Origin of the sequence: Streptomyces bikiniensis, assembly GCF_000716625.1 — a bacterium.
Lineage (GTDB): Bacteria > Actinomycetota > Actinomycetes > Streptomycetales > Streptomycetaceae > Streptomyces > Streptomyces bikiniensis.
The window spans coordinates 113,716-277,629 of sequence record NZ_JNXJ01000006.1; the positions used below are offsets into that span (position 1 = coordinate 113,716).

Genomic DNA, 163,914 nt, shown 5'->3' on the forward strand with positions numbered 1-163,914 from the left:
CGGCGCCCGCCGCCGCCTCGTAGCCGGGGGTCATGGCGAACGGGTCGGCGTGCGAGTTCCAGCCGGGCAGCGGCGAGTCGAAGGCGGCCTGGTGGCGCTCGGCGACGTACAGGTAGGCGGGCGAACCGGGGCCGCCGTTCAGGTACTTGTACGTGCAGCCGACCGCCAGGTCCACCCCGTGGGCGTCCAGGCCGACGGGCAGGGCGCCCGCGCTGTGGCACAGGTCCCAGACGGCGAGCGCGCCCGCCGCGTGCAGGGCGGCGGTGACGCCCGGCAGGTCGTGGAGCCGGCCGCTGCGGTAGTCGACGTGGTTGACGAGCGCGGCGGCCGTGCGCGGGCCCGCCGCCTCCGCCATCGCGGCCGGGTCGAGGGGCACGATCCGGTGACCCGTCATCCGCGCGGCCGACTCCGCGATGTACCCGTCCGTGGGAAAGGTCGAGGCGTCCACCAGGATCTCGTCGCGTCCGTCGCCCGCCAGACGGGCGGCGGCGACGACCGCCTTGAAGACGTTCACGCTGGTCGAGTCGCCGACCACGACCTGCCCGGGGCCGGCGCCGACGATCGGCGCGATGCGCTCGCCGATCCGCTCGGGCGCGGTCCACCAGCCGGACTCGTCCCAGGAGCGGATGCGCAGCTCGCCCCACTCGCGGGTGAGGACGTCGGCCATGCGGGCGGGGACGTGGGCGGGCAGCGCGCCGAGCGAGTTGCCGTCGAGGTAGACGGTGTCCGCGTCGAGGGCGAACTTCTCGCGGTGCTTGGCCAGGTCGTCGGCCGTGTCGAGGTCCCGCGCGCGGGTCATGAGGTCGTTCTTGAGATCGCTCTTGAGATCGTTCTTGAGGGCGTCAGACATGGCTGCGGGCCGTCCAGAGCTCGGGGAACACGTTCTTCTGGGCCCGCTTCTCCAGCCAGGCCACGCCGGCCGAACCGCCGGTGCCGGTCTTGGCGCCCATCGCGCGCCGGGTCGCCACCAGGTGGTCGTTGCGCCATCGCCAGACCAGCTCGGCCACGTCGCTCAGGGCCTCGCCGAGCCGGACCAGCTCGCCGTTCTGGTCGGGGTCGGCGTAGATCCCGGCCCAGACCGCCTCGACCTCGGGCGAGGGCTCGTACCGCTTCGCCAGGTCGCGGCCCAGGACGGCGGCCGGGACGGGCAGGCCGCGCCGGGCGAGCAGGCCGAGGACCTCGTCGTACAGGCTCGGCTCGTGGAGCGCCTTCTCCAGCTCGGCGTGGACGCGGGGCGCGCCCCGGTGCGGGACGAGCATGGACGCGGACTTCTCGCCGAGCAGGAACTCCATCCGCCGGTACATCGCGGACTGGAAGCCGGAGCCCTCGCCGAGCGCGCCCCGGTAGGAGTTGAACTGGGCGGGGGTGAGCTGGGCGAGCGGGTGCCAGGAGTGGTTCAGGGCCTCCAGCTCGCGCACGGAGCGCTTGAGCGCGTCCATGGCGACGGGGACGCGGTCCTCGCGCAGGGCGCGGCTCGCGGTCTCCCACTCGTGGACGATCACCGTGAACCACAGCTCCATGACCTGGGTGGTGACCAGGAAGACCATCTCGCCGGGGTCGTCCGAGCGGAGGTGCTGGAGGTGGGTGAGGACGTCCGCCTGGACGTAGTCCTCGTACGGCGTCGTGCCCGCGAAGTCGAGGTTCGGGGCGTCGACGGCCGCGTCGGCGCCGGAGGCACCGGAGGCGCCGGAAGAGGCTCCGGAGGCGCCGGAAGAGGCTCCGGAGGCACCGGAGGTCTCGGGCTCGGGAGAGGCCCCGGAGGCGCCGGGGTCGGGGGAGGCCCCGGGGGTGTCGGGAGAACCCGGGAAGGTGGACATCTCTGTCTCCTCGGTACGTTCTACCGGGTAGCGGTCCGCTCGCACCGTGCGGCACCTCGTGCGGCACGGGAGCTCCGGTCCCCTCGGGAGGCGCGCTCCGTCGCGCGCCGTCCCAACCGCATCATGGCACGATCGGCCCCGTGATGTAGCTCCCGTCTTCGTCATACGGATAAGCGTTCGAAACGCAGCCGTCCAGGCCCTTGATCTGCTGCATCATCGCGGGCGCGGGCTTCCCCGGCCCCGAGCAGGCCATGTGCTGCCGGATGCCGATCTCGTGCCCGACCTCGTGGTTGATGATCAGGTGCCGGTACTCGGCGGGCTCGCCCGCGAAGGTCGGGGAGCCGAGCATCCACCGCCGGAGGTTCACGACCACGCCCTCGGTGGTCTCGCAGTTCAGCTCGCCGCCGGTGTCCAGGCCCTCGCGCAGGCAGAGCGCGTCCGCCGTGTCGGGAGTGGCGATCCGGATGACGAAGTCGGCCTCCTCGCCCTCGGAGACCAGCTGGAACCGGCCCCGGCCGTGCGCGGCCCAGCCGCGCGGATGGGCCAGGATCCCCTGGATCTCCGCGGCCGTCTCCGCCGCCCGCAGGCCGGTGCCGTCCTCGACCTCGACCCGGTAGCGGCGCAGCTCGCCGCTCTCTCCGGTGGGGGCGCCGGAGGCCCGGGCGGTGGTGAAGGTCCCGGGGCCGGTCTTCGGCACGCCGGGCTTCTTCGCGGTGCCCCCGAACGTCGGCTTCGGCTTCGGCGCCGGCTGCGGTGTCGCGGTGGGGGCCGGCACCGGTTTCACGGTGGCCCCGGGCGTCCGGTCCGGCCGGGGCGGCGGGACCGGCCGCGCCGTGGCGGGCCGGGAGGCGGGCGGGGCGGGCGCCGGGCCCGCGCCCCGGTCCGCCACGGCCTCGGGGCCGGGCGCGGGAAGGGCCGGAGCGGCGGTCGTGTCGTCGGTCGCCCCGCCGTTGAAGTGGGCGAGGGCCGCGCCGCCGCCGAGTGCGAGGGGCGCCAGGAGCAGGGCGGGGAGGACGAGCCGGCGTACGGGACCGCGCCCGCCCCCGCCCCGTCGGCGGCTCTGCGCCCGTCGCCGTCCTGCGGGTGCGGCACGTTTGCCCACGACAGACTTCTCCCCTGCTTCGGCCGGTGTGGGGGAAGAGGGAGTGGGGCCTCGGTACCGGCGTTCGTCGGTGCTGCGGTTCCGGGGATCGTACCGATCCCTTTCGAACAGACCCGAAAATCGCGGGGGCGGTTCCGAAAAGGCGCAGGGATTCGAAAGGCGTCGGGTTCGAAAAGGCGTCGGGGCGGCGGCCGTTCGAAGACCACCGCCCCGGGGATCCGCCGGTGCGAGGGACCGCCCCTGCCAGGGACCGCCTGTGTCAGGGACCGCCCATGTCAGGGACCGCCCCTGCCAGGGACCGCGCGTGTCAGCCGAGCGTCTCCGCCGCCGTCTCCGAGGAGTCGCGCAGGAAGGCCGTGCAGCGCTCGTACTCCTCCTTCTCCCCGATCTCGCCGGCCGCGCGGGCCAGGGCGTGCAGCGCGCGCAGGAAGCCGCGGTTCGGCTCGTGCTCCCACGGGACCGGGCCGTGGCCCTTCCAGCCGTTGCGGCGCAGGGCGTCCAGACCCCGGTGGTAGCCGGTGCGGGCGTAGGCGTACGACTCGACGACCCGGCCGCCCTCGAAGGCGTCGTCGGCGAGACGCGCCCAGGCGAGCGAGGAGGTCGGGTACTTCGCGGCGACCTCCGCCGGAGCCGTGCCGCTCGCGAGCAGTTCGCGCGGACCCGGTTCGTCGGGCAGGTGGGTGGGGGCGGGTCCCCCAAGCAGGTTCTCGTGGATGGCCATGGGCCCAGTCTGCCTCAGCGGCACGGCCCCGGTCCGCCCCGCCCGGGGCACGACGAGGCCCCGCCCGCCGAATCCGAGGAGACGGGGGACGGGGCCGCGGTGCGACGGGGCCGGCGGAGCCGACGGGTCAACGGGTCAACGGGTCAACGGGTCAACGGGTCAACGGGTCAACGGGTCAACGGGTCAACGGGTGATGTTGAAGTACTTCCATCCGCCGTAGACCGTGGTGTTCACGTTGTCGCCGGACAGTCCGTCCACGTACGCCGTACGGACCCGGGCGCGGACGCCCTCCGCTCCGGCGCCGTCGAACAGGATGTACGCCATGCCGTTGTTGTTCAGCCGGACGTAGCCCTCGGAGCCCGCGTACCAGGCGCCCGCGTACCAGACCTGGAGCTCGTACTTGGTCTGGCGGCCCGGGAACGAGTTGTGCCACGCGGAGACCAGCACGTCGGCGCTCTGGTGGTACGTCTGGTACGAGGTGGAGCCGATCTTCGTCCACTTGTAGTGCCGGGACAGCGTGGTGCTGACGCCGGCCCGGGTGTACACGGTGGACCCGGTGTGGGCGCTGCCGGAACGGGTGTCACCCGCGAAGGACGCGGTCACCCGGGTGTCGCGGGTCATGTTGAGCGTCACCGACAGCTTGCCCGCCGAGTTGACCGTGCCGCGCTTGAGCAGCCGCTTCGGGTCGGGGCCGTACGGGTCGGCCCAGATCTCCACCACGCGGTTGCGGTGCGTCCAGCCGAGGTACGCCGTGTACGTCACCGTGGTGTTGTGGTTGACGGTGCGGTTGTGCTGGTCGAGGAGCAGCGTGGACTTGAACGGGGTCACATTGACGACCGCCGAGCCGCTCGCGCCCGAGTGCGTGGCGTCGCCCGCGTACGCGACCTTGTACGTGACGTTGCCCGCCGCGTACGGGGTCTCGGTGAAGGAGAACGTGCCGTTCGCCCCGAGCGCCCTCGTCCCGAGCACCGTGCCCTTGGGGTACTCGGCGTCGTACCGCGTCACGGTGAGCGGCGTGCCGGCCGGCAGCGGCAGGGTCGACGCGACCGTGCCGGAGACGGTGATCGGCTTGAGGACCGCCACGGTGGCCGGGACCTTCACGGTGACCACCGGCGCGGACAGGGTGGGCGTGTCCAGGACCTGCAGGCGGGCGTTGCCGCCGCTGGCCGTGGTCACCGCGAACAGGCGCTTGCCGCCCGGCTCCCAGCCGAGGGCGCTGTGGCCGAGGCCGTCCCCGCCGCTGCTGTTGCCGGTGCTCGGGAAGTCGTACTGGCGCACGGCCTTCGTCTCGCCCGGCCGGTAGACGAACACGTCCGGGGCGTACGCGGCGTCGGACCCCGCCGCCACGGTGCCGTCGGCGGCGACGGCCACGGCGGCGCCGTGGTAATCGCTGGCGTAGGAGGGCAGTTCGGCCATGTCGGAGGCCCGCCACACCCGGTGGCGGTTGCCGGCGGTGGCCGTGATGATCTTGTCGCCGTCCGGGGTGAAGGCGAGGTCGTTGGCCATGCCCACCGAACCGACGCTCGCGGGGACGCGCGCGGTACGGGTCGCGGTGCCCGTGGACGCGTCGTACGTGCCGAGTTCGAACCGGTGGTAGTACGAGGACATCGCCGCGAAGACGTTCGGGTCCGCCGGCGAGGCGACGAGCCTCGGGGCGCCCGAGTAGTTCGCCTCGGCGTCCTGGGCCAGGGTCACCACGGGCTCGGCGCCGGAGGTGTCGACCGACCCGATGTCGCCGTGGTGCCCGTCGCCGTAGCCGAACCAGATCCTGCCGCCCGCGTGGGCGACGTACTGCGGGTCGGTGCCCTCGCCGGTGGCGTACCGGGCCTGCTCGGTCACGGTCCCCGCGTCGAGGACGACGACGGCGTCGGCGCCCGGGACGGCGGCGTAGAGGCTCCCCGAGTCGGGGGAGAGCGCGAGCCCGGTGACCCCGGGCAGGCCGGTGACGGTGCTCAGCACCGTGCCGGCGTAGTCGGTCGCGACGACCTTCCCGAGGTAGGGGTCGCTGATGAAGATCTTCCGGTGGACACCGTCCACCACCATGTCGCCCACGGACGACATCGGAAGGACCCGGCTGCTGTCGGCAGCCGCCGGGCCCGCCGTCACCGCGACCAGCGCCGCGGAACCGACGAGAACCGCGAACGAGGTCGCGGCGGAGAGAGCGCGCTTGCGCACGATGAAGAGACCCCCCAAAAAAACCATGGTCTCCGGCCCTCAGAGCGGGGCACGGTGCACGAAGACTAGAGCACGCGTGCGACACGCCACCTCCCGGTATCCCCCCGCCCCGTGCACGGGACCGGAGCCGGGGCCGGGTGCCCCTCCGCGTACGGGACCGGGGCCGCCCCCGTCCACCGGCGGAGGGCCTCCACACGCGCCCGGTCAGGCCGTCCGCAGCCGGGTCGCCGTCCTGACCAGGGCGTCCACGCCCCGTTCCGCCTTCTTCCGGGGGCAGCCCACGTTCAGCCGGACGAAGCCCGGCGTGCCGTACGTGCCGCCCGGCATGATCGCGACCTTCTCCGCCGTGACCAGCTCCTCCTGGAGCCGGGACTCCTCGATCCCGAGGGGCCGCAGGTCGATCCAGGCCAGGTAACCGGCCTGCGGGGGCTCCCAGACCACCCCGGGCAGGCCCTCGGCGAGGCGCTCCCGGACCAGCTCCATCGTGCCCGCGACATAGCCGCGCAGCTCGTCCAGCCAGGCCGCGCCGTGCCGGTACGCGGCGATGTGGGCGGTCAGCGAGAGCACCGCGGGCGAGGCGAGCCCCTCGCCGGTCTCCATGCGCCGCACGAACGCCTCGCGCTCGTCGGGGTCGCCGACGATCCCGTACGAGCCGGAGAGCGCGGGGAAGTTGAAGGCCTTGGTGCCCGAGGTGACCAGCGCCCAGCGGCGCCCCCGGCCGCGCTCCGCGATCCGGCTCCACGGCACGTGCCGGTGCCCCTCGGCGGTCAGGTCCGCGTGGATCTCGTCGCTGACGACGCTCACGCCGTGCCGCTCGGCCAGCTCCGCGAAGGCGGTCAGCTCCGCCTCCGTCCACACCCGGCCGGTCGGGTTGTGGGGGGAGCAGAGCAGCAGCATCCGGCTGTCCGGCCGGGCCAGCTCGCGCTCCAGGGCCTCCGCGTCCCCGACCGGGACCCCGCGCAGCTCGCGCCCGAGCCCGGTCACGGCCTTGCGGAAGCCGTCGTACGTGGGGGTGTGGACGACCACGCCGTCACCGGGCTCGGTCCACATCCGCAGGAGCTGCGAGAGCTGGTTGAGCACGGAGGGCGCGTACACCAGGGAGGCGGGGTCGATCGCGGTGTCGTAACGGCTCGCGTACCAGTGGCGTATCGCCTCGCGGAAGTCCCCGAGCCGCCAGTCCGTGTAGCCGAAGACCCCGTGGCCGACGCGCTCGCGGAGGGCGGCGAGGACCTCCGGCGGGGAGGCGAAGTCCATGTCGGAGATGGTGAAGGGCAGCAGGTCGGAGACGCCGAAGCGGTCCGCGATCCCGTCCCACTGGACGGACCAGGTGCCGCGCCGGTCGATCTCCCGGTCGAAGTCGTACATCAGGCCCTCTCGCCCTTCCCGTCGGCACGCGAAGGGCCCGCCACCCCGGGAAGCGGGGTGCCGGGCCCTTCGCCCTGCACGTGCTTACTTCAGCTTGGTGCCGGTCGAGCGCAGCGCGGCGCACGCCTCGGTCACACGGACGGCCATGCCGGCCTCGGCCAGCTTGCCCCAGGTGCGCGGGTCGTAGGTGGACTTCTTGCCGACCTCGCCGTCGACCTTCAGGACGCCGTCGTAGTTGCGGAACATGTGGTCCACGACCGGACGGGTGAAGGCGTACTGGGTGTCGGTGTCGAGGTTCATCTTCACGACGCCGTTCTCCAGGGCGGTGGCGATCTCCTCGGCCGTGGAGCCCGAGCCGCCGTGGAAGACGAAGTCGAACGGGTCGGCCTTGCCGAACTTCGCGGCGACGCCGGCCTGGAGGTCCTTGAGCAGCTCGGGACGGAGCACGACGTTGCCCGGCTTGTAGACGCCGTGCACGTTGCCGAAGGACGCGGCGAGCAGGTAGCGGCCCTTCTCGCCCAGGCCCAGGGCCTCGGCGGTGCGGATGGCGTCGTCCACCGTGGTGTACAGCTCGTCGTTGATCTCGTGGCTGACGCCGTCCTCCTCGCCGCCGGTCGGGGTGATCTCGACCTCAAGGATGATCTTGGCGGCGGCGGCCTTCGCGAGCAGTTCCTGGCCGATGGCCAGGTTGTCCGCGAGGGTCTCGGCGGAGCCGTCCCACATGTGCGACTGGAACAGCGGGTTCTCGCCCCGGGCGACGCGCTCGGCGGAGATGTCGAGCAGCGGACGGACGTAGCCGTCCAGCTTGTCCTTGGGGCAGTGGTCGGTGTGGAGGGCGACCGTGATGTCGTACTTCGCGGCGACGATGTGCGCGAACTCGGCCAGGGCGACGGCGCCCGTGACCATGTCCTTGTTGTACTGACCGCCCAGGAACTCGGCACCGCCGGTCGAGATCTGGATGATGCCGTCGCTCTCGGCCTCCGCGAAGCCGCGCAGAGCAGCGTGCAGGGTCTGGGACGAGGTCACGTTGATGGCCGGGTAGGCGAACTTGCCTGCCTTCGCCCGGTCGAGCATCTCGTTGTAGACCTCGGGGGTTGCGATGGGCATTCGTCCGCTCCTTGTGATGTGCGGGGTGTGTGCTGTTGCTGTCCCTGACCTGGGGGCGACGTCATCGTCGCCCCCATCCTTCCAGACTCTTGTCCGGGCTCCCATGGGCCCGGCACGCCGAGGGGCGGGGGGGTTCACGTGCAAAACCCCCCCCCCCCCGACAAAAGGAGGTCAGAGCTGTTCTGAATGCCGACCCGAGTTCTACGTCACGACTTCGCGGCAGTTACGCCAGGCCGAGGTCGCCCAGCTGGTAGCCGGTGAGGTACGGAAGGCCCGCCTCCACGATGGCACCGGCGGCGCCCCGGTCCACGATCGTCGCCACGGCGACGACCTCGCCGCCCGCCTCGCGGACGGCCTCGACGGCGGTCAGCGGCGAGCCGCCGGTGGTCGAGGTGTCCTCGACGACGAGGCAGCGACGGCCCTTGACGTCCGTCCCCTCGATGCGGCGCTGCATGCCGTGCGCCTTCTGCGCCTTCCGTACGACGAAGGCGTCCAGGCGCTGCCCGCGCGCGGCGGAGGCGTGCAGCATCGAGGTGGCGACCGGGTCGGCGCCCAGGGTGAGACCGCCGACGCAGTCGAAGTCCAGATCGGCCGTGAGGTCGAGCATGACCCGACCGACCATCGGCGCGGCCTCGCCGTCCAGCGTGATCCGGCGCAGGTCGATGTAGTAGTCGGCTTCCCGACCCGAGGAGAGGGTCACCTTGCCGTGCACCACGGCCTTGTCCTTGATCTGCTGGAGCAGCTCAGCGCGTACGTCAGTCATGGTCACGAGCTTAAGGGGCCCGCCGGCTCAGGGGCCCGCCGGTCAGAGGCGGCGCCAGCTCCAGGTGCTCTCGATCTCCAGGGGGTCGATCGGGGTGACCAGGCGCGGGTGGGTGTTGAGGCCGTTCGGGGGGCCGGACTGCGGCTCGACGCAGACCGCCTCCGCCTGCTCGTCGTAGATCACGACCCACTCGGCGCGGCTGGTGACCTTCAGTTCCAGCTCCTCCGGCCAGGTGAGGGTGACGTCGACGCCGTCGGGCATGCCGAAGCAGTCGTCCCAGGGGCCGGGGAGGGGGTCGATCCGACGGCCGGTGGGGAGGTGGTCCGCGCCGCGCTCCTCCTGCCAGGCGGGCGCGAAGTCGACCCGTACGTCCTGGCCGCCCCGTCCGAGGTTGCGCAGGAACCAGGGGTGCCAGCCGGCCTGGGCCGGGAACGAGTCGTCGTAGGCCTCGACGCCGAAGCGGAGGGTGAGGGAGTCCTCGGCCAGCTCGAAGACCTGGGTGACCCGGCCCCCGTACGGCCAGGGGTCGCCCAGCTCGCAGACGAACACGGCCTCGGTCGCGGAGGTGCGGGCGGTCTTCCAGGCGAGGTCGCGGACGGTGCCGTGGATGGCGTGCGGGGGCGCGTTGACCGGGAGCCGGTGGACGGTGGCGCCGTTGCGGAAGCGCCCATTCTCGGTCCGCCCGCACCAGGGCACCATCGGGAAGCTCCCGTACCGCTCGCCCTGGCGCAGCAGCTCGGTGCCGCCGATGCGCAGGCCCTCGATCCGGCAGCCGTTGTCGGGGTTGATGGTCAACTCGGCGTCGCCCGCCGTCAGTCGCGTCTGCATGCTCACGCTTCGACCCTAAGCCCGCGGAGCACGGAACGGGGCCGACCGGTTCGGCGGCGTCGCCGGGGGTGTGTCGGGCCCCGGCGCCGGGCGGTTCCTCAGCGGCGGCGGCGCAGGGCCCGGCCCACGACGACGGCGGAGGCGAGCGCGAGGGCCGCGGCCGGGGCGATCCAGCGCAGGGTGGCCCCGGCGCTGGTCGTCTCCGGTGCGGGGACGGGGGCGTACCGGCCGCGCGGCGGGGCGTGGTCGACCTCCTCGGCGCTCCTGCCGATCATGGTCCGGCGGGCATGGGCGGCCTCGGCGGCGGGCTGCGGGGCGGGGAACTCGATCGGCGCGTCCTCGAAGCCCTCGTCGGAGAGGGGGCCGAGGGCGGGGGGCGGCGCCGGGGCGTCGGGGCCGGCGCCGAGGCCGGAGGGCTCCTCCACGCCTTCGTCCACCCCGTCGTCGTCGGCGCCTTCAGCACCTTCGGCACCTTCGGCGCCGAGGGCGTCGGGCACGTCGAGCACGTCAGGCGCGTCGAGGGCGTCGGGCGCGTCGAGCACGCCGGGCGCATCAAGGGCTTCGGGCGCGTCGAGCACGGGATCGGCACCGACACCGGCGCCTCCGACCGAGGTCTCCCCCAGCCCCTCCCCCGCGACCCCCGTCAACGCCTCCACGAACCGGTCGAGCAGGCGGGCGCCCGTCGCGGCCCTGGTCGCGTCCGTCTCGTCGGCGAGCCGGCCGGTCGCCGTCAGGGCGCCCGTGAAGCTCAGGTTCGTGCCCCCGGCCACCGGGGTGAGGACCACGGTGAGGGACAGCTCCGCCCCGCCCTTGCCCCGGACCTCGGCACCCTCGCCCTCGTAGGTGATGGCGCCGTCGCGCTCGACGATCCGCGCCGCCCCCCGGTAGGTGATGGTGTGGCCGCCGACCCGGACCTTGAGCCGCCCCGTGAGGGGCTCCGCGTCGGCGTCGCGCTGGAGACCGGGCACGCAGCGCACCACGCGGGCCGGGTCCGTGAGCGTCGCGCGCAGGGCCTCGGCCGGTACCGGGACGAACACCTCATGCTCCATGGGAGCCGAGCCTACTCAGACCGGGGCGCCGCGTCGCCCGTTCGCCCCGCGTCGGGGGCGCCGGATCCGCTCCTCAGTCGCCGTACCGCGGGTGCACCAGCGTCGAGGAGGGCGGGGCCCCGTCGCCCCGGGTCCGTTCGGCGCGGTCGGCGGCAGCCGCCAGGGCGTCCGCGTCGAGCGAGCGCGGCCGGGGCCCGCCGGGGGCGAGGCCGAGGACGGGCGGCCGGTCGCCCGGGACCGCCAGGAGGAAGCCCCAGTCGCAGGGCCCCGGGCCCGTGCCGGCGGAACGGTCGGCGCGGTCGGGGCCCGCGGCGAAGCCGGGGGTGCGGCCGCTCGCGCTGTAGGGGCGGGTCGCGAAGCCGGCGGCGCGCAGGGTGGCGTCGACCGTCCAGTAGGTGCGGGGCCGGTCGGTGACCGAGCCGGCGTGGACGGCGAACCGCCCGGACGGGCCGAGGACCCGGGCCACGAGCCCGTAGAACTCCTCCGAGTACAGCTTGGTGCTGGAGGTGATCCCGGGGTCGGGCAGGTCGGAGAGCACCACGTCGTAACGTTCCCGCACCCGGTCGGCGGCGCCCCGCAGCCAGTGGAAGGCGTCCTCGTGGACGACCCGGACGCGCGGGTCCCGGAACGCCTGACCGTTGAGCCGGGTGAGCGCCGGGTCGGTGCGGGCGAGGCGGACGACCCCGGGGTCGAGCTCCACGACGGTCACGGACCGGACGCCGGGGTGGCGCAGCACCTCGCGGACGGCCATCCCGTCCCCGCCGCCGACGACGAGGACGCGCGCGTGCGGGCCGTTCATCGCGGGGTGGACGAGCGCCTCGTGGTAGCGGTACTCGTCCTGGCCGGAGACCCGGAGCCGGCCGTCGAGGAACAGGTCGGGCGGTCCCTCCGGGCCCCCGGTCACCACCACCTCCTGGAGGTCGGTGTGGACGGCGACCCGCACGTGCTCCCCGTACACGGCCCGGCGCGCGGCCTGCTCGAAGTCGTCGACGAGGACGGTCGCGGTGGCGAGGACGGCCAGGACGCCCAGGTTCGCGGCGAGGAGCAGGGCCCGGGAGCGGGCGGTCAGGTCGCGGCGGAACACCCAGAGGACGAGCCCGCCCCCCGCGACGGCGTTGACCGCGCCGGTGACGAGCGCGCCGGTGAGCTGGCCGAGCCAGGGGAGCAGCAGGAACGGGAAGGCGAGGCCGCCGACCAGCGCGCCGACGTAGTCGGCGGCGAAGAGGTCGGCGACCGTCCCGGCCGCGTCGTCCGGCTCCCCGCCGCCCGCCTTCCGCCCGGTGCGCTGCATCAGCGACATCAGGAGGGGGATCTCCGCGCCGATGAGCACTCCGATCGCGAGCGAGAACGCCACGACCACGTACCGCGACTCGCCGAGCCAGGCGAAGGCCGCGTACAGCATCATCGCCGAGCAGCCGCCGACGAGCGCGAGCGCGGCCTCGACCAGGCCGAAGCCGACGGCGGCGCGGCAGCGCAGCCGCTTGGCGAGGAGCGAGCCCACCCCCATCGCGAAGACCATCACGGAGAGCACGACGGAGGCCTGGGTGACCGAGTCCCCGATCAGGTACGAGGAGAGCGCCACCAGTTCGAGCTCGTAGACCAGGCCGCAGGCGGCGCAGACGAAGACCACCGCGAGGACCGGGAACCGTACCGCCTCGCGCGGCCGGACAGGCCGCCGCGCGGGCGCCCGCCGTACCCGCTCCTCGGGTGGCACGGTCACGGTCGGCTCGATCATGTAGTAACGCTACGTCACGGTCCGAGCGCCCCTCGTCACCCGCACGGGTGCACATGGGGCTTTCGGGGGGCGCATCAGAGTGCGGCGGGCATGCGCGCGCCGATCCTGGTCCTGGTCACCACCAACTGTCCTTCCTGTGGGTAGGCGTGCCAGGTGCGCCACCGCACCTGGCCCTCGTGGCGCTGGGCCAGCATGGCGGTGAAGGCGTGCGGAGAGCCGGGGAAGGTGCCGGCGAGCCCGTGCGGGTGGTCGGCGACGAGCGCGAGCAACTCCTGCGCGCGGCCCGCGAAGGAGCCGTCCGAGAGCGTCTCGACGCGCGCGGCGAATTCGTACTCCCAGCCGCCGACGTGCTTGGAGACGCCCAGGGGGAGGGGGGTGCTGCTGCCGGGCATGCACGCCACGGTCTCCGAGCACGTGCGCCCCTCCTCCTCCAGGAGGACCTGGTGGGAGGCGCCGAGCAGCCTCAACTGGAGCTTGGCGCCGGAGAGTTCGAGGTCGAGGACGGCGAGGGCGGGCAGCGGCTCGCGCCCGAGCGCCCAGGCCAGATCGGCCGCGCGCGTGTCGGTGTAGGAGGTCTTCAGGGTGGTGAGCATGGGTCGGCTCCGCAAACACGGTTTGACGGGTGGGCCGGGGGCGCCCCGGTGAAGGATTTCACCGGGAGTGGGGAATCGCCGGCTCGGGTCCACACACGGTCCGAGGGCTGTCTCTGTCAGGAGCGAGAGAACCACGGACGCCGGACGACTCGCAGCGTTTTTACCCAACTTGCCGTGGTTTCCAACCCCTTCGGGGACCCCACAGTTCACTTGTTCAACCGGAATCGTCCGCCGGGCGCACGCCGGCGGACGACCCCTTCCGCGCGGGACGACGGGCCGCCGACACCCCCGTGGCCGGCGGCCCGTCCGCTCAACTGCCGCCGCCGCAGCCGCCACCGCAGCTCGACCCGCCGGACCCGCAGGAGCTGCTCGATCCGCAGGAGCTGCCGGACCCGCAGGAGCTGCCGACCCAGCCACTGCTGCCACTGCTGCCGCTGCCGCTGCTCTTCCGCCGTCCGCTCCGCTTCGTGCTCCCGGAGCGGGCGGCCGCGACCCGGTACGCGGCGACGGACTTGCGGATGGCCGCGCGCCGGGCGGCGGCCTCGCGCCGCTTCTCGGCGGTGGCGACGAGAACGACGACGGTGACGACCGCCGCCGTGAGGACGATGCCGATGACGAGTGCCATGAGTGTTCCCCCGTTCTTCTGTGCGAGGGGGATTCCCATGCCGTTCCCGGCCCAAAGCACACTTGAGCAAGTCCAGAGCTTGGGCCCAGGATGGCGGGCATGACACGACCGCCGCTCAACCGCCGCCTCGCCGAGTTCGGCACGACGATCTTCGCCGAGATGTCCGCGCTCGCCGCCAGGACCGGGGCGATCAACCTCGGTCAGGGCTTCCCCGACACCGACGGTCCGGAGGAGGTCAGGGAGGCGGCGGTGCGCGCCCTGCGGGACGGCCGGGGCAACCAGTACCCGCCGGGCCCGGGCGTCCCCGAGCTGCGGACGGCGATCGCGGACCACCAGCGGAAGCGGTACGGCCTGGAGCACGACCCCGACACGGAGGTCCTCGTCACGGCGGGCGCCACCGAGGCGATCGCGGCCTCGCTCCTCGCCCTGGTGGAGCCGGGCGACGAGGTGATCGCCCTGGAGCCGTACTACGACTCGTACGCGGCCTGCGTCGCGATGGCCGGCGGCACCCGCGTGCCCGTCACCCTCCGCCCGCACGAGGGCGCCTACGTCCTCGACCTGGACGAGCTGCGGGCCGCCGTCACCGACCGGACGCGGCTGATCCTGCTTAACACCCCGCACAACCCCACCGGCACCGTCCTGACCCGGGCCGAGCTGACGGCCGTCGCCGAGCTCGCGGTCGAGCGGGACCTGCTCGTGGTCACGGACGAGGTCTACGAGCACCTGGTCTTCGACGGCGCCGAGCACGTGCCGATCGCGAGCCTGCCGGGCATGCGGGAGCGCACGGTCACCATCTCGTCGGCCGGCAAGACGTTCTCGTTCACGGGCTGGAAGGTCGGCTGGATCACCGCGAGCCCCGAGCTGACCTCGGCCGTCCGCTCGGCCAAGCAGTTCCTGACGTACGTCTCCTCCGGCCCGTTCCAGTACGCGGTCGCCGAGGCGCTCCGGCTCCCGGACACGTACTTCGACGCCCTGCGCGCCGACCTGGCGGCCAAGCGGGACCTGCTGGGCGAGGGCCTCGCGCAGGCGGGCTTCGAGGTCTACCGCCCCTCGGGCACCTACTTCGTCACCACCGACGTCCGCCCCCTCGGCGCCACCGACGGCCTCGCCTTCTGCCGCTCCCTGCCGGAGCGCGCCGGCGTCGTCGCCATCCCCAACGCCGTCTTCTACGACCACCGCGAGGCGGGCGCCCCCTTCGTCCGCTTCGCCTTCTGCAAGCGGACCGAGGTCCTGGAGGACGCCGTCTCCCGCCTCAAGCGGCTGGCCTGAGGGCGGGAAGCGAAGAGCCCGGCCCCCCCTTTTTTCCGGGGGCCGGGCTCCTTCGCGTTCGGGCGGGGCTCAGGCCTCGTCGCCCTCGGCCTTGTCCTCCGGGGACTCCAGGCCGAACTGCTCCACGATCCACTTGTCGAACTCGATGGAGGCGCGGACCCAGCTCACCGTGGAGGACACGAAGTGCTCCAGGGAGACGCCGGTGCCGATCAGCATCTGGGCCTCGCCGATGAGGCGGAGGGTGGCGGAGCCGTCCTCCTCCTCGTGCAGGTGGGTGTAGACCTTGGGCCACAGCGTGCGGCGGTTCCAGTCGTCGATCGCGTCGAGGATCTTCGCGCGGTCGTCGGCCGAGTGCGGGCGGTCGTAGAACGTCCGGACCGAGAAGACCTGCTGCTCCGCCTCGCCGCGGAACATGAAGTAGGTGCGGAACTCCTCCCACGGCGCCGCGAGGTCGCCCTCGTCGTCGACGACGTACTTCAGCTCCATCTGGTCGAGGAGCTGCTTGACGAGGTCCTGGTCGGGGACGACGGGGCCCGCCGGTCCTGCGGCCTGAGGCTGGGGCTGGCCCCCGAAATTCGGAATCGAGGACGGGTCGATGCTCACCGTGTATTTCCCTTCGTACGGATGCTCGCCATCCTCTCCCATCCCGGGCCTGTTGTGGCAACCCCAGGCCGTCAGAAGAGGCCGAGCTTGAGCATGAGGGCCCTGTCGAGGTCCCTCAGCTCCCCGGCGTCGAGCGCGCCCTTGAAGGCGCCGAAGCGCGCGGTCGGATCGACGGAGTAGATCTGGTCGGTGAGGATCCGTGTCGTCCGGCCGTCGAACTCGATCTCCGGCCGGTAGACCGCCGGCGCGGCGCTGGTCGACGTCATCGCGACCGTCACCGTCGACGTCGCGAACTGGTCCGACTGGATCACGACGGCGTAGCGGTTCCCCTGCTGCTCGTGACCCCGGGCGCCGGGAAGCTGCCGGATCTCGACGATCGCCCCCCGGAAGATCACTCGGCGACGCCCATGAAGCGCTGGATCGCCAGCATCTCGGCCTGGTCGTCGGGGTCCGCCGCCACGCGGGCCGCGTCGGACTTCGCCTGCTCGATCAGCCGCTCCTTGTAGGTGCGCAGGAGGGCGTAGCGCACGGCCTCGCTACGCGAGCCGAACTCCTCCGCGAGCGCTCTTATGGCTGCCTCCATGGACTCGTCCGTGCGGACGTTGAGAGTTCCCATGGAGGCAGCGTATCGCAAAACGTGTTACAGCGTCTTGCCGGTGCTCGGCCCCACGATCAGGTCGTTCCCGACCCGGTCCACGCGGACCGTGTCGCCGTCGCGGACCTCGCCCGCCAGGATCTCGCGGGCCAGCCGGTCGCCGATCGCCGTCTGGATCAGGCGGCGCAGCGGCCGGGCGCCGTACGCCGGGTCGTTGCCCTCGTCGGCCAGCCACTCCAGGGCCTCCGGGGTGACGTCCAGGGTGAGGCGCCGCTCGGAGAGCCGCTTGGCGAGGCGGTCGATCTGGAGCCGGGCGATCCGGCCCAGCTCGGCCCGGTCGAGGGCCGAGAAGACCACCAGGTCGTCCAGCCGGTTCAGGAACTCCGGCTTGAAGCTGGCCCGCACGACCTCCAGGACCTGCTGCTTCTTCACGTCCTCCGGGGTCGCCGGATCGACCAGGTACTGGCTGCCGAGGTTCGAGGTCAGGATCAGGATGGTGTTGCGGAAGTCCACCGTCCGGCCCTGCCCGTCGGTGAGCCGCCCGTCGTCCAGGACCTGGAGCAGGACGTCGAAGACCTCCGGGTGCGCCTTCTCCACCTCGTCGAGCAGCACCACGCTGTACGGGCGGCGGCGGACCGCCTCCGTGAGCTGGCCGCCCTCCTCGTAGCCGACGTAGCCGGGGGGCGCGCCGACCAGGCGGGCGACGGAGTGCTTCTCGCCGTACTCCGACATGTCGATGCGGACCATGGCCCGCTCGTCGTCGAAGAGGAAGTCCGCGAGCGCCTTCGCCAGCTCGGTCTTGCCGACGCCGGTCGGGCCGAGGAAGAGGAAGGAGCCGGTGGGCCGGTCGGGGTCCGCGATCCCGGCGCGGGTGCGGCGCACCGCGTCGGAGACGGCCCGCACGGCCTCGGACTGGCCGATGAGCCGCTTGCCCAGCTCGTCCTCCATGCGGAGCAGCTTCTGCGTCTCGCCCTCCAGGAGGCGGCCGGCGGGGATGCCGGTCCAGGAGCCGACCACGTCCGCGATGTCGTCGGGGCCGACCTCCTCCTTCACCATCGTGTCCTTCGAGGTCTCCTGCTGGGCCTCGGCCTCGGAGGCCTCCTCCAGCTCCCGCTCCAGGGCCGGGATCTCGCCGTAGAGCAGCTTGGAGGCGGTGTCGAAGTCGCCGTCGCGCTGGGCGCGCTCGGCGCGGCCGCGGGCCTCGTCCAGGCGCTCCTTCAGCTCACCGACCCGGTTGAGGGACTGCTTCTCCTTCTCCCAGCGGGCGGTGAGGCCGCGCAGCTCCTCCTCGCGGTCCGCGAGGTCGCGCCGCAGCTTCTCCAGGCGCTGCTTGCTCGCCGCGTCCGTCTCGTTCTTCAGGGCCAGCTCCTCCATGCGGAGCCGGTCCACGGAGCGCTGGAGCTCGTCGATCTCGACCGGGGACGAGTCGATCTCCATGCGGAGCCGGGAGGCGGCCTCGTCGACGAGGTCGATGGCCTTGTCGGGCAGGAAGCGGGAGGTGATGTACCGGTCGGAGAGGGTCGCGGCGGCCACCAGGGCGGAGTCGTTGATCTGCACCTTGTGGTGGGCCTCGTACCGGCCCTTGAGCCCGCGCAGGATCGCGACGGTGTCCTCGACGGTCGGCTCGGCGACCAGGACCTGCTGGAAGCGGCGCTCCAGGGCGGGGTCCTTCTCGATGCGCTCGCGGTACTCGTCCAGGGTGGTCGCGCCGACCATGCGCAGCTCGCCGCGGGCCAGCATCGGCTTGAGCATGTTGCCCGCGTCCATGGCGGAGTCGCCGCCCGCGCCCGCGCCGACGACCGTGTGCAGCTCGTCGATGAAGGTGATGACCTGCCCGTCGCTCTCCTTGATCTCGGAGAGGACGGTCTTCAGGCGCTCCTCGAACTCGCCGCGGTACTTCGCGCCGGCGACCATCGCGCCGAGGTCGAGCGAGACGAGCCGCTTGTTCTTCAGGGACTCGGGAACGTCGCCCTTCACGATCCGCTGGGCCAGGCCCTCGACGACGGCGGTCTTGCCGACGCCGGGCTCGCCGATGAGGACCGGGTTGTTCTTGGTGCGGCGGGAGAGCACCTGGACCACGCGCCGGATCTCGTGGTCGCGGCCGATGACCGGGTCCAGCTTGCCCTCGCGCGCGGCGGCGGTGAAGTCCGTGCCGAACTTCTCCAGCGCCTTGTACTGCCCTTCCGGGTCGGGTGTGGTCACCCGGCGTCCTCCCCTGGTCGTCTCGAAGGCGTCGAGCAGCCGCTTCGCGCTCGCGCCCTGCCGGTCGAGGATCTCACCGGCCCGGCCGCCCTTGGCGGCGACGCCGATGAGCAGGTGCTCGGTGGAGACGAAGTCGTCCCCGAGCTCCTTGGCCCGCTGCGCGGCGTCCGCGACGACCGCGAGGAGTTCGCGGTTGGGCTGCGGGGGCGCGACCGTGGACCCCGCGACGCTCGGCTGGGCGGCGAGCAGCCGCTCGGCCTCGGCGCGCACGGCGGCCTGGTCGGCCTCGACGGCGGCGAGCAGGTCGGTGATGTTCTCGTTGTCCTGGCCGGCGAGGAGGGCGAGCAGCAGATGCGCCGGGGTCAGGTCCGGGTGCCCCTCGGACACGGCGCGGCTGCTCGCCGCGTTGAGCGCGTCCCGGCTCCTGTTGGTCAGTTCGGCGTCCATGTGCGGTGCTCCTCCTCGGCGTGCGGGTGCCTGCGCGGACCCCGTACGGATCCGCTCCACGACTTCTGTGACTCCTCCAGAGTACACAAAGTTGAGCCGGTACCGCTCAAGTTATCGGCGGGAGTCCTCCCCGGGTAGTTTCCGGGCATGGCAACGGATCCCAGGAACCCCTCCGACTCGTACCTCGGCTTCTGGCGCGAGTACCACATGTGCACCCTGACCACCCCGCGTCCGGACGGCACCCCGCACGTGGTGGCGGTCGGCGTCACGTACGACCCCGAGGGCGGGTACGCGCGCGTGATCACCAACAGGAACAGCCGGAAGGTCGCCAACGTCCTGGCGGCGGGCGCGGAGGGCGCGCGGGTCGCGGTCTGCCAGGTCGACCGGGGGCGCTGGGCCACCCTGGAGGGCGTCGCCCGCATCCGCACGGAGGCGGAGGTCGTCGCGGACGCCGTCGCCCGCTACGCGGAGCGCTACGGCCGCACGCCGACCCCGAACCCGGACCGGGTCGTGATCGAGATCGCCCTCACCCGGGCGATGGGCCGCGCCTGACGCGCTCCCGGGGAGGGTGCGCGAGCGCCCCGGAAGGAACGCGGGCGCCCGGCGGGAAGTACGACGCCGGGCGCCCCGGAGAAGGCGGGCCGGGCGCCCGGGAGAACACGGGCGCAGCACAGCGGCGCCATCGCGTTTCAGGTCCGCGATGGCGCCGCTGTGTGGGGGAAGTACCTGGGCGACCTACAACGACGGGGGGATCGCTCAGGCACTGCGGGGGGTGGCGGTGATGGTCTCGGGCTCGATCAGCTGGTGGTCGCGCTGGTCGAGGTTGACGAAGATCATGCCGTACCGGATGGCACAGCGGATGGGCTGCGGGGCACCGCGCGGCCGGCGCAGGCACCGGTAGGCGCGGACGTCCTCGTCCTGCTCGCGGGCGACGACGATCGGCTCTCCGAAGAGGGTCACCTTCAGCGAGTCGCCACGGTGGGGGATGGCCGTGGCGAGGTCGACGAAGTGCCAGCCGGAGCGGTAGGCCGAGGCCATCTCCCGCCGGAACCTGCGGTCGTCCGGTGGGACGCTCACGCTCCGACGCCCCTGGGCGCAGTCTCCCAGGAGGGCTCGCCCTCCAGGGGAACGGCCTCCCACGAGGGCTCACCCTCGCGCGGGGCGACCTCCCACGAGGGCTCACCGGGCTTGGCGAGGACCTCACGTGCCGGGGCGGTCTCCCACGAGGGCTCGTTCTGCCCCGCCACCGAGTGCGCCGGGTGCGTCTCCCACGAGGGCTCGCCAACGGCGAGCGCACCGAGAGCAGCCGCCGCAACGGCTATGGCGCCAAGTGCACGAACCATCCTGGTCATGGCCGATCTCCACCTCTTTTGATCACTACCTCCCCCCCGCGTCATAGACGATGGCTCACACCCGCTCCTTTTCACCACCCAAGCCGGGCATCATGTTCCTGTAATGCATAACCCTGGGGGGGTGTAAATGGGACTTGAATGTGACGCTTCCGGACATAAACACAGTCACGGGGAACTGTGCGCCGTGGGCAAGGAGCTGTACGCGAAAGCCCTCCGCACGGGCCGCATAGCCCGTTCCGAGGCCGAGGCCGCCCCCTGCCTCAAGGAACTGTCGCTCCTGCACCCGGACCCGGACGACAGCCGGTGGCTGCACCCGATCCCGCCCACGATCGCCCTGAACCAGCTCATCCACCCCATAGAGCAGCAGATCCAGGAGCGCCGCCAGCACGCCATCGCCCTGGCCGACGTGTTCGAGCCCTTCCTCGCCATCCACACGCCGGACCCCTCCGCCACCCAGGCCATCACCGTCCTCGAAGGCCTCAGCGTCATCAACGCCACGCTGGACCGCGTCATCAACGAGTGCACGACGGAGCTCCTCACCGTCCAGCCGGGCAGCGGACGGCGCCCCGAGACCCTCGAAGCGGCCCTGCGCCGCATGGAGCCCCTGCTCGACCGGGGCGTCCGGATGCGCACGCTCTACCAGCACACCGCCCGGCACCACCCCGCCACCCTGGCGTACGTCGAGCGGGTCGCTCCCTACGGGCTCGTCCTGCGCACCCTCGAAGAGATCATCGACCGGCTGATCATCGTGGACCGCAAGGTCGCCTTCGTGCCGGCCCGCAGCGACCGCCAGGTCGCCCTGGAACTGCGCCACGAAGGGCTCGTCCAGTACCTCGTCGGCGTCTTCGAGCAGTTCTGGCTGCACGGCGTGCCCTGGGACGAGGAGATCCCCTACAAGCCGTCCGCGGACGGCATAGGCGGCGTCCAGCGCTCCATCGCCCGGCTCCTCGTCGAGGGGCACGTGGACGAGGCCATCGCCCGCCGGCTCGGGATGAACGTGCGCACCTGCCGCGCCCACATCGCCAAGCTCGCCGCCGCCCTCGGCAGCGGCAGCCGGGCCCAGCTCGGCTACCTCATCGCCCGGTCCGGCATCCTCGAACAGGACGGCCCGGCCCCGTGAACGACCCCGCGAACACCCCCAGGGACACGAGCGTGGACGCAGACGTACGGATCGAACTCGACGGGCCCGCCGGAACCCTGCGCGTCTCCGGCCCCGGCCTCCCCGTCGTGGAGCTCGTACGGGCCCCGGGAACCGAGCCCGCGGACCACGTGCCGATCGGCACCCGCAGGGCCGCCCTCCTCACCCTCACCGTGGACGGCGCCCCGGCCGGGCTCCGACCCGCCCGGGGGCGGCTGCTGCGCCGCTCCTACCGGGTGGACGCCGTCGTCGGCGGGGTCCGCCACCGCCTCGTCCCCTGCTCGTACGCCGAGAGCCGGCTGACCCGGGACGGGCGGCGGCTCGGCACCCTGGTCTCCAGCGGCGACGGACGCGTGGACCCCGAGTGGCTGCCGGACCGCGCCCCCGAGCCGCTCGACGTCGCCGTCGGCACCGCCCTCGCCGCCGCCTTCGGCACGGGCGCGGCCCCCTGGTGGGAGACGCTCGGGGACATCGTGGCCGAACTGATCCCCTGATCCCCCGAGAACACGCGCGAGGCCCCCGCCACGGCTGTGACGGGGGCCTCACGGCGTGAAGTGCGGCGCTACTCGCCGCGCTTGGGGCGCCAGACCACCAGCGCGCTCGCCTGCTGCACGTCCTGGTACGGCACGAGGTCGCGCCGGTACGAGGCGTGCACCTGGGCCTCGCGCTGCCGCATCGCCGCCGCCGCGCCGTCCACGGCCGCCGACAGCTCGGCGATCCGGTTCTGGAGCGCGGCGACCTGGTTCTCCAGTTCGATGATGCGCTTGATCCCGGCCAGGTTGATGCCCTCGTCCTGCGACAACTGCTGCACCTGGCGGAGCAGTTCGATGTCGCGGGCCGAGTAGCGCCGCCCCCGGCCCGCCGTGCGGCCCGGGGAGACCAGGCCGAGCCGGTCGTACTGACGCAGGGTCTGGGGGTGCAGCCCGGAGAGCTGGGCCGCCACCGAGATGACGTACACCGGCGACTCGTCGGTCAGTTCGTACGGATTGCGTCGGCGCCCTTCCACCGGGTCACGCTCCCTTCGCGGCCTGGAACAGCTCGGCCCGCGGGTCCTCGGAGGCGGTCGCCTCGCGGTAGGTCTCCAGGGCCTCGCGTGCCTTGTCGTCCAGTTCCTTCGGCACGGCGACCTCGACCGTGACGAGGAGGTCGCCGCGCGTCCCGTCCTTGCGGACCGCGCCCTTGCCCCGGGCGCGCATGGTCCGGCCGTTCGGCGTGCCCGCGGGCAGCTTGAGGGTGACCGCGGGGCCGCCGAGGGTCGGCACCTTGACCTCGCCGCCGAGCGCCGCCTCCGTGAAGGAGACCGGCACCGTGACGGTGAGGTTGTCGTCCTTGCGGCCGAAGACCGGGTGGGCGTCGACGTGCACCACGACGTACAGGTCGCCGTTGGGCCCGCCGCGCTCGCCCGGCGCGCCCTTGCCGCGCAGCCGGATCTTCTGGTTGTCGCTCACGCCGGCCGGGATGCGGACCTGCATGGTGCGCGAGGACTTGGCCCGGCCGCTGCCCTTGCAGACCTCGCAGGGGGTCTCGGCCATGAGGCCGCGCCCCTTGCAGTCCACGCAGGGGTCGGTGAGCGAGAAGCCGCCGCCGCTGCCGCGCGAGACCTGCCCGGTGCCGACGCAGGTCGGGCACACCCGGGGCGTGCCGTTCTTGTCGCCGGTGCCCGAACAGGCCGTGCACGGCTGCTGGCTGGACATCCGCAGCGGTACGGTCGCGCCCTCGATGGCCTCGGTGAAGCTGAGCGTCACCTCGGACTCGACGTCCTGGCCGCGCCGCGGCTGGTTGCGGGCGCCGCCCCCGCCGCGGTTGAACAGGCCGCCGAAGACGTCCCCGATGCCGCCACCGCCGCCGAAGCCGCCGGCCCCGCCCTGGGCGCCCCCGAAGAGGTCGCCCAGGTCGAAGTTGAACGAGCCCCCGCCGGGTCCGCCGGCCCGGAGGCCGCCGTTCCCGAAGAGCGCGCGGGCCTCGTCGTACTCCTTGCGCCGCTTGGGGTCGCCGAGGACGTCGTTCGCCTCGGAGATCTCCTTGAAGCGCTCCTCGGCCTTGGTGTCGCCCTTGTTGGCGTCCGGGTGGTTCTCGCGGGCGAGCTTCCGGTACGCCTTCTTGATCTCGGCCTCGGTGGCGTCCTTGGGGACGCCGAGGACCTTGTAGTAGTCCTTCTCGACGAAGTCCTTCGTGCTCATCGACGTCCCTCCTTCCGGACGATCGTTGCGTCACCCCTCCTCGGGGGCACCGCTCTCCTCGTCGGCCGACTTCTTCTCGTCCTTGGCCGGGGCCGCGCCCGGCTGGGGCTCGGCGACGGCCACGCGGGCGGGCCGGATGGTCCGCTCGCCGATCCGATACCCGGGCTGCAGGATCGCCACGCAGGTCGTCTCGGTGACGTCCGGCGCGTACGAGTGCATCAGGGCCTCGTGGATCGTCGGGTCGAAGGGCTCGCCCTCCTTGCCGAACTGCTGCAGACCCATCTTGGCGACGACGGTCTCCAGCGATTCGGCCACCGACTTGAACCCGCCCACGAGTTCGCCGTGGTCCCGGGCCCGGCCGACGTCGTCGAGCACGGGAAGGAGCTCGGACAGGAGGCTCGCGACGGCGATCTCCTTGACCGTGACCCGGTCCCGCTCCACGCGGCGGCGGTAGTTCTGGTACTCGGCCTGGAGCCGCTGGAGGTCCGCGGTGCGCTCGTCGAGCGCGGAGCGCACCTGGTCCAGCTGGGCCGTGAGGCCCGCGTCACCGGCCGGCTTCTGGCTGCTTGCGTCCCCGGCCGGGGCCGTCGCGTCCTCCTGGGCGGAGTCCTCGACGGCCTCGGCGGCGTCGTCAGGGGTGGCGCCGGAGGGGACGTCGGGCTTCTCCTCGAAGCCCGGGGTCTCCTCGGTCACGCCTGGCCACCCTTCTTCGGCTCGTCGTCCACGATCTCGGCGTCGACGACGTCGTCGTCCGCCTTCGCCTGGCCCGCACCGGCGTCGCCGCCGGCGGCCTGGGCGCCCTGGGCATCGGCGTAGAGCGCCTGGCCCAGCTTCTGCGAGACGGCCGCGACCTTCTCGGTGGCGGTGCGGATCTCGGCGGTGTCCTCGCCCTTGAGCTTCTCCTTCAGCTCGGCGAGGGCGCCCTCGACCTCGGTCTTGACGTCGCCGGGGACCTTGTCCTCGTTGTCCTTGAGGAACTTCTCCGTCTGGTAGACGAGCTGCTCGCCCTGGTTGCGGGACTCGGCGGCCTCGCGGCGGCGGTGGTCCTCCTCCGCGTACTGCTCGGCCTCCTGGCGCATCCGGTCGACCTCGTCCTTCGGCAGCGAGGAGCCGCCGGTGACGGTCATCTTCTGCTCCTTGCCCGTGCCCAGGTCCTTCGCGGTCACGTGCATGATGCCGTTGGCGTCGATGTCGAAGGCGACCTCGATCTGCGGGACGCCGCGCGGGGCCGGCGGGAGGCCGGTCAGCTCGAACATGCCGAGCTTCTTGTTGTACGCCGCGATCTCGCGCTCGCCCTGGTAGACCTGGATCTGCACGGACGGCTGGTTGTCCTCGGCCGTCGTGAAGATCTCGGACCGCTTGGTCGGGATCGTGGTGTTGCGCTCGATGAGCTTGGTCATGATGCCGCCCTTGGTCTCGATGCCGAGGGACAGCGGGGTGACGTCGAGGAGCAGGACGTCCTTGACCTCGCCCTTGAGGACGCCGGCCTGCAGGGCGGCGCCGATGGCGACGACCTCGTCCGGGTTCACGCCCTTGTTGGCCTCGCGGCCGCCGGTCAGCTCCTTGACCAGCTCGGCGACGGCCGGCATGCGGGTCGAGCCGCCGACGAGGACGACGTGGTCGATCTCGGAGAGCTGGATGCCCGCGTCCTTGATGACGTTGTGGAAGGGCACCTTGCAGCGCTCCAGCAGATCCGAGGTGAGCTGCTGGAACTGGGCGCGCGTGAGCTTCTCGTCCAGGTGCAGCGGGCCCTCGGCGGAGGCCGTGATGTAGGGCAGGTTGATCGTGGTCTCGGTCGAGGACGAGAGCTCGATCTTCGCCTTCTCGGCCGCCTCGCGCAGACGCTGGAGGGCCATCTTGTCCTTGGCCAGGTCCACGCCGTGGCCGTTCTGGAACTGGGTCACCAGGTAGTCGACGACGCGCTGGTCCCAGTCGTCGCCACCGAGGTGGTTGTCGCCGTTGGTGGCCTTCACCTCGACGACGCCGTCGCCGATCTCCAGGAGGGACACGTCGAAGGTGCCGCCACCGAGGTCGAAGACGAGGATCGTCTGGTCGTCCTTGTCCAGGCCGTAGGCCAGGGCGGCCGCGGTCGGCTCGTTGACGATGCGCAGGACGTTGAGGCCCGCGATCTCACCGGCCTCCTTGGTGGCCTGGCGCTCGGAGTCGTTGAAGTACGCCGGGACGGTGATGACCGCGTCGACGACCTTCTCGCCCAGGTAGGCCTCGGCGTCGCGCTTGAGCTTCTGCAGGATAAAGGCGCTCATCTGCTGCGGGTTGAAGCTCTTGCCGTCGATGTCGATCTTCCAGTCGGTGCCCATGTGGCGCTTGACCGACCGGATGGTCCTGTCGACGTTGGTGACGGCCTGGCGCTTGGCCACCTCGCCGACGAGCACCTCGCCGTTCTTCGCGAAGGCGACGACGGACGGCGTGGTCCTGGCGCCCTCGGCGTTGGTGATGACGGTGGGCTCGCCGCCTTCCAGAACGCTGACGACGGAGTTAGTCGTGCCCAGGTCGATGCCGACCGCACGTGCCATTTCGATTCCTCCAGCTGACTGACTTGAGTGGTACTGGCTCAAGGATGCACGACTCCCGGTACCGAGTCAACAGACCTGAGTCGGTGCGACTCAACTCTCCATCGGCCGGTTCACTCAAAGGCCCGGCCCGGAGGGGTGGAGGGGGAGGCGGAGAAGCGCGTCATTCCCCCTCCCGGGAGGGGGGCCCGTGAGAGAGTCCGGGTGCCCCTTCCCGGGCAAAGCGGGCATATTCCACGAATATCCCATGATTCTCACGCGGAAGGATGTGGGGGAATGACGACGGGCACGGCGACCGACGGGAGCGCGGCGGCCCGCGGGGGCACGACGGCCGACGGGAGCACGGTGGCCCGCGGGGGCACGGCGGCCAAGCGCGCCTTCGACGTTCTGGGCGGGCTCGCCCTCCTCGCCGCCCTCTCCCCCCTGTTCGCCGCCGTCGCCCTCTCGATCGCGCTCGGCTCGCCGGACCCCGGCCGCGGGGTGCTGCGCCGCCGGACGGTGGCGGGCCTGGAGGGCCGGCCCTTCACCATGCTGACCTTCCGCACCCGGAGCCCGCTGGCCGCGCTGCCCCTGCTGCTGCACGTGGTGGCGGGCCGGATGTCCCTGGTCGGACCGTGCCCGCTGACCCCGAACCACCGGGAGTGCGCGGGCGAGGGGCGCCGCCGGCTCTCCGTACGACCGGGGCTCACCGGCCCGTGGCAGATCAGCGGGCGCTCGGACCTGCCGTGGGAGGAGCGGGAGCTGCTGGACCTCCACTATGTGGACCACCACTGGCTGGGGACGGACCTGCTCGTCCTGGCGCGTACGCTTCCAGCAGTGCGCAGACGCCGCGCGGCGGGCCGTCCGGCACGGGCCGTCCGGGCTCCGGGAAGGGTTGCCTGAGCGACACAGATCACCGCGAGGGCCCCTGCATCACCGGGCCGCGAGCGGGTAATCTCAGCACGGACTAAATAAGTTACCGCTTAGTAGGCTCAGCTCAGGCACTGAGCGGGCCCGCTCGAGGAGCCCGTCATGCAACTCGCCGCGATCATTGTGTCGCTGACGCTGACCGTGGTCGGCGTTGCCCTGCTGGCTCGTGCCATCGGCCAGTTCGTCCGGTACTTCAAGCTCGGCCAGCCCGTCCCGGCCGGGACCCGGACCGACAACCCGTACCAGCGCAGCGTGACCCTGGTCAGGGAGTTCCTCGGCCACACGCGCATGAACCGCTGGGGCATCGTCGGCTTCGCCCACTGGTTCGTCGCGGTCGGCTTCCTGACCCTGCCGCCCACCCTGGCGCAGGCCTTCGGCCAGCTCTTCCAGGCCGACTGGACGCTGCCGGTGATCGGCGGCTTCCTGCCGTTCGAGCTGTACATCGAGTTCATCGGCGTGATGACGATCCTCGGCATCGCGGCCCTGATCGTGATCCGCCTCCTCAGCCTCCCGGGCCGGGCCGGGCGCAAGTCGCGCTTCGCCGGCTCCAAGGCGGGCCAGGCGTACTTCGTCGAGTACGTCATCCTCACCATCGGCCTGGCGATCTACGTGCTGCGCGGCCTGGAGGGCGCGATCCACCACGTCGAGCACTACGAGGCCGCGTACTTCGCCTCGTACCCGCTCGTCCTCGCCTTCAAGGGCCTGAGCATCGGGGCGCTGCAGAACCTCATCTACTTCACCGCCATGGTGAAGATCAGCACCTCGTTCATCTGGATGATCGTCGTCTCGCTGAACACCAACATGGGCGTGGCCTGGCACCGCTTCCTGGCCTTCCCGAACATCTGGTTCAAGCGCAAGGCGGACGGCTCCACCGCGCTCGGCGCCCTCCAGCCGATGACCACCGGCGGCAAGGAGATCGACTGGGAGGACCCGGCCGAGGACGCCGTCTTCGGCGTCTCCCAGGTCGAGCAGTTCTCCTGGAAGGGCCTCCTGGACTTCTCCACCTGCACCGAGTGCGGCCGCTGCCAGTCGCAGTGCCCCGCCTGGAACACCGGCAAGCCCCTCTCCCCCAAGCTCCTGATCATGTCGCTGCGCGACCACGCGCACGCCAAGGCGCCGTACCTGCTCGCGGGCGGCGGCAAGACCGTGGAGGGCGACGAGAAGGCCACCGAGGAGCAGCTGAAGGACGTCCCCGCGTCCGCCCTGGCCGAGGCCGAGCGCCCCCTCATCGGCACGGTCGAGGAGAACGGCGTCATCGACCCGGACGTCCTGTGGTCCTGCACCACCTGCGGCGCCTGCGTCGAGCAGTGCCCGGTCGACATCGAGCACATCGACCACATCGTGGACATGCGCCGCTACCAGGTGATGATCGAGTCCGCGTTCCCGTCCGAGGCGGGCACGATGCTCAAGAACCTGGAGAAGAAGGGCAACCCCTGGGGCCTGGCGAAGAAGCAGCGCGTCGAGTGGACCAAGGAGGTCGACTTCGAGGTCCCGATCGTCGGCAAGGACGTCGAGGACCTCACCGAGGTCGACTACCTGTACTGGGTCGGCTGCGCGGGCGCGCTCGAGGACCGCGCCAAGAAGACCACCAAGGCCTTCGCCGAGCTGCTGCACATCGCGGGCGTCAAGTTCGCGATCATGGGCGGCGAGGAGAAGTGCACCGGTGACTCGCCCCGCCGCCTGGGCAACGAGCCGCTGTTCCAGCAGCTCGGCGCCGAGAACGTCGCCATGCTGAACATGGCCTTCGGCGAGGACGACGAGGACGAGACGACGAAGAAGCCGAAGTCGGCGAAGAAGATCGTCTCGACCTGCCCGCACTGCTTCAACACCATCGCCAACGAGTACCCGCAGCTCGGCGGCGAGTACGAGGTCATCCACCACACCCAGCTGCTCCAGCACCTCATCGACGAGGGCAAGCTGATCCCGGTGACCCCGGTCGAGGGCCTGATCACCTACCACGACCCGTGCTACCTGGGCCGCCACAACAAGGTCTACACGCCCCCGCGCGAGATCATGTCCGCCGTCCCCGGCCTGCGCCAGCAGGAGATGCACCGCCACAAGGAGCGCGGCTTCTGCTGCGGCGCCGGCGGCGCCCGGATGTGGATGGAGGAGCGGATCGGCAAGCGCATCAACAACGAGCGCGTCGAGGAGGCCCTGTCCCTCGACCCGGACATCGTCTCCACCGCCTGCCCCTTCTGCCTCGTCATGCTGACCGACTCCGTCAACGGCAAGAAGAACGACGGCAAGGCCAAGGAGTCGGTGACGGTCGTGGACGTCGCCCAGCTCCTCCTGGACTCGGTGAAGACCCCGGTCGACCCGGAGCCGGCGGAGAAGTCGGAGCCGGAACCGGAACCGGCCGCGTAAGCACCTGATCAGGAGAACGGCCGCCCCGCACGTCCTGTGCGGGGCGGCCGTTCCCGTACGTACCGCCCCTCGGGCCGTCCCTTGGGGGATGTCACAGGTCAGCCGCAAAGGAGCGCCCGACCGGCGGAAGCGGGTACGTTCATTGACGTGGCTGGATTCAGGAACGGACGCGGCCGGGACAACCGCCCCCCGCAAGGACAACCGCAGCAGGCGCCGTACGGGTACGACGCGGCCCCGCCGCCCCACGCACGGCAGCAGTGGCCGCAGGGCCAGGGGCGGCCGCCGTACGGGCAGCAGGGCGCCCCTCAGGCCGGACAGCGGCCGTACGACGAGCCGGAGTACTTCGGCGACCCGTACGGGCAGCAGCACCCGCACCCGCACGCGGTCACGGCGAACAACCCGGGTCACACGCAGGTGTTCAGCGTGGACGACCCGTACGGCCCGGCCACGGACCACCACGCCGGCGCGGCCCCCGTCCCGACGGGCCCCCGGCTCCCCTGGAAGGCGCTCCTGAGCGGCATCGTGCTGCGCCCCGCGGACACGTTCCTGCGGACGCGGGACCACGCCGTCTGGGGTCCGGCGCTGATCGTCACCTTCCTCTACGGCCTGCTCGCGATCTTCGGCTTCGACAAGGCCCGCGACGAGGCGATCAACGCGACCCTGTCGACGGCGATCCCGTACGTCCTGATGACCGCCCTCGGCTTCGTCCTCGGCGGCCTGATCCTGGGCGCGGTCACCCACACCCTGGCCCGCCAGCTGGGTGGCGACGGCTCCTGGCAGCCGACGGTCGGCCTGTCGATGCTGATCATGTCGATCACGGACGCGCCCCGGCTGGTCTTCGCCCTCTTCCTGGGCGGCGAGAACGGCCTGGTGCAGGTCATCGGCTGGCTGACCTGGCTGGCGGCGGGCGCCCTCTTCACGGTGATGGTGAGCCGCTCCCACGACCTCCCGTGGCCGAAGGCCCTGGGCGCGTCGGCGATCCAGCTGGTGGCGCTCCTGAGCCTGATCAAGCTGGGAACGCTGTAACCCGCACGACCACGGAGAAGGCCCCCGCCGACGTCACGGCGGGGGCCTTCTCGTACGTGCTCGCGGCTCAGGCGTCGAGGACCTGACCCTCACGACGAACGACGGGCGGTTCGACGCTCCAGGGAAAGTTGATCCACTCGTCGGTCTTCTTCCACACGTACTCGCACTTCACGAGGGAGTGGGACTTCTCGTAGATGACGGCGGAGCGGACCTCGGCGACGTGGTCGACGCAGAAGTCGTGGACGAGCTTGAGGGTCTTGCCGGTGTCCGCGACGTCGTCGGCGATGAGCACCTTCTTGTCGCTGAAGTCGATCGCGTTGGGGACGGGCGCCAGCATGACCGGCATCTCCAGGGTGGTGCCGACGCCGGTGTAGAACTCCACGTTCACGAGGTGGATGTTCTTGCAGTCCAGGGCGTAGGCCAGGCCGCCGGCGACGAAGACGCCGCCGCGGGCGATGGAGAGGACGACGTCGGGCTCGTAGCCGTCGTCGGCGATGGTCTGCGCCAGCTCGCGGACGGCGAGGCCGAACCCCTCGTACGTCAGGTTCTCGCGTACTGCACTCATGACTGCGACCGCCTCACACCTGGGTCCGATGGAAGTTCATGAAGGAGCGGGAGGCCGTCGGCCCCCGCTGGCCCTGGTACCGGGAGCCGTACCGCTCGCTCCCGTACGGGTGCTCGGCGGGCGAGCTCAGCCGGAACATGCACAGCTGGCCGATCTTCATCCCCGGCCAGAGCTTGATCGGCAGGGTGGCGAGGTTCGACAGCTCCAGGGTGACGTGCCCGGAGAAGCCGGGGTCGATGAACCCGGCGGTGGAGTGCGTCACGAGCCCGAGCCGCCCGAGGGAGCTCTTCCCTTCCAACCGGGACGCGATGTCGTCCGGGAGGGTGATGACCTCGTAGGTGGAGGCGAGGACGAACTCGCCCGGGTGCAGGATGAACGCCTCGTCGCCCTCCGGCTCGACCTCGCGCGTCAGGTCCAGCTGCTCGATGGCGGGGTCGATGTGCGGGTGGCGGTGGTTCTCGAACACCCGGAAGAAGCGGTCAAGCCTCACGTCGATGCTCGAGGGCTGCACCATGGATTCGTCGTACGGGTCGATGCGGACCCGTCCGGCGTCGATCTCGGCCCGGATGTCCTTGTCTGAGAGAAGCACGCCCCCACGATACGCAGGGGGCGCGGACCTGCCCCAATCGGCGGGGCCCGCGCCCGGGCGCTCCCGGCTCAGCGCCGTTCGAGCTCCACCGGCACCGCGTGCCGCAGCCGCGCGCACCGCGGGCACCGGATGAGCCGCCCGGGCCCGATCCGCCCGGCCCCGAGCTGCTGCAACGGGAACGAGGCGGTACTGAACACGTGCCCCTCGGCACAACGGACGACGGTGCGCTCCACGGAACCCATCAAGTCCCTTCCCCTACGCGTGCGGTGGACGAGACAGCCACCTTAGGCGACCGGGAGCCCCTCTCAGGGACGGCACTCCGCACACGCCCGAGAAGGGCGGCGGCTTCGCCTCAACTGGCGCATGGGGTACAGTGTGCAACGATGCGGCACCGGTCATCCGGCCCGCTACGCGGATGTAGTTTAATGGTAGAACATGAGCTTCCCAAGCTTATAGCGCGGGTTCGATTCCCGTCATCCGCTCTTGAAAGAAGGCCCAGGTCAGCGACCTGGGCCTTCTTCGTTGTCTAGACCTCTCGGGGTCCGCGTGCCATTCGCGTGCCATACGAGAGCTGATGGCGCATCAGGGTGTGATCCGGCAGTCCCGCTTAGCGCTGCTCAGTTGCAGCAGTCACAGCCGGCGCGGCAGCCGCAGACGTCCGTTTCGGCCGCCACGGCCTGGGGGGCGGGCGCAGCAGCCCTTGCCCTGCCAGGCGTCGCGGCCTTCCTTGAGGGCGATGGCGGCGATGACGAGGGCGGCGATGGGGTCGGCCCAGGACCAGCCGAGCGTGGCGTTGAGGACCAAGCCGACCAGGAGCACTGCGGACAGGTACGTGCACAGGAGCGTCTGCTTGGAGTCGGCGACCGCGGAGGCGGAGCCGAGCTCGCGGCCGGCGCGGCGCTGGGCGGCGGACAGGAACGGCATGACGGCGAGGGAGAGGGCGGCGATGACGATGCCGGGGATGGAGCGTTCGGCTTCGCCCGTGCCGGTCAGGGCGCGGACGGCATCGACGGCGACGTACGCGGCAAGTGCGAAGAAGGAGACGGCGATGATGCGCAGGGTGCGCTGCTCGCGGGCTTCGCGGACGGCGTGGTCGCGGGCGGAGAACTGCCAGGCGACCGCGGCGGCGGAGGAGACCTCGATGACGGAGTCGAGGCCGAAGCCGATGAGGGCGGTGGAGGAGGCGAGGGTGCCGGCCGTGAGGGCGACGATCGCCTCGATGACGTTGTAGGTGATGGTCGCGGCGACCAGCAGCCGTATCCGGTGGGTGAGCGCGTCGCGGCGGGCCGGGGAGGGCCCGAGGGATATCGCGGTCATCTCAGCAGCAGTCCTTCGTGGCGGCGTCCGGGCAGGTCTGGTCGGACTCGACGGCGACCACGGCGGCCAGCAGGTGGTCCAGGGCGTGGCCGAGGCGTTCGTCGGCGAGCTCGTAGCGGGTGCGGCGCCCGTCGGGGACCGTGACGACCAGACCGCAGTCACGCAGGCAGGCCAGGTGGTTGGACAGGCGGGTCCGCGAGATGCCGAGCGCGTCGGCGAGGTCGGCCGGGTAGGCCGGCGCCCGGCGCAGGGCGAGCAGGATCCGGCAGCGGATCGGGTCGGCGAGCGCGCGGCCGAAACGGGCCAGCACCTCGATGTCGGAGGCAACGGTCAGCACACCCCGACAGTACAGAGAATCCTGAATTCAGGGAAGCTTGAATCATGTGGATCACTGCCCACCGGTGCCGTGCCCCGCCGGCTTGCCGTCCAGCCACCGGCCGGCCGCCGTCTGACCCTTGCAACCGGTACCGAGGTACAGGTTTACCGTCGAAGACATCCCCGCCACCGGGGCGTGAGACGGGAGTGAGCGCGATGAGTGATCTTGCATGGGTGCCGCGGTCCTGCACCCTGCCCACCGAGGAGCGGCCCCTGCGGGTCGCCGAATGGGATGCGCTGTTCGCCGAACGGCTGACCTCGCTGTCGAGGCCGCAGCCTCTCCGCCTGCACCTTGACCTGGCCGGCGGAGAAGGCGTCGAGGGCCGGGTGCGGGACCTGGCGGATCGGGAGGGCGGCTGCTGCTCGTTCTTCACCTTCACCGTCACCCCGGGCGAGAACCTGGTCGGCCTGGACATCGAGGTGGACCAGCAGCACGCCGCAGTCCTGGACGCGCTGGCCGCGCGGACCGCTGCCGCTGGGCAGGAGCGGTGAGCGCGGGCCTGCGCAGCGGGCAGGTCGCCGAGGCGGCCGGGGTGAACGTCCAGACGCTGCGCTACTACGAGCGGCGCGGGCTGCTGGCCGAGCCGGAGCGCAGCAATGGCGGCCACCGCCTCTACGACGAGGACGCGGTGACCGCGCTGCGGGTGATCAAGGCCGCCCAGCGGCTCGGGTTCACGTTGGACGAGGTCGCCGAACTCCTTGAGGCCGGACGCCACCGGCACGGCCGGCCCGTGCCGGGTCTCCAGGACCGTGCCGCCGCCAAGCTCGCCGAGGTCGACGCGAAGATCGCCGACCTGACCACCATCCGCACCGCCCTGGCCGCCGCCGTCGAGGCGGGCTGCGACGACCTGACCGTGTGCGCCGGAAGTTCCTGCTGCCCCATCCCCTTCACCGACCTCGCCGAGGAGAAGCGCCATGCCGGCCCCTGCTGCTGACCCTCGTCCCGGACGTGCCCCGAAGGCGCTCGGCGGCCTGGCCGCGCTGGCCTGTGTGGCGTGCTGCGCGCTGCCCGTCCTGATCACGGCGGGCGTCGTCGGTGCCGGCGCCGGGATGGTGGTCGGCTGGTTGCCCGCCCTCGCCGTCGTCCTGGCCGTACTCGCCGCAGGGACCTGGTGGTACGGACGGCGCCGCCGCTCCTGTTCCTGCGCGTCGAAGAGCGCGGGCGAGGGCGGGTGCGGCTGCAAGGGGACGGCCGACCTGCTGAAGATCGGCGACGCGGGCCGCCGGTAGGGTCCACCGGCATGACCGTCGCTCGTTCCGTCGCCCTGTTCGTCCTCGCCGCCCTCTTCGAGATCGGCGGCGCCTGGCTGGTGTGGCAGGGCATCCGCGAGCACAAGGGATGGATCTGGATCGGCGCGGGCGTCATCGCCCTCGGCCTGTACGGCGTGGTGGCGACCTGGCAGCACGATGACAACTTCGGGCGCATCCTCGCCGCGTACGGCGGGATCTTCGTGGCCGGGTCGATCGCCTGGGGCATGGTCGCCGACGGCTACCGCCCCGACCGCTACGACGTCATCGGCGCCCTGGTCTGCCTCGCCGGCATGGCCGTGATCATGTACGCCCCGCGCAGCCACTGACCGGCCGCGACAAGGCGCATCTAAGCTGCTTCCGTACACGAACGGGAGGCCGAGGACCGTGGCGGACGAGCAGGAGCTGGCCGAGATCCAGCGGCGGCACTGGCAGGACACCTACACCGCCCATCCCGGCATGTACGGCGAGCGGCCCTCCGCACCGGCCACGTGGGCGGCCGACGTGTTCCGTGCGGCCGGGGCCAGGGACGTGCTGGAGCTCGGCGCCGGGCACGGGCGGGACGCCCTGTACTTCGCCCGGGAGGGGTTCACCGTCCAGGCCACCGACTTCTCCGGCGCCGGCCTTGAGCAGCTGCGGGAAGCCGCCCGCGCCCAGGACGTCGACGGCCGGGTCAGCACGGCGGTGCACGACGTACGTGATCCGCTGCCTCTGGCGGACGCCTCCGTGGACGGGGTCTTCGCTCACATGCTGCTGTGCATGGCCCTGTCCACGAAGGAGATCCACGCGGCGGTCGGCGAGATCCGCCGCGTCCTGCGGCCCGGCGGCACCTTCGTCTACACCGTTCGGCACACCGGCGACGCGCACTACGGGGCCGGTACCGCGCACGGGGATGACATCTACGAGCACGGCGGCTTCGCCGTCCACTTCTTCGACCGCGCTCTCGTCGACGGCCTCGCCCACGGCTGGACCCTGAACGACGTCCACGCCTTCGAGGAGGGCGACCTGCCCCGTCGGCTGTGGCGCGTCACCCAGACCGTGCCCCGATGAGCACCGCACCCGTGCCCGCGCCTGCCCTCACCGTCGACGGCACAGGCATGCTCTGCGTCACCCTCCTGCTGCGCCTGCGCAAGGAGATCGACGGCGCAGAGCCGGGCGCCGTCGTCCACGTCATCGCCACCGACCCCGCCGCTCCGCTCGACCTGCCCGCCTGGTGCCACATGACCGGCCACCACTACCTCGGCGCGGTCCCCGACCCGGCCGGACGACCGGTCTACGCGCTGCGGCTCGCCGCCGACGCCCGCCGCACCCGGCCCGACGCCCCCTGGCACACCGTCGACCACTGACACCCGGCGTCCGTCACCGAACCCCTGACTCGGCCCGCTCGCAGAAGGACCCCGGTGCCGACACCGGGGTCCTCTTCGTATGCGATGACGTCACCTCCGCCGTGCGCTTGCCGGGGAAGGCGGGAGAGGGAGCGGAAGCATGCGGACCACGGCGTTCCCGTCCTCGGTCAAGCTCGGAGAAGCCGCCGCGCGCTGCCTGCGGACATCCGCGTCGATGTCGTCGGCGATCTTGCGCTGGTGGGCCTTGGTGGAGTGCTGGTAGATCAGCTGGGCCCGCTCCGAGGACTGGCCGGCGCGGACCATGAGGTCCTTCAGCTTGGCACCGGTGTCGGCGGCGAGGGTATTGCCAGTGTGCCGGAGGTCGTAGAAGCGGAACTCCCTCGGCATGCCGACCGCGTCCCGCGCCTTGCGCCACTTCCGGCCGAAGGTGGTGCCGCGCAGGGCCGCGCCCTTCTCTCCCACGAAGACGAGGCCGTCGGGGCCGTCCTGGGCGAACCACTCCAGGTGCCGGCGGACGTCGAGGAGGATGAAACCGGGCAGCATGATCTCCCGCTTTCCCGCTCGGGACTTGGGGTCACCGATCACCCTGCGTCCGGTGTTCAGCTCCGGGGCGGCCCGCCGGACCCGTACGGAGCCGGAGTCGAGGTCGATGTCAGAGCGCCGCAGTTCGGCCAGCTCCTCCGGCCGCATGGAGGCGAAGGCGCCGAGGAGGACCATCAGCCGCCAGCGGATCCCGATGGCCTCGGCGAGAGCGAAGACCTGCTCGACGGTGGCCACGGGCCGTTCGTCCGCGTCCTCGCGCCCAGCCCCGCGGATGAAGCAGGGGTTGCGGCGGATCAGGTCGTCCTCAACGGCCGTCTGCATGATGGCCTTGAGGAGGCGGTACGACTTGGCGGTCGTCGTGGCGCCGGTCGCCTTCCGTCGTTCCGCGCGCCAGGTCCTGACCTTGGCGGGGCTGACGGCGTTGACGTAGTGGTCGCCGAAGGTCGGCTCCAGGTGAAGGCGGAGCAGCCGCCGGTACAGCTCCTCGGTGGTGGGAGCGACGCCGCGCTCGTCGATCCAGCGCGTGGCGTACTCGGCGAACAGCACCTCGCCGGCGGTCGGGTCGATCCAGTCGCCTCGGGCCTGGTCGGCCTGGACCTGGGCGAGGAAGATCTCGGCTTCGCGCTTCGTCTCGTACGTCTCCGGGGCGGCGCGCAGGACGCCGTCCACTCCGGGGTAGCGGGCCTGCCAGCGGCCGGAGGGGAGCCGGCGTATCGCGCCGAAGCTGCGGCGCGGGGCCCTCTTGCGGGGTCGCGCCATCAGGCCACCATCCCGAAGCCGGAGCGGTGGGCGCGGACGGGCTCGACCGTCCGCTCCTCGACGTACGCGGTGAGCACGCTCTCCGAGATCCGGACGTGCTTGCCGAGCTTCACGTAGCGGATCCTGCGCTCGGCGATGAGCCGGCGGACGAACCGGACGCCGGTGCCGAGACGGTCGGCGGCCTCGTCGACGGCGAGCAGGCGGTCGTTGTTGTTCACCTCCTTCGCCGCACGGGGCTGGGTGAAGGCATGGGGTATCGCCATCTGGCGCAAGGGCGGTCCTCTCCTGGCCTCGGCTGGTGGGGCGGCAACCCCGGCCGGGCCGTGTCGTTCAGGGATGGGATGGGCGTGGTGGTGCGGCCGGCCCTGGGGTTTGCGGTCCAGGGCGGCCGGAGGGGCGGGCTACGGCTGGGGCGGCGGCCCGAACTCCTCCTGGTTGATCTTCATGGTGTTCTCGGCGATGGCGTTGCTGACCATCACGTCGGCCGCCTCGCGGATGCTCGGGTGCTCGTCGAGGTAGGCGACGAGTTCGGCGTTCGCCCGGCGCCACGCGTGCTGAGCTCTCTGGGCTGCCGCGTTGGCGGCCACGACGGTGTCAATCAGCTCCATGGCGCGGCCGGCGGCGGCCAAGGCCGGCGGGCCGACGAGGTTGGACAGCGACACCCCGAAGACCTCGGCAAAGCCGATGGCCTCGTCGAGGTTGATGCGGCGCTTGCCGTTCTCGATCCGCCACACCGCTGACGGGTTCATCTCGTAACCGGCCTCGTTGAGCCGGTCGGAGAGCGTGGTGGTGCTCCAGCCCCGCTGCTCGCGCTCAGCCTTGATCCGCTTGGCGGCGTTGTCCTCGCCCTTGAGCAGGACGCCCTCGGATGCGTCCTCGCCGTCGTCGTCGGACATCGACCCCTCCTTCCTCTCGCAGCATGTCACTGCAATTCGCAGCAGCCTAAACAGTACACCATGTTCTGCCACTTGCATAGCCACTCTGCGTATGGCATGGTTGTTGTGCTGGACCGCTGCTGTCCGCAGGAGACCGCCAGCACCCAGCCAGACATGCAAAAAGCCCCCCGGTGCTTGCGACACCGAGGGGCTCAAAGCGCAAACCTCACGCCGCCCATCCCTGAACGACTAGCTGCAGTGCCGGGATTGCCGTCCCATATGGCCGCAGATTGAGGAGCTCGATGTCCAGTATGGACGAAGCCACCCCGAACACGCCATCGCTTCCCGTCGAGTGGCCGCCGACAGCGATCCCCGGCCAGCCGACCGCCCCGCCGCCCGCCGCAGACCCCGAGGGCGTAGAGGTCCTGGACCTGCTCCGGGACGCGATCCGGCGCTACGTCGTGATGCCGAGCGACGAAGCCCTGACCGCGACCACGCTGTGGGCGGCGGCGACCCACCTCCAGACGGTGTGGCAGCACGCACCGCGCCTGGCGGTGGTCGGGCCCGCCAAGCGCTGCGGGAAATCGCGGCTGCTCGAAGTCCTGATCGAGGCGGTCCACGAGCCGCTGATCACGGTCAACGCCTCCGCCGCGGCGATCTTCCGGTCGATCGGCGAGGGCAACCCGCCCACGCTCCTGGTCGACGAAGTCGACACGATCTTCGGCAGCGCGAAGGTCGCGGAGAAGAACGAGGAGATGCGCGGCCTGCTCAACGCAGGCCACCAGCGCAACCGACCCACCCTGCGCGTCACCGGCCCCAACCACGAGGTGGTCAAGTTCGACACCTTCGCCATGGCCGCCCTCGCCGGAATCGGCGACCTCCCCGACACGATCATGGACCGGTCGGTCGTCATCCGCATGCGCCGCCGAGCCTCGACCGAGAAGGTCAGCTTCTGGCGCTACGGCCGCGACGACCTGGCGGTACGCGAGCTCCGGACTCGGCTGGCGGCCTGGCTCGCCTCCGTACGCGAGAAGGCACTCGCCCTGGAGCCGAAGATGCCGGTCGAGGACCGTGCCGCAGACACCTGGGCCCCGCTGATCAGCGTCGCCGACCTCGCGGGCGGACACTGGCCCGTCCTGGCCCGTACCGCGTGCACGGCCATGACCGACTACGAGGCCGGGCGCGACGAGGACGGCGGGCTCAAGATCCGCATCCTCGCCGACATCCGACGTGCCTTCGCCTCCGAGGGCGACCAGCCGGCGATCCGCACCGGCCGCCTCCTGGAGATCCTCAACGCCGATCCCGAGGCGCCCTGGGCCGAGCACAGCCCCAACGGGCTGACCCCGCGCGGCCTACAGATCCTGCTCCAGGACTACGGCATCAAGTCGGCCAACCGCCGCTTCCCCGGCGGCCACCAGGCCAAGGGCTTCACCCGCGTCCAGTTCACCGACGCGTGGACGCGCTACTGCCCGCCCGAGGCAGCAGCCACGCTCCCCGTCGAGCCCGGCGCCTGACCCTTCCCGACTCGTCCCACTCGTCCCCGCGCAGGTCAGCGCGGGGACGAGTCACCGACCCGCAACGAGTCGACTCGACATCGCCGTCCCACCCGTACCTGCCCTGACCAGCGGCGGGACGGGTGGGACGAGTCCCAGCATTCATGGCCACCATGCCCCCGTGGCCACCCCCCCTCCCTGGAGCACACCGCTTGATCCCGCCCAGCCCTGCCGTCTCTGTACCGCCACCTCTGGCTCTCGCCATCCGAACCGGCGTAGCCCTCCTGGCCCTGGCGGCCTTCGCACTCTCCTACGACGCCCTGCGTCAGATGGCCGCCGCCAGCCACATCCACTGGCTGCTCACGTACGCCTTCCCCCTGGTGATCGACGGCTTCATCGCCATCGGCATCGGCGCCCTCCTCGTCCTGCGCAGCGCGCCGCTGAAGCCCCGCCTGTACGTCTCGGCCCTGGTCGGCATCGCGACCGTCACCAGCATCTGGGCCAACGTCCTGCACGCCGTCCGCCTCAACCAGCAGACCCGGCCAGGCGGGCTCGCGCTCGACGACATCACCGTCGGCGCCATCTCCGCCATCGCCCCGCTCGCCCTCGCCGGCGCCGTCCACCTCTACCTCCTCGTCCAGCGCCGCCCCACCCACGCAGAACCTCGCGATGGTGGCCGCCACATCACGGCGGCCACCACTCCAGAAGGTGGCGCGGCAGCAACGGCTAAGGAGCCGCCGTCAGACAACAACGTGGCCGAGGAAGCCGAGGAGGCTGCCCGGCAAGTGGCCGAGCCCGAGAAGCCGTCCGCCAAGCGTGGCGATCAGCGGCCGATGGCCACGTGGGAGCAGGTGGTCGAGATCGGGCGCACCGCTCCCCTGGGCCGTGACGGCCGCGTCTCCCGCCGCCACATGGAGACGGCCATCCGCGACAAGGGCCTCAGGCCCGGCCGCCGCGAACGCCTGGAGAAGGCCAAGGCCCTGCTCCAGGCCGAGCGCGACCAGTCCTTCACCGAGGTCGCCGCGTAGGCCAGAGCCCTTCCGCACACCGGACGCTCGCCCCGGAAGCCCCTCCGGGGCGAGACCACTTCCGCCGTCACCGCCCCCGCACGATCAGAGAGCCCGCGCATGCACGAACAGCCCCTCCCCAGTTCCCCGTACGCCACCCAGCAGCAGGCCGCGACCCCAGCCCCGGGCGGAGCAAGGTATGGCGTTGGACCGTCCAAGGGCCGGTCCCACGCGGAAGCCTCCACCCCGGGGGTGGCGGAGGCGGGTCCCCGGCGCGAGGGCGCACCGGGGACAGGAGGTCTGCGTGCCGCCGACGAGGCCGCGCTGCACCGCGTCGCCCGCCGTCGCGCCCGCCAGGACGTGCAGCGCAAGGAGCGCGTCGACGTCCGCTACAGCGTCGACGAGAGGCAGGCGATCCTCGACGAAGCCCGTCGCCTCGGTCTGGCCGGCGCGCATCTCGTCGGCGCCATCGTCATGGCCCACCTCGACGGCGACCTCGCCCTGCCCGAGCAGCGAACCGCCTCCGACGACCTGATCGACGAGTACGCTGCGCTGCGTACGCAGCTCGCCAGGATCGGCACGAACGCGAACCAGATCGCCCACCGCCTCAACGCCGGCGGCGAGGCACACCCTGTGGACGCCGCCGTGCTCGCCGAGGCCCGCCGCCTCGTGGCGGCGGTGCAGCAGGCGGTCGCTGCGGTCGACGCCGCCGCCGATGTGGCCGCCACAAACCGCCGGGCGGCCTGATTGATCGCGAACATCGTCAAGCCCGGCCACAAGACCCGAGGCGTCCTGAACTACCTCTACGGACCCGGCCGCGCCAACGAACACACCGACCCCCACCTCGTCGCCTCCTGGGACGGCTTCGCCCCCGACCCCGGCCGCAACCCCGACGCCACACTCGCCCAGCTCGCCACCGCCCTCGACCTGCGCGTCAAGCAGGCCGGACCGAAGGCGCCGAAGAACCACGTCTGGCACTGCTCGATCCGCGCCGTGCCTCAGGACCGCCATCTGACCGACGACGAGTGGGCCACCATTGCCCGCCGCGTCCTCGACGCCACCGGCATCGCCCCGGCCGGCGACCCCGACGCCTGCCGCTGGATCGCCGTCCGCCACGCCGACGACCACATCCACATCGTCGCCACCAAGGTCCGAGGCGACCTCCGCCCGCCCCGCAACTGGAACGACTTCCTGCGCGCCGACAAAGAACTCGTCGCCATCGAGAAGGAATACGGGCTCCGCCAGGTCCCGCGCGGCGACCGCACCGCCGCCAAGCGCCCCACCCGCGCCGAGCAGGAGAAGGCCCAGCGCACCGGCCGAGCCACAACCGCCCGCGAACGCCTGCGCACCACCGCCCGCACCCTCCTCGCAGCAGCCACAACACCCGCGGAGTTCTTCCGCCTCCTCGAAGGCTCCGGGGTACTCGTGGAGATCCAGCGATTCCCCTCCGGGGACATCCGCGGTTACAAGGTCGCCCTTGCCGGCGACAGCAACAAGGACGGCCGGCCCGTCTGGTTCTCCGGTTCCTCCCTCGCCCCCGACCTCTCCTACCCCAAGATCAAGGAACGCCTCACCGCCACCGACACCGACACCGACACCGACACCGACACCAGTCCAGCGGCACCATCGAAGCCCCGTGCCTGGCATCGCCTCGCCCGTGCCACCGACCAGGTGCCCGAGCTCCTCGACCACAGCGAGGACGAGACTGGGCAGGCGCACATCGCCGTCCTCGCCGAAACGCTCGACCTCCTGCCCCTCGCCGCCCCTCCGGGCCTGCGGACCGAACTCCTGCATGCAGCCACCGCCTTCGAGCGGGCCAGCCGCTCCCGCATCCGCGCCCAACACCAGCAGGTTCAGGCCACACGCCGGGCGGTCAAGGCGATCCTGCGTGAACCCGCCCCGAAGGACGGAGTCATCCTTGCGGTCCTCCTCGACGCCGTTCTGCTGGCGGCCGTGGCCGCGCAGCACTGGCACCGCACCCGCAGCCACACCCAACAGGCGGAGGCCGCACGACAGGCAGCCGAGCACCTCCGGGCCGCGTACCAGGCCACGGCATCCGAGCCGCTGGCCGTGATTCATCGGCGAGGAACCGAGCTGCCCGAGTGGATTCGTCGCCAGCAGGAGGCGACCGTGCGCCGAGCTCTCCCGGAACAGGCCGAACAGATCCTCGCCGAGCCCGGCTGGCCCGCCCTCGCAGCCACCCTCGCCCAAGCTGGCACCGCTGGCCACAACCCCGCCGCCCTCCTCACCGAAGCGACCGCCAGGCGAGAACTCGACACCGCCACCAGCGTCAGCGAAGTCCTCACCTGGCGACTGCACCGCCTCGCCGACCTGACCCAGCGCACCACCAGCCGCGCCCCGGCACCCCAGTCGGCTCCCTACCGCCCCGTCCCCACCGACCAGCAGCGCCGTACGCGCTGAACCCCATCCCGCCATCCGACAAGGAGCACACCCTGAAGATCCACCCCGCCGCCGACGTCTTCCCGATGCTCGATCCCGACGAGCTGCTCGACCTCGCCGAGTCCATCAAGACCGATGGCCTGCTCAAGGACATCGTCCTCGACACGGACGGCGTCCTCCTCGACGGCCGCAACCGGCTCGCCGCCTGCGAGATCGCCGGCGTCGAACCCCGTTTCACCACCTACACCGGCGACAACCCCCAAGCGCTGATCTTCTCCAACAACGTCGTCCGCCGACACATCACCAAGGGCCAGAAGGCAATGATCACCGCCATGGCCTGTTCCGTTTCGGGACACTCCCTGCGCGGCCTGGCCAAGACCCACGGCCTCAGCCGTACCCGCCTCTCCGCAGCCAACGTCGTCCTCCGGTACTCCCCCGACCTCGCCGAACAGGTCCGCATCGGCGCCTTCCCCCTCGACGCCGCCTACGACATCGCTCGCGAGCACAAGGCGAAGGCCGAAGACCTCCAGGAGAAGCGCGACCGGCTCACCGAGAACGCCCCCGACCTCGCCAAGCAGGTCACCGAACGCCGTCTCGCCCTCGACGACGCCATCACCACACTGGAGGAACGCCAGGAGCGGACCCGCATACGGAAGCAGATCGCCGAGGCCGACGAACTCCGTCTGGCCGACGGCCACACCACCCCGCCTCTGGCCCTGCTCGCCGAGCGGGGAGACATCACCTGGCACCAGGCCCACCAGCAGGCCGAGCAGTACGTCACCCACCGCCGGTCCGCCATCCACCACACCCAGCAGGCCATCGAACAGGCCGCCCAGCACTGGATTACGATCCGGCCCCCCATAGCCCGCCCCGATACAGCCTTTGCCCGCGAAGTCCACGCTGGCCTCTCACCCGAAGCCCAGGAACTAGCCGCCCACCTCACCCGACTCACCTAACGGGGAGCTCCTCGGGGGACGTTCCGCCGCACGTCGTGTTACCTGAGGAACAGGCGGTTCTTGGGCCAGAGGGCACAACCCAGGGCCACTGGCCCAGCAACTCCCCCGCGCGCAAAGCCTCCTGGGTGCCGCGCTGGTGGCGGACGGGCAGCAGACACGCCGAACACCAAAGCAGTTGTGCAAAATCTCCGACATCAACTAAAGTCAAAGGCGCACTGGAATGCTTCGATGCGTAGTCCGACCCGAGGAGTCGTCCGCATGAGTATGCCTTCGTCGTCGTGGACGACCGACGTGTTCGGCGAGCACGCAGCAGATGTACGCCGCCGTGTCGGGCAGGGCCTGCGCAACATGCAGGCCAACGCACAGGCCGCACAGGAACAAGCCGCATCCCGTACCACTCGCGTCTACGGCACCAGCCGATACGAGAACCAGTACGAGCGGCTGCAGGACGAGCTCAAGGAGGTGCCTGGAGCCCGCGCGGTCAAACCGTTCCAGTTCCCTTACGAGCTGATGCTCATTGGTAAGGGGCTGCTCTACCCGTTCCGGTACTCCAAGACCAAGGCAGACGTACGCAGCGCGCGCATCCCCAGCCAGTCCCGTCTGGTGCAGGAGCTCTTCACGTTCGCGCCGACGCCGAAGCACATCCAGGATCCGTTCGACCTCGACTTCGGGCCGACCGTCCCGATCGCCGAACCGCGCGGCGCTCTGGCGACAGTGCCGCAGGGCACCCAGCTGGTCCTGGTGCCCTTCGCCTGCAACGCCTCCGAGCTCCTCGAGGCGTACTGGGGCATCGCGGCGCTCGGAATGAACCGGCAGCTGGAGTGGGCCACCGACCCCGAGCCGCTCCACCTGCCTCAGGAGGTCACCTCGTACACGCTGCGACCGATCAGCATTCCGAACCAGGTCACGGCACACACCAGCTTCGCCGACGGAATCGAACCCACCCTTACGCTGTCCTCTCGTACCGCCTCGGACCAGGCTCTGCACGCCCCCGTGCAGACCGAGGCCGAACCTGTCGAGGACCAGACCAGCGAAGACGATGCGACCCATTAAGCAAGACCTCATCCCCGGTACGGAAGAACGAGGCACCACGCCACGTGCTATCTCCGACGGCTTCGATCCCACCCGGTTGACCCAAGCCCGTCGTCTGGCGGAGATGACGAAGAAGGACGTGGCCTCCCAGCTCGGGGTGACGCCTGCCGCTGTGGGTCAGTACGAGACGGGGGTGTCGAAGCCACGGCCTGACTTGATCCCCCGGCTCGCGGAGATCCTCGGGGTTCCGGTGACGTTCTTCCTGCTGGGAAGGCCAGCCAATCGGCTCGACGCTTCCATGGCCCATTTCCGGAGCCTGCGCAGCACGCCGAAGTCCCAGCGAGAGCGTGCGCTCGCGTTCGCGGAGCAGGTCTGGGAGCTCACCTACGCGCTGGAACAGCGCATCCAGCTGCCTCTCGTCGATCTGCCCGGATTCGCCGGCGGGGAGGTCCATCCCGGCGAGGAACTGTCCACCGACCCCGTGTCCGCCGCCCGCGAGCTCCGCAGGCGCTGGGGTCTCGGCGACGGCCCTGTCACACATTTGGTGAGGCGGATGGAGTCCCACGGGATCGTGGTGGTCATGCCGCCTGCCAGTGATCCCTCCGCTGCGAGTGTGGACGCTTTCTCTACCCGGGCAGCACGGCCACTCGTCGTTCTGACCGCCAACCGGGCCGATGACATCTACCGGCACCGATTCACGGCCGCCCATGAGCTGGGCCACCTTGTACTTCACGGCGATGCCACTGGCGACAGCCGCCAGGAGAAGGAAGCTGACGCCTTCGCAGCCGAGTTCCTGACCCCCCAGGACAGCATCCTTCCATCCCTGCCGCGGCGAATGGATTTTGCACGCCTAGCTGAGCTCAGGGGAGTCTGGGGGGTCTCCCTCCATTCGCTCGTCTACCGATGCCGCGAGCTGGGGCTGATCTCCGACGCAACTGCCAGCAGGACGTACCAGCGCCTACGCGCTCTCGACGGCCAGCCTGGCTTCACAGCGGAATCCGTCTCGAACTTCCCCGGTGAACAGCCTTCGCTGCTTGGACAAGCCTTCGAGCTGGCTGCCAAGGAAGTGGGCCTATCGGTTTCCCAACTGGCTCATGAGTTGGCGTGGACAAGCACGAGGGTGCAGGACCTGTTGGGTGTTCAGGAACAGAGGCCGGTGCTCCGACTGGTCCAGTAGTAGCGCTGCTCAACCTGACGAGCCGCGGGCGCGCTTCGCTGTGGGGAAGGCACCTGCGGTGCCGCCCTGTCATACAAGGTCGGCCGGGGGCACCTAACGGCACCGGTGGAGGGTGCCAGCAGCACCCTCCACCGGTTTCGCTACGCCATGAGCTTGTGCAGGGCGAGCACCGTCGCGCCTGCGGCACCGAGCCCGGGCAGCGGGCCTGCCAGGATCAGGACGATGGCGCCCGCCAGGACGCCGGCGAGCAGGATGATCGCCCAGCGCTGCGGCAGGGGCTGGGGGTTGTTGGAGCCTGTCACGTACCGTTCTCCTTGAAGAGATCCTCGAGCAGGCGGCCCCGGATGGACCCCGGGGCCGTTCGCATGTGTGCGAACGACGATGCCGCCGTATCCGCGTTGAGCGGGCCTGAAGTCCATGGTGAGGGCCCTGGAAGAGCCTTCGTCAGGACGTGATCAACGTTTTGATCCGGGTAAAGGCCCTTGAAAAGGGCCTTTACCCGGATCAAAACGGCGAGATCAAAGCGCTAACCTTTCTTGGTGGCTGACGCACGGGAGACGAACGAGCGCAGACTGCGTCGGCTGCAGCAGATGCGGCGGACCGGCTCGGTCACGAAGGCGTCTGAGGCCCTGAGCGGAATCTGGCAGGCTGGGAAGAAGCCGGACTCGATCGTCCTGCGCAGCGCTCTGCTGCGGGCCGACGGGGAACGGTCGAGACTCACCAAGCTGGTCCTTCCACGGGGGGTAGCGCTGCGCTTCTACCTGCTGGCCGTCTTCGAGGCGCAGTGCCGGCTGGACACAGGAGACCTCTGGCAGAACGTTCGCCCGCTGAAGGGGGCCGAATCGTGGTCCACCCTCGTTGCCATCGACGGTGCGTACGACACCGCATCTGGCGCGTACGACGCCGCGTTGAAGAACATGCCTCCGGAACTCCGCGGTAGTGCACGCGCGGAGGAACGGTGGTGCACGAGGAAGCTAGAGGACCTGCGGCTTCGGCAAGTCAAGGGAGCCCTGAGAACCCTGGAAGAACTCGGCCATGAAGACGCCTTGGTCTCCATGTCCCGGGGCGCGCGCGGACAGCGGTTGTACGAGGACTTCTCGCTCATGGAGGAAGGCGGGCGGGGCGACATGCCGAACCCGAACCTCTACACCGTCCCCGTCCGTAGCTGGACAGCCGCCAGGACGATCACGCTCCCCAAGGACTTCTTCCTGAAGGGCTGGATCCAGGTGCTCAATCCTTCCGAGATCGCCACCTGGCTCATCCTGAGATGGATGAGCCACTGGGCGCCCAGGAAGCACCGCATGTCAGGGGTCTTCCTCACCACGCGGTCCCGCATGCAGGCTTTCGGCCTGCGTGACGATGCCTGGGAGGACGGGTGTCAGCGCCTTCTCGAATTCGGTCTCATCCGCCACGCCGAACCGCCTGAAGGGCTAAAAGCTGCCGTGGACGCGATCGCCGACCCCGTGATCAAGGCGCTCTTCTCTCAGCCGACTCGCGTCCGCCAGGCTTACGAGCCGCACTATTGGCAGATGACTGACGATGGGCTCGATAAGGACGCCGTACAGACGCTCGACCGGGAACTCACCCATCGGCGAGAGACACTCGCCGATGCTGCCCTGAAGCGCGTGCAGCGCGATTCCGAGCGCCTCGCCGATCATGCGCCGGCCGACGAGTAAGGCGCGCGCCACCGCCCCGGGTCCGGCCCGCTTTGCCGAGACGGACCCTCGGACCTCTGACCCGACCGTCAGCGGCTCCCGGACTCATCGAGATTCGTCAAGCAACGGGGGCTCGCAGGGGCTCCGGGAGTCATTGATAAACGACTCCTGTTTCCGTGTACAGAGCCAAGGCTCCCCGATTCGGAACAGCGTCTGCCGACCGATCAGCCGTTGCTGTGGTTCAGGACGTTACCATTGGTGCAGTGGTTGACGGTGTTGCCGTCCCACGCGCCGCCCACCGGGACGACCGCCAGCTCCTGGAAGCAGACGGCTGCCGCGCTGAAGTTCCAGTTGTTGGCGGCGTTGACCCCCGGACCGAAGTTGCTGTCGTTGTCAGCGTGGGCGGGGGCAGCCAGCGCCAGGCTTGTCAGAGCCAGGGCAGTCACAGAGAAGATCTTCTTCATGATCCGCCAACCGGCGGCGATCGTCGGTGGTCACGGCGGCACAGCAACAATCCGCCTGACGCCTCCGCTCCAACGTCCATCTGGGTACCGTGCTGGTGACGAACTCTGTACGGACACCCGGCGATCAGCTCGGCGGTCCGGCGGTTGGGGAGGTGTCCTGATGCTGGAGGAAGCCGAGGAGATCGGCCGGCGCGTTCGCAGGGCGAGGCTGCGGCTCGGGATGCCGCAGGCCGACCTGGCGACGGCCCTGGGCAAGTCGCAGGGCTGGGTGTCGAAGATGGAGCGGGGCCTGATCGAGCTGGACCGGGTCGGCCTGCTCAACCAGATCGCCGCCGAGCTGCACGTCCACCCGAACGACCTGATCGGACGCCCGTACAGCAACTCCCCGGACGACAACCAGTGGCAGGTCGCCGCCTCCTCGATCCTGCGCGAACTGCGCCGCTACGACCTGTCCCCGATCTTCGACGGGACGCCGAGGCCGGCACCGCAGCTGTGGCGGGAGGTGACCCGCCTGCACCGGCTCCGGGACACCGCCTCCAACGTGGCGATCCTCCGCGTCCTGCCCGACCTGTTCCGCGAGGCCCGGGCTCTGGCCGAGGTGTCGGAGGGGCACGAGCGGGAGGAGGCGTATGCGATCTACGCGGTGTGCTGCAAGTTCGCGCACACCGCCGCCCACTCCCTCGGCCACCCCGAGCTGGTGGCCATGGCCTGCGAGCGGGCCGCGTGGTCGGCGCGGCTGTCCGGTGACCCGGTGCTGCCGGCGGTCGCGGACTGGATGCGGGTCTGGGACATGTGGGCCACGGCCGACTGGTCGGACGCGCTGACGCTCTCGGACAAGGCGATCGGGTCGGTGCAGCAGGCGTACGAGCGCGGCGAGCCGCTGGCCGTACGGGCCTGGGGCACCCTCCAGCTCCGGGCCGCGGTCTCGGCCGCCCGCGCCGGCCGTGCCTCGGAGGCGGAGGACCGGATCGGGTACGCCAAGGACGCCGCCGAGCGGATGGACGCGTACTCCGGGGCACCGGTGTACGACCGGCACTCGCTGACGTTCTCCGCGGGGAACGTGCAGATCCACGCGATCAGCGTCGCGCTGGAAATGGGTGAGCAGGGCAAGGCCCTGGAGATCAACCGCCGCACCAGCCCCGAGCTGGTCGGTGCCCTGCCCAACTCCCGTCAGGGTCACCACCACATGGACATCGCGCGGGCCTGGCTGTGGGACGGCAACCGGGACAAGGCCCTCGGCGAGCTGGAGACCGCCGAACGCATCGCCCCCCAGCTCGTACGCAACCACCCCATCGCCCGGTCGACCCTCCGCAGCATCGTCTACGCCGAACGGGCAGCTACGCGAGAGAAGTTGCGGCGCATGTCCGACCGCTTCCACCTGGACGGATAGGGGTCGTATTCCTCCGGCTCATATTCGGGGTCGTGACCGTCCCTAACTTCGGGGCATGACCGGACGACGCTCTACCCATCTCCCCTCCCAGGGATCCGAGTTAGGAACAGCGGCTCCCTTCTTCCCTCAGCTCGGCGACCTCGCCGCCGACACCGCCCGCGAAGGCCGGGTCGGCGTCGTGGTCACCCTCCCCGGCGAGGACTCCGCCACCACCTACCACCTGCGCCCGCCCGGCGGCGGCCCCGCCTGGTCCGCGCCGGCGGACGGCACGACGCTGCGCCCGGTGCCGGCGCAGGTCACCCACGTCACGCTGCTGCCCGGCCGCGACGCGGTCTACGACCCGCGCGCCCGCCAGGGCTCGGTGCCCGTGCAGTTCCACTTCGAGGACGGTTCGACCCGCGAGGGAGCCTTCGTCCTCACCTCGGCCGAGCTGGAACGGCTGTACGCGCAGACCAGCCGCCTCCTCGACGCGCACGAGAACGCACTCGGCGAGACCTCGTGAACAGGGCCCGTCACCGTGTTCCCTGCACCACGCCCCGCGTGCGAGCGGACCGCAGCGGCCGGATCGCCCTGACGTTCCTCGCCTTCGCCGGCATGGCCGGGCCGACCTGGACGCTGCGTACCCATGCCGACCAGCTCCTCGATGCCACGGTGCACCGAGCGGCCGTGGCCGCACCGGACATCGTCTCGGCGCCTCTCACCACCGACCGCTGAACAGCGAAGAAGCACGGTGACCAGCGTCGGCGGTCATACCGCCCCTCGGAGCCACACCACCCCGACCACCTGCGACCAGGAGGTTTTGATGGACCTTGCCCCCACCCGTACGAGAGGCGTCGACGCCGTCACCGTCCGCCCCGGCCGCCCGCTCGCCGGGACGGTCCGGGTGGACGGCTCGAAGAACGCGGCGCTGCCGTTGCTGGCCGCCGCCGCGTCCTTGGGCCGCAATGTCCGCCTGTCCGGTGTCCCGGCCAGCGCCGACGTCCAGAGGATGCTCGGCCTGCTGGAACAGGCCGGCTATCGCGTCGCCCGTCCGGTCGCCGAGCCGGGTGCCGTGATCGTGGTTCCCAAGGAGCACCCCGCCGAGGCGCCCGACCTGTCCGACGCCGCCCGGATCCGGGCCTCCTACTACCTGGTGGCGCCGCTGCTTGCCGCCTACGGTCAGGCGGCCCTTCCCTGGCCGGGTGGCTGCCAGATCGGTGACCGCGGGATGGAGCTGCACTTCACCGTCTACGAGGCGTTCGGCGACACGGTCCTGCTCGATGACACCGGATACCGCGTCCTGGCCGCCGACCAGACCCGCGACAGGGTCGCCCTGGCGCTGCCGTTCCGCTCGCGGGGAGCGAGCATCGCCGCGATCTGCCGGGCCGTCGTGGCCGGCAGCCGCCTGGAACTGGGCAACCCCAACCTGTCCCCTGAGACCACCGGTGTGCTCTCCGCCTTACAGTCCGCCGGGTGGACGGCCCATGCCGACAGCGACAAGATCACACTGGCACCGCCGTCGGGCGTCCCGGCCGGGACCGTCGCCTGGACTGTTCCCGGCGACAAGATCGAGGCGGGCACGCTGGCCTGCGCGATCGCCGCCACCGCCGGCGAAGGCCGCGTCGAAGGCGTCGCCGGATCCGACCTCGCGGCGTTGGCCAGCCTGCTGGATCGGTCCGGGGTCCCTGTCTCCCTCGCCCCCGACGCGATCACCGTCCACCGGGCCCGCACCGCGAGCGGGCGGCCGCTGCGGGCGGTCGCCTCCCTGACCCCGGGCGGCTTGGACGCCGACTTCGAGCCCGCGCTGCTGGCCCTGGCCCTCACCCTGCCCGGCACCCACCTGCTCGCCGACGACATCAACCCCGGCCGCCACGGCAACCTCCTCCCCCAGCTCGCGAGACTCGGGGCCGTGATCGAGGAACTCTCGCCCACTCACTGCCGCCTGGCCGGCCCCCAGCGCCTGAACGGCACCACGGTGAAGGCCACGGACATCCGCACTGGCTCCGCTCTCCTGATCGCCGGCCTCGGCGCCCGGGGCGTCACCACCGTCAGCGGCCTCGACCAGCTTCGCCGCGGCCACACCGACCTGCCCGCCAAGCTCCGTGTCCTCGGCGCCGATCTGACCGATGTGCCGCGATGAGCAGGACGTACGGCCAGATCGTGGCCACCACCGACCTGCACTCCGCCCTCGACCAGGGCCACAGGATCCTGCCGCACCTGCACGCCCTCAAGGAGACCTCCCTCATCGTCGACTGCGGTGACTTCTTCGAGGGCACCGGCTACTACCGGCTGGGCAAGGGAGCCATCGAGCGGGAGATCCTCATGACGCTGTACGACGTGTTGGCCCCGGGCAACCACGGCTGGCTGCACTACTTCGAGCCCGGTCTGCGCGAGATGACGGTCTGCGCCAATGCCGCCGACGCCACCACCGGACGGCCGCTGTTCGACCGTCTCCGTGTCGTCGAGGTGCACGGCCGTCAGGTCGCCGTCACCGCGGTCATCGGTGTGAGCGCCTTCCACACCATCCCCGCCGCCCAGCGGGCCGGACACCACGTCACCGACCCCGTCACCGCGCTGCGCGAGCTGATGCTGGAGCACCACCACCACGTGGACTCGTGGATCGTGCTGTCCCACTCCGGCTTCGACGAGGACCTCAAGCTCGCCGGTGCCTGCCCGTTCGTGGACGTCATCTTCGCCGGCCACTGTCACAGCGACGCCTACGGACCCGTGCACGTCGGCGACACCCTCGTGGTCAAGGGCCGTGAGCTGGGCGCCGGATACGCCGCCGCCGAACCGGTCGGCTCCGGGTGGGCCGCCCGTACCGCCGTCTTCCCCACCCCTGCGACGGTCCCGGACGAGCTCGCCGTCCTGGACGAGCAGATCGCCTCAACCTGCCAGATGCTCGCCACTCCCCTCGGCACCGTCAACGAGCCCTACCGCGACGCCGTCCTCGACCGCCACCGGCTCCTCCAGGACATCGCCGCCCGGCTGCACACCGGCCTCGGTGCCGGCGCCGTCATCCTCAACGACACCGCCCTACGGCCCGCCCACCTCGGCGACGTCCTGACGCTCGGAGACCTGCTGGCCATCGAGCCGTTCGACAACCAGCTCGTCCACGCCTTCCTCCCCGACAGGTACGCGGAGGATCCGAACGGTCTGCTCATGCACCTGACCGAGCAGACCGGCCCTCTGGCCGTCGTTCCCTGGCCGCTGCCCCAGGGCATCCGGTCGGTCCTGACGACCGACTATCTCGCCGACACCCACCTCGGCGGACGCACCCACCAGGCCGGCCTGCGCCTCGGCGAGGTCGTCCGCCGCACCCTCGCCACTACGCTGCCCGACCAGGAGGAAGGCGCACGATGATCCTCACCGGCCCCGAGATCACCGCCGCCGCCCAGGACGGACGTCTGACGATCAGCCCGTTCGAACCCGGGCAGGTCAACCCCAACAGCTACAACGTCCGCCTCGGCCCCAGCCTGCTGACCTACACGACCGCGGTCATCGACGCCCACCGGGCGAACCCGACCACCACGGTCCAGATCGGCGAGGACGGGTACGTGCTCCAGCCCGGCGAGCTCTACCTCGGCCACACCCTCGAACGGGTCGGCTCCGACACCTTCGTCCCGCTTCTGTTCGGCCGCTCCTCCGTCGGCCGCCTCGGCCTGTTCGTCGAGATCACCGCCCCCATCGGAGACATCGGCTTCCACGGCCAGTGGACCCTGATGCTCTCTCCGATCCGCCCTCTGCGCGTGTATGCGGGCATGAAGATCGGGCAGATCATGTTCTTCGTCTCCACTGGCGACATCGACCTGTACGCGGGCAAGTACCAGGCCGCCGACGGCCCCCAGCCCTCCTGCTACTGGCGGGATGTCTCCCGTGTCGGGGCGGTCGCCTCGTGATCCTCACCGGCCCCGCGATCACCGCCGCCGTCCGGGCCGGCGAGATCACCATCGACCCGTACGACCCCTCCCGCGTCTCCCCGAACGCGTACGACTGGCGCCTCGGCGACACACTCCGAATCTGCGCCGGCGACCTCGACGCCGCCGTCCCCACCGCCTACACCGAGCAGACGATCCCCAGCACCGGCCTGGTCCTCCAGCCCGGACTGCTCTACCTCGGCGTCACCCACGAGCGGACCGGATCGGAGACGTACGCGCAGATGCTCAATGGCGACCGCACGATCGGAGCCCTCGGCATCTGGGTCCACGTCTCCGCCCCGCTCGGCCACCAGGGCCACGCGATCCGCTGGACTCTGGAGATCCGGGCCGCCCGGCCCGTCCGCGTCTACCCGGGCATGACGTTCGGCAAGCTGGTCTTCCTGGCCGCCCAGGGCACACCGGCCAGCTACCAGCAGCAGCTCGCGAAGTACGCCTCCACTGACGGCATCGACATCTCCCGCCTCTACGAGGAGATCGCCGGAGGCAGCCGATGAGCACCCTCGCCGGTCCCGCTCCGGGGCCGATGGCCGCCACTTTCCTGGACCTGCCCGCCGGCAGTCCCGGCGGCAGCGCCGAACTCTTCCTCGACCTCTACACCGGCGAGAGGCCCCTCATCCCCGCGAGGGCCTTCATGCTCGCCCCGGCCGGCCCCCGCCCCCGGACGCCTGCCGGCCTCGACCTGCTCAGCGCGGGCGGCAAGTGCTTGGAAGGACCCGCCTTCGGCCGCTACGTCGCCACCCTGCGTAGGGCTCTGACGGCCGCGATCAACCCCTCCGAGATCGGCATCCTGCACCTGCACCACCTCGCCTTCGGCGCCACCCCCGCCCTGATGAGGGCCCTACCCACGCACCCCCGCATCGCCCTGGTCCACGGCACTGACCTGCTCTTCGCCGAAGCCTACCGAGACCAACTCCAGGTGCTGCGGGCGACCGCCCGGGCTGCCGACGCCATCGTCGTCCCCACCGGGGCCATGGCCGACCACCTCTTCAAGCTCGCGCCGCAGACCGACCGCCGCAAGATCGTCCACATCCCCTGGGGCATCCCCGACCAACTCCTCAGCCACCCGCCCGCCCGCAGCACTCATCCATCGAGGAGCCACCTGCGGCTGCTGTACGCCGGCCGGCTGACGGCGGAGAAGGGCGTCGAGGCCCTGATCCGGAGCGTGGCCCCGCTCCAGGGCGTCGAGCTGTCGGTTGCCGCCCCCAGCGCCCAGTTCCGCGCGCTGGCCCCACGACTGCAACGGCTCGGGCTGAGGGCCCGCTACCTCGGCTGGCTCCGCCGTCCCCAGCTGTGGAAGACATTCGCCGAGCACGACGTGCTCGTCATGCCCTCCACGACCCTGGAGGCCATGGGGCTGGTCTGCCTGGAAGCCCAAGCCTGCGGCCTCCCCGTCCTCTACCAGCCCGTCCCCGGCCTCAGCGAAGCCCTCGCCCGCTCCGGGCTGACCACCGACTTCACCCACCCCTCCGCGCTCACCCGGGATCTGGACCGCCTGCGAACCGAACCCGGCCTCCTCCCCGCCCTCAGACAGGCCGGATACGCCAACGCTGCCCGGTATCCCCTCTCGAAGACCGCCCGCGAACTGGCCGAGCTCGGCCGACAACTCACCTGAGAACGGCCCACGCCAACTGGCACGCCGCTGCCCAGCTCGACCGGCCCACGTCATTACGCTGGCCGCTGGGATGCCCACACGAAGAGGGAGACCATGCCGTACCGCACCGACCGCATCGAGAACCTGCTGAGCGAAGGCGTCCGCGACAAGGTCTACCCGGGCGCGGTGTGGGCCGTCGGCGACTCCGGCGGAGCCCGGGCGACGGGCGCGACCGGGGTCCTGGACCCTGACGAACCGGACGTGAGGATGCGGCCGGACACCGTCTTCGACGCCGCCAGCCTCACCAAGATCCTCGCGGTCTGGGCCTCCATCGGCGCCCTGTGGGAGGACGGCGTCCTCGATCTCGACGCCCCGCTGGGCACCTTCTGGGACGAGGTCACCGGCCACCCCCTCGGCGCCGTGACCGCCCGGCAGCTCCTGACCCACACCGCCGGTCTCCCCCTCCGGGCCCAGCTGAAGAACCTCTACGGCACCGATCCCGCGGGCATCCGCCGCGGGGTCCTGCGAGAAGCCCTCAACCGGCCGCCCGGCGAAGCAGTCGAGTACACCGACCGGGCCGCCCTCATCCTCGGCTACCTCGCCGAGCACCTCTCCGGCCAACCCCTCGACCAGCTCTGCGAGACGCGGACCTGGCGCCCCCTGGGCATGAACACCACCCGCTTCGGCCCGCTGCCCACCGGCCTCACCGCCCGATGCGCCCCCACCGAGCTCGACCAGGACAGCGGCACCCACCTCAAGGGAACCGCCCACGACTTCTCCGCCCGACTCCTCGGCGGCGTGTGCGGCATCGCCGGCGCCTTCACCGTCCTCGATGACCTGGCCGTCTTCCTCCGCTACATGCTCGACCACACCACGGCCCCCACCCAGGCCGGTTTCGGTGCCGAATGGAGCGCTCACTCCCTCACCGTGCAGACCGGCGGCCTCCAGCCCGAGCGCGGCCTGTTCTGGCACCCGGCGCCCGGCACCGCCGACGAGCAGGACGTCTGGGTCCACTACGGCTTCACCGGCACCGGCATGTGGATCTCCCCCACCCAGGGCCGATGGGCGGTACTCCTGACGAACAAGCTCTACTACACCCGCGACCGCCAGCCGTTGACGGACATCCGCAAAGCTTTCCGCGGGCTGGCGTTCGCCTGACGCACCTGGCCCCTTTCGTCACTCACTGATCAGCGGACCTCACTATCTGCCCAGCAGCGGTCCACTTGTCAGTGGGCTCGTCCACAATCAACTCATGTGGGACAACTCTCCGTTCCCCATGCCGGACGGTGCCGAAATCACCGACCGCCAGGGAGACCAGTACAAGGTGAACGTCAGCATCCCGCTCGACGCGGACGGGTTCTTCGGACGCCAGTGCCCTGATTGCTCGATGCTCTTCCGCGTCCACGGTGACGACTACGCGGCTCTGCCCGACGAACTCCGGCTCTGGTGCGTGTACTGCGGCCACAACGCGGACCACCGGGACTTCTGGACCGACCAGCAACGCGAGCGAGCCATGGAAGCGGCCAGAGCTCTGGGCACGCAGATCATGCAGCAGGGGCTCGCGAGAATGGCGCGCAAGGCGCGGAGCTCCTCACGTCGTGGCCATGTCTCGGTGTCGTTCCGCAGCCGCCCCCGCTACCCCCGCCCCCTTCCCGAGATCGACGAAGAGCGGCTCGCCCGTACGCGGACATGCGCGGGATGCGAGATTCGCTACGGCGTCTTCGGCGAGCACCGCTACTGCCCCTCGTGCGGTCGGCTGCCTGCGGCCACCGTCGCCTTCGACGCCCTGCAGGCGGAGACGGCCCGGCTCGACGCACTGTCCTCCTTGCCCGACGAGATCCGGGCCGCGCTACGCGAGCAGGGGGTGTTCACCCGCAGTTGGGTCGACACGATCGAGAACGTCGTGGGTGTCGTGGAGGCGCTCGGCTCGTCGGTATTCCACGAGCATGTCACGGACTCGGAAGAGCGGCTGCGTGGCAAGGGGAGCATCTTTCAACGGCTCGACGACATGGCGGACCTCTTCGTTTCGGCCGGCTTCCCTGACGTACGCGGTTCGGTGGGGTCACCCGCCTGGCAGCGGCTGGTCCGGACCTGGGCGGCGCGCCATGTCTTCACCCACAACGACGGTGTCGTCGACGAGAAGTACCTGCGTCGGGTCCCCACTTCTCGCACCTCCGTCGGTCAACGGCTCGTCATCTCGGACGCCGACTGCAGGGAGGCGATCGACGACACCACCGCTCTGTGCCGAGCGCTGGTGGACATCAGGCGCCTGTGACTGGTTCTGACCGGTAACGCGATCACCTTCCCAGTCTGCGGACCGGCTGGGGGACCAGTGTCGGCGCCGCGCCGTAAACTGTGGACAAGGCGCGGGGCCGACAAATAACGAGGTGCCATGCGTCACTCCCGCGTCATCGCTGCGAGCTTCATCGCCCGCGTGCTTCCCGACCCGTACGAAGCCGTACTCGGCGGGCCGGATCCGGAAGCCACCCACCGCCTGCTCGCCACCGTCCACGCGGATTTCGTCTGCCCGTCAAATGGCCACTCGATCTCGTGGCAGGACTGCTATGACGGCGCGATGATCCTCCCCCTGCCGCACAAGGCCGACCTACTCCTGGATGGGAGGGGCAATCCGAAGCCCCTCCCCGTCCACGTGACGGGCGAAGCCGCCGCCCGAGCTCGAGAGGCTCAAACCATCGCCGCGCGCATCCGCCGAGAGGCTCGGCATATGCCCTTGGGCAACCAGGGATGAACCGGCTGGCTGCACCCCTCCTTTGGGGTGCGGCCGACTCTCACCCGACGCGCGGTGGAACGCGTAGCAGGACCGGTTCGTCCTGTCCCTCCCAGACGATACGAAGGACAGAGGGAACGGCTTCCTGCATGGACCCGACCATCATGAAGGAGTACACGTCCCCCGCTGCCACGGAGAGACTGGGCGGCCATTCGTCCCGCGCACCAGGCGCGTCAAGGCATCGAATGTTTTCGGCGGGGGCGGTGCCGTAGTTGATCAGCTCCCAGACGGCCTTGTTACGGTGCTCGATGCGGAACTGCGCACGTGGCCGGTTGTCCTCTTCCTCCTGCCTGCGCCGCTCGGCTGCCTCGCGCCGCTGGTCGGCAAGAGTTTCTTCGGCAGCTGTCGCTGACCGCTCCGCCGCGTCGCTCGAGCGACGCGTCTCGACCACCGACTGCTCGGCAGCGACAGCCGAACCTTCGGCAGCGTCAGCCGCACGCTTGCTGTGCTTCACCGACCTCAGACTGACGACGAAGGCCGCCAGCCCCAGACCCGCTCCCAACCATCCCGGGGCATCTCCCATGTCCATGCCGTGAACGTACGCCGCCGGTCTGACACCGATGCGTCTCACGAGCGCAGGGATGCCCGTCGGCCTCCCGGATCAGCGAAGCAGGGCGGAAATTGCGACGGGGGCGGCTTCGCGAGCGGGGCGACCGTATCGGTCGCCGTCTGACACTCTGCGGGCCGCCGTGCCACAACGTGCCAGTAGGGGCGGTAAACAGCGGGCAACAAGGGTTGCCGGAAGGAGGGCGACGGACGCCCCTCAACGGGCGTTGCCGCAGGTCAGAAGCTATATATGAGCCCGAGTGCCGGGTGATTCCCAAGCTTATAGCGCGGGTTCGATTCCCGTCATCCGCTCCATAGCAAAGCCCCAGGTCAGAGGCCTGGGGCTTGTTTGTTGTCCAGGCCGTCCGCCTCCTGGTCGGCCGTCGACGCGATCTGACCCTTGATCACTGGGCGTGCGCCGCTGCCGGCCGGTAATTTCGTGCGGCCGAGGACATCGCTGGAACCACCTGGTCGGTGGCCTCGGAGGGCGCGCATCAGGGGGCGGAACAAGCATGAAGGATCTTGTCGTGGGCAACGGCGAGCGCGAGACGGCGGTCCGGCTGGAGAAGCACCGGGGAGAACTGACCGGGTACTGCTACCGGATGCTGAGCTCGTACGCCGAGGCCGAGGACGCCGTGCAGGAGACGATGGTCCGGGCCTGGCGGAACCTCGAGGGGTTCGAGGGGCGTTCGTCGCTGCGGTCGTGGTTCTACCGCATCGCCACCAATGTGTGCCTGGACGCACTGGCCGCCGGCAGGCGGCGGGCTCTGCCGATGGACCTCTCGGAGCCGTCGCCCGGCGCTTCGGCCCCGGGAGCCCCGGAGGACGCCACCATGTGGATCGGGCCCTGTCCCGGAGGGGACCCCGAGGCGGCGGTGGCAGCGGGCGAGTCGGTGCGGCTGGCGTTCGTCGCCGCGCTCCAGCGTCTCCCGCCCAGGCAGCGGGCCACGCTGATCCTCCGGGACGTGCTGGCCTTCTCGGCCCGCGAAGTCGCCGAGCTGCACGGCTCGACCGTCGCCTCGGTCAACAGTGCCCTGCAGCGGGCCCGTGCCACATTGGCCGCGCACCGCGGACCCGCCGACAGCCCCGGTAACCGGCCGTCCGACGCCGTCCGTCGCGTGCTGGCCGAGCGGTACGCCACGGCCTTCTCCCGCTACGACATGGAGGAGCTGAGCATGCTGCTCCACGTCGACGCCACGCTGTGTCTCCCCCCGTACGCGAAGTGGATGCGCGGGGTCCCCGACATTCAGGCGTGGCTGACCGGGCCCGCCGTCGGCTGTCGCGGCTCCCGCCTGGTCCCGACCACGGCGAACGGCACCCCAGCGTTCGGCCAGTACCGGCCCAGCCTCGACGGCACGGGCTACGAACCCTGGGCGCTCCAGGTCATCGAGTTCTCCGGCAACCGCATCACCGGCATCCACGCCTTCCGCGACACCGAGCACCTGTTTCCGCTCTTCGGCCTGCCCGCACACATAGGCCCGGACTCCTCTCCTGACACCATCGCCACCGATGGCCGCCACCTCCCGGACGACCCAAACCATGCCTGAAGGACCCACATGCCTTGGTCAGAGCACATCGTCGTCCGTGACGGCGTCCGTATTTCCTGCCGTGACTGGGGAGGTTCGGGGCCGTCCGTCGTCCTGTTGCACGGGCTGGCCGGCCACGCGGGCGAATGGGACGCCATCGCCCGGGACCTGAGCCTCCGCCACCGGGTCGTCGCCGTCGACCAGCGGGGCCATGGTGCCAGCGAGCGCCGTCCGCGGGACGTGTCCCGGGCCGCGTACGTCGCGGATACCGTCGCCGTACTCGAACAGCTCGGCCTCCAGCAAAGCGTCCTGGTGGGCCAGTCGCTGGGCGGCCACACCGCCATGCTCGCCGCCGCCGCGTACCCCGGCCTCTTCCGTGCGCTCGTCCTGGTGGAGGCCGGGCCGGGCGGGCCGAACCGTGACGTACAGGCGGAGATCGGGGGGTGGCTCGATTCCTGGCCCAGGCCGTTCCCGTCACAGGGGGCTGCCGTCGAGTTCCTCGGCGGCGGTCCGGTCGGCGAGGGCTGGGCGGCCGGCCTGGTGGAGCACGACGGCGGCTGGTGGCCGCGCTTCGACCGGGACGTGATGGTCGAGTCGCTGGCGGAGATTGCCCAGCGGTCCTTCTGGGACGAGTGGTCGAGGGTAACCTGCCCGACCCTGGCCGTCCTCGGCCAGTCCGGCATCATCCCGTCGGGGGAGATTGACGAGATGCTCCGGCGGCGGCCGGAGACGGTGGCTTTGAGCGTCCCCGGGACGGGACACGACGTTCATCTGGAGCGACCGGACGTCCTGCGGCATGTGCTCCGTGGGTTCCTTGGAAACGTCACATGATCTGCCAACCGCCGGACGGCGTGATCACGTTCCCGGTCACCGGCCGCTGTTCTCGGCGAGTGTGTGCGCGACAAGGGCGTTGGCGTGACCGTGTCCCAGGCCGTGCTCGGACTTGAGCCAGGAGAGGAGCTCCATGTGCTTGGTCAGCGGGGAGGAACGGATGAGGTCCTTCCACTCGTGGATCGGGCGGCCGTACTTCTTCTCGATGGAAGGAAAGTAGCTGGCGGGACCCTTTACTGCGTCGGTCATGAGATGTCCCCGGTTTCCTGTCGAAATGATCTTGGTGGTGTCGATGATGCCTGCCCGGTGCGGCAGGCGGCTAGCAATTCGCCCGGGCGGTGGCCAGGCGGGCTGTCACCGCGGTGAGCCCCAGCAGGCCGAGGCCCGCACCGGCGGTGAAGGCCAGGACGGAGGTGGCGGAGGCCATGAAGCCGGCGAGAACGACCACGGGGACGAGGCGCGAGGCGCGAGCCCAGCGGCGGTGGCCCCGGGCGGCGAGCGGGCGTGCCAGGACGACGAACGCGGCACACAGGGCGAGGTAACCGGCCATCCCGGCCACCATGTGCACGGCGCCGTGGCCGCTCATAGCCGTCGCGTCCGGAGAGCCTTCGGGGAATCCCGCCCCCGCGTCGGCCGGGAAGAGCGCGGCGGCCCAGAACGAGGCGCCGAAGGCACCGACCAGGACCGGGCCCCAGGTTCCTCCCGCGCCGCCGCGCAGCACCCGGCGCAGACCGGCCGCACCCGCGATCAGCAGCGTTCCGGTGAGCAGGAAGGTCACCGTCTGGATCCAGCCCGCCTCCCCAAGGGAGAGCTGGCTGATCGCGTTACGGGTGAAGTCGAACCCGTTCCGCGCGAAGCCCTGAGCGACGCCGGCCAGGAGGAACAGCGGGCCCGCCACCACGCCACCGACCAGAGCCCTCCGCGCCACAAGGCCAGACGCGGGCGCGACAGGGACGGCGTGCTGGGGAGCGCTGAGCATGTGGGTCATGGACGGGCCTTCCTCGCGTCGGTGTTGTCGCCCTTGTGACCGACGGCCGTACGCGAAGTCATCGCTCCCCGCCAAGTGCGCTGCGTCACAGGCCACTCGGTCCCGTCCTCCGGCTTGTCGAGAAGGCCGTGCCACAACGTGCCAGTAGAGGCGGTGAACAGCGGCCAACAGGGGGCGATCAGGGTCGGCCGAAACTACCTGTTCGACACTCGTTTCAGCAGGTCAAAGGCATGTGTAGGCTCAAGTACCGGGTGATTCCCAAGCTTGTGGCGCGGGTTCGACTCCCGTCATCCGCTCGTGAACGAAGCCCCAGGTCAGGGACCTGGGGCTTCGGCGTTGTCCAGACTTCTTGGGAGGTGCCGTGCCCTCCGCGTGCCCAATCTCGCACGAACACCCTGCCGAAGGGCACGCACGATCTCATGCCACGCCGACACGTAGGCCGGACTCATGGCGCAAAATGATCACCTTCAGTGATCTTCAGGTGACAGGTTGTCAGTGGCGGGTGCTTTCATGAGCCGGTCACGCAGGGAGGCGTGACACAGCTAGTGAGGGGGACACGACTGTGCCCGTGATCGAGGAGTACAAGAGGTCCGACGGGACCGTAGTCAGGAGACACGTCCGTCTGCCGGCGGGTGCCCGCCGGCAGACGGCGATCGCCGGACTGATCGTGGCGGGGGTGTTCCTCTTCGGCAGCGGCAACACGACCACCGGCGCGAGGACCCAGTCGGGTCAGCACCGGTTACCCCAGCCACAGTCGACGGTGGTCTATCCGATCAAGTGGCCCGGATGGGACAAGCCGGTGGTCCAGCCTACGCCGACAGTCTCGTATCCGATCGTCTTCCCCACCACGGGGAGTGGGCGATGAGCCGTCGCCCGATCCGTCGCCGGCCCGCCCAGAAGCGTGGTTCCGACGGGAAGTTCCTGTTGATGCTGGGTCTGATCGGCGTAGTGGCTCAGGGGCTGTTGGCGGCAACTCTGTCCTGGCTCGCCGAGCACCCCTGGATTCTCGCTCTTCCGGTCCTGGCAGTGGCCGGGGCAGGTATAGCCCTTGTACTTCTGCGGCGGGAGGCGACTCGCCGGGAGCGGATCCGTTTGCAGGGTCTTCGATACCTGGTTGAGCACCTGGATGGCCTGCACTACACCCAGTTCGAGTACGCCGTCCGCGACTTGATGCGGCGCGATGGCTATCAGGACGCCCAACAGGTCGGCGGAAGCGGCGACAACGGAGCCGATGTGAAGGCTACCGATCCGTTCGGGGGACGCTGGGTGATCCAGTGCAAGCACCGTAAGGCCGGCTGGTCGGGGGCGGCTGTCGGTACCCCCGACCTCCAACGCCTCAATGGCACCGGCCGCCAGATCCACGATGGCGATGTCATCGTCATGCTCACCAATGGTCGTTTCTCCAAGAACGCTCCCGACTTCGCCAAGTCCCAGCGCCTCCACCTGGTCGACCGCCACCTCCTCGCCCGATGGGCCGCCGGCTCCACCCCGCTGTGGGAATTGCTGCGAGCCGTACCGCCGCCGCGGAGACCCTCCTCACCATCCTGATCCGTCACCGTGGACGTCCAGGCGGCCAAAGCCACGCCTCACTCTCCGGAGGAGATCGAGGTCGCCTCCGGAGAGTGAGGCAGTCCGGCCACGATGCGCTTCAATCTGCCCCGTCACCCATGCAGGTGATGGGCCCCGTAAAAACCTCATGGCCTGCAGGGAAGCCCCCGTGAAAGTTTCATGTCCGCACTCTTCCCCGAGCCAACTGATCCCGGCCGCTCCGGATACCTGGATGCCGCCGATCGCATCAAGCCGGGCGACACGCTGCTGATCCGATTTCCCAGCGAGGCTGCTTGCCGCTCGAGCGCCTTCAAACGTGCCGCTACCCGCCACGGGCTTTCAGTAGCCCAGGCAAAAGAGTACGTGGCACTGGCGCGGTGGTTCAGCCCGGACATGCGCCCGCGTATCTTCTCTGACGTCCAGATCTCCTACACGGTCCTGACGGAAGCAGCCCGCGACTACTCAAGTCCAATACGCCTGATCACCAGCGCTGGGACGTCCTTCGCTCAATGGTCGATGCTGCGGCGAGTGAAGGACGGAAGCGCGTGACGGCGAATGAGTACCGGTCCGCAACCGGTTCCAGGCAAGTTCCGAACCAAGCCAGCGCCATACCGGCCGAGGCAGTGATTCGACAGCTCGAACGTCCTGGCGTCTGGCAGGCCGTCGTCGATTGCATCGGGGCAGACCCTGTCAGCCACCGAGAGGTACCGCTGCGCCTCTCGGCGTGACGATCACCTCGTGAAGTGGCGGACCGGCTTCTGGACTTCGCCTTCAGCGACCAACGCCGGGGGGCGCGCCACAATGTGCCAGTGGAGCCGGTGGATCACGGTCACCAGAGGCACGTCGAAGACGACCAGGCACCAGAAAGCTCAGGAGGGGTTCTCACAGGTCAGGAGCCGCACACACCCAGTTTCCGGGTGATTCCACGCGCACCGCCTTCGCACCGACCCGCCGCCGCATTACGTTGTTCGGCGCCCGAGATGTCGCGTCAGGAGGTCGGCGAAGCCTGGCAGTCCGGCCTTTGCAAGTCGGGCGACGGTATCGGTGATCGTCACTGGCGGGTTGCGCTTTTCTCTGACAAGCCTGACCACCGTCTCCGCCACCTCATGCGGCAACTCGTCATACAGCCCGCACAGGTACGAATCCGGGTCGATCACCCGTACTCCGCGCTCAGCCAAGTCACCGGCAGGGAAGTCGGCGAGATTCCACGTGATCAGCGCGTCCGCCCCTGCAGCCACCGCTGCCGCCGCATGGTGCCGATCGTCGGGGTCATCGCCCGGCATTTCATCGACAAGGTGCCCATAGGCCGCCGCCGGGATCTCGCAGTCGGCGAAGAAGCGTCGAACGGCCTGGGCCACAGCGGCAGCTGACTCCGCCGAACGCCTTCCTTCCCGGACGATGACCCGCTCCCACTCCGCGAGCAGTCGTTCGGACCACACGATCTCGTGGACGGAGTCTTCCGTGAGGGCCAGCATCACGTCCATCACCGAGAACGGAAACAAGACGTTGGTGTCCACGAAGACCCGCACCGCCACGCTCCCCCCTCTTCCTGTTGCACTACTGCCGGTGACACCCACATCAATCGGGCAGGTCGGCGTCCGCCAGGAATTCGGCGATCTGGCGTCGCCCCTCCCTGCGGCGCTCACGCCGCTGCTGGAACGCCAGCACGTCCGCAAGGCGGACCACGCGGTGGCTGCTGCCGGGAAGATTCGTCGAGGGGATGTCGCCGGCGTCGAGCAGACGGGCGATGAACGGCCGAGACAGACCCAGAAGCTCAGCGGCCTCAGCAGGCGACAGCTGTACCTCGGACGCCAGGACTGTCACCGCATGCCCGCGGGACAGCTCACCGGCCGAAGCCAGAAGAAGACGGACCAGCTCCCTCGGCAATGCCAGTTCGCCGCCGTCCGGGGTGCGCACCAGCACCTCGACCGACTCCGGCGCCATCCGGGCAGTCGCGGCAAGCGCGCACTGGTGAGAGGGATCCGGTTCGACCCTCTCGGCACGGGCAAGAACGCTGGAACGAGCCATGGCCGCCTCCAATCACTGACCCCGGCGAGACTGCATCTGCAATAACTGTAACCAAGGGGCTCGGTGCGGGCAACTACGGAGGAGAGGGATCTCAACTACGCCAGGCAACACGTTTGCAGGCGGTCGTCTCCCGTGATGTCACCCGGGAGGCCGTGCCACAACGTGCCAGTAGAGGCGGTGAACAACGGACAACAAGGGAGCGGCAGGACAGCCGGAACGGGGCCCAGAGCCGGACGTTCGCACAGGTCAGAGGCCGTACGTAGGGCCAAGTACCGGGTGATTTCCAAGCTTATAGCGCGGGTTCGATTCCCGTCATCCGCTCTTGTGTGAAGCCCCAGGTCAGCGGCCTGGGGCTTCGTCGCCGTCCAGGCCCTTGGGGCACGCGTGCCGTGCAGGCGCCGTAAGAGGTCGTTTCGTCTGGTCGCCACAGGCAGGGTGTTGTCCACGGCTGGTCGGCGGCGGAGGTCCCCGAGGGACAGAGCGCGTCGGCTGACCCAGAAAGCGGCAAGAGGCCGGATACCCGGCTCTTGTCCGGCCGCCTGCCGTCCGGTACATCGTGCGTGGTCATAATGCGCGGGTGAGCAGACCTCCCGTGCCGTTGCCCGCCGAACACATACCACCCGGCACCGCCGCGTGGCGGCATTCGGAAGCCGAGCGTTGGCTCGCTGCCGCGCCCGCCCGGTGGGCGCACCCTCTGTGGACGTTGCCGGCGCTGATCGCCTCACTGGTGTGGGACATCGCGGAGGCTCCCGTCGCCCCCTGCACGTCCGCCGCTCCGTGCGGCACCGACTGGCTGGGCCTCGGAACAGCCGTCGTGCTGCTGCTGACCCTGTACTGGGTGTGGCGGCAGCCACGGCTCGCGCTCGCGGGGCTTGCGGCCACGCTGACGGGGTTCGCCGTCGAAGGCGGCTACGCGTCGGCGCTCGGCGAACCGTCCACGCTCGCGTTCCTGATGGCCGCCGCGTTCACCACCGCCGGGCTCGTCCATCGGCTGGCCGCCGCCGGACGGCAGCGGGCGCGGGCCCTGGAGGCGGCCGGGCCGGTCGCACAACCGCTGCCCGCCGCCGCGCGGACGTTCCGCCGGGGTCGGCTCTCCCTCGTCCTGGCCGGCCTGCTGCTGGGCGTCGCCGGGTTCGGCTGCTGGCAGGTGCACCAGGTCGTCGACGCGTACGAGGAGCGGGCCGCGGAAGCCGCGCACCTGTCCGGACGGGTCACGGCCCTGGAGCAGGACGACGACATCGACATCGTCGAGGTGGAGGCCGACGGGCGTACCCATCGCTTCGAGACGGCCTCCCCCGAGGACTTCCCCGTGGGCAGCCGGGTCGACGTCGTCGTGGACGGCGACTGGGCGGCGCTGGTCGCGGAGCCGTACGACGCCGTCGGCTGGGAGCTTCTGGCGGTGGCCGGCTCCGTCGCGGGGCTGGCGTTCCTCGCCAACGGCGTGGACGGACGGAGGCGTTCGCAGCGGCTGCGGCGCGAACCGCTGCCGGTGCTGCACGTGCTGGTGCGCGAGGATCACGACGACGGCCGCACCTGGGTGTTCGCGGCCGACGACCCGGAGGGCCTTCGGCCGATCCTGCACTTCCATTCGCTGTACGCCTTCGAGCAAGAAGAAGACGACGAGGACGGCGGCGCCGCACCCGTCGTTGAACTCGACAAGATCACGGAGGTCCTCAAGGGCGAGGATCCTCCCCCGCCGCTGCGGGAGGCCGTTCTGTACGGCGCCCCCTACGCCGGCGCCGAAGTCGCCTTCGTCGCGTTCGACGACGAAGACGACGTCGAGGTGTCGGTGCAGTGCAGTGTCACCGCGGTGAAGCCGGCCGGCTCGGGCTTGATGGGGCGCGGGCAGCGGCCCTGCGACGAGATCGCCGCCGGCATGACGCCCTCGGCGGGCCCGCGCACGTGGACGGCTCACGGCTCCTCGCGCGCCGTGGGTCTCGGCCTGCTGCTGGTGCAGGGTGGCGGCATCTGGGCCGCGCTCGAGGACGGACCGTCGTGGCACTGGCTGTGGCTCGCCGTGAGTCTGCCCTGGCTGGTGACGGCCGTGGCGACGGCGCTCACCTGGCGCATCACCGCCGACCGTGACGGGCTGTGGGTGACCGGGGCCTGGCGCGTAAGGCGGGTCCCGTGGAACGTGATCACGTCCGTGCACCACTCCGCCGACGGCATCCGGGTCGGCCGGGCCGAGGACTCTTCCGTCGAGCTGTCCCCCACCGGCTGGGCATGGCTGGAGCACCGCCTGGGCCGCGAGCCGCATGCGGTGCGCACCGCCGAGGAACTGCGGGTTCTGCTGCTCCACCCGGAACTACGGCCGTTGGAAGAGGCACCGGTGGGACGACAAGGCGTGCCGGTCGGACCGCCACTCGCGGCGCTGTCGGCGCTGTGGGGTGTGGCGGTGCTGCTCCTCCTGTGACCGGGCCGCTTCGGCGTTCAGGGAGACGCGACCGCCTGTCAGTCGCCACTCACCGGTCCTGGAGTGCCGGAGCGGCATGTCGACCCCGTTCCCGAAGCCCGCGTCGGCGCACGAACCACCAGACCGCAGGGCAGCAGAACGGGCCGGGCGACCGTCCGGAGCCGCAGCCGCCATGAGTGCCGCGAGTCGGCGGACGAGAGAACAGAACCGCCTTGCGGCGTAACCCACCGGAGAAGCTCGACGCCTCCACCGGCCCCTGAACAGAAGCCCGTGCCACAACGTGCCGGAAGGGGCGGTGAACAGCGGTCACCAGAGGCTTCGCGGAGTCGACCGATACGATGCCCCCGAAGGGCGTTCTCGCAGGTCGGACGGGGTACACCCACCCAAGTGCCGGGTGATTCCCAAGCGTGTGGCGCGGGTTCGGTCCCCGTCATCCGCTCGTGAACGAAGCCCCAGGTCAGGGACCTGGGGCTTCGTCGTTGTTCGGGGGCCCTCCGGGCGTCGTGTGCCGGGAGCGGTCAGAACTCCAGCACCTCGCGGTCGAGCGGATAGCGCGCGCGGTGGGGGCCGTCGTGCGGTGACGGGGTGATCGGGAGGACTCCGGTCGGCTGGAGGCCCAGGTTGTCGTCCCAGATCCGGGGTTCGACGTGTCCGACGACGCGGAACTTCCGGAAGGTGAACGGGGGGCTGTCGGTCGGGAAGAACTCCGGCGTGGTCATCACCTGGAAGTGGAGGTGCGGCGTGGTCGAGTTGCCGCTGTTGCCGATCAGGCCGAGGACCTGGCCGGGTTCGACGCGGTCGCCTTCCCGGACCCTGGGCGAGCCGGGCGTCAGGTGCGCGTAGAGCAGGTAGCGGCCCGGCCCGACCTCCACGGTGACGTGGTTGCCGACGGTCTCCTCGATGGGCGGGACCGGCGGCGCGACGGGCGGCGTGTTGTCCGGGATCCCGTCCTGGACCTCCACCACCCTGCCGCCGGCCGCGGCGACGACCGGCTGCCGGTAGCTCAGGTAGCTGGTGAGCCGCGCGGGGTCGCCCTCCCAGGTCTGTCCCCGCTCGCCGACCTTGTACCAGTCGATCGCGAAGCGCTGCGGTACGTAGAAGCGACCGTTGATCGGGGCGAGACCGCGCCGGTGGTGGGTGTTGCCGCAGCACGACTCGCTGGAGTACCAGGTGCCGGGACGGACCGGCGCGTCCAGGTTCAGCGGCGCGGTGCGGTCGGTCGTGGTGATCTGGACCGTCTCCTCGAACGGGGAGGCACCGGAGGGGGTGAGGACGGCGCCCGAAAGGTGGTGTTCGAGGACCCTGGGCACCCGCTGACCGCGGTCGAGGACCAGGTCGAGCCAGACGACCCACTGCTGGGAGCCCGGGATGACGGTCGGCGTCGGTCCGGGGGGCGCCGGCGTGTACCCGTCCGCACCCGGCAGGGGATCGCCCACCGGGTTGGCGGCATCGGCCAGCGCCTGCCCGCTCAGCGAGCCCACCACCCGGTGCGTGCGGACGTCCCGGACCTCGACGCGGTCCAGTCGCACCCGCGCGCTGCCGGGCAGCGCGCTCGTGGTGAGCAGTTCGTACGAGAGGTGCGTCTTGCCGTCCGTGGCGTCGAACGGCGCCGGTTCGGTCATCACGGCCGCCGTCAACGGCGTGAACCGGGGGCCGGGCGCCGGTTCGGTCGGGCCCGTCCCGTATCCGGGTGCTGTCGAAGCCGTCATCATGCCGACCGCGAGCACGGCGGCGGCGAGCCCGCGGCGTAGCGGGCCGCGGCCGGTGCGGTTGCGAGGGTGGCGCTCTGCCATGGTGCTCTTCCAGTCGTCGGGTCCGGGACCGTGAAGGACACCGGCACGCCCCGCGCCGAGGCGCAGGCCCATGTAATCCGGCCGGGCGGCGCTCTCGGCGGACGGCGCCGGAGCCGGGCACCGAACTACACCCGTCCAGCCGCACCGGACCGCCGGGCGGGGACCGGCGCGCGCCCCATCCATGCACTCCGGGGTGGTGAACAGCGGTCGCCCCGGGTGCGAGCAGAGCCTTCCGTAAGGACCCGTGAAGAGACTTGTCCGCAGGTCAGACGACGTATGAATGATCCGGGCGGCGGTGATTCCCAAGCTTGTGACGCGGGTTCGGTTCCCGTCGTCCGCTCGTGGACGAAGGCCCGGGTCGGTGGCCCGGGGCTTCGTCGTTGCCCGGGCCCCCCGCTTCGACGCCGGTACGGCCGGAGCCACGTCAACTGCCCCTGGATCGCTGGGCGGACGGGGGATATGATCTACGGCAACATCGCGTGTCGGTCACCGGCTGGGTGAGACATGGAGGTGTCGGGACATGCCTTCGGAGGCATTCCTTGTCAGTCGAGTTGAACCACACGATCGTCCACGCCCGGGACAACCGGGAGTCCGCTGAGTTCTTCGCGGACCTTCTCCACCTCGAGATCACCGACGAGTGGGGTCCGTTCATCGCCGTCGGCCTGAGCAACGGCGTCACGCTGGACTTCGCCACCGTTCCCGCGGACGGCATCACCCCCCAGCACTACGCCTTCCTGATCTCCGAGGACGAGTTCGAAGCGGCGTACGCGCGGATCAGAGAGCGCGGCATCGAGCACTACGCCGACCCCCAGCGGAAGCAGCCCGGCACGGTCAACCACAACGACGGTGGCCGCGGCGTGTACTTCATGGACCCGGCGGGTCACGCCATGGAACTCATCACCGTGCCGTACGGCGGCTGGGCCTCGTAACCGCATCCCCCGAGGACCGCACACCGTTGTGCGGGGTGCGGTCCTCGGCCGCTGCCCGTGCCCCGTGTGATCGCCCCGCGGCGCCACAGCGCTTCGTCGCGCCCGACCCCGTTCCCCTTCCGAGGAGCAGCCCTTCGTCACCCGATCCGACCGCCCTCCACCCCTTGCCCGCGCACGGCCGGGTGGTGTTCCTCAAGCCCCTGGTCACCTCATCGAACATCACCGTGGACGCGTACACGTACCACGACGATCCCGACGGCGCCACGGAGTTCGAGCGCCGCGACGTCCTCTACGCCTACGGGCCCGAGCGCCTGGTCATCGGCAGGTACTGCGCGCTCGCCACGGGGACCCGTTTCCTGACGGCCGGCGCCGAGCATCCGATGACGGGGGTGTCCACCTACCCGTTCACGATGTTCGGCGGCCGGTGGGCCGAGGAGACCCCGGACATCGTCACCGCCGTGCCCGGCCGTGGCGACACGGTCGTCGGCAACGACGTCCGGTTCGGCCACGGGGCGACCGTCATGCGCGGCGTACGGATCGGCGACGGCGCCGTCGTCGCGGCCGGCGCGGTGGTCACCGCCGACGTCCCGCCGTACACGATCGTCGGTGGCGAACCGGCCCGGCCGATCCGGCAGCGCTTCGACGACGCCGACGCCGACGCCGAACGGCTGCGGCGCGCCGCCTGGTGGGACCGGCCCGCCGACCTGATCACCGAGCACGCCCGCACCATCATGGCCGGAACACCGGCCGACATCGCCCGTACCACCACCGAACACGGAGGGGACAAGTCCCTTCGAGCCATGCGATCCGGGTGTCCGGACCGGGGGCGTCCGCCGTCCCCGTCCCGGACCCCCGGGGCGGGAACTCCACGGCCTCCTCGAGCACGTCGTGCGACCCGCCGCCGGCCGGGTGACGGCGGGTCACGTCCCCCCGTTCACCGTCCGCCGCCCTCGGCGAGGGTGTGGGCGACGAGGGCGTTGGCGTGGCCGTGGCCCAGGCCGTGCTCGGACTTGAGCCAGGTCACGAGCTCCATGTGCCTGGTCAGCGGGGAGGAGCGGATGAGGTCCTTCCACTCGGAGATCGGGCGGCCGTACTTCTTCTCGATGGACGGAAAGTAGCTGGCGGGGCCCTTCACGGCGTCGGTCATGGGTGCTCCTGTGTCGTGTCCGTCGTGTCTGCCGTATCGGAATGATCTTGGTGGTGTCGGTTCTCCCGCCGGAGAGGCGGTTCGCCGGAATGCCGACCGGCCGGGCGGTCGCCGCGGCCTAGTCGCAGCGGGCCGGGTCCCGCGCCGGCCATCAGCCGGGACGCCGGCGAGTACGAGGTCCACCGTCCGGATCCGGCCCGGCTCACCGAGGGCGTGCGGGGCACGGCGGGCCTTCCTTCCGTCGGTGGTTTCGCATGTACGACCGGTGGTGCGCGGCGAATTCATCGCCCTCGGGGATGTGTGCCGGGTCACACGGGCTTCGGGGCCTCCCCCGCGCTCACGCCACCGGGAAGGACGGGCCCGATCGGGGCGGGTCGGTAGGGTCGCGGCATGCGGGTGGGGATGGGCGCGCACGCCGCATCCTGTGCGGACCGACTCAGGGCGATGACCGCGGACAGCGACCCCTGGACGCACGCGCTGTGGGCCGCCACCGGCGACACCGGGAGCACCGTTCCCGTCCTGACGGCGGTCGTGCGCGGCCTGGCCGAGGGGGCCTGCGAACCGGTCGTGCTCCCCGCCGTCCGGCACCTGGCCCGGATCGGGCGCGCGGCCCGGCCCGCCGCGGACCTCCTGCGCGACGTGCCCGCCGGCGACCGGCGGCTGCGGTCCTCCGGCGGCCGGCGCGGGTTCGTCCAGGACGAGGAGGTCCGCTCCGCCGTACGGGACCTGCTCGACGCGTCGTCCGCCTGAAGCGGGCTCCGGGCGGGACCTGCCCGCGCCTGCCGCTCTCCGGGGCCCGGGGCTTCGTCGTCGCGCCCTCCGGCCGGCAGGTCGGCGGACCCTCGGCGCGGGCCGGACCGGGGGACGGCACGTGTCCGTGCCGAGGGCCACCGCCCCGCGCTCCCGGACCGCCCCGCGCCGCGACCTCGCCACGCCTCCCTCACCGGTGGTGCGGCTCCGCCGTGTCATCCGCCGGCCGTGAGGACACCGCCGGGTTCCGGCGGTCTCGGAGGGTCCGGAGGTGCGGACGTGCCGCGCTCCTCCCCCGCGACCCCGTCGCGGACCTGCTCCTCCGGGGCCTCCGATCGCAGCGCCTCGATGCGGGCGCGGGCCCACGCGGGACGGCACACGGCGTCTCCTTCCTTCCGGACCGGACGGCTCAGCGGAGTTCCTGGATGCGGATCAGGTTGCCCGCCGGGTCACGGAAGGCGCAGTCCCGGATGCCGTACGGCTGCTCCGTCGGCTCCTGGACGACCTCGGCCCCGGCGTCCCGCACCTTCTCGAAGACGGCGTCGAGCCGGGGAGAGGCCAGGAGGATCCAGCCGTACGTGCCCTTGGCCATCATCTCGGTGACGACGCGGCGCTCCTCCTCGGTGACCCCGGGGTCGGCGGCGGGCGGCGCGAGCAGGATCGACGTGCCGGGCTGCCCGGGCGGACCGACCGTGATCCAGCGCATCGTCCCCTCGCCGACGTCGCCGCGGACCTCGAAGCCGAGGGCGTCGCGGTAGAAGGCGACGGCGGCGTCCGGGTCGTCGTGCGGGAGGGAGGTGGTGTGGATGGTGATGTCCATGGACCTCACGCTAACTTCGGGCGTCCGGGCGGCGCTTCTCGAATCCTGACCGGTCCCGGACCCGGCTCGATCGGTCCCGGCCCCGGCCCCCGGCCCGGCTCGATCGGTCCCGGCCCCGGCCCCCGGCCCGGCTCGATCGGTCCCGGTCCCGGCCCCCGGCCCGGCTCGATCGGTCCCGGTCCCGGTTCAGTGGTGGAAGCCGGCGCGCTCCGTGTCCGCCGGCTTGCCCCGCCGGAGGCGTTCCAGGGAGTCGCGCATGTCCCGGGCGAGCAGGTCGACCTCGTCCCGACCCACCCCGTGCCGGATCAGGACGCGCTGGACCACGGTCTCCTGCCGGTCGGCGGGCAGCGGGTACGAGGGGACCTGCCAGCCGCGCATCCGGAGCTGGTCGGAGAGGTCGTACAGGCTGAAGCCCGCGCCCGCCGGGTCGGTGAGGGTGTACGAGACGGCCGGCAGCGCCCCCTGCCCGTCGTACAGCAGGGTGAACGGCCCCATCTCCGCCACCTGCCCGGCCAGGTACCGGGCCGTCTCCGCGCACACCCCCTGGACGCGCCGGTAGCCGGCCCGCCCCAGGCGCAGGAAGTTGTAGTACTGGGCGACGATCTCGCCGCCGGGCCGGGAGAAGTTGAGGGCGAAGGTCGGCAGGTCGCCGCCGAGGTAGTTGACGTCGAAGACCAGGTCCTTCGGCAGCAGCTCGGCGGTGCGCCAGACCGCCCAGCCCACGCCGAGGGGCGCGAGGCCGTACTTGTGGCCGGAGGCGTTGATGGAGGAGACCCGTTCGAGCCGGAAGTCCCAGACGAGGTCCCGGTGCAGGAAGGGGGCGACGAAGCCGCCGCTGGCCGCGTCGACGTGGATCGGGACGTCGAGCCCCGTCTCCTCCTGGATCCGGTCCAGCTCGGCGGCGATCTCCGCGACCGGCTCGTAGTCGCAGGTGAAGGTGACGCCGAGGATCGCGACGACGCCGATCGTGTTCTCGTCGACGTACTCGCGCAGCTGGTGCGGCCGCAGGCCGGTCGCGCCGTCCTCCAGGGGGACCTGGCGCAGCTCGACGTCGAAGTAGCGGGCGAACTTGTCCCAGCAGATCTGGACGGGACCGGCGACGATGTTGGGCCGGTCGACGGGCTTGCCCTCGGCCCGGCGCCGCTCCCGCCACCGCCACTTCAGGGCCAGGCCGCCCAGCATGGCGGCCTCGCTGGAGCCGGTGGTGGAGCAGCCCATGGCCCGGCCGCCCGCCGCCTCGGGGGCGTTCCACAGGTCGGCCAGGATGTTCACGCACCGCGCCTCGATCTCGGCGGTCTGCGGGTACTCGTCCTTGTCGATCATGTTCTTGTCGAGGCACTCGTCCATCAGGCGGCGGACCTCGTCGTCCGACCAGGTCGTGCAGAACGTCGCCAGGTTCTGCGCGGCGTTGCCGTCGAGCAGCAGCTCGTTGTGGAGCATCGCGTAGACGGCCTCCGGCAGGGAGGGCTCCTCGGGCATGCGGTACTTGGGCAGGACCCGCTCGCTGAGCGGCGAGGCGAACACGTCCGTCCTCGCGTCGGTGCCCTTCGGGGCCTTCATCTCGTGGAGCGCCACGGCTTCCCCTTCGCTCGACAGCACGACAGCTCAACAGCACGGCAGCACGTCCGCTCGGCAGCACGACGGCTCGACAGCACAGCAGCACGACAGCACAGCAGCACGACAGCTCGGCAGCACAGCAGCTCGGCAGCACAGCAGCACGCCCGCCGCGGGCGGCCCCGTGCCTCCCATCAACCCACGGGAGCGGGGGCGGCGCCCGGCGGCGGGGGAGGGCGTTGGCCCGGGCGGGTGAGGGGGCGCCCCGGGGCCGTACCGCGCCGTCTTGACGGCCCCACCCCCTCCGACCTGCGGTTCCGTACGACGGGCCGGATCGGGGGTTCACCCGTTGGATGGGTGACAGAGCACTTCCCCCGGGCCCCGGAGACCCGACCGCATCCACCCCGACCTGCGGAAACCCCGCCCCCGAAGCACGCCGACACGCCCGGCCGGGCGGATACCGGCACCACGGGACAAGCAGTACGTTCCGGGAGAAGTGGATCACCGTCGATGCTCCCCCCCTGTCAGCCGAGGCCGAAAGGCGACCCGCATGAGCAACAGCACCGCATGGAAGGAAGCCGACTCCGGCGACGCCGCCGAGGGCTACGACTCCTACGACGACCTCCCCGAGCGCCTCATCGGCTACCCGGCCGTCTTCCACGCCCTCGGCATCGGCTCCTCCGCCGTCCGTACGGTCCTGGACCACGGCTGCGGGCCCGGCAAGGTCGCCGCCCGGGTCGTCGAGGCCTCCGGCGCGCGGGTCGTGGCCGCCGACGTCTCGCCGCACATGCTGGCCGTCGCCCGCGCACGGCACGCGCACCCGAGGATCGAGCACCGGCTGATCGGGGACGACGGGCGCCTCGCGTTCCTCGACGACGGCTCCGTGGACGCCGCCATGTCCTGCTTCGTCTACGTCACCGTCGGCGAGGTGGGGACCCTGCACGACATCGCCGCCGAGGTCCACCGCGTCCTGCGCCCCGGCGGCCGGTACGCCGTCCTCGACGCCAACCCGCGCAGCACCGGCATCCGCTTCTCCACGTTCCGCACCGGCGAGCCCGGCCGCGTCTACACCAAGGGCGAGGCCCGGCCGACCCGTCTCGAACTCCCGGGCGGCGGGCGGCTCGACCTGACCGACCACCACTGGCCCTGCCGGACCTACCTCGACGTCCTGGGCAAGGCCGGCTTCACCGACCTGGACGTCCACGAGCCCGTACTCCCCCGGCACTCGCCCCTCCTGGGCGGCCGCCCGGCGGAGGCCGACCACCCGCCGTTCCTCGTCGTCTCGGGCGTGAAGAGGTGAGCCGGGGTGTGAGGAGGTGACGGGCCGGCGGAGGAAATCTGTTCCCGCAAAGTGAGAATTCAGCAGCACGCGCCGTGAGGATTTCTCACCGGACCACGCGGAAAGAATTACTCACACCGCACTCCGCCGTTCACCGTGCTACCTTCGACATCAGTTGCAGTTGTGGTTCCCGAAGCATGAGCATCAACGGTCATGAGTATTGCCGGTCCTTTCCGGCTGGGGCGATCATCGCGGCGACACGGAATCCGCACGGTGTGGATTCCCAGCACTGCCCCGAAGGAGAAAAGACATGGCTTCCGGTACCGTCAAGTGGTTCAACGCGGAAAAGGGCTTCGGCTTCATCGAGCAGGACGGTGGCGGCCCCGACGTGTTCGCCCACTACTCGAACATCGCCTCCCAGGGCTTCCGTGAGCTCCAGGAGGGCCAGAAGGTGAACTTCGACATCGCGCAGGGCCAGAAGGGCCCGACCGCGGAGAACATCGTCTCCGCCTGACGCCGTCACTGTCGCGCGGCGCTTCCCCCCGGGAAGCGCCGCGCGACAGCACGAGCTGGGGCCCGCACCTCGGGGTGCGGGCCCCAGCTCTTTTCACAGAAGGACCCCCCGAATTTCGGTCCGGCTTGTCTCGCAATTGTCCGTGCTGCTTTTCTGCTGCGGAAATTCCTTGATACGTGCCGCATCGAGGAAGGTTCGCCATGAACCGCACACGCACGCACGCGCATTCCACCCGCTCCGACCGTTCCGGCCGTTCCGCCCGCTCGCAGCCCTCCGGCCGCAACCGCCCCCGGGGCGGGAACCGGGCCCCCTCGGGCCCGCCGGCCGAATTCGCGCTCCCCCGTACGGTCACCCCCGCGCTGCCGGCCGTCGAGACGTTCGCCGCGCTCGACCTGCCCGCCCCGCTGCTCGCGGCGCTCGCCGCCGAGGGCATGACCGTGCCCTTCCCGATCCAGGGCGCGACCCTGCCGAACACCCTCGCGGGCCGCGACGCCCTGGGCCGCGGCCGGACCGGCTCCGGCAAGACCCTGGCCTTCGGCCTGGCGCTGCTCGCCCGGACCGCCGGGAAGCGCGCCGAGCCCCGGCGGCCCCTCGCCCTGGTCCTCGTGCCCACCCGCGAGCTGGCCCAGCAGGTGACCGACGCCCTCGCCCCGTACGCCCGCGCGCTGCGGCTCCGGACCGCCACCGTCGTCGGCGGGGTGTCCGTCGGCCGTCATACGCACGCGCTCCGCTCCGGCGCCGAGGTCGTCGTCGCGACCCCCGGCCGCCTCAAGGACCTCATCGACCGCGGCGACTGCGCGCTCGACCAGGTGGGGACCACCGTCCTCGACGAGGCCGACCAGATGGCCGACATGGGCTTCATGCCGCAGGTCACCGCGCTGCTCGACCAGGTGCGGCCGGAGGGGCAGCGGATGCTGTTCTCCGCCACCCTGGACCGCAACGTCGACCTGCTCGTACGCCGCTACCTGAACGACCCCGTCGTCCACTCGGTCGACCCGTCCGCCGGCGCGGTCACGACGATGGAGCACCACGTGCTGCACGTGCACGGCTCCGACAAGCGGGCCGCCACGACGGAGATCGCCGCCCGCGACGGGCGCGTGATCATGTTCCTCGACACCAAGCACGACGTCGACCGGCTGACCCGCGACCTGCTCCTCAGCGGCGTACGGGCCGCCGCGCTGCACGGCGGGAAGTCGCAGGCGCAGCGCACCCGCACCCTGGCGCAGTTCAAGACCGGGCACGTCTCCGTGCTGGTCGCCACGAACGTCGCCGCCCGCGGCATCCACGTCGACCACCTCGACCTCGTCGTCAACGTCGATCCGCCCGCCGACCACAAGGACTACCTGCACCGCGGCGGACGCACCGCCCGCGCGGGCGAGTCCGGCAGCGTCGTCACCCTGGTCACCCCGGGCCAGCGCCGCGGCATGGTCCGCCTCATGGCGGACGCGGGCATCTGGCCCCGCGTGACCGAGGTCCGCTCCGGCGGGGACGAACTGCGCCGCATCACCGGCGCGCAGGCCCCGTCCGGCGTCCCCGTCGTCATCACGGCCCCCGCGGCCGAGCGGCGCCGCGACGGCGCCCCCGGACGCCCCCGCCGGAGCCGCCCCCGCCGGGCCGACCGCCGGGCCGCCGCGTAACGCCCCCACCGCCGCGCAGCGCCTTCGCGCACGACCACCGGGGAACACCGCCCCGGGCCGGTCGCCCTCCCCGTACGGCGTCCCCCGCCACCACCCCCGCAGGAGGCACCCCGTGACACCGCTCCGCAGAACCCCTCCCGACGAGGCCGCGACGCAGGCCTCCGACCACATGACCGTCGAGGTGGCCCTGTCCGTCATGGCCGCCGCCCGGACCGGGCAGCTGCTCGTCCACGACGGCGACGACCGGCCCACCGGCCTGGTCACCCGGGCCCAGCTCGCCGCCGCCCGCGCCGCCTCCTCGTACACGGACCGGCTCCGGCTCCGGGACGTCGTCGGCGCCGTCGCGTCCGCCCGCTGAGCCACCGCCCCCGGCCCGCACTCCCCCGACACCCCTGAGAGGCGTTCATGCGCTGTGTCATCGCCCGCTTCCCCTTCGACCTGACGAAGAGCGGCGTGCTGGACTCGATGAAGGGCGTCAAGCCCGAGCCGGGCACCGGCGAGTTCGTCACCGTCGGCCGCCGCCGGTACCCCGCGAAGCAGGTCGGCGAGGTCCTCACCCGCCAGGACCGGCGCGACTTCAGCGCCGGCGAGGTCGTACGGGCCATGACCCGCCTCGGCTTCACCTGCGGCACGTTCCCCGCCGAGACCGCCGAGACCGTCGCGACGTCCGAGCGCCTGACCGCCTGACCGGACGAGCGCCTGACCGAACGACGTGGGGCCCGACCGGTGCGTACCGGTCGGGCCCCACGTCGTTCGGTCGGCGTCGGCTCAGTGGTCGGAGTACCTGAAGTCGCCCACCGTCCACGCGCTGACGTCCGCGATCGCGACGCGGTACATGCCACCGGTCTCGGGGATGCCCACCGTGCCCTGCAGGATCCGGGCCAGGTGGAAGTGGAGGTGCGTGGGAAGTTCGTCGTCCTTCCGTTCGGTGGGGGTGAACACCCCGGAGAACTCGCCCAGCCGGGCGGAGTCCGTCAGGACCTCCGACACCCGCTCTCTCCAGAGGGCCTCGGGGGCCAGGCGCCCGGTGATGACCACGCCCCCCGCGACCACGGTCAGGGACATCTGATTGCTCTGCCCGGACTCCACCGTGGCGGCAATGTCAATCAGCAGTTCGTCAGGCTTCGACATGAGAGCCGATTCTAGGCGGCGCGCCCTCCGGTGGTTGAATTTCCCCCGGGGCCCAGGTGCCGCACGGCGCCCGGGCCCCGAAGCGTCCCCCGGAAGAGGTGCAGATGACAGCGGACAATCCGCTCGGCGGCCGACTCGAAGACGACGACTACCCGGCCTACACCATGGGACGGGCGGCCGAGATGCTCGGCACGACCCCGGGCTTCCTCCGCGCCCTCGGCGAGGCCCGCCTGATCACCCCGCTCCGCTCCGAGGGCGGCCACCGCCGTTACTCCCGCTACCAGCTGCGGATCGCGGCCCGCGCCCGGGAACTGGTCGACCAGGGCACCCCGGTCGAAGCGGCCTGCCGCATCGTCATCCTGGAGGACCAGCTGGAGGAGGCCCAGCGCATCAACGCGGAGTACCGGCGGGCGGCGGAGGAGTCGACCGGGCGGACGGAGCCCCCGCCGGAGCCCCGGGCGCCGCGCTGACCCGTACGGGCTCCCCGGTCGGCGCCACCGGGCCGGGCGATCTCCCCGCGCCCGTCCGGCCTGTTCCTCCCCCGGGGACGTACGCGATCATGCCCCCATGAAGCTGCGCTGCGCCGTACTCGACGACTACCAGGGCGTCGCCCTGTCCTCCGCCGACTGGAGCCCGCTCGACGGCCGCGTCGAGGTGCGCGTCCTGCGCGAGCACCTCGACGACCGGGACGCGCTGGTCGCCGCCGTCGGGGACTGCGAGATCCTGGTCGTCATGCGGGAGCGGACGCCGGTCGACGCGGCGCTCCTCGACCGGCTGCCCCGGCTGCGGCTCCTGATCACCTCCGGCCTGCGCAACGCCTCGATCGACGTCGCCGCCGCCCGCGCCCGGGGCGTCACCGTCTGCGGCACGGAGAGCTCTTCCACGCCGCCGACCGAGCTGACCTGGGCGCTGCTGCTCGGCCTGGCCCGGCACGTGCCGGCCGAGGCGCGGGCGGTGCGGGAGGGCGGGCCGTGGCAGTCCACCGTCGGCGCCGACCTGGCCGGCCGGACCCTGGGGCTCGTCGGCCTCGGGAAGATCGGCGCCCGGGTGGCCCGGATCGGCCTCGCCTTCGGCATGGACGTCGCCGCCTGGAGCCCGCACCTGACGGAGGAGCGGGCGGCCGAGCACGGGGTGCGGTACGTGGAGGACCTGCGGGGACTGATGGCGGAGGGCGACTTCGTCTCCCTGCACCTGGTGCTCTCCGACCGCACCCGGGGCCTGGTCGGGGAGCCCGAGCTGCGGGCGATGCGCCCGTCCGCGTACCTCGTCAACACCTCCCGGGCCGGTCTGGTCGACGGCGGGGCGCTGCTGCGGGCGCTGCGGGAGGGGTGGATCGCGGGGGCGGGCCTCGACGTCTACGACACGGAGCCGCTGCCCGCCGACGACCCGCTGCGGACCCTGCCGAACGTCCTGGCCCTCCCCCACCTCGGGTACGTGACGGAGGGCAACTACGGGCGGTACTTCGGGCAGGCGGTGGAGGACGTCGAGGCGTTCCTGGCGGGGAAGCCGGTGCGCGAGCTGGGCTGAGGGGCCGGGCCCGTCCCGGGTACGGGTCCCCTACCCCAGGCTGGTCCGCGCCAGGTCCAGGAACTCCTCCTCCGTGAGGCCCAGTTCGCGGGCCTCCGCCGCGGCCTCGCGCAGTCGGGAGACCAGGCGGGCGCGGTCGGGGGCGGTGGCGCCGGGGACGACGACGGCGCCCCGGCCCCGGCGGAGTTCGATCAGGCCCTCCTCGCGGAGCCGCTGGTAGCCGCGGAGGACGGTGTGGACGTTGACGCCGAGGGAGTCGGCGAGCTCCCGGGCGGCCGGGAGGCGTTCGCCCGGGGCGGCCGAGCCGTCGGCGAGCGCTCCCCGGACGCAGGCGGCGATCTGGTCACCGAGGGGGACGGCCGAGGCCGGGTCGACGCGGAAGAGCACGGTCAGAGCCTCCCACGCCGTTCCACGAGGGTGTTGAGGAGGGCGGCCGCGGTGTGCGCGTCGGACACGGTGACCGCGAACTCGTGCCCGTTGTCCCGCCGTACGACGAGGGCTTCGCCGGAGCGCAGGACGACGCCCGTGCGCCGCGGCCGCACCCGGTAGCCCCAGCCGCCGAACTCGGAGACGGGGTCGACGTCGCGGGCGGTGGCGCCGGCGATCTCGTCGAGGGGGACGCGGACGCGGGGCCGGGGCACGAGGGCGGGCCGGACGGTGAGGCCGCGCCGGTCGACGGTGACCCGGACGCGGGCGAGGGCGAGCCCCGGCACCCCGACGACCGGGCCGAGGAGGGCGGGCCAGGCCCCGGGCCACGGGGCCAGGAGCAGGGTGACGGGGACGGCGGCCAGGGCGAGGACCGCGAGGACGGTGAGGGGCCGGGAGGCGCTGGTGCGGGACCAGCCGGCGACCTCGCTCGGGCCGAGCGGGAGCCGGGGGCCGTCCTCGGCGCCGGGGCCGGCGGCCGGCTCCTCCTCGGGGACGAGCCGGGTCAGGGCCAGGCCGGCGAGGGCGAGGAGGGCGGCGCCGGCGGCCGCGAGGGTGAGGTTGACGAGGGGGGAGACGACCTCGGCCGCGTCGGCGGCGTCCAGGTTGTCCCGCAGGACCAGGACGAGCAGCGTCCCGGTGAACCCGGCCGTGGCCCAGGCGCCCCACAGGGCGTTCCGGCGGACGAAGAGGTTCCAGCCGACGGCGGTGCCGAGCAGCAGGGCCGTGCTGACGAACGCGGAGGCGGTCCGGCCGGTGAAGCCGTCGGCGCGGCCCCCGCCTTCGGGGCCGAAGTGGGTGGCGAGGGGATCGGGGAGCCGGTCGTACCAGAGGGCGAGCACCAGCAGGTACGCGAGGAGCACGAGGACGAAGGGGAGCGCGGCGAGCACGCGGAGACGGGGTGTGGCGCGGTTCATGGAGACCTCCCTTGTTTGCACTCTACTAGAACAAGTAGTTCATGGGGAGACCGAAGGCCGTGCGACGGAAATGACGAGACGGAACGTCTTGCGAAGGGCCCGCCCGTGCCGTACGGTCGTCACAACGAAACGAGACGAGACGTCTCGTCCACTTTCGCCCACGTCGCCGACGTACAGGAGACCGCCCTTGTTCCGTGCCCAACTCACCGACGTCACCAAGCGCTACGACGCGCCCGGCGCCCGGTTCCGCACCGTGCTCGACCGCGTCTCCCTCTCCGTCCGTCCCGGCGAACGCCTCGGCGTCGTCGGGGACAACGGCTCCGGGAAGTCCACCCTCCTGCGGCTCCTCGCCGGCCTGGAGGCCCCCGACAACGGCGACGTGACCGTCGAAGCCCCCGGCGGTCTCGGGCACCTCGCCCAGACCCTGGACCTCCCCCCGGAGGCCACCGTCGGGGACGCCGTCGACCACGCCCTCGCGGACGTACGGGAGTTGGAGCGGGCCGTCCGGGCCGCCGAGGCCGCACTCGCCGCGACCGGCGACCTCGACGGATACGCCCGGCTGCTCGCCGCGTACGAGGCGCGGGGCGGCGCCGGGGCCGACCGGCGGGTGGAGACGACGCTGCGGCGGCTCGGGGAGCGCGGCCCGCTCGACCGCGACCGGCCCCTCGGAACGCTCTCCGGCGGACAGCGGTCCCGGCTCGCGCTCGCCGCCGTGCTCGCCGCCGAGCCCGAGCTGCTGCTGCTCGACGAGCCCACCAACGACCTCGACGACGAGGCCGTGGCCTGGCTGGAGGAGCGGCTGCGCGCCCACCGGGGCACGGTCGTCGCCGTCTCCCACGACCGCGTCTTCCTCGACCGGGTCGCCACCGCGGTCCTGGAGGTGGACGAGGACCGCCGCACCCTGCGCCGCTACGGCAACGGCTACACCGGCTACCTGGCCGGACGCGCCGCCGAACGGGCGCGCAGGGTGAGGGAGCACGAGGAGTGGAGGGCCGAACTCGCCCGGTACACGGCCCTCGCGGACACCCACATCGACCGGTTCTCCGCGATCCCCCGCAAGGCCCCGGCCGCGTTCAGCGGGGCCGGCGCCTTCCGGGCCCGGTCGCGGGCGCACGGCGCCATGAGCCGCATCCGGGCCGCCCGCGAACGGCTCGCCCGGCTCACCGCCCACCCCGTGCCCGCACCCCCGGAACCCCTCAGGTTCCGCGCGGACCTCGCGGGCGAGGGCGCGCCCGTAGACCTCGTGGACGTCCGGGTGGAGGGACGGCTCCGGCTCGACGCCCTCCACCTCGACGCGGGCGAACGGCTCCTGGTCACCGGCCCGAACGGCGCCGGGAAGTCCACCCTCCTGAAGGTCCTCGCGGGCGAACTCGCCCCGGACCGAGGCCTTTTGAGGGCGCCCGCCCGGGTCGGGCTGCTCCGCCAGGAGACGGCCCCGCCCACCGACCCCCGTACGGTGGCCGAGGCCTTCGGGGCGGACCGCGCGGACCGGCTCCTCGTCCTCGGGCTCTTCTCCGCCCGCGACCTGGCGACCCCCGTCCGGCACCTGTCCGCCGGTCAGCGCCGCAAGCTGGAACTGGCCCGGCTCGTGACCTCGCCCGCCGACCTGCTCCTCCTCGACGAGCCCACCAACCACCTGGCCCCGGGCCTGGTGGAGGAGATCGAGGCGGCCCTGGCCGCGTACCGGGGCACGCTGGTCGTCGTCAGCCACGACCGGCGCCTGCGGGAGAACTTCCGGGGCCGCGTGCTCGAACTGGCCCCGGAGGCGGCCCTGATGTCCCAGGGCCCGTCCGGCGGATCAGGGTCACGGCCCCGGCCATGATCCGCCGGACATGCCCTAGGGCGTGTGTCGAAAGTCCCGCCTGCCCGGCGGCGCCCGGCACGCACTCCCCCGTAGCCCTTCGGGCACGGGGGTGCCCCCAGCCGCGTTGTCGGGATCAGGGGTTGGCCTCCTTCAGGAAGGCCTGGTTCTCCGGGTCGAGGACGTACTCCTGCGTCAGCTTGTCGTACATCCAGTCCGCGACCACGCCCGTCGTGGCGTCGTACCCGAAGAGGTAGTCGACGGTCGCCGCCAGCTCGAACGCGCCCTTGTAGCCGTGGCGGCGCATCGCCTCGATCCAGCGCGGGTTGACCACGCGGGCCCGGAAGACGCGGGAGGTCTCCTCGACCAGGGTGCGGGTGCGGACGGTCTCCGGGCGGGTCGAGTCGCCGATGTACGCCTCGGGGGCCGTGCCCTTGAGCGCGCGGACGGTCGCCACCATGCCGCCGTGGTACTGGAAGTAGTCGTCCGAGTCCGCGATGTCGTGCTCGCGGGTGTCCGTGTTCTTCGCGGCCACCGCGATCCGCTTGTACGCGGTCTCCATCTCGGCCCGCGCCGGGCGCCCTTCGAGCCCGCGCCCGTACGCGTAACCGCCCCACACCGTGTACACCTCGGCGAGGTCGGCGTCCGTGCGCCAGTCGCGGGAGTCGATCAGCTGGAGGATGCCCGCGCCGTACGTCCCCGGCCGCGAGCCGAAGATCCGGGTGGTGGCGCGCCGCTCGTCGCCGTGCTCGGCCAGGTCGGCCTGCGCGTGCGCCCGTACGTAGTTGTCCTCGGCGGACTCGTCCTCCAGGCCCGCCACCAGCCGTACGGCGTCGTCCAGGAGGCCGATGACGTGCGGGAACGCGTCGCGGAAGAAGCCCGAGATGCGCAGGGTGACGTCGACGCGCGGGCGGCCGAGCTCCGCGAGCGGGATCGGCTCCAGGCCGTTCACGCGGCGCGAGGCCTCGTCCCACAGCGGGCGGACGCCGAGCAGGGCGAGGGCTTCGGCGACGTCGTCGCCGGCGGTGCGCATCGCGCTCGTGCCCCACAGGGAGAGGCCCACGGAGGTCGGCCAGTCGCCGTTGTCGGTGCGGTAGCGCTCCAGGAGCGAGTCCGCGAGCGCCTGGCCGGTCTCCCAGGCGAGCCGGGAGGGGACGGCCTTCGGGTCGACGGAGTAGAAGTTGCGGCCGGTCGGCAGGACGTTGACCAGGCCCCGGAGCGGGGAACCGGACGGGCCCGCCGGGACGAAGCCGCCGTTCAGCGCGTGCACGGCGTGCGCCAGCTCGTCGGTGGTGGCGGCCAGGCGCGGCACGACCTGCTCGGCGGCGAACCGCAGCACGGCCCGCACGTCGGGGCCGTGGTCGGCCGCGACCGACCCGACCGCCTCCACCGCCCAGTCCGCCGCCTCCATCGCCTCGACCAGCTCGCGCGCCTTCGCCTCCGCCTCGTCGGCGGTGGTGCGGGTCGCGGCCGACTCGTCCAGGCCCAGGGCCTCGCGCAGACCGGGCAGGGCCTGCGTGCCGCCCCAGATCTGGCGGGCGCGCAGGATGGAGAGGACCAGGTTGACCCGGGCCCCGCCGGCCGGGGCGCCGCCGAGGACGTGCAGGCCGTCGCGGATCTGGGCGTCCTTGACCTCGCACAGCCAGCCGTCGACGTGCAGCAGGAAGTCGTCGAACCCGTCGTCCTCCGGGCGCTCTTCGAGCCCCAGATCGTGGTCGAGCTTGGCGGCCTGGATCAGGGTCCAGATCTGGGCGCGGATCGCGGGCAGCTTCGCCGGGTCCATGGAGGAGATCTGCGCGTACTCGTCGAGCAGCTGCTCCAGGCGCGCGATGTCGCCGTACGAGTCGGCGCGGGCCATCGGCGGCACCAGGTGGTCGACCAGGGTGGCGTGCACGCGCCGCTTGGCCTGGGTGCCCTCGCCCGGGTCGTTGACCAGGAACGGGTAGACCAGCGGGAGGTCGCCGAGGGCCGCGTCCGGGCCGCAGGCGGCGGACAGGCCGGCGTTCTTGCCGGGCAGCCACTCCAGGTTGCCGTGCTTGCCCAGGTGGACCATGGCGTCGGCACCGAAGCCGCCGTCCTCGGCGCGGGCCGCGATCCAGCGGTAGGCCGCCAGGTAGTGGTGGGACGGCGGGAGGTCCGGGTCGTGGTAGATCGCGATCGGGTTCTCGCCGAAGCCGCGCGGCGGCTGGATGAGGACCAGCAGGTTCCCGCGCCGCAGGGCGGCGAGGACGATGTCGCCCTCCGGGTTCCGCGACCGGTCGAGGAACATCTCGCCGGGCGCCGGGCCCCAGTGCTCCTCGACCTGCGTCCGCAGCTCCTCGGGGAGGGTGGCGTACCAGCGCTTGTAGTCGGCGGCCGGGATGCGGACCGGGTTCCTGGCCAGCTGCTCCTCGGTCAGCCAGTCCTGGTCGTGGCCGCCGGCCTCGATGAGGGCGCGGATCAGCTCGTCGCCGTCGCCCGACACCAGGCCGGGCAGCTCCTCGACGGGCCCGAAGTCGTACCCCTCCTCGATCAGCCGGCGCAGGAGGGAGACGGCGGAGGCGGGGGTGTCGAGGCCGACGGCGTTGCCGATGCGGGAGTGCTTGGTGGGGTACGCGGAGAGGACGAGCGCCAGCCTCTTCTCGGCGTTCGGGATGTGCCGGAGGCGGGCGTGCCGCACGGCGATCCCGGCGACGCGGGCCGCGCGCTCGGCGTCCGCCACGTACGCGGGCAGGCCGTCCGCGTCGATCTCCTTGAAGGAGAACGGGACGGTGATCAGGCGCCCGTCGAACTCGGGGACGGCGACCTGGCCGGCGGCGTCCAGCGGGGACAGGCCCTCGTCGTTCTCCTCCCACGCGGACCGCGAACCGGTCAGGCAGAGGGCCTGGAGGATCGGCACGTCGAGCGCGGCGAGCGCGCCCGCGTCCCAGGCCTCCTCGTCGCCGCCGGCCTGCGCCTCGGCCGGCTTGGTGCCGCCCGCCGCGAGGACGGTGGTGACGAGGGCGTCGGCGGTGCGGAGGGTGTCGATCAGTTCCGGCTCGGGAGCGCGCAGGGAGGCCACGTACAGCGGGAGGGCCCGCGCGCCGGCGTCCTCGATCGCGTCGCACAGGGCGCCGACGAAGGCGGTGTTGCCGCTCATGTGGTGGGCGCGGTAGTAGAGCACGGCGATCGTCGGGCCGTCCCCGTCCCGCGCGGTCCGCTCCAGCGGGCCCCAGGTCGGGGCGGCGGCCGGGGCCTCGAAGCCGTGGCCGGTGAGCAGGACGGTGTCGGAGAGGAAGCGGGCCAGCTGCTCCAGGTTGGCGGGGCCGCCGTGCGCCAGGTAGGCGTGCGCCTCGGTGGCGACGCCGACGGGCACGGTGGACGCCTCCATCAGCTGCGCGTCGGGCGCCTGCTCGCCGCTGAGCACGACCACCGGCTTTCCGGCGGCGCGGATCGCGTCGAGCCCGTCCTGCCAGGAGCGGAGGCCGCCGAGGAGCCGGACGACGACGAGGTCGGCGCCGTCGAGGAGGGCGGGGAGGTCGGCGAGCGGGAGCCGGGACGGGTTGGCGAACCGGTACTCCACCGGGCCGCCGGCCGCACGGGCGCTGAGCAGGTCGGTGTCGGAGTGCGACAGCAGCAGGAGCATGGCGAGGCAGGCCCTTCCTCGGGGTTGTCCGCGCCCCGGGTGGTCGTGTGTGCGGCGGGAGTTCCTGACTCACCCGCCCGGGAGTGCCGGGCCGGCTCACAGTGGCGGGACCGCGCCGGAATCTCACCGGGCTTCCTCCCCGGGGTCCTGGGACCCCATGCCGACTCGCATCCTAGATCGTGGGCCGCGGGGGCTGGAGGGAGCGGGAGGGTCGGACGGATCACACCGGGCCCGAAGGGGCGGGCGCCCGGCTCGCGCGCCCTGCCCCCGGCGCTCCGAGTCGGGCCGGTCACACCCCGCCGACCGCCGGTTTCCCGTGGGTATGCTCGCCGCCATGCCGCCCGACCCGACCCCGGCCCCGACGCCCGCCCCCGGCGCACCCCGTGTGCGGGAGCGCGGCGACGCCTGCCCCGGGGCGCTGCGGCTGCACTCCGCCGACGACGGGCACCTGGCCCGACTGCGGCTCCCCGCAGGGCTCCTGACGTCGCGTCAGGTGGAGGTCCTGGCGGACGCAGCCGAGGCCCTGGGGGACGGGCGGATCAGCGTCACCTCGCGCGGCAACGCCGAGCTGCGCGGCCTGGCCGGCGGCTGCGGGGCGGAGCTCGCGGCGCTCCTCGCGGAGGCGGGCCTGCTGCCCTCCCCCACCCACGAGCGCGTCCGCAACATCGTGGCCTCCCCGGCCTCGGGCCTCGACGGACTCGGCGCCGCCGACGTGCAGTTGTGGGCCCGCGAGCTGGACGAACGGCTCTGCGCCGCGCCCTGGGCCGCCGCGCTCTCGGGCCGTTTCCTCTTCGTCCTGGACGACGGCCGCGGCGACGTCACCGGCCTCGGCGGGGATGTGACCTTGGTCGCAGCGGACCCCGGCACCGCGCTCCTGCACCTCGGCGGCCGGACCGTGCGCGTGGCCGCCGCCGACGCCCCCCGCGCCGCCCTCGCCGCCGCCCGCGCCTTCCTGACCGCCGCCCGCGGGGCCGGTACGGGCGCCTGGCGCGTCCGGGAGCTGCCGGAGGGCTCCGGGGTGGACGTACGGGCGGCGCTCACGACGGCCGGGATCGCGGCGGAGCCCGTACGGGAGGCCGTACGGAAGCCCGTAGAGGAGGCCGCCGTACGGAAGCCCGTGGAGGAGGCCGCCGTACGAGAGGACATACGGAAGCCCGTACAGGAGGCCGTACGGGAATCCGCCCCGCCCCACGGCGCTCCCCCCGCTCCCGGCCCCCTCGGGCCCGCCGCGTTCCACGTGCTCGCCCCCCTCGGCCGGCTCACCGCCGCGCAGCTGCGGGCCCTGCTGCCCGCCGACGAGGTACGGCTCACGCCCTGGCGCGGGGCCGTCGTCGTCGGCGCCGGGCCCGACCGGGCGCCCGCGCTCGACGCGGCCGGCCTGATCACCCGGCCCGGCTCCCCCTGGGCCGGCGTCAGCGCCTGCACCGGGCGGCCCGGCTGCGCCAAGTCCCTCGCGGACGTGCGGGCGGACGCGGTCCCCGGCCGCCCCGGCCTGCCCGTCCACTACTCCGGCTGCGAGCGCCGCTGCGGGCACCCGCACGGCGACTGGGTCGACGTCCTCGCCGTCCCCGGCGGGGGCTACCTGGTCGACGGCGCCCCCGTCCCCCGTACCGACCTGGCCCCCGCGGTCACCACGGCCCGCACCGCACCCCGCACCGCGCCCCGCACAACGAGATGAGCGAGAACAGGATGTTCGACTACGAGAAGGACGGCACGGAGATCTACCGCCGCTCCTTTGCCACGATCCGCGCCGAGGCGGACCTCACGGGCCTGCCCGCCGACGTCGCCCAGGTGGCGGTCCGGATGATCCACGCCTGCGGCATGACGGACCTCGTCCAGGACATCGCGTACTCGCCGGGCGTCGTCGCGAGCGCCCGCGCCGCGCTCCGGGCGGGCGCGCCGATCCTCTGCGACGCGCAGATGGTCGCCAGCGGCGTCACCCGCAAGCGGCTGCCCGCCGACAACGAGGTGGTCTGCACGCTCTCCGACCCGGCCGTCCCGGCCCTGGCCGCCGAGCTGGGCACCACCCGCTCCGCCGCAGCCCTGGAGCTGTGGCGGGACCGCCTCGAAGGCTCCGTCGTGGCCGTCGGCAACGCGCCCACCGCCCTCTTCCACCTCCTGGAGATGGTCGCGAAGGGGGCGGGCAGGCCCGCCGCCGTCCTCGGCATACCGGTCGGCTTCATCGGCGCCGCCGAGTCCAAGGACGCCCTCGCCGCCAACACCCTCGGCCTCGACCACCTCGTCGTCCGGGGCCGGCGCGGCGGCAGCGCCATGACGGCCGCCGCGATCAACGCCCTCGCGCACGAAGCGGAGATCCAGCAGTGACCGGGACCCCGGCCGGAAACACCGTCGGCAAGCTGTACGGCGTGGGGCTCGGGCCCGGCGACCCGGAGCTCCTGACCCTCGCCGCCGTGAAGGCCATCGCGTCCGCCGACGTGGTCGCCTACCACTCGGCCCGCCACGGGCGCTCCATCGCCCGCTCGATCGCGGCCCCCCACCTGCGCGAGGACCACGTCGAGGAGCGCCTGGTGTACCCGCTCACGGTGGAGACCACGGACCACCCCGGCGGCTACCGGGGCGCCCTGAACGACTTCTACGAGGAGGCGGCGGCCCGGCTCGCCGCCCACCTGGACGCGGGCCGCACGGTCGCGGTCCTCGCCGAGGGCGACCCGCTCTTCTACGGCTCGTACCAGCACATGCACAAGCGGCTCGCGCACCGCTACGACACGACCGTCATCCCCGGCGTCACCTCGGTGAGCGCCGCCGCCGCCCGGCTCGGGGAGCCGCTGTGCGAGGCGGAGGAGGTCCTGACGATCGTCCCGGGCACGCTGCCGGAGGACGAGCTGACGGCCCGGCTCGCGGGCACGGACTCGGCGGTCGTGATGAAGCTGGGCCGCACCTTCCCCACCGTGCGGCGGGCCCTGGAGCGGGCGGGCCGCCTGGAGGACGCGCGGTACGTGGAGCGGGCGTTCATGGCGGGCGAGCGGACGGAGCGCCTGGCGGACGTGGACCCGGGGTCCGTCCCGTACTTCTCGGTGGCCGTGCTGCCCTCCCGCGTCGACGAGGAGCCGCCGGTACGGGAGCGGGGCGAGGTCGTCGTGGTCGGCACGGGCCCGGCGGGCGCGCCCTGGCTGACGCCGGAGTCGCGCGGCGCCCTGCTGAACGCGGACGACCTGGTCGGCTACACCACCTATCTGGACCGGGTGCCGGTGCTGCGCCCCGGGCAGCGGCGGCACGGCTCCGACAACAAGGTGGAGTCGGAGCGCGCCGAGTTCGCCCTCGACCTGGCCCGGCGCGGGCACCGGGTCGCGGTCGTCTCGGGCGGCGACCCGGGCGTCTTCGCGATGGCGACGGCGGTCCTGGAGGTGGCGTCGGAACCGGAGTACGCGGACGTTCCCGTACGGGTCCTGCCGGGCGTGACCGCCGCCAACGCGGCCGCGGCGGCGGCGGGCGCCCCGCTCGGCCACGACTACGCGACGATCTCGCTCTCCGACCGGCTCAAGCCCTGGGACGTGATCGCGGACCGGCTGCGCGCGGCGGCCGGCGCGGACCTGGTCATCGCCCTGTACAACCCGGGCTCGAAGTCCCGCACCCACCAGGTGGCGGCCGCCCGCGACCTCCTCCTGGAACTCCGCTCCCCCGACACCCCGGTGGTCGTCGCCCGCGACGTCGGCGGCCCCGAGCAGTCGGTCCGGGTCCTGACCCTGAAGACCCTGGACCCCTCCGAGGTCGACATGCGCACCCTCCTCCTGATCGGCTCCTCGCAGACCCGGGCGGTGGAGCGCGGCGACGGCCGCACGATCACGTGGACGCCGCGCCGGTACGGCTAGGGCCTGTCCGACCCTGATCCGCCGGACAGGCCCCGGGACTCAGTACCCGAGCACCAGGGCGGCGGCCTCCTCGGGCGTCGTCGCCGTCCGTACGCCCTCCGGGACCGGGGGGCGGCGGACGACGACGACCGGGATGCCGGCCTCGCGGGCGGCGGTCAGTTTCGGGGCGGTGGCCGTGCCGCCGCTGTCCTTGGTGACGAGGACGTCGATGCGGTGGCGGCGCAGCAGCTCGCGTTCGCCGTCGAGGGTGAAGGGGCCCCGGTCGAGAAGGATCTCGGCGCGGGCCGGCACCGGGGCCTCGGGGGCGTCGACCGAGCGGACCAGGAACCACTCCGGGCGGTCGGCGAAGACGGCCAGGCCCATGCGGCCGGTGGTGAGGAAGACGCGGTCCCCGAGGCCGTCGAGGGCGGTGGCGGCCTCCGCCAGGGAGCCCGCGTCGCGCCAGTCGTCGCCCGCCCCCGGGACCCAGCCGGGACGGCGGAGCGCGAGCAGGGGAACATGGGCGGTGGCGGCCGCCCGGGCCGCGTTGAAGCTGATCCGCTCGGCGAAGGGATGGGTGGCGTCGATGACCGCGTCCACCGCGTGCTCCCCCAGCCAGGCCGCGAGCCCGTCCGCCCCGCCGAAGCCGCCGATCCGGACCTCGCCCTCGGGCAGCCGGGGCCGGGCGACCCGCCCCGCGAGCGAGCTGGTGACCCGGACGCGGGGGTGGAGCAGTCCCGCGAGGGCGCGGGCCTCGGTGGTCCCGCCGAGAATGAGTACGTGCACAGGAGCCCCTTCGTGAGTTCAGGCGGCGGGCGCGAGGCCCAACTCAAGCACACCGGTCTGCGCCCGGGCTGGACGACCGGTGCCTGTGCGACGGCGGCGACGACGGCCGCGTACACGGCCCTCCTGACCGGGGACTTCCCGGACCCGGTGACGATCACGCTGCCGAAGGGGCAGACGCCGTCGTTCGCGCTCACGGCCGAGGAGCACGCCGGGGACACGGCCATGGCGGCGGTGGTGAAGGACGCGGGCGACGACCCGGACGTCACCCACGGGGCCGTGATCCGCTCGACGGTACGGCTCCTGCCGCCGGGCTCCGGGGTGGTCTTCCGGGCGGGCGAGGGCGTCGGCACGGTCACCCTGCCGGGCCTGCCGCTCGACGTGGGCGAGCCGGCGATCAACCCCGTGCCCCGGCAGCTGATGCGCGAGCACGTGGCGCGGGTCGCCGCCGCGCACGGCGGCACGGGCGACGTCGAGGTCACGATCTCCGTCGACGGCGGCGCCGAGATCGCCCGCTCCACCTGGAACCCCCGGATCGGCATCCTCGGCGGACTGTCGATCCTCGGCACGACCGGGATCGTCGTCCCGTACTCCTGCTCGGCCTGGATCGACTCCATCCGCCGGGGCGTGGACGTGGCCCGCGCGGGCGGCCTCACGCACGTCGCCGGCTGCACCGGCTCGACCTCGGAGCGGACGGTGACGGGCCTGTACGACCTGCCGGAGATCGCCCTGCTCGACATGGGCGACTTCGCGGGCGCGGTCCTCAAGTACGTCCGCCGCCACCCGGTGGACCGGCTGACGGTCTGCGGCGGCTTCGCGAAGCTCTCCAAGCTGGCCGCCGGCCACCTGGACCTGCACTCGGCCCGCTCCCAGGTCGACAAGGGCTTCCTGGCGGACCTGGCCCTCACGGGCGGCGCGTCCGAGGCGCTGGCGGCGGAGATCGCCGCCGCGAACACGGGCCTGGCCGCCCTCCGCCTCTGCGAGGCCGCCGGCGTCCCCCTCGGCGACCTGGTGGCCGCCCGCGCCCGCGACGAGTCCCTGACGGTCCTGCGCGGCGCCCCGGTCGCGGTGGACGTGATCTGCGTCGACCGCGCGGGGACGGTGGTGGGGCGGTCGTCGGTGCGGGGGCCGGGGGCGTAGGGCGGGGGCCGCTCTCGCGGCCGGGATCCTGCCGCCCCGGGGGGCGCCTCGGCCCCGGTCGGCACCGCGCGTGCGACGGCGACGCCGTTCTCGGCGGCGGTGACGGACTCGCCCGCCGCGACGGCGGCGAGGACCCGCGGGGGCCGCCGACCGGATTCCCGGGCCGTGATCTCCCTACGCGGCGGGGTCCCACGTGCCGACATGCGGCGCCCGGGGCCCGCCCCTAGGCTTGGCGGCGAACACCCGACCGAGCGACCGAGAGGGAGTCTCATGTCGAAGCGTGGCAACAAGCGGCGGGCCCGGAAGAAGAAGGGCGCGAACCACGGCAAGCGGCCGAACACCTGAGCCGAGTGGTCGTGACGGAGGGGCCCCGGGGATCTCCCCGGGGCCCCTCCGCGTGTGTGCCGGTCGCTTCCCGCGTGGACCGGTCGCCCTCCGCGTGGACCGGTCGCCCTCCGCGTGGACCGGTCGCCCTCCGCGTGGTCCGGTCGCCCTCCGCGTGCGCGGTCGTCAGCAGGCGTGGCGGTCGCGGGCCGGGTCGTACAGGTGGCTGTCGCGGAACTCGGAGGCCGCGAGGGTGCGGCCGACGATGATGACGGCCGTCTTCGTGATCCCGGCCGCCTTCGTCTGCTCCGCGATGTCGTCCAGGGTGCCGCGCAGGACGACCTCGTCGGGGCGGCTGGCCATCGCGACGACGGCGGCCGGGCAGTCCGTGCCGTAGTGGGGGACCAGCTCGGCGACGACCCGGTCGACGTAGCGGGCGGCCAGGTGGAGGACGAGCAGGGCGCCGCTGCGGCCCAGGGTCGCCAGGTCCTCGCCCTCCGGCATCGGGGTGGCCTGCTGGGCGATCCGGGTCAGGATGACGGTCTGGCCGACCGTGGGGACGGTCAGCTCCCGCTTGAGCGCGGCGGCCGCCGCCGCGAAGGCCGGGACGCCGGGGACGACCTCGTACGGGATGCCGAGCGCGTCCAGGCGGCGCATCTGCTCCGCGACCGCGCTGAACACCGACGGGTCCCCGGAGTGCAGCCGGGCCACGTCCTGCCCCGCCTCGTGGGCGGCGGCGATCTCCGCGACGATCCCGTCCAGGTCCATCCGGGCCGTGTCGACGCGCCGCGCGTCCGGCGGGCACTCGGCCAGCAGCTCGACGGGGACGAGGGAGCCGGCGTAGAGGCAGACCCCGCACGTCGCCAGGGTCCGCGCGCCGCGCACGGTGATCAGATCGGCCGCGCCGGGGCCCGCGCCGATGAAGTAGACGGTCATCCCTCTTCAGAACCTTTCGTGACGGGCCGCCGGGTGTCGGACCGCTGTGTGACGGATCGCTGCGTGTCGGCCCCCTCCGTGGCGGGCCGCTTCGTGACGGACCCTTCCGTAGCGGACCCCTCCGTGGCGGGCCGCTTCGTGACGGACCCCTCCGTGGCGGGCCGCTTCGTGACGGACCACTGCGTGACCGGCATCGCCTGCCGCCAGCCGGTGAAGCCGCCCACGGGGACGGCGGTGGCGACCGCGAGCCGGACGAGTTCCCCGCCGTGGCGGCGGTGGGCCTCGGCGAGCAGCGCCTCGGATTCGAGCGTGACGGTGTTGGCGACGAGCCGGCCGCCGGCGGGCAGCGCGTCCCAGCAGGCCGCGAGCAGGCCGGGGGCGGTCAGGCCGCCGCCGACGAAGACCGCGTCCGGAGTGGGGAGGCCCGCCAGGGCCTCGGGGGCAGGGCCGGTGACGACCTTCAGGGCCGGGACGCCGAGCGCGTCGGCGTTGCGGGCGATGCGGGCGGCCCGCTCGGGGTCCTTCTCGATCGCGACGGCCCGGCAGGCGCGGTGGGTCCGCATCCACTCGATGCCGAGGGAGCCGGAGCCGCCGCCGACGTCCCAGAGGAGTTCGCCGGGGGCCGGGGCGAGCGCGGCGAGGGTGGCGGCGCGCACGTACCGCTTGGTGAGCTGCCCGTCGTGCTCGTACGCCTCGTCCGGCAGGCCCGGCGCGGCGCCGAGCCGCAGCGCGTCGGGGTCGCGCACGCAGTCGAGCGCGAGGACGTGGAGCGCGTCGGTCCGCTCGTACGGCCAGGCCTCGGCGGTCGCGTCGAGGACCCGCTCGCGGGGGCCGCCGAGCTGTTCCAGGACCCGGATGCGGGTGCCGCCCCAGCCGGTGTCGCACAGCAGGGACGCCACCCGGGCGGGGGTCTCCGGGCCCTCACCGAGGACCAGGACCCGGCGCCCGGGGTGCAGCACGACGGCGAGGGCCGCGAGCGGCCGGGCGACCAGGGACACCGTCTCGGTCTCCTCCAGGGGCCAGCCGAGCCGGGCGCAGGCGTACGAGACGGAGGACGGGTGCGGGTGGATCCGCAGCCGGTCGGCGCCGACGGTCTCCGCGAGGGTGCGGCCGATGCCGTGGAAGGAGGGGTCCCCGCTGGCCAGGACGGCGATCGCGCGCCCCGCGTGGGCGGCGAGCAGGCCGGGCACGGCCGGGCGGAGGGGGGAGGGCCAGGCGATCCGCTCGCCGGGGCAGTCGCCGCCGGGCAGCAGGTCGAGCTGGCGGGGGGCGCCGATCAGGACCTCGGCGGCGCGCAGGACGCGGCGGGAGGCCTCGGGGAGCCCGCCCCAGCCGTCCGCGCCGATCCCGACGACCGCTATCCCACCCGACGGGGCGGCCGGTTCCGCCCCCGGCAGCGCGGCCGATGTCGCACCCGCCGACGCGCCCGATGCCGCACCCGCCGACGCATCCGGTATCGCACCCGTCGCACCGTTCACACCCGTACCGTCCACGCCGCCGAACTCTACGGGAGCCCCGGGCTCCCCTTCCTCGTGGCCGTGCTCACTTCCGGGCGTTCCGCCCCACGGAGAAGAGGATCCGGACGAAGCCGGCGAAGGCGTGCGTGGCGGAGACCCACACGAAGACGCGGGGCATCACGCCGCGCTCTCTCCAGCGCCCGGTGGCGGTCCCGGATCCGGTTGCGGGACCGGCGGTCCCGGGATCGGTCACGCCCTCCGGCGTACGGGTCCCGGAGGGAGGCCCCGGGGCCCGGAATAGGGAGGGGGCTCGCGCCGTTGGACGAGATGATTTAAGATTCAACCACTAGTCGGGACCGGGAGAGGCACCCGGCAACGCGAGAGGTGAGCACGATGCAGTTCGGGATCTTCACCGTCGGCGACGTGACGACCGACCCCACCACCGGCCGCACCCCCACCGAACACGAGCGGATCAAGAACACCGTCGCCATCGCGCTCAAGGCCGAGGAGGTCGGGCTCGACGTCTTCGCGACCGGGGAGCACCACAACCCGCCGTTCGTCCCGTCGTCCCCCACCACCCTCCTCGGGCACATCGCCGCCCGCACGGAGAACCTGGTCCTGTCCACGTCCACGACCCTGATCACCACCAACGACCCGGTGAAGATCGCCGAGGACTACGCGACCCTCCAGCACCTCGCGGACGGACGCGTGGACCTGATGATGGGCCGCGGCAACACCGGCCCGGTCTACCCGTGGTTCGGCCAGGACATCCGCCAGGGCATCCCGCTCGCCATCGAGAACTACGCGCTGCTCCACAAGCTGTGGAGGGAGGACGTGGTCGACTGGGAGGGCAGGTTCCGCACCGCGCTCCAGGGCTTCACCTCCACCCCGCGCCCGCTCGACGGCGTCCCGCCGTTCGTCTGGCACGGCTCCATCCGCTCCCCGGAGATCGCCGAGCAGGCCGCCTACTACGGCGACGGCTTCTTCGCGAACCACATCTTCTGGCCCAAGCAGCACACCGAGAAGATGGTCCGGCTCTACCGGCAGCGGTACGCGCACTACGGCCACGGCACGCCCGAGCAGGCGATCGTCGGCCTCGGCGGCCAGGTCTTCATGCGGAAGAACTCGCAGGACGCGGTACGGGAGTTCCGCCCGTACTTCGACAACGCGCCGGTCTACGGCCACGGCCCCTCCCTGGAGGAGTTCGCCCGCGAGACCCCGCTAACCGTCGGCTCCCCGCAGGAGGTCGTCGAGCGGACCCTGTCCTTCCGCGAGTACGTGGGCGACTACCAGCGCCAGCTGTTCCTGGTCGACCACGCCGGACTGCCCCTGAAGACCGTCCTGGAACAGCTCGACATCCTCGGCGAGGAGGTCGTCCCGGTGCTGCGCAAGGAGTTCGCGAACCTGCGCCCGGCCGGCGTCCCGGCCACCGCCCCGCTCCACCCCGCCGTCACCGCCGCCAAGGAGGCGTAACCGTCATGCGCACGCTCAAGCTGGTCGCCGTCTCCGCCGGACTCGGCAGCCCCTCCTCCACCCGGCTCCTCGCCGACCGGCTCCTCCGGGCCGCCCGCTACCGGCTGGCCGAGCAGGAGTACGCCGTCGACGTCGAGGTGGTCGAACTCCGCGACCTGGCCGTCGACATCGCCCACAACTTCGTCACCGGCTTCCCCTCCGGGAAGCTCCGGGAGGCGATCGACACGGTGACCGGCGCGGACGGCGTCATCGCGGTGACCCCGGTCTTCACCGCCTCGTACAGCGGTCTGTTCAAGTCGTTCTTCGACCTGGTCGACCCGACGGCGCTGACCGGCGTCCCGGTCCTGATCGGGGCGACCGGCGGCACCGCCCGCCACTCGCTGGTCCTCGACCACGCCCTGCGACCGCTCTTCGCCTACCTGCGGGCCCTGACCGTCCCGACCGCCGTCTACGCGGCCTCGGAGGACTGGGGTTCGGGCGGCGACGAGTACACGGAGGGCCTGCCCGCCCGGATCGACCGGGCCGGGTACGAGTTCGCGGACGCGGTCGCGGCCCGGCCGGCCCGGGAGGCGGACGAGGACGAGGTCGTGCCGTTCGAGCGCCAACTGGCCGATCTGCGCCTCGACTGACCGCCCGGTCCAACCGATTTGTTACGTTGGAGGCGGATCGCACAGATGTGCCGTACGACGGACGGAGGTCGGCGATGGCCGGCAGGATCGTGGTGGGCGTGGACGGGTCGGAGCCTTCCCTGAAGGCCCTGAAGTGGGCGGCCGGGCAGGCCGCCCTGACCGGGGACTCCCTGGAGGCGGTCATCGCCTGGGAGTACCCGGCCTCCTGGGCGACGCTGATGCCGGGCGTACCGGCGGAGTTCGACCCCGAGCGGCTCGCCGCGCAGATCCTGGACCAGGCCCTGGCCGACGCGCTCACCCCGGAGGCGGCCGCCGACGCCGTCCGCACGGTGATCGGCGGCAACACCGCGCAGGCCCTGGTGGACACGGCGAAGGGCGCGAACCTCCTCGTCGTCGGCGACCGCGGCCACAGCGGCTTCCGGGCGGCCGTCCTCGGCTCGGTCTCCACCCAGGTCGCCCAGCACGCCCCCTGCCCGGTCGTGGTCGTCCGCGGCGAGAGCGTGCAGCCCGTCTAGGGCCTGTCCGCCGGCAGCACGTCCGCCACCACGCAGGACGCGTTGTCCGGGCCGCCCCGCCCGTCGGCGAGGGCGAGCAGGGCGCGGGCGGTATCCTCCGGGCCCGCGCCGGACGCCAGGGCGGCGTGCAGCTCCGCCTCCGGCACGACCGCCGACAGGCCGTCCGTGCACAGCAGCCAGCGGTCCCCGGGCCGCCCCTCGTGCAGGCTCAGGTCGGGCGCGGGCCCGTCCTCCGCCCCGTCGAGGGCCCGCAGGAGCAGCGCCCGGTCCGGATGGGACGCCGCCTCCGCCGGGTCGAGTTCGCCCGCGTCCACCCGCGCCTGTACGGCGGTGTGGTCGCGGGTGAGGCGCACGAGGCCCCCGTCCCGCAGCAGGTACGCGCGCCCGTCGCCCACGTGCGCGAGCGCGAGCCGGGAACCCGTCCACACTCCGGCCGTCAGGGTCGTTCCCGAGCCGGGCGCCGCCGCGCCGACCCCCGCGTCCGCACGGTGCACGGCGTCCTCCAGGGCGTTGAGCAGGTCCCCGGCCCGGCCGCCGGGCGCCGGGGCGCCCCCGACGGCGGAGAGGGCCGCGAGGGCCGCCTCCGCCGCCAGGTCCCCCGCCGCGCCGTAACCGTCCGCGACGGCGAGCAGGCGCGGGCCGGCGTGCGCGCGGTCCTGGTCGGCCTCCCGCACGCGTCCGCGCTCCGAGAGCGCGGCGGCGAGCAGGGCGTGGGGCCGTACGGCCGTGGTCGTCGTGTCGGTGTCCATACCGGTGTTTCCTCCCAGTCGGTCCAGCAGGGAGGCAGCCAGGCCGCGCCGTTCCGCCGTCTCGGCCTCGACCCGGGCCCAGTGGGCGCGGACCGCGCGGGCCGCCGCCCCCGGGTCCGTGCCGTGCAACGCGCACACGTCCCGGACCTCGGCGAGCGGCATCCCGATCCGCCGCAGCCAGGCCACCAGCCGGGCCCGCTCCACCTGCGCGGCCGCGTAGTACCGGTAGCCGGTGTACGCGTCGACGCGGGCGGGCGGGAGCAGGCCGAGTTCGTCGTAGCGGCGCAGCGCCTTGGCGGAGAGCCGGGACGCGCGGGAGAACTCCCCGATCGTCATGAGCGGTTCCGGTACCCCGGCCGCTCCGGCCGTCCCGTGCCGTTCGCCCGCCCCGTGCGTTCCGTGCGTCCCGTGCCGTTCCACCGGCGTGCCACCTCCCCCGCCGGGCGCCCCGTGGCGCCCGGCCCCGCCGATGCTGGACCTTCCCGCGCGGGGAAGGTCAACCGCCGCTTCCCGTACGCCCGCTACCTGCGGTTGTACAGCCGCATCGTCACCCAGCCGAAGACGAGGACGAAGACCGCCGACCAGCCCAGGGACCAGGCGACGTCCACGCCCGGCCAGCCGCCCGCCATCAGTTCGCGGACCGCGCTCGCGACGTGGGTGACCGGGTTGTTGTTCACGAAGGCCTGGAGCCAGCCCGGCATGGTCCTCGGGTCGACGAAGACGTTCGACAGGAAGGTCAGCGGGAAGATCACCATCATCGAGACGCCCATGACGGACTTCTCGCTGCGCAGCAGCAGGCCGAACATGGTCCAGATCCACGAGAAGGAGAACGAGAACACCAGGAGCAGCGCGATCCCGAGGAGGACCCCCGGGAGCCCGCCGCCCGGCCGGTAGCCGATGATCACGCCGACCGTCAGCATCACGGCCGAGGCGATCAGATAGCGCACGACGTCACCGAGGAGGTAGCCGACCATCGGCGCCGGGCGCCAGATCGGCAGCGTGCGGAAGCGGTCGAAGACGCCCTTCTCGATGTCGGTGTTGACCGAGACGCCCGTGTACATCGTGATCATCACGACGCTCATCACCAGGATGCCGGGCAGCAGGAACTGGACGTACGAGGAGATCGAGCCGGCCAGCGCGCCCCCGAAGAGGTACGTGTACATCAGCACCAGCATGATCGGGAACGCCGTCACGTCGAACAGCTGCTCCGGCACGTGCTTGATCTTCAGCATGGCCCGCCAGCCGAACGTCATCGAGGCGGAGAGCGCGCCGGGGCGGGGCGGGCGGGTCCGCCTCACGAGCAGTTCCGCGAGCTCCTCCGCGCGGGGGGCCTCGAAGTCGGGGTCGGCCGTGCGCGTGTCCTTGCCGGTGGAGACGGTGGTCATGCCGTCGGTCCTTTCCCGTCCGCCGTGCTTTTCCCGTCCGCCGGCCTTGTCCTGCCCGCCGGTCCTTTCCCGCCCGCCGGTCCTTTCCCGCCCGCCGGTCCTTTCCCGTCCACCGGTCCTTTCCCTTCCGCCGTGTCCTTCTCGCCCACCGGAGCCCCGTCCGTCAGCGCCAGGAACACCTCGTCCAGGCTGGGCTGCCCGAGCGCGAAGCTGTCGACCGTGATCCCGGCCCGCGCCAGCTCCGCGAGCACCCGTGCCGCCTGCTCGGCGGCGCCGAGGTCCGTCCCGTGGCCGTCGACGGTGGCGGTGAGCGCCACCGGGTCCGGGTCGAGCTGCACGGCGGCCCGCAGCGCGCCGCGCAGGACGCGCTCGGCCTCGTGCCGCCGCCCGGGGTCCCGGAGCCGTACGTGCACCGAGCCCGAGCCGACCGAGGCCTTCAGCTCGCCTTTGGTGCCCTCCGCGATCACCTTGCCGTGGTCGATGACGGCGATCCGGGAGGCCAGCCGGTCCGCCTCGTCCAGGTACTGGGTGGTCAGCAGGACGGTGGTGCCCTGGGCGACCACCGCGCGGACGATGTCCCAGACCTGGTTGCGGCTGCGCGGGTCGAGGCCGGTGGTCGGCTCGTCCAGGAAGAGCAGGTCCGGGGTGTTGAGGATGGACGCGGCGATGTCGATGCGGCGCCGCATGCCGCCCGAGTAGTTCTTGATCTGCCGGTCGGCGGCCTCCTCCAGGCCGAACGCCGCGAGCAACTGCGCGGAGCGCTCGCGGGCGGCGGGCCGGGAGTGGCCGAGCAGCCGGGCGAGGAGGACCAGGTTCTCCGTGCCGGTCAGGTCCTCGTCCACGGACGCGTACTGGCCGGTGAGGCTCACCCGCCCGCGGACGGCGTCGGCGTCCTCGACGACGTCCTTGCCGAAGACGCCGGCCCGGCCGCCGTCCGGGCGGAGCAGGGTGGCGAGCATCTTGACGACGGTCGTCTTGCCGGCGCCGTTGGGGCCGAGGACCCCGTAGACGGTCCCGGCGGGGACGCGCAGGTCGACGCCGTCCACGGCCCGGTTGGTGCCGAAGACCTTGACCAGGCCCTCGGTCTCGATGGCGAGGTCGGTCATGCGGTTCCTCCGTCGTCCCCGGTGTCCTCTTCGGCGGGGCTCCGGTCAGTGGGGCGCGGGGCGGCCCGCCGCGTCCTCGTGGGTGGGGAAGGAGCAGTGGGCGGCGACCGTGGTGACCGCGAAGGCCGCGAGGCCGAGCCACAGCCGGTTCAGGGCGGCGGGGCCGCCGTGGCGGGCGACCGTCGTCGCGCAGAGGCCGTACGGGACACCGATCGTGGCCGGGCCGACCCGGCCGGGCGCACTGATCCGGCGTCGGTCGCCGGAGACCGCTGCGTGTGCGGCCATGGCAGGAGCTCCCTACGTCTCCGGCGCGCGCGGCGCCGCTCGCCCCTTGGTTCCCGCACCCTCCAGGGCACACCCGCGACCGGCGCGCCGCAAGTGGATCAACGGGGCCGGCAGCCGGTCGCCGGGCCGCGGCCGGCCGTCCCGTACGGCCGCGTCGACGCGGTCCGCGACCCTCCGGCACTCCTCCACGGGCACCCCTCCTCCGTCGCGCCCCTTGCAGCGAGGGCGAATTTCTTCATTGCACCGGGGAGTCGGCGCTGCCTAAGGGCTGTCCCGTAACTCCAGCCACCGCCTGTCAGTGTCCGGTTCGCCCTGCTTGCCTCTGACTCCAGTGGAGGCACGAGCCGGGGCGCAACTGGACGAGCCGATCTGCATCTGGTGACCCACCTGCCCTCGTCCTGAGTTACGGGACGGCCCTTACTGATCTTTTCGTTAGTTCCGTGGGTATGACGGTCTCGTTGGCGGGATCCTGGTGCGGTGTCTTTCAAGCCTTCACCCCTGGTTCCTCCTTTGACCCGGCCGCAGTTGGCTGAGGCCCGGCGTGTGCGGGCGGCCGAGTTGTTCGAGCAGGGGCGTTCGGGTGCCGAGATCGCGCGGATGCTCGGGGTCGGCGAGGAGAGCGTGCGGCGGTGGAGGCGGGTCTGGGAGGAAGGTGGCGCCGGCGGGTTGCGTCGGCGTCCGGCCAGCGGTCGTCCGCCCAAGCTGGACGATGCCCAGGTCGAGCGGGTGCGGACCGCACTCGAGCAAGGTGCCCAGGCACACGGTTTCGAGGCTGACCTGTGGACTCTGGAACGAGTCGGTCTGGTCGTCGAGCGGGTGACTGGAGTGGTCCTGTCGAGGGCGTCGGTGTGGCGGCTGCTGACCGGCCGGCTGGGGTGGAGTCTGCAGCGTCCCGAGCGGCGGGCGGTGGAAAGGAACGAATCCGAGATCGCCCGCTGGATCGCGCACGAGTGGCCACGGATCAAAAAAGGGCGGTGAACACACGTGCCTGGATCGTCTTCCCCGACGAATCAGGCGTCTCATTGTCGCCGCAGGTCCGCCGCACCTATGCGCCCCGCGGCCACACGCCTCTTCTGCGGCACCGGCTGAACTGGAAGCGTGCTTCCATGGCCGGTGCCTTGGGTTACCACGCCGCTGTTCCCGGGCAGGGGCCACGGTTGTGCTTTCACCTCAAGCCCGGCAGCTACGACACCGCCGGGTTCATCGAGGTCCTGGAGCAGATGAAGACGTTCTACAACGGTGAGCGGGTGGTGCTGGTCCGGGACGGGCTGTCAGCCCATTGGAGCCGGGTCATGCGGGCATGGGTCGCCGAGCAAGACTGGCTCTCCCTGGAGCGATTACCCGCCTACGCACCTGAGCTCAACCCGGTGGAACTGCTGTGGTCCTCGCTGAAAAAACGCGAACTCGCCAACCTCGCCGGCGACCACCTCGCCGACGTTGCCGACGCCACCGAACAGGGCATCCACCGGATCGACGACAACCCGCAGCTGCCCTGGTCCTTCCTCGCCCACACCGGCCTCACCCTCCACCCACCAACCCCACCCAACTAACGAAAAGATCAGTAGCATCGCCACATGGGTGTGGACACCACGGTTCTGGTTGTGGACTGGGCGCGCTTGGTTCAGGTGCCCGCGCAGGACCGGCTGCGGGTGGTGCAGGAGGCGGCGTACGGGAACGACGACGCCGACGGGGAGGGTGATGTCGTCGACGGGTGGGTGTGGCCGGCCGCGGCGGAGCGGTCCTGGCTGGGGCGGTATGAGTTTCGGGGCACGCTCGGCTCGTACGAGCCGCACTTCTGGGCGGCGGAGGGCTGGGAGAAGGCGCGGGGCGCCGTGGGGGGTGAGGTGCGGGCGGCGCTGGACGAGTTCCTGGAGGGGCTGATCTGGTGGGGGCCGCGGGCCGACGTCGATGCCGAGCAGGTCGACCCCGGGGTGTTCCCCTCGCTGGAGGGGCTGTGGCGGTCCGGGCCGGTGATCGTGCGCGGCCCGGAGACGGTGGCGCGGCTGTGGCGGAGCTGGTGCGGGGCCGCGTCCGGGCTGGAGGGGCTGCGGGTGTCGTACGGGGAGCTGGCGGGGCGGGAGCCGGGGCAGTGGATCGCCGGGTTTGAGGAGTTCGCCGAGCTGGTGCGCGGCTGGGCGGAGGTGGTCGGCGAGGCGGAGCGCAGGGGGTGGGGGGTGATCGGCCTGCCGATCTAGCTCGATGGTGCCGGGGTGGTGGGAATGCGTGCCGGCTGGAGATCTGTCTGGTGCGCGAGTGCGGCCCGGGCCGGTTCGAGGTGAAGGTGGCCGGGCGCCGCGCTGTGACCGTGCGGCAGGGTGCGGGAGCGGTGCGGGGTTCTGGGACATGGCGAAGGGCCCGGGCGGATCCGGGCCCTTCGGTCAGTAGCGGGGAAGCGAGCTGTCGCCCGCCACCGGTGCCCTCGCGTCCTGGTTCCCGCTCGCGAGGGGAAGGCCGACGAGCCGGCGCCGACCGAGGAGAAGGCGGACTCTCCGTGGCGGAGCGAGCGGTTCGGCGCTGCTGTACCACTTGCCACTCCGCAATGAACAGCGCGCGTTTTGTGGAATCCCAGCCAACACCAGTGTTTAGCAGTAGTGCCTGTGAACGGCTTCAGCCGTTTGCTTCGTGTAGCCGCTTATTTCGACATTGCTCCAGGAGTAAAGGTTCGTCCCATTGCAGCCTACGTAGACGCTCTGCCCAAGACAGGCCCGCTGAAAACCAGATTGAAACGTAGTTCCATTGCAGTTATGGGCGGGAAGCTTTTTGTTGAGCTCGGTAATGCTGGCATCGAGCCAGACGGCGTAGCCGGAAAAGTTCGAGACCACGACCACCTGCTGAGCATAACCGCTCGAGTTTGCCACGATACAGGTCTGAGCCTTGAACCCGCGCTCCGCGCCCACTGATTCCGTGTCGCCGCAATGCCAGTTGGAGTTGGTCTTGACCTCCTGCCAATTAGCCGACGCGAAGGCAGGCTGTGTACCTACAAGCAGACTCGCCACCAAAGCTACGAGAATGCTCGCCCCCCGCAGCATGCGACGTAGCGAATCTCTCATTATACTCTCCCCAGAAATTAGCCGAAGGAATGCGATAAGTAGCCACTGGCTGCATTGCAGCACGCATGAGAACCGGATGCACTCGTCCTGTGCATTTCAAATCGCGGATGGATCCTACAGCAATATGATCCGTGCGAGGGACGCGACGTCCGCTGGAGCGGGCGGTGCACTCTTATTCGTGCGAGGTGGCGCCGTTCACTTAGAGCTGTCCCGTAACTCCAGATGCCGCCTGCCGGCGTCCGGTTCGACCCGTTTAGACCGACTCCAGTCGAGGCCGCGAGTCGGGGCGCAACCGGACAAGTGGATCGGCCTGTGATGCCCCACTGGTCTTCGTCCTGAGTTACGGGACAGCCCTTAGTCTGCCGCCATGCCCGTCTCCCGAACAGTCACCGCCGAGACGTCCTACGAGGACCGGGGCTCCGGCCCCGTCCTCCTCCTCGTCCACGGCCACCCCTTCGACCGCACCATGTGGGGGCCCCAGCTCGACCGCTTCTCCCGTACGCACCGGGTGATCGCCCCCGACCTGCGCGGCTACGGGTCCACCCCGCTCGCGACGGATGCGAAGGCCGTCGGCCTCGACGTCTTCGCGGAGGACCTGGCCGCCCTCCTCGACCACCTCGGCGTCGAGGACTGCGTCGTCGCGGGCCTCTCCATGGGCGGCCAGATCGCCATGGAGTTCCACCGCCGGCACCCCGGGCGCGTCCGGGGCCTGGTCCTCGCGGACACCTTCCCCGCCGCCGAGACCGAGGAGGGGAGAGCGGCCCGGAACGCCATGGCCGACCGGCTCCTCGCCGAGGGCATGCGGGGGTACGCGGACGAGGTGCTGGACCGGATGATCGCCCCGTACAACACGCACGCCGCGCCCCACGTGCACCGCATGATGTGCGCCACCGACCCGGTCGCGGCGGCCGCCGCCCTGCGGGGCCGGGCCGAGCGGCCCGACTACCGGGAGTCGCTGGCCGCCGCCACCGTGCCCGCGCTGGTCGTGGTCGGCCGGGACGACACGTACACCCCGGTCTCCGACGCGGAGGAGACGCACGCGCTGATCCCCGGCTCCACGCTCGTGGTGGTCGAGCGGGCCGCGCACCTGCCCAATCTGGAGCGGCCGGAGGAGTTCGACGCGGCCCTGGAGGCGTTCCTGCGTTCACTCGAACGGACCGCTTGAGGGTTCGCCGGCGTGCGAACGCTCCCACGATGGGTCCATGAGCCAGAACGACGACGGGACCGCGCGTCCGGGCCAGAGTCACGGCCAGCACGCAGCGCCGCCCCGCAACCCGAACGCAGCGCCGCCCCGCAAGCAGAGCACCGCCGGTGCCTGGGCCTCCGGCGGCACCCTCTTCGCCGGTGTCCTCATGCTGGTCACCGGCTTCATGGACGTCTTCCAGGGCATCGCCGGCATCGCCGAGGACGACGTCTACACCCGCGTCGGCGACTACGTCTTCAAGTTCGACCTCACCACCTGGGGCTGGATCCACCTGATCCTGGGCGTGGTCCTCGTGATCGCCGGCTACGGCATCCTCAAGGGCGCCGAGTGGGGCCGGGTCGCGGGCATCACGCTCGCCTCCCTCAACGTCCTGTTCCACTTCCTCTTCCTGCCCTACCAGCCGTGGTGGTCGCTCTTCTCCATGGCCGTCTCGATCTTCGTGATCTGGGCGCTGGCCACGGACGAGGCGTACGGCCCCGACGAGAGGTACTGAGGGCCGTGGGACGCACCGCCGGCGCCGCCCTGGCCCTCGCCGGGGCGCTCGCCCTCACCACCGGCTGCGACGCCGCCGAGGACGCGGCCGGCGGTGTCGTCTCCTCGGCGACGGCCGCGGTCGCCTCGGCCGCCGAGCGGAAGATGAACGAGGTCAGGGACGGGGTGGACGCCAAGGCCGACGTGAAGGCCGGGGAGCCGCGCGCCGACGGCGACCGGACGGTCGCGGAGATCACCGCGACCAACCCGAAGGACGCCGCCGCCGACTACACGGTCCTGGTCCACTTCCGCGACGGCGAGGGCGAACTGCTCGACTCCGTCGTCCTGAACGTCGACGCCGTGGCCCCGGGCGAGTCCAAGACCGGCACGGCCCGCAGCAACCGTCAGCTCTCGGGCGTGACGGAGGCGGAGATCGGTCGGGCGCTGCGGCACTGAGGGGGCGGGGGGGTACGGGCTCCGGGGAGGTGCGGACCCGGGGTACGGCACCCGGGGACGGGCCCCGTCCGCCGGGGCCGTCCTGCGAGACTGAACGGCGTGGACTCCGACCCCGTTCCCGCCGCCGCGCCGAAGCCGTCGTCCGGGCCGAAGCCCCTGGCCGGACCCGTCGTGACGGGCGCCGTCACGGACCCCTTTCCGCGGCCCGGGCGGGCGGCCGCGCGGGCGGGTGGGCTGCTGCTCGCCGTGCCCGCCCTGGTCACCGCCTGCCGCCTGCTCGACACGGACGGGATCACGCCCGTCCCGCAGCTGCTCTCCTTCCTCCCCTGGCTGACCGTCCCCGCCGGACTCGGCCTGCTCCTGGCCGCCGTCGCCCGCCGCCGGGGCCTCGCCCTCACCGCCGTCGTCGTCCTCGCCGCCACCGCCTGGAGCTCCCTGCCGTACACGACGTGGACCACCGTCGGCCACGGCCTCCCCGTCGCCCGGGTCCGCGTCCTCGCCGCCAACGTCGAGTTCGGCCGGGCCACGGACGCGCTGATCGCCGCCGTCCGGCGCGAGCGCCCCGACCTGGTGTACGTCTCCGAGTGCGACCGCGCCTGCGGACGCGCCCTCACCACGGCCTTCGCGGCCGAACTCCCCCACCACGCCTCCGTCGAGGCCGACGGCTCGGAGGGCTCCGTGCTGCTCAGCGCCCATCCGCTGCGCGACCGGCGGACGATCCCGGCGACCATGGGGATGCCGGGCGCCACGGCCGGGATCGCCGGGCGCTCCGTGCGCGTCCAGCTCGCCCACCCGATGCCGCCGCTGCCGGGCCAGGTGGACGTGTGGAAGCGGGAGCTGGGCCGCGTCCGGGACTTCGCCGCCCTGCGCACGGGCCCGACGCTGATCGCCGGGGACTTCAACGCCTCCCAGGACCACGCCGCCTTCCGCGCCGTCCTCAGGGACGGGCGCCTGCGGGACGCGGCCTGGGCGGCGGGGAAGAGCCGCGCCGCCACCTGGCCCGTGGAGGGCCCGATCCCGCCGTACGTGCAGATCGACCACGTCCTGGTCAGCGACGAGTTCAGCGTGGACGACGTCCGCTTCCTCGACCTCGGCGACACCGACCACCGGGCCGTCCTCGCCGATCTCGACCTGCGGGGAGAGCGCTGATCGGCCACGCTGGAAGGCATGGACAACGAGGAGATCCTGGACGACATCGGCGCCCTGGTCGAGGAGGAGCGCGCCCTGCGGCAGCGCACCGGCGGCCTCCTGCCCGAGGAGCGCGCCCGCCTGGCCGCCCTGGAGGTGCGCCTCGACCAGTGCTGGGACCTGCTGCGCCAGCGCCGCGCCAAGGAGGAGTTCGGCGAGGACCCCGACACGGCGACCCTCCGCCCGGCGGCCGAGGTGGAGTCGTACCGCAACTGAGCATCCGTGGAAGGCCGGTTGCCGGAACCCTCCGGCGGAGTGCCCGGCATGGAGTCGACGGGTACGGAAGCGTCGGACGTGGTCGGGGCGCCGTGGGAGCGGATGCGGGCGCGGGACCGGGACGGCCCGGCCGCCCTGTTCGCGGAGGACGCCGTCGTCGAGCGGCCGGTCGGCGGCGAGCGGATCGTGGCCCGGGACGACCACGTCGCGGTGGACCGCGAGCACCCCGGGGGCTGGTCGATCCGGGTGCTGCGGATCGTGGCCCGGGACGGCGAGGCCGTCTCCGGGGTCGAGGTCCCGCACGAGGGCGTCGGGACGTTCCGCGCGGTGTCGCTCCGGACCGTCCGCGACGGCCGGATCGTCCGGGGCACGGAGTACCGGACGAGCCCCGGCTCGGACCCGCGCCCGGCCTGGCGGACCGCCCGGACCGAGGCCACGTGACCGCTCACCGCCCGGACAGGGCCCATGCGAGCACGCCCCGCCCGGACAGGGCCCGTGTGACCGCTCACCGCCCGGACCGAACCCGTGCGACCACGCCCGCCAGGACAGAGCCCATCCGACCGCTCACCGCTTGGACAGGGCCCGTGTGACCACGCCCCGCCCGGACAGAACCCATGCGACCACGCCCCGCCCGGATAGGGCCCGTGTGACCGCTCCCCGCCCGGACCGAACCCGTGTGACCTCGCCGGGCCGCGCGGACGTCCCGCCAGTACGTTGGGGGACATGGCGCGATCCCGAGGAGCCGGACGGCTCGCCCCGCCCGCCTGGCTGACCGCCGGGATGCGGCCCGCGCCCGCGCCGGTCCCGTGGGCCGCCGTCCTGCGCGCCGCCGTCGCCCTGTCCGCGCCGCTCGCCGCCGGCCTGGCACTCGACCGGCCCGCGTACGGGGCGCTGGTGTCGATGGGCGCCCTGTCCGGGGTCATCGGGGACACCGCCGACGCCTACCGGATGCGGGTCCTCAACATCGCCGTGCCGCAGCTCTTCGGGGCCGTCGGCGTCACCCTCGGCACCCTCGTCTTCGGGCACGGCTGGGCCGCCGTCGCCGTCCTCACCTGCGTCGCGCTGGTCTCCGGGATGATCTCCTCGATCGGCGCGGTCGCCTCCGTCTCCGGCCTCCTCCTGCTCCTGAACGCCGTCGTCGGCGCGGGCCTGCCCATGCCCGACCCCTGGTGGACGGCCCCGCTGCTGCTCGGCCTGGGCGGCCTCGTCGTCCTCGCCCTCACCCTCCTCGGCTGGCCGCTGCGCCGCGCCGCCCCCGAGCGGGCCGCCGTCGCCGCCACCTACCGGGCGGTCGCCGACCTCTACGAGGCCGCCGGCACCTTCGCGTACGACGAGCGGCGGCAGGCCGTCACCGCCGCCCTCGACCACGCGTACGACCTGGTCCTGGCCCGCCGGGCCCGGCAGCACGGCCGCGCCGCCGCCCCGGTCCGGCTGCTCGCGCGGCTCAACGTCGTCGTCCCGCTGGTCGAGGCCGCGCCCGCCGCCCATCTGCGGTCCCGGATCGTCGGCCCGCAGCCTCCGGAGGTCCCGGCGGCCGTGCGGGACCTCGCGGACGCCGTCGCGGAGGGCCGCTCCGACGTCCCCGACCCGGACCTGCCCGCCCCGGAGCGGCCCTCGGAGAAGGCCGTCGACCACGCGCTGCGGCACGCGGCGAGCGTCGTCCGCGAGACGGACCCCGAGCGCCACGACGCCGACGACCGGCTCGGCCGGCCCGCCGCGCTCCGCGTCCGGCTCCGCCGCACCACCCGCGCCGTCCTCCTCTCCGGCGCGTCCTGGCGCTACGGCCTGCGGCTCGCGCTCTGCATCGGTCTCGCCCAGGCCCTGGTGTCGCTGGTCGCCGTGCCCCGCTCGTACTGGGTCGCCCTCACCGTCACGTTCGTCATGAAGCCCGACTTCGGCTCGGTCTTCTCCCGGGCCGTGCTGCGCGCCTTCGGGACCGCCCTCGGCCTCCTCCTGGCCGCCCTCGTCCTCGCCGAGGTGCCCCGCGGCTGGTGGGACGTGCCCGTGACGGCGGTGCTCGCGGCCCTGATCCCGGCGTTCTCCGCGAAGGGGTACGCCTTCCAGACGGCGGCCGTCACCCCGGTGATCCTGCTGCTCTCCGACGTCCTCAACCACCAGGGCTTCGGCCTCGTCCTGCCCCGCCTCTACGACTCGCTCGTCGGCTGCGGGATCGCCCTCGTCGCCGGCTACCTGCTCTGGCCCGAGTCCTGGCACACCCGGATCGGGGACCGGCTCGCGGACGCCGTCTCCGACACCGCCGACTACGTGGCCCTCGCGTTCGCGGGCGGGGAGCGGCCCGACCGGAGCGCCCGGCTGCGGGCCCGCCGGGCGCTCTACCGGGACCTGTCGACCGTCCGCTCCGAGTTCCAGCGGGCCCTGACCGAACCCCCGCCGACCGGCCCCCGGGCCGCCGCCTGGTGGCCGCTGGTCGTCGCCGTCGAGAGGGTCGTGGACGCCACCACCGCCGCCCGCGTCCGGATCGACCACGGCGCCCCCGCCCCGGACCCCGCCGAGGCCGCCGAGGTGGAACGGGAACTGCGCGAACTCGCCGAAGGGCTACGGGCGGACGACACCCTCGCGGAGGTCCGCACCGAACTGCCCGGGGACGAGAACGGAGTCCTCGAACCGCTCCGCCAGGAGGTCCGCGCGGCCCGCGCCGTCGCCGGTCCCGACCTGCGGTGAACCTCCCCCGGGGGGCGTGCGGGAGAACTTACCGGCGGTCACGGAACGGAACCCTCCCCACCGCCGTTACCGGAAGCCGCCCCGGCGACTACGATGCGCCCGTTCACGGTGATCCGCGCCCGCCACCGCCGGCAACCGACGCGGCGGACGCGCCACTTCGCCCTGTCTCACCCCCCGCGCCCCGAGGATCCGCCATGCGCACCACCCCCAGCAGCAGAGGGCTCCAGCCCAATGTCCTCGGCACCTTCGACACGATCGTGATGGCCGTCGCCGGCAGCGCCCCCGCCTACTCGCTCGCCGCGACCACCGCCGTCCTCTTCGGCGCGGTCGGCGTCGGCGGCCCCGCCGCCCTGCTGTACTGCGCGATACCCATGCTCGGCATCGTCCTCGCGTACGCCCGGCTCGGCCGGATCGACGTCAACGCGGGCGCCGCGTACTCCTGGGTGGGCCGCACCCTCCACCCCTTCCTCGGCTTCCTCTCCGGCTGGGCGCTCGTCTTCTCCACCACGGTCTTCATGGTGGCCGGTTCGCTGCCCGCCGGGTCCCTCACGCTCTCCCTGGTCGCCCCGGGCCTCGCCGACCACACCGCGCTCGCGGCGGCCGTCGGCGCCTGCTGGTTCCTGGTGATGCTGCTCGTCGTCCTGGGCGGCGCCCGGCTCACCGTACGGGCGCAGCTGATCATGTCCGGGGTCGAGATGCTGATCCTGGTCGGCTTCGTCCTCGCCGCCGTGGCCCACCGGGGGTACGCCACCGCCTTCGACTGGTCCTGGTTCGGCCTCGCCCAGTTCGACGGGCCCGGGGGCTTCGCCGCCGGCGCGCTGATCGCCGCGTTCTACTACTGGGGCTGGGACGTCACCAGCAACCTCAGCGAGGAGACCCGCAACAGCCGCAGGACCGCCGGGACCGCCGCGCTCGTCGGCGTCGGCTTCGTCTTCGTCCTCTTCGAGGCCATCACCGTCGCCGTCAACGTGCTGCTGAGCTCGGAGGAGATCCGCCGCGCCGGACCCAACGTCCTCGCCGTCGTCGGCCAGGAGGTGTGGCCCGGCGTCGGCGGCAAGCTCCTCGTCGTCGCCGTCCTCCTGTCCACCGTCGCCACCCTGGAGACCACCCTCATCCAGGTCACCCGCTCGCTCTTCGCGATGGGCCGCGACCGGACCCTGCCGGCCGCGCTCGGGACCGTGCACCGCCGCTGGAACACCCCGTGGGTCGCGGTCGCGACGGTCGGCGGGGCGGCACTGCTCCTGTTCGCCGCCGCCGCGGCGGCCGGGTCCGTGCAGCAGATCCTCCGGGACGCCGTCTCCGCGATCGGCCTCCAGATCGCCCTCTACTACGGCCTGGCGGGCATCGCCGCCGTCGTCGCCTACAAGGGCCTGCTCCTGCGCTCCGTGAAGAACCTGGTGGTCGGCGGCCTCTGGCCGCTGCTCGGCTCGGCGTTCATGCTGTGGGCCTTCGTCGAGTCCCTGGGCGAACTCTCCACCACCGCCCTGGCCATCGGCCTCGGCGGCCTGCTCCTCGGCGTGGTCCCGCTGGCCGTGTACGCCGGGAGGGGCAGCGACTACTACCGGAGCCCGGCCCGTCTCGACGCCGTCCGCGCCCTCGCCGCCTCGGCCGCCGCCGGGGCGGCCACCCCGGGCGCGCGCACGGGCGACCGGGACAAGAGCTACGCGACGGACTTCTGACCCCCGTTTCCGCCGGCCGCCGCACCCGAAGGAGGCATGATGGCCGTACGCCGCCGCTCCTCGCGCTCCTCGCGCCCCGCACGTCCCTCGCGTCCGGAGCGCTTCGTGCCCGACTTCGACCCGGACTTCGGGGACCGGGCGCTGACCGAGGCGCGCCACGACATCGTCATCGGCCGCTGGCAGGGCGTACGGGACCTGCTCGCCGCCACCGGGGACGACTGGGCGCGCCGCACCCACCGCATCCGGCTCCTCTCGCACGCCGCCGCCGGCAGCTCCACCGTCGAGACCTGGCGGGGCGCCGAGCCCGGCAACCCGGACGCGGCCGTGCTGCGGGCCGCGACCGAGGTGGTGCGGGTCTTCGACGCGGCCATCGCGGCCGGCCGGGGCGCCGCCGTCGACCGGGGCCGGATCGACGCGGCCGTGGACGCCTGCCGGGGCGCGGCCGAGGCGGCGCCCGCCGACCCGATGCCGTGGGTGTCGCTCCTGTCGGTGGCCAGGCTGTACGAGGGCGGGGTGCCGCGCCGCGAACTGCGCCACTGGTTCGACGAGTTGCGGCGCCGCGACCCGTACAGCACCGAGGGGCACATCCAGGTGCTGCGGTACTGGTCGGCGCGGTGGCACGGCACGCACGGCAGCATGTACGACTTCGCCCGCGACGCGGCGGGCGTGGCGCCGCCCGGCTCCCCGCTGCCGGTCCTGGTGCAGGTGGCCCGGGTCGAGGAGTACCGCTACATCGCGGACGGGGCCCTGGGCCGGGGCCCGGTGCGCGGTTTCGACCAGCACTGGAAGCACGAGCTGGCGGTGACCGAGCTGCGCCGCACGCACGCCCGCTGGATCGGCGGCCGGGACCCGGCGCTCCCGGTGGCCCCCGAGGAGGTCGGCGACCTCAACTTCCTCGCGCACGCGGCCTGTTACGCGGGCCAGGTGGACATCGCGCGGGAGCTGCTGGGGATGCTGGGGCGGCGGGCGGCGTGGGTGCCGTGGGCGTACACCGGGGACCCGGAGGAGCAGTTCACCCGGTTCGTGGAGGGCCTGGGGGCGGAGTGCCCCCAGGCCCGGGGCTGAGACCGGTTCCGCCGTACGGCTCCGGTCAGACGCCGATGTCGCGCCCGTCCGTGCGCCAGACGGCGACGACGGAGGGACGGACGATCTTCCCGGGACCGTCGGGCCAGGTGGACGCGGGCTTCTCGACGGACGCCCCGTCGATCTCACCCGGGTGCTGCACGGCGACGAGCACGCGCCGGTCCTGGATGACCGGGCCGCAGGTCTCGGCGCCCTTCGGCACGGTCAGGAACTGCTTCAGCTCACCGCGCCGCTCGCCCTGCACGGCGACGCCGAACAGGCCGTCGTGCGAGCCGAGCTGGGCGCCGTCGGTGGAGATCCACAGGTTGCCGTGCGGGTCGAAGGCGACGTTGTCCGGGCAGGAGATCGGGGAGACCTTCTCCTTGGGGAAGCCGGCGAAGTAGGTCGCCGGGTCGTTCGGGTCGCCCGCGACGAGGAAGAGGCGCCAGGCGAAGCCGTCCGAGGCCGGGTCGTCCCAGTGCTCGGCCAGCTCCAGGACCTGCCCGTGCTTGTTGAGGTTGCGCGGGTTGGCCTCGTCCGCGCCCGCCTTACCGGCCTTGCCGCGGTCGGTGTTGTTGGTGAGCGCGACGTACACGCGGCCGGTGCGGGGGCTGGGCTCGACGTCCTCGGGGCGGTCCATCCTCGTGGCCCCGACCTTGTCGCCGGCGAGACGGGTGAAGACGTACACCTCCTCGGCGGTCATGCCGGGGACGTGCGAGACGTTCCCGGTGGCGAGCGGGATCCACACGCCGGAGCCGTCGAACTCGCCGTCGTTCGGGAGCTTGCCGGTGCCGTCGACCTCGGTGGCCGGGGAGTCGCCGGTCAGCTTGGCGACGTACAGCGTGCCCTCGTCGAGGAGGGTGAGGTTGTGCTCGCGGGCGGCCCGCGAGCTCCCCTTCTTCATCCGCTTCGAGGAGACGAACTTGTAGAAGTAGTCGAAGCGCTCGTCGTCGCCCATGTAGACGACCGGGCGCCCGTCGGCGGTGAGGCGGGGCTGCGCGGCCTCGTGCTTGAAGCGGCCGAGGGCGGTGCGCTTGCGGGGCGTGGAGTCGGGGTCGTACGGGTCGAGCTCGACCACCCAGCCGAAGCGGTGGACCTCGTTGGGCTCCTGCTCGAGGTCGAAGCGCCGGTCGAACCGCTCCCACTTGCGCTCGGTGGCGCCGGAGCCGACGCCGTAGCGCTTGTCGGTGGCGCTGGAGCCGTGGGCGAAGTACTGGTTGAAGTTCTCCTCGCCGTGGAGGGTGGTGCCCCACGGGGTGGTGCCGCCGGCGCAGTTGTTGAGCGTGCCGAGGACCGTGCGGCCGGTCGGGTCGGCGGAGGTCTTCAGCAGGTCGCTGCCCGCGGCGGGGCCGGTGACCCGGAACTCGCTGGTGGTGTGCAGGCGCCGGTTGAGGTGGTGGCGGGTGACCGGCGTCAGCCTGCCCGTACGGCGCTCCTCCTCGACCACGACGACGGACAGGCCGTGCGCGGCCCAGGCGATCTCGACCTGCTCGCGGGTCGGGTTCTCGGGGTCGTAGCCGCGGAACATCAGGACTTCGTCGGTGTACTCGTGGTTGGCGACGAGGACCTGGCGGCCGCGCTCCCCGGGCAGCGGCAGCAGGGAGAGGAAGTCGTTGTTGTAGCCGAACTGGCCGGCCTGGGCCTTCGCGGTCTGCTTCTCGGCATGGAAGGCCGGGGCGCCGCGCAGGATGGGCTCGCCCCAGCGGATGACCACGTTCTGGGAGTAGCCGGAGGGGACGGTGACCTTGTCGGCGGTGTTGGGCGCGACGGGGGCGAAGCGGAGGCCGCGGGCGCCGTCGGCCCTGCCGGGCTGGTGTCCGTGACCGCCGTGGGCGACGGCCTCCGGGGCCTCGCCGAGCACGGCGGCGCCGCCGACGGCGGAGGCGACGGTGACCACGGCGGCGGCGCGCAGGGCGGAACGGCGGGAGAGGACACCGGCTATGAGGTCGCCGGCGTACTCGTTGTCGCTGGTGTTGGGCACCTCGTGGAAGCAGGCGTCGCCGCAGCGGTAGCGGCAGGTGAGAGCGGAACGGCCGCCTCCGTGCGGGTTCGTGCTCAGGAGCGGCAGCAGTTTGCGCACTTCGTCCTCCTCCGGCGCAGCACTGCGCCGACATGGCGTCGGGATGTCTTCGGCGGTGACGCTAGGTGCGGGTCCCTGCACGGGGGCGGCCGGGGAATGAACGGCGCATGAATGCGGGACGACCGGGGGCGACCGGGGCACGGAGGTGGCGGGAAGTGGCCGCTAACCTTACGTATCCGCCCTGGCCAGGGATGAAAGTCCCGAAACGCCCAGTACGGACATTCACACTGCACCCCCACTCATGCGAAAGGGTTCGCCCATGGGTATTCGGAGCATGCTGCGCAAGGTGTTCGGCCGGGACCGCGAGGACTCCCCGGCAACCTCCGTCCCGCCCCAGTCGCGTGAGACGGCGGAGCCGGTGGCTTCGGTGGAGCCGGTGACCCCTCAGGAGGCCGCCGAGGCTCCGGGGGCTACGGCGGCTCCGGATGCTCCGCATGCTCCGGAGGAGGAGGCCCGCCGGGCGGCGGACGACCTGGTGGCGGCGTCCTTCGACAACCCGCAGGTCCCGAAGGCCCGGAAGGCGGAACCGGAACCGGTCGTCGTGGAGGAGCAGGAGCCGGAGCCGGAGCCCGAGCCCGAGCCGGTCGTCGTGGAGGAGCCCCCCGTCCTCTCGGCCGCGGCCGAGGCGGCGGAGCGGGACGCGGCGGCCGCGTCCGCCGCCTCCGTGGAGGTCTCCCTGCCGGAGGAGCGGACCGACGGGACCGGACCGGCCCCGGAGGTCGAGGCCGTCGAGATCTCCTACCCCGAGGACCGCACCGGACCGAAGACCTGCGACGTCCCGGCGGCACCGGAGCCCGGAACCGCCGAGAAGGCGCCGGTCGCGGAGGACGCTCCGGAGACCGGGCCGGAGGCCCCGGCCACCACCGAGGTCGACGCGGACGCTCCCGCGGAGCCGGAGGCGACCGCCACCACCGAGGCCGCTCCGGAGGAGCGGGCCGCGGTCGGTACCGACGAGCCCCGGGCGGACGCCCCCGTGGCCGCCGGGGCCGAGCCGGAGACCCGGGTCGAGGGGACCCCGGCCGACGACGACACCCCGGCGGAGCCGGCGACCGCCGAGGCCACCGCCCCGGAGGCCGAGCCCGCGCCCGCACAGGAGCCCGCGCCCGAGGCCACCGCGCCCGAGGCCGAAACCGCCCCCGCCCCGGAGGCGGCCGAGCCCGAGGCCACCGCCCCGGAGGCCGGCGCCGCCCTTGCGCCGCAGGCCGAAGCCGCCTCCGTGCAGGAGCCCGCGCCCGTCGCTGCCGCTGCCCCGGAAACCGGGCCCGCCGCCGCCACCCCGCAGGCCGGGCCCGAGGCCCCCGCCGCCGCCCCCGAACCGGAGGCGACCGCCCCCGTCCCCACCCCCGAGACCCCCGTGATCACCGTCCTGGAGCCCGAGGTTCCCGAAGGGGTCGCGGCCTCCGACGGCGTCGCCCCGGCGGCCGCCGGTCCCGCGCTCTCCCTCGCCGGGGTCAAGGCCGTCGCCCCGCACCTCGCGGACGCGTACAAGGCCGCCGGGGCCGTGCTGAAGAAGCAGGGGCTCACCGGGGCGCGGGCCGCCGTGTACCTGGTCGTCGACCGGTCCGGCTCGATGCGCGGGTACTTCAAGGACGGCTCCGTGCAGCGGCTCGCCGAGCAGACGGTGGCGCTCGCGGCGCACCTCGACGAGAACGCCGCCGTCACGGCCGTGTTCTTCTCCACGGACGTCGACGGCACCGCCGAGCTGACCCCCGCCACGCTCTCCCCCACCGGCATCGAGGAGATCAACGCGGGCCTCGGCCGCCTGGGCCGCACCCACTACCACCGCGCCGTGGAGGAGGTCCTCGCCCACCACGAGAAGACCGACCCCGCCCGCCCGGCCCTGGTCGTCTTCCAGACGGACGGCGCGCCGGACGCGAAGACGGCCGCCACGCAGGCGCTCGCCGGAGCGGCGGACCGCCCGCTGCACTGGCGGTTCGTGGCCTGGGGCGAGGAGGACAACAAGGCCTTCGACTACCTCAGGAAGCTCGGCGCGCCCCGTACCGCCGCGTACTTCCCGGGCGCGACCCCGGCCGGCACGGCGCACGCCGCCTTCTACCGGGGTCTGCTCGAAGGCCTGGAGCTGTAAGCCCTACGAGCGGCGGGTGACGGTGGCCGGCAGGGTCACCGTCACCACGAGCCCGCCGCCCTCCCCGGCGCCCCGCGCCACCGCCGTCGCGGTCCCGCCGTGGGCGGCGGCGATCGACCGGACGATGGAGAGGCCGAGCCCGGCGCCGGGCCCCGTCCGGTCGCGTCCGGCGCCCCGCCGGAAGGGCTCGAAGAGGCTTTCGACCTCGTCCGGGGGGACGACGGGCCCGGTGTTGACGACGGTCAGGACGCCCCCGTCGACCCGCACGTCCACGGTGCCCCCGGGCACGTTGTGGGCGACCGCGTTCGCCACGAGGTTCCGTACGAGCTGCCGGAGCAGCACCCGGCTCCCCCGTACGACACCGCTCTCCGCGACGGCCGCGTCCTCGTACTCCTCCGCGACGACCTCGGCGAAGGGCACGTCCTCGCGCTCCGCGAGCCCGCGCTCGCCGCGGGCGAGGAGGAGCAGGCCGTCGAGGAGGCGTTCGCTCTGCCGGTTGGTGTCGAGGAGGACCTGCCGGACCTCGCAGTCCTCGTCCAGGCCGACCTGGAGGGCCGCGCGCTGGGTGGCGAGCGGGGTGCGCAGCTCGTGGGAGGCGTTGGCGACGAACCGCCGCTGGCTGTCGAAGGCGGTCTCCAGGCGTCCGAGCAGCGCGTCGATCGTGTCGCCCAGCTCCTTCAGCTCGTCGTCGGGCCCGCGCACCGCGAGCCGCCCGCCCAGGTCCCGCTCGGAGAGGCGCCGCGCGCGGGCGGTCATCTCGTGGACGGGCCGCAGCACGCGCCCCGCCGTCCACCAGCCCACGACGACGGCGCCGCAGGCGATGACGAGCAGGGCCAGGCAGGACCACATCAGCATCTGCTCGTTCGCGGCCCGGCCGACGTCGTCCCCGATCCGGTACGCCTCGACCACGGCGACCTCGCCGGCCCGCGCCACGATCGCCTCCTTCTCCCCGTCCGTACCGGCCCTGACCAGCAGGTTCACCACGAGCAGCAGCAGCGCGCCGAGGACCAGGAAGACCCCTCCGTACACGAGGGCGATCCGGGTCCGGATGGTCGATCCGGCCCCGAGGTATCCGGTACCGGAAGGGCTCACAGCACGTACCCCACGCCCTGCACGGTCCGGATCGGCCCCGGCTCCCCCAGCTTGGCCCGCAGCTTGCTCATGCAGACGCGCACCGCCCCGGTGAAGGGGTCGGCGTGGGCGTCCCAGGCGCGTTCGAGCAGTTCCTCGGCGGAGACGGCGGCGCCGTCGGCCTCCAGGAGGATCTGGAGGACGGAGAACTCCTTCGGGGAGAGGCCGAGGTCGCGCCCGTCGCGGACGGCGGTCCGCCGGACGGTGTCCATCCGCAGCCCGCCCCGTTCGAGGAGCGGCGGCAGGGGCCGGGCGGAACGGCGGCGCAGGGCGCGGACGCGGGAGACCAGCTCGGGGAACTCGAAGGGCTTGCCGAGGTAGTCGTCGGCGCCGAGGTCGAGCCCTTCGACCCGGTCCTCGACGGCCGTGGCGGCGGTCAGCATCAGGATGCGGGTGCGGGAGCCGCCGGCGACGAGCCGGCGGGCGACCTCGTCGCCGTGGACCCGGGGCAGGTCGCGGTCGAGGACGAGCACGTCGTACGCGTGCAGGGCCAGCCGCTCCAGGGCGTCCTCGCCGTCGTGGACGGCGTCGACGGCGAATCCGGCCCGCCGAAGGCCGGTGGCGACGAGCCCGGCGAGGACCCGCTCGTCCTCCGCTACCAGTACGCGCATGCCCCCATCCTCTCCGGGCCGCGCCGCCGCCCCTCCCCCGGGGTTCAGGGATGTGAGTGGATCTTCGGCGGGCCGTTAGGATTTCGACCATGGCGGCCACTGGATCCGAGAAGCAGGGGGCGAAGGCGTGAAGAGTTTCTACGTATCGACCCCCATTTACTACGTCAACGACGCTCCTCACCTGGGCCACGCCTACACGACCGTCGCAGGCGACGTGCTCACGCGCTGGCACCGTCAGCGCGGCGAGAAGGTGTGGTACCTCACCGGCACGGACGAGCACGGTCAGAAGATCATGCGCACGGCCGAGGCGAACGACGTCACGCCGCAGGCCTGGTGCGACAAGCTCGTGGAAGAGGCGTGGAAGCCCCTCTGGGAGCACCTGAACATCGCGAACGACGACTTCATCCGCACCACCCAGAAGCGTCACACCGACCGCGTCCAGGAGTTCGTGCAGGACCTGTACGACAAGGACGAGATCTACAAGGGCGGGTACGAGGGCCCGTACTGCGTGGGCTGCGAGGAGTTCAAGCTCCCCGGCGACCTCGTCGAGGCGGAGGACGGCACCAAGCTGTGCCCCGTCCACAAGAGGCCGGTGGAGATCCTCAAGGAGGAGAACTACTTCTTCAAGCTGAGCGCGTACGGCCCGAAGCTCCTGGAGTTCTACGAGGCGAACCCGGGCTTCATCCAGCCGGAGTCGGCCCGCAACGAGGTCGTGAACTTCGTCAAGCAGGGCCTGGACGACCTCTCCATCTCGCGCTCGACGTTCGACTGGGGCATCCCGGTGCCGTGGGACGAGAAGCACGTCATCTACGTGTGGATCGACGCGCTCCTGAACTACGCGACGGCCGTCGGATACAACGAGAACCCGGCGAAGTTCGAGGAGACGTTCCCGGCGGACGTGCACCTGATCGGCAAGGACATCCTGCGGTTCCACGCGGTGATCTGGCCGGCGATGCTGATGGCGCAGGGCCTGCCGGTCCCGGGCCGGGTGGCGGCCAACGGCTGGCTGATGGTCGGCGGCGAGAAGATGTCGAAGTCGAACCTGACCGGCATCAAGCCGCAGGACCTGACCTCGCACTTCGGCGTGGACGCCTACCGCTGGTACTTCCTGCGGGCGATCGCGTTCGGCCAGGACGGCTCGTTCTCGTGGGAGGACTTCACCGCCCGCTACACCAGCGAGCTGGCGAACGACTACGGCAACCTCGCCTCGCGCGTGGCCGCGATGGTCGGCAAGTACTTCGGCGGCGAGCTGCCCGCGTCGGCGGCCGACGGCGACGCGGAGAAGGCCGTGCACGAGGGCCTGGCGAAGGCCGTGGCCGTCGCCGACGCGAAGATCGGCGAGGAGCTGGACTTCCAGGCCGGCATCCTGGCGATCTTCGACTTCGTGAAGCAGGTCAACGGCTACATCACGGAGCAGGAGCCGTGGAAGGTCGCGAAGGACGAGTCGGAGGAGGGCCGCGCCCGCCTCGCGACGATCCTCTACACGGCCGCCGAGTCCCTGCGCGCGGTCGCGGTCCTGCTGAACCCGGTCATGCCGGAGACCTCGCAGGCGCTCTGGGACTCCCTGGGCGCCGGGGCGTCGCTGGGCGCCCTGGCCGACCAGCCGGTCCAGGACGCGGCCGCGTGGGGGCAGCTCCCGGCCGGAGCGACGGTGACGAAGGGCGCGGTGCTGTTCCCGCGTCTGGAGGAGCCGAAGAAGGACTGACGGCCCGCGCGACACGGCGAAGGCCGCCGCCCCCGTACGCGGGGGTGGCGGCCTTCGCCGTACCGGGAGGACCGGGAGGCCGGACCGGAGGGCCCGACCGGACGGCCGGACCGGGAGGCCGGACCGCAGCCGCGGCCGCGGCCCCCGTCAGAGCTCGTCGAGGAGGCTCGTCACGGAGCCGTTCTCGAAGATCTCCCGGATCGCGTGGGCGATCAGCGGCGCCACGGACAGCACCTCGACCTTGTCCAGGTCCGTCGCCGCCGCCGTCGGCAGCGTGTCGGTGAACACGAACCGGCTGACCCGCGAGTTCTTCAGCCGGTCCACGGCCGGCCCGGACAGGATGCCGTGCGTGGCCGCCACGATGACGTCCTCGGCGCCGTTCGCGTACAGCGCGTCCGCCGCCGCGCAGATCGTGCCCGCCGTGTCGACCATGTCGTCCACCAGGACGCACACCCGGCCCGCGACGTCCCCGACCACCTCGTGGACGCTGACCTGGTGGGCGACGTCCTTGTCCCGCTTCTTGTGGACGATCGCCAGGGGCGCGCCCAGCCGGTCGCACCAGCGGTCGGCGACCCGCACCCGGCCCGCGTCCGGGGACACCACGGTCAGCCGCTCGCGGTGGCCCAGACCGGCGATGTGGTCGGCCAGCGTGGGCAGCGCGAAGAGGTGGTCCACCGGGCCGTCGAAGAAGCCGACGATCTGGTCGGTGTGCAGGTCGATCGCCATGACCCGGTCCGCGCCCGCCGCGGCCAGCAGGTCCGCGAGGAGCTTGGCCGAGATCGGCTCGCGGCCCTTGTGCTTCTTGTCCTGGCGCGAGTAGCCGTAGAACGGCGCCACGACGGTGACGCTCCGGGCGGAGGCCCGCTTCAGCGCGTCGATCATGATCAGCTGCTCCATGATCCACGTGTTGATCGGCGCCGTGTGGGACTGCACGACGAAGCAGTCCGCGCCGCGCACCGACTCCTCGAAGCGGACGTAGATCTCCCCGTTGGCGAAGTCCCGGGCGGTGGTGGGCACCAAGGTGGTGCCCAGCTCCGCGGCGATCCGCTCGGCGAGCGCGGGGTGCGCGCGCCCGGAGAACAGCAGCAGCTGGCGCTCGTCCCGGGCCGCGGGGCGGGCGGGGCGGGAGGTGCGGACGGACCCGCTCACCGGCCGAGGACCGGGTAGTCGGTGTAGCCGCGGTGGTCACCGCCGTAGTACGTCGTCTCGTCGGGCGCCGTGAAGGGGCCGCCGGCCCGGACGCGGGCGGGCAGGTCCGGGTTGGCCAGGAACAGGGCGCCGAGCGAGACGGCGTCGGCCAGGCCCTCGTCCAGGATCTCCTGGGCCGCCTCGACCGAGGCCGGGAAGGCGTCCGGCGCGGCGTGCGGGTTCACCACCAGGTTGCCCCGCCACAGCTCGCGGACGGCCCGGGTGACCGGACGCGTCACGATCTCGCAGACCTCCAGGAAGGCCAGCTCGGGCAGGGCCGGCACCAGCGCCGCGTACAGGGCGTCGGTGTCGCCCTCCACGATGTCGTTGTAGGGGTTGCCGGGCGAGAGGCGCACGCTGGTGCGCTCGTTGCCGATGGCCGCGGCGACCGCCTCGGTGACCTCGACGGTGAACCGGATGCGGTTCGCGAGCGAGCCGCCGTAGGCGTCGGTGCGGTGGTTGGTGTTCCCGGCGAGGAACTGGTGCAGCAGGAAGCCGTTGCCGGCGTGGACCTGGACCCCGTCGAACCCGGCCTCCACGGCGTTGCGGGCGGCGTCCGCGAAGTCCCGTACGGTGGCGGCGATCTCGTCCGTCGTCAGCTCGTGCGGGACCGGGTAGTCCTGCATGCCGTCCGGGGTGAAGCACTGCCCGGCGGCGGCGATCGCCGAGGGGGCGACGGACCGGTGGGCGCTGTCGTAGAGCGACGGGTGGCCGATGCGGCCCGAGTGCATCAGCTGGACGACGATCCGGCCGCCCTTCTCGTGGACGGCGTCGGTGACCGTGCGCCAGGCGCGCACCTGCTCCGGGTGGTGCAGGCCGGGGGTGTTCAGGAAGCCCTGCCCGACCTGGGAGGGCTGGGTGCCCTCGGTGATGATGAGGCCGGCGGAGGCGCGCTGGGCGTAGTACTCGGCCATCAGCTCGGTGGCGCCGCCGCACGGCTTGGCCCGGTTGCGGGTCATGGGCGCCATCACGAGCCGGTTGGCGAGCGGGATCTTGCCGAAGGTGGCGGAGTCGAACAGCGAGGTCATCGTCTTCCTTTGGTCGTGACGGGGAGCGTGGTGGGGGTGGTCAGGACTGCTCGGCCCGGTGGCGGGCGTGGGCGGCGGCGAGCCGGCCGCCGACCTCCGCGGTGGAGATCAGGACGGCCATGTTGGCCTGCGCGGTGCGGCCGCCGGTGGCCCGGTCGACCGCGTGCATCAGGTACTTGGTCAGGCCCTGGCCGGTGACGCCGTCCCGCTCGGCCTGGACGAGCGCGTCGCGGATGGCGGCCTCGGCCTCGTCGGAGTCGACGGCGTCCTCGTCCCGGGGCGGGGTGGTGACGACCACGCCGCCGGGGTGGCCGGTGGCCCAGTGGAGGTCCACGATCCGGGCCAGCAGGTCCTCGTCGTCCACGCGGTGCGGGGCGCGGACGCCGCTGGAGGCGCAGTAGAACGCGGGGAAGTCGTCGGAGCCGTGCGCGATCACCGGGACGCACTGCGTCTCCAGGTACTCCATGGTGAGCTTCAGGTCGAGGATCATCTTGGCGCCCGCGCAGACGACGGCGACCTTGGAGCGGGTGAGCTGGATCAGGTCGGAGGAGACGTCCATCGTGGTCTCGGCGCCCCGGTGCACCCCGCCGAGCCCGGCGGAGGAGAAGAACGGGATGCCGGCCAGCTCGGCGGCCACCAGCGAGGAGGCGACGGTGGTCGCGCCGCGCCCGCCCCGGGCCAGGACCACGGGCAGGTCGCGGCTGGAGACCTTGGGGATGCCTGACTCGGAGGCGAACCGCTCGATGTCCCGCTCGGTCATGCCGACCCGGACGGCGCCGTCCTCGATGCAGATGGTCGCGGGCACGGAGCCGCCCTTGCGGACGGCGGCCTCGACCCGGTGGGCCGTCTCGGCGTTGTGCGGGTACTTCAGGCCGTGCGTGATGACGTTGGACTCCAGGGCGACGACCGGCCGGCCCTCGTCCAGGGCCTGGCGGACCTCGTCGGAGTAGACGATCGGGATGCGGCTGCTCATCGGTCTCCTTCTGCGGGGAGGGGCTGGGAGTAGTTCGGCTGCTTCCACAGCAGGGAGGACTTCGCCTCGATCTCCGGTACGTGCACGGCCTCGGTCCAGCGGGACGGCTCGACGGGCTCCACGGCGATCGAGACCGCGCCGGGCTCCACCCGGAAGATCCGGGTGACCTCGGCGGTCAACCGCTCGACCAGGTCGGCCCGTTCGGCCTCGGTGAAGCCGCGGGGGAAGTGCTTGATGTTCACGTGCGGCACGGCCGCGCTCCTTCTCCGGTTCGTCCGGTACGGGCCCTGGTCCCGGGGCGGGGCGCCCCGCCCCGGGACCAGGGGGTCTGCTAGCTGCGGGTGGTGCGCCGGATGCCGGCGACGAGTTCGCCCACCCCGTGCTCCTTGAGCACGTCGTAGTGGTCGCCCGCGAGGTCGACGACGACCGGCGGCTCGGCCGAGTAGCCGGAGCTGGACTCCAGGAAGGAGTAGTCGTCGCCGCGCGCCTTGAAGATGGTCACCGGCGCCTCGATCCGGCGCTCCCTGAGTTCGCCGAAGCTGTACTCGAACTCGTAGGTCTCGGCGACGATCCGGGTGATGCGGCGGATCGTCCCCGTGTCGAGGGCGGGCAGCCGGTCGTGGACGAACGCCACGAAGGATTCCTCGTCGGTCACGCGCCGCAGGCAGTCCTCGATCACGGGTCCGTGGGCGGTGCCCATGAACACCGAGCACAGGATGGTGGTGTACGCCGGGTTGGCGAAGGACGCCTCCCGGCCCCACCGGTGTCCGTCCTGCTCGCGCACCTTCGGGTTGCCGGGGCAGATGAGCAGCAGGCGCTCGACCTCCGCGCCGGCCTGCTCCAGCTGCCAGGCCGCCTCGAAGGCCACCCGCGCGCCGAAGGAGTAGCCCCACAGGGTGTACGGGCCGGAGGGCTGGACGCGGCGGATCTCCGCCACGTCGGCCATGGCCATGTCCCTGATGGAGGCGTACGGCGTCTCGCCGGGGTTGATGCCGTACGCCTGGACGCCGGTGACGGGCCGGCCCAGTTCCACGTCCCGCGCGAGCAGCCGCAGGTTCATCGGGTAGCCGCCCAGGCCGGGCCAGCAGAAGACGGGGCTGCCGCTGCCGCCGGTGTGCAGCGGCACCAGGCGCGAGCCGCTGCCGCCGGAGCCGGTGTCGACGCGGGCGGCCAGGTCCGCCAGCTTCGGGGTCTCGAAGAGGACCTGGAGCGGCAGGTCGATCCCGAACTCCCGTCTGAGCTTGTTGACCAGGGCGACGGCGTGCAGGGAGTTGCCGCCCGAGGCGAAGAACTCGTCCTGGGTGGAGACGTCCTCGTACTTCAGCATCCGGCCCCACTCGGCGGCCAGCCACCGCTCGGTGGCCGTGGCCGGGGCGACGTACTCGGCCGCGGCCCGGTTCGCGACGACCTCCGGGAGCGCCGCGGTGGCCTTGGCGTCGATCTTCCCGTTGGCGGTCAGCGGCAGTTCGTTCACCACCACGACGCGGGCGGGGATCATGTAGTCCGGCAGGAACCGCGCCAGGTCGTCGCGGATCATCTCCGCCGGACCCCGGGTGTGCACGGCGTCCTCGTTCATGCCCTGGTGGGCGGCCTGCTCCTCGCTGATCCGCCCGCCGACGAAGAAGTACGAGGCGGGGGCGTCCGGCAGCCCGGCGGCGGCCAGCAGGTCGTCGAGGCGCCGGGCGGCGGGCAGCGGGTTGCCGCTCTTGGACGAGTAGCCGGAGGACATGAAGCCCAGGCCCGGGGCGCGCTGGAGGCGGTGCAGCAGCGTGCCGAGCACGATGTAGTGCCGCCAGTCGTCGGTGCTGCGGGAGACCGCGCTGATGCCGAAGGAGGCCCGGTCGTACACCTCCTGGTTGATGGCGATGACGTGGCGGCGCTCCACCACGTCCGTGCCGAGCCGCCGGAGCGCGCCGTCCCGGTGCAGGTAGAGCCCCTCGGGCAGCCCCTCCACCCGGTCCGCGTGCGTCTGGACGAGGAGGTCGACCTCGTCGGGGCGGGCGCGGCCGTGCTCCTCGGTGATCGCGAAGGCCCCCAGGTAGAGGTCGTCCTCGGCGCCGTCGAGCCGGTCCCGGAAGGCGGGGTCGAGCCCGGCCGGGTCGATGGTCAGACCGTACGGGGGCAGCACCTCCTCGAAGACGCCGACCATGTGGCCGGCCTCGAACTCCAGGACCTCCGCGATGTTGTTCTTGTAGACGGGCTCGATGGCCTGCCGGCGGCCCAGGAAGTGCACCTTCAGGGTCGGCCCCGCCAGGTCCGCGGACGCGTCGCCGATCCGGACCAGGGTGTGGTCGACGGGATGGTGGTAGTAGACGCCGGACAGTCCGCACAGGTCGTGCGCCTCGACGTACAGCTGGGTCGCGTAGAGGGCGCCGGGCGAGGCGTACGCGTACTTGGGGAGCAGTCGCTCCTCGCTGTGGAACGGGCCGAACCGGCGCAGGATGCGGCCGAGTCCGTCCAGGGTCAGCTCGGTGAGCGGCCGCGGTTCGGCGGCGCGGCGGGGGCGCCGGGCGAGCAGGCCGAGGAGGTCGTCGGCGGTGACCCGCCCGCCCTCGTAGAACCGGTAGGTCTTGCGGGCGAACGCCTCCCGGCGCTGCTCGGCGGTGGCCTCGCGGCCGGGCAGCGGGACGGCCGGGCGTCCCGCCAGCTCGGCGGGGGTGCGCAGGCCCGGGTTGGCGAGCTGGGCCTTCACCTGGAGCTTGGACGCCTTGGACTGGTGGTGGCCGGCGTCGTCCCGGCCCTGGTCCATCACGGCGGCGGTGCGCTCGTTGAGCTCGACGGCCGCGAGGAGGTCCTTGCCGCCGGTGCGGGGGTTGTCGGTGACCACTGCGGCGGCGCGGCGCACCCAGGTGTGCTCCTCGACGCGGGACGCCACCTCCTCCAGTTCGACGCGGTAGCCGCGCAGCTTGACCTGGTTGTCGGTGCGTCCGGTGAACTGGATCGAGCCGTCCGGGTTCCACTGGCACAGGTCGCCGCTGCGGTACAGCCGCTCCGTCGGGTTGAACGGGGAGGGCAGGAAGCGCTGGGCGGTCGCCTCGGGGAGGCCGATGTAGCCGCGGGCGACCTGGACCCCGCCGAGGAACAGCTCACCGCTCTCGCCGATGTCGACCGGCTGCATGTTGTCGTCGAGGATGTAGCAGGTGACGTTGTCGGCCGGTACGCCGATGGGCAGGATGCCGGACGGCGCGGCGTCCAGGGTCTCCGGGTCCACCCAGTGCGAGGTGGCGTTGATGGTGGTCTCGGTCGGCCCGTACAGGTTGACCAGGGACACGTCCGGCAGGGCCGCGCACAGGTCGGCGGCGAGCTTGCGGGTGAGGGCCTCGCCGCCGGAGAAGAGCCGGGTCAGCGAGGTGCACGTCTCGAACTCCTGGGTGTCCAGGAGGGCTTGGAACAGGGTGGGCACGGCCTGGAGCGCGGTCACCTGGTGCTCGCGGATCATGCCGATGATCGCCTGCGGGTCCCGGAAGATGCCCGGGACGCCCATCACGACGCGGGCGCCGACGGCCGGGGCGAGGATCTCCCACTGGGCGGCGTCGAAGCTCATCGGCGTCTTCTGCAGGATCGAGACGCCCGGCCCGAGGTGTCCGCAGTTGGCCAGCCAGCGTAACTGGGAGACGACGCTGCGCTGTTCGATCATCACGCCCTTGGGGTTGCCGGTGCTGCCCGAGGTGTAGATGACGTACGCGAGGTCGTCGGCGTGCGTCTCGGGGCGCGGGGGCGCGGCGAGGGGCGTGCCCGGGGCCTCCGCGGCCTCGGCGTCCTGCCGGGTGACGACGGTGGTGCCGGCCGGGGCGAGGCGCCGTACGCGCTCGCGCAGGTGCGGCTGGGTGACGATCACGCGGACGCCCGCGTTCTCGACCATGTACCTCAGGCGTGCTTCCGGGTAGTCCGGGGAGAGCGGGAGGTAGGCGGCGCCCGCCCCGAGGATGCCCCACGCGCCGGTCATCAGGTCGGCGGAGGGCTCGGTGTAGAGGCCGACGCACGTGTCGGGGGTGACCCCCAGGGCGGTCAGGTGGGCGCCGAGCCGGTCGGACTCGGTCTGCAGCCCGCGGAAGGTGAGGTCGCCGTCCGCGGTGGTGACGGCGATGTCGTCGGGGCACAGCCGGACCTGCTGGGCGAGCAGGCTGTGCAGCGAGGTGTGCTTGCGGTGCACGCCGGTTATCGGCGCACGGGTGTTCATGCGGTGATCCCCCTGATGACGTGAGTGGTGCTCAGATCCGGCTGGTCGCGCGTACGGGCGGGGCCGGTTCGGGCTTCTCGCTCCGGTTGCGCGGCTGGGCGAGGACGACGGCCGCGACGACGGCCGCGGCGCCGAGGAGCTGGAGCGGGCGCAGGCTCTGGTCGAGGAAGAGGTAGCCGAGGACGGTGGCGCACAGCGGCGAGGCGAACGACAGGAACGAGGCCGCGAGCGCGGGGAGTTTGGACAGTCCGCGGAACCACAGGACGTAGGCGAGGAGCGCGCCGATGACGCTGAGGTAGAGGAAGCCGCCGACGTTGCCCCAGGTGAGGTGGTCCGGCATGTCCTCGCCGACCAGGGTGATCGGCAGCAGGACCAGGCCGCCGACGGTGAGCTGCCAGCCCGTGAAGGTCAGCAGGCTGACGCCGTCGGGGCGCCCCCACTTCTTGGTGAGCACGATGCCGGAGGCCATGCACAGGGCGCCGAGGAGTCCGGCGACGACGCCGACGGCGTCCAGGCCGGCGTGCGGTTGCAGCACGAGGAGGGCCACGCCCGCGGCGGCGAGGAGGCAGGAGCCGACGTGGATCGGCCGGATGCGGTCCTGCAGGAGCAGGGCGCCGAGCAGCAGCACGATCATCGGCTGCACGGACATGACCAGGGCGGCGACCCCGCCGGGCAGGTGGTACGCGGCGAGGAACAGGAAGTAGAAGAACGCGCCGATGTTCAGGACGCCGAGGACCACGGCCCGCCACCACCAGCCGCCCCGGGGCAGCGTCCGCGTGATCAGCAGCAGGATGAGCCCGGCGGGCAGGGCGCGCACCGTGGAGGCCAGCAGCGGGCGGTCGGGCGGCAGGAACTCGGTGGTGATCAGGTAGGTGGAGCCCCAGACGGCGGGGGCGAGCGCGGTGAGCGCGGAGGTACGGGCGATCTTCTGGCCGCTCACGCGGTGGCTCCGGAGTCGGTGGTGCCGAAGAAGCGGTCGCCGAAGTCGCCGATGCCCGGGATCATGAACGCGTGCTCGTTGAGGCGTTCCTCGACGGCGCTGGTGACGACCTTCACGCGCGGCCGCTCGGTGGCGACGCGGTCCAGGCCCTCGGGCGAGGAGATGAAGGTGGTCAGCACGATGTTCTCCTCGCGCACGCCGGCGTCCAGGAGGACGTCGATCGCGGCGAGCGCCGATCCGCCGGTGGCCAGCATCGGTTCGAGGAGCAGGACGTGCCGCTGGGCGATGTCGGCGGGCAGGTGCTTGTAGTACAGGTGCGGGAGCTTGGTCTGCTTGTCCCGCTGGATGAGGATCTTGCCGATGCGGATGCCGGGGTGGATGTCCCGCAGTTCGCTCTCCATCGCCTCGCCGGCCCGGATGACGGGCACCGCGCAGATCTTCGTGGTGAAGGCGAGTCCGTGGTAGGTGGCGCCGACCGGGGTGGTGACGTCCTTCTTGGTGAACGGCAGGAGGTCCAGGCCGGCTTCGAGGAGCAGGCGGATGACGCGCCGCGAGTAGAAGACGAAGTCCTCGCGGCTGCAGTGCCGGTCCCGGATGATCGTGTGGATGGCGCGGAGCTGGTCGGTCTGCGGCAGCAGGTGCACAGGGTGGCCCGTGGTCACGGCTGGTTCCTTCGAGGTCGAGGGGAACGCGGTACGGGAGGGTGGCGGTCGGCGGTCCTCCGGGGCCCGGGTGTCCGGGCGTCCGGGGTGTCCGGGCGTCCCGGATGCCCGGACGTCCGGGGTGTTCGGGCATCCGGGACGTCCGGGGCGTCCGGGCCGCCGCGGCCGGGATGCGGCGCGGGGCCGGGACGCCGGGCGGATCCGGGCCCGGCGGGCGGGACCGGCGCCGCCCGGCGGGACCGGCGCCGTCCGGCCCGGGGCAGGGGTCGGTGACCCCGGTGTCGGTGCCGGGGTGCCGGGCCGACGGGGGAGGACGGCGACGCGCCGGGGCACCCCCGCGCGGACGCGGGGGCGGGGCGGGAACGGGTGGGCGTACGGAGGAGTCGGCGTACGGAGGAGTCGGCGGCACGCGGCGGGCGCGCGGCGTGCCGGACCGGCCCGGGAGGGCGGCTCCGGTGGCGCCTCCGACGGGGCCTGTGACGGACCTGCGACGGCCCTACGACAGACCTACGGCGGTCCTGCGACGAACCCGCAGCGGTCCTGCGACGGGACCTTCGGTCAGCCGATCGCGTCGAAGGCGCGGCGCGCCTCGGCGACGAACGTGGCGACCTTGGCGCGGTCCTTGCGCCCGTCGGGGCCCTCCAGACCGGTGTGCGCGTCCACGGCGGCCGGCTTCACGGCGACGATCGCGTCGTACACGTTCTCCGGGTTGAGACCGCCGGCCATCATCAGCGGCTTGGGCGAGCGGCGGACGAGCTCGGCGGAGACGTTCCAGTCGTGGGTGAGGCCGGTGGCGCCCTTGGCACCGGTCTTCGGGTCGAACGTGTCGGTGATGTACATGTCGACGAAGGGGTGCGTCTCGTCGACGAGGCGCAGCAGCTCCTCGGCGTTGTCCTCCTTGACGACCAGCGACTTGAGGACGAACAGGTCGGGCCGCAGCTCCTTCAGGAGCCGGAGCTGCTCCGTCTCCACGTCGCCGTGCAGCTGCACCGCGATGACGCCGAGCTCGGTGCAGAACTCGCTGACCTCGGTCGCGTCGGTGAGGTAGCTGATGAGGACGCCCGCGTGCGGGCTCTGGAGCCCCTTGATGATGTTGGCGGCGTCCTGCTCGGCTATGTCGTCCTTGCCGGACGGCAGCCGGAGGGCGAATCCGAGCCAGTCGGCGCCCTCGCCGATGATCATGTCGGCTTCCGCCGCGTCGATGACGCCGGCGACCTGAACGAGCTTGTTGACAGTGGTCACGTGGACCGTCCCCCTGATTGATGCGGTTTCTACGCCCGTCCCCCACGGATGCGGGCGGTGGTGCGACGTGGCCTCAGCGGCCGTACGTCTCGCCGAACCGGGTCAGCGACGGATCGCGGCGCCCGGGATGGCGTCGGGTCTCGGCCGGGTGGCCGAGCGGTACGAGCAGGGCGATGTGCAGGTCGTCGCGGCCCTCGATCCCGATGGCCTTCTTGACCAGGTCCTCGTCCCAGCCGTTCATCGGGCTGGTGGCGAGGCCCGCGGCCTCGGCGGCGATCATCAGGAAGGAGGCGGCGATCATGGCGTCCTTGACCGCGTACTCCCGCGCCAGGCCCCGGTCGCGCAGGTCCTCGTGGAAGAGGCGCACCGACTCGGGCAGGCCCGCGTCGAACTCCTCGGTCCAGGCGCCGAGCCGGGACGCCGTCGCGCGGACCTCGTCGAGGTTCTCGCGCCAGGCTCCGGACTCGGCCACGAAGACCAGCGTCACGGGCGCCTCCTGAGGGTGCGGCTGCCCGCCGGTGGCCTCGGTGAGCGCCCTGCGCCCCTCCTCGCCGGAGACGATCACGACCGAGCGGGCCTGCAGGTTGTAGCTGGAGGGCGCCTCCATCGCGAGGTCGACCAGTTCGTGCACCAGTGCCAGGGGTACCGGATCGGGCCGGTAGTGGCGGATGCTGCGGCGCGCACGGATGACCCGGGACACCGTTGCACGATCGGTCTCCGTCGGCTGCACGAGCACTGCCCCTCTCCCCCTTGCTTCGACATCAAACTGTCCGGCATCGAGAAACTATGGCGTGAACTACACTCATGTCAAACAATTTGGTCTCTAACTAACATCGACCGATTCGTGAAGAGGAGGTGGACAGATGCGTGACGCCGTGGACGACTTCCTCGACCAGTGGGCTGTCCAGCGCACCGACCTGGACCTGGACGCGATGGGTGCCGTCGGCCGCATCCTGCGGCTGTCGCGGCTGGTCAACACGCATCTGAAGGACTACTTCGCGCACCACGGCCTGGAGACGTGGGAGTTCGACGTGCTCGCCACCCTGCGCCGCAGCGGCAGGCCCCTGACGGCCAAGTCGCTGGCCGACAGCGTCATGATCAGCTCGGCCGCGCTCACCAACCGCGTCGACCGCCTGGTCACACGCGGACTCGTCGCCCGCGAGTCGGTGCCCGGCGACCGCCGCAGCCTCCACGTCACGCTCACCGAGGCGGGACGGGAACTCGTCGACGTCACCGTGGAGGGCCACGTCCGGAACCAGCGGAAGCTCCTCTCGGCCCTGGACGAGACCGACCGCGAGGAGTTCACCCGCATGCTGCGCACCCTGCTGATCTCCCTCGGGGACACCCACTGACCGGCGCCACCGCGGCCACGGCCGCCATCGCCGGAGAGGAGCGGACGTGCCACGGGAACCGTTCGTGACCCCCGAACCGCGCGCCTTCACGGAGTCGCTGGGCGTCGAGCCGGTGGAGACCGAGGAGGGCGTCCTGGAACTGGACCTCACGGAGGTCACGGGGGAGCCGCTGCGCCTGGACTTCAGTCCCCTGGGCGGATCGGTCCGCCTGCGCCGGGACGGCCTCGACCTCCACCGGGAGGGCGCGACGCACCTCCGGATCGTGGAGGCACCGGGCAGGACGGCCCTGTCCGTGGACTTCGCGACGGGCACGACGACGGGCACCCTGCGGATCGAGGTCTTCCCACGGGTGGCGGTCAGGGACGAGTTGCTGCTCTCCTGACGCCGTGGACGCAGATGCTCTTGTGGCCCCGATCCCGGCCGGCCCCCGCCTGAACCCGTCCCTGTGGCTGCGCCTGACGGCGGGTTGCAGGGCGGTCGGAGCGACCGAGCTGCTGTACGAGCCGGAGGGAACGCCCCCGTCGAGGCTCCCGCTCACCCCGCCGCCCCCCGAGGACATCCACCCGCCCTGCGTCCTCCGCACACCGGACGGACAGGGGGTCGTCCGCTTCCCGGCCCCGGGGTACGCCCTGATCGGCGGGACGGCGCGGTTCATGGCGGCGGCGGTGGCCGAGGGCACGGACGAGGCCCGCGCCCGCTTCGCCCGCCACGCCCGCAGGCACCCGGACCCCGCCCTGACCACGGTGGCGACGGCCCACCCACCCGGGCACCGCGCCTGGTCCGCCCCGTCCGCCGTCGCTCCGGACAGCGCGGCAGCACGACAACTCCGCCTCCTGGCCGACTTCACGTCCGGAAGGATCACGGCACCGGCCTTCGCCCTGGCCTGGCACCCGGCCCGCAGGGCCTCACGGGCAAACGGCGAACGTCTCCGATCCCCCCTGTCCGACCTCTTCGACGGGGTCTTCGTGCTCCTGGAGGACTACACCCACGACCCGTCCCTGCGGGAGCCGGGCGACCTGTCGGACACGGAACTCCTCACGGCGGTGAAGGCCCTCGCACGAGGATGAGGACGGTCGCGGCGGGGGCCGTGCAGACCAGAGGGAAGGGCACGTGCCCGTACGCCGGGCAAGCTCGCCGATCGAGCGGAGCGTGTCACCGTCATGCCCCCGCCTTCGCGTCTCCGCCTGCCGGAGACGCAAGCCCATCACCCGCCGGGCGGTCGGGACGCCCTCGAAGCGACCTGCCGCCGGGGACCGTCCACCGGAGCCGGGCAGGTGCGGGAGCCGCACGGCGGCGGGGCGAAGGGAGAATGCGTAAGACCGACGAGGGGGGATCCCATGGACGTGCCGGAAGCGGGCCGGCTCCAGATGTACCACGCGTTCGATCACGGCCCCGACGGCGGCGTCTGCGTCGTCCGCTGCGTCGGGGGGCGGCCCCGGGTCGGGCAGTTCTTCGCCGCGAAGGGCCTGACGGGGACGCTGAGGCTGGACCGGATCGAGCAGTACGACGTCCCCGTCACGTCCCTCGTCCCGCCCCACAGCGCCAAGGTCCACCTCTCCGGCGGCCCGCTCGTCCGACTCCGCTACGGGGACGTGCTCGTGTCCGTCCCGGGGCCGGGCGGCACCGCCGCCCTCCCCGTACGGGTGGCCCCCGACTGGCGCGGGAGGCTCGAAGCCTGCGGGCTCCGGCTGCTCGGCCACGGCGACGCACCCGACGGCTTCCCCGCGCCGCTGCGGGCCCCCTACGCCGACCGCGCGCATCCGGACCGCCCCTCCGCCCCGGTCCGTTCCGACGCGGAGCTGGACCGCCGGTGGGACACGCTGACGCGCGCCGCGCGGTTCGCCTCCCCGGAGGGCGAGTTCCGCCTCGTACCGCCCGACCCCAACGGGCACGAGATCGGCTGGGTCCGCGTCAGGGACCTCGTCGGCACCGGCCTGCCGTCCCGCGTCCTGGCCGCCACCGGCCGCGCCGCGTTCCTCGCGGCCTCGCTGGACGGGCGGGTCCTGGGGGCGGTGACGGACGGGGAGACGGGGAAGCGGATCGTCGTGCGCGAGGACGACTGGAAGACCCGCCGGGCGGTGACCTGAGATGCCCCCGCGCCTCCGCGCGACGCTCACGGCCCTCGGCACCCCGCCCGACCCCGCCGCCCTCGAGGAGGTCGTCCGGGCGATCGGCGGCTCGTGGGCGGAACTGGACCGCCTGCGGCGTACGGCCAGCACGCCGGTGGACGTCTCCGGGACGACGGAAGCCGGGCTGCGATCCCACCTGGCGTCTCAACTCCCTTGTTCCACCGGGGTGGTGAAAACCGCGTGGCCCGCCGACGGGATCGCGACGAGAATGACGGCGGAGCGGCTGGTCTCCTCGATCGACGACCTCTGGTACCCCGCGACGGACGACCTGGTCGTCCTCCACGAGGGCGCGGACGGCACGTCGGTGCTGGTCCTCGATCATGAGGAGCGGCTGACGGTCGTACGGATGCACGGGGGTGGACATGGGGGAGCGGGACGTGGACGGGGACCGCGGAGTCCTTGACCTGCTGGCGGCGCTCGGGCGGCAGGGCGTGGTGGAGGCGGACGGAGGGGTACCGGAAACCGCGCCGGACTCCAGGAAGGCGTTCCTCGCCATGGCGGGGTTCGAGGCGGTGCCGACCAGGACGGTCCCCCAGAAGGACCCGGACGCGCGGGAACGGGTGGACGCCCTCTGGCACGAGGAGGCGGACCGGATGGGGCTCTTCGACGGGGACGGAGAGTTCCTCCTCCTCGGCTCCCGGTCCCCGGAGAGCCGGACCGGAGGGTGGCACAGGATGCGGGACACGATCGGCGCCCGCCTCCCCTCCCGCATCGCCGCCGCGACCGGGAACCAGGAGTTCGTCGCGGCCTCCCTGGACGGAAGGTCGATGTGCGCCGTCTCGGTCGAGGAGTACGACGACTGGATCATCACGCACTCCTTCGAAGCGACCGAGTAGAAGGACCGGACGATGACGAGCCGCTTCCGGCGGGCCGGCCGGACGCTCGGCCTCCTGGGCCCCCTGCGTTGGCTCAGGCTCAGTGGCGACCGCCATCCGCTCCACGGCTATCAGCAAGTCTCCTTCCTGGGGTGGAGGTTCGAGGAGCCGGACGCCGAGAAGCTCCGGATCGTGGAGCAGGCCGTGCGCGCGACTCCCACCCGGGAGGAGTGGAGGATCGACACCTCACGGCGGAACTGGCTCCTGGTCCCGACCCGCCTCCTGGGCGAGGGCGAGAACTCCTCGGCCTCCCCCGGTTTCGACGAGCGCGTCAGCATGGCGGTGCGGGACCAGGACTTCTGCGTACGGGCGCTGTTGGACCTGGACGCAATACTCGACACCCTGCGCGGACTCGTCACCCCGGAAGAGGGCCCGGGGGACGGCCCGGCCCGGCGTGGAGGAGCATCGTCCCCATGACGGCCGTCCCGCACCTGGTGAACCCCGAAGACCTCGTCCGCCTGTACGGAGGGGTTCCGCCCCTCGGCGCGTTCCGGCCGCGGGCCGTCAACCTGTCCTGGAGGGGGCCGACGGTCGCGCTGCGCGTGGACCTGCCGGCCTTCCCGGCGACGGTTCCGCCGGAGTGGGAGGGCGCGGACGTCGACACCGTCCAGTGCCACTTCCGGTTCCACGCGGTGGAGGACTTCGCCCTGGAGGAGTGGGAGCCGCCCGTACCCTCCGCGTCCTTCACGGCGGAGCCCCTGGGCCGGGACCGCAGGATGCGGGTGCGCGTGCGGGGCGCCGGGGTGGACCTCGGCCTCACCAGCCACGACACCGTGCACGTCGGGCACGTGAGCGCCTTCCGGATCGCGCCCGACGGCACGGACGGGGGCCCGCACCTCTTCCTGAGGCCTCTCGACAGGAGGCGCTTCACGACCGTCCCGGGCCCCGAGGAGAAGACCTTCCATGAGCGCGTCTGACTGGACGGCCGTCGTCGGCGCGACGGACGAGGTGGCGCACGCGTACACGACGCCACCCGACCTGGACGCGTGCCGCCTCTCCTACGCGCAGATCGACGAGAGGGACGCGTCGGTGACCCTGATGTTCGAGACCACCGCCCTCCCCGAGAGGCCGCCCCCCGCCTGGGCGGACAGGGCGTACGACACCGTCGAGATCTACCTGCGGTTCACGGGCGTGCGGGGACTGCGGGTGAAGGGCTGGCAGCTCGGCGCCCGCGACGCGGGGCTCGCCCTGAGTCCCCGGGAGGGCACGGACGTCCGGGTGACCGTCGAGGCGGAGGGCTCGTACCTCGACTTCACGGCCTCCGGATCGACCGTGGCCCGCTTCCGCTCGTACCTCTCCTCGGGTACGAGTTGCTGACCCCAGGAGGAGGTCCCGTGAGCAACGCCCTCGCGGCCCTGCACGAGATCGCCCCGCCCCCGGACGCCCCCCGCCGGAAGGACTGGACCGGGATCGAGCGCGCCCTCGGGACCGGGCTGCCCGCCGACTACAAGGAGCTCGTCCGCGTCTACGGCGGGAGCAACTGGGACGACTACCTGTACGTCCTCGAACCAGGCTGCCCCAACGCGCACTACGACCTCCTCACCCGGGCCGAGCGGCAGGCCGAGGACCTGGAGGACCTGTGGGTGTACGAGGAGAGGCCGGCGGAGCTGGAGGCGGGCGACGGGGCCCGGGTCGTCCCGTGGGCGGTCACGGACAACGGGGAGTGTCTGTACTGGCTCGTCCGGCCCGGGCTCGACCCGGACGGATGGACGGTCATGGTGAACGAGGCGCGCGGCGCCCGGTGGGAGCACTTCCCGATGTCCTGCACGCGGTTCCTCGCGGCCGCCCTGTCCGGCGAGCTGCGCTCGGGCGTCCTCTCGTCCTCGTTCCCCCTCGCCGTACACGAGTTCCGCCGGCTCGGTCCGGCGTGACGGGGAGGGAGGAACCACCGGCCGCGATCAGGGTGCGGTTCTCGGTGCGCCCGGGGCAGGGAGAACCCGACGACTTCGACTTCGGGGACATGGCGTGGGAGGGAGGGAGCGGAAGGGCGGTGACGGCGGGACACGTCCCCGACCAGGGGGTGATGATCCACCTGTCGGTGGCCCTCCTGCTCCACCAGCTCGGGCCGCTGCTCCTCGGCGAGCGGCGGACCCTCTCGTACACGGGCATCGGCTCGTCGTTCCGGCTCGACTTCCGGCGTGACGGGAGGGGGTTCGTCTCGGTCGCGTCGAAGGGGGCGCCGGTGGGCGGGGCCCGTGCCGAAGGCCTCGCGCGGGCGGTCCTCCGCGCCGCCGAGGAGTTCACGGAGGAAGGCCTCGCGTGCCTTCCGGCGGACAGCGGGGCACGGGGCGACTGCCTCGCGGCCGTACGGGAGTTCCGCGCGGCGACGAAGGCGGTGGAGGCGACGGGCACGGGGGCGGTGGAGGCGTGAGCCACGACGACGACCGGGGCGGGCTCCCCCGTACCCCGCTGGAGGACCTGGAACGGCTCGCGGCGGCGCCCGGGGCGGAAGCCCGGCCCCCGGAGCAGTGGAATCAGCTGCGGGTCCTCGCCGTCGGCCGCATGCGGCACGGCGGCCTCCCCGCCGGGACCAGGATCCGCTGGGGCCGGCTCGCGCTCGCCGCGCTTCCGGGGAAGTACCCGGAGGGTCCGTCACAGCAGCTGGTGATCGAGTCGGCCCGCGTACGGGCTTATCTGATCCGGGAGTTCGGGCCCGACCCCACCGACCCGGCCCGGGACCTCCCCGCGCTCCGCGCGGACGTCCTGCGGAACCTGGGCCTGCCGAGGGAGACGGCCGCGCGGCTGGCCGCTGAATGGCGGACCCTGCCACGGGAGCAGATGCTCCGGCTGCGGCGCATCAAGAACACGCTGTCCGCACTGCATCCCGTCCTGCCGCTCCTGGAGGACGAGGAATCCGTCACCGATGACCTCCGCGCCTGGCTGGAGCTCGCTCCGAGGCTGCCCTGAGCCACTCTCCCCGCAGTTCGGCAACCTGACAGAGGCGTCCCGAACCGCGTGCGAAGTCCGCCACACGACAGGCCGCCCGCGCGGCCGTCCCCCGCGCGGAAACTCCCGAAGGTGCCGGGGGGCGGGGTACTACCGGCCGACCGGCAGGGCGCGAACGCAACTTTGTTCGTTGCTCGTGTGAATGAGCGCGTGGCAGCATGCGGGCGTGAAGGACAACGGGGACGACATATCGGAGCCGCAGCCGGTTTCGAAACTGGCCGAGTTGGCGGACATGCCGGTTTCACCGGTGCCGCCCGCGCCGGTCACGCCGGTGGCTCCTGTTTCGGAACAGACCGGTCCGGGCGGCGACATCGCGGCGGCCCGGCGTGCATTTGCCCGTTTGCTCGGGGAGTTCCGTCGTACCGCCGTGCTGGTGCCGTTCGACGACCGGGAGAGTCTGTGGACCGCGGACTTCAACGGGGTGCGGTGGATCTGCGCGTTCTCGGACGAGGAGGCACTGGCGCGGTTCGCGGTCGCGCGCGGGGAGGCGGGGCGCGAGTGGTCGTACCGGACGGTCCTCGGCGCGCGGCTCCTCGACGTGATGGTGCCGATGCTGCCCGGCCCGGGCGGGGTCGCGCTGGACGCGGGCAGCGCGGACGGGACGCTGTTCCCGCCGGTGGCGGGGATCGTCCCGGACGAGGTCGCGGTGGACCTCGGGGAGACGGACGGGCTCGGGGAGACGGACGGGACCGGGGAAACGGACGGGACCGGGGAGACGGACAGGACCGGGGAGACGGACAGGGGGGCGGGGGCCTGATGGGCGGGAACGAACCCGAGCTCGCGGCGTCGGCGGAGGCGCTGGCGGCGATCGCGAAGGGCATCGATCTGGCGCACGCCGAGCTGAAGGAGCTCGGCATGACGGGACAGGCGTCGGCGGGACGGGGCTTCTCCGAACTCGCCCTGTCAGGACTTGAGTTGGGCCATGACGGCCTGACGTCGGAGTTCGAGACCTTCTGCAACCGGTGGGAGTGGGGCGTACGCGCCCTGACCCTGCGGGGGAACGGCTTCGCCCAGGGCGTCGGCCTGTCGGCCGGCGCGTTCGCCGAGCAGGAGCAGTACGTCAAGGACACGATCAAGATCGGGGTGAACTCGCTCAACGGCAACCCCCACCTCTCCGAGGACGACGTCAAGAAGATGAGCTGGGAGACCGTCCGCGACCAGCACACGTGGGACGGCGCCGACTGGAGCCCGGAGTCGTTCGGCGACGCCCACCAGGAGGTGAAGCAGACCTGGCGGAACACCGCGTACGACGTCGAGGACTCGCTGCTCGACTCGATGGAACGCTCGGGCGCCCTCGACCCGGAGCTGCGGGACGCGATGGACGAGGAGCTCAAGGACACGCTCGCCCCTGACGAGGCGACGATCGAGCAGGCCGAGCAGCCCAGGTGGGGGGAGGACCGCTGATGGTGGACTGGGGCGGCCTGGTCGACAAGGGCATCGACAAGCTCGGTGACGGCATCGACAAGGGCAAGGAGCTCGTCGGCGAGGGCGTCGACTACGTCACCGACAAGACCGGTCAGGCCCTGGACAGGGTGGGGGCGCACGACTGGGCGGACTCGGTCGAGGACTGGGGCGACGAGACCGCCTCCTCGCTCGGCGCGCGGGTCGGGGAGCAGCAGCTCGGGCAGACCGAGGAGGCGGACGAGCTCGTCCACGGCAAGCCGGAGAAGATCGCCGCGGCGGTGAAGAACCTCCGGGACTTCCAGCGCGCGTTCGACCTGGTCGGCGGCGGGATGAGGAAGCTGGACGCCGGCCACTGGAAGGGCGAGGCGGCCGAGGCGTTCCGGAAGAAGTTCCAGACCCTGCCGACCGACTGGCTCCGCGCGGCGGACGCGATGGAGAACGCGGCCGAGGCCCTGGAGACGTACTCCCGGGCGGTCGTGAGCGCGCAGGGCAAGGCGCGCGAGGCCATCGCGCTGTACAAGGAGGGTGACAAGGACTCCAAGGAGGCCGTCGACGCCTACAACAAGAAGGTCGACGCCTACAACGCGGCCCGTGACGGGGACAGTCCGCTGCCCCGTCCCGAGGCGTTCTCGGACCCCGGCGAAGCCAAGCGACAGCGGGCCCGGGAGGTCCTGGACGGCGCGCGCAAGGCCCGCAACGAGGCCGGGGAGACGGCGAAGGCGGCGGTCGCCGCCGCGCTCGCCCACGCGCCGAAGGAGCCGACGGGCCGCGAGCGGGCCATGACGGAGCTGTTCGACCTGAGCATGGCCCAGAGCGTCGAGCTGGCCCACTTCGGCGGCGGCATCGTCAAGGGCACGGCCGGCCTGCTCAACTTCGTCCGCTCGGTGAACCCCACGGACCCGTACAACCTGACCCACCCCGCGGAGTACTACAAGGGCGTCAACATGACGCTCGCCGGTCTGGCGTCCTCGGCGGCGAATCCGGACCGGGTCCTGAAGAACGCCTGGGACGCGGCGAAGGGCGACCCCTCGGAGTTCCTCGGCCGGCTCGTGCCGGAGCTGATCGGCACCAAGGGGGCCGGGCTCGCGCGCACCGGCGTGCGGGTGGGGCTGAACGGCGCCAAGCACGTGCCCGAGCCGGGGAAGCCGGGCGGCGCCGTCGAGCCGGGGAAGCCGGGTGGCAGCCGCGGGGACCACGAGAGGAACCCGGACAACCAGAGCAACAAGTGCCGCGAGAACGTGTGCGACGGCGACCCGGTGGACATGGCGTCCGGCCGCGTCCTGCTGCCGCAGACGGACATCGCCCTTCCCGGCTCGCTGCCCCTCGTCTTCCAGCGCGTCTTCGACTCCTCGCACCGCTCCGGCCGCTGGTTCGGCCCGACGTGGTCGTCGACGGTGGACCAGCGCCTGGAGATCGACGCGGAGGGCGTCGTCTTCAGCTGCGACGAGGGCAGCGTCCTCGCCTACCCGCACCCCGCCCCCGGGGTCCCGGTCGTGCCCGCGCACGGGCGGCGGTGGCCGCTGGACCGGGTCGGGGACGGCTACACGATCACCGACCCCGACACCCGCACGGTCCGGCACTTCGCCGACCACGGCGACGGGCTCGCGCTCCTGGTCCGGATCGACGACCGCAACGGCAACTGGATCGCCTTCGAGTACGACGGGGCCGGCGCCCCGACGTCGGTCGTCCACCACGGCGGCTACCACCTGAAGCTGACCACGGACGCGGGCCGGGTGACCGCCCTCCACCTCGCGGGCGCGGCGCCGGACGGCTCCGACCAGGAGATCCTGCGCTACGGCTACGCCGACGGGCACCTGACCGAGGTCGTCAACTCCTCCGGGCGGCCCCTGCGCTTCGGCTGCGACGAGCACGGCCGCATCACGTCGTGGACCGACACCAACGGCAGCCGCTTCGACTACGTCTACGACGAGCAGGACCGCTGCACCTACCAGACCGGCGCCAACGGGCACGTCGAGTCCCGCTTCACCTGGGACGACACCGACCCCGGGACCGGCCTCAGGACCACGTCCATCACCAACGGCCTCGGGCACACGAAACGCTTCGTCGTCGACGGGCGTTCCAAGGTCGTCGCCGAGATCGACCCCCTGGGCGCGGTCACCCGCTCCGCGTACGACCGCCAGGGCCGCCTGCTGTCCCGGACGGACCCGCTGGGGCACGTCAGCCGCACCGCCTACGACGAGCGGGGCCGCCCGACATCCGTGGAGCGCCCGGACGGGCGGCGGGCGCGGGCCGAGTACGACGAGGACGGCTTCCCGGTACGGATCGTCGGCGCCGACGGCAACGCCGTGCGCCAGACCTTCGACGGGCGCGGCAACCGCACGTCGGTGACGGCTCCCTCGGGCGCCCGGACGGAGTTCGCGTACGACGGGTCGGGGCGGCTCACCTCGGTGACGGACCCGCTCGGCGCGACCACCCGGCTCGTCCTGGACGCCCGGGGCCTGCCCGTCGAGGTCACCGACCCGCTGGGGGCCACGACCCGGTACGCGTACGACGCCTTCGGCCGCACGGTCCGGATCACCGACCCCCTCGGCGCGGTCACGCGCCTGGAGTGGACGGTGGAGGGCCTGCCGTCCCGGCGCGTCGCGCCCGACGGGACGGTGGAGTCCTGGACGTACGACGGCGAGGGCAACTGCCTGAGCCACACGGACGCGACGGGCGGCACGACCCGCTTCACGTACACCGACTTCGACCTGCTGACCTCGCGTACGGACCCGGACGGGGTGCGGTACGCGTTCACGCACGACACGGACCTGCGGCTGACGCGGGTGACGAACCCGCAGGGCCTGACCTGGGACTACAGCTACGACCCGGCGGGCCGGACGCTCACCGAGACGGACTTCGACGGGCGGACGCTGGGGTACGCGTACGACGAGGCGGGCCGGCTGGTCTCCCGTACGAACGGCCTCGGACAGACGGTCCGGTTCGAGCGGGACGCGCTCGGCCGGATCGTCCGCAAGGACGCCGAGGGGACGGTCAGCACGTACGCGTACGACGTCTTCGACGAGCTGGCGGTGGCGACGAACCCGGACGCGCGCCTGGAACGCCTGCGGGACCGCTACGGCCGGCTGGTGTCGGAGACGGTCAACGGACGGACGCTGTCGTACGCGTACGACGAGGCGGGCCGGCGGGTGGGGAGGACGACGCCGGGCGGTTCGGTCAGCACGTGGACGTACGACGCGGCGGGCCGCCGGACCGGTCTCACCGCTTCGGGGCGCGAACTGTCCTTCTCCTTCGACGCGTTGGGCCGGGAGGTCGATCGCACGGTCGCGGACTTCGTGTCCCTGACGTCCTCGTACGACGTGATGAGCCGGCTGACGGCGCAGGAGGTCACGTCGGCGCGGGGCGGCGGCCGTCTCCAGCACCGCGCGTACGAGTACCGCCCGGACGGCGGCCTGACCGCCGTCACGGACGGGTTCTCGGGGACGCGCCGCTTCGACCTGGACGGGGCGGGGCGGGTCACGGCGGTGCGGGCGGACCGGTGGACGGAGCGGTACGCGTACGACGAGGCCGGCAACCAGACGGAGGCGGACTGGCCGTCCGCGCACCCGTCCCACGTGGCGACGGGGCCGCGCGCGTACGAGGGGACGCGGATCACCCGCGCGGGGGCGGTCCGCTACGAGCACGACGACCAGGGCCGGATCGTCCTGCGGCAGAAGACCCGCATATCCCGGAAGCCGGACACCTGGCGGTACACCTGGGACGCGGAGGACCGGCTGACGTCGGTGACGACGCCGGACGGCACGGTCTGGAGCTACACGTACGACCCCCTGGGCCGCCGCATATCCAAGCAATCGGCCCTGGAAACGACCCACTTCACCTGGAACGGCACGACCCTCTGCGAGCAGACGACCGAGAACGTCGTCCTGACCTGGGACCACGCGGGCCTGCGCCCCCTCTCCCAGACGGAACGCCGCACGGACACGGACGACGAGCGCTTCTTCGCCGTCGTCACCGACCTGATCGGCACCCCGACGGAACTCGTCGACGAGTCGGGAGAGCTGGCCTGGCGCACCCGCTCCACCCTCTGGGGCACGACGACCTGGACCCGAGACGCCACGGCATACACCCCGCTCCGCTTCCCGGGCCAGTACTTCGACCCGGAGTCGGGGCTCCACTACAACTACTTCCGGTATTACGACCCGGAGTCGGCGCGGTATCTGAGCCAGGATCCGCTGGGGCTGATCCCGGCTCCCAACCCGGCAGCATATGTTCACGATCCGCGTACGTGGAGCGATCCGCTAGGACTGAGCCCGTGCCCGGGCAGCGAAAGCCTGGAGCTGACAGACCTCGGCGACGGCTGGTTCAGAAGTCCAGAAGGATTGGATTACGGACCTGGAATAAACGAGCATCGAATCACTCATGTCCAACTACACGCACGCGAAGACCTCAGTAAGCCCATGCATGGAGTTTTCGACACCGGAAACAAGGGGATCCTCGAAACTGTGGACGAGGCATGGAGCCTGCGAGATGGAGCCGTCTCCATAAACCATCAAGGAGCACGCACGACATACATAATACCTATGGGTCGACAGGTAGGATTCAACCCGGGAGAAAAGTTCATTTCCATCACAGTCGAACACGGAAATGAAGTAATTACCGCCTTCCCGAGGAGTTGGTCATGAGCTCTAGAATAGTCTGCTCACATTGCGGCCAGGACTGGATTGAGAAGTACCGGGTGAAGGAATCCGGCGAAGTCTTCTGGGCCTGCCCGGACTGCGAGTCGCTTTGGCTGGAAAGCCAGAAAAAGGAAGAGGAAACCGATCTATACATCAGCGAATTCCTTGAGTCCAGAGGAATCACCTGGCCATCCGTGGAGAAGGTCGACTGACATGTCACTCAAAGAGGCAAGGTGACCCACCTCCTCCATAGCTCGGCAAGGCCGACCGCAGGGATACCCAGGCCATAGGCTGCCGTCTCTGCGCAAAAGGCCCGGAACCGTTCGTACGGTTCCGGGCCCTTCGCCAGTACGTCGTGACGCTTACCGCGCCGCGTCCGGATGCACCGCCTCCGTCACCGGACGCCCCTCCACCACCTTCGACTCCACCGGCTTGCGGAGCTGGATGTTCAGCTCGCGCAGGCGGGACTCCTCCAGTTCCGTGGGGGCGCCCATCATGAGGTCCTGGGCATTGCCGTTGAGGGGGAAGGCGATGGTCTCGCGGATGTTGGGCTCGTCCGCGAGGAGCATGACGATGCGGTCCACGCCCGGGGCGATGCCGCCGTGCGGCGGGGCGCCGTACTGGAAAGCGCGGAGCATGCCCGCGAACTCGGTCTCGACGGTCTCCTTCGAGTAGCCCGCGATCTCGAAGGCCTTGAACATGATCTCGGGCTCGTGGTTCCGGATCGCGCCGGAGGAGAGCTCGATGCCGTTGCAGACGATGTCGTACTGCCAGCCGAGGACGTCCAGCGGGTCCTGGGTCTCCAGGGCCTCCAGGCCACCCTGCGGCATCGAGAACGGGTTGTGCGAGAAGTCGATCTTGCCGGTCTCCTCGTCCCGCTCGTACATCGGGAAGTCCACGATCCACGCGAAGCGGAAGACGTTCTCCTCGAACTGGCCGGCGCGCTTGGCGGCCTCGACCCGGACCGGGCCCATGATCTTGGAGACCTCGTCGAACTCGCCGGCGCCGAAGAAGACGGCGTGGCCGGGCTCCAGGCCCAGGCGCTCGGTGAGGACCTTGATGTTGTCCTCGGTGAGGAACTTGGCGATGGGGCCGGTGAGGGCGCCTCCCTCGCCGACGCGGATCCAGGCCAGGCCCTTCGCGCCGAGCGAGATCGCGTAGTCGCCGAGGCCGTCGAAGAACTTGCGCGGCTGGTCGCCCGTGTTCGGGACGGCGAGCGCGCGGACGTGCTTGCCGGCGAACGCCTTGAACTCCGAGTGCGCGAACACGTCGGTGAGGTCGACCAGTTCGAGCGAGGTGCGCAGGTCCGGCTTGTCGTTGCCGTACTTCAGCATCGACTCGCGGAACGGGATGCGCGGGAACGGCGAGGTGACGTGGCGGCCGCCGCCGAACTCCTCGAAGAGCTCCGTCATGAGCTTCTCGATCGGCTGGAAGACGTCCTCCTGCTCGACGAAGCTCATCTCGACGTCGAGCTGGTAGAACTCGCCCGGCGAGCGGTCGGCGCGGGCGTCCTCGTCGCGGAAGCAGGGCGCGATCTGGAAGTAGCGGTCGAAGCCCGAGATCATGAGCAGCTGCTTGAACTGCTGCGGGGCCTGCGGCAGCGCGTAGAACTTGCCCGGGTTGAGGCGGGACGGGACGACGAAGTCGCGGGCGCCCTCGGGGGAGGTCGCGGTGAGGATCGGGGTCGCCATCTCGTTGAAGCCGAGGGCCACCATCTTGGAGCGGATGGAGGCGATGACGGCCGAGCGCAGCATGATGTTGCGGTGCATGCGCTCGCGGCGCAGGTCGAGGAAGCGGTACTCCAGGCGCCGCTCCTCGTTGACGCCGTCGTCGGCGTTGATCGTGAAGGGGATCTGCTGGGCGGCGCCCAGGATCTCGACCTCCGCGACCTCGACCTCGACCTCGCCGGTGGGCAGCTCGGCGTTGACGTTCTCGGCGCCGCGCGAGACGACCTTGCCGTCGACGCGGACGACGGACTCCTTGGTCAGCTTGTCGAGCGCCTCGTACGCGGCGGTGCCGGGCCGGGCGACGAGCTGCGTGATGCCGTAGTGGTCGCGCAGATCGATGAAGAGGATGCCGCCCAGGTCGCGCCGATTGTGCAGCCAGCCGCTCAGCCGGACGTCGGTGCCGACGTCAGAGGCGCGGAGCTCGCCGCAGGTGTGGGACCTGTACCGATGCATCGTCGTTCATCCAGTCTTCGGGATCGATGGGAAAGGGCTTGACGGTGTCAAGGTTTCCCAGCCTACCGGCCGGGCCGGGATCGCTCCTCGGACACCGTCGGTGGCGGCCCGCAGTCCGATATTCATAAAGTGGGGCAATGCGCACCGAGGACGTCCTGGCCGCGATCGCGACCGGCCTGTGGCGCTGGGACAACGCGTCCGGGATCGTCTCGCTCGACGCCGAGGCGGCCCGGCTGCTCGGGCTGCCCGCCGAGCCCGTACGGCTCAGCGAGGCGGCCGTGCGCTCCCGTTTTCATCCCGTCGACTGGAACGAGATCGACGGGGTGGTGAACCTGGCCGTCGCCGAGGGCACCCTCGCCGAGTCCCGGCTGCGGATCATGGACGAGCACGGGCGGGTGCTCCGTACGGTACGGAGCCGGTCCAAGCCGCTGGTCGAGGGGACGGACCACCAGCTGGTCGGCACCCTCCAGGAGGTCGCCGGGCAGGCGCCGGACGCCGCCTCCCGCACCCCGGTCACCGGCGACTGGCGCCGCTCCCGGGAGGCCTTCCTGCTCGACGCGGGCCGGGCGCTCGCCGAGGCGCGGTCGACGGCCGAGGTGCTGCGGGTGGCCGCCTCCCTGTCCATGCCGGGCTTCTCGCCGGACGGACTCGCCGTCTTCGGGGTCGCGGGCGACCGGCTGACGATCATCGGGCACCACGGACAGAGCCAGGACGACGAGGGCCCCTTCGCGTCGATGTCCCTCGACACCGACTACCCCGCGGCCGAGGTGGTCCGCACGGGCCGGGCGATCTACCTGCCGTCGCCCGAGGAGTACCTGCGCCGCTTCCCCGTGACCTGGCCGCTCGCCCGGCGCTTCGGGCGCCGCTCGTGGGCCTTCGTGCCGCTGGTCGTCGCCGGGCGCACGCTGGGCGCCTGGATGGCGGCCTTCAAGCACCCGGTGGCCTTCACGCCCGACGAGCGGTCCGTGCTGACGACGGTGGCGCGGATGCTGGCGCAGGCCCTCGCACGCGCGGGCGTGGCCGAGTCGGAGCGCGAGCTGTCGCTCGGCCTCCAGCGGACGATGATGCCGGTCCTGGGCCCGGGCATCCCCGGCATCCACGTCGCCGCGCGGTACGTGCCGACCGGCGGCGGGCTCCAGGTCGGCGGCGACTGGTACGACATGATCCGGCTGCCCGGCGGCGCCTCGCGCCCGGACGGGGGCGGCGCGGGCCGGATCGCCCTGGTCATCGGGGACGTGCAGGGGCACGACGTGCGGGCGGCCGGCCTGATGGGACAGCTCAGGATCGCCCTGCGCGCGTACGCCTCCGAGGGGCACCGGCCGGACGCGGTCCTCTCCCGGGCCTCGCGCTTCCTGTACGGCATCACGGACGGCGACGACGGGGAGAGCGAGAGCGGGCCCCGGTTCGCGACCTGTCTGTACCTGGAGGTCGACCTGGAGACGGGGACGGTGGACATCGCGCGGGCGGGGCATCCGGACCCGGCGGTGCGGATGAACGACGGAACGGTTCTGCTGCGGCCCACGGCCGGCGGGCTGCCCCTGGGCATCGACCCCGACACCGACTACCCCACCACCCGCCTGACCCTCGACCCCGGCGAGACACTGATGATCTGCACCGACGGCCTCCTGGAGACCGGCGGGCACGACCTGGACAGCGGCTGGGAACGGGTCAGGAAGCTCCTGGAGTCCCACGACGGCGAGGACCTGGAGCAGCTCGCCGACATCCTCGTGGAGGCCGTCCACGGCCCCGGCTCGCACCACACCACGGGCCCGCTCGCGGACCGGCGCGAGGACGACATCGCCGTCCTGCTGCTCTCCCGCCGCCCCGCCGGGACCGTACGGGAGGCCCCGCGCCGCACCCTGATGACGATCGCCCAGGCGGAGCCGGAGCGGATCGCGGAGGCGCGGGAGCAGATGCGGCAGCTGCTGCACGACTGGGCGGACGAGGACCAGCTGGACTCGGCGGTCCTGATGGTCTCCGAGATGATCACCAACGTCCTCGTCCACACGGACGGCGACGCCCTCCTGGTCGCGGAGGTCGCCTGCGGCGAGAAGTCCCGGCGGCTGCGCGTGGAGGTCTCCGACACCAGCGACGAACTGCCGCACAGGCGCCACCCGGGCGAAATGGCCTCCAGCGGCCGGGGCCTGGTCCTGATGGAGATGCTGGCGCACGCGTGGGGGGTCGATCCGCGCGGCGAGGGCAAGTCGATCTGGTTCGAGCTGAACGAGGCGGGGGCGCCGGAGGGGTGCTGCGGCCAGGAGGTGCCCGGTCGGGGCCGATGTGGCTGAGCCTGGTGCGGTCGGGGCCGGTGCGGCCGGGCCTTGTACGGCTAGGGCCTGTCCGGCGCGTCGGGCGCGCCCCCCTCCCCGTACCGTTCCCGCAGCTCCCCCAGCACCCCCGTCGCCGCGGCCGTCAGGGGGACGGCGAGGAGCATGCCGAGGATGCCCGCGACGGAGGCGCCGGCCGTGATCGCGAGCATGACGGCGGCCGGGTGCATGTGGACGGTGCGGCTCTGCACCATGGGCTGGAGCAGGTGCCCCTCGATGACCTGGACGGCGAGGACGACGCCGAGCGCCCACAGGGCGATGACGAAGCCCCGGTCCGCGAGGGCGACGAGGACCGCGACCGCGCCGGAGAGGAAGGCGCCGAGGTAGGGGATGTACGCGGTGACGAAGACGAGCGCCGCGAGCCCGACCGCCCCGGGCACGCGCAGCACGAGCAGCCCGACGCCGATGAGGGTCGCGTCGACCAGGGCGATGAAGGTCGTGCCGCGCATGAAGCCCTCGACGGCCTCGAAGGCGCGGCGCGCCATGGCCTCGGCGGTGTCACCGGTCGCGCGGGGAACGAGGGAGCGCAGGGCCCCGGCGGCCCGGTCGGAGTCGCGCAGGAAGAAGAAGATGAGGAGCAGCGCGAGGACGGCGGTGGCGATGAGCTGTCCGACGACGCTGATGCCGGAGATCACCCCGGAGGCGGCGGTGCCGCCGAACTTCTTGAGCAGGCCCTCGGCGTTCCGGCTGAGGTCGTCCAGGGAGGTCCCGGCCGCGCCGAAGTGCTTCGCGATGTCCTCGGCGGCCTGCCGGAGCGAGGCGACGATCTGGTCGCCGGTGTCGACGAGGGCGGCGACGACGATGTACGTGGCGCCGCCGACGACCGCGAGGACGGCGACGACGGTGAGCCCGGCCGCGAGGGACTTCTGCACCTTCATCCGCAGCAGGCGGCGGTAGAGGGGCCCGAGGAGGGCGGTGCCGAGGATCGCGAGCAGGACGGGCGTGACGGCCGTCTTGAAGACGACGCACAGCCAGACGCCGACGGCGGCGACCCCGGCGACGAGCAGCAGGACGACGCACCAGGCGGCGACCCGGCGGGCGGGTTCGGGAAGGAGCGTTCCGGTGGTGGGCGTCTGCACCCGACCACCGGACCACGCCGCCCGGCGCGCCGTCGCGCGCTGACGGCCCGTACGGGTGACGGGGCGTCAGCAGGAGGTCGCGGGTACGGACCGGGTACGCGTACGGGGCCGGGTGCGGGACCCGGCGCAGGACCGGGCCCGGGTGCGGGACCCGGCGCAGGACCGGGCCCGGGTGCGGGACCCGGCGCAGGACCGGGCACGCGTACGGGGCCGGAGCGCGCGCCCCGGCCCCGTACCCCCGTACGTCCTACTCGCCCATCCCGTGCACCGCCGGGATCGTGCCGAGGCGGCCCGCCTGGAAGTCCTCGAAGGCCTGGCGCAGTTCGGCCTGGGTGTTCATGACGAACGGGCCGTAGTGGGCCATGGGCTCGCGGATCGGGCGCCCGCCGAGGAGGACGACCTCCAGGTCCGGGGTGTTGCCGTCCTGCTTCTCGTCGGCGCGGACGGTGAGGGCGCCTCCCTTGCCGAAGACGGCGGTCTGGCCGGTGTGGACCGGCCGCCGCTCGGCGCCGACCGTGCCGCGGCCCGCGAGCACGTACGCGAGGCCGTTGAAGTCCTCCCGCCAGGGCAGGCTGATCTCGGCGCCGGGGCGCAGGGTGGCGTGGATCATCGTGATCGGGGTGTGGGTGATGCCGGGGCCCTCGTGGCCGTCGAGCTCGCCCGCGATGACGCGGAGCAGCGCGCCGCCGTCGGGGGAGGTGAGCAGCTGGACCTGGCCGCCGCGGATGTCCTGGTAGCGGGGGGCCATCATCTTGTCGGCGGCCGGCAGGTTCACCCACAGCTGGAGGCCGTGGAAGAGGCCGCCGCTGACGACCAGGGACTCCGGCGGGGCCTCGATGTGCAGGAGGCCGGCGCCGGCGGTCATCCACTGGGTGTCGCCGTTGGTGATGGTGCCGCCACCGCCCTGGGAGTCCTGGTGGTCGAAGGTGCCGTCGATGATGTAGGTGACGGTCTCGAAGCCGCGGTGGGGGTGCCAGGGCGTGCCCTTGGGCTCTCCGGGCGCGTACTCCACCTCGCCCATCTGGTCCATCATGATGAACGGGTCGAGGTACTGGTAACTGATCCCCGCGAAGGCCCGGCGGACCGGGAAGCCCTCTCCCTCGAAGCCGGAGGGGGCCGTGGTCACAGTGAGCACGGGGCGGGCCGGGGCGTCGGCGGGGGCGGCGACGCGCGGCAGGGTGAGCGGGTTCTCGACAGTCACGGCGGGCATGGCGGGACCTCCTTGGGCGACCTTGCACGTCCAGTTTAGTTGAACGATGAACTTCCCGCCACCCGGAACGCGGAACACCGGGGAGACATTCCCCGACCGTCCCGAAGTCGCTCACCCCTGCGGGTGACGGCCGCCTCCACGCGCCCGGCCGCTCGGGCACGCCGGCTCCACCGGGCCGACCGCCCGGCGTCCCGACCTCGCGGAGGAGCCCGCATGTCGTTCCACCCGGAGCACCCGCAGCACACGAAGGACCACGAGTGGGTGGAGGCGCGGGACGGCGGTCGCGTCCGCGTCGGCATCACCGACTCCGCGCAGAGCCGGCTCGGGGACATCGTGTCCGTGGAGCGCGCGACCGTGGGCGACGGGCTGGAGGCGGGGCCCCGGCCGGCTCCCCGGAGTCGGTCAAGTCCGTCTCCGAGCCGTACGCGCCCCTCGCCGGCCGGGCGGCCGCCGTGAACGACGACCTCGACTCCGAACCCCGAGCGGGTCGACACCGACCCGTACGGCGACGGCTGGAACCCGGAGATCGAACCCGACGACGCGAAGGCCCTCGACGGACCGCCCGGTGCCGCGGAGCACGAGAAGCGCATCGCCGAGGACGCCTCCGAGCAGGCGGCGGCGTACGGCGCGCGGACGGGCCCGGCACCCCTCGGAGGGGTGCCGGGCCCGTCCGGTCCCGTCCGCGTCAGCCGTACGTCAGCCGTACATCCGCCGCATCGCGAAGTCGACCATCTGCTCCACGGCCTTCGCGTCGAAGACCATCCGGTGGTCGCCCTCCATGTCGAGGACGAAGCCGTAGCCGGTCGGCAGCAGGTCGATCACCTCGGCGCCGGTGATGACGAAGTACTTCGACTCCTTGCCCGCGTACCGCCGCAGCTCCTTGAGCGAGGTGAACATGGGGATGACCGGCTGCTGGGTGTTGTGCAGGGCCAGGAAGCCGGGGTTGTCGCCGCGCGGGCAGTAGACCTTGGAGGTCGCGAAGATCTGCTGGAAGTCCTCGGCGGCCAGGGTGCCGGTGGTGAAGGCGCGCACGGCGTCCGCGAGGGAGGGCGGCGAGGGCTCGGGGTAGAGCGGGGCCTGCTGCCCGTAACCGCCCTGCACGCCGCCCTGCATGCCCCCCGGCATGCCGGCCTGCATCCCGCCCTGCTGGGGCGGGATGTACTGCTGCTGGGCGGCACTACCGTCCGCGTGCTGGCCGTATCCGTACATGGCCCCAGCCTAGCGAGCGACGGGGGGCCGCCGGGGCCCGTGCCCCTTACCCGCCGGTACACCCGCCGGTACGCGCGGAGGTGCGCGCGGAGTGCGCTCGGAGTGCGCTCGGAGTGCGCTCGGAGGCGTGCGACGGGCGGGGCGCACAGGGTGCGGGAGGCGCGGGAGGAAGGCGAGTCTCGTCACAGATGCCCGTCAGGGGTTGCTCTTATTACCGACGGGTAGCATCATCGTGGAGAGCGTTTTGCTACTTGCTGGTACGTGTAAGAGGAACCTCCCTCCCCGAGCCTTACGGAGCCGTCGCCATGGGGCACTACAAGTCGAATCTCCGCGACATCGAGTTCAACCTCTTCGAGGTCCTCGGCCGCGACAAGGTGTACGGCACCGGTCCGTTCGAGGAGATGGACGTCGAGACCGCCAAGAGCATCCTCGACGAGATCCGCCGCCTCGCCGAGAACGAGCTCGCGGAGTCCTTCGCCGACGCCGACCGCAACCCGCCGGTCTTCGACCCGGAGACCAACACCGCCCCGGTCCCGGCCTCCTTCAAGAAGTCGTACGACGCCTTCATGGAGTCCGAGTACTGGCGCCTGGGCATCCCGGAGGAGATCGGCGGCACCGTCTCCCCGCGCTCCCTGATCTGGGCCTACGCGGAGCTGCTGCTCGGTTCGAACCCGGCCGTCTGGATGTACTCCTCCGGCCCGGCGTTCGCCGGCATCCTCCACAACGAGGGCAACGAGGCGCAGAAGAAGGTCGCGCGGATCGCCGTCGAGAAGCGCTGGGGCTCCACCATGGTCCTCACCGAGCCCGACGCGGGCTCGGACGTCGGCGCCGGCCGCACCAAGGCGATCCAGCAGGAGGACGGCTCCTGGCACATCGAGGGCGTCAAGCGCTTCATCACCTCCGGCGAGCACGACATGGAGGAGAACATCCTCCACTACGTCCTCGCCCGCCCGGAGGGCGCCGGCCCCGGCACCAAGGGCCTCTCGCTCTTCCTCGTGCCCAAGTACGAGTTCGACTGGGAGACCGGCGAGCTGGGCGCCCGCAACGGCGTGTACGCCACCAACGTCGAGCACAAGATGGGCCTCAAGGCCTCCAACACGTGCGAGATGACCTTCGGCGACAAGCACCCCGCCAAGGGCTGGCTGATCGGCGACAAGCACGACGGCATCCGCCAGATGTTCCTCATCATCGAGTTCGCCCGCATGATGGTCGGCACGAAGGCGATCTCCACCCTCTCCACGGGCTACCTCAACGCCCTGGAGTACGCCAAGGAGCGCGTCCAGGGCACCGACCTGGCCAACTTCATGGACAAGGCCGCGCCCAAGGTCACCATCACGCACCACCCCGACGTGCGCCGCTCGCTCATGACGCAGAAGGCGTACGCCGAGGGCATGCGCTCCCTCGTCCTCTACACGGCCTCCGTGCAGGACGAGATCGCGATCAAGGAGGCGGCCGGCGAGGACGCCAAGGCGCTGCACGGCCTCAACGACCTGCTGCTCCCGATCGTGAAGGGCTACGGCTCCGAGAAGGGCTACGAGCAGCTCGCGCAGTCGCTCCAGACCTTCGGCGGCTCCGGCTTCCTCCAGGAGTACCCGATCGAGCAGTACATCCGGGACGCCAAGATCGACACCCTCTACGAGGGCACCACGGCCATCCAGGGCCAGGACTTCTTCTTCCGGAAGATCGTGCGCGACCAGGGCGCGGCCCTGAACACGCTGTCCGAGGAGATCAAGAAGTTCCTCGCGGTCGGCACCGGCGGCGAGGAGCTGGCCGGCGCCCGCGACGCGCTCGCCAAGGCGGCCGTCGACCTGGAGGCCATCGTCGGCCGGATGATCACCGACCTCACCGCCACCGGCGAGGACGTCAAGAACATCTACAAGGTCGGCCTGAACACCACCCGCCTGCTGCTCGCCTCCGGCGACGTGGTCGTCGGCTACCTGCTCCTCAGGAGCGCGGCCGTCGCCGCCGAGAAGCTGGCCGCCGGCGCCTCCGGCAAGGACGTCGCGTTCTACCAGGGCAAGATCGCGGCCGCGAAGTTCTTCGCCGCCAACGTCCTGCCGGGCGTCTCCACCGAGCGCGCGCTCGCCGAGTCGGTCGACGGCTCGCTGATGGACCTGGACGAGGCCGCGTTCTAGGACGCCCCCAGGGCGTTCGAGAGCACTTCTCGTCCATACAGGAACGGCTCGTCCCCGGGGAGGGGGGCGGGCCGTTCCGCCTTGCCGGGCGCTCCGGGCACCCTGCTTTCCCGGGCACCCCGGGTCTCCCGGGCGCCCCGGTCTCCCCGCCCCGGCCCCTGCGGGCCCCCGCGTGCCCCTGCGTAAGGTGAACCCCATGAGCAGCGCAGCTTCCCGTACCACCGCCGGCCCCTTCGACCGCGGGCACACCGACGACCTCATGGCCTTCCTGTCGGCCTCCCCCTCGCCGTACCACGCGGTCGCGAACGCGGCCTCGCGCCTGGAGGAGGCCGGGTTCCGGCGGGTCGAGGAGACCGAGGCCTGGGACGCGACGAGCGGCGGGAAGTACGTGGTCCGCGGCGGCGCGATCATCGCCTGGTACGTGCCGGAGGGCGCCGCCGCCCACACCCCGTACCGGATCGTCGGCGCCCACACCGACTCCCCCAACCTGCGCGTGAAGCCGCGCCCCGACCTGGGCTCGCAGGGCTGGCGGCAGGTCGCCGTCGAGGTCTACGGCGGCACCCTCCTCAACACCTGGCTCGACCGCGACCTCGGCATCGCGGGCCGCCTCACCCTCCGCGACGGAAGCCACCGCCTGGTGAACGTCGACCGGCCGCTGCTGCGCGTCCCGCAGCTCGCCATCCACCTCGACCGGCAGGCCAACGACGGCCTGAAGCTCGACCGCCAGCGCCACATGCAGCCCGTCTGGGGCATCGGGGACGTCCACGAGGGCGACCTGGTCTCCTTCGTCGCCGCCGAGGCCGGCGTCGACGCCGAGGACGTGTCCGGCTGGGACCTGATGGTCCACGCCGTGGAGGCCCCCGCCTACCTGGGCCGCGACCGCGAGCTGCTCGCCGGGCCGCGCATGGACAACCTGCTCTCGGTGCACGCGGGCACCGCCGCGCTCGCCTCCCTCGCGGGCCGCGACGACCTGCCGTACGTCCCGGTCCTCGCCGCCTTCGACCACGAGGAGAACGGCTCCGAGGCCGACACCGGCGCCCAGGGCCCCCTGCTCGGCAACGTCCTGGAGCGCTCGGTGTACGCCCGGGGCGGCTCCTACGAGGACCGGGCGCGCGCCTTCGCCGGCACCGTCTGCCTCTCCTCCGACACCGGCCACGCGGTCCACCCCAACTACGCGGAGCGGCACGACCCGACGCACCACCCGCGCGTCAACGGCGGCCCGATCCTCAAGGTGAACGTCAACCAGCGCTACGCCACCGACGGCAGCGGCCGGGCCGTCTTCGCCGCCGCCTGCGAGAAGGCGGGCGTGCCCTGGCAGTCGTTCGTCTCCAACAACGACATGCCCTGCGGCACCACGATCGGCCCGATCACGGCCGCCCGCCACGGCATCAGCACTGTGGACATCGGCGTCGCGATCCTCTCCATGCACAGCGCCCGCGAACTGTGCGGCGCGGAGGACCCGTACCTCCTCGCGAACGCGCTGGTGGCGTTCCTGGAGGGCTGAGCCCGGCACCGCGGGGGCGGGACCGCGCGCGAAACATCCGCGAAAGGTCCCGCCCGGCAGGCTCGCCCCCATGCACCGTCACGAGGGTCCGCCGCTGCGGAAGTCCGTCCCGTTCGCCGTCGTCGGCGTGCTCGCCGCGCTGACCGGGGCGGGGCTGCTGATCGGGGAGTACGACGACCGGCCGCCGTGGGGCACGGACATCGCGTACGAGGGCGGGTACGTCCTGGCCTCCCGGATCCGCGGGTACGACGTGGACGGTTCGCGGACGAAGGCGCTCATCGCCGGGGAGTGCGCGCGCCTGGAGCGGGAGGGGCGGGGCGGCGACCGGGCCGTCCACGACCCGGCCGCCTGGGTGGAGGGCTGCCTGGACGGGGCGGCGGGGCGCCCGTCCAGGAACCAGGGGCTCCTTCGCTAGACGCTCTCGTCCATGCCCGCGAGGATCAGCGGCAGGCGGGAGGCGCCCGCGTCCGTGAGCTTCACCGGGACGCCCCAGTCCTGCTGGTGGACGTGGCAGGCCGGGTATGCGTTGGCGGGGTCGTCGTCGCAGGAGGCCGCCATCGCGGACACGTGCAGCACGCCTTCCGCGACCTCCGGGTTCAGGTCGAGTTCGCGGAAGAGGTCCGTGCCCGTGCCCTCGCCGCCGAGCAGCAGCTCCGGCGGGGTCGAGGAGACCAGGAGCCGGGTCGAGGGGCCGTAGCGCTCGTCCAGCTTCTGGCCGGTCGGGGCCCGGAAGACGACGTCGAGGCGGAGGCGACCGGGGGCGACCTCGGTGGCCTCGCGCCGGGTGCGGTGGGCGACCGCCTCGACCCGGACGGCCTCCTCGGGCAGCCGCAGCCGGGTCAGCCGGTGCCGGGCGGACTCGACGACCACGATGTCCCCGTCCACCAGGACCGCGTCGCTCGGCTCGCGCAGGTCGGTGGCGAGGGTGGTGACCTCGCCGGTGGCGGGGTCGTAGCGGCGCAGGGCGTGGTTGTACGTGTCGCTGACGGCGACCGAGCCGTCGGGCAGGGCGGTCACGCCCAGCGGGTGCTGGAGGAGCGCCTGGCCGGCGTCGCCGTCGCGGTGGCCGAAGTCGAAGAGGCCGGTGCCGACGGCGGTGTGCACGACGCCGTCGGTGTCGATCCAGCGCAGGGCGCTGGTCTCGGAGTCCGCGATCCACAGCCGGTCGCCGGCGGCCGCGAGCCCGGAGGGCTGCGCGAACCAGGCCTCGGCGGCGGGCCCGTCGACCAGGCCCTCGTTCGTGGTGCCGGCCGCGACCCCGACGGTCTTCGTCTCCGGGTCGTACGTCCACAGCTGGTGGACGCCGGCCATCGCGATCCACACCTTGCCCTGCCACCAGGCCACGTCCCACGGCGAGGACAGGTCGACCTCCGGGGCGGGGCCGGAGGTCGGGGACCCCTGCCACCACTGCCTGCCGGTGCCGGCGACGAGCTCGATCGCGCCGCTCTCCGGGTCGTACGCGCGCAGGGAGTGGTTCACGGTGTCCGCGACGATCACCCTGCCGTCGGGGAGCCGGGCGAGGCCCTGCGGCTCCCGGAAGACCCCTTCCCCGATGCGGCGCACGACGGTCTCGCCGTCCGCCGCCAGCTCGACCAGCCGGTGCCGGGTGGTGTCGGAGACCAGGAAGTTCCCGGAGGGGAGGGTGATCGCCTTGCCGGGGAAGCGCAGGTCGGTGGCGACGGGCTCGGGCGCCACGTACGGCCCGTCGCCGCGCCGCAGCGTCCCCTTGGCCCCGTGCTCGGCCTCCAGCTCCTCCACGAGGGTCCGGATGGCGTTGGCGTGGCCCTCGCCCGCGTGCTGGGCGACGACGTACCCCTCGGGGTCGATCACGACGAGCGTCGGCCAGGCGCGCACGGCGTACTGCTTCCAGGTCGCGAGCTCCGGGTCGTCCAGTACGGGGTGGTGCACCTCGTACCGCTCGACGGCGTCCACCACGGCCTGGTGCTCGGCCTCGTGCACGAACTTCGGCGAGTGCACCCCGACGATCACCAGGGTGTCGCGGTGCTTCTCCTCCAGGTCGCGCAGCTCGTCGAGGACGTGCAGGCAGTTCACGCAGCAGAAGGTCCAGAAGTCGAGGATCAATGTGCGACCTCGGAAGTCGGCGAGCTTCAGATCCTTCCCGCCGGTGTTGATCCAGCCGCCCTTGCCGATCAGCTCGGGGGCACGGACACGGGCACGCTTGCGGGGCGCGGGCGCGGACGCGGGGGTGGGCGTCGGGGCGGCATCGTTCATGGTTCAAGCTTGCCACCCGCGCGTGAACGCAGGATCACGGCCGTACGACGCGGGTGCGTGCCCTGTGCAGCTACGGGACCCGCCTCCCCACGGCTAGCCTCCTTGGACGCCCCGGACGAACAGGGTTCCTGTGCGCCGACTACCGGGGGGTGGGGCAAGCACGGACGCTGATACGTCCACGAAGCCGTGTTCCTTGAGAATCAGCGCCCATACATCGGGTTCGTAGTCCCACCGCTTGACGACAGCGGGGTCCTCTTCGGGCCCGCGCGGGATGTATGACGCCTGGCAGCCGTAGCACCCCTCGACCGGGGGCCGCTGGGAGAAGGCGAAGACGCCACCCGGCTTGAGGTTCGCGTGAACGACCGGCAGCAGTAGGCCGGGGTCGGTGAACCACGCAGCGCCGAACACGCTGTAGACCGCATCGAAGATCGTGAGCGTGTCTCCGAGGTAGGTGAGGGCGTCGGCATGGTGGAGTTCCATCCCGTCCACGCCCGGCCACCGCTCACGTGCCTTGTCTAGTTGCTTGGCGGAGAGGTCGATCCCGACGGACGTCATGCCGAGCGTTGCGAGATGGGCGGCGTTCCCCCCGGACCCGCACCCGAGATCGAGCACGCGGTCTCCCGGGTTGAGGTTGAGCACGTCGGCCCTGGGGCCGTGGTCCGGGTACTGGGACCAGTTGAACCATGTGGTCTCGCCCTTGGCGTTGGTCCTCCGCCGCTGGGGCTTGCTCTGCGAGTAGGTGTCCCATGCGGTGCTGCGAGCGTCAGTCACTACCTGTCCGTTCTCGTTCACGGCGACAGCCGCCCGGCACGATACCGGGCGGCTGAAGCTCTCGTGGGTCAGTCGCTCCGCTTGAGTCGGAGCTACTTGGCGACGGGGCTGTCGGAGCAGCCCGCGTAGCTCTGGGTGCAGTCGGCCGCGCCGTCGATCGGCCAGAACTCCGGGTCCACGTCGAAGCCGGCCGATCGGATCATCTCGGCCGTCCGACGCATCGCGGCCCGGCCCTCGGCCGGGTTGTGGCCGCTGTTGCGGTCGGGGACGTGGTGGATGAACCCGCCGCCGAGCGCGTCGCAGAACTCGGCGTAGTGCTTGGTGTGGAGCACGAGCGCGTGCCAGAAGAGGTCCACGCGAAGGCTGGGCGTGGCCCTCTCCGTGATGTTCGCGGCGACGGCGAGAAAGGCCGCCACCTGGTTGACGCCGCGCTGGCCCTGGTCGTCGGTCATCTCCGGCCAGGAGTCCTCGCGGACCATGGTGATGAGGTCGGCCCTCAGTTCCGGGGTGATGAGGTCGTACACGGTCTTCGTCGTGTCGGTGATCGTCACGTCTGTGCCTTCCTGGTCTGTGAGGAACATCGGGGGCACTTGCAGGGGGGCCAGGCGGCGGAGGCCATGGGGGTCAACGGCTTCTCGGCGCTGCTGCTGGGGTAGATCACCTCAGAGCCGAACGTCTGGCCGGAGTCGCGAGACACCCGCACGGTCATGGTCATCGTTGGCCTTCCGCTTGCCTGGTCCGGTTGGTGAAGCGATGTTCCCGCCGCCGACCGGTCGGAACGACGACGCTTCGGGCGTCGCCTGGGCGTCACTCAGTAAGGTGTCAATGACGCCCTCCAGGACGTCAAACCGGTGTCATTGCATGACTGTTCGGTCTAGCTTTGACGTCATGACGACGACCGCCGTGGTGCCGAATGATGTGCTGCGGGCCGTGCGTATCGGCCTGCGATTAAGCCAAGACGACTTCGCCAAGGCGCTCCGCCGGGCAGGTGCGGAACTGGGAGAGCCGAACGAGGCTTCCAAGCGGCTAGTGCAGCGCTGGGAGTCCGGCACGAGCAAGACGCCTCGGGGCGTGTACGCCAGGGCCTTGGAACGGGTCACCGGCCGCCCGGTCGAGGCACTGGGGTTCGCCCTGCCGGTGCCGATGGCACGAGTCCACGCAGACGGGAAGGGAGGGCATGACATGGAGACCGGCACAACCGGTGTCGCGTCTGTCTCCGTAGGCGCGCAGCCCACCGCGCAGACGGGTGAGGATATGTTTTCGGGAGTGTGGCTCAGCCGCTACGAGTTCTTCTCTTCGAGCCGGGGCGACTCGTACGAGGGTAGGCACTACGTGGTGATCGTCCAGCACGGGAACCGGCTGACCGTTCAGAGTCTGCCTGGGGCGAGCAGCAACCCGAACAGCCCGCTCGCGCTGGATCTGACCGTCGATCGCAACGTGGTCACGGGTACGTGGGTCGAGCAGACTGCCGCAGACGGCTATTACAACGGGGCCCGCTACCACGGGGCCGTCCAACTCCTGGTCGAGCCGACCGGACGGCGCATGGCCGGAAAGTGGGTCGGCTTCGGCAAGGACTTCGACGTGAACACCGGCCCCTGGGAACTGCAGCTGGTGGACCGGTCCACGAGCAAGGCGACGCTGGAGAGGTACAGCCAGACGCCGGAGTGACATCGGAAGGGGCACCTGATGGGCCGAAGATCCCATGGGGTGGGGCCTTCGGCGGGCTTTGCAGGGCGTGAACTGTGCCGCTCTCGCGTCTCCGGCGGTCGATATGCGCTGGTCAGAGCCACGATGGGCCCGGAAACGGAGTCACACCCAGCGTGTGCATTCCGAGCTGGGGCCGGAGTCGGGATGGTGACCCCAGCGCAACTTCGCGCCGGCCCTCGGGCCGCCCCAGTGACGAAGTGACGGAATGACGTTTAGTTCTATTCCATCCAAAGAGACTCAGAACATCTCTTAAGGAGTTAATGGACTTCGACCGTCATTCCGTCACTTCGTCACCCGCTGGCTCCTGCCCAGCACCGTCTCTCGTCGCCCAGACGATCCGGCAGCGCTCGTCGCCGTCGAACCTCACGCCCACTCTGCCCCGCCGGACTTCCACCCGATCGATGGCGAGGCCAAGGCGTTCACACCTTCCGGCCGCATCATCGGCTTCCCAAGCTTCACGTAGCAGGCCCGCATCCAGGAGCGGAGAGATATCCACGGAAGGGGTCGGTATCCGCAACAGGTCTGCGCGCAGTCCCTCGATCCGGGTACGGAGCCGTCCTGCGAGTCGGTTGTACCGGTCGATCGCGTCTGCGCCAGTGAACTCGCCACGGACGTACCTGGCCTCCTCCAGGTCCGACAGACGAGCCCCCTCGTCCGCGATCTCCGCCTCGATCGCGTCCCGCTTCGCGAAAACCTCCGGGTCCTCCCTCTGCACCCAGCGATCGGCGATCACAGCGAGCAGCGGGTCCTGGGGCTCCAGGGACGGCAGGCGTGAGAGGAACGCCCGGGTCACGTAGTCGTCGATGCTTTCCACACGGGCCGAGACACCGGAGCATCCCCGCCCCATGCGGTGGCTGGAGCACTGGTACGACGTGCCGGCCTTGCTCATCCGGGCCCCACAGAGCCCACAACGCGCTATCCCGGTGAGCAGCGACTTCCCCTGCTTGTGACCGTGACGCTTCCCCGCCAGAGGAAACGTGCGCGCTTCGAGCTGGCGGAGGATGAGCTCACGCTCCCCGACCGTAATGATCCCCTCACCGATGCTCACGGTCTCCAGCGTCTCCGGGTCTCGGTAGGGAGAGACCCGGTTCATGTACTTGCGCGTCCCGTCCGGCTGCTCCTCGTACTCGGTCTGCGGCATGAGACCGGCGAAGGCCGGTGAGCGAAGGAGTTGCATGACGCTGGACGAGTTCCACTCGCCTCCACGGGCGGACTCCACCCCGTGCTCGTTCAGCAGCCGGGCGATGTGGACGAGGGCCTTCCCCGACAGCGCTTCGTCGGCGATCAGGCGGGCGTAGACGGCGGTCTCGGGGTCGTGGACGAGCTTCTTCGCCTCCGGGTCCACCAACAGCCCGTAAGGCGGTTGTCCGCCGATCCACTGGCCCCGCTGGCGCAGGTACCGCTTGGCGTTGCCGACGCGCATCCCAAGGTTGCGGGACTCGTTGCGCGCCAGTTCCGCCAGCATCGCGATGGTGACCCGGGCGCTGTCGTTCTTCGTGTCGAGCCCGTCCATGACGGAGACCAGCCGTCCGCCGACCCGGCCTATGTCGTCCAGCGCCTTGCCGACCTCGCCGATGCCCTTGCGGGACAGGCGGTCGAGCTTCCAGACGATCAGAACGCCCACGACGCCGGCCGTGGCTGCTGTGATCGCCGCATCGAACCCCTTGCGGCTGACGTTCTTGTAACCGGAACGTCCACGGTCGATGTGGACCTTGCGGACGGTCAGTCCGTTGCGCTCCGCCCATGCGCGGCAGTCGGCTTCCTGGCGATCGATCGCGGTCTTGCCCTCCCGGTCCAGGGACAGGCGCAAGTACAGGTCAGCAGTGGTGTGTTGGTGCACGTGCCCAACGCTAGCGAGAAGTGCTCACATTGGTTCAGGAAATCCAGAAGTCGAGGAGGACGATCTTCCCCCGCAGGTCGGCGAGGGTGAGTTCTTCTCCGCCGGTGTTCAGCCAGCCGCCCTTGCCGATCAGCTCGGGGGCACGGACACGGGCGCGCTTGCGGGGCGCGGGCGCGGGGGTGGGCGCCGGAGCAGCATCGTTCATGGGTCCAAGGGTGCCGTACGGGTGGAAAGTGGGGGGCGGCCGGGGGCGGAGGGCG

166 protein-coding genes, 1 tRNA gene, 3 pseudogenes and 1 riboswitch (1 of these 171 only partly in view) are annotated in these 163,914 nt (G+C 72.1%); of the genes and pseudogenes, 94 read left to right on the top strand and 76 right to left on the bottom strand.

The window, feature by feature from the left end:
* From kynU to OO47_RS05860, 13 genes are all read right to left on the bottom strand, one after another.
* Nucleotides 1-850, bottom strand: the 5' portion of a protein-coding gene (gene kynU, locus OO47_RS05800) for a kynureninase (protein ID WP_051715205.1). It extends 392 nt beyond the left edge of the window; the window shows 850 of its 1,242 coding nt (coding positions 1-850); its start codon is at nucleotides 848-850; its stop codon lies off the left edge, out of view.
* Entirely contained in the window at nucleotides 843-1,817 is a 975-nt protein-coding gene (locus OO47_RS05805; RefSeq protein WP_078489494.1) for a tryptophan 2,3-dioxygenase, read from the bottom strand. Before OO47_RS05805 ends, kynU begins: the two co-directional genes overlap by 8 nt.
* Nucleotides 1,818-1,938: 121 nt before the next feature.
* Nucleotides 1,939-2,919, bottom strand: coding sequence for a DUF3152 domain-containing protein (locus OO47_RS05810; RefSeq protein ID WP_030206136.1), 981 nt, complete (start codon nucleotides 2,917-2,919; stop codon nucleotides 1,939-1,941).
* 307 nt (nucleotides 2,920-3,226) lie between these two features.
* Nucleotides 3,227-3,640: a DUF3151 domain-containing protein gene (locus tag OO47_RS05815; RefSeq protein ID WP_030206138.1), complete on the bottom strand. Its 414-nt coding sequence runs from the start codon at nucleotides 3,638-3,640 to the stop codon at nucleotides 3,227-3,229.
* Between the two features lie 183 nt (nucleotides 3,641-3,823).
* The gene (locus OO47_RS05820; RefSeq protein WP_030206140.1) at nucleotides 3,824-5,815 is read right to left on the bottom strand and encodes an Ig-like domain-containing protein; all 1,992 of its coding nucleotides are present in this window, start codon (nucleotides 5,813-5,815) and stop codon (nucleotides 3,824-3,826) included.
* A 204-nt stretch (nucleotides 5,816-6,019) separates the two neighbouring features.
* Nucleotides 6,020-7,180, bottom strand: coding sequence for a MalY/PatB family protein (locus OO47_RS05825; RefSeq protein WP_030206141.1), 1,161 nt, complete (start codon nucleotides 7,178-7,180; stop codon nucleotides 6,020-6,022).
* A gap of 84 nt (nucleotides 7,181-7,264) precedes the next feature.
* Nucleotides 7,265-8,287, bottom strand: a complete 1,023-nt coding sequence (gene fbaA / locus OO47_RS05830; protein ID WP_030206146.1) for a class II fructose-bisphosphate aldolase — start codon at nucleotides 8,285-8,287, stop codon at nucleotides 7,265-7,267.
* A gap of 223 nt (nucleotides 8,288-8,510) precedes the next feature.
* On the bottom strand, nucleotides 8,511-9,050 hold the full coding sequence (pyrE, locus tag OO47_RS05835; protein ID WP_030206148.1) for an orotate phosphoribosyltransferase: 540 nt from the start codon (nucleotides 9,048-9,050) through the stop codon (nucleotides 8,511-8,513).
* A 42-nt stretch (nucleotides 9,051-9,092) separates the two neighbouring features.
* Nucleotides 9,093-9,878, bottom strand: coding sequence for an aldose epimerase family protein (locus tag OO47_RS05840; RefSeq protein WP_030206151.1), 786 nt, complete (start codon nucleotides 9,876-9,878; stop codon nucleotides 9,093-9,095).
* 98 nt (nucleotides 9,879-9,976) lie between these two features.
* Nucleotides 9,977-10,927 (bottom strand): SRPBCC family protein, encoded by a 951-nt coding sequence (locus OO47_RS05845; protein WP_030206153.1) that lies wholly within the window; start codon nucleotides 10,925-10,927, stop codon nucleotides 9,977-9,979.
* Nucleotides 10,928-11,000: 73 nt separating this feature from the next.
* Complete coding sequence (locus OO47_RS05850; protein ID WP_051715212.1) at nucleotides 11,001-12,662, bottom strand: polyamine aminopropyltransferase; 1,662 nt, start codon at nucleotides 12,660-12,662, stop codon at nucleotides 11,001-11,003.
* A 74-nt stretch (nucleotides 12,663-12,736) separates the two neighbouring features.
* Complete coding sequence (locus OO47_RS05855; RefSeq protein WP_030206157.1) at nucleotides 12,737-13,255, bottom strand: DUF2617 family protein; 519 nt, start codon at nucleotides 13,253-13,255, stop codon at nucleotides 12,737-12,739.
* A gap of 310 nt (nucleotides 13,256-13,565) precedes the next feature.
* Nucleotides 13,566-13,880 (bottom strand): hypothetical protein, encoded by a 315-nt coding sequence (locus OO47_RS05860; RefSeq protein WP_030206158.1) that lies wholly within the window; start codon nucleotides 13,878-13,880, stop codon nucleotides 13,566-13,568.
* 99 nt (nucleotides 13,881-13,979) lie between these two features.
* Between OO47_RS05860 and OO47_RS05865 the strand changes: the two genes are divergently transcribed.
* Nucleotides 13,980-15,149 (top strand): pyridoxal phosphate-dependent aminotransferase, encoded by a 1,170-nt coding sequence (locus tag OO47_RS05865; RefSeq protein ID WP_033208187.1) that lies wholly within the window; start codon nucleotides 13,980-13,982, stop codon nucleotides 15,147-15,149.
* Nucleotides 15,150-15,218: 69 nt separating this feature from the next.
* Here the strand turns inward: OO47_RS05865 and OO47_RS05870 are convergent, their stop codons facing one another.
* From OO47_RS05870 to clpB, 4 genes are all read right to left on the bottom strand, one after another.
* The gene (locus tag OO47_RS05870; RefSeq protein ID WP_030206161.1) at nucleotides 15,219-15,752 is read right to left on the bottom strand and encodes a type III secretion system chaperone family protein; all 534 of its coding nucleotides are present in this window, start codon (nucleotides 15,750-15,752) and stop codon (nucleotides 15,219-15,221) included.
* A gap of 71 nt (nucleotides 15,753-15,823) precedes the next feature.
* Nucleotides 15,824-16,147 (bottom strand): type II toxin-antitoxin system PemK/MazF family toxin, encoded by a 324-nt coding sequence (locus tag OO47_RS05875; RefSeq protein ID WP_030206162.1) that lies wholly within the window; start codon nucleotides 16,145-16,147, stop codon nucleotides 15,824-15,826.
* Nucleotides 16,144-16,368, bottom strand: coding sequence for a hypothetical protein (locus OO47_RS05880; protein WP_033208190.1), 225 nt, complete (start codon nucleotides 16,366-16,368; stop codon nucleotides 16,144-16,146). The genes OO47_RS05875 and OO47_RS05880 overlap by 4 nt, the downstream gene beginning before the upstream one ends.
* Before the next feature lie 24 nt (nucleotides 16,369-16,392).
* Entirely contained in the window at nucleotides 16,393-18,996 is a 2,604-nt protein-coding gene (gene clpB / locus OO47_RS05885) for an ATP-dependent chaperone ClpB (RefSeq protein ID WP_030206164.1), read from the bottom strand.
* Between the two features lie 147 nt (nucleotides 18,997-19,143).
* Between clpB and OO47_RS05890 the strand changes: the two genes are divergently transcribed.
* Nucleotides 19,144-19,548 carry a pyridoxamine 5'-phosphate oxidase family protein gene (locus OO47_RS05890; protein WP_030206165.1) on the top strand — a complete coding sequence of 135 codons (405 nt, stop codon included), beginning with the start codon at nucleotides 19,144-19,146 and terminating at the stop codon, nucleotides 19,546-19,548.
* Between the two features lie 204 nt (nucleotides 19,549-19,752).
* Here the strand turns inward: OO47_RS05890 and OO47_RS05895 are convergent, their stop codons facing one another.
* Nucleotides 19,753-20,073: a Rieske (2Fe-2S) protein gene (locus OO47_RS05895; RefSeq protein ID WP_030206166.1), complete on the bottom strand. Its 321-nt coding sequence runs from the start codon at nucleotides 20,071-20,073 to the stop codon at nucleotides 19,753-19,755.
* Nucleotides 20,070-20,348, bottom strand: a complete 279-nt coding sequence (locus OO47_RS05900; protein WP_030206168.1) for a hypothetical protein — start codon at nucleotides 20,346-20,348, stop codon at nucleotides 20,070-20,072. Before OO47_RS05900 ends, OO47_RS05895 begins: the two co-directional genes overlap by 4 nt.
* Before the next feature lie 127 nt (nucleotides 20,349-20,475).
* Between OO47_RS05900 and OO47_RS05905 the strand changes: the two genes are divergently transcribed.
* Together OO47_RS05905 and OO47_RS05910 are read left to right on the top strand one after the other, a co-directional pair.
* On the top strand, nucleotides 20,476-21,468 hold the full coding sequence (locus tag OO47_RS05905) for a regulatory protein (RefSeq protein ID WP_030206169.1): 993 nt from the start codon (nucleotides 20,476-20,478) through the stop codon (nucleotides 21,466-21,468).
* Between the two features lie 32 nt (nucleotides 21,469-21,500).
* On the top strand, nucleotides 21,501-21,980 hold the full coding sequence (locus tag OO47_RS05910) for a hypothetical protein (RefSeq protein ID WP_030206172.1): 480 nt from the start codon (nucleotides 21,501-21,503) through the stop codon (nucleotides 21,978-21,980).
* 68 nt (nucleotides 21,981-22,048) lie between these two features.
* Here OO47_RS05910 and OO47_RS05915 read toward each other — a convergent pair whose 3' ends face one another.
* From OO47_RS05915 to dnaK, 4 genes are read right to left on the bottom strand one after another with little or no spacing between them, the layout of a single operon-like run.
* Nucleotides 22,049-22,492, bottom strand: a complete 444-nt coding sequence (locus OO47_RS05915; RefSeq protein WP_030206175.1) for a heat shock protein transcriptional repressor HspR — start codon at nucleotides 22,490-22,492, stop codon at nucleotides 22,049-22,051.
* A gap of 4 nt (nucleotides 22,493-22,496) precedes the next feature.
* Entirely contained in the window at nucleotides 22,497-23,666 is a 1,170-nt protein-coding gene (gene dnaJ / locus OO47_RS05920; protein ID WP_030206192.1) for a molecular chaperone DnaJ, read from the bottom strand.
* A gap of 30 nt (nucleotides 23,667-23,696) precedes the next feature.
* Nucleotides 23,697-24,359, bottom strand: a complete 663-nt coding sequence (gene grpE, locus OO47_RS05925) for a nucleotide exchange factor GrpE (RefSeq protein ID WP_030206194.1) — start codon at nucleotides 24,357-24,359, stop codon at nucleotides 23,697-23,699.
* Nucleotides 24,356-26,200, bottom strand: coding sequence for a molecular chaperone DnaK (gene dnaK, locus OO47_RS05930; RefSeq protein WP_030206195.1), 1,845 nt, complete (start codon nucleotides 26,198-26,200; stop codon nucleotides 24,356-24,358). Before dnaK ends, grpE begins: the two co-directional genes overlap by 4 nt.
* 273 nt (nucleotides 26,201-26,473) lie before the next feature.
* Here dnaK and OO47_RS05935 point away from each other — a divergent pair, with 273 nt between their 5' ends.
* The 3 genes from OO47_RS05935 (at nucleotide 26,474) to OO47_RS05945 (ending at nucleotide 30,496) form a co-directional block, all read left to right on the top strand.
* Entirely contained in the window at nucleotides 26,474-27,079 is a 606-nt protein-coding gene (locus OO47_RS05935) for a sugar transferase (RefSeq protein WP_078489496.1), read from the top strand.
* A 129-nt stretch (nucleotides 27,080-27,208) separates the two neighbouring features.
* The gene (locus tag OO47_RS05940) at nucleotides 27,209-29,470 is read left to right on the top strand and encodes a (Fe-S)-binding protein (RefSeq protein WP_030206200.1); all 2,262 of its coding nucleotides are present in this window, start codon (nucleotides 27,209-27,211) and stop codon (nucleotides 29,468-29,470) included.
* A gap of 147 nt (nucleotides 29,471-29,617) precedes the next feature.
* On the top strand, nucleotides 29,618-30,496 hold the full coding sequence (locus OO47_RS05945; RefSeq protein WP_030206202.1) for a Yip1 family protein: 879 nt from the start codon (nucleotides 29,618-29,620) through the stop codon (nucleotides 30,494-30,496).
* A 67-nt stretch (nucleotides 30,497-30,563) separates the two neighbouring features.
* On the opposite strand, the gene OO47_RS05950 is transcribed toward OO47_RS05945, so the two are convergent.
* Entirely contained in the window at nucleotides 30,564-31,061 is a 498-nt protein-coding gene (locus tag OO47_RS05950) for a phosphoribosyltransferase (RefSeq protein WP_030206205.1), read from the bottom strand.
* A 13-nt stretch (nucleotides 31,062-31,074) separates the two neighbouring features.
* The gene (dcd, locus tag OO47_RS05955; protein ID WP_030206208.1) at nucleotides 31,075-31,650 is read right to left on the bottom strand and encodes a dCTP deaminase; all 576 of its coding nucleotides are present in this window, start codon (nucleotides 31,648-31,650) and stop codon (nucleotides 31,075-31,077) included.
* A 411-nt stretch (nucleotides 31,651-32,061) separates the two neighbouring features.
* Between dcd (OO47_RS05955) and OO47_RS05960 the strand changes: the two genes are divergently transcribed.
* Nucleotides 32,062-32,132, top strand: a tRNA-Gly gene (locus OO47_RS05960).
* A gap of 135 nt (nucleotides 32,133-32,267) precedes the next feature.
* Here the strand turns inward: OO47_RS05960 and OO47_RS33260 are convergent.
* Nucleotides 32,268-32,967, bottom strand: a pseudogene (locus OO47_RS33260) (cation transporter).
* Nucleotide 32,968: 1 nt separating this feature from the next.
* Nucleotides 32,969-33,304: an ArsR/SmtB family transcription factor gene (locus OO47_RS05970; RefSeq protein WP_030206210.1), complete on the bottom strand. Its 336-nt coding sequence runs from the start codon at nucleotides 33,302-33,304 to the stop codon at nucleotides 32,969-32,971.
* Nucleotides 33,305-33,498: 194 nt separating this feature from the next.
* On the opposite strand from OO47_RS05970, the gene OO47_RS05975 reads away from it, so the two are divergent.
* The 6 genes from OO47_RS05975 to OO47_RS06000 are packed head-to-tail and all read left to right on the top strand — an operon-like array spanning nucleotide 33,499 to nucleotide 35,936.
* Nucleotides 33,499-33,834: a hypothetical protein gene (locus OO47_RS05975; RefSeq protein WP_030206212.1), complete on the top strand. Its 336-nt coding sequence runs from the start codon at nucleotides 33,499-33,501 to the stop codon at nucleotides 33,832-33,834.
* On the top strand, nucleotides 33,831-34,277 hold the full coding sequence (locus OO47_RS05980; protein WP_030206213.1) for a MerR family transcriptional regulator: 447 nt from the start codon (nucleotides 33,831-33,833) through the stop codon (nucleotides 34,275-34,277). Before OO47_RS05975 ends, OO47_RS05980 begins: the two co-directional genes overlap by 4 nt.
* Nucleotides 34,258-34,572 carry a hypothetical protein gene (locus tag OO47_RS33870; RefSeq protein WP_158708630.1) on the top strand — a complete coding sequence of 105 codons (315 nt, stop codon included), beginning with the start codon at nucleotides 34,258-34,260 and terminating at the stop codon, nucleotides 34,570-34,572. The genes OO47_RS05980 and OO47_RS33870 overlap by 20 nt, the downstream gene beginning before the upstream one ends.
* An 11-nt stretch (nucleotides 34,573-34,583) precedes the next feature.
* Entirely contained in the window at nucleotides 34,584-34,919 is a 336-nt protein-coding gene (locus OO47_RS05990) for a YnfA family protein (RefSeq protein ID WP_030206215.1), read from the top strand.
* 58 nt (nucleotides 34,920-34,977) lie between these two features.
* A complete protein-coding gene (locus OO47_RS05995) occupies nucleotides 34,978-35,640 on the top strand; it encodes a class I SAM-dependent methyltransferase (protein WP_030206216.1) in 663 nt (220 codons plus the stop codon).
* Nucleotides 35,637-35,936, top strand: coding sequence for a sulfurtransferase TusA family protein (locus tag OO47_RS06000; protein WP_030206217.1), 300 nt, complete (start codon nucleotides 35,637-35,639; stop codon nucleotides 35,934-35,936). Before OO47_RS05995 ends, OO47_RS06000 begins: the two co-directional genes overlap by 4 nt.
* Before the next feature lie 90 nt (nucleotides 35,937-36,026).
* On the opposite strand, the gene OO47_RS06005 is transcribed toward OO47_RS06000, so the two are convergent.
* From OO47_RS06005 to OO47_RS06015, 3 genes are all read right to left on the bottom strand, one after another.
* The gene (locus OO47_RS06005) at nucleotides 36,027-37,238 is read right to left on the bottom strand and encodes a tyrosine-type recombinase/integrase (RefSeq protein ID WP_234323089.1); all 1,212 of its coding nucleotides are present in this window, start codon (nucleotides 37,236-37,238) and stop codon (nucleotides 36,027-36,029) included.
* Nucleotides 37,238-37,501 carry an excisionase family DNA-binding protein gene (locus OO47_RS06010; protein WP_051715220.1) on the bottom strand — a complete coding sequence of 88 codons (264 nt, stop codon included), beginning with the start codon at nucleotides 37,499-37,501 and terminating at the stop codon, nucleotides 37,238-37,240. The genes OO47_RS06005 and OO47_RS06010 overlap by 1 nt, the downstream gene beginning before the upstream one ends.
* A gap of 138 nt (nucleotides 37,502-37,639) precedes the next feature.
* On the bottom strand, nucleotides 37,640-38,134 hold the full coding sequence (locus tag OO47_RS06015) for a helix-turn-helix domain-containing protein (protein WP_030206224.1): 495 nt from the start codon (nucleotides 38,132-38,134) through the stop codon (nucleotides 37,640-37,642).
* A 290-nt stretch (nucleotides 38,135-38,424) separates the two neighbouring features.
* On the opposite strand from OO47_RS06015, the gene OO47_RS06020 reads away from it, so the two are divergent.
* The 7 genes from OO47_RS06020 to OO47_RS06050 all read left to right on the top strand — a co-directional run bounded on the left by OO47_RS06020 (nucleotide 38,425) and on the right by OO47_RS06050 (nucleotide 46,178).
* Nucleotides 38,425-39,627, top strand: coding sequence for a DUF3631 domain-containing protein (locus OO47_RS06020; RefSeq protein ID WP_033208194.1), 1,203 nt, complete (start codon nucleotides 38,425-38,427; stop codon nucleotides 39,625-39,627).
* A gap of 308 nt (nucleotides 39,628-39,935) precedes the next feature.
* Nucleotides 39,936-40,634: a hypothetical protein gene (locus tag OO47_RS06025; protein ID WP_234323090.1), complete on the top strand. Its 699-nt coding sequence runs from the start codon at nucleotides 39,936-39,938 to the stop codon at nucleotides 40,632-40,634.
* Nucleotides 40,635-40,733: 99 nt separating this feature from the next.
* Nucleotides 40,734-41,360 (top strand): MobC family plasmid mobilization relaxosome protein, encoded by a 627-nt coding sequence (locus OO47_RS06030; protein WP_030206232.1) that lies wholly within the window; start codon nucleotides 40,734-40,736, stop codon nucleotides 41,358-41,360.
* On the top strand, nucleotides 41,361-43,034 hold the full coding sequence (locus tag OO47_RS06035; protein ID WP_051715223.1) for a relaxase/mobilization nuclease domain-containing protein: 1,674 nt from the start codon (nucleotides 41,361-41,363) through the stop codon (nucleotides 43,032-43,034).
* A gap of 65 nt (nucleotides 43,035-43,099) precedes the next feature.
* Complete coding sequence (locus OO47_RS33875) at nucleotides 43,100-43,969, top strand: ParB N-terminal domain-containing protein (RefSeq protein WP_051715226.1); 870 nt, start codon at nucleotides 43,100-43,102, stop codon at nucleotides 43,967-43,969.
* Nucleotides 43,970-44,227: 258 nt separating this feature from the next.
* A complete protein-coding gene (locus OO47_RS06045) occupies nucleotides 44,228-45,022 on the top strand; it encodes a hypothetical protein (protein ID WP_030206239.1) in 795 nt (264 codons plus the stop codon).
* Entirely contained in the window at nucleotides 45,009-46,178 is a 1,170-nt protein-coding gene (locus OO47_RS06050) for a helix-turn-helix domain-containing protein (RefSeq protein ID WP_267883677.1), read from the top strand. The genes OO47_RS06045 and OO47_RS06050 overlap by 14 nt, the downstream gene beginning before the upstream one ends.
* Before the next feature lie 140 nt (nucleotides 46,179-46,318).
* Here the strand turns inward: OO47_RS06050 and OO47_RS36765 are convergent, their stop codons facing one another.
* Nucleotides 46,319-46,480, bottom strand: coding sequence for a hypothetical protein (locus OO47_RS36765; protein ID WP_158708631.1), 162 nt, complete (start codon nucleotides 46,478-46,480; stop codon nucleotides 46,319-46,321).
* Nucleotides 46,481-46,717: 237 nt separating this feature from the next.
* Between OO47_RS36765 and OO47_RS06055 the strand changes: the two genes are divergently transcribed.
* Nucleotides 46,718-47,854: a hypothetical protein gene (locus tag OO47_RS06055; RefSeq protein WP_158708632.1), complete on the top strand. Its 1,137-nt coding sequence runs from the start codon at nucleotides 46,718-46,720 to the stop codon at nucleotides 47,852-47,854.
* 203 nt (nucleotides 47,855-48,057) lie between these two features.
* Here the strand turns inward: OO47_RS06055 and OO47_RS06060 are convergent, their stop codons facing one another.
* Nucleotides 48,058-48,297 carry a hypothetical protein gene (locus tag OO47_RS06060; RefSeq protein ID WP_030206242.1) on the bottom strand — a complete coding sequence of 80 codons (240 nt, stop codon included), beginning with the start codon at nucleotides 48,295-48,297 and terminating at the stop codon, nucleotides 48,058-48,060.
* Nucleotides 48,298-48,457: 160 nt separating this feature from the next.
* Between OO47_RS06060 and OO47_RS06065 the strand changes: the two genes are divergently transcribed.
* The 11 genes from OO47_RS06065 (at nucleotide 48,458) to OO47_RS06115 (ending at nucleotide 57,944) form a co-directional block, all read left to right on the top strand.
* Nucleotides 48,458-49,687, top strand: a complete 1,230-nt coding sequence (locus OO47_RS06065; protein WP_030206243.1) for a helix-turn-helix domain-containing protein — start codon at nucleotides 48,458-48,460, stop codon at nucleotides 49,685-49,687.
* Nucleotides 49,688-49,742: 55 nt separating this feature from the next.
* Nucleotides 49,743-50,189: a hypothetical protein gene (locus OO47_RS37645; RefSeq protein ID WP_234323092.1), complete on the top strand. Its 447-nt coding sequence runs from the start codon at nucleotides 49,743-49,745 to the stop codon at nucleotides 50,187-50,189.
* 38 nt (nucleotides 50,190-50,227) lie between these two features.
* Nucleotides 50,228-50,401, top strand: a complete 174-nt coding sequence (locus OO47_RS36770) for a hypothetical protein (protein WP_158708633.1) — start codon at nucleotides 50,228-50,230, stop codon at nucleotides 50,399-50,401.
* Between the two features lie 88 nt (nucleotides 50,402-50,489).
* Nucleotides 50,490-51,806: a UDP-N-acetylglucosamine 1-carboxyvinyltransferase gene (locus OO47_RS06080; RefSeq protein WP_030206254.1), complete on the top strand. Its 1,317-nt coding sequence runs from the start codon at nucleotides 50,490-50,492 to the stop codon at nucleotides 51,804-51,806.
* Nucleotides 51,803-53,029 (top strand): metallophosphoesterase, encoded by a 1,227-nt coding sequence (locus OO47_RS06085; protein ID WP_030206256.1) that lies wholly within the window; start codon nucleotides 51,803-51,805, stop codon nucleotides 53,027-53,029. Before OO47_RS06080 ends, OO47_RS06085 begins: the two co-directional genes overlap by 4 nt.
* A complete protein-coding gene (gene dcd / locus OO47_RS06090; RefSeq protein WP_030206257.1) occupies nucleotides 53,026-53,565 on the top strand; it encodes a dCTP deaminase in 540 nt (179 codons plus the stop codon). The genes OO47_RS06085 and dcd (OO47_RS06090) overlap by 4 nt, the downstream gene beginning before the upstream one ends.
* Nucleotides 53,562-54,098, top strand: coding sequence for a dCTP deaminase (locus tag OO47_RS06095; RefSeq protein WP_030206262.1), 537 nt, complete (start codon nucleotides 53,562-53,564; stop codon nucleotides 54,096-54,098). The genes dcd (OO47_RS06090) and OO47_RS06095 overlap by 4 nt, the downstream gene beginning before the upstream one ends.
* Entirely contained in the window at nucleotides 54,095-55,216 is a 1,122-nt protein-coding gene (locus OO47_RS06100; protein ID WP_033208198.1) for a glycosyltransferase family 4 protein, read from the top strand. Before OO47_RS06095 ends, OO47_RS06100 begins: the two co-directional genes overlap by 4 nt.
* Before the next feature lie 93 nt (nucleotides 55,217-55,309).
* Complete coding sequence (locus OO47_RS06105; protein ID WP_030206270.1) at nucleotides 55,310-56,353, top strand: serine hydrolase domain-containing protein; 1,044 nt, start codon at nucleotides 55,310-55,312, stop codon at nucleotides 56,351-56,353.
* 94 nt (nucleotides 56,354-56,447) lie between these two features.
* A complete protein-coding gene (locus tag OO47_RS06110) occupies nucleotides 56,448-57,470 on the top strand; it encodes a hypothetical protein (RefSeq protein WP_158708634.1) in 1,023 nt (340 codons plus the stop codon).
* A gap of 117 nt (nucleotides 57,471-57,587) precedes the next feature.
* Nucleotides 57,588-57,944, top strand: a complete 357-nt coding sequence (locus OO47_RS06115; RefSeq protein WP_030206276.1) for a hypothetical protein — start codon at nucleotides 57,588-57,590, stop codon at nucleotides 57,942-57,944.
* 40 nt (nucleotides 57,945-57,984) lie between these two features.
* On the opposite strand, the gene OO47_RS06120 is transcribed toward OO47_RS06115, so the two are convergent.
* Nucleotides 57,985-58,512, bottom strand: coding sequence for a hypothetical protein (locus OO47_RS06120; protein ID WP_234323093.1), 528 nt, complete (start codon nucleotides 58,510-58,512; stop codon nucleotides 57,985-57,987).
* 529 nt (nucleotides 58,513-59,041) lie between these two features.
* Between OO47_RS06120 and OO47_RS06125 the strand changes: the two genes are divergently transcribed.
* Together OO47_RS06125 and OO47_RS06130 are read left to right on the top strand one after the other, a co-directional pair.
* On the top strand, nucleotides 59,042-60,076 hold the full coding sequence (locus OO47_RS06125; RefSeq protein ID WP_051715228.1) for a sigma-70 family RNA polymerase sigma factor: 1,035 nt from the start codon (nucleotides 59,042-59,044) through the stop codon (nucleotides 60,074-60,076).
* 9 nt (nucleotides 60,077-60,085) lie between these two features.
* Nucleotides 60,086-60,886, top strand: coding sequence for an alpha/beta fold hydrolase (locus OO47_RS06130; protein ID WP_030206293.1), 801 nt, complete (start codon nucleotides 60,086-60,088; stop codon nucleotides 60,884-60,886).
* A gap of 36 nt (nucleotides 60,887-60,922) precedes the next feature.
* On the opposite strand, the gene OO47_RS06135 is transcribed toward OO47_RS06130, so the two are convergent.
* Nucleotides 60,923-61,135 (bottom strand): DUF4287 domain-containing protein, encoded by a 213-nt coding sequence (locus OO47_RS06135; RefSeq protein WP_030206296.1) that lies wholly within the window; start codon nucleotides 61,133-61,135, stop codon nucleotides 60,923-60,925.
* 70 nt (nucleotides 61,136-61,205) lie between these two features.
* Nucleotides 61,206-61,874, bottom strand: coding sequence for a DUF998 domain-containing protein (locus OO47_RS06140; protein WP_030206298.1), 669 nt, complete (start codon nucleotides 61,872-61,874; stop codon nucleotides 61,206-61,208).
* A gap of 568 nt (nucleotides 61,875-62,442) precedes the next feature.
* On the opposite strand from OO47_RS06140, the gene OO47_RS06145 reads away from it, so the two are divergent.
* The 3 genes from OO47_RS06145 to OO47_RS36775 all read left to right on the top strand — a co-directional run bounded on the left by OO47_RS06145 (nucleotide 62,443) and on the right by OO47_RS36775 (nucleotide 63,971).
* A complete protein-coding gene (locus OO47_RS06145) occupies nucleotides 62,443-62,739 on the top strand; it encodes a hypothetical protein (RefSeq protein WP_051736383.1) in 297 nt (98 codons plus the stop codon).
* Nucleotides 62,736-63,422: a restriction endonuclease gene (locus OO47_RS06150; RefSeq protein ID WP_030206301.1), complete on the top strand. Its 687-nt coding sequence runs from the start codon at nucleotides 62,736-62,738 to the stop codon at nucleotides 63,420-63,422. The genes OO47_RS06145 and OO47_RS06150 overlap by 4 nt, the downstream gene beginning before the upstream one ends.
* Nucleotides 63,423-63,602: 180 nt before the next feature.
* Nucleotides 63,603-63,971, top strand: a complete 369-nt coding sequence (locus tag OO47_RS36775) for a hypothetical protein (RefSeq protein ID WP_158708635.1) — start codon at nucleotides 63,603-63,605, stop codon at nucleotides 63,969-63,971.
* 410 nt (nucleotides 63,972-64,381) lie between these two features.
* On the opposite strand, the gene OO47_RS06155 is transcribed toward OO47_RS36775, so the two are convergent.
* Nucleotides 64,382-64,957, bottom strand: coding sequence for a PIN domain-containing protein (locus OO47_RS06155; protein ID WP_199812274.1), 576 nt, complete (start codon nucleotides 64,955-64,957; stop codon nucleotides 64,382-64,384).
* 43 nt (nucleotides 64,958-65,000) lie between these two features.
* Entirely contained in the window at nucleotides 65,001-65,450 is a 450-nt protein-coding gene (locus OO47_RS06160; protein WP_030206304.1) for a helix-turn-helix domain-containing protein, read from the bottom strand.
* A 598-nt stretch (nucleotides 65,451-66,048) separates the two neighbouring features.
* Between OO47_RS06160 and OO47_RS06165 the strand changes: the two genes are divergently transcribed.
* Entirely contained in the window at nucleotides 66,049-67,863 is a 1,815-nt protein-coding gene (locus tag OO47_RS06165; protein WP_030206306.1) for a hypothetical protein, read from the top strand.
* 518 nt (nucleotides 67,864-68,381) lie between these two features.
* Here OO47_RS06165 and OO47_RS06170 read toward each other — a convergent pair.
* A complete protein-coding gene (locus OO47_RS06170; protein WP_078489508.1) occupies nucleotides 68,382-69,656 on the bottom strand; it encodes a M23 family metallopeptidase in 1,275 nt (424 codons plus the stop codon).
* A gap of 539 nt (nucleotides 69,657-70,195) precedes the next feature.
* Here OO47_RS06170 and OO47_RS06175 point away from each other — a divergent pair.
* Nucleotides 70,196-70,585, top strand: coding sequence for a VOC family protein (locus OO47_RS06175; protein WP_030206311.1), 390 nt, complete (start codon nucleotides 70,196-70,198; stop codon nucleotides 70,583-70,585).
* Between the two features lie 164 nt (nucleotides 70,586-70,749).
* Nucleotides 70,750-71,364: pseudogene (locus OO47_RS37650) on the top strand (CatB-related O-acetyltransferase); the annotation flags it as partial.
* Between the two features lie 155 nt (nucleotides 71,365-71,519).
* Here OO47_RS37650 and OO47_RS34715 read toward each other — a convergent pair.
* Complete coding sequence (locus OO47_RS34715; protein WP_078489499.1) at nucleotides 71,520-71,732, bottom strand: DUF4287 domain-containing protein; 213 nt, start codon at nucleotides 71,730-71,732, stop codon at nucleotides 71,520-71,522.
* A gap of 444 nt (nucleotides 71,733-72,176) precedes the next feature.
* On the opposite strand from OO47_RS34715, the gene OO47_RS06185 reads away from it, so the two are divergent.
* Nucleotides 72,177-72,482, top strand: coding sequence for a hypothetical protein (locus OO47_RS06185; protein WP_030206317.1), 306 nt, complete (start codon nucleotides 72,177-72,179; stop codon nucleotides 72,480-72,482).
* Nucleotides 72,483-72,891: 409 nt separating this feature from the next.
* Here OO47_RS06185 and OO47_RS06190 read toward each other — a convergent pair whose 3' ends face one another.
* Nucleotides 72,892-73,302, bottom strand: coding sequence for a VOC family protein (locus OO47_RS06190; RefSeq protein WP_030206318.1), 411 nt, complete (start codon nucleotides 73,300-73,302; stop codon nucleotides 72,892-72,894).
* Between the two features lie 186 nt (nucleotides 73,303-73,488).
* Nucleotides 73,489-74,877, bottom strand: a complete 1,389-nt coding sequence (locus OO47_RS06195) for a glutamate decarboxylase (RefSeq protein WP_030206325.1) — start codon at nucleotides 74,875-74,877, stop codon at nucleotides 73,489-73,491.
* A gap of 529 nt (nucleotides 74,878-75,406) precedes the next feature.
* Between OO47_RS06195 and OO47_RS06200 the strand changes: the two genes are divergently transcribed.
* The 5 genes from OO47_RS06200 (at nucleotide 75,407) to OO47_RS06220 (ending at nucleotide 78,973) form a co-directional block, all read left to right on the top strand.
* Nucleotides 75,407-76,156: a class I SAM-dependent methyltransferase gene (locus OO47_RS06200; protein ID WP_051715232.1), complete on the top strand. Its 750-nt coding sequence runs from the start codon at nucleotides 75,407-75,409 to the stop codon at nucleotides 76,154-76,156.
* Nucleotides 76,157-76,445: 289 nt separating this feature from the next.
* Complete coding sequence (locus OO47_RS06205; protein ID WP_030206327.1) at nucleotides 76,446-76,649, top strand: cold-shock protein; 204 nt, start codon at nucleotides 76,446-76,448, stop codon at nucleotides 76,647-76,649.
* Between the two features lie 200 nt (nucleotides 76,650-76,849).
* Nucleotides 76,850-78,286 (top strand): DEAD/DEAH box helicase, encoded by a 1,437-nt coding sequence (locus tag OO47_RS06210; protein ID WP_030206329.1) that lies wholly within the window; start codon nucleotides 76,850-76,852, stop codon nucleotides 78,284-78,286.
* 112 nt (nucleotides 78,287-78,398) lie between these two features.
* The gene (locus tag OO47_RS06215; protein ID WP_030206332.1) at nucleotides 78,399-78,644 is read left to right on the top strand and encodes a hypothetical protein; all 246 of its coding nucleotides are present in this window, start codon (nucleotides 78,399-78,401) and stop codon (nucleotides 78,642-78,644) included.
* 47 nt (nucleotides 78,645-78,691) lie between these two features.
* Nucleotides 78,692-78,973 (top strand): SCO5918 family protein, encoded by a 282-nt coding sequence (locus OO47_RS06220; RefSeq protein WP_030206335.1) that lies wholly within the window; start codon nucleotides 78,692-78,694, stop codon nucleotides 78,971-78,973.
* 81 nt (nucleotides 78,974-79,054) lie between these two features.
* Here the strand turns inward: OO47_RS06220 and OO47_RS06225 are convergent, their stop codons facing one another.
* Nucleotides 79,055-79,417 (bottom strand): hypothetical protein, encoded by a 363-nt coding sequence (locus tag OO47_RS06225; protein ID WP_030206337.1) that lies wholly within the window; start codon nucleotides 79,415-79,417, stop codon nucleotides 79,055-79,057.
* 104 nt (nucleotides 79,418-79,521) lie between these two features.
* On the opposite strand from OO47_RS06225, the gene OO47_RS06230 reads away from it, so the two are divergent.
* Together OO47_RS06230 and OO47_RS06235 are read left to right on the top strand one after the other, a co-directional pair.
* Nucleotides 79,522-79,887 (top strand): helix-turn-helix domain-containing protein, encoded by a 366-nt coding sequence (locus tag OO47_RS06230; protein ID WP_033208203.1) that lies wholly within the window; start codon nucleotides 79,522-79,524, stop codon nucleotides 79,885-79,887.
* 97 nt (nucleotides 79,888-79,984) lie between these two features.
* A complete protein-coding gene (locus OO47_RS06235; RefSeq protein ID WP_030206342.1) occupies nucleotides 79,985-80,944 on the top strand; it encodes a D-2-hydroxyacid dehydrogenase family protein in 960 nt (319 codons plus the stop codon).
* Between the two features lie 30 nt (nucleotides 80,945-80,974).
* Here OO47_RS06235 and OO47_RS06240 read toward each other — a convergent pair whose 3' ends face one another.
* Complete coding sequence (locus OO47_RS06240; protein ID WP_030206348.1) at nucleotides 80,975-81,331, bottom strand: GntR family transcriptional regulator; 357 nt, start codon at nucleotides 81,329-81,331, stop codon at nucleotides 80,975-80,977.
* Between the two features lie 2 nt (nucleotides 81,332-81,333).
* A complete protein-coding gene (locus OO47_RS06245) occupies nucleotides 81,334-82,287 on the bottom strand; it encodes a DUF1648 domain-containing protein (RefSeq protein WP_030206349.1) in 954 nt (317 codons plus the stop codon).
* 187 nt (nucleotides 82,288-82,474) lie between these two features.
* Here OO47_RS06245 and abc-f point away from each other — a divergent pair, with 187 nt between their 5' ends.
* Nucleotides 82,475-84,109: a ribosomal protection-like ABC-F family protein gene (gene abc-f, locus OO47_RS06250; protein WP_030206352.1), complete on the top strand. Its 1,635-nt coding sequence runs from the start codon at nucleotides 82,475-82,477 to the stop codon at nucleotides 84,107-84,109.
* A gap of 115 nt (nucleotides 84,110-84,224) precedes the next feature.
* Here the strand turns inward: abc-f and cobN are convergent, their stop codons facing one another.
* Entirely contained in the window at nucleotides 84,225-87,692 is a 3,468-nt protein-coding gene (gene cobN / locus OO47_RS06255) for a cobaltochelatase subunit CobN (RefSeq protein ID WP_033208269.1), read from the bottom strand.
* Nucleotides 87,693-87,731: 39 nt separating this feature from the next.
* A riboswitch (cobalamin riboswitch) is annotated at nucleotides 87,732-87,872 on the bottom strand.
* Between the two features lie 154 nt (nucleotides 87,873-88,026).
* Between cobN and OO47_RS06260 the strand changes: the two genes are divergently transcribed.
* From OO47_RS06260 to OO47_RS06270, 3 genes are read left to right on the top strand one after another with little or no spacing between them, the layout of a single operon-like run.
* On the top strand, nucleotides 88,027-89,370 hold the full coding sequence (locus OO47_RS06260; RefSeq protein WP_051715314.1) for a cobalamin biosynthesis protein CobG: 1,344 nt from the start codon (nucleotides 88,027-88,029) through the stop codon (nucleotides 89,368-89,370).
* On the top strand, nucleotides 89,367-90,017 hold the full coding sequence (locus tag OO47_RS06265; protein ID WP_078489501.1) for a precorrin-8X methylmutase: 651 nt from the start codon (nucleotides 89,367-89,369) through the stop codon (nucleotides 90,015-90,017). Before OO47_RS06260 ends, OO47_RS06265 begins: the two co-directional genes overlap by 4 nt.
* Entirely contained in the window at nucleotides 90,014-91,522 is a 1,509-nt protein-coding gene (locus OO47_RS06270) for a precorrin-2 C(20)-methyltransferase (protein WP_030206359.1), read from the top strand. Before OO47_RS06265 ends, OO47_RS06270 begins: the two co-directional genes overlap by 4 nt.
* Before the next feature lie 39 nt (nucleotides 91,523-91,561).
* Here the strand turns inward: OO47_RS06270 and OO47_RS06275 are convergent, their stop codons facing one another.
* Nucleotides 91,562-92,287 carry a cobalt-precorrin-6A reductase gene (locus OO47_RS06275; RefSeq protein WP_030206362.1) on the bottom strand — a complete coding sequence of 242 codons (726 nt, stop codon included), beginning with the start codon at nucleotides 92,285-92,287 and terminating at the stop codon, nucleotides 91,562-91,564.
* A 12-nt stretch (nucleotides 92,288-92,299) separates the two neighbouring features.
* Between OO47_RS06275 and OO47_RS06280 the strand changes: the two genes are divergently transcribed.
* A complete protein-coding gene (locus OO47_RS06280; protein WP_030206364.1) occupies nucleotides 92,300-93,424 on the top strand; it encodes a cobalt-precorrin-5B (C(1))-methyltransferase in 1,125 nt (374 codons plus the stop codon).
* Between the two features lie 270 nt (nucleotides 93,425-93,694).
* Nucleotides 93,695-93,769: a 50S ribosomal protein bL37 gene (locus OO47_RS38720; protein WP_372460710.1), complete on the top strand. Its 75-nt coding sequence runs from the start codon at nucleotides 93,695-93,697 to the stop codon at nucleotides 93,767-93,769.
* A 165-nt stretch (nucleotides 93,770-93,934) separates the two neighbouring features.
* On the opposite strand, the gene cobM is transcribed toward OO47_RS38720, so the two are convergent.
* The 3 genes from cobM to OO47_RS37190 all read right to left on the bottom strand — a co-directional run bounded on the left by cobM (nucleotide 93,935) and on the right by OO47_RS37190 (nucleotide 96,394).
* Nucleotides 93,935-94,684, bottom strand: coding sequence for a precorrin-4 C(11)-methyltransferase (gene cobM / locus OO47_RS06285; protein WP_030206365.1), 750 nt, complete (start codon nucleotides 94,682-94,684; stop codon nucleotides 93,935-93,937).
* Complete coding sequence (gene cbiE / locus OO47_RS06290) at nucleotides 94,681-96,081, bottom strand: precorrin-6y C5,15-methyltransferase (decarboxylating) subunit CbiE (protein WP_078489509.1); 1,401 nt, start codon at nucleotides 96,079-96,081, stop codon at nucleotides 94,681-94,683. The genes cobM and cbiE overlap by 4 nt, the downstream gene beginning before the upstream one ends.
* Nucleotides 96,082-96,226: 145 nt before the next feature.
* On the bottom strand, nucleotides 96,227-96,394 hold the full coding sequence (locus OO47_RS37190) for a DUF6126 family protein (protein ID WP_167345313.1): 168 nt from the start codon (nucleotides 96,392-96,394) through the stop codon (nucleotides 96,227-96,229).
* 140 nt (nucleotides 96,395-96,534) lie between these two features.
* On the opposite strand from OO47_RS37190, the gene OO47_RS06295 reads away from it, so the two are divergent.
* The 3 genes from OO47_RS06295 to OO47_RS06305 all read left to right on the top strand — a co-directional run bounded on the left by OO47_RS06295 (nucleotide 96,535) and on the right by OO47_RS06305 (nucleotide 98,758).
* Complete coding sequence (locus OO47_RS06295; protein ID WP_030206368.1) at nucleotides 96,535-97,614, top strand: LLM class flavin-dependent oxidoreductase; 1,080 nt, start codon at nucleotides 96,535-96,537, stop codon at nucleotides 97,612-97,614.
* A 5-nt stretch (nucleotides 97,615-97,619) separates the two neighbouring features.
* A complete protein-coding gene (locus tag OO47_RS06300; RefSeq protein WP_030206369.1) occupies nucleotides 97,620-98,243 on the top strand; it encodes an FMN reductase in 624 nt (207 codons plus the stop codon).
* Nucleotides 98,244-98,317: 74 nt separating this feature from the next.
* Complete coding sequence (locus OO47_RS06305; protein ID WP_030206371.1) at nucleotides 98,318-98,758, top strand: universal stress protein; 441 nt, start codon at nucleotides 98,318-98,320, stop codon at nucleotides 98,756-98,758.
* On the opposite strand, the gene OO47_RS06310 is transcribed toward OO47_RS06305, so the two are convergent.
* The 4 genes from OO47_RS06310 to OO47_RS06325 form a co-directional block, all read right to left on the bottom strand.
* A complete protein-coding gene (locus tag OO47_RS06310; protein WP_030206384.1) occupies nucleotides 98,755-99,843 on the bottom strand; it encodes a MerR family transcriptional regulator in 1,089 nt (362 codons plus the stop codon). The genes OO47_RS06305 and OO47_RS06310 overlap by 4 nt on opposite strands.
* A gap of 185 nt (nucleotides 99,844-100,028) precedes the next feature.
* A complete protein-coding gene (locus tag OO47_RS06315; RefSeq protein WP_030206386.1) occupies nucleotides 100,029-100,892 on the bottom strand; it encodes an ABC transporter permease in 864 nt (287 codons plus the stop codon).
* Nucleotides 100,889-101,998 carry an ATP-binding cassette domain-containing protein gene (locus OO47_RS06320; RefSeq protein WP_407696285.1) on the bottom strand — a complete coding sequence of 370 codons (1,110 nt, stop codon included), beginning with the start codon at nucleotides 101,996-101,998 and terminating at the stop codon, nucleotides 100,889-100,891. The genes OO47_RS06315 and OO47_RS06320 overlap by 4 nt, the downstream gene beginning before the upstream one ends.
* A 45-nt stretch (nucleotides 101,999-102,043) precedes the next feature.
* On the bottom strand, nucleotides 102,044-102,283 hold the full coding sequence (locus tag OO47_RS06325) for a hypothetical protein (RefSeq protein ID WP_051715237.1): 240 nt from the start codon (nucleotides 102,281-102,283) through the stop codon (nucleotides 102,044-102,046).
* Nucleotides 102,284-102,760: 477 nt separating this feature from the next.
* On the opposite strand from OO47_RS06325, the gene OO47_RS06330 reads away from it, so the two are divergent.
* From OO47_RS06330 to OO47_RS06340, 3 genes are read left to right on the top strand one after another with little or no spacing between them, the layout of a single operon-like run.
* Nucleotides 102,761-103,261, top strand: a complete 501-nt coding sequence (locus tag OO47_RS06330) for a winged helix-turn-helix domain-containing protein (protein ID WP_106969347.1) — start codon at nucleotides 102,761-102,763, stop codon at nucleotides 103,259-103,261.
* On the top strand, nucleotides 103,258-103,833 hold the full coding sequence (locus tag OO47_RS06335) for a transposase (RefSeq protein ID WP_030206394.1): 576 nt from the start codon (nucleotides 103,258-103,260) through the stop codon (nucleotides 103,831-103,833). The genes OO47_RS06330 and OO47_RS06335 overlap by 4 nt, the downstream gene beginning before the upstream one ends.
* 24 nt (nucleotides 103,834-103,857) lie before the next feature.
* Nucleotides 103,858-104,478 carry a hypothetical protein gene (locus OO47_RS06340; protein ID WP_030206401.1) on the top strand — a complete coding sequence of 207 codons (621 nt, stop codon included), beginning with the start codon at nucleotides 103,858-103,860 and terminating at the stop codon, nucleotides 104,476-104,478.
* Nucleotides 104,479-104,865: 387 nt separating this feature from the next.
* On the opposite strand, the gene OO47_RS36780 is transcribed toward OO47_RS06340, so the two are convergent.
* Nucleotides 104,866-105,279 (bottom strand): hypothetical protein, encoded by a 414-nt coding sequence (locus OO47_RS36780; protein ID WP_158708636.1) that lies wholly within the window; start codon nucleotides 105,277-105,279, stop codon nucleotides 104,866-104,868.
* 421 nt (nucleotides 105,280-105,700) lie between these two features.
* Here OO47_RS36780 and OO47_RS06345 point away from each other — a divergent pair, with 421 nt between their 5' ends.
* The 9 genes from OO47_RS06345 to OO47_RS06385 all read left to right on the top strand — a co-directional run bounded on the left by OO47_RS06345 (nucleotide 105,701) and on the right by OO47_RS06385 (nucleotide 114,294).
* Nucleotides 105,701-106,498, top strand: coding sequence for an alpha/beta fold hydrolase (locus tag OO47_RS06345; RefSeq protein WP_030206404.1), 798 nt, complete (start codon nucleotides 105,701-105,703; stop codon nucleotides 106,496-106,498).
* A 37-nt stretch (nucleotides 106,499-106,535) separates the two neighbouring features.
* Entirely contained in the window at nucleotides 106,536-107,030 is a 495-nt protein-coding gene (locus tag OO47_RS06350; protein ID WP_051715239.1) for a DUF7144 family membrane protein, read from the top strand.
* 5 nt (nucleotides 107,031-107,035) lie between these two features.
* Nucleotides 107,036-107,464 (top strand): hypothetical protein, encoded by a 429-nt coding sequence (locus OO47_RS06355; protein WP_030206407.1) that lies wholly within the window; start codon nucleotides 107,036-107,038, stop codon nucleotides 107,462-107,464.
* A 99-nt stretch (nucleotides 107,465-107,563) separates the two neighbouring features.
* Nucleotides 107,564-108,613 carry an endonuclease/exonuclease/phosphatase family protein gene (locus tag OO47_RS06360; RefSeq protein WP_234323095.1) on the top strand — a complete coding sequence of 350 codons (1,050 nt, stop codon included), beginning with the start codon at nucleotides 107,564-107,566 and terminating at the stop codon, nucleotides 108,611-108,613.
* Nucleotides 108,614-108,631: 18 nt separating this feature from the next.
* A complete protein-coding gene (locus tag OO47_RS06365) occupies nucleotides 108,632-108,868 on the top strand; it encodes a DUF2630 family protein (protein ID WP_030206409.1) in 237 nt (78 codons plus the stop codon).
* A 48-nt stretch (nucleotides 108,869-108,916) separates the two neighbouring features.
* The gene (locus OO47_RS06370; protein WP_030206411.1) at nucleotides 108,917-109,309 is read left to right on the top strand and encodes a nuclear transport factor 2 family protein; all 393 of its coding nucleotides are present in this window, start codon (nucleotides 108,917-108,919) and stop codon (nucleotides 109,307-109,309) included.
* A gap of 282 nt (nucleotides 109,310-109,591) precedes the next feature.
* A complete protein-coding gene (locus OO47_RS06375) occupies nucleotides 109,592-111,550 on the top strand; it encodes an FUSC family protein (protein WP_030206415.1) in 1,959 nt (652 codons plus the stop codon).
* 194 nt (nucleotides 111,551-111,744) lie between these two features.
* On the top strand, nucleotides 111,745-113,229 hold the full coding sequence (locus tag OO47_RS06380; RefSeq protein WP_030206418.1) for an APC family permease: 1,485 nt from the start codon (nucleotides 111,745-111,747) through the stop codon (nucleotides 113,227-113,229).
* A 39-nt stretch (nucleotides 113,230-113,268) separates the two neighbouring features.
* A complete protein-coding gene (locus OO47_RS06385; protein WP_030206421.1) occupies nucleotides 113,269-114,294 on the top strand; it encodes a hypothetical protein in 1,026 nt (341 codons plus the stop codon).
* A 25-nt stretch (nucleotides 114,295-114,319) separates the two neighbouring features.
* Here OO47_RS06385 and OO47_RS06390 read toward each other — a convergent pair whose 3' ends face one another.
* Nucleotides 114,320-116,371 (bottom strand): PhoX family protein, encoded by a 2,052-nt coding sequence (locus OO47_RS06390; RefSeq protein WP_030206426.1) that lies wholly within the window; start codon nucleotides 116,369-116,371, stop codon nucleotides 114,320-114,322.
* Between the two features lie 259 nt (nucleotides 116,372-116,630).
* Here OO47_RS06390 and OO47_RS37655 point away from each other — a divergent pair, with 259 nt between their 5' ends.
* Nucleotides 116,631-118,457 (top strand): VWA domain-containing protein, encoded by a 1,827-nt coding sequence (locus OO47_RS37655; protein ID WP_063831881.1) that lies wholly within the window; start codon nucleotides 116,631-116,633, stop codon nucleotides 118,455-118,457.
* Between the two features lie 3 nt (nucleotides 118,458-118,460).
* Here OO47_RS37655 and OO47_RS06400 read toward each other — a convergent pair whose 3' ends face one another.
* The gene (locus OO47_RS06400; protein WP_030206432.1) at nucleotides 118,461-119,549 is read right to left on the bottom strand and encodes an ATP-binding protein; all 1,089 of its coding nucleotides are present in this window, start codon (nucleotides 119,547-119,549) and stop codon (nucleotides 118,461-118,463) included.
* Nucleotides 119,546-120,199, bottom strand: coding sequence for a response regulator transcription factor (locus OO47_RS06405; RefSeq protein ID WP_030206437.1), 654 nt, complete (start codon nucleotides 120,197-120,199; stop codon nucleotides 119,546-119,548). Before OO47_RS06405 ends, OO47_RS06400 begins: the two co-directional genes overlap by 4 nt.
* An 89-nt stretch (nucleotides 120,200-120,288) precedes the next feature.
* On the opposite strand from OO47_RS06405, the pseudogene metG reads away from it, so the two are divergent.
* A pseudogene (gene metG, locus OO47_RS06410) lies at nucleotides 120,289-121,904 on the top strand (methionine--tRNA ligase).
* Nucleotides 121,905-122,051: 147 nt separating this feature from the next.
* On the opposite strand, the gene OO47_RS06415 reads toward metG, so the two are convergent.
* From OO47_RS06415 to OO47_RS06455, 9 genes are all read right to left on the bottom strand, one after another.
* The gene (locus OO47_RS06415; RefSeq protein ID WP_051715242.1) at nucleotides 122,052-123,053 is read right to left on the bottom strand and encodes a ribose-phosphate diphosphokinase; all 1,002 of its coding nucleotides are present in this window, start codon (nucleotides 123,051-123,053) and stop codon (nucleotides 122,052-122,054) included.
* The gene (locus OO47_RS06420) at nucleotides 123,050-124,120 is read right to left on the bottom strand and encodes an alkene reductase (protein WP_030206445.1); all 1,071 of its coding nucleotides are present in this window, start codon (nucleotides 124,118-124,120) and stop codon (nucleotides 123,050-123,052) included. Before OO47_RS06420 ends, OO47_RS06415 begins: the two co-directional genes overlap by 4 nt.
* A gap of 40 nt (nucleotides 124,121-124,160) precedes the next feature.
* Nucleotides 124,161-125,093, bottom strand: coding sequence for a pseudouridine-5'-phosphate glycosidase (locus OO47_RS06425; RefSeq protein WP_030206447.1), 933 nt, complete (start codon nucleotides 125,091-125,093; stop codon nucleotides 124,161-124,163).
* A complete protein-coding gene (locus tag OO47_RS06430; protein WP_030206450.1) occupies nucleotides 125,090-125,344 on the bottom strand; it encodes a tautomerase family protein in 255 nt (84 codons plus the stop codon). Before OO47_RS06430 ends, OO47_RS06425 begins: the two co-directional genes overlap by 4 nt.
* 80 nt (nucleotides 125,345-125,424) lie before the next feature.
* Complete coding sequence (locus OO47_RS06435; RefSeq protein ID WP_030206453.1) at nucleotides 125,425-129,273, bottom strand: non-ribosomal peptide synthetase; 3,849 nt, start codon at nucleotides 129,271-129,273, stop codon at nucleotides 125,425-125,427.
* Between the two features lie 31 nt (nucleotides 129,274-129,304).
* The gene (locus OO47_RS06440; RefSeq protein WP_030206457.1) at nucleotides 129,305-130,213 is read right to left on the bottom strand and encodes an EamA family transporter; all 909 of its coding nucleotides are present in this window, start codon (nucleotides 130,211-130,213) and stop codon (nucleotides 129,305-129,307) included.
* Nucleotides 130,210-130,857: a uracil phosphoribosyltransferase gene (gene upp / locus OO47_RS06445; RefSeq protein WP_030206460.1), complete on the bottom strand. Its 648-nt coding sequence runs from the start codon at nucleotides 130,855-130,857 to the stop codon at nucleotides 130,210-130,212. Before upp ends, OO47_RS06440 begins: the two co-directional genes overlap by 4 nt.
* Nucleotides 130,858-131,433: 576 nt before the next feature.
* Nucleotides 131,434-132,117 carry a phosphoribosylanthranilate isomerase gene (locus tag OO47_RS06450; protein ID WP_030206462.1) on the bottom strand — a complete coding sequence of 228 codons (684 nt, stop codon included), beginning with the start codon at nucleotides 132,115-132,117 and terminating at the stop codon, nucleotides 131,434-131,436.
* Between the two features lie 73 nt (nucleotides 132,118-132,190).
* On the bottom strand, nucleotides 132,191-132,817 hold the full coding sequence (locus tag OO47_RS06455) for a nitroreductase family protein (protein WP_234323096.1): 627 nt from the start codon (nucleotides 132,815-132,817) through the stop codon (nucleotides 132,191-132,193).
* Nucleotides 132,818-132,980: 163 nt separating this feature from the next.
* Between OO47_RS06455 and OO47_RS06460 the strand changes: the two genes are divergently transcribed.
* The 12 genes from OO47_RS06460 (at nucleotide 132,981) to OO47_RS06515 (ending at nucleotide 139,380) form a co-directional block, all read left to right on the top strand.
* Nucleotides 132,981-133,469 (top strand): MarR family winged helix-turn-helix transcriptional regulator, encoded by a 489-nt coding sequence (locus OO47_RS06460; RefSeq protein ID WP_030206468.1) that lies wholly within the window; start codon nucleotides 132,981-132,983, stop codon nucleotides 133,467-133,469.
* 46 nt (nucleotides 133,470-133,515) lie between these two features.
* Entirely contained in the window at nucleotides 133,516-133,851 is a 336-nt protein-coding gene (locus tag OO47_RS36785) for a hypothetical protein (RefSeq protein WP_051715245.1), read from the top strand.
* Nucleotides 133,852-133,855: 4 nt separating this feature from the next.
* Complete coding sequence (locus tag OO47_RS06470; RefSeq protein WP_158708637.1) at nucleotides 133,856-134,536, top strand: hypothetical protein; 681 nt, start codon at nucleotides 133,856-133,858, stop codon at nucleotides 134,534-134,536.
* A gap of 270 nt (nucleotides 134,537-134,806) precedes the next feature.
* Entirely contained in the window at nucleotides 134,807-135,556 is a 750-nt protein-coding gene (locus OO47_RS33880) for a hypothetical protein (protein ID WP_051715249.1), read from the top strand.
* A gap of 1 nt (nucleotide 135,557) precedes the next feature.
* Nucleotides 135,558-136,001 (top strand): hypothetical protein, encoded by a 444-nt coding sequence (locus OO47_RS06480; RefSeq protein ID WP_030206479.1) that lies wholly within the window; start codon nucleotides 135,558-135,560, stop codon nucleotides 135,999-136,001.
* Nucleotides 135,976-136,434, top strand: a complete 459-nt coding sequence (locus OO47_RS06485) for a hypothetical protein (protein WP_158708638.1) — start codon at nucleotides 135,976-135,978, stop codon at nucleotides 136,432-136,434. Before OO47_RS06480 ends, OO47_RS06485 begins: the two co-directional genes overlap by 26 nt.
* A gap of 12 nt (nucleotides 136,435-136,446) precedes the next feature.
* Nucleotides 136,447-136,890, top strand: coding sequence for a hypothetical protein (locus tag OO47_RS06490; protein WP_030206481.1), 444 nt, complete (start codon nucleotides 136,447-136,449; stop codon nucleotides 136,888-136,890).
* Complete coding sequence (locus OO47_RS06495) at nucleotides 136,887-137,390, top strand: Imm50 family immunity protein (protein ID WP_030206482.1); 504 nt, start codon at nucleotides 136,887-136,889, stop codon at nucleotides 137,388-137,390. Before OO47_RS06490 ends, OO47_RS06495 begins: the two co-directional genes overlap by 4 nt.
* Nucleotides 137,377-137,790 (top strand): Imm50 family immunity protein, encoded by a 414-nt coding sequence (locus OO47_RS33885; RefSeq protein WP_051715257.1) that lies wholly within the window; start codon nucleotides 137,377-137,379, stop codon nucleotides 137,788-137,790. The genes OO47_RS06495 and OO47_RS33885 overlap by 14 nt, the downstream gene beginning before the upstream one ends.
* A gap of 17 nt (nucleotides 137,791-137,807) precedes the next feature.
* Nucleotides 137,808-138,344, top strand: coding sequence for an SMI1/KNR4 family protein (locus OO47_RS06505; RefSeq protein ID WP_030206487.1), 537 nt, complete (start codon nucleotides 137,808-137,810; stop codon nucleotides 138,342-138,344).
* A 119-nt stretch (nucleotides 138,345-138,463) separates the two neighbouring features.
* Entirely contained in the window at nucleotides 138,464-138,844 is a 381-nt protein-coding gene (locus OO47_RS06510; RefSeq protein WP_158708639.1) for a hypothetical protein, read from the top strand.
* Nucleotides 138,841-139,380 carry a hypothetical protein gene (locus OO47_RS06515; RefSeq protein WP_030206493.1) on the top strand — a complete coding sequence of 180 codons (540 nt, stop codon included), beginning with the start codon at nucleotides 138,841-138,843 and terminating at the stop codon, nucleotides 139,378-139,380. Before OO47_RS06510 ends, OO47_RS06515 begins: the two co-directional genes overlap by 4 nt.
* 129 nt (nucleotides 139,381-139,509) lie before the next feature.
* Here OO47_RS06515 and OO47_RS36790 read toward each other — a convergent pair whose 3' ends face one another.
* A complete protein-coding gene (locus OO47_RS36790; RefSeq protein WP_158708640.1) occupies nucleotides 139,510-139,686 on the bottom strand; it encodes a hypothetical protein in 177 nt (58 codons plus the stop codon).
* Here OO47_RS36790 and OO47_RS37665 point away from each other — a divergent pair.
* From OO47_RS37665 to OO47_RS06535, 4 genes are read left to right on the top strand one after another with little or no spacing between them, the layout of a single operon-like run.
* Nucleotides 139,652-140,176 (top strand): SseB family protein, encoded by a 525-nt coding sequence (locus tag OO47_RS37665; protein ID WP_234323099.1) that lies wholly within the window; start codon nucleotides 139,652-139,654, stop codon nucleotides 140,174-140,176. The two genes, OO47_RS36790 and OO47_RS37665, sit on opposite strands and share 35 nt — an antisense overlap.
* On the top strand, nucleotides 140,176-140,823 hold the full coding sequence (locus OO47_RS06525) for a hypothetical protein (protein ID WP_030206497.1): 648 nt from the start codon (nucleotides 140,176-140,178) through the stop codon (nucleotides 140,821-140,823). Before OO47_RS37665 ends, OO47_RS06525 begins: the two co-directional genes overlap by 1 nt.
* Nucleotides 140,823-145,466, top strand: coding sequence for a putative T7SS-secreted protein (locus OO47_RS06530; RefSeq protein WP_078489503.1), 4,644 nt, complete (start codon nucleotides 140,823-140,825; stop codon nucleotides 145,464-145,466). Before OO47_RS06525 ends, OO47_RS06530 begins: the two co-directional genes overlap by 1 nt.
* Nucleotides 145,463-145,672, top strand: coding sequence for a hypothetical protein (locus tag OO47_RS06535; RefSeq protein WP_033208219.1), 210 nt, complete (start codon nucleotides 145,463-145,465; stop codon nucleotides 145,670-145,672). Before OO47_RS06530 ends, OO47_RS06535 begins: the two co-directional genes overlap by 4 nt.
* 150 nt (nucleotides 145,673-145,822) lie before the next feature.
* Here the strand turns inward: OO47_RS06535 and aspS are convergent, their stop codons facing one another.
* On the bottom strand, nucleotides 145,823-147,640 hold the full coding sequence (aspS, locus tag OO47_RS06540; protein WP_030206501.1) for an aspartate--tRNA ligase: 1,818 nt from the start codon (nucleotides 147,638-147,640) through the stop codon (nucleotides 145,823-145,825).
* Nucleotides 147,641-147,777: 137 nt separating this feature from the next.
* Here aspS and OO47_RS06545 point away from each other — a divergent pair, with 137 nt between their 5' ends.
* Nucleotides 147,778-149,928: an ATP-binding SpoIIE family protein phosphatase gene (locus OO47_RS06545; protein WP_030206503.1), complete on the top strand. Its 2,151-nt coding sequence runs from the start codon at nucleotides 147,778-147,780 to the stop codon at nucleotides 149,926-149,928.
* 41 nt (nucleotides 149,929-149,969) lie between these two features.
* Here OO47_RS06545 and OO47_RS06550 read toward each other — a convergent pair whose 3' ends face one another.
* Together OO47_RS06550 and OO47_RS06555 are read right to left on the bottom strand one after the other, a co-directional pair.
* Nucleotides 149,970-151,046 (bottom strand): AI-2E family transporter, encoded by a 1,077-nt coding sequence (locus OO47_RS06550; RefSeq protein WP_030206508.1) that lies wholly within the window; start codon nucleotides 151,044-151,046, stop codon nucleotides 149,970-149,972.
* Nucleotides 151,047-151,293: 247 nt separating this feature from the next.
* The gene (locus tag OO47_RS06555) at nucleotides 151,294-152,256 is read right to left on the bottom strand and encodes a pirin family protein (protein ID WP_030206511.1); all 963 of its coding nucleotides are present in this window, start codon (nucleotides 152,254-152,256) and stop codon (nucleotides 151,294-151,296) included.
* A gap of 213 nt (nucleotides 152,257-152,469) precedes the next feature.
* Here OO47_RS06555 and OO47_RS37195 point away from each other — a divergent pair, with 213 nt between their 5' ends.
* Nucleotides 152,470-152,712: a hypothetical protein gene (locus tag OO47_RS37195; protein ID WP_063831882.1), complete on the top strand. Its 243-nt coding sequence runs from the start codon at nucleotides 152,470-152,472 to the stop codon at nucleotides 152,710-152,712.
* A gap of 240 nt (nucleotides 152,713-152,952) precedes the next feature.
* Here OO47_RS37195 and OO47_RS06565 read toward each other — a convergent pair whose 3' ends face one another.
* Nucleotides 152,953-153,465 (bottom strand): SseB family protein, encoded by a 513-nt coding sequence (locus tag OO47_RS06565; protein WP_030206513.1) that lies wholly within the window; start codon nucleotides 153,463-153,465, stop codon nucleotides 152,953-152,955.
* Nucleotides 153,466-153,770: 305 nt separating this feature from the next.
* On the opposite strand from OO47_RS06565, the gene OO47_RS06570 reads away from it, so the two are divergent.
* The 3 genes from OO47_RS06570 (at nucleotide 153,771) to OO47_RS06580 (ending at nucleotide 157,519) form a co-directional block, all read left to right on the top strand.
* On the top strand, nucleotides 153,771-155,600 hold the full coding sequence (locus OO47_RS06570) for an acyl-CoA dehydrogenase (RefSeq protein WP_030206516.1): 1,830 nt from the start codon (nucleotides 153,771-153,773) through the stop codon (nucleotides 155,598-155,600).
* Nucleotides 155,601-155,796: 196 nt separating this feature from the next.
* Nucleotides 155,797-157,104 (top strand): M18 family aminopeptidase, encoded by a 1,308-nt coding sequence (locus OO47_RS06575; protein ID WP_030206520.1) that lies wholly within the window; start codon nucleotides 155,797-155,799, stop codon nucleotides 157,102-157,104.
* A 70-nt stretch (nucleotides 157,105-157,174) separates the two neighbouring features.
* Nucleotides 157,175-157,519 (top strand): hypothetical protein, encoded by a 345-nt coding sequence (locus OO47_RS06580; RefSeq protein WP_030206523.1) that lies wholly within the window; start codon nucleotides 157,175-157,177, stop codon nucleotides 157,517-157,519.
* Here OO47_RS06580 and OO47_RS06585 read toward each other — a convergent pair.
* The 3 genes from OO47_RS06585 to OO47_RS06595 all read right to left on the bottom strand — a co-directional run bounded on the left by OO47_RS06585 (nucleotide 157,516) and on the right by OO47_RS06595 (nucleotide 160,658).
* Nucleotides 157,516-159,336: an NHL domain-containing thioredoxin family protein gene (locus tag OO47_RS06585; protein ID WP_030206526.1), complete on the bottom strand. Its 1,821-nt coding sequence runs from the start codon at nucleotides 159,334-159,336 to the stop codon at nucleotides 157,516-157,518. The two genes, OO47_RS06580 and OO47_RS06585, sit on opposite strands and share 4 nt — an antisense overlap.
* 93 nt (nucleotides 159,337-159,429) lie before the next feature.
* Nucleotides 159,430-160,128, bottom strand: a complete 699-nt coding sequence (locus OO47_RS06590) for a class I SAM-dependent methyltransferase (protein ID WP_234323097.1) — start codon at nucleotides 160,126-160,128, stop codon at nucleotides 159,430-159,432.
* A 71-nt stretch (nucleotides 160,129-160,199) separates the two neighbouring features.
* Nucleotides 160,200-160,658 (bottom strand): glycine-rich domain-containing protein, encoded by a 459-nt coding sequence (locus OO47_RS06595; RefSeq protein WP_030206528.1) that lies wholly within the window; start codon nucleotides 160,656-160,658, stop codon nucleotides 160,200-160,202.
* Nucleotides 160,659-160,995: 337 nt separating this feature from the next.
* Here OO47_RS06595 and OO47_RS06600 point away from each other — a divergent pair, with 337 nt between their 5' ends.
* On the top strand, nucleotides 160,996-161,775 hold the full coding sequence (locus tag OO47_RS06600) for a helix-turn-helix domain-containing protein (RefSeq protein ID WP_030206529.1): 780 nt from the start codon (nucleotides 160,996-160,998) through the stop codon (nucleotides 161,773-161,775).
* A gap of 313 nt (nucleotides 161,776-162,088) precedes the next feature.
* Here OO47_RS06600 and OO47_RS06605 read toward each other — a convergent pair whose 3' ends face one another.
* The gene (locus OO47_RS06605; protein WP_030206530.1) at nucleotides 162,089-163,654 is read right to left on the bottom strand and encodes a recombinase family protein; all 1,566 of its coding nucleotides are present in this window, start codon (nucleotides 163,652-163,654) and stop codon (nucleotides 162,089-162,091) included.
* 34 nt (nucleotides 163,655-163,688) lie between these two features.
* Nucleotides 163,689-163,859: a thioredoxin domain-containing protein gene (locus OO47_RS36795; protein ID WP_158708641.1), complete on the bottom strand. Its 171-nt coding sequence runs from the start codon at nucleotides 163,857-163,859 to the stop codon at nucleotides 163,689-163,691.
* Nucleotides 163,860-163,914: the final 55 nt, after the last annotated feature.

Bases quoted from the DNA above. Each gene is read 5' to 3' on its own strand.
- OO47_RS05805 (WP_078489494.1), bottom strand. From the start codon at position 1,817: ATGTCCACCTTCCCGGGTTCTCCCGACACCCCCGGGGCCTCCCCCGAC.
- OO47_RS05815 (WP_030206138.1), bottom strand. From the start codon at position 3,640: ATGGCCATCCACGAGAACCTGCTTGGGGGACCCGCCCCCACCCACCTG.
- OO47_RS05825 (WP_030206141.1), bottom strand. From the start codon at position 7,180: ATGTACGACTTCGACCGGGAGATCGACCGGCGCGGCACCTGGTCCGTC.
- fbaA (WP_030206146.1), bottom strand. From the start codon at position 8,287: ATGCCCATCGCAACCCCCGAGGTCTACAACGAGATGCTCGACCGGGCG.
- pyrE (WP_030206148.1), bottom strand. From the start codon at position 9,050: ATGACTGACGTACGCGCTGAGCTGCTCCAGCAGATCAAGGACAAGGCC.
- OO47_RS05840 (WP_030206151.1), bottom strand. From the start codon at position 9,878: ATGCAGACGCGACTGACGGCGGGCGACGCCGAGTTGACCATCAACCCC.
- OO47_RS05845 (WP_030206153.1), bottom strand. From the start codon at position 10,927: ATGGAGCATGAGGTGTTCGTCCCGGTACCGGCCGAGGCCCTGCGCGCG.
- OO47_RS05850 (WP_051715212.1), bottom strand. From the start codon at position 12,662: ATGATCGAGCCGACCGTGACCGTGCCACCCGAGGAGCGGGTACGGCGG.
- OO47_RS05855 (WP_030206157.1), bottom strand. From the start codon at position 13,255: ATGCTCACCACCCTGAAGACCTCCTACACCGACACGCGCGCGGCCGAT.
- OO47_RS05860 (WP_030206158.1), bottom strand. From the start codon at position 13,880: ATGGCACTCGTCATCGGCATCGTCCTCACGGCGGCGGTCGTCACCGTC.
- OO47_RS05865 (WP_033208187.1), top strand. From the start codon at position 13,980: ATGACACGACCGCCGCTCAACCGCCGCCTCGCCGAGTTCGGCACGACG.
- OO47_RS05880 (WP_033208190.1), bottom strand. From the start codon at position 16,368: ATGGGAACTCTCAACGTCCGCACGGACGAGTCCATGGAGGCAGCCATA.
- clpB (WP_030206164.1), bottom strand. From the start codon at position 18,996: ATGGACGCCGAACTGACCAACAGGAGCCGGGACGCGCTCAACGCGGCG.
- OO47_RS05890 (WP_030206165.1), top strand. From the start codon at position 19,144: ATGGCAACGGATCCCAGGAACCCCTCCGACTCGTACCTCGGCTTCTGG.
- OO47_RS05900 (WP_030206168.1), bottom strand. From the start codon at position 20,348: ATGACCAGGATGGTTCGTGCACTTGGCGCCATAGCCGTTGCGGCGGCT.
- OO47_RS05905 (WP_030206169.1), top strand. From the start codon at position 20,476: ATGGGACTTGAATGTGACGCTTCCGGACATAAACACAGTCACGGGGAA.
- dnaJ (WP_030206192.1), bottom strand. From the start codon at position 23,666: ATGAGCACGAAGGACTTCGTCGAGAAGGACTACTACAAGGTCCTCGGC.
- dnaK (WP_030206195.1), bottom strand. From the start codon at position 26,200: ATGGCACGTGCGGTCGGCATCGACCTGGGCACGACTAACTCCGTCGTC.
- OO47_RS05935 (WP_078489496.1), top strand. From the start codon at position 26,474: ATGACGACGGGCACGGCGACCGACGGGAGCGCGGCGGCCCGCGGGGGC.
- OO47_RS05940 (WP_030206200.1), top strand. From the start codon at position 27,209: ATGCAACTCGCCGCGATCATTGTGTCGCTGACGCTGACCGTGGTCGGC.
- OO47_RS05950 (WP_030206205.1), bottom strand. From the start codon at position 31,061: ATGAGTGCAGTACGCGAGAACCTGACGTACGAGGGGTTCGGCCTCGCC.
- OO47_RS05975 (WP_030206212.1), top strand. From the start codon at position 33,499: ATGAGTGATCTTGCATGGGTGCCGCGGTCCTGCACCCTGCCCACCGAG.
- OO47_RS33870 (WP_158708630.1), top strand. From the start codon at position 34,258: ATGCCGGCCCCTGCTGCTGACCCTCGTCCCGGACGTGCCCCGAAGGCG.
- OO47_RS05990 (WP_030206215.1), top strand. From the start codon at position 34,584: ATGACCGTCGCTCGTTCCGTCGCCCTGTTCGTCCTCGCCGCCCTCTTC.
- OO47_RS06000 (WP_030206217.1), top strand. From the start codon at position 35,637: ATGAGCACCGCACCCGTGCCCGCGCCTGCCCTCACCGTCGACGGCACA.
- OO47_RS06005 (WP_234323089.1), bottom strand. From the start codon at position 37,238: ATGGCGCGACCCCGCAAGAGGGCCCCGCGCCGCAGCTTCGGCGCGATA.
- OO47_RS06010 (WP_051715220.1), bottom strand. From the start codon at position 37,501: ATGGCGATACCCCATGCCTTCACCCAGCCCCGTGCGGCGAAGGAGGTG.
- OO47_RS06015 (WP_030206224.1), bottom strand. From the start codon at position 38,134: ATGTCCGACGACGACGGCGAGGACGCATCCGAGGGCGTCCTGCTCAAG.
- OO47_RS06020 (WP_033208194.1), top strand. From the start codon at position 38,425: ATGGACGAAGCCACCCCGAACACGCCATCGCTTCCCGTCGAGTGGCCG.
- OO47_RS06025 (WP_234323090.1), top strand. From the start codon at position 39,936: ATGGCCGCCGCCAGCCACATCCACTGGCTGCTCACGTACGCCTTCCCC.
- OO47_RS06030 (WP_030206232.1), top strand. From the start codon at position 40,734: ATGCACGAACAGCCCCTCCCCAGTTCCCCGTACGCCACCCAGCAGCAG.
- OO47_RS33875 (WP_051715226.1), top strand. From the start codon at position 43,100: ATGCTCGATCCCGACGAGCTGCTCGACCTCGCCGAGTCCATCAAGACC.
- OO47_RS06045 (WP_030206239.1), top strand. From the start codon at position 44,228: ATGAGTATGCCTTCGTCGTCGTGGACGACCGACGTGTTCGGCGAGCAC.
- OO47_RS06050 (WP_267883677.1), top strand. From the start codon at position 45,009: ATGCGACCCATTAAGCAAGACCTCATCCCCGGTACGGAAGAACGAGGC.
- OO47_RS06060 (WP_030206242.1), bottom strand. From the start codon at position 48,297: ATGAAGAAGATCTTCTCTGTGACTGCCCTGGCTCTGACAAGCCTGGCG.
- OO47_RS06065 (WP_030206243.1), top strand. From the start codon at position 48,458: ATGCTGGAGGAAGCCGAGGAGATCGGCCGGCGCGTTCGCAGGGCGAGG.
- OO47_RS37645 (WP_234323092.1), top strand. From the start codon at position 49,743: ATGACCGGACGACGCTCTACCCATCTCCCCTCCCAGGGATCCGAGTTA.
- OO47_RS06080 (WP_030206254.1), top strand. From the start codon at position 50,490: ATGGACCTTGCCCCCACCCGTACGAGAGGCGTCGACGCCGTCACCGTC.
- OO47_RS06085 (WP_030206256.1), top strand. From the start codon at position 51,803: ATGAGCAGGACGTACGGCCAGATCGTGGCCACCACCGACCTGCACTCC.
- dcd (WP_030206257.1), top strand. From the start codon at position 53,026: ATGATCCTCACCGGCCCCGAGATCACCGCCGCCGCCCAGGACGGACGT.
- OO47_RS06100 (WP_033208198.1), top strand. From the start codon at position 54,095: ATGAGCACCCTCGCCGGTCCCGCTCCGGGGCCGATGGCCGCCACTTTC.
- OO47_RS06105 (WP_030206270.1), top strand. From the start codon at position 55,310: ATGCCGTACCGCACCGACCGCATCGAGAACCTGCTGAGCGAAGGCGTC.
- OO47_RS06110 (WP_158708634.1), top strand. From the start codon at position 56,448: ATGTGGGACAACTCTCCGTTCCCCATGCCGGACGGTGCCGAAATCACC.
- OO47_RS06115 (WP_030206276.1), top strand. From the start codon at position 57,588: ATGCGTCACTCCCGCGTCATCGCTGCGAGCTTCATCGCCCGCGTGCTT.
- OO47_RS06120 (WP_234323093.1), bottom strand. From the start codon at position 58,512: ATGGACATGGGAGATGCCCCGGGATGGTTGGGAGCGGGTCTGGGGCTG.
- OO47_RS06125 (WP_051715228.1), top strand. From the start codon at position 59,042: ATGAAGGATCTTGTCGTGGGCAACGGCGAGCGCGAGACGGCGGTCCGG.
- OO47_RS06130 (WP_030206293.1), top strand. From the start codon at position 60,086: ATGCCTTGGTCAGAGCACATCGTCGTCCGTGACGGCGTCCGTATTTCC.
- OO47_RS06135 (WP_030206296.1), bottom strand. From the start codon at position 61,135: ATGACCGACGCAGTAAAGGGTCCCGCCAGCTACTTTCCTTCCATCGAG.
- OO47_RS06140 (WP_030206298.1), bottom strand. From the start codon at position 61,874: ATGACCCACATGCTCAGCGCTCCCCAGCACGCCGTCCCTGTCGCGCCC.
- OO47_RS06150 (WP_030206301.1), top strand. From the start codon at position 62,736: ATGAGCCGTCGCCCGATCCGTCGCCGGCCCGCCCAGAAGCGTGGTTCC.
- OO47_RS36775 (WP_158708635.1), top strand. From the start codon at position 63,603: ATGTCCGCACTCTTCCCCGAGCCAACTGATCCCGGCCGCTCCGGATAC.
- OO47_RS06160 (WP_030206304.1), bottom strand. From the start codon at position 65,450: ATGGCTCGTTCCAGCGTTCTTGCCCGTGCCGAGAGGGTCGAACCGGAT.
- OO47_RS06170 (WP_078489508.1), bottom strand. From the start codon at position 69,656: ATGGCAGAGCGCCACCCTCGCAACCGCACCGGCCGCGGCCCGCTACGC.
- OO47_RS34715 (WP_078489499.1), bottom strand. From the start codon at position 71,732: ATGACCGACGCCGTGAAGGGCCCCGCCAGCTACTTTCCGTCCATCGAG.
- OO47_RS06185 (WP_030206317.1), top strand. From the start codon at position 72,177: ATGACCGCGGACAGCGACCCCTGGACGCACGCGCTGTGGGCCGCCACC.
- OO47_RS06190 (WP_030206318.1), bottom strand. From the start codon at position 73,302: ATGGACATCACCATCCACACCACCTCCCTCCCGCACGACGACCCGGAC.
- OO47_RS06200 (WP_051715232.1), top strand. From the start codon at position 75,407: ATGAGCAACAGCACCGCATGGAAGGAAGCCGACTCCGGCGACGCCGCC.
- OO47_RS06205 (WP_030206327.1), top strand. From the start codon at position 76,446: ATGGCTTCCGGTACCGTCAAGTGGTTCAACGCGGAAAAGGGCTTCGGC.
- OO47_RS06210 (WP_030206329.1), top strand. From the start codon at position 76,850: ATGAACCGCACACGCACGCACGCGCATTCCACCCGCTCCGACCGTTCC.
- OO47_RS06220 (WP_030206335.1), top strand. From the start codon at position 78,692: ATGCGCTGTGTCATCGCCCGCTTCCCCTTCGACCTGACGAAGAGCGGC.
- OO47_RS06225 (WP_030206337.1), bottom strand. From the start codon at position 79,417: ATGTCGAAGCCTGACGAACTGCTGATTGACATTGCCGCCACGGTGGAG.
- OO47_RS06230 (WP_033208203.1), top strand. From the start codon at position 79,522: ATGACAGCGGACAATCCGCTCGGCGGCCGACTCGAAGACGACGACTAC.
- OO47_RS06235 (WP_030206342.1), top strand. From the start codon at position 79,985: ATGAAGCTGCGCTGCGCCGTACTCGACGACTACCAGGGCGTCGCCCTG.
- OO47_RS06245 (WP_030206349.1), bottom strand. From the start codon at position 82,287: ATGAACCGCGCCACACCCCGTCTCCGCGTGCTCGCCGCGCTCCCCTTC.
- cobN (WP_033208269.1), bottom strand. From the start codon at position 87,692: ATGCTCCTGCTGCTGTCGCACTCCGACACCGACCTGCTCAGCGCCCGT.
- OO47_RS06260 (WP_051715314.1), top strand. From the start codon at position 88,027: ATGCCGCCCGACCCGACCCCGGCCCCGACGCCCGCCCCCGGCGCACCC.
- OO47_RS06265 (WP_078489501.1), top strand. From the start codon at position 89,367: ATGAGCGAGAACAGGATGTTCGACTACGAGAAGGACGGCACGGAGATC.
- cobM (WP_030206365.1), bottom strand. From the start codon at position 94,684: ATGACCGTCTACTTCATCGGCGCGGGCCCCGGCGCGGCCGATCTGATC.
- OO47_RS06295 (WP_030206368.1), top strand. From the start codon at position 96,535: ATGCAGTTCGGGATCTTCACCGTCGGCGACGTGACGACCGACCCCACC.
- OO47_RS06300 (WP_030206369.1), top strand. From the start codon at position 97,620: ATGCGCACGCTCAAGCTGGTCGCCGTCTCCGCCGGACTCGGCAGCCCC.
- OO47_RS06305 (WP_030206371.1), top strand. From the start codon at position 98,318: ATGGCCGGCAGGATCGTGGTGGGCGTGGACGGGTCGGAGCCTTCCCTG.
- OO47_RS06310 (WP_030206384.1), bottom strand. From the start codon at position 99,843: ATGACGATCGGGGAGTTCTCCCGCGCGTCCCGGCTCTCCGCCAAGGCG.
- OO47_RS06315 (WP_030206386.1), bottom strand. From the start codon at position 100,892: ATGACCACCGTCTCCACCGGCAAGGACACGCGCACGGCCGACCCCGAC.
- OO47_RS06320 (WP_407696285.1), bottom strand. From the start codon at position 101,998: ATGACCGACCTCGCCATCGAGACCGAGGGCCTGGTCAAGGTCTTCGGC.
- OO47_RS06325 (WP_051715237.1), bottom strand. From the start codon at position 102,283: ATGGCCGCACACGCAGCGGTCTCCGGCGACCGACGCCGGATCAGTGCG.
- OO47_RS06340 (WP_030206401.1), top strand. From the start codon at position 103,858: ATGGGTGTGGACACCACGGTTCTGGTTGTGGACTGGGCGCGCTTGGTT.
- OO47_RS06345 (WP_030206404.1), top strand. From the start codon at position 105,701: ATGCCCGTCTCCCGAACAGTCACCGCCGAGACGTCCTACGAGGACCGG.
- OO47_RS06350 (WP_051715239.1), top strand. From the start codon at position 106,536: ATGAGCCAGAACGACGACGGGACCGCGCGTCCGGGCCAGAGTCACGGC.
- OO47_RS06365 (WP_030206409.1), top strand. From the start codon at position 108,632: ATGGACAACGAGGAGATCCTGGACGACATCGGCGCCCTGGTCGAGGAG.
- OO47_RS06370 (WP_030206411.1), top strand. From the start codon at position 108,917: ATGGAGTCGACGGGTACGGAAGCGTCGGACGTGGTCGGGGCGCCGTGG.
- OO47_RS06375 (WP_030206415.1), top strand. From the start codon at position 109,592: ATGGCGCGATCCCGAGGAGCCGGACGGCTCGCCCCGCCCGCCTGGCTG.
- OO47_RS06380 (WP_030206418.1), top strand. From the start codon at position 111,745: ATGCGCACCACCCCCAGCAGCAGAGGGCTCCAGCCCAATGTCCTCGGC.
- OO47_RS06385 (WP_030206421.1), top strand. From the start codon at position 113,269: ATGGCCGTACGCCGCCGCTCCTCGCGCTCCTCGCGCCCCGCACGTCCC.
- OO47_RS37655 (WP_063831881.1), top strand. From the start codon at position 116,631: ATGGGTATTCGGAGCATGCTGCGCAAGGTGTTCGGCCGGGACCGCGAG.
- OO47_RS06405 (WP_030206437.1), bottom strand. From the start codon at position 120,199: ATGCGCGTACTGGTAGCGGAGGACGAGCGGGTCCTCGCCGGGCTCGTC.
- OO47_RS06420 (WP_030206445.1), bottom strand. From the start codon at position 124,120: ATGACCTCGCTGTTCGACTCCGCCACCTTCGGCAAGATCCCGCTCGCC.
- OO47_RS06425 (WP_030206447.1), bottom strand. From the start codon at position 125,093: ATGAGCAGCCGCATCCCGATCGTCTACTCCGACGAGGTCCGCCAGGCC.
- OO47_RS06435 (WP_030206453.1), bottom strand. From the start codon at position 129,273: ATGAACACCCGTGCGCCGATAACCGGCGTGCACCGCAAGCACACCTCG.
- OO47_RS06460 (WP_030206468.1), top strand. From the start codon at position 132,981: ATGCGTGACGCCGTGGACGACTTCCTCGACCAGTGGGCTGTCCAGCGC.
- OO47_RS33880 (WP_051715249.1), top strand. From the start codon at position 134,807: ATGGACGTGCCGGAAGCGGGCCGGCTCCAGATGTACCACGCGTTCGAT.
- OO47_RS06480 (WP_030206479.1), top strand. From the start codon at position 135,558: ATGCCCCCGCGCCTCCGCGCGACGCTCACGGCCCTCGGCACCCCGCCC.
- OO47_RS06490 (WP_030206481.1), top strand. From the start codon at position 136,447: ATGACGAGCCGCTTCCGGCGGGCCGGCCGGACGCTCGGCCTCCTGGGC.
- OO47_RS06495 (WP_030206482.1), top strand. From the start codon at position 136,887: ATGACGGCCGTCCCGCACCTGGTGAACCCCGAAGACCTCGTCCGCCTG.
- OO47_RS33885 (WP_051715257.1), top strand. From the start codon at position 137,377: ATGAGCGCGTCTGACTGGACGGCCGTCGTCGGCGCGACGGACGAGGTG.
- OO47_RS37665 (WP_234323099.1), top strand. From the start codon at position 139,652: ATGCCGGTTTCACCGGTGCCGCCCGCGCCGGTCACGCCGGTGGCTCCT.
- OO47_RS06525 (WP_030206497.1), top strand. From the start codon at position 140,176: ATGGGCGGGAACGAACCCGAGCTCGCGGCGTCGGCGGAGGCGCTGGCG.
- OO47_RS06530 (WP_078489503.1), top strand. From the start codon at position 140,823: ATGGTGGACTGGGGCGGCCTGGTCGACAAGGGCATCGACAAGCTCGGT.
- OO47_RS06535 (WP_033208219.1), top strand. From the start codon at position 145,463: ATGAGCTCTAGAATAGTCTGCTCACATTGCGGCCAGGACTGGATTGAG.
- aspS (WP_030206501.1), bottom strand. From the start codon at position 147,640: ATGCATCGGTACAGGTCCCACACCTGCGGCGAGCTCCGCGCCTCTGAC.
- OO47_RS06545 (WP_030206503.1), top strand. From the start codon at position 147,778: ATGCGCACCGAGGACGTCCTGGCCGCGATCGCGACCGGCCTGTGGCGC.
- OO47_RS06555 (WP_030206511.1), bottom strand. From the start codon at position 152,256: ATGCCCGCCGTGACTGTCGAGAACCCGCTCACCCTGCCGCGCGTCGCC.
- OO47_RS37195 (WP_063831882.1), top strand. From the start codon at position 152,470: ATGTCGTTCCACCCGGAGCACCCGCAGCACACGAAGGACCACGAGTGG.
- OO47_RS06565 (WP_030206513.1), bottom strand. From the start codon at position 153,465: ATGTACGGATACGGCCAGCACGCGGACGGTAGTGCCGCCCAGCAGCAG.
- OO47_RS06570 (WP_030206516.1), top strand. From the start codon at position 153,771: ATGGGGCACTACAAGTCGAATCTCCGCGACATCGAGTTCAACCTCTTC.
- OO47_RS06575 (WP_030206520.1), top strand. From the start codon at position 155,797: ATGAGCAGCGCAGCTTCCCGTACCACCGCCGGCCCCTTCGACCGCGGG.
- OO47_RS06580 (WP_030206523.1), top strand. From the start codon at position 157,175: ATGCACCGTCACGAGGGTCCGCCGCTGCGGAAGTCCGTCCCGTTCGCC.
- OO47_RS06585 (WP_030206526.1), bottom strand. From the start codon at position 159,336: ATGAACGATGCCGCCCCGACGCCCACCCCCGCGTCCGCGCCCGCGCCC.
- OO47_RS06600 (WP_030206529.1), top strand. From the start codon at position 160,996: ATGACGACGACCGCCGTGGTGCCGAATGATGTGCTGCGGGCCGTGCGT.
- OO47_RS36795 (WP_158708641.1), bottom strand. From the start codon at position 163,859: ATGAACGATGCTGCTCCGGCGCCCACCCCCGCGCCCGCGCCCCGCAAG.